Raw genomic sequence first — 230,686 nt, forward strand, 5'->3', positions numbered from 1 at the left:
TGTTCGCACCACGCAGGTCCTCGGCGCGGAACTCGCCCCGCATCGCGGCCATCCTGGCCGCCAGGAGCTGCTCGGCGACCGCGCGCAGCGAGAGTTGGTTGGCGTCGCGGAGCACGGGTACGAACAATCCGGTGCCGACGTCGATGGTCACTCCGATACTGGGCGCATCCGAGAGCATGACGTCGCCGCCGTCGGTCCAGGTGGCGAAGTGCACCGGGAACTCGCTGTGCTGTCCGGCTACCGCGCGGACGAGTAACTCCGTCAGCCCCACGACGTACCCGTCCTGCTCGGTGGCCTGTCGAGCGGCAGCCAGGGCCGCGTCGACGATGACCTTGCAGACGGCGTACCCGGCGGGGATCTCCCGGTGTGATCGGGTGACCACGTCCGCGACCGCCTGCTGGTGCCGCGACGGAGTGTGCCGGGCGATGGTCGCGCTATCTGCCGGCGGCGTGCCGCCCCCGGCCAGTAGCGGTTCGAGATCGGCACGGGAGACGATCGTCTTGCCGAGCCGGCGCACCATGTCCATCGACAGGTTGTGCCGGGCGACCAGATCGCGGGCTGGTTCGGTGAGTACGATCTCGACGTCCTGGTCGCCGGCGCGCGCCGCCGGGGGAGCCGACAGGTAGCGCAGCCGTTCGTCCTCGTCGGTGAAAAGGCGTCCGATCACCTCGCCGGGCCGGCATTCGGTCCCCTCCTTGACCAACCGGTGCAGGATCCCGCTGTGCGGGCTGGGCAGATCCTCGGCGGCCTTGGCCGTCTCCACGACCGCGACCGGCGTCCCCTCCGGCACGGTGTCCCCGTCGGGGAGCAGCCATTCCAGCAGTATGTAGCTGTCATCGTTGCTGTTGAGCTTCGGCACGGTGATGTCACGCATCGATATCCTCCGCGATGGCCCGGTAAACGTCGTCCGCCTGCACCACGACCTGCTTCTCCAGGACCCTGGCGGCCGGGATCACCCCGTGGCGGGAGCTGACCACGGTCACCGGGTGGCGCAACGTGCGCCATAGCCGCTCGTACACGGCTCGGGCGACGTCGGCGCCCCAGGTGGCGCCAGCCACGTCCTCCTCGACCACGCACACCCGTGCGGCACCCGCGAGGGTGGGTAGCAGCGCAGTCAGGTCCAGCGGATAGAGCTGGACCGGAACCAGGATCTGGCACCGGATCTCCCGGGTGAGGAAGAGCCGCCGCGCTGCGGACAGCACCCGCTCGCAGAGCCCGCCAGGCGCGATCACCACGACATCGCCGTCGGCCGGGGCGCCGATGCTGATTCGCGCGACCCGCCCGCGTGGGTCGAGGTGGTCGTACTGGAACAGGTCGTCGACGACGCCGCCGGTGTGTACCCGGCGCCCGTACAGGAGCTTGTTCTCGAACAGCATTGCCGGCTCGTCGCCCGACAGGATCTCCTCCAGCAGCGGTCCGCACGGGTGGAACGGGGAGAGTTCGAAGAGCGTCAGGTGCGGGATTCCGAGCAGTTGCTTGTGCAGGTACTGGCTGTGGGTGGGACCGTAGCCCCGGTCGCCGCCGACCGGGCAGCGGATCAGCACCGGCATCGGCACCCGCCGGCCGTACATCGAGACCGACTTGGTGAGGAAGTTGAGGATCTGGTCGTAGGCGAGGGTGACGAAGTCGGCGAACATGATCTCGACGATCGGCCGGTTGCCGCACAGGGCCAGCCCGCCGGCGATGCCGACGGTGGCCTGCTCGCTGATCGGCATGCCGATGACCCGATCCGGGAACCGGCTGGAGAGTCCCTTGGTGATCTTGAATGCTCCGCCGTACGGGTCGAGGATGTCTTGTCCGAGCAGGACGACCCGTTCGTCACGGGACATCGCGTCATGTAGCGCCCGGTTGAGGTCTTCGGCGACCCGGGGGGCGGGCGTCTGGTGCGCGGTCATCCCGACCGCCCTGCCCGGCCGACGGCTGGCTTGCCCGGTTCGCGTGCCGGTTCGTCCGGTCCGCCAGCAGGGTCGGCCGTTGGCCCGCCTGACTCACCTCCTGGATCGTCGGATGCCGATGGGGAATCGTCCAGCGCGCGGAGCCGGCGGAATACGAAACCGGAGAGTCCCACCAGTACCCCGACCACCCCGGAGAGCAGCATGATGAGCGACATGCCGGCGCCGGGACCGGTGCCGACCAGAGAACCGAAGATCCCGGCCAGTGCACCGTCCGGCATCATCGACGGCTCGAACACGTCGTCAACCAGGGGGCCTGTGATCACCATCGCGACCGGCAGCGCGAGCTGTGAGATCGCCTGACGGGCGGCGAAGACCCGACCCTGCACCTCCTGCGACACCCGTTCCTGCCAGATGGACTGGCTGTACGCCTCGATCACCGGGATGCAGAGCCAGGCGCAGAACCAGCCGATCGACCACATCACCAGCGAATCGCCCAGTCCCAGCAGGATGCGCCCGAAGACGGCGAAGCTGATGATGGCCGCGAACATCACCGGGATCTTCCGCGCCGGTGGCTTTATCGCGGTCACCACGATGCCGCCGAGGATGCCGCCGATCGCGCCGACGGAGTTGACGATGCCGACCTGCACCTCGTCGTCGCCGGAACTGATCATGATCAGGGGAGTGAGCACGATCCACCCCATCGCGGCGAGTACGCCGATCGACAGCCCGGCCCCCTGCAACGCGAGCAGCCCCGGGTGCCGGCGGATGAAGCCGAAGCCGTACCCGGCGTCGCGCCAGATGCTGCGCCGTTTCTTGCCGTCCCCGGCGGCCGCTGGCGCCGGCAACATCACCAGCATCACAGCCACCAGTGCAAACCCGTACGAGACGACGTCGATCAGCAGTACCGTCTCGATGTCGACCAGGGCCATCAGTGCGGCCGCCACCACGGGGGCGAAGACACCCGGCACCGAACGCGACAGGGCCATCATCGCGTTCGCCCTGGGGAAGCCCTGCTTCGGCACCAGCAAAGTGATCGTCGAGGTGTACGCGGGCCCCTGGAACGCCAGGAACGCGCCGGTCACCGCGTTCGCCAGGAACAGATGCCAGACCTCGACGGAGCCGCTCCAGAACAGCAGCAGGACTCCGACCGTGACCACGAGCGAGGCCGCGTCGCTGGCGGCCAGGCTCACCCGGCGCCGCCAGCGGTCGATCAGCGCACCGGCGAACGGGCTCGCCGCTACCGTCGCGCCGTACGCGAGGAACGTCATCACGGCGAGCGCGGTCGTACTGCCGGTCTGCTTCCAGACCCAGATCGACAGCGCGAACTGGGTCATCCGGGTGCCCATGCCGGAGAGCAGCTGCCCGGTCCACAACGTACTGAACGCGGCCATCCCGGTCGGTCGGATCGTCAACCTCATCACTCCTTCACCCACTCACTGGCCAACTCGGCCCGGATCTGCTCGGCCGTCAGCCCATCCAGTTCGGCAGCCAGTTCGGGAACGAGCGGCTCGACCCGGTCGGTCAGCTTCTCCACCACGATCGACAGTCGGGCCACCGTCGGCGCATCGAACACCGCGTCCGGGCCCAGGTCGACGCGGAACAAGTCGCGGATCTGGGCGACCACCCGGGTGGCCAGCAGCGAATGGCCACCGAGCGCGAAGAAGTCGTCGTGCAAGCCGATCTCCGGTATTCCCAGCGCCTCCTGCCAGACCGCCCGGATCACCTGCCGCACGTCCGCGTCCAGTGCCGGTTGCTCCGCCGTACCGGCGCCGCGGTCCGCTGCGAGGGCGGCCGGGTGCGCCGCCGGAACGGCGGCAACCAACTGCCCGGCTTGCCCGTCCCGGGTAGCAGCCGGTTGCTCCATCCCGGTGATGAAGTGGCGCTCCCGCGCGTACGGGTAGGTAGGCAGTGGAATCCGGCCCCGCCGTTCGCCTTCCCGGTAGCCCGACCAGTTCAGCGCCGCGCCGGCCAGCCAGAGCCGGCCCAGCGTGGTGTGCGTGAAGGTGGTCTCCGGTGTTCGGTCGCGGCGGTGCGGCAACGAGGTGAGCGCCAGGTGGCCGCCAGCGGCGAGATCGTGACCCGCGCAGAGGGTCCGCAGCGTGTCGCCGGGACCGACCTCGAGCAGCAACTGCCGGTCCTGTTGCAGCAGCAGCCCGATACCTTCGGTGAAATGGACCCGCTGGCGCAGTTGACGCACCCAGTAGTCCACGCTGGTCGCCTCGGCGGCGCCGAGCCAGCCGCCGGTCACGTTCGAGATCACCGGCACCTGGGGCGGTCGCAGCGTGACCCGTCGGAGCGCCTCGGCGAAACCGGCGAGGGCCGGCTCCACCATCGGTGAGTGGAACGCCCGGGCGGTGCGCAGCTGCCGGCACGTCACGCCCTCGGCGCCCAGCCGGTCCCGTAGCCGTGCCACCGCCTCCGCCGGCCCGGAGACCGTGCACCAGCGGGGCGCGTTGCTCGCCGCGATCCCCAGATCCGGCTCGAGGCGCGCCTCGACGTCGCGCGCGGCCAGATTGATCGCGAGCATCCGTCCCGGCGGCGTCGCCTCCAGCAATCGCCCACGGGCGACGACCAGGTCCAGCGCGTCCGCCAGGCTCAGCACACCGGCCAGGCAGGCGGCCACGTACTCGCCGATGCTGTGGCCGACCAACGCGTACGGCCGAACACCCCAGGACAACCAGAGTCGGGCCAGGGCGTACTCGACCACGAACAAGCCCGGCTGGGTATACACGGTGCGGTCGAGCAGCTCCGGATCGTCCTGCCCGCCGGGGTACAGCACCCGCCGGATGTCCAGATCGTGCCGGACCGCCAGCAGGTCCGCGCACTCGTCCACGGCAGACCGGAAAGCCGGCTCGGCACGGTACAGCTCGCCGCCCATCCCGGGGTACTGGGCCCCTTGTCCAGGAAACATCAGCACCACGGACCGCTCGGTCGCCTCCGCAAACCCAACCAAACCGGCGCCGCCGTCGGTGAGCAGGTCGACCGCCTCGGTGGTGTCACGGCAGACAAGCGCCAGCCGGTGCGGCAGGGCGCGGCGCCCCACCTGAAGCGTGTGCGCGGCGTCCGGTAGGGCGGTCTCGGTGTGGGCACGCAGATGCGTCGCCAACTCGGCCCGGGCGGCGGCGAGCGCCTCGGCGGTCCGCGCCGACAACACCAGCACCTGCTCGGGCCGGCTCGGCCCGCTGGGTGCCGGCTCAGGCGCCTGCTCCACCACGACGTGGGCGTTGGTGCCGCCGAGGCCGAACGAGCTCACCCCGGCCCGCCGCGGATGCCCCGCACCCGGCCAGGGCAGCGGTTCGGGGTTGACGTAGAACGGGCTGCCGGTCAGCTCCGCGGCCGGGTTGGGGCGGACGAAATACGGGCTCGGTGGTAACACGCCGTGCCGCACTGCCAGCACCGCCTTGATCAGACCGCCGACGCCGGCGGCCGCGTCCATATGCCCCACCAGTGCCTTCAGCGAGCCGAGCGCGCAGGTACCGGGCTGCGTAGCGGTGGCAAAAGCGCGGGTCAACGCGGTCAACTCGATGGGGTCGCCGGTCGCGGTGGCCGTGCCGTGCGCCTCGACGTACCCGATGGTTTCCGGCGCTACGCCCGCGACCTGCTGTGCCGCCCGGATGGCGGCGACCTGGCCGGCGACACCGGGCGCGGTGAAGCCGGCCCGGGCCGAGCCGTCGTTGGTCACCGCCGATCCCTTGAGGACCGCGTGCACGGTGTCACCGTCCGCAATCGCCTCGGTCAGCCGTTTGAGTACGACCAGGCCGACGCCGTCGGCCCGGACGGTTCCACTCGCCTCGGCGTCGAACGGCCGGCAGCGGCCGTCGACGGAGAAGATGTCGCCAGCCCGGTGCAGGTAGCCCCGCCGCTGCGGGAACGACACGCTGACTCCGCCCGCCAGCGCCAGGTCGCACTCGTGCCCGAGCAGGGCCTGGATCGCCAGATGCACCGCGACCAGCGACGTCGAACAGGACGTCTGCACGGTCACGCTCGGCCCGTCCAGGTTTAGGTGGTACGCGGTACGGCTGGCCAGGTAGTCCTTGTCGTTGCCGAGCAGCATGTCGTACAGCCCGACCTGCTCCAGCAGATCCGCGCGGGGCACCAGGTAACGCAGCAGGTACGTGCTGGCACTCGAGCCGGCGTACACGCCGACCGGGCCCCGGTGCTGACGGGCGCCGTACCCGGCGTCCTCCAATGCCGCACCGGCGCACTCCAGGAACACGCGCTGCTGCGGGTCGAGCAGGCGCGCGTCGCGTGGAGAATAGCCGAAGTACGCGGCGTCGAAGAGGTCCGCACCGGCCAGCACACCTGCCGCGGGCACGTAGTCCGGCCGCTCGTACACATGAGCCGGCACTCCGGCCTCGGCCAGCTCGGCGGGCGTGAAGCGGGAGATCGTCACCACGCCCTGACGTACATTGTCCCAGAATTTGGCGATGTTGCCGGCGCCCGGTGCGCGGATCGCCATGCCGACGACCGCCACATCCAGCCCGGTGGAATCGGCGTCACTCGACATGCGGTTCCCTCCCGGCCGGTGCAGCCAACCGGCGTACGCTCTTCGGGCGCAGGTCTGTCCAGACCTCGCGGATGTGCCCCAGACAGACCGTCTTGGGGCCGGCGACCCCGACGTCCACCCAGCCCGGCGGCAGATCCCGTCCCTGCGGCCAGATCGAGTACTGCTCCTCGTCGTTGCGGACCACCACGAACGTGCGGTCGTCGTCCTCGTCGTCGTACACGGCGGATCTCCTCCGGTCCGGGTTGTGGGGTGCGATGCTCAGCCGGTGATGCGGCGGCCGCGGAGTTCCGCGAGGTGCTGCTGGCGCCGGACGGCCCGATCCCGTTGGCTGTCCCGTTCCTGGTGGCTGTCGTGATCCGCGCCGCGTGACGTGTCGCCGGATGACAGGTACCGGGCGATGGCGTGGACGGTCGGGTGTTCGTACAGCGCGACGATCGGGACGCTGCGCTCCAGCCGGGCGCTGAGCCGGCTACGCACGCGGCCGATGAGCAGGGAGTGCCCGCCGATGTCGAAGAAGTTGTCGGTGACGCCGAAGTCGGGAAAGCCGAGCACGTCCGCCCACACCTCACTGACCAGGTGTTCCATGGACGTGGTCGGTGGTACGGCGGCCTCGGGGGTGACCGGCGGCGCCGGGTCTGGCAGCCGGGCCTTGTCGACTTTCCCGTTGGGCGTGAGCGGTAGTTCGTCGAGCACGACGTAGTCGGTGGGACGCAGGTGCTCCGGCAGCAGTTGGGCCACGTACTGGCGCAGTTCCGCCACGAGTCCGGCCCGGTCCGGCTCGGGACTGGTCACGTATGCGGTTAGTTGGGGGCCGCGGTGGGGGTGGTGGTGGGTGGTGATGTGGGTGGTGGTGATGTCGGGGTGGGTTTGGAGGGTGGTTTGGGTTTCGGCGGGTTCGATGCGGTGGCCGCGGATTTTGATTTGGTGGTCGGTGCGGCCGATGTAGTGGATGGTGCCGTCGGGTGTTTGGCGGACGAGGTCGCCGGTGTGGTAGAGGCGTTGGCCGGGTTTGGTGGGGTGGGGGATGAATTTTTCGGCGGTGAGGTGGGGTTGGTTGTGGTATCCGCGGGCGAGGGCGGGTCCGCCGATGAAGAGTTCGCCGGTGGTGCCGGGTGGGGTGGGTTGCCAGTGGTGGTCGAGGATGTGGGTTTCGGTGCCGTTGAGTGGGGTGCCGATGGGGATGGGGCCGGTGATGGGTTGGTGTGGTGGGAGGGGGTGGCAGGTGGCGAAGGTGGTGGTTTCGGTGGGTCCGTAGCCGTCGATTATTTGGGTGTTGGGTAGGTGTTGGCGGGCTTTTTCGGCGTGGGTTGGTGATACGGGTTCGCCGCCGGTGAGGAGTTGTTGGATGGGGGTGAGGATGGTGGGGTCGTCGTCGATGATGAGGTGGAACAGGCCGGCGGTGAGCCAGAGGGTGTTGATGTGGTGGGTGGTGATGAGGTGGTGGAGTTCGGGGGTGGTGAGTTGTCCGGGTGGTGCGATGGTGAGTTGGCCGCCGTTGAGTAGGGGGGCCCAGATTTCGAAGGTGGAGGCGTCGAAGGTGGTGGGTGAGTGGAGTAGGTAGTTCTGGTGGGGTCCCATGGTGATGTGGGTTTGGTGGGTGACGAGTCGGGTGATGGCGCGGTGGGGTACGGCGACGGCTTTGGGTTGGCCGGTGGAGCCGGAGGTGTAGAGGATGTAGGCGAGGTTTTGTGGGGTGGCGGGGCAGGGTTGGGGTGGTTTGGTGGGTGTGGTGGGGAGGTCTTCGGTGTGGATGGTGGTGGTGTGTGGGGGTAGTGGGGTGGTGTTGTGTCTGGTGGTGATGATGGTTTTGACGTTGGCGTGTTGGGTGAGTTGGTTTATGCGGGCGGGTGGGTGTGTGGGGTCGAGTGGGAGGTAGGCGGCGCCGGTTTTGGTGATGGCGAGCAGGGTGGTGATGAGTTCGATGCCGCGGGGGAGGCAGACGCCGATTGGTTCCTCTGGTTGGATGCCGTGTTCGTGGAGGGTTTCGGCGATGGCGTTGGCGCGGGTGTTGAGTTGGGTGTAGGTGAGGGTTTGGTTGTTGTAGGTGATGGCGGGTGCGTGTGGTCGGGTGGCGACTTGTCGTTCGAACAATTCCGGCAACACAAAATCAAAAATGGTGTCCGGCACCGGCGACCGCGACGACCAACTGGCCAGCAGCAGCCGCTGCTCGTCGTCGAGCCAGTCCAGCCGCGAAACCGGCGTGGCTGCGGCGGCGACGGCAGACTCCAGCAACCGCAGGTAGCTCCGGACGGCCTGACGCATCGTGGTCTTGTCGAAGATGTCGGCGTTGTACTCCCACAGCAGCGTGATCCGGTTGTCCACGTGGCCGGTCTCGCCCAGCTGCCGTTCAGCGCGGGGCACCACGATCACGTTCAGGTCCATCTTGGCCGACCCGTTGTGTCGCTCGAAGACCGTGCCCGGGGTACCGGCGAGGTTGATCTCGGTCAGTGGCGAGTCGTTGAAGCTGAACAACGTCCGGATGTACGGGTTGCCGGTGCCGTCACGGCTCGGATTCAGTAGCTGGACCAGCCGCACGAACGGGTACTCCTGGTTCGCCGAGGCTTCCAGCGCGACGTCGCGCACCCGCTGGAGCAGTTCCTGGAACGACGGGTCGCCAGCGACCCCGACCCGGAGCACGACCGTGTTGACGAACATGCCGACCAGGTCTTCGGTTTCCCGTAGGCGACGGTTGGCGAATCCCGAACCCAGGCAGATGTCCCGTTCCCCGGTGTGCCGGTGCAGCAGCGTCACGAAGCCGGCGAGCAGCGTCATGAACAACGTCGCGCCGTTGTCGCGGGCGAACTTGCGCACCTTCGAGGCGAGCGCGGCGGGCAACTCTGCCCGGAGCAGATCGCCACGGAAGGACTGCGTGTTCGCGCGGGGCCGATCCGGCGGCAGAGTGGCCGGTGCCGGCGGGTCGGCGAGGCGTGTGCGCCAGAAGTCCAGCTGTGCGCGCATGGCGGGCGCGTCGATCGTCTCCCGCTGCCACCGGCAGTAGTCGGCGTACTGGATGGCTGACGCGGGCAGCGGCGTGGGCTTGCCGAGTCGGAACGCCAGGTACGCCGACTCCAGGTCGCGCATCAGGATGGTGAATGACCAACCGTCGTGGACGAGGTGGTGCTCGACCAGCACCAGCTCGTACTCCTGCTCGTCGTGGCGGATCAGCGTCCAGTGCATAAGCGGTAGCCGGGACAGGACGAACGGCCGTTTCAGTTCGTGGGCGATCACCTCGTGTGCCCGCGCCGGTCGGTCCTGCGGCGGTATGTCGGTGAGGTCGTACCGGGTGGCCCGCACCGGTACCGGGTCCTGAACGATCTGATACGGCTGACCGTCGGTCTCCGCGAACACCGTGCGGACGATCTCGTGCCGGACCGCCACCGCGGTGAGCGCCCGGTCCAGCAGGTCGGCATCGAGCGTGCCGTGGATTCGCACCGACGCCTGTGCCCGGTACGCGCCATGCTCCTGCGCCAGGCTGGCGAGGAACCACACCTGCTCCTGCTGCCAGGAAAGGGGTTCGTGGGGTTGGCGTGAGCGCGTGGTCAGCACCGGCATCGCCGGGACGGACGGCTTCGCGCGTTCCTGCTCCACCTGGTCGGCCAGGGCCGACACCGACGGGTTGCCGAAGACCTGGGCCGGGGTCAGCGCCACCCCGAAGACCTTCCGCACCCGGCTGGCGACCTGCATCGCGAACAACGAATGGCCGCCCAGTTCGGAGAAGTTCTCGTTCACCCCGACCCGCTCCAGATGCAGGATCTCCGCGTAGATCCGGGCGATCCCGTCCTGGGTCTCGGTGGCCGGCGGGGCGTACGGGCGCCGTGTACGTAGCGCGTCCGGCGCGGGCAGGGCGTCGCGGTCGACTTTTCCGTTGGGCGTGAGCGGCAGCGCATCGAGTACGACGTACTGGGTCGGCACGAGGTAGTCGGGCAGCGTCTGGCGCAGGAAGTCGCGTAGTTCGTTCGCACCGGGGATGCGTTTGAGATCGCGGGGAATCACGTATGCGGTTAGTTGGGGGCCGCGGTGGGGGTGGTGGTGGGTGGTGATGTGGGTGGTGGTGATGTCGGGGTGGGTTTGGAGGGTGGTTTGGGTTTCGGCGGGTTCGATGCGGTGGCCGCGGATTTTGATTTGGTGGTCGGTGCGGCCGATGTAGTGGATGGTGCCGTCGGGTGTTTGGCGGACGAGGTCGCCGGTGTGGTAGAGGCGTTGGCCGGGTTTGGTGGGGTGGGGGATGAATTTTTCGGCGGTGAGGTGGGGTTGGTTGTGGTATCCGCGGGCGAGGGCGGGTCCGCCGATGAAGAGTTCGCCGGTGGTGCCGGGTGGGGTGGGTTGCCAGTGGTGGTCGAGGATGTGGGTTTCGGTGCCGTTGAGTGGGGTGCCGATGGGGATGGGGCCGGTGATGGGTTGGTGTGGTGGGAGGGGGTGGCAGGTGGCGAAGGTGGTGGTTTCGGTGGGTCCGTAGCCGTCGATTATTTGGGTGTTGGGTAGGTGTTGGCGGGCTTTTTCGGCGTGGGTTGGTGATACGGGTTCGCCGCCGGTGAGGAGTTGTTGGATGGGGGTGAGGATGGTGGGGTCGTCGTCGATGATGAGGTGGAACAGGCCGGCGGTGAGCCAGAGGGTGTTGATGTGGTGGGTGGTGATGAGGTGGTGGAGTTCGGGGGTGGTGAGTTGTCCGGGTGGTGCGATGGTGAGTTGGCCGCCGTTGAGTAGGGGGGCCCAGATTTCGAAGGTGGAGGCGTCGAAGGTGGTGGGTGAGTGGAGTAGGTAGTTCTGGTGGGGTCCCATGGTGATGTGGGTTTGGTGGGTGACGAGTCGGGTGATGGCGCGGTGGGGTACGGCGACGGCTTTGGGTTGGCCGGTGGAGCCGGAGGTGTAGAGGATGTAGGCGAGGTTTTGTGGGGTGGCGGGGCAGGGTTGGGGTGGTTTGGTGGGTGTGGTGGGGAGGTCTTCGGTGTGGATGGTGGTGGTGTGTGGGGGTAGTGGGGTGGTGTTGTGTCTGGTGGTGATGATGGTTTTGACGTTGGCGTGTTGGGTGAGTTGGTTTATGCGGGCGGGTGGGTGTGTGGGGTCGAGTGGGAGGTAGGCGGCGCCGGTTTTGGTGATGGCGAGCAGGGTGGTGATGAGTTCGATGCCGCGGGGGAGGCAGACGCCGATTGGTTCCTCTGGTTGGATGCCGTGTTCGTGGAGGGTTTCGGCGATGGCGTTGGCGCGGGTGTTGAGTTGGGTGTAGGTGAGGGTTTGGTTGTTGTAGGTGATGGCGGGTGCGTGTGGTCGGGTGGCGACTTGTCGTTCGAACAATTCCGGCAACACAAAATCGAAAATGGTGTCCCAATGGACGTCTTCGTGGTTGTTGCTGATGTGGACGAAGTCGTTCATCGACATTGTGCTCCCCTGTCCGGAAGGTTCCGGGTGCCATACGGACTCGCCGGCCACCGCCGCCGACTGGCCGAGGCGGGCCTGCCCGGGATGATCCAGGCGTCCGCTAGCAACTGGATAGCGGAACGCTAGCCACGCAGGTGAAAGCCGACATCTGCCGCCGTGTCGGTGGTTCGGCGCCGATTGGCGGGGCAAGAGGGGGACTATGAGGTAGCCGGCTAGCGGAGCGATGAGCAGAGCCGCCCGCCTGCCTCGGCTATAAGGAGACCGTCAGAGCTGTTATGGTCTTTTATTTGACCTAATCCCTAATGCAGTATTTATCCGATCTTGTCGCCTTGCTGATTTTTCTCCTCTCGCCGTCTGACGCCTGGCCGGGGTCAACGGCCGCAGGCGGCGTCGGTGAACTCGATCTGATAGCTACCAATCTATGTGGAGACGTGGCATAGTAATACTTGTGATATGACCACTGGGTGACCGAATCTCGGAATCGTCCCAGCTCAACGCCTATTTCTGTCATTGCTCGATTAGTCAACTGTCGGGCGCAGGTTTGACACAGATCTGCCCGATCATAGAAAGATCTCGCTGATTTCGTTGGTGGCGCTTAGTCTGGCGATGGTGGCCGCATGACGAACCACCCAGTCCATGCCACACGAGAGGGGTGATGGCCGCATATTGGACTTCGCGATTCTGGGGCCGTTGCTGGTTCGCGCAAATGGCCACGCCATACCAATTACCGCCCCGCGGCAACGGGCACTTTTGGCGGCCCTTTTGCTGCAGGCGAATCAGGTGGTGTCAGTCGAGCGGCTGATCGATCAGCTTTGGGGAAATGCCCCACCGGCTTCGGCTCGGGTCACATTGCACAATCATGTGCGCCGACTCCGCCGGGTGTTGCGCGACTGTCCTGCCGAGACACGGTCGCAGCTACCCGCCGTACAGGCGCAGCCGATCGTCACACAGACGCCGGGGTACGTGCTGCAGACCGAGCCCGAGGCGCTCGACCTCAGCCGCTTCGAGACGCTACTAGCCACTGCGCGTAGCCGCGCATCCGAGGAACCCGAACAGGCTCTCGACCTGTTCGATCAAGCGATCGCGCTGTGGCGTGGCGCGCCGCTGGCGGACGTACAGGCGCCCGGCCTGCGGGAGATCGTGCCTGCGCTGGAGGAACAGCGGCTCTCGGCTATCGAGGAGCGCATCCAGGTCCGGCTCGACATCGGCAGATACGCCGCGGCCATCAGTGAGCTGCGGCTCCTGGTGTCCGAACACCCCTGGCGTGAGCGGTTGCGGGGCCAGCTCATGCATGCCCTTCACGCGGCCGGTCGCATCGTCGAGGCGCAGGCGGCGTATCAGGACTTCCGCCAGCGGGTCGCGGCGGACCTCGGTATCGAACCCAGCGCAAATCTCCAGCAGCTGCACGGTCGGATCTTGACCGGCGAACCACCGGACGGCCCGCGACGTGGCGACCGCAACCGGGCGGTGGCCCGGTTGCGCCGCCTGCCGATACCGGCAGAGCTGCCAATGGACAGCGCGGCCTTCACCGGGCGGGCCGAGCAGGCCCGGCTGCTCGCCGCCGAATTGGGTCGGACCCACGCGCAGCACGTCGGGCTAACGGCCGTCCACGGACCAGCCGGCACGGGCAAATCGACGCTCGCCGTGCACGTGGCGCACGAACTCGCCACCCTCTTCCCCGACGGTCAGCTCTACGTCGACCTGCGCGGTACGGAGGCGAATCACGCGCCACAGCGACCGCTCGATGTGCTCAACCGGTGGATCGGCGCGCTCGATCCGCGCCCATCGAGAATGTTCGCCGACCGGTACGAGGCCGCCGCCTACTTCCGGTCGCTCGTGGCCGGACGCCGGCTGCTGGTGGTGCTGGACAACGCGAACGACGTCGACCAGGTCCGCCCACTCATCCCGGCCCGTTCGCCTACAGCCGTTGTGATCACCAGCCGCCAATCGATGTGCACCCTGGACACCGTACGGATGCGGCTCGACCGGCTCGACGAGGGCGAGGCCATTGAGCTGCTGATCCGGCTCGTCGGCAAGGAGCGTGCCGTAGGCGCGCCGAGCACCGCCGGGCGGATCGTCGCCTGCTGCGGCTACCTGCCGCTTGCCATCCGGGCGGCCGCCGCCCGCTTGGCCGCACGGCCGGACGAGTCGCTTGACGACCTGGCCGAGCAGCTTGCCGACGAACGGCACCGGCTGGACGTCCTCCATCAGGACGACCTCGACCTACGTAGCCGTCTGCGGGCGAGCTACGAACAGCTGCGGAAACAGCCGGGCGGCCAGGCAGCCGCCCGGCTGTTTCGGCTGCTGGGCGCGGTAGGACCGGCGGCGTTCGATCTGCCCGATGTCGCGGAGTTGGCCGGGGTGCCGGTTGCCCAGGCGGCGCGTCTGCTCGGGTTGCTCCGCGACGCCGAACTCGTGCAGCGCCGGCCCGACGGCCGGTGCTGCCTGCCAGTGTTGGTGCGCCTGTTCGCCCGAGATCTCTGACTAGCCCTCGGCGAACGAGAAGAAGCAGTCAGCGTGACTCTGATGCCAGCTCAGCTCACGGCAGCGACCGCATCGCGCAGCGCACGATGAAGGTGAATACCGACGTCGTCGCTCACCTCTTGGGCGACGCAAACAGCCAGCGCAGTGCGTCCGGGAGAAGGACGCCAGCGTGGTTGGGGCTGTGGCCTCCGTCGCCGAGGACAAGCCGGAAGTCGTAGCCGGCTTCGGCCAGAGCAGCGGCGACGCGCAGGTTGCTGGCGAGCCAGTTCCGTTCGGGCTCGTTCCAATGCAGGTCTCGGTGGCCAGCCTGCATGAAGATTCGCAGCGGCTTGCGGGGGATGCTGGGGATCAAGTCCGGGTAGGGGGTGCCGGCGGGCATCTGCACGAAGCTGGACAAGAAGCAGATGGCTCGCCGGAACTTGTCCGGGCGTTGCCACGCGGCGGTGAAGGCGCCGTTCCCGCCGCTGCTGCCACCACAGATCCCCCATCGGTCGGGGTCGTCAGTGATCGAATAGCGCTGCGTGACCTGCGGGATGATCTCGGTCAGCAGGAAGGTGACCAGGCGGTCGTCGAAAGCGTCGTACTCGATGTTGCGGTTCTTCGGATTCTGCGTGTCCGCGAGGACACCGGGGTCGACGAACAGGCCGACGGTGACCGGGATGTCGCCGCTGTGGATCAGATTGTCCAGCACGACCGCGCCGCGGACCTCGCCAGCCGGCGGCGGGCCAGCCGTTTCCGGTATGCGGCGCAGGTCAGATCCTGGTCCAGGATGTAGGTGGCGGCCTGCGCCAGCGCCAGCGGCAGATACCCGAGATCAGCGGCCAGCTGGTCGGTCTCGTCCAGCCGGTCCGCCGCACCGTCGAGCTTCCCGGCCAGGTAGGCCGCCGCCTCGCCGGGGGTGAACAGGTCCACGTCGATCAGGGTGCGTCCCTGTTGGAGTGCGGCGTCCCGGCGGCGGGTGGTGACCACCGTGCGGCCGGTGGTCGTGGTCGGTGGCCACAGGCCGCGCAGGTCGGCCGGGTCGGCGAGGTCGTCCAGGACGATCAGCCACCGCCGGTCGGTGCCGGCCAGCCAGGCCAACAGTCGGGCAGCGGCCTGGTCGGGGTCGCTGTCCTCGACGCCGGTGACGTCGGCGGCGGCCTGGGCGTAGCCGGTCAACACGCTGGAGCGGGAGGTGGCGGCGACCCACACCAGCAGGTCGATCCGACGATCCCGCCACAGCTGATCGGCGACGTTCGCCGCGAGCTGGGTCTTGCCGACCCCGCCGAGCCCGGCCAGGACCTCACACCCCGCCACGGTCCCACCGGCGCCTGCCGCCGCAAGCGCCTCGTCGGCCGGACGGCGCTGGCGGCGGTCCGCCAGGGCCGGCACCACGCCTATCCGGCAGGGCCAGGACATCTGGCGGCGGCTGTAGAAGTGGTTGTGCTGGGTGTTGCCCCCACCCACCTGCAGCCCTCGGACGTGCGAGGCGTCGACCCGGTCACCGGCGCGGCTGTCACCCTCGGTGTTCACCAGCCCGTCTCAGGGGTCAGATGAAGGTGTTGGTCTGGGTGTTGTGGTCACCGACCTGGACACCTCTGGCCTGACTCGCATCGACCTCGTACCTACCGGCCCTCGCCCCGTCCGGGTCCGCCAGTTCCAGCAGGCGTCGCGCCGCGGCGAGGATCCGCTCGTCGGTGTCCGCGCCGCTGTCGGCCAGATCGTCACCCAGGACCGCCCGCCAGCGGCCCGGCTCGACCTCGCGCGCCTCCAGAGCCTCCTGCGCCTGCGGACGCCCGGCGAGGCGACCCCGCAACAGGTTCTTCAACCCGCCGTACGTGTCAGCGATCACCGTCCTGGCAACGTCCGTGGAACCTGCCGTGGCACCTGCCACGAGGGCAGCGATGATCACCTCAACACCAGTCACCATGATCACCTTCCGTGGAGAGAGACGACAATTCTGTCACCAGTGGACAACCCGCTGACGCCCGCGCCGCCCAGGGGACATCCGGCCGCCGTCACGTTCCTGCCGTAGCCGAGCAACCCAGTTACGTAGGGTCTCGTGGTTGACGCCGAACTCCCGGCCGACGTCACGGATCGTGGGGCCGGAATCGAGCACCAACGCCGCGACCTGGCGGCGGAACTCCTCGGGGTACCTGCTCTGTCGAGCCACAGCGGCTTGCGCCTCCTCGGCAGGATGCCAAGTCAGGAGATGTCCGGTCCCGGGCGGTTACCTCGCCGAGGTGGTGGTGCCCGTGCCGGTCTCCACGGCGAGTTGCTCGACCCTGGCCAGCGCGGTGCGAAGTATGTCGAGGGTCTCGTCCGCCCGACCGCGTTTCTCGAGCAGGTTGGCTAGAAGCAGGGTGGTGGCGGCGAGTTCGTGTCGTGGCCCGGTCCGGTGGTAGCGGGCCACCGCGGCCCGTAGGTGACGGTGCGCGCTGTCGGCGTCGCCGGCGTCGGCGGCGAGCATTCCGAGTACCCGGGCGGCGCGGGCTACCCGTGGGCCGTCACCGCCCGCCGTGAGTGCCGCGTTGAGTAGCGGCGTCGCCTGGTCCGGCCGGCCCACCGCCCGGTACGCCTCGGCCAGCTCCACGCCGGTGTCCAGTGCCAGTTCGGTGGCGGCGGCCGAAGTCAGGATGTCGTGTGCGATGGTGAGGTCGGCGACCCCGCCCACCGGGTCGCCGGCTGTCCATCGACCCCGGCCCCGGGCTCGGTGACAGAAGGCCAGCTCGACCCGGAGCAGTGCCTGGCGGATCGCCTGTCGGGCCTGTTCGGCGGCGATGGCGGCGGCGGTGAGTTGGCCGTCGTCCAGCAGTGTGCGAGCTACGGTCAGGTGCAGTGCGGTGACATGGTCGGGATCGGGTGACCCGGCGAGCGACAGCGCCGCCTCGGCGGCGCTCGCGGCGGCGTCCTCGTCGCCGAGTTCGCCGTGACAGACCGCGAGTTCGGTGTGCAGGACGAGCAGTGCGATCGGATCCGGCAGTCCGGCCCGAACCAGGTCGTCCCGAGTGTTGGCAAGTAGGTACGCGGCATACCGGTGTTCGCCTCGTTGCCGCAGCGTGGCGGCCCGCCCGGCGGTGGCGTCGGCGCGTAGCCACGGCGGGGAACCCTCTGGTGGTTCGGCCCGTTCGAAGTGGCGTTCGGCGGTCTGTGGATCCCCTTGGAGCAGTGCGAGGCGGCCCAGCCCGAGCCAGCCACGTGCGACCTGTCCTGGATCGTCGGCGCCGGTCGCCGCTAGCCGGTAGACGTGTTCCGCGCCGGCCGGATCGTGTGCGGCCGTGCGGTCCGCCTCGGTCAGTGCCAGGTCCGCCCGTACGGCCTCGGCGGGAGAGCGTCCCGTGGCCAGTTCGGTGGCCGGTACGCCGAGCCGGTCGGCGAAATGGGTGAGTGCGTCACCGGAGGGCATCCGCCGACCGCTCTCCACGGACGAGACGTAGGCCGCGGTGTAGCGCGGTTCGGCCAGCTCCCGTTGGGTGAGGCCGCGCGTGGTGCGTAACGCGTGCAGCCGCAGGCCGAGCGTGGCCGGGTCCCGGTCCGGCACGGCGATCTCCGTACTCACCGCAGCCGCTCCGCGGCGCGTAGTCCCCGTTGGAACGCTTCGCGGGCCTCCTGGAGCCGACCCCACTCCAGCAGGAGTTCGCCGAGTTGCCGGCAGCAGGACACCACGTCTGCCATCAGATCAGCCTGCTCGTAGCGGTCTGCGGCCCGTCGCAGCAGCCGCTCGGCGTTGTCCCGCTCGCCCCGGACAGCGGCCACCCGACCGAGTAACCGGTCGGCCTCGGCCATTCCCTCCGCGTGACCGTTGGCCAGGCTGGTCGCGGCGGCGACGGTCGCGAGTTCGTACGCCTCGTCGAGGCTGCCCACCTGGCGCAGCGCCTCGGCCAGTTCCAGTGTGGCGCCGGCCTGGTCCTGCACGGCACCGACATCACCGAGGATGTCGCGGGCCTTGTGCAGTTCGGCCACCGCCTCGTCCGGCCGCCCGGCGCGGCGCAGTACGTAGCCCCGGGCCCAGTGACACAGCGCCAGCTCCCGGGTGAGGCCGAGTTCGACGTAGCGGCGGCCGGCCTCGGTCAGGTACCGCTCGACCTCATCGAGTTCGTCGCCGCTGCGGCGCAGTTGCCCGGCAACCGCGTAGAACTGGGCCACCCACTCCTGGTTGCCCACCCGGGACAGCAGCGGCAGCGCCTGCCGCTCCAACCGGCGGGCACGGTCGCGCCAGTCAAGCTCGAGGAAGGTGTACATCAGGGCATTGGTCAACCGTAGTTCGGCGTCGGGATCGGCGGCCGGGCTGTCGCGCAGCGTCCGTAGTGCCCCCTCCAGCAACGCGACGGCCCGGGTGGCGGCACCACCGATCAACAGGCAGTACGCCTGCCGGCCCACCACCGCGGCACGCAGTGCCGTGGCCCCGTCGGGCAGCTCCGTGGCGAGCTGTTCGTAATGGTGGGCGGCGGTGGCGGTCTCGCCCCGGTGCAACTGGATCTCGGCGGTGTAGTAGCCGACCCACCCGGCCAGTTCGACCAGACCGTAGCGTTCGGCCTGATCGCGGACCCGGAGCAAGGTGGCAGCCGCGCTGTCCAGTTCCCCCCGGGACAGCGCCCGTCGGCTTTCGTTCAACTCGCCGACGAGTGCGACGGCGACACCGGGCGGCCGGCCGTAGCGCAGGTCGTCGGGATCTGTGTCGAGCCGGGCGGCGATGTGGCGCAGTACCTCGTCGGTGGGGATGCGTACCCCCGCCTCCAGTGCCGCGAGGTAGGCGCGGCTGTAACGCGGTTCGGCCAGCTGCTGCTGGGTGAGCCCGAGCGCCCGGCGCAGCCGCCGGATCCGGGCGCCGAAACTCTCCGGAGGAGCCTCGAGATCGTCGCCGCTGCGGGGGCCTCCGTCCGGCGCCGTGCTCGTGGCGCCGGATCCCGGCGCGGGGGTGGCACGCGAGCGCGCGATGGCTCCTCTGTCGACTTCCGTCGCCATGCCACCTCCTTGCCCGACACCTTAGCCGGACGGCCGGTTTGGGCGCAGGTGCCGGCCGTCCGAGCCCCGCTGCCCCTTCCCGAACCCTCAGGTGATTGACGCCGGGCTATTGACGCATCGGTAAGGTTCCCTTACTGTTCCCGCCACAAGCAACATAACACTAGTTAAGTCCCGAGTAGCAGGCGCCGTGGTTCCGCTTCCGCGACGTCAGCGAACCCACATCCGAGGAGCTCACAATGGCCCGACGAAAGGTCGCCCTGGCGGCCGGCATCGGGGCCGCGATGATCGCGGTCCTGGGAATCACCGTGCACGCCAACGCAGGCACCGCACCCCAGTTGCGCCCCGTCGACGGCGCGGTACCCGCACCCGCAGGCGTCGCCCCGGAGATGTTCGCCGCACTCCAGCGCGACCTGCGACTCACGCCGGCACAGGCCCGCGACCGGCTCACCACAGACGAAAAGGCCAGCCGAGTCCAGGAGGTGCTGCGCACCAGCCTGGGCAACCGCTACGGCGGCACCTGGATCTCCCCTGACGGGAAAACGGTGACGGTCGGCGTCACCGATGAGGCCGATGCCGCTACCGTCCGCGCTCTCGGCGCCGTGCCCACCCGGGTACTCCGCAGCGAAGCGCAACTCGACGCACACGTGGCCCGGCTCGACGCGCACAGCGCCAAGGCGCCGTCCACCGTCAAGGTCTGGTACGCGGACACGACCGAAAACACCGTCGTGGTGCTCACGCACGCTGCCGGCCTGAAGGCCGCACGGGCATTCGCGCTCGCCGCCGGAGTCGACCCGGCGGCCGTACGGGTCGAGGTGACCACCGAGGACCCCAGGACCTACATCGACGTGATCGGCGGCAACGCGTACTACATGAGCGGAGGCGGCCGCTGCTCGATCGGGTTCTCGGTCAACGGCGGCTTCGTCACCGCCGGACACTGTGGCCGGACCGGGACCCGCACCACCCAGCCGTCGGGCACCTACCGAGGCTCCACCTTCCCGGGCCGTGACTACGCCTGGGTGCAGGTCGACGCGGGCAACACCCCGCGCGGCCTGGTGAACAACTACGCCGGCGGCACCGTCGCCGTGGCCGGCTCCACCGAGGCCGCGGTCGGCGCCGCCGTCTGCCGTTCGGGTTCGACCACCGGGTGGCGCTGCGGCACCATCCAGCAGAAGAACACCTCGGTGACCTACCCGGAGGGCACCGTCTCCGGCGTGACCCGCTCCAACGCATGCGCCGAGCCGGGTGACTCCGGTGGCTCCTGGCTCTCCGGCAACCAGGCCCAAGGGGTTACCTCCGGCGGATCGGGCAACTGCCGCACCGGAGGGACGATGTACTTCCAGCCGGTCAACCCGATCCTCGCCGCCTACGGGCTGACCCTGATCACCTCAGGCTCCAACCCGCCGACGACCCCGCCGCCGACCTCCAACCCGCCGGGCGGGACCACGTGGCAAGCCGGAAGCGTCTACGCCACCGGCACCACCGTCACCTACGGAGGAGTCAGCTACCGCTGCCTGCAGGGGCACACCGCCCTTGTCGGCTGGGAACCGCCGAACGTACCGGCCCTCTGGCAGCGTCTGTAGACCGAATCGCCTCCCGGGAGCACGGGTCCGACCACGACCAGGTGGCCGGACCCGTCGCCGAGTGTTGAGCTGCCCGAAGCGCCGCCCATCTGCGGCGCTCGCCGACGCGGCCCGCTGAAACGGGTGTCGCGGCCTCAGTCACGAACCGTCGACCGTCAACAGGGGCGACCTCTCGGATCCCCTCGGCGGACCGTTGCTGAAATGGAGCAGCCCGAAGGAGCGGCACCAGCCGGTAGGGTCCTGTCCATGCTGTCCGCCGAGACACCGGCCAGTCCCTGATGGGCGGGAATGGGCTGGAGACCGACGATCGCAGGGTGTCGGTCACCATCGTCAGTGCCTGCCTGCGGCACGGACGCGGCGGCAGCCCGACCGCGGTCGTGGACGAGGCGCCGCTCAGTGACGCGCAGCGTCGCCTCGTACCGGTTCTCGCGGGAACCTCACATGCCGTGTTCATGTCGGTGGGCGATGACGGGCGGGGACAGCCACTGGTCTCCCTGCGGTTCTTCACCACCGGCGGAGAACTGCCGGCCTGTGGCCACGGCACGGTCGCCGCGCTGGCCGCACTCACCGAGCGCGCGGCCAGCACAGGCGGCACGGAGTACCACGCCACCCTCCGCACGGCGGGAGGACGCACTTTCCACGGCAGCGGAATCCGCAGGGACGACGGCGTCCACGCGCGGTTCGATCCCGGACCCATCGAGCTGCACGAGCCGTTGCCGGACGAACGCGAACCCGTACTCGCGGCACTGGGGGTAACCGCACGAGCCCTGGCACCCGGCGCCTGCACCGCCACCCTCGGGCGACGGCGCCTACTCGTCCCCGTCACCTCCATCGCCGCGCTGACCGCGCTTGCCCCGGACTTCGGTCGACTCCGAGACGCCTGCGACCGCTTCGGCCTGCTCGGCTGCTACGTGCATACCGCACCCACGCCAGCCGGCCGCCTCGCCGCGCGCATGTTCGCCCCATCCATCGGCGTACCAGAGGACATCGCCAACGCCAACAGCACCGCCTGCCTCGCCGCCCACCTGGCCAGACAGGGCATCACCGACATCGCGGCGGACATGGGGGACACGGTCGGCAGCCCCGCGACCATCACCGCCACCTCCCAACCCGGCCAGTCGGGGCCACGCATCCACGTCGGCGGCGTCGCCAGGATCACCGACACCCACCGGCTCGAACCAGGTCGCGTTTCGTAACGCGCGGAGCCACTGGTTGACATGCCGTCAGATGTTCGTTTGTTCCGGTTCCAGGCCAGTTGATGCCTGATTGGTGTTCGCGAGTTCCGGGGCACCACCCTCACAGCGGGGATCCATCGGTCCACCACGACGACGTAGCGGCGTGTTGTCACAGGGCGCCGCCGGCCGGCGTCTTCATGTCACACCGGCGACAAGGAGACGACGATGACCAGTACAACCCGCGTTCCCCGTACGAAGATCACCGGCCTCTACGGCGCCCTGCTGAAGGTGGCGATGCGCAAGATGGTCGGCGGCGTGCCGGAAGGCGCCGAGGTGATGTGGCACCACCCGCGCGTCTTCAAGGACATGATGAGGTTCGGTGGCCGTACCGAGAAGTGGGACCGGATGGACCGTGGCCTGGCATCGTTGGCGACCATGGCCGCGGCAGCCGAGGTGGGCTGCAGCTTCTGCCTGGACCTCCACTACTTCATGGCCCACAACAAGGGACTGGACGAGGCGAAGGCGCGCGAGGTTCCGAGGTGGCGGGAGTCCTCGATCTTCACGCCGGTCGAGCGCCGGGTGATGGAGTACGCCGAGGCGATGTGCCAGACCCCGGTGGCGGTCACCGACGACATGACCGCCGCGCTGCTCGAGGACCTGGGCGCTGCCGGGGTGCTGGAACTGACGGCCCGGGTGGGCGTCATGAATCTCACCGCCCGCGCCAACGTCGCCCTCGGCGTCCGTTCGCAGGAGTATGCCGCGACATGCGGCCTGCGGCCCCTGGCCAACAGGGTCGCACACACGTGAGCGGCGACCCGTTCCTCCGGCACCGGAGCCTGCTGTTCACCGTGGCCTACGAGATGCTCGGGTCGGCCGCCGACGCCGAGGACGTCGTGCAGGAGGCCTGGCTCAAGTGGGACGGCGTCGACCAGGCCGAGGTGCGCGACCCGCGGGCCTACCTGGTCCGGGTCGTCACGCGCAAGGCGCTCGACCGGTTACGGACCCTGGTCCGGCGGCGCGAGGAGTACGTCGGTCCGTGGCTGCCGGAGCCCCTGCTGACCAGCCCCGACGTCGCCGACGACGTCGAGCTGGCCGACAGCCTGTCGACGGCGATGCTGCTGGTGCTCGAGACGCTCACCCCGACCGAGCGCGCGGTCTTCGTGCTGCGCGAGGTCTTCGATCTCGGATACGACGAACTGGCGGAGGCCGTGGGCAAGACGCCCGCCGCGGTGCGACAGATCGCGCACCGGGCCCGGACCCACGTCGCCGAGCGACGTCCCCGCGGCGCGGCCTCCCCGGCCGAGGCCCGGGGCGCGCTCGAGGCGTTCCAGCGGGCGATCGAGACCGGCGATCTCCAGGGTCTCGTCGACCTGCTGGCGCCCGACGTGGTCGCACTGGGTGACGGCGGCGGCGTGAAACAGGCGATGCCGCGCCCGGTCATGGGCGCCGACAAGGTGGCTCGCCTGATCACGGCCGGTCTGGCAACCGTCGTCGACCGGTTGTCGGCGGAGTTGGTCCAGGTCAACGGCTGGCCGGCGCTGCTGCTCCGGCTGGACGGGGAGATCGACAGCGTCATGTCGGTGCGGGTCGTGGAAGGACCGGTCACCGGTATGTACACCGTCCGCAACCCCGAGAAGCTCTCGCGGATCCTGCAGGAGGTGTCGCTCAGCCGTTGAACCCGGTCCGTCGAACTCGGCCAGGCCCGGGTGCGGTCCCGAGACGACGCGCTTGCCGAGAACCGTGTCCGCGCAGCACAAGCAGCGTGCCGGTACTCGTGCAGAATGCCCTCGGGGCGGCCGCGTCGTCGGATGTCGAGGTGGCGGATCCTATCCGGTTCGGCGATCGGCGCAGGCAATGGACTCGACGGTCACGCGTTCGCCGATCCAGACGGCGCCCCGTACATGATCCTTGCTGGTCAAGTGCGGTACGACCGTCGTGAAGTTCGGTTCTCCCAGTGCGTAGCAGGGGCGGATGTGGCCGGGCGGGTCGGCCGGGGCACCGTGTCTGGGACCCCGCGCCGACCCGCCGAGGTTCGGTTGTCACATGACGTGCAGGAAGCTGGACCAGCCGTGTCCGATCTTGACTGGGGTGGCGAGGCCGGCGCCGCTGTGTGGGTAGTACCAGAGGTTTCCGCTCGCGTCGACGCCGAGGATGTCGGCGGCGCCGTCACCACTCCAATCCGAGGCCATCACGTGTCTGAAGGTCGACCAGCCGTGTCCGATCTTGACTGGGGTGGCGAGGCCGGCGCCGCTGTGTGGGTAGTACCAGAGGTTTCCATTCGCGTCGACGCCGAGGATGTCGGCGGCGCCGTCACCGCTCCAGTCCGCGGCCATCACGTGCTTGAAGGTCGACCAGCCGTGTCCGATCTTGACTGGGGTGGCGAGGCCGGCGCCGCTGTGTGGGTAGTACCAGAGGTTTCCATTCGCGTCGACGCCGAGGATGTCGGCGGCGCCGTCACCGCTCCAGTCCGCGGCCATCACGTGCTTGAAGGTCGACCAGCCGTGCCCGATCTGGGTGGGGCTGGAGAGCTTGTAGTTGTTGTTCGGGTAGTACAACAGCCTCCCGGACGAGTCGACGCCCAGGACGTCGGCGGCGCCGTCACCGCTCCAATCGGCAGCCATCACGTGCTTGAAGGTCGACCAGCCGTGTCCGATCTTGACCGGGGTGGCGAGGTCGGCGCCGCTGTGCGGGTAGTACCAGAGATTTCCACTCGCATCGACACCCAGGACATCGGCGGCACCGTCACCACTGAAGTCGGACACTCGCTCACCGTCGGCCCCCGGTAGGCCGGTGGACAGGCGGTTCTGGCTCACCGGTCTGGTACCGGTTGGATAGTTGGTGCCGACCTCCACCGTATTGGGGATTTCGCGGCTGACCTGGGAGTCGCAGTAGACAACATTCCAGTGCAGATGGGGCCCGGTCACGTTTCCAGTGGCGCCGGAAGTGCCGATCTGCTGCCCCTGGGCCACCCTATTCCCTTTGCTGACAGTGGTGCCGCTGAGATGGGCATACTGAGAGCAGCGATTGTTGCCGTGGTCGATTAGCGCGATGATACCGCCGCCGGCGCTCCATCCCGCATAGTGGATGATGCCGGCCGCCGAGGCTACGATCGGGGTTCCTTGCGGCATGGCGAAGTCAACGGCATGCCGGTTGTAGGCGTCATTGTGGGAGAAGCCGCTCCCCGGGGTCTGGGTAATGGTGTACGCGTGTCCAGCCCGGTAAGGCAGCTTGAACGGTGCGCCACTGCCGGCATGCGCAGACTGCTGAGAAGTCATGACTCCGAGCCCGGCGACAAGCACAGCCAGGCTCGCTGCGATATGGCGACGCAAAGTGACCTCCATGTTCGTGGTGGAGTGGAGGGTCGAACTTGTGTATGTACGCCCTTGTGGGACGGACTGTCGGGCGCGACCTGGCCAGAGAATGTCCCAACGAGACCGAGACTGTCAAGAACGCCAATGCCCTTCCGCGTATCGATCTGCCGTCCCGACACGGGACGTCCACGATGGGCGACTGCACTTCGCCGCTTTGGAGCCGGGGGAGTGCCCCGGGTTTGGTTGACTCGCGGGGGTTGAGTGGTTCAGGGCGCCGGGCAGGTGCCTGACCTGGAGCTGGATCGGGGTGCCCTCGATGACGGGCGGGTCACCGTCGTGGTCGATCCAGCTGGTGCGGCGGCTCGGGCGGGGTGGAGTCGTCCCGGGTTGTGGTGCCGTGGCGGCTGGTGTCGGTGGTGAGGGCGCGCGAAATATACCTTCACCGCTGACGGTCAGCATGTAGACAATATTCGTCGACCTGTCTATCGTCAGCAGAAACTAGCGATGCCCTTCGATTCGAAAGAGGTCGTCAATGGTGCACATCAGACGATGGACCGGCGTCGCCGCAGCACTGCTGGCGGCGGAACTCCTGGTCGCGGGCACCGCCGCGCACGCCACCGCGTCGCACCCGCTGCGGATGAGCGTCGAGGACGCCGTGACCGCCAAGCTGCGCGGGCAGGTCGAGGCCGAGGCGGCGAAGCACGCCGGCAGCTCCGTGGCAGAGCACGCCGAAAGCTCCGAGACCCGCGTGACCGTCACCCGCGAGAACGGCCAGTGGGCCTTCGGTACGGCCGTGGCCGTCACTTCCCACGAGAAGGACATCCACCCGACCGGCGCGGTCTTCATCGCCCGTGCCGAGGCCGGGACGTGGCGGGTGAACTTCGACGGCGAAGCCGGGTTCAGTGAGCTGGCCGCCGAGTCGCCCCTGGTGAACAAGCAGGAGAAGGCGGTCTTCACGAGCACCCCGACCACCATGCAGGCAGGCGGCGACTACCGGACCGGGATGGCCCTGCCGTTCGCCGTCGGCCAGACGTGGACGCTGACCAGCGGCCCGCACGGCTGGGGCGGCTACGAGACGCCGTACAGCTCGATCGACCTGGCCGGCGGCGACCAGGTGGTCCGTGCGGCGCGGGCCGGCACGGCGTACACGATGTGTACGGGGTGGATCCGGGTGATCCACGACCGGGGCTACTCCACCGACTACTACCACCTGTGGAGCAGCATCTCGGTCAACGGTGCCGCCGTCGGTCAGGGTGCGTACCTGGGCTACACGGGCACCGATGTCACCTGCGGCGGTGCGGCGTCCGGCCGGCACGTCCACTTCGGGCTGCGGCAGAACAGCGCGTACGTGGGCATCGCCGGCCACGGCATCGGCAAGTGGGCGTTCGAGAACGGCGCCTCCGCCTACCAGGGTGGCGCCCGGCACGGCTCGACCTGGAGAGGCGTCGGCGGTGCGGTCTACAACTACGGGGCGTTGGGCTTCAACCAGGCGGTCGTCGACGCCAACGGCGGGGGCACGGTGAACAAGCGGTCCGGGCCCGGCACCGGCTATGCCGTTCGGGGAACGGTGGGCGACGGCGCCACGGTCACCGTCTCCTGCTCCGCCAACGGCACCTCGCACGCCGGCCGGTACGGCACCACCAGCCTCTGGAACCGGCTGAGTGACGGCACCTGGGTGACCGACGCCTTCCTGTGGACCGGGGTGAACGGCCCGATCAACGGCTGGTGCTGACGGGCACCCCGTGGCGCGTCGGCGTCCTCCTCCTCAATGGTCATTGTTGAGCGCGACGGAGCCAGCCCATGCTGTTTCGGACCCTGGTGGAGGTAGGCAACCCGTTTGTCTACCTCCACCTCCTCGAAGAGGTACGCGTTCTCGTATCGGGCTCCGTTCGGGCCGTGCATCACCACGTCGAATCGGCCCCCATCTCGCAGATCGAGTTCGCGTACCGTGCTCGTGAAGCCATCGGGTCCCCACCAGTTCGCGATCGCATCCGAGTCGACCCAGGCTGACCAGATCTGTTGGGGCGATGCGGCCAACACCCTCGTGACTTCAAGGTCGGGCGCAATCGGATCGTCCGTCATTCGTGGATGGTACGTATCCCCGAGTTCGAGCTCAGGCGGTGTCCAGACGGCGCCTCTGGTCTTTCCAGCCTTCGGCATGTCGGGGGTAATCAATCCGTTGCCAGCGGGGGAGCGTTGGTGCCGGCTATAAATCAGGCGGCCCGCTGCCGGGCATGCGGTCGGGGTTCGGCGTCGTCGCGTCGGCCGGTCGCGGGCGGGGCGGAGGCTGCGACGGTTGCCGCGCACCCGCACGTCTCAGGCGCTGGCGGGTTCTTGCCTGCTTGCCTCTACAAGATCCGGGGCGGTTCACACGAAACGGGCCCGCCTCTACTGTGGATGGGGTGAGCGATTGGACCGAGGTGTTTGGTTGGCTGGTGATCATCGGGGTGGTGCTGCTGGTTGCCAAGCTGGTGTTCGACGACTCCGAGGCCAAGCCGGCCGACTCGGAGGCCAAGCCGTCCGTGACCGGACCGCGGTGGGAATGGCGGGTGAAGGCGGCACGCCACGTCCTGAAGTATTGCCTCACCAGGGCCGAAGAGGGGGAGAAGCATTACCAGGAGGCTGAGACGCGCCTTGCCACCGGTCGGGGGGCCACCGCGCACATGGAGATCGAAAAGGCCTGTATCTACGGGCACTGGCGGGCGCTGCTGCACTTGTCCGTGATCCGCGCCATCGAGAGGAAGTCCGACGAGGCGATGAAGGCGCTCGACAAGGCCGTCGTGACGGCGAACCCTGCCGGGATCGAGCCCGATGACTTCCGGCCCAAGATGGTCGGGATGGCCCTGGTCTGGTTGGAGGTCCGCCCGTGGTCGGCCAAGTCGTGGGAGGAGTCCGTAGGCCGGAAACACCCTGGGCTGACCGGCTCACAGTTGCGCGCCAAAACCGTCGAAGCAATCATCGAGACGATCCCGCCCTTGAAGCCGTGACCGTCCGGGGCGGGTCGTCGACCGAAGGCGCGAGCGGAAGCCGTACCCGGAAGGTGGCTCCTCCTCCCGGCGTCTCGACCACCTCGACGCTGCCCTGATGTGCGGCGACCAGGGCGGCGACGATAGCGAGGCCCAGGCCCGCACCGGTCGCGCCGTCCGTTCGCCGGGTCCGGGCCACATCCGCGCGGTAGAACCGCTCGAAAACCCGCTCAGCCTGCTCCGGCGAGAGACCTGGACCGGTGTCCGCGACCTCCACGACGGCCAGGTCACCCGTTTCCCGTCGCAGCCGGAGGGTGACGGTTGCCACGGAGGGCGTGTGGGTGATCGCGTTGGTCATCAGGTTCCCGAGGATTTGCCGCAGCCGGGCGTCGTCGCCGTACACCACCAGCGTGCCGGCACCCTGTGCCACTTCCAGCCCGATCGTCCGTTCGGGCGCGACCGCGGCAGCGGCTTGCACCGCGTCGGCCGCCAGCAACGGCAGTTCGACCGATGCCAGTGTCAGCGGCCGTTCCTTGTCCAAGCGGGCAAGGAGTAGCAGGTCCTCGACGAGAAGACCCATCCGGGACGCTTCATCCTCGATCCGTCGGACCAGCCGGGCGGTGTCCTCCGGCGAGCCGACGGCACCCTGTCTGTACAACTCGGCGAAGCCGCGGATCGTGGTCAGCGGAGTACGTAGTTCGTGCGATGCGTCCGCCACGAACTGCCGCATTCGCTCCTCCGAGCGCCGGGCCGCGGCTTCCGAGACCGCCTGCGCGGTGAACGCGGCCTCGATCTGGGCGAGCATTGCGTTGAGTGCCTGGGACAGCCGTCCCAACTCGCTGCGTGGCTCCGGCACGCCGGGCTCCGGGTCCGGTACCCGCTTGGTGAGATCGCCGGCGGCGATCGCCGCGGCGGTCCGCTCGATCTCCACCAGCGGCCGAAGACTGGTAGCTACGATCGCTGCCCCTATCGAGGCGAGCAGCAGCAGGACCATGCAACCGACCAGTACGTCGATCAAGATCAGCTGCCGGACGGCCTGGTCGACGCCGGCCAGGCTCTGTCCCACGACGAGCAACTGCTGATCGTTGATCTGTCCGACGGTGACTCGCCAACGCAGGTGGTTGCCGGCCGCGTGGAGTGTCGAGATCTTGTTGATCCTCTGCTCGTACCAATTGAGGCTGGTCGGCCAGCTTGGGAGGTCCGTGGCGGCGAAACGCTGATCCGTGACCGTCCGCCCCACGCCTGCCTGTTTGTCGATGAGTACGGCGACGTAGTCGGTCGGCAGGCCGGCGGTTTGGTTGATGGGGACCTGACCGGTCGCCTTCACCCGGTTGACGAACCCGCCCAGTCCCGCGTCAATCTGATCAACCAGATAGCGGTGCAGGAAGAAGGAGCTGCTCGCGCCGATCACCACCAGGGCGGCGGTGACCAGGGCCAGGACCGCAGCGACCAGCTTGACCCGCAGGGGAATGCCGCGGACCCGACCCTTGAGCGGCAAGTGGACGATCATGCCGCCGGCTTACGCAGGAGCAGTTCGAGAATGTTGGGACTGTCCCTACAGGCGAGCGGAACCTCGCTCCCAACACATGGGATCATTCGGTGACTATCGCAGCAGAAGCTGAATATCTTATGGTCGTCCTCTGAGAGGATGCCGAGAGGAAAAACGCATCGGCGAGGATCCGGATGTCGCGTGCAGACATGCCGGCCACGGTTCGGGCGGCAATCGGCGATGTGGGTGGGCGGGCGGCGTCGACCTCGAGGATGAGCTGGTCTGGATGGGCATCGGTCGCGGGCATCGTCGTGCGCCGAACCTGTGGTCGGCGACCGGTGCCCGGGATCGCGGACACCGGTGCGCCCACCGCGAGGTCACCGGCGGGTGACGGTGGCCTGCGGCGCGACCGCGATCATGTGCGCCGCGAATCGGGCCGAGGCGGCCTGGCTCGCCGCCGGAGCACCGATCCGATCGGTGGCCAGCGCGGTCACGTCCACCACCCGGGAACCGCCCTGCCAGGCGCCGGCCGTGGCACCGAGACCGAAGTGCAGGGTGTGTTCCGGCTGGGCGAGGGTCAGGGTGGCCAGGTCACCGGCGAACAGACAGAGCAGGGTGCTTGGCGACAGCAGTCTGGGCGGCAGCGGGTCCAGCTTGCCGCCGCGCGCGTCCTCGGCGTTGATCCGCAGGTCCGGTCAGCCGGCGACGGCGTGCGACCGGAGCAGGAATCCGCTCGGAGTCGGGCCACCGGACGGCGACAGCACCTGGCGGGTCCACGGTGCCAGACCGTCGAGGCCGAGCAGGTCCGCGGCGAGGGTGGCGTTCCATCCGGCGGTCGGCGGGGGTGACCCGGCCGATGCTCAGCGCCCCGTCGAGCAGGGCGGCGAGCCATCCTTCGTAGAGCGAGAAGAACCGCAGCGACTCGACCGGCGTCATGCTCTCCTCGGGCACCAGGTAGTTGAACGGCACGCCGTCCAGCAGTGCGAGGTCGTCGAGGAAGCTGGTGACGTGGGTGGGCAGGGCCAGCAGCGTGGTGTCCCCGCTCTTGCGGCGCTGTGCGCGCAGCCGCTTCCACCGGTACAACGCCGCCGCGAACGGCTTGCTCTGCAGCGCGAGGAGCCGGCCGAGCTGCCAGGCAGGTGCTCGATGATGATCACGCGCGGACATCCTTGCCCTGTTCGGCGAACGCCTTGAAATCCTGCATGTGCTGCTGCGACTGTTTGTGGAAGGCGCCGGGCATGAGAAGCCCCATCAGCCGCATCGGCAGGCTGCTGAACCGGTATTCGCTCTCGCTCTCCCAGAGCGTCGTCTCCGGATCGGCTTCGGTCAGCCGATCGCGCACGACGCTCCACATGCCCGCGCCGACGGTCTCGCGGTCGAAGTGAACGACGCTCTCCTTCGGGATCCCGTGCAGGTCTGCCGGCTCCCGGCGGGTGATCGTCTCGATGCACTCCATCTTCTGCTTCCCCGACTGCAGCACGACCCGCGACCTGGTACCGAGCTGCCCGTGTATCCCGTTCACCGGCTCGTGCAGCACCATGCCCCGCAGCCACTTCGGTAGGTGTGCCGGGTCGGCGAGCAGTTGAGCCACGCGCTCCCGCGGCAGGGCGATTTCGATCGAGTTGGTGTATTTCATCGCGCAATCTTTCTAGGTGTGGGACCACATGCTGTTGTGCTGCTCGTCCTGCTCCTCGACGGAGAGGCCTGACGCCCGTCTCGCGATCGACGATTCTCGTCAGGGGGCGAGCACCATGGATGCCGGTCAGCCCACCGCAGCGGGGATGTCAGGTCGGGTCGGGTGCGTAGAACTTCGTGGTGGCCTCCACCGCGGCCGCGACGTGCTCCGGTTCGCCACCGGCGGCCAGGTGAGCCTCGCCCCAGGCCGCGGCGCTGCGCCGGATGAACTCGCGCCCTTCGGGCGACTTCTGGACCCCCTCGTGGTCGGCGGTCTCGCCACCGGCCAACAGCCGGGCAAGGGCGAGGAGAGCCAGGTCCCAACCAACGCCGCCGGCACCGGGGCCGTAAGTCGGGAAGAGGGGCTCCTCGACGACCGCCGCGTGGATCAGCTCGAACTCGGTGTCGCCGGTCGGGCCCGCGGCAAGGCGCACTTCCACCTCGCTCGTGCCGGGCCAAGCGTCCGCGTCCGGCCCGTAGAGCCAGGACACCTTGAGCAGGCGCGGCGGCTCGCACCGCAGGATCTCGCCGTGCTCACCACCGTCCAACTCGAACTTCCCGCCAGGCCGCAGATCCCCGGTGACCGGCCTCAACCACCGACGCAGCCGCTCGGGGCTGGTAACGGCGTCCCAGACGTCGTCGATCTGCGCGTTGTATCGCCGCCGCACCTCGATGGTGTACGCGTCGCCCGCGGGCACGCTGCCCTTGCCCATCGCCCGCTGCGCGGCGGCCAGTTCGTCCAATACGTCTTTCATGTCATGTTCCCTTCGCTGATGAATCTGTCTCGTCCGCATCGGTGCCGGACCCGGCCGGTCGGGTGGGCTCCCCACCAGCCGGAGTCCGAGCAGCACGCCTGCCCCGGGCCAGCTCGGTTCCCAGGGCGTCGAGGCGCTGTTCCCACAACCGGCGAAACCGGTCCAACCACGCGTCGACCTTGCGCAGCGGCGCGGGCTCGACGGCGTAGAACCGGCGAGCGCCCTCGGCCCGCACCGACGTGAACCCGCTGTCACGCAACACGCGCAGATGCTGTGAGACAGCCGGCTGCGAGAGTCCGAACTCGGCCCGGACCACGTCCGTGATCGCGCCAGAGGTCAGCTCACCGTCGGCGAGCAGTTCCAGAATGCGCCGGCGTACCGGGTCGCCGAGGATGTCGAACGCGTGCACGATCATGGATCGTACCGGCCTTCACTTATATAAGCTAGTGCTGGCATCCGGGCGTCATGTTCGGCTTGGGTAGAAGCCATCGAGGCTGGGCGGAACACCCGTGGTGTCGTCGCCCGTCGACATCTGGTACCCCTCATCGATGCTGGTTTCGAACGAGCCCGACATCCGGTGTCAGGTGAGACCGGCATACAGTCAGACGTGTACGGGGCGGCGCTGGCGTACTGCGTTCCATGGGCGAGCGGCGTGGTGGCGGGATGCCATGCCGATGCCAGTTATGGGCATGGCAGCGGATGGCGCGATCCAGGCGGCGGCGATGGTTGCTCCTCCTGCGCGGTGGTGGTGAGGTTCTCCCTCGAGCCGGCGTGGACGGCAGGGAAGATCAGTCCGACGCCGACACCTTGCAGGAGTTCGGCGGTGAGCATGGTCGGCAGGTTCAGGTACTCCGGGTCAGGTGGCGGGAGACGAACTCGCGCCACCGGCCGACAGCCGTGGGCCTGGTATCGGTGTGTCCGCCGGGATAGCCGGCCAGTTCCTTGTCCGGCGAGCCGAGCAGGTCGAACAGCGCCAGCTGGCCGTCTCTGGGGAAGATCTCGTCGTGCCACCGCACATGGAAGAGCACCGGGGCAGTGACCTGTCGGGCGTCGGCGGCGACGCGCTGCGGGGCGTCCAGGCCCTCGTGCACGCCGGGGGCTGCCGAAGCCCGAACTTGCCGAAGACCACGCACCGCAGCCGGTCACCCATGGCCGCCGCCAGGGGCAGACCGAACCGTGTCCCCATGGACATCCCGAGATATCCGACGTTGCTGATGTCGGCGAGACCCACGGCAGCAAGTGCGTTCACGGTCGCCAGCCAGTCGTCGGTCATCCGGTCGAGGACAAATCTCGATCCCCTCCCGGACGATCCTGGCCTGATACTCCGCGGGCGCCAACGGAACCGGGAAGCGATCACCGTGACAGGGGCCGTCGATCGCGACCGCCGCGAAACCGGAACGCGCCGCGAACCAGCGGGCAAGGTCGACGATCCGCTGGCTTCTCTTGTGCCCGCTACCGCCATGCCCCAGCAGGATCAGCGGACGTGGCGAACCGGCCAAGGGCGGCATCCACAAAACTCCTGGTACGGCGCCCGATGGCCGGTGTAGGACGAACTGCCGCTCGACGACATCGTCCGCGTTCACACACTGCTTGATCCACTCGATTGGCTCGGACACGACGTCATCCAACCAGCGGCGTGGCCGAACGTCGCCGGGCGACGCTGGTGGTGCCATCCTCACGTTTTCCGTTTTACGGCCTCGGGTGCAACGTCGCTTGGACGCCGTTTGGTCGTCGGGCGCGGGCAGCGGACGCACGCGGGAACCTCGGCGGCGCTGAGGTCGCCAGAAGTTAATCGATGCTCGGTGGCCCGTGTGACGGGGTGTTCTACCAGTTGCCGTTCTTCTGGTGAGATGACGAGTCGGACCGACGAGCGGCGTCGGCTCCTCGAACAGTCCATCACCGTCGACCTCTCAACGAGCACCTACACCTTCAGGCAGCCCAAGCCCTGACCGCAGCCGGCCAGGACACCGCCGCTGCCGACCTGCTCGACAGCAACCGGCACCGGCTCATGGGACTTTGGCCTGTCGCGGGACGACTTGCCGTCCCCGCACCTCGAACCTAACCGCGTGAACGGGGAAACTGTCAGTCCTGCCGGTGGCCCGGCATTCGTGTCCCGGCGGAGTCTGCTGGTGCTGCCGTCCGGTGCTGACCCACGAGCTTCCACGCTGTGGGGTCGTGGGTGAGCGCGATGAGTTGGTGTTTGAGTCGCTGGTGGGCGGCGGTGTGGATGCTGCCTCCCCAGATCGGTGTGTAGCTGGCGCCGTCGGCGGCGGCGACGACCAGGGTGACGAGATCCGCGGGGAGGCCGTCGGCGTCCAGTTCGGCCTGCCACCGTCGGGCGTCGTCATGGGCGAGGGCGGCGACCTCGGGGCTGGTGATGAGGTGGGCGGTGAGGGTGAGGCTTTCGCGGATGGTGTGCTCGTCGTCCGTCGGGTCCAGGCAGGCGTGGATGTAGGCGCGGGTGAGCCGTCCGGCGGTCTGGTCGTCGGGGGACAGGGCGGCGTGGACCGCTTTGCGGAAGGCGTCAAGCAGGTCGGTTGCCAGGGCGAGGATGAGTTCGTCCTTGCTGGCGAAGTGGTAGATGAGGCCGCCTTTGGACACGCCGGCCTCGCGGGCGATGTCGTCCAGGGTCGCGGTGATGCCGCGGTTGCGGATCACGGTGGCGGCCGCGTCGAGCAGGATGCGACGGGTCTGTTCGGGTGGGCGTCCGGCTTTGCGGGGCATCGTTGCTGCTTCCTAGTAGTGCTTTGTTAGGTTGTGTTGTGGTATGGGCGGTTGCAGGTGTGGCAGGCGCCGGCCATGACGGTGAGGAGTTGTTGTATTTGCCGGAGTACGGCGTAGAGGGTCAGGCCGGCGCATGTGCTTTTGGGTCGAGGCGGAGCAGGGTGCAGAAGGCCTGGGCCAGGACGGTGAGGGTGACGTGGCGGTGCCAGCCTGTGTGGCTGCGGCCTTCGAAGTGGTCGATGCCGAGGCCGGTCTTGAGTTCGCGGTAGTCGTGTTCGACGCGCCAGCGGAGTTTTGCGAGTTGGACGAGGGTTTTCAGCGGGGTGCGTTGGTCGAGGTTGGATAGCCAGTACTTGACGGGTTCGTTGGTTCCGGGTGGCCATTCGGCGATCAGCCAGCTGTCGGGCAGGCTGCCGTCGTCGGCGCGGGGGATGTCGCGGTTGGCGGGGCGGACGCGTATGCGTAGGAAGTGGGAGCGCATCGCCGCGTCGGGGTTGGTGGGGGTGGGGCGGCTGCCGTGGCGCCAGGTGACTGGCCGGACCCGGCGGCGGCCGGCGGCCAGAGCGAGAGCCTTGAGGGTGGCCGGTGGGTTCGGGTAGGCGGGGCGGGGTGGACGGCCCCGACCTGTGTAGATGGGGGTGGCAGGGGTCGCGTCGCCGGGGTGGGCGGTCGCGGTCGGGTCGACCTGGACCACATAGGCCATGCCGCGTTCGGCGAGTCCGAGCCGGAACAGGGTGCAGTCGCCGTAGCCGGAGTCCGCCGTGACCGGCAGTTTCGGTAGCCCCCATTCGTCGGTCATCTCGTCGAGCATGTCCAGCGCGAGGCGCCATTTCTCCCGGTGGCGTATGTCGTCGCCGATACCGGCCCGTTCCCGCTTGCGCCGCACCTCGGCGGCGTGCTGCGGGTCGGTGATCGTGGTGTCGTCCCACGAGGCGGGGCAGAACAGCCGCCAGTTCGGGGCCACCGAGGCGGTGTCGGTGGCCAGGTGGACACTGACCCCGATCTGGCAGTTGCCGGTCTTGCCCAGGGTGCCGGAGTACTGCCGGGCCACACACGGCGACGCGGTGCCGTCTTTCGGGAACCCGGAATCGTCGATCACATAGGCGGCCGGGTCGACCGCCTCGACCGCCCACCGCGCCACGTTCGCCCGCACCATCCGGTGGTCCCAGGTCGAGGAGGTGATGAACTGCTGCAACCCCTGATGATCGACACCGAGACGCTCCGCCATCGGCTGCATCGACTTACGCTGCCCATCGGTCAACAGGCCACGCACGTACAACTCGCCCTTGACCCGCTGGTCCGACCGCCGGACCGCACCGTCCAACATCCGCGCGGTGAACTCGACCAACCGCGGCCGCAACCGCGCCAACTCACCAGACTCCACACCACCAATCCACCACGATCAGCCGGAAGAGTCACGCAACGACACACCACAACCTAACAAAGCACTACTAGTGACTCGTGGACGTAGTGGGGTCGCCGTCTGCCGGTTGTTTCGGCGACGGGATGGTGCGCCAGGCGACGATTGCGGCCAGTGCCGTGATGACGCCCGCGATCACGGAGGTGGTCTGCATGGCGTGGACGAACGCCTCCTGCGCGGCGTGGGCGAGGGCTGACCCGGGGTCGAGGACGTTCATTGCCGAGGCCAGGGAGTCCTCCACTGCGCTGCGGGTGGCTGTCGGGAGATCGTCGGGAACGGTCAGGTTCGCGCGGTAGACGAGGGTCACGATCGAGCCGAGGATAGCGATACCCAGCGCGACGCCCAGTTCGTAGGCGGTCTCGGAGATCGATGCCGCCGATCCGGCCTTGCGGGGTGGGACGGCCGACACCACTGCGTCGGTGCTCAACGTCATCGCCAGGCCGACGCCCAACCCGACCGGAACCAGGGCGAGCCCGAGCCAGAGGTAGTTGTCGGCGCCCTCGGCCAGCGCCATCAGGACCAGTCCGACGGAGGCCAGGGCCTGGCCGAGGGCGATGGCCCGCCCCCGGCCGAGTCGGGACATGGCGATTCCGACGAGGCCGACGACGACGATCGAGGCGATCGTGGCGGGCATCTCGGCCAGTCCGGCGAGCAGTGGACCGAGACCGCGGGCCAGTTGGAGGTACTGGGAGAAGAAGAACAACAGCCCGGTCAACGCGAAGATCGAGATGAAGTTCGCCAGCACGGACCCGCTGAACGCCGGGTTGCGGAACAGGGCCACGTCGATCATCGGCACGGGCAGCCGTCGCTGCCGGCGTACGAAGAGCGTTCCGGCGGCCAAGCCGACCGTGAGGCATACGGCGGTGACGGTGTCGAACCCGGAGCCGATGGCGTGTTTGACCGCGTACACCAAGGGCACGATCGCCGCCATCGACAGGCCGGCGGACAGTGGGTCGAAGCGTCCGGGAGCGGGATCGCGTGATTCGGGGAGCAGGAAGGCGCCAGCGACCAGGAGCACGATCATGATCGGCACGTTGATCAGGAACACCGAGCCCCACCAGAACCGCTCCAGGAGCACACCGCCGACCAGTGGCCCGAGCGCGATGCCGCCGGCCGAGGCGGCCGACCAGACCGCGATCGCCCGGGTGCGCTCGGCCTGGTCGGTGAACATGTTGCGGATGATCGACAGGGTCGAGGGCATGATCGTTGCCCCGGCGACGCCCAGCAGCAGGCGGGCCGCGATCAGTGCCTCCGCCGTCGGGGCGAACGCGGCCAGTAGCGACGCCAGGCCGAACGCCGTGGTTCCGGCCAGCAGCAGCCTTTTGCGGCCGATCCGGTCGGCCAACGTACCCATCGTGACCAGCAGGCCGGCCAGTGCCAGGGAGTAGATGTCGCCGATCCACAGCACCTGGGCGGCCGTGGGGGTCAGGTCACGGGTGAGCGACGGCACGGCCAGGTACAGCACCGTCCCGTCGATCGCCAGCAGCAGGACAGCCCCGACCAGCACGGCGAGTGCTGCCCAGCGGCGCCTCGGCGCAGCCTCCAGCGGTGTCGTCATGAGCAAAACTTAACCGACCAGTCGGTGCAGTTTCTAGCGGAGGGTGCTGCCCGTCACTGCGAACCGGGATCCAGTTCAGCGACGGGGCGTCCTCTCAGTCCCCCGAGAACCCCCAGAAGTAGATCTCGGACGGCTTGCCGCCGTCGTCGTGCAGCACCGCGCACCGGCCGAACCAGCGCTGCTCCGCCAAGTCGCCGATCTGCCCGACGTGCGCCCTGGTCAGCCTGGTCACGCCGGCGCACCGCAGCGCCTCTGCCGCACTGACCGGCTCGACCGTGCCGAAGTCCGGTTTCTCACCCGGACGCACCATCTCGTGCATGTCGAGGATCGAGTGGGTGCCGGATTCCTGGACCGACTCGGAGCTCCACAGCTCGTCCTCGGTCCGCGGCCGGTTCGGGAAGTCCTTCGCGGACCTGTCGAACTCGTACGGCTCGGCCCACCAGTAGTCGCCTTCCTCGAAGACCCTCGCGCGCAGCTCGTCCAGAGCCTTGCCCAGATCGGGCTGGTATTCGACGAAGTAACTCCAATAGGACGCACCCACGGCACTCTCTCCGTCCCGGAAACATCGACGACGCATCGAAGCACGGGGCTACGACAAAGAATGTGCGTGGTTGACCTCAGGCGGTCACCGGTCGGGCAATCCGTAGGCTGTGCCGGTGCTACGTGGTCTTGACGACATTGCCTGGAGCGGACTGTCGCACGCGTACGGGAGCGCCGAGGATACGCCGGCGCTGTTGCGCAAGGCGGCGTCCGATCACCGGAAGGTAGCTTCCGACGCGCTGTCGGAACTGCACGGCAGCATCTTCCATCAGGGCACCGTCTACGAAGCGACGGTGGCCGCCGTGCCGTTCCTGGCAGAGCTCGCCCGGCACGCCCCGCAGATCCGGGCCGACTTCACCTGGATGCTCGGAATGCTGGCCCATTCGCGCCACGCTTACGGCGACGAGTTCCCGTCGGTACGGGCGGCCGTGGCCGCCCAGGTGGACCTGTTGCTGCCGCTGCTGAACGACGGCGATCACCGAATCCGTGAAGCGGCCGCGTACACCGTCGCCCAGGCGGGTACGGCCGCCGGGCCGCTGTGGCGACGGTGGGAAGTCGAGGACGATCCAGCGGTCCGGGCGTCGCTCGCGCTCGCCCTCGGCCACGTCGACGGCCCAGCCGCCGGCCCGGTGCTGGCCGACGCCGCCGTCAACGGCCCGCCCGCGGTCCGGGTCGCCGCCGCGGTCGCGCTGCTACGTGCCGGGCTCACCTGGCCCGACGGCACCGTCACCGCCGTGGTCGACGCGATCGACGACGGCGCCACCGTCACCCACCGCTGGGCCGAGGCGGAAGGCTGGTACGACGAACTCGTCGTAGCCCCGAACAACGAGGTGGCCGCAGACGTACTCGGCCACCTGCTGCGGGCCGCCAAGCCTGATACTCGTCGCGCCGGCATCTGGGCGATGGGTCGACGGTGCGAGACCCGGCGCTCCGCACCCGCGGTGTTCGTGCCGATGGTGGTACCAGCAATCGACGACCCGGACCCCCACGTCCGCGGCGAGGTCATCGGCGCGCTCCGCCGGGCGGGTGCGGTCGCCGGCCGGTTCGCGGACATGCTCGCCCCCGTCGCGGCCCGCTTCCCGCAGGTGGCCGGGGAACGCGGCTTCACCGACGAGTACCGGGCGGTCGAGACCCTGCTGCTGCTCGCCGACCCACGCTGGATCGAGCCGGTGTGCGCCGCGGCCGCCGCCGGGCATCAACCAGACCTGTCCACCGAGGCCCGGTTCAGTCCCACGGTGTTGGCGGAGATTCGCAGCAGACTGGCCGCCGACCCGGCCCGCGCAGACGTCCTCGCCGGCGTCGTAGCGCAGTGGGGTACCGACGCCGCGGCCGTCGTACCGGACCTGATCGCCGCGATTCCGTACGCCGGGTCGCAGGTCGCCTGGGCACTGCTCGACCTCGGCCACGACGAGCCCGCCGCCCTGCCTTACCTGCGGGCAGAGGCGGCGCAGACCGGCAACCTCCCGGCGGCGCTCGCCGTCTGGCGGATTACCGGCGATACACAGCCACTACTCGACATACTGCGATCCACCCTGTCCGGGGCACGGCAGGCACCGCCCTGGGAGGTGTCCGGTCTCGGCGATGTCGGCGACGGCCTGCTGCCGCTGCTGCCCGCCACCCGCGAACACCTCACCGGCACCGCCGCCCGAACCCACCCCGAACGCCAGGTCCAGCTCCTCGCCGCCCGCATCGTGGCCACCGCCGACGGACCGGCGGCCGTGCTGCCGACCGTATCCGCCGTCCTTGCTGGCGGAGACACATCGGCGCACCTGGCGGCGACCCTGATAGCCGAACTCGCGCAAGCCGACCCGGCGGCGGTGGCCAGCCTCGAACCACAACTGCGTCAGCAGCTGGACGACCGCTGGAGCCGGATCGCGGCGGTCCGGGCGCTGGCTCGCCTCGGCGTGCCGACGGCCGAACTGGCCCGGCCACTGGTTCACGGCATCGCCGACTACGACGGCCAGTACGCCGTCACGGCCATCGTCGAACTACGCGCAGTCGAGACCATTCCGGCACTGGAGGATCTCGTCGCAGGCGACCGACGCTTCAACACCATCAGCTTCGGCGACGACATCGTCTGGGACGACGAACGGCTCCAGGAACGCGTCCGTTCGGCGATCGCCGACCTTGACGCCATGGCCACGTCCAGATGGTGGAGCCAGCCCGCGGCGGTGTAGCGTGCCCCGACCACTTCACTGAGGGCCGAAGGAGCCCACCAGCTCGACCGACTCCACCGTGTACAGCGCCTCGGCCAGGTCGGCGTCCAGGCCCGCGTCGGCGAACACGCCGTGGTAGACCTCCCGGTGCCGCGCCGCGTCGGTATCAACGCCCGGCGCGTCCAGCCGGTCCGGATCCCCGGCCGCCGCGGCGATCCTGGCCCACACCTCCGTCACCAGGTCCTGGTCGTGGTCCCGGCCGAGGCGTTGCAACGCCACGCCCACCCATTCATGCGGCAACAGGCTGGTGACCAGAGTGCTCCGCCAATCGAACACCACTGATCGCAGCGATTCCTCGACCGCGCCAGCACCGATTCCACCCCCGACCAGCGTCACCTCAGTACGGCTCTTTCCCGGGACAGATCCCCCTGCTGAAGCAGAACGGTCGAAGGTGAACATCCGTGCACCGACGCTCAGGGGTCGCGGCCGCCCGTCGAACCGATGGACGCCGACGCCAAAGCCGTCAGCCGGATCGGAGCCCCACCGCGGCGCGAAAGCGTACTGCTCGTACCAACGGCAGATCTGCGGCACCAGGTCCGGCGGTCGGCGATGCCTGGTCCACGACATGGCCACCGGTCCGACACAACTGGGTGCCGTACCCGACCGTCCGTTCTACGTCCTCGTCGCTGATGTTGCTGAACACCCCGCACACGAGCACCAGATCAGCAGGGGCAACGCCGCCGTACTGATCAACGAGCGCGGCGTCACCGACAAGACCTCGACGCCAGGTAGCCCGGCGGCCACGGCGGCTCGCCGGGCTACCTGCGCGTTGCGTGGGTCCAACTCCACCAGCCGAGCGGTCACGTCCAGCCGGCGGGGATGCTTCTCCAGCACTCCCAACAGATCCCGGCCCTGTCCTGCGCACACGCTGAGCACGCGGAACGGACCAGGCGGATGATCATCCAGCAGTCGGAGGATCTGTTGGATCGACGGTCTGGTTTGTTGACGCCCCGGGTCCTGGGTGGAGAGCCGCCCGTTACCCACAGGCGAGGGGCAGCCAGGTCATCCCGGGCATGACCACGCCGCACAGAGGTTTGCGACTACGTACTCCTGGGGTCGGTCCTGCGGACCAGCATGTACCCGTATGGGGGCTCCGCCTCTTCGGCTGGGATGCTGCCCTGGAAGACCAGGGCGAAACCGGCGGTGGCGAAGCGGTCCTCCATTTCACGGGCGGAGAGCCAGTACCGGTCGAAGTCGATGCCAAAGCTCTCGACGCGGCTGCCTGGAGCGTTACGGTGCAAGGTGCCGTCGCCGTGCTTGAAGGCCGTCACCAGGTATCCGCCCGGCTTGACGACTCGGCCGAGCTCGGTGAACGCACGTTCCCTGGCGTCCGGCGCAAGATAGATCAACGAGAACCAGCACACCACCCCGGCCAGCGACGCGTCCTCGAATGGCAGCTCGCGCAGGTCGGCGACCTCGTATGCGAAGCCTGGGTGCTGTCGCCGGGCTACTTCGACCATATTGGGCGACAGATCCACGCCACGAGGCGACAGACCCCGGCTTGCGAGGTAAGGAAGAAGCCGTCCGGTGCCGCAGCCCACGTCGGCGACCTCCGCGCCCACGACCAAGGTCATCTCAGCGAACAGGTCGAGCATGGCCCGCTCGACCGGCATGCTCTCCAGCACCCCGACCAGGTTCTCCGCATACCACTCCGAGAGCACGTCGTGCGCGTCCCGCAGTTCCTCGGTCCTGGCGTCCATACCCCGTTGCCTTCCCGTCGAGACCGTTGTGACGGCGAATCTATCCCTCGTCGGGCTACGGGCTGCGATCAGAGTCAGGTACTCCAAATGCCCAGGGCCAGGTTGACTGGCGGCCACGGTTACCCGGCGATCAGCGGTTCAGCGCCCGCTCCCGCGCTGCTCGAACTGAGTCAACGTGGGAGTGGGGTTACGCCCGGACCGCGGCCAACAGCGGACGTACGACGGTCAACAGCGCCGGCACGTCACTGCGGAATCCGGCGGTGCGCCAACCGCTATGGTCGATACCCTGGCCGGCATGGCCATCGCTCGCTTGCCCCTCATCGCCATCGACTGTCCCGATCCTGGTGCGCTCGCCAGGTTCTACGGCGCGATGCTGGATTGGAAGGTCGACGTCTCTGTCGACCGGGCTTCGGTCTGCCCTGAGGACGGCCAGTGCATCGCATTCCATCGGGTTGCTGATTACACGCCGCCGACGTGGCCGACCCGGGAGCGACCCAAGCAGATGCACCTCGACATGTTCGTTGATGACCTCGATGCCGCCGAGGCGGCGGTGACCGATCTCGGTGCAACCAAACACCCGGACCAGCCCGGTACGTCCTACCGGGTCTTCCTGGACCCTGCAGGTCATCCCTTCTGCCTTTGTCTGGAATGATCCAGATCGGAGCCATCGGCGCGGCGTTCGCGCTCATCGGCAAGCCAGATCCCGACGCATGCGGACCCCAAACAGTGCGACGGTGATCGCCCGCCACGACCGTGAGGGCCTGGCCGGGCTACCCGACCGGCCCCGACCCGGCTCGCCCCGTCTTGGACCGCATCCGGACCCTGCTGACCAGGCGGAAGGAATGGGCCACCCTACGGCTCTGGTGCGCCCTGGCTCGGCCGCCTCAACTGCTTGCAGCCGGGCCTCTTCCCAGTAGTAGCGCAACGTCCGCCGCGAGTTCGACGGTTGCGTCGATCTCGGCCTTGCGAATTGACACGCTCTCCACATTGAACCCATAGGGCATATTGAGGTTCTGGCAGAAGTTGGCTAGATCCTGGGCGATCGAAACGGCCTGCCGGCACGATTCCGCAAGCGGGTCACTGGAATAGCGAATGGAGTTCTCCAGCCAGCGTGGCACGTCCACGCCGAGCCACCTGACGAACTCCAAGGTCTTGAGCGAGCCGCACACCGATAGCGTGAAGATCACCGGACGCGGCGCGATCGCCCGTGCCCGGCACTCGTAGAAGTAGTCGGAGATGAGGTTCTTGGTCTCGTTCACGTGATAGACCACCTGTGAGACGAAGAATGAGCAACCGCGTTCCTGCTTGGCCAGCATGCGCAGATGCTCGTCGTGGCCGCGGGTGTGCCGCTCCCCGATGACGACTCCGCCAAGCATCAGCTCCGGCCGCACCTGCTGGTGCGCGGCGTGAGCCGACCGCAGGTCGGTCCGCACCGGCTTGTCCCTGGACGACGGACCGACGAAGACGCTGAGCACCCGCTGCGGATCGGCCTGACTGAGCCAGTCCCGTAGTTCCTCGTTGCGGTATTTGCCGATACAGCGGTAGATGACGACCGGAAGATCGCCGGCGCTGAGGTGGTCGGCGTAGTACTGGGCAGGATCCAGTGTCGGCAGGAACGGGAACGGTCGTTCCTCGGGGAGACGATCGGATTCGTCATCGATGTCGTACAGAATCAGGCCGTCGATCGGCAGCCGGGCCAGCCGCTCTGCCGTGACCGCCGCGATCTCCTTGACCCGCTGCTCGGTCTCGTGGCGCTTGGGCGGCGTGAGACTGAACAGCATGACGCCTGAGTCTCCTGCGGCGAGCATGTCCCGAAGCCCCGGCGATTTTGCCACTTCTGGTCCGCCACCGGCCGGCTCGCCTTCGTTCAAGGGTCCAGACTCCGACATGAGCAGCACGCTACGGCCTGACGCACCATCGAACCCGATGGGCCGATCGTGATCCCAATCTCTGAGTTCAAGCCGGGAAACCACAAGGTAGATCCGGACTTCGGCTCGTCGACTTCCGGACCTACATTGCGAGTTGGCGGTCAGCGCCGGGGTCATCCGCAACCTTCAGCCGGACGCGACAGCCTCCAACGATTCCTTCGCCGGCTGCACCAAGACCCTCACCGACCCGTGGCTCTGCGTAGCCATCGTCGACCGGCCCACGATCGACGGCAACATCATCGAAACCGGAACCGACTCCTACCGCCTGGCGCACACGTGCTCGCGCCGAGCCGCACGGCTGACACGCCTCACCCGGCACGCCGGTCGCGCAGCAGGCGCGGCTGGTCGAACAGAGCGTTGTCGACGATCACGTCGACCAGCCGCAGTGGATCCACCTCGGTCAGATACAGCCGTTCAGCCACGAGATAGCGATCCCGGTGCACCGCCTCGGCCTGAGCGCCAGCCCAGTCCTGGTCACGGTGGGTGCCCCGACGCACGGAGGTGTCCTCGTCGACATCCAGCCAGATCCGATAGTCCCAGAAGTCGTTGATCTGCGGGCGGAACGCGAAGACACCATCAACAATCAGCACCGTGTCCGCTGTCGCGACAGCGACAACGTCACGATGTTCGATCTGCGTCAGCGGATCGATGCTGCACAGCACGCAGTCGCCAGACCCGTCGGGGCCCGCTGGTTGCAGCAACAGCGACACCACCGCGTCGTAGTCGAAGGCATTGCGGTAATAGCCCTCACCGGACTCGCGGTCATACAGTTGCCGGTCACGCCACGGCCTCTTGAAGTCGTCCAGACTTGCCCGCAGCACCGGCCGGCCTCGCGCGCTGATCTGCTGCGCCAACTCGTGACCGAAGCTGGTCTTGCCCGCGGCGGTCAACCCGTCGATGCCAACCCGCAACCGTCTGTCGCCACACGCCAACACTCGGTCAGCGACCTCCGCCAGCACCGCCGAACGCTGCTGCGATGCCCGAGGCGGCAGTGGCTGCTGCCACGTCGACACCGACATCTGCACCGCGGCCCGACCATCCATGACCCGGAACCTATCGCAGTCGACCGGCACGGATCATCAGCGCTGAGAGACGGGCCCACCAATCACGCTGCCCGAACCGACGACCATCTGGTGTCCGGTGTCGCGACCCGAGTCACTGACCGGCGGCGAGGTCTACGGCGCCGCCCGGCCTACGCGCCGACCTGGAGGACTGCAGGATCGGCTACGTCCAGGCGGTCGGCTGTGGCCGGCGCGTGCGCGTCAACGATGGCCGTACCCTGATCGGCGCCGGCGAGCTCGCCGAGCGGACCGGGACCGCCGAGTGGCAGGTACACAGTTGCGGGCGGGGAGAAAGGATCCGTGACCACCTGTGGACGTGGGTCCCACCCCCCGGGCCAGACTGGCCCTTGCACGCGGCGATGAAGGCTGGTGGTCAGCGTGGGGCAGAGGCCCAGGTCCCGGCGGCGGGCACACCGTCACTCACCAACCGGCCATATCCGGAGAGTGCTCACGGCGCCGGCGGCTGGTTGGGTAGTGGGTGTTGCTGGCGGGTGGAGCGTCGGCGGCTCGATCGGCACCACCGGTGTAGGGCCGGATACGGTGATCCCATGGGCAGACCGACCCGCTGGAGCACCGATACCGGCCCCGATCACTCCCGGTGGTACGTCGACCGGTTCCGTCAACTGGCCGCCGAGGGCGCCGACCTGGGCGGTGAAGCTCGGCTGCTCGACGCCATGGTCGCTCCCGGGTCACGGATCCTCGACGCGGGCTGTGGCACCGGGCGGGTCGGTGCCACGCTGGCCGCCCGGGGGCACACCGTGCTGGGTGTGGACGCCGACCCGGTGCTGATCGATGCGGCTCGCGCCGACCATCCCGGACCGCGCTGGCTGGTCGCCGACCTGGCCACGCTGGACCTGCCGGCGTCCGGGATCGCCGAACCGTTCGACGCGGCGGTGGTGGCCGGCAACGTGATGGCCTTTGTCGCGCCGGGCACCGAACGCGACGTGTTGACCAGGATCGCCGCCCACCTGCGGCCGGACGGAATCGTGGTGGTCGGCTTCGGCGCCGACCGGGGATACGCGTTGGCCGCTTTTGACACCGACATCGAGGCTTCGGGTCTGCGCCGGGAACACCGCTTCGCGACCTGGGACCTGCGCCCCTGGCATCCGGGCGCGGATTTCGCGGTCACCGTTCTCCGCCTGCCGGCGGAGTGAACCAGGACACTGGGCCGCTGAGCGGCAGCCGGCAACTGTCCCAAGCCGGCCACTTCGACGAACCTTGCCGGGGTCCTGGGGAGTCTAGAAGGGTGTTTCCCAGGGGGACCATTCGCATGTGGGATCGGCCGAGCATCCGGCGGAGATCAACCTGCTGTTCTACGGCATCACGGTCCTGCGCGACGTGTGCACCGACGCGGATTCCGAGGCGCCCCGGATCCTGACCGAACGGGTCTTCCCGCAGCGGGCCGACGTTCGCTCCGTCGACGAATGGGTCGCCCAGCCCTGACCCGGTCCGACACTGGCCAGGCTATACCGATCGGTACATACGACCGTTCCGCCCGTAGGGATGTCGTTGTGGTCGATCTCGGGTCCCGCCGCGTCCGACGAAGCGCCCGCGTCCCGCCGTGCCGGCCCGGACCCGCTGGGTCGCCCGGTAGCTCGATCTCGCTCTTTGTGCTGCTCGTCGTTCTCGTCCTGATGAATCCCACGGGTCGGATCCGGGCTGTCCGGGCGCTGGGGTGAGGGTGGTTTCGCTGCGTGTCCGCTGCGTTGCCCGCTGCTCTCCGGGGTCTGCCTCCCGGCGTGATCTTTCCCTCGTTCTTGACTGACTGGACGGTACAATGCACGATGTCTGGGTTCAGACATGCTGCCGTAACAAGCTTGTTACTGCGCAGGCCGGTGAGGGGGCTCGATGCGCAACGTGGTGATCAGGTTGCTCACGATGATCCCGCTCGTGCTGCTCGTGGTCAGCGGTACGTTCTTCCTGTCGCTGGCCTCGAACGTCGATCCGGCTGAGATCATTCTTGGCGGCAACGCGACACAGGAACAGATCGACGCGCTTCGGCAGCAGCTCGGGCTCGACCGGCCGGCCCTCGAGCAGTACTGGACCTGGCTCAGCGGCCTGCTGCAGGGTGATCTGGGAACCTCGCTGTACACCGGTGCCTCGGTGACGGACCTCTTCCTCGCCGCGCTCCCGGTCACGCTGTCGCTGACCGCCGGCGGACTCGTCGTCGGTGTCGTGCTCGGCGTCGGAGCCGGGCTGTTCGCCTCGGTCGTCGCGGGTACCCGACTCGACCGAGGCGTCATCCTCCTGTCCACCATGGGGCAGGCCGCGCCGAGCTTCTTCGTCGGGATGCTGATCATCTACTTCCTGGCGCTGCAGCTCGGCTGGTTCCCCGCCACCGGCTACGTCTCGCCGGCGGACAGCTTCGGCGGCTGGCTGCACTCCCTCGCCCTGCCGTCGATCGCGCTCGGCGTCGGCGTCGCGGCGGCGCTGTCGCGGCAGGCCCGGTCCAGCATGATCACCGCGTTGCAGCAGGACTACACCCGTACGGCGTTGAGTAAGGGGCACTCCCGGCGGCGGGTGGTGCTCAAACACGCCGGACGCAACGCGGCCTCGCCCGTGGTCACGTCCATATCGTTCCAGGTCGCCCAGCTACTCGGCGGTGCGATCGTCGTGGAGCGGCTCTTCGCACTGCCGGGGCTCGGCTCGCTCACGATCGACGCCGTGCTGCGGTACGACCCGAACATCATCCAGGCGGTCGTGCTGTTCGCGGTCGTCGTCGTTGTCCTGGTCAACCTTCTCGTCGACGTGTCCTATGTCTGGCTCAACCCGAAGGTGCGGACAACATGAGCGAATCAGCTTCCGACGTTCCGCGCCTGCCGGCCGCCGATGTCGCCGCCAAGGGGAGTGTCAGGTCCAGCCGGTTCCTCGGCCGGCTGCTCCGGCAGCGGTCGTTGCTGATCTGGGGCACGGTGGTCGGGATCATCGCGCTGAGCGCGGTCCTCGCACCGCTGCTGTCCCCGTTCGATCCGGACACCGGTGTTCTGGCGGACAGCTTCGCGCCACCGTCCACCGAACACTGGCTCGGTGCCGACCGGTACGGACGGGACGTGCTGACCCGTGTCCTGTACGGCGGGCAGGTCGCGCTGCTGGCTGCCGTGCAGGCCGTCGCCATCGCTCTCGGCATCGGCGTTCCGGCCGGACTGGCGATCGGATACGCGGGCGGCTGGCTCGACCGGATCCTCATGCGCCTGGTGGACGGCGTGATGTCGGTTCCGTTCCTCGTGCTCGCCATCGCCGTGATCGCGGCCCTGGGTCCGGGACTGCACAACGCGATGGCGGTCGTCGGCATCGTCTACGCGATGTCCGTACTCCGGCTCGTTCGCGGCGAGGTCCTCTCCGCGAAGGAGGAGCTCTACGTCGACGGGCTCAAGGTCTCCGGTGCCGGCGGCCCCCGGATCCTGTTCCGGCACATTCTCAACAACATCGCCCCGCCGATCATCGTGCAGGCGACGCTCATGTTCGCCACCGCCATCGTCGCCGAGGCGACCCTGTCCTACCTCGGCCTCGGCGTCACCCAGCCGACCGCGAGCTGGGGCTCGATGCTCTCCGAGGCACAGGCGACGATCCGCCAGAACTTCTTCCTGGCCGTGCCGCCCGGCATCGCGATCTTCATAACGGTCCTCGGCATCAACCAGGTCGGGGAAGGGCTGCGGGACCTGTTCAGCCGCGAGATCACCGTCGGACGGCTCGGACTCAACGTGGTTCGCAAGACGCGACCGACGGCCTCGGAACGGGAGATCTTCGCCGGCGAGCCCGACCAGCCATCCGCGCTGGAGGTGCGGGATCTCAGCGTCTCGTTTCCCCAGGCGGGCGGCCAGCGCGTCCAGGTCGTCCAGAACGTCGATCTTCGGCTGCGGCGCGGGGAACTGCTCTGCCTGGTCGGGGAGTCGGGAAGTGGGAAGAGTGTCACCGCCATGTCGATGCTCGGACTGGTCTCGCACCCCGGTGTCGTCACCGCGTCCAGCGTCCGGCTGGGTGACGAGGAGATCAGCGGCCTGGACTTCAAGGCCATGCGGTCGATCCGGGGCAACCGGATCGGCGTGGTGTTCCAGGATCCACTCGCCAGCCTGAACCCGACGTTCACCGTGGGTAACCAGATGTGCGAGGCGATCATGGAACATCGTGACGTCCCGCGACGCGAGGCGCGACGGCTCACCATCGACCTCTTCGAACGGGTCGGTATCCCGAACCCCGAGCAGCGACTCGACGACTACCCGTTCCAGTTCTCCGGCGGCATGGCGCAGCGGGTCATGATCGCCATGGCGCTCTCCTGCGATCCGGAGGTCCTCGTCGCCGACGAGCCCACCACCGCCCTCGACGTCACCGTGCAGAAGCAGATCCTCGACCTGCTCGTGGGGCTTCGTGACGAGCGGGGCCTGTCGATCCTGCTCATCACGCACGATCTCGGTGTGGTGGCCGAGGTGGGGGACACCGTCGCCACCATGTACGCCGGGCAGATAGTCGAGTCCGGCCCGGTGGCCGAGGTGTTCGCCCAACCGCGTCATCCGTACACCCAGGGCCTGCTCGACTCGATACCCAGGAACGTCGCCCCGGCGGGGGCACTGCCGTCGATCCGGGGAACGGTTCCCCAGCCGATCGACTGGCCGGTGGGCTGTCGCTTCGCCGACCGCTGCGACTTCGCCACCGATGCCTGCCGGCGGTCCCCGGTCCCGCTGGCACCCACCGTGGACCCTGGGCACAGCACCCGGTGCGTTCGCGTCGACGAGTTGCGGTTAGCCGGGATCGGCGACGAGCAGTCGCAGGTCGCGGCGGTTCTCTCGCGGGCCTCCGGGCGGGACGGTGTGGCATGACCGGCAAGCGACAGCCACCCACGGACGACGTGCTCGAGGTCGACGATCTGTGGATCGAGTTTCGTGGCGGCCGCAAGCGTGCCTGGGGCCCCAGATCGGTCGTCCGTGCCGTCTCCGGTGCGAGCCTTCGGCTGGGGCGGGGGCGCACGCTCGGGCTCGTCGGCGAGTCGGGGTCGGGGAAGACGACGATCGGCCGGGCCGTGCTCCGGCTGAACGCGCCGACCCGGGGCTCCATCACCGCGGCGGGCTTCCGGGTCGACCAGTTCCGGGGTGCTCCACCCGCCCGGTACCGCAGGGCGGTGCAGGCGGTGTTCCAGGACCCGCTGGGGTCGCTCGACCCTCTGATGGAGGTGCAGCAGATCCTCGCGGAGCCGCTGCGGATCCACTTCGACCTCGAACCGGGAAAGCGCCGGGCGCGGGTACGTGAACTGCTGGAGATGGTCGGGCTGAGCACCGCACACCTCAGCCGCTACCCGTACGAGCTGTCCGGCGGCCAGCGGCAACGTGTCGCTATCGCCAAGGCGCTCGCGGTGGATCCACAACTGATCGTGCTCGACGAACCGGTGAGCGCGCTCGACGTCTCGGTCCAGAGCCAGATCATCAACCTGCTCGACGGCATCCAGCGGGACCGCGGCATCTCCTATCTGTTCATCGCCCACGACCTGGCCGTGGTTCGCCACGCCAGTCACGACGTCGCGGTGATGTACCGCGGCCGCATCATGGAGAGCGGCCCGGCCGACCGGGTCTGCGGGACACCACGGCACCCGTACACCCGGCTCCTCTTCGACGCCGTGCCCAACCCGGTGCCCCGCTCCATGCGCGGTCCCCGCCGGGCCAACCAGTTCGATCTCCCGTTGCCCGACATCGGCGTCGAACCGACGCCGGCCGGGTGCCCGTTCATCACCCGGTGCCCGTTGCGTGGTCCCGAATGCGCAACGGGCTTCCCGGAGCCGACGCCCGTCCCGGGGGGCGGCGAGCTGGCCTGTTTCGCCGCCGAGCGAGTGCTGCGGGCTGCCGCGACCCCCGACCTTCCGAGGAAGGACGCCACATGAAGCCGACAGTTGAGTCACTGACCGGATCGCGAGGAAGCAGCCGACGACGAGGCGTTCGAACGGGCGTCAGAACAGCGGCGGCCGTCGTGGGACTGAGCCTCGTCCTGGCCGCGTGCAGCGGCAACGGCAACTCGGGCAACGACGTCGACGAGTCGATTCTCGAGCACACGAGCACCGAGGCACTCGCCGCGATGGTCAGGACCGACGGCGCGCCCGGCGAACCGACCGGCACCCTGCGGATCGGCTCCTGGATCTCCAACGGCTCGTTCGACCCCGTCGCGATCACCGTCATCCAGGGGCAGAACCTGCATCCCGCCTACGACCCGCTCTTCCAGATCAACGACAAGTACGAGCCGCTGCCGTGGCTCGTGGCGAGCTGGGAGGAACCGACCGCGACCAGCGCCCGACTCACGCTGCGCGAAGACGTGGTCTTCCACGACGGCACCCCGTTCAACGCCGAGGCGGTCAAGGTCAACCTGGAACGGGCGGCGGCGACCACCACCAGCCCGAACGCCAACATGTACGCGTCGATCGAGTCGGTGACCGTCGAGAGCGAGTTCGTGGCGCTGGTCGAGTTCGAGCGCCCGTACCCGGACTTCTACTACAACATGGCGACCCCGGCCGGCATGATGGTCAGCCCCGCCGCCATCGCCCAGGGCAGGGACCTGTCCCGGGAACCGGCCGGGTCCGGCGGCTGGCGCTGGAAGGGCGACGAGTTCGCCGAGGGCTCCAAGCAGGTCTACACCGCGAACCCCGGCTACTGGAATCCCGACGCGGTCAAGGTGTCCAGGGTCGAGATCAACATCTACACCGATCCGGCCGCCCGGCTGAACGCCTACACCAGCGGGCAGATCGACATGATGACGTACGTTCCCGACGCGAACAAGGCGCTCGTCGAAACCTCGGGATCACGGGTCTTCTCCGATCTGTCCATCGCGACGACCGTCGTCATCATGGACCGCGAGGGCACCGTGGTGCCGGCGTTCGGCGACCCGCGGGTGCGGCAGGCGATCGGGCTGCTGATCGACCGGGACGGCTTCAACGTCGCGGTACTGGGTCGCAGCGGATACCCCGCCGGCGGCTTCTCGTCCCCGACCACGCCCTGGTACGACGAGGCGCTCAACCAGCGCGCCCTGGACATCGAGCAGGCCAAACAGTTGCTCACCGAGGCCGGTTATCCCGACGGCTTCAGCTTCCAGTTCCCGAGCACGACCTCGATCGCCCCGGCGGTCGTCGCCGTCCAGCAGATGCTGGCGGCCGGCGGGATCACGATGAACATCGTCGACCTCCCCCCGTCGGAGTACACGGCCGCCCAGCGCAAGGGCGAGTATCCGGCGTCGTACCTCATCCCGACCGCCGTCGACATCGACCAGTGGTGGACCCGCACCGTCTCCAACAACGGACCGCTCAACCCCTTCAAGCTGACCGACCTGGAGGACCTGGAGAAGCGGTACGTCGACTCCCTCGCCCTGCCGACGGCGGAACGCGCCCCGATCCTCAAGGAACTGCAGGCCGAGGTGATCAACCGGGGTGTCATCTTCCCGCTGAGCCTGCGGTCGCGCATCGCCGCCGCCAAGGAGCAGGTGGTGGCGACCCAGCAACCGGTCCTCGCCCCGGAGGACTGGGCGCTGCGCCCGCACTACCTGTGGCTGACGCAGTAGCCGCACCAGCGTCACGACCCGAGGGCAAGAAAGAGAACGGACGAACCTTGACACTCACCGCGTTCCTGAATCCCCGGTCCATCGCCGTGGTCGGTGCCTCGCAGAAAGCGGACTCGGTCGGCGGGCGGATCATGGGCCAGCTCACCACCAGCTTCGACGGACCGATCTATCCGATCAACCCGAACTACGACACCGTACGCGGGCTGCCCGCCTTTCCCACGGTCGGCGCGGTCGGACAACCGGTCGACCTGGTGCTGGCCGCGGCAAGCAGCAAGCTGATCCCGTCCATCCTGCGGGAGAGCACGCAGTCGGGCGCGCAGGGCGCCGTGGTCTACTCGTCGGGCTTCGCCGAGGTCGGCGGAGCCGGCGAGGCGCTCCAGGCCGAACTCGACCGCCTCGTCGCCGAGACCGGGCTGCGCCTGCTCGGCCCGAACTGCCTCGGCTTCGCCAACTTCCGGCGCGGGTTGACCGCGACCTTCACCCGGGTGCCCTTCGACGTCCGGGACGGGAACATCGCCGTCCTGGCCCAGAGCGGGTCGATGGGCATCGGTACGGCCAGCCTGCTGCGCGCCGACGGCGCCGGCGTGGGCTTCTGGGCGGCCACCGGCAACGAACTCGACGTCTCCACCGGCGAACTGGCCATGGAACTGCTCGCCAGCGAGGAGGACGTCCCCGACGTCATCGCCATGGTCGTCGAGGGGGTGAACAACGCCGCGACGGTCATGAAGGCCGGCCGGCAGGCGGCCCGGGCGGGCAAGCAGGTCGTGCTGCTGAAGCTGGGGCGCACCGAACGGGGCAGGCAGGCGGCGATCAGCCACACCGCAGCCCTGGCCGGCTCCTACGCGACCTTCGCGGCGGCGTGCGAGCAGAACGGCATCGTCATGGTCGACACGATCCGGGAACTCGTCGACGTGACCCGCGGCTTCGCCGCCGGCCGCCGGCCACGGGGCAACCGGGTCGTCGTCATCAGCAGCAGCGGCGGCAACGGCGCTCTGATGGCCGACGCGACCGAGCAGGCCGGGCTCGCGCTGCCACCGCCGAGCGCGCAACTGCGGGCCGGGCTCGCGGAAGTGCTCCCGTCCTTCGGCTCCACGGGCAACCCGGTCGACATCACCGGCAACCTCGTCAACGACCTGCGCCCGGTGGCGGCCGTGCTCGAGGAGGTCGGCTCCAGCGACGAGTTCGACATCGTCGCGTACGGCACCGTGGCACGTACGCTGCCGGAGACCCACCGCGAGATCCTGCTGCGCGCCGCGCGGGGCACCGACAAGCCGTTCCTGGCCCTGGCCCATCAACCGGACGTGCTGACCCGGATGGCAGAACGTGGCCTGACCTGCTTCGCCGACGCCGCCAGCCTGATCGGTGTCGCCGGGAAACTGGTGCGGGCGCAGGAGGCCGGCGCGTTCCTCGACCTCACCGACGCCCCGTCGGCCGGCGCGGCCACGGTCACCGCCACGACCGGAACGCTGTCGGAGTCCGAGTCGAAGGCGCTGCTCGTACGCTACGGCGTACCGGTGCCGACCGAGACGGTCGTCGACGCGGAGGACGCGGCGGTGCGTGCCGTGGAGGAGCTTCCGGGACCCGCCGTACTCAAGATCGACGCGGCCTGGCTTCCACACAAGTCCGACGTCGGCGGCGTGATCGTCGGTGTGCGGGGGAGGGAAGCGGCGTCGGCCGCCTTCGCCCGCCTCGGCCAGGTGGCGCGAGAACATCGTCCCACCCCCGACGCGCCGTACCGGATCCTCGTGGCCGAACAGGTGCCGCCCGGGATCGAACTCATGCTCGGCCTGACGCGGGACCCCGTGCACGGAGCGGTCGTGACGCTCGCCGCCGGCGGTGTCGCCGCCGAGATCGTCGCCGAGTCCCAGGTCTCGGTCGTCCCGTTCAACCGGTCCCGGGCCCGGGCCATGGTCGACCGCCTCTGGGGCGGACGACTCGTCAGCCACCACCGGGGGCTCACCGCGGCGGCGCGGGACTCGCTCGTGGACGTCCTCATGGGCGTCCAGCGGCTCGCCCTGGCCGAGCCGGCGGTCGCGGAGGCCGACGTGAACCCACTGATCGCGACACCGGACCGGGTCGTCGCCGTCGACGGCCTCGTGGTGCTCGACGGAGGGCAAGGGTGAGCGTCGTGACGACCGGAAACGGCTACTCGGTATCCGAGCGGATCGCGCAGGTGATGCGGATCGACCCCGCCGCCGACGCCCTCGAATTCCAGGGGCGGTGGGTCACCTGGGGACGGCTGCGGGAACTCGGCGACGCGGTGCAGGGCATCCTCGCCGACTTCGGCCTGCCGCCAGGGGCACCGATCGGCATGCTCATGCGCAACCGTCCCGGTACGGTTGCGGCGATCCTGTCCCTGCTGACGCACGAACAGACCCTGGTCACCGTGTCCAGCCTGCAGCCGGACGCGAAGCTGGCCGCCGAACTGGGCCGGCTGCCGGCGACGGTCCTGCTCGCCCACCCCGACGACTGGGCCAGACCCGGGGTACGGGAAGCCGCCGCCGCCGCCGCGGGCTGCCTGGCGATCGCCATCGACGACACCCGGGTCGAGGTGCTGGAGCCGCTGCGCCGCGACGACGCGGCCGACCTCGCCATGCCGGGCACCGCCATCCTCATGCTCACCAGCGGCACGACCGGGCCACCGAAACGCGTCCCCCTCACTTATGCGGGATTCGACGCCGGCTACGCCGGTGCGTCGCACTACGAGAGCGGCTCGGCGGCGGTGCGGCTGCGCGACAGCGTCGCGATCGTGATGGCACCGCTGGTGCACGTCAGCGGGATCTTCACACTGCTGCTGAACGTTCAGGCCGGACGCAAGATAGCCCTGCTGGAGCGGTTCGCGGTCGACGAATGGCTGGAGCTGGTCACCGAACACCGACCGAAGGCCATCACGCTCCCGCCGACGGCGCTGCGGATGGTGATGGCCGCCGGTGTCGAACCGGAGCGGCTGTCCTTCGCCCGCAGCGTTCTCGTGGGCACCGCACCGATCAGCGTCGAGGACCAGCTCGCCTGGGAGGACCGGTACGGCATCCCCATCCTGGTCGTCTACGGCGCGACGGAGTTCGCGGGCGGGATCGCCGGCTGGACGCTCGACGACCACCGCCGGTTCGCCGCCACCAAACGCGGCTCGGTCGGCCGCGCCCACCCCGGCGTCGAACTGCGGGTCACCGACGAGGTCACGGCAGAGCCGCTCGGCGCCGGCGAGGTCGGCCTGCTCGAGGTGCGGGCGCCGCAACTGGGCAGGCGTGGATCGCAGTGGGTACGGACCACCGACCGGGCCCGCCTCGACGAGGACGGCTTCCTCTGGATCGTCGGTCGGGCCGACGACGTCATCATCCGCGGCGGATTCAAGGTCTCGACCGGGACCGTCGCGGAGACCCTCAAGCTCCACCCCGCCGTACGCGACGCCGGCGTCATCGGCCTCGACGACCCCCGACTCGGGCAGGTTCCCGTCGCCGCGGTGGAGGTCGCCCCGGGGGAGACCGTCGACGAGGCGGCGTTGAAGCAGTTCGCGCGCGAGCGTCTGACGCCGTACCAGGTGCCGGTGCGAATCCACGTGCTCGATTCGCTACCGCGCACCGCCGCGCTGAAGGTCAGCGGACCGCTGCTGCGCGAACTGCTCGAGCCACTGGCACGACAGGAGCGCTGAACCATGCGACTGCAGCTCAACAGCCGGGAACGGGAGTTTCAGGAGCGCGCGGCGGACTGGCTGTCGGACAACGTACCGACAGCCGACCGCCCACCGTCGGGACCGGCCATGGTCGACTTCGACCGTGCGTGGCAGCGCCGCCAGTACGACGGCGGCTGGGCCGGGGTCTCCTGGCCGAGCGAGTTCGGCGGTGCCGGACTGAGCCTCACCGAGCAGATCCTGTGGTACGAGCAGTGCGCGCGGTTCGACGCCCCGGAACCGGGGGTGTTCAACATCGCGCTGGGCCACGCCGGCCCCACCCTCATCGTCGAGGGCAGCGAGGCGCAGAAGCACGACCACCTCGGACCGATCCTGCGCGGCGAGGAGATCTGGGCACAGGGCTTCTCCGAACCCGGCGCCGGCTCCGACCTGGCGAGCCTGCGCATGCGCGCCGTACGCGACGGGGACGACCTGGTCGTCAACGGCTCGAAGATCTGGACGACGAAGGCGTCGGTCAGCGACTGGCAGGAGCTTCTCGTCAGGACCGATCCGGAGGCGGCCCGGCACCACGGACTGTCGTTCCTCATCGTGGCCCTCGACACCCCGGGGATCGAGGTGCGCCCGATCACCACGATGGACGGCGACACACCCTTCGCGGAGGTCTTCTACGACGACGTACGCATCCCGCTCGCCAACGTGGTGGGCCGGCTCGGCGACGGCTGGAAGGTCGCCATGACGACCCTCGGCCTCGAACGCGGCACGATGACGCTCGGGATGGTGATCCGGCTGCTGAAGCTGATCGACCAGGTCAGGGAACTCGCGGCGACCCGGGTCGACCGGCGGGGTCGGGCCATGCTCGCCAACGACGAGGTGGCGGCGGCGATCGCCGACATCGAGTCCGAGGGGGTCGCGCTCTACGCGCTCGCCCTCGCCTTCGTCTCCGAGGTCGTCCGCACCGGGAAGGCCGGACCGAAGGGCTCGATGGTGCGCCCGTTCTACGCCGAACTCAGCCAGCGGGTCAAACGCCTCGGCGCGGACCTGCTCGACCGGGAAGGGCTGACGGTCGACGGCTCGGCGGCCGCCGCGGAGTTCGTCCCCTCCTACCTCTACTCGTTCGCCCACACGATCGGAACGGGCACCTCCGAGGTACAACGCAACGTGATCGCCCAACGCGTGCTCGGACTGCCGCGCGCCTGAGCCGGAGCCGGAGAACAGGGGGACAGGCAATGGATCTGTATCCGTCGGACGAGCAGCGGGAGCTTTCCGCGGCCGTACGCGACGTGCTCGCCGGGGCCGCGCCGATGGACGGTGCGACGGGGAGCGACGACGCCTGGTCGGTCGCGGCCGGCCAGGGCTGGTTCGCCCTCGGCCTCGACGAGGCCGACGGTGGCCTCGGCGGGACGCTCGCCGACGAGGCGCAGGTCTTCGCGCAGATCGGCGCCGCCGCTGCCGCCGGACCGTTTCTCGCCACGAACCTCGCCGCCCGGGTCGCCACCGTCGCCGGCGAACGGGCGCTTGCCGACGGGTTGGCGGCCGGGGCACTCCGGGCGGCCCACGCGTTCGGCTCCCACGACGACCGGTTCACCGCCTTCGATGCCCGTGGCGCGGGCGTGTTGCTCCTCGTCGACGAAGAACGCTCCCGGCTGCGCCTGTACGGGCTGGCGGACCGGGACATCGTCGACGATCTCTCTCCGATGGATCCAGCGGTCACCGTGGCCAGGGTCGGCCTGGACCGCGCCGAGGTGCTCGCCGAGATCACCGGAGCCGACGCCGACGCCGTCCTCGTACGCGCGTCCGTCCTGGTCGCCGCGATGCTCTCGGGCGTGGCGACGGCCGCCACCTCGATGTCGGTCGAGTACGCCAAGATCAGAGAGCAGTTCGGCCGGCCGATCGGCGCGTTCCAGGCGATCTCCCACCGCTGTGCGGAGATGGCGATCCGCTCGAACGCCGCGTCGGCGGTCGTCGACCTCGCCGCCGTCAGCGTCGACGAGGGACACCCGGACCTGCGGCGCCGGGTGGCGGCCGCCCGGCGGTTCACCGAGTCGTCCGCGTTGGAGAACGCCCGGGTGAACATCCAGAACCACGGGGCGATCGGCTTCACGTGGGAGCACGGCGCTCACCGGCTGCTCAAGCGTGCGCGGTTTCTCGGGCTGGGTTTCCAGCCTCGCGACCTGCAGACCGAGGTGCTCGTCGGCACCGGCTGACCTGCCCGGCACCGCGTCGGTCCGGGCCCGTGCGTCGATCCAACCAGTTGGTCGTACGCCCGGGCCGTTGACCGCCGGCCGGACAAGGCCGGGCCGCCACGGGGAATCGCCGCGCGGTTCCGGCGTCGTCGTCAGCGGTCGCGTGCGTCGGATCGCCTCGCGCGCTCGCGCGCCTCGCGATAGGTGCCGCCGTGGTCGATCGCTGTGTAGACCCGCTCGTAGCCGTCGGCCCACGCCTCGTCGAAGCTGCGGGCGGCGTCGAGTCGCACCTGCTGACGGAGTTGGTCGAGCGCATGGGCGCTGTTCGCGGCGACCTGGAGTGCGTACTGCCGCACGTCATCCTGCAACGACTGCGGTTCGGTCAGGAACTGGGCGAGCCCGTAGTCATGTGCCTGGGTCCCACTGATGACCCGTGCGCTGAGTAGCAGGTCGAGCGCACGGCCGGTGCCGACCAACTGGGTGAGGGTCCAGGAGAGGTTCAGCTCGGCCGCCAGGCCGAGTTTCGCGATCGTCGTGGTCCACTTCGCGTCCGGAACCGTGAACCGGACGTCGGCCATGAGCGCGTGGGCGAGGCCCGCACCAGCGACCGCGCCGTTGACCGCGGCGATGACAGGCTTGGAGATCCGTACCGCCGCGTCCCGGGGAGCTTCCCGCGCCCGCTGACGCACACCCTCGCCGGTGAGACTCTCGAGTCTGCTGAAGTCGGCGCCGGCGCAGAAACCTCGACCGGCGCCCGTGACGACGACGACGCGGACCGCCGGGTCGGCATCGGCTCGCTGGAGCGCGGCGACGTAGCGGTTGGTCATGTCGCCGACAAGTGCGTTGAGGCGATCTGGACGGTTGAACGTGATCGTTGCGATCGGCCCGTCGACCGCGTAGAGGATCGTGTGCTCCGCCGCCTGGTCGGCTTGGTCAGACATTCTTTCAGTGTACCGATCGGTCAACGGAGGACAAGCTCGCCTACGAATGGACCCCGCTAGAGATGGACCTTGTTCTCCGTTCGACCGATCGGTACATTGGACGCTATGTCGACGGGTCCTGGGACGGGTGAGTTCGACGGCATGCTCAGCGGCTGCCGGGTGATCGACGCGACGGACGGGCGCGCGATGCTCGCGGGACGCATCCTCGCCGACCTCGGTGCCGACGTCGTCCAGCTCGAGCCGGCGCGGGGAGCCCGCACGCGCCGGCCGCATCCGCGGTCCACGCCCGGACGGTCCAACGTGTGGTCGACCTTGGCGGCCGGCAAGTCCCGCCTCCTCCTCGACCTTGACGTGGCGGACGATCGGGAACGCTTCGTCGACCTCTGTGGTCGCGCCGACGTGCTCCTGCACTCCGGCGCGGGCGGAATCCTGGGTTCCACCCTCCAGGTGGCGGAACTTCCCGCACTGGCATCCGAACTCGTCGTCGTCACGATCACGGCTTTCGGTCTGGGTGGACCCAAGAGCGGCGCCCCGGCCAGCGACCTCACCTTGTGGGCCGCGGGCGGACCGATGGAGCCGCTGCGCGACGGGTCCCGCCCCCCGCTGCGGGTCTCGGTTCCCCAGGCGTGGCTACATGCCGCGGCCGACGCTGTCGTGGGTGCGCTGCTGGGACTACTGGGTTCCGAGCAGACCGGCCGCGGCCAGGTCGTGGACGTGTCGGTGCAGGCGTCGGTGACGCTCGCGACCCTCGGCTGGTCGCTCAGCGGGAAGATCGGCGAGACGGCGCGGCCGGGCGGCCTGTTCAGTGCCCAGCGCCCCGATCAGAGCGGCAGCGGTTCGACGGCGGCCGGCTCGATGCGTCGCTGGGAGTGCGCGGACGGGTTCGTCGAGTTGAACCTCTCGATGGGCCCCGCCACCGGCGCCTTCACGAACCGCCTGTTCGCCTGGATCGCCGAGGAACGCGGCGACGCGGTTCCCTTCCGCGAACTGGACTGGCGCGAGGTCCCGGCCGCGCTGAGGTCGGGGGACGTCGATGCGACCCTGATCGAGGCAGCGCGGGCTGTCGTCAAGAACTTCCTCGCGTGCAAGGCGAAGCGCGAGATCCTCGAACAGTCACTCGCCCGACGTCTGCTCGCCGTGCCGGTCCACGACCTGGCCGACGTCGCGGCGGATGCGCAGTTGGCCAGCCGTGGCTTCTGGGTCGACGTGGCGCAGGAGAGGGGCGGCGTCGCGATCCCCGGACGGTTCGCGCACGTGTCCGGCGCCCCCGGGCCCACGGTACGTGGGGCCGCACCGGCGGCTGACGCGCCGAACGACGACCCGCTGAGGCGCTGGGCCGTCCGCGACCGCGGGTCCGCCGGCGCGACCGCCGGTGCGGCGCCCGTCGACGGACTTCGGGTGCTCGACCTGTCCTGGGTCGTGGCCGGCCCTCTCATCGGTCGTACCCTCGCGGACTTCGGGGCAACCGTCATCCGTGTCGAGTCCGCGGCTCGGATCGACACGGCGCGCGTGGCGGGCCCGTTCGTCGGCGGGCAGTGGGGGCCGGAGAACTCGGCGCTCTACGGGACCTGCAACGCGGGCAAACTCGGCGTCGCCCTGGATCTCTCGACCGAGCCGGGGCGGGAGGTCGTGCGTGACCTCGCGGCGTGGGCCGACGTGGTCATCGAGTCGTTCGCGCCGGGGCGGCTGGCCGCGTGGGGCCTCGGATACGACCGGCTCGCGGCGGGGCACGAGGACTTGATCATGCTGTCGACGAGCATGACGGGCCAGACGGGGCCCCATGCCCGACTCGCCGGGTTCGGCAACGTCGGCGCCTCGCTCAGTGGTTTCCAGGCCCTCGCCGGCTGGCCCGACCGCCCTCCCGTCGGGCCCTTCGGCGCCTACACCGACTACGTCGCGCCCCGGTTCTCGTTGGCGACGCTGCTGGCGGCCCTCCGGCACCGGGAACGCACGGGCCGCGGTTGCTGGATCGACGTGTCCCAGGTCGAGTGCGGCGTCATGTTCCTGTCACCGGAACTGCACGCCTACCGGGTCGACGGGCAGCTTGCGCGAGCCCGTGGCAACGCCGACGCGGACCATGTGCTCCACGGGGTGTACCCGTGCCGCTCCACCGACGACCGGGGGCGCTACGTCGCGATAGCGGCCGCCGACGACGAGCAGTGGGAACGGCTCGCCGCCGTGCTCGGTCTGCGCCCCGATGAGCCGATGTCGTCGCCGCGTGCCGCCGGGCCGGCCGTGCCCACCATCGACGACCTCGTCAGCGAACGCACGCGCGCCTGGGATGCCGACGAGTTGCAGGATCGGTTGCTCGACGCCGGGGTACCCGCGCACGTCGTCGCCGACGGTGCCGACCTCGCCGCGGACCCGCAGCTGGCCGCGCTGGGACACTTCGTCGAGGTTCCGCACCCGATCCATGGGCGAATGACCGTGGAGGCGCCGCGGTACCGTCTCTCCGCCACTCCGGGGCGGGTGCGAGGTGCCGCGCCGACGCTCGGGCAGCACACACGCCAGGTACTGACCCAGGTCCTCGGCTACGACGTCACGCGCGTCGACCGACTCCAGGAAGAGGGTGTGCTTCGATGACTCTCCGCATCGGCTTCACGTCGGGGATCTGGACCTCGAGTGAGCGCGTGCGTGACCTGCGCGACCTCGTACTCGCGGCCGAGCGTCTCGGCTTCGACTCGGTCTGGGCGGGCGAGGCGTACGGCAACGACGCGCTCACCCCGCTCGCGTGGGCCGCGGCGCAAACGACACGCGTACGGCTGGGCACATCGGTGCTGCAGATGCCGACGCGCAGCCCGGCCGCGGTGGCGATGGCCGCGGCATCCCTGGACCTCCTCTCCGGCGGGCGGTTCGAGTTGGGCCTGGGCACATCCGGGCCCCAGGTTGCCGAGGGTCTGCACGGTCAGCGGTTCGAGCGGCCGTTGGCGCTCACGCGCGACTACGTCGCGATCGTCCGTACGGCGCTGCGCCGCGAGGTCGTCGAGCATCGTGGCGAGGTCCTGACCGTGCCGCTGCCCGGCGGCCCGGGAAAGGCGCTACGGCTGATGATCTCGCCGACCCAGCGGCGGATTCCGATCCACCTGGCGGCGAACGGTCCGCGGAGCATGGAACTCGCCGGCGAGATCGCGGATGGCATCATCCCCACGATGCTCACACCCGACGGCGTCCGCCGGGCATGGGGGCGGGTGCGGCACGGCGCCGACCGGATCGGCCGGTCGCTCGACGACTTCGCGATCACGGTCACGATGAAACTCGTGATCGATCCTGATCCCGAGGCCGCACGGGACCGGGCGCGGCCCTATCTGGCACGCCTCGTCGGAGGCATGGGCTCGCGCGAGCAGAACTTCTACAACGACGCGGTGACGCGGGCCGGTTTCGGGGACGAGGCGCACGAGATTCGCGCCCGGTACCTGGGCGGAGATCGCGCCGGGGCCGTCGCGGCCGTCACCGACGACGTGGTCCGGGCCTTCTGTCTTGCCGGCTCGCCGACCGAGGTCGCGCATCGGATAGCCGAGTACCGCGCCGCTGGCGCCACCCGTCTGATCGTCGCGAGTCTCGCCGACGGGCTCGAGCGCGAGATGGAGCAGCTCGAGATGGTGGCAGAGTTGGCCGGCCTCGACGCCGCCACCGAGTAGCGCCAACGAGACCGGCGCACAGACTAGCGTCCCTTCCAGACCGGGCTGCGTTTCTCCGCGAACGCCGTCGCCCCTTCCTTGGCGTCCTGCGAGGCGAACACGACCTCGCTCAGACTCCGCTGCCGCTCGAACGCCTCGGACAGCGGCCAGTCGGCCGACCCGGTCGCGATGGACTTGGAGGCGGCGACCGACAGGGGAGCGTTCGCCGAGATCCGCCGGGCGAGGTCGAACGCGGCGTCCAGCGCCTGTCCGTCGGCGACGACCGCGTTCAGCAGCCCCAGACCGCTCGCCCGCTCGGCGGAGATCGGGTCGCCGGTCAGCAGCATCTCCAACGCGATCGCCTGCGGCAGGCGGCGAGGCAGCCGGAACATCCCACCGCCCCTGGCGAGCAGCCCGCGCTTGACCTCGGGTAGACCGAAGCGGGCCGAGGCGCCGGCGGTCACCAGATCGCAGGCGAGGACCATCTCGAAGCCGCCGCCGAGAGCCCAGCCCTCCACGGCGGCGATGATCGGCTTGGCCGGCGGTGCCTCGACGAGCCCGGCGAACCCGCGCTCGGCGGTCGCGGCGCGCTCGCCGGCGGCGAAGCGCTTGAGGTCCATTCCGGCGCAGAAGTTGCCGCCGCGTCCGGTGAGGATCGCCACCCGAAGGCCGGGTTCGGCGTCCAGCCGGGTGAGCGCGTCGGCGATCGCCCTGGCCGCGCTCCTGGTCATCGCGTTGCGTTGCCGCGGACGGTTGATTTCCAGGAGCAGGATGCCGTCGTGTTCGCAGGCCACGACCTCCGGTTCGAGGGTCGTGGCGGGTCCGTCGCTCACCGGGGTGCCATCCTGATCGCGCCGTCCAGCCGGACCGTCTCGCCGTTGAGATACCCGTTCTGCAACAGGGTGACCGCCAGCGCGGCGTAGTCGTCCGGGTCACCCAGCCGCTTCGGGTGCGGCACGGTCGCGGCGAGACTGTCGCGGATGTCGCCCCGAAGCCGGGCGAGCATCGGCGTGTCGAAGATGCCGGGTGCGATGGTGTTCACGCGGATCGCCCAGCTGGCCAGGTCGCGCGCCGCGACGATGGTCATCGCATGGACGGCACCCTTCGACGCGGAGTAGGAGGTCTGTCCGATCTGCCCCTCGAACGCGGCCGCGGATGCCGTCAGGACGATGGCGCCACGGTCGCCGTCCTCGATGCTGTTGCCGCTCATGCGGGCCGCGGACAGGCGCAGCACGTTGTACGTACCGATCAGATTGACCTCGAGCACGTCGCGGAAGCTCTTGAGCGGGGCCGGCCGGCGTTCCTTGTCGATGACGCGCAGGCGGTCGCCGCCCCGGCCGGCGCAGTGGACGACCGCGCGCAGGACGCCCAGTTCCTGGGCCACGTCGAGCGGGGATCGCAGGGAGTCCTCGTTGGTGATGTCGGCGGCCGCGAAGCGTGCGTTCGGACCCAGGCGCTCGGCGACGGCGGGGCCGTCGGAGCTCGCGAAGTCGGTGATCACGACCTTGGCGCCGGCTTTGACGAGTGCGGCGGCGGTGGCGGCGCCGAGCCCGGACGCCGCGCCGGTTACCAGCGCTGAAGCGCCGTTGAGATCCATGGTTCTCCTGTGGTCGGTCCGCGGCGCGGACGCGTTGTCATCGGTCGGATGCGAGCTCGCGTCCGATGATCTCTTTCATGATTTCCGTGGTCCCGCCCACGATGGTCTGCACCCGGCCGTCGGCGAAGGCACGCGCTATCGGGTACTCCTCCATGTAGCCGTAGCCGCCGTGCATCTGCAGGCAGGCGGTGACCACGCGTTGCTGCAGCTCGGTCGCCCACCACTTGGCCTTGGCCGCCGTGGTGGCGTCCAGGCGTCCCTCGTCGAGTTCGTGTACGAGCGATTCGAGGTAGGCCCTGGTCACGTCGACCTCGGTGACGAGTTCGGCGAGCCGGAACCGCGTGTGCTGGAAGTCGATGATGCGCTGGCCGAAGGCTTTTCTCGTCTTGGTGTAGTCCACGGTCCAACCGAGCGCGGCCTCGGCGCCGGCAAGTCCGCGCCAGGCGATCGAAAGGCGTTCCAGGGGGAGCTGTCGGGTCAGGTGATGGAACCCGCGCCCCTCCTCGCCGACGAGGTTCCCACCGGGTACGGCGACCTCGTCGAAGTACAGCTCCGCGGTGTCCTGCGCGTGCAGCCCGAGTTTCCGTAGCTTCGGGCCCCGGCTGAACCCGGGTGTGTCGGTGGGAACCAGGATGAGGGAGAAGGTGGGTCTGCCCTCACGCTCGCCGGTCCTGGCGGCGACCAGGACCACGTCGGAGCTGAAGCCGTTGGTGATGAACGTCTTGGCGCCGTTGATCACCCATTGGTCGTCCCGACGGACGGCGGTCGTCGCGATGCCCCGCAGGTCGCTTCCCACGCCGGGCTCCGACATGGCGATCGAGGTGACCACCTCGCCGGACGCCATGCCGGGAAGCCACCGGCGCTTCTGTTCCTCGGTGCCCAGGGCGATGAGGTACCCGGCGACGATGTCCTCGTTGATGGCCAGCCCGGAGGCGAATGCCGCAGCACCGACCCTGGCCAGTTCGTCGGTGAGGACACACCGGAAGCGGTAGTCCGTCGACCCGCCGCCGCCGTACCGCTCGGGTGTGCGGAGCCCGAGCAGGCCGAGTTCGGCGGCCGCGCGCCACACCCGCCGGTCGACGAGTCGCTCCCGCTCCCAGCGGTCGAGATGTGGTGCGACGTCGCGCGAAACAAAACGACGGGCCAACGCACGGAAATCCTCGTGGTCGGCTTCGTAGAATCCCCGGCTCACCTGCGGTTCGTCCTTCGCTGTCCGAGTCGACTGTTGCGGTGATTGTTTTCGTCCCGTTGTTTTGTACGGTCCGGTCGGTACATTGTATGGGTCGGTACAGACGTTGGGAAGGCGGGAGAGGTCACATGGCGGGGCAGCTCACCGGTATAAGGGTCGTGGAGTTCCTGGGGCTGGGGCCCGCACCGTTCGGCTGCCTGCTCCTGGCCGATCTCGGTGCCGAGGTACTCACCGTCACCAGGCCCGGACAGTCGACGGCGGCCATGGTGCGCAACCGGTCCCTGCTCGAGCTGGACCTCAAGGATCCGCAGAGCGTCGCGTTCGTACGCGAGGTGATCGACGAGGCGGATGTCGTCGTCGAGAGCTTCCGACCGGGCGTCGTCGAGCGGCTGGGGCTCGCCCCCGAGCAGCTCAGGGAACGCAATCCCGGGCTGATCGTCACCAGGATGACCGGCTGGGGACAGACCGGCCCGCTCGCGCCGAGAGCCGGACACGACATCAACTACATCGCCATCACCGGCGCGCTCGACCTGGCCAGGCGTCCGGGACTCGCGCCGATGCCGTCGGCGAACCTCGTCGGCGACTTCGGCGGCGGCGGCATGTACCTCGTGATCGCGGTGCTGTCGGCACTGGTCGAGCGCGCCCGTACCGGCACCGGCACCGTCATCGACGTGGCCATCGTCGACGGCACGACGTACCTCACCACGATGCTGCACGAGTACCGCAACCTCGGGATGTGGTCGGACACCCCCGGCACGAACCGCCTCGACACGGGCGCGCCCTACTACGACAGCTACGAGACCGCCGATGGCGGCTACGTCGCCGTCGGCGCCCTCGAGGACAAGTTCTTCGAGCAACTGGCGGACGTGATCGGACTGACCCCGCAGGAGCGGGTGGGCCGGGAGGACAAGGCGAACTGGCCGCGGCTACGCGAGCGGATCGCGGCGAAGATCCGGGGCAGGACCCGTGCCGAGTGGACGGAGATCGCCGAACGGGTCGACGCCTGTATCGCACCGGTGCTCTCCCTCGCCGAGGCCGGGACGCATCCGCAGCTCGCCGCGCGCGGGGTCCTGCGCCGCACGGCCGGCGGCCGCGGCTGGGTCCCGGTGCTACCCATCGGATACGCCGACGCCCCGGTGGACGGCGCCGAGCTGCTCGAACGGTGGGGATTCGGCCATCCCACGGCCACGTTCCGCCGGCCGGCGGACGCGATTTATCCGGAGGTGTCGCCGCCGAAGGAGGCCGGGCGGGAACCGTTCGGCGGGGCACTGGCCGCCGAAGTCGGGGGAGTGGCGGGCCAGGGCACGTGAGGTGCGCCGGCATGGAGCCGGCCCGGCACGAGAACCCGTCCGTGCCGGGCGAGCGGGGAAACGGTGTCCTAGTCGCCCTTGCGTACCCGCAGGCCGTCGAGGAACAACGACACGTAGAGCTCGGAGATCTCCTTCGGGGACAGCGATCCGGCGGGCTCGATCCAGCGGTAGCTGCTGGTGAACATGCCGACTATGGCTCGTCGCTGCATGGCGTGGACCGGCCGGAAGAGCCCGGCCTCGGCGCCCTCGTCGAACAGCGCCTGCCAGTACTGCTCGTACTCGTCCCGAAGATGGCGCACGTGCGAGCGGTGCGGTTCGTCGAGCGCCTGCCAGTCGCGCATCGAGGTGATCCAGGCACTGCGGTTGGTGGACAGGTCCGTCAACAGGTGCTCGGCCATCCGGTGCAGCCTGTCCTCGGCCGAGCCGCCGCTGGCGAGGATCCGCCGAGCCTCGCGGTTGGCGTTCTCGAGCAGGCGAAGGGCGATGCTGAGCAGCAACTGCTGCTTGTTCTTGATGTGGTAGTACAGGGCACCGCGGCCCAGCCCGGTCGACTCCGACAGTTCCTGGACGCCGGTCGCGTCGTAGCCCTTCTCGGCGAAGAGTTCGGTCGCGACGCGCAGCACCCGTTCGCTGGTCGTCTCCTTGTTCGACTTCTTAGCCATGTCGTCAATAGTCAATTCTGGGACCAGAGTTCGAAGATCGTCGCGTTAGCGGTCCCGCCACCTTCGCACATCGACTGGAGACCGTACCGGATTCCGTTGTCCCGCATGTAGTGGATCAGCCGCGTGGCCAGGATCGCGCCGGAGGCGCCGAGGGGGTGTCCGACCGCGATGGCGCCCCCGACAGGGTTGAGGCGGGCCGGGTCGGCACCGGTCTCCGCCTGCCACGCGAGCGGCACCGGCGCGAATGCCTCGTTGATCTCGAAGGCGCCGATCTCGTCTATCGAGAGCCCGGCCGAACGAAGGGCGCGTTCCGTCGCGGGGATCGGCGCGGTGAGCATCTCCACCGGATCCGCGCCGGCCACCGCTCCGGCATGGAAGCGGGCGAGTGGTCGCAGCCCCAGACGGGCGGCGTTCTCCGGCGTCGTGACCAGCAGCGCGGCCGCCCCGTCGGCGATCTGCGAGGAGTTGCCGGCGTGGATCCTGCCCTCTTCGAGAAAGGCCGGCGAGAGCGACGCCAGCGTCTCCACGGAGGTGCCGCGCCGGAGCCCCTCGTCCACCTCGAGCGGGCCGCCGTCGCGCGGCACCGCAACGAGCTGTCGGGCGAAGGCGCCGGAGTCGATGGCCGCCGCGGCGCGCTCGTGGGAAAGCGCCGCGAACTCGTCGAGCCGGGTCCGGCTGAACCCCCACTTCTCGGCGATCATCTCCGCGCCGATGCCCTGGCTGAGGTCGTCGACACCGAAGCGGTCCAGGACCGTACGGCCGTAGGGCTCGCCGAACTTGCGTGCCGAACCGATCGGAACCCGGTTCATGGTCTCCACGCCACCGGCGACGATGACCTCGGCCCGGCCCGACATCACCGCGAACGCGGCGAACTCCAGGGCCTGCTGGCTCGAGCCGCAGGCCCGGTTGATCGTGACGGCCGGGATCGTCTCGGGCCAGCCGGCCGCCAGCACCGCGAAGCGGCCCACGTTGCTCGACTGGTCGCCGAGTTGGGTCACGCAGCCCCAGTAGACGTCCTCCACGACCTCGGGGTCCAGGCCCGCGCGCTTCACCAACTCGTTGAGCACGACTGCGGACAGGTCGACCGCGTGCACGTCGGCCAGCGAGCCCTTCTTGCGCCCGATCGGAGTGCGCACCGCCTCGACGACGACTGCCTCACGCAGGCCCATGGCTACCACCCTTCCCGGCGGATCAGGGCCCATGGTCGGGCCGCATGTCCGCTCAGCGATGATACACTGAACCAACCGATCGGTACACTTCTGCGAGGATGGCGAGCACCTCGCCGGCACCGAGTGCGCCAACTCGGGCCGATGGAAAGAGCGGAGGATGTGCATTGAGGATCGGTATGCCGCTGTCCTACAGCGGCGGTTTCAAGGAGACCGTGGGTCGTATCCGTGAATACGAGGCGGTCGGCGTCGACGTGCTTTTCGTCCCGGAGGCGTATTCCTACGACGCGGTGAGCCTGCTGGGCTATCTGGCCGCGTCGACCGAGCGGATCACGATCGCCTCCTCGATCCTCAACGTCTACTCCCGCACGCCGGCGCTCATCGCGATGACCGCCGCCGGACTGGACTACGTCTCCGAAGGTCGGTTCATGCTGGGAATCGGCGCGTCGGGGCCGCAGGTCGTCGAGGGATTCCACGGTGTGCCGTACCGGGCGCCACTCGGTCGCGCGCTCGAGGTCACGCAGATCTGCCGGACGCTGTGGCGCAGGGAGGCGCTCGAGCACGACGGCGAGCACTTCCAGTTGCCGCTGGGCCCTGAGCGTGGCGGCTCCGGGCTCGGCAAGCCTTTGAAGATCATAAACAGGCCGGTACGCGAGCGGATCCCGATCATGCTCGGCGGGATCGGTGACCGGGCCGTGGCGATGGCGGCCGAGCACTTCGAGGCGTGGCAGCCGATGTTCTTCCTTCCCGAGGTCGCGGACCCGGTGTTCGGCCCGCACCTGCGTAAGGGCAGTGCCCGCCGGGACCCGGCCCTCGGGCCGCTCGATGTCATCGCGCAGAGCTACCTGGCGGTCGTCGAGACCGAGGAGGAGGAGAAGGCGGCGCTGCGCCAGGTCCGGGAGCACCTCGCCCTCTACATCGGTGGGATGGGAGCCAGGGGCAAGAACTTCTACACCACGCTCGTGTCGCGGTTCGGATTCGCCGACGAGGCGACACGTGTCCAGGAGCTGTACCTCGCCGGCAGACGCGAGGAGGCGATCGACGCCGTACCGGAGGCACTCGCCAGGGGGCTGTCGCTGATCGGGAACCCCGATCGGCTCGGCGAGCGGATCCATGCGTTCTCCCGGGCAGGTGTGACCACCTTGAATCTGCGTTCCGTGGCACCGGGCCACACCCGGCAGGTCCACGACTACGCGATCGTCAGGAAACTCGCCGACTGATCCTCAGCCGACCCGGCGCAGGCCCGACGGCTCGTCGCCGTCGAGCAGTTCCACGAGCAGATCCGCGAGCGGGCCCGGACGATCGAGCTGCACGTGATGATGGGCGGCCGGGACGAGTCCCCACCGGACGGGGCGCCCGACCCGGCCCGCCACGTACCGGGCCGAGGCTTCGGTGACCGCGGGGCTCAGCGCACCGCCGACCAGTGCCACGGGACAGTCGATCCGCCCCAGCCACTCGTGGATCACCGCATCGGTGAACCGTTGGAACACCGCGGGATCGAACCGTACCCGCCAGCCCCGCGGAACCTGTTCGTACGAGTGACCGGCGAGATCACGGACGAGCCCGGCGGATGCGGTGCTTCCCGACGGCACGAGGCGGAACCGGCTGATCGCCGTGTCGAGATCGGCATGGATGGTCCGCTCGCGGCCGGGCCGGCCCCGGGGCCGGTGCGCGGTACCGGCCCGCGGTGGTCTGATCGCGACATCGAGCATGACGAGTTCGTTCACCAGCCCCGGGTGCAGCGCCGCGGTGGCGGCGCCGACAAGGCCACCCATGCTGTGGGCGACGAGGGTGGCCGACCCGGTACGGGAGCCGTACCGGATCACCGACGCCACCTCCGAGGCCCACGTCTCGCCGTCGTACCCCTGCGACCGGTGGCCGCTTTCGCCGTGACCACTCAGATCGAAGACGGTGGCCCGCCACCGCCCTCCGACGTGGCCGAGCATCGCGTCCCACCAGTGCCCGTGCGCACCGGCGCCGTGGATGAGGACCACGTCCGGCCCGTTGCCGGCCCCCGGCAGCACGCGTCCGCGCAGCGGGGTACCGCGATGGTCGAGGACGAACCCCGTCCCTTGCGCGCCGCTCGGCGTCGTCATCACGGGGCGGTATCGGCGTCAGGGGGCGCTGCGATCCGACGTACCTTGTGGATGGTCTCGCCGGAGGCGATCAGTCTCCCGGCCCGGGTCCGTATCTCGACCGCGGCATGCACCACGGACCGGCCGACATGGCTGGGTCTGGCGGTGATGACCAACGCGGAGCGGTGATCGGCCGACGACAGGAACCGGTAGGACGCGTGGATGTGTGGCGCGCCGGCTCCGACGGGTTGCCGGGAGTGGGCGGCGGTCGCCGTCGCGCAGTCCATCAGCGCGGAGAGGTATCCGCCGTGCAGTCGCCCGGCGGAGTTGGCGAACTCGGCGCGGGGGATCGCGTCGCCGACGACGGTGCCGTCGTCGTCGACCGATCGGAGGTGGAATCCCAGGAGCGTCTGGAACGGCTGTGTCGGGATCACCCCGTCGGCGATCGCCTGTTGGTATTCGAGGCCGGACACCACCCCGAAGGCCGGCCCGAGGGGATGTTGCTCAGACATCGTCTCAGTTCCCCTCGAAGGACGGCGAACGGCGCTCCATGAACGCGGTGATTCCCTCTTTGAAGTCGAGCGTCCTGGTCGCGATGTCCTCGACGAGGCTCTCCACGCGCAGCGCGTCCTCCAGCGTCCCGACCGAGTTCCTGTCCAGCAGCCACTTGACGAGTCCGAGTGAGGTGGTCGCGCCGTCCGCCAGTTCACGGACGATCGCCTCCGTGGCTGCCGTGAGCTCTTCGTCGGGAACGAGTCGACTTATCAGACCCCATTCGAACGCCTCGCCCGCGGTCACCTGTCGGCCGAGCATCAGCATCTCCCGTGCGCGGGCGATCCCGATCAGTCGCGGCAGCAGCCAGGTGCTGCCGGAGTCCGGGGTGAAGCCTCTACGGACGAAGGGAACGGAGAACAGCGCGGTGTGGCTGGCGACACAGAAGTCCCCGACCAGGGCGAGTGAGCAGCCGAGACCTGATGCGTGGCCGCGGACGGACGTCACGACCGGTACCTCGATCCGCGCGAGCGCACCGATCAGCCGGTGCGGCCCGGTGTCGATGCTCCGGTGCGTCGCGGTGGGTCTGGGCCGTTCGCCTTCGTGCCGCCGGTCCCGCTTGAGGTTCATCCCCGAGCAGAAGTGGTCTCCTTCGGCCGTGATGGCGATGACCCGGACGACATCCTCTCGTCCGAGGTCCGGCAGCAGTGCCGCGACCTCGCGGGCGCACTCCGAACTGAGTGCGTTGCGGCGCTCGGGCCGGTTGAGGGTGATTCGCAGGATCCGGCCGTCGAGCCGGATCGACATCCCGTCCAGGTGGACGTCCGCGAAGCTTGTCATTCGGCGGTTCCTCTGTCTTGGGCGCGCCCCGGTCCTCGGCGGTCGGTCCGCGGACGGGGTCGGGTGGGGGTTTCGGTCGGCGGTGCCGTTCCCGGTCTGGCGGTCGCGACCTACGGTAGTCGACTTGCCGGTTGTATGGACCGACCAGTCTATCAGTTTGGATGATTCCGAGACCTGATCGCTGTAGTACGCGGTCGGCTCCGCCTCGACGGGTGGGGGAGGGGTAGTAGAGCGTGTGGCCTGCTGTAGCCGTGTGGTTGGCGTGATCGATCGCTGGGCTGTCTCGTTCGCCGCCGGAGCGCGACCCTTGATCGCCAACATACCGATCGGTACACTCCATGCGTGTCTCATGACGGAGAGCTGCCAGCGGAGACGATCCGCTATGGCGTCGAGGACGAGATCGCCACGATCACCTTCAACCGCCCGGAGCGACTCAACGCGTTCGCCGACGACATGGCCTCCCGTTACCTCGGGGCGCTACGCAGGGCCGACGACGACCCCGCGGTCCGCGTCATCGTGATCACCGGCGCGGGCCGCGGCTTCTGCGCCGGTGCGGACTTCACCCGCCTCGAAACCCTCGACCTCGACGAGGTGCGACGGCGCGCCCTCGCCGAACCCCGGGACGTCGCGATGCGCGTGAACAAGCCCGTGATAGCCGCCGTCAACGGGGCGGTCGCCGGGATCGGCCTCGCCCACGCGTTGATGGCCGACGTGCGCTTCACCGTGCCGGACGCCAAGTGGACCACCGCCTTCGCGAAGATCGGCCTGGTCGCGGAACTCGGCACCGCATGGCTGCTGACCCAACTCGTCGGCACCGGCCGCGCGCTCGACCTGCTGCTCAGCGCCAGGGCCATCACCGGCACCGAGGCGTACGAGTATGGTCTGGCCCAGTTCGTCTCGGAGCCCGACTCGCTCGCCACGGACGTCCGGGCCTACGCCCGCGCACTCGCCGCCAACGACGTCCACTCCCTGGCCGAACTGCGCCGCCAGGTCCGCCTCGACGCCGGGCGATCCTTCGAACAGGCCTGGCACGACGGCTACGACCGAGTCTTCGCCGCCCTCGAACGGGGCCGTTTCCGGGACGCCAGAACGCGGGTCCGCGACGTATGAGCATTCCCGCCGAGCTGCGCCGCTCGCTCAACCTACCGGTGATCTGCGCGCCGATGTTCCTCGTCACCGGTCCCGAACTCGTCACCGCCGCCTGCCGTAACGGCTTCGTCGGTGCGCTCCCGAGACAGAATGCCCGCAGCATCGAAGAGTTCGACGCCTGGCTGGGCACCATCCGGCGGAGCCTGCGGGAACACCGCGAACGCCACCCCCAGGCGGCCATCGGCCCGATCGCGGTCAACATCTCCCGGGCGATCATGGCCGAACACCTCGACGCGCATCTCGACGTCTGCCGGCGGCACGACGTCGAACTGATCATCTCCGCGCAGGGCGACCCGACCGAGCTGACGAAAAGGGTCCACGACTGGGGTGGTCGGGTGTTCCACGACGTGACGTCACTGCGTTTCGCCGAAAAGGCGATCGCCGCCGGCGTCGACGGACTGACCTGTATCGGAGCTGGCGGCGGGGGACACTCGGGACTGGTGTCCCACCTCGCGCTCGTGCCGAAGGTACGCGCGATGTTCGACGGCACCATCGTCCTCGCCGGAGCGGTCGCCACCGGCGCGGCGATCCGCGCCGCCGAGATCCTCGGCGCCGACCTCGCCTACGTGGGCACCAGGTTCATCGCCACGCGGGAGTCGTCGGCGCCGCCGGAGTACAAGCGGATGCTCGTCGACGCCGCGGCGGCCGACCTCCTCTACACCGACGCGGTCGCCTCGGTCCCCGCGAACTGGCTCGTGCCGTCACTGCGACGCGTCGGTCTCGATACCCGGAACCTGCCGGTTCCAGCGGCCCGCGGTGACCACACCCACCTGCCTCCCGACGTACGCCCATGGCGGGACATCTGGTCGGCGGGCCAGGGCGTCGAACTCATCGACGACATCCCCTCCGTGGACGAGCTCGCCGCCCGCCTGACGAACGAATACCTCAAGGCGTGCTCGAGGCCGGCCTGGCCGGCACGACCCGACCACCCGTACTGATTGAAGGCATCGAACATGAGCGAAGAGAACCGCGGCGGAGCCGAACCGGGTCAGGCGTTCGAGGAGGCGAGCGACTTCGACATCGACGAGGCCGACATCGAGCGGGACCGGGCGGCCGCCGGCGCGGTCGCCGCCGTCCGCGACCTGGCTTACCTCGGTACGGCCACACCCGAGGCGATCCGGAACTTCGCCTTCAGCTACGGCGACGACAACCCGCTCTACACCGACCCCGACCACGGTGCGGGCACCCGCTGGGGCGGGCAGGTCGCCCCCCAGATCATCGCCGCGATCCTGAACACCCCACTGCTCGGAGACCGGCTTCCGAAGGAGTTGCGCGGCGGCAGCTACCGCGGCATCCACGCCTTCGTCTCCGGCGGCACCTGGGAATGGTATCGGCCGGTGCACGCGGGGGACCGGCTCCACTCCTTCAAGGGCCTGGAATCGGTCGAGGTCAAGAAGTCGGAGTTCGCCGGCCGCAGCGTGATCCGTGTCAACCGCGAGGTCAAGTTCAACCAGCGGGGAGAAGTGGTCGGCGTATACCGGACCCTCATCATCCTTACCGGCAGGAAGAAGGCCAGGGAGGCCGGCAAGTACCGGGACGTACCGACCCCCTCGTACACGAAGCAGGACCTTGCCGAACTCGACGAGATCTACGCCGCCGAAACGGTACGTGGCGGGCAGCCCCGCTACTTCGAGGACGTGACGGTCGGCGAATCGCTCGGAACGATGGCCAAAGGCCCGCTCACCACCACCGACATGATCGTCTTTCATGCCGGCGGCTACGGCTTCGTGCCGTACGGCCTGAGGACCTCCCGCCTGAACTGGCGCAACCGCCAGCGCATTCCGGCCTTCTACGTCGACAACGAGTACGGCGTACCGGACGTCGCGCAGCGGGTGCACTGGGACTCCGCATGGGCGCAGGCGATCGGCAACCCGCGCGCCTACGACTACGGCGTACTGCGCGAGTGCTGGCTGCACCACCGGCTCACCGACTGGATGGGGGACGAGGGATTCGTGGTGCGCCAGCACGACGAGATCCGGAAGTTCAACTACCACGGAGACATCCAGTACCTCTCCGGCACGGTGACCGGCAAGCGGCGGGACAGCGGCATGAACCTCGTCGAGATCGAACTACGGGCGGTCAACCAACGCGGAGAGGAGACCGCGACAGGGGAGGCGACCGTGGCGTTGCGCAGCCGCGACCACGGCCGTTCGCTGCTTCCACAACCGCCCGCCGAGTTGCAGCAGAAGGTGTGGGAAATCATGGACCGTCATGCCGAACTCACCACCGAGGCACGGGCCGGGCAGCCCGGTTCCGCCGGCGCGTGACCGGTGCGCAGTGACGAGGAGGAGGAGGAGGTGTGATGCGCGCGCGACGTCTGCGGACCCTTCCCGTCTCGGCCATCGGCCTCGGCTGCCTGGGCTTGTCCGAATACCATCCGGGCCGTGACACGAAGTCGACCCCGGCACTCCACCGGGCACTGGATCTGGGCATCACCCTGTTCGACACCGCTGACTCGTACGGTGACCGCGTCAACGAGCACCTGGTCGGCAGGGCGCTGGCGGGCCGACGCGATCAGGTGGTGGTGGCAACGAAGTTCGGCGTCGAACGCATCCCCTACGGCACCGGGACCCGGATCAACGGCCGTCCCGACTACGTACGGGCGGCCTGCGACGCGTCCCTGAGAAGGCTCGGCCTCGACGTCATCGATCTGTATTACCAGCACCACGTCGATCCGGACGTACCGATCGAGGAGACCTGGGGTGCGATGGCCGATCTCGTTGCCGCCGGAAAGGTACGTCACCTCGGAATGGTCGACGCCGGACCGGAGATGATCCGGCGGGCCGACGCGGTGTATCCGGTTACCGCGGTGCAGACCGAATACTCGGTCGGCACCCGGGCGCCGGAGGTGAACGGCGTTCTCGACACGTGCCGTGAACTCGGGATCGGGCTGGTCGCACGCTCGCCCCTCGGCCGTGGCCTGCTCGCCGGTGCGGGCCGCGATCTGCCTGGCCTCGCGGCGCGCGACATCCGCCGCGCCGATCCGCGGTTCGCCGTCGGTGAACTCGCCACCCATCGCACCCTCGCCGACCGGCTGGCGTCGATTGCCAAGGGGCGCGGTTGCACCGTCGCTCAACTGGCCATCGCCTGGCTACTTCACCAGGGGTTCGACATCGTCCCGATTCCCGGCACCGGCCTCCTCCACCACCTGCACGACAACGCAGAGGCGACCACGGTCTTTCTCGATGCCACCGACCTCGGCACCATCGACCACGCCGCACCCGTTACACCGGCCGGCCAACGCCAGGACGCCTCGCTACTCAGCACAAGATCGTTAGCATCGGCGACGGGCCCGGCCACCTGGTTGTGGTCGGACCCGTGTTTCCGGGATTCGATTCGGTCTGCAGACGCTGCCAGAGGGCCGGTACGTTCGGCGGTTCCCAGCCGACGAGGGCGGTGTGCCCCTGCAGGCAGCGGTAGCTGACTCCTTTGTAGCGTGGGGCCATGAGTTCCGGGAACGAGGCAAGCCTGACGGTGCCCGATGGCCGAGTTGTCGAGTATCTCGATGGGGGCGATCCGTCGGGGCTTCCAGTCTTCTTTCAGCCGGGAAGCCCGAATACGCGGACCATCGGGAAATTGTGGCATCCGGCAGCGGTGGCGGCCGGTGTCAGACTCATCAGTGTGAGTCGGCCAGGCTACGGCGGATCGACTGCGATCGTTGGTAGGCCAACCCTGTCGGCAGTGGGTCGCGACATTGTGGCCCTGGCTACCTTGCTCGGGCTTGACCAGTACGCCGTGGTCGGTTCGTCGGGAGGTGGGCCTTTCGCTGTGGCAGCTGCGGCTGCCGATCCCCAGCGGGTGCGGGCCCTCGGTGTAGTCGCTGGGAGTGGACCGTGGCGGGAGCTTGCCGATCCGTCGGCGGAGCCAGAGGAACGGGCGTGCCTGGCACGTCTGGACGAAGGCGACCTGGCTGGTGCTCGTGCCGGCATGCGCGACCTTGTCGAGAACGTCTGGCAGGCGGGTTTGCGCGAACTCGACGGTGATGCCCGCCTGGATGCGTGGCTCGGCGACGATCCGCTGGCCGGCGACGGAACCTACCGGGCGATCATGGCCGACGCCATGCGCGAGGTGCTGGAAGGCACCGAAGGCGCGGTGTTCGATGGGCTCGCCCTCGGCGGCGCCTGGGACGTCGACCTGCACGCCATTCAAGCCCCGACCTTGCTCTGGTACGGAGATGCGGACGACGTCTGCCCGGTGGTGTACGGACGTTGGTATGCCGAACGGATCGCCAACGCCGAACTCGTCGTCATCCCGGACGAGGGCCACCTGGCTGTGGGCGATTCGCACCGGCCCGAGGTGTTGACGGCCCTGCTTAGGGCATGGCAATAACTGCGGGAACCGGGTGATCAATTCACGGTTGTCCGGCCGCGGCGTATCGGCCGCAACCGCCAACACTGCTGGACCTCGGCAAGTGGTTCGGGGAGCACGAGGTCGAGTTCACCGTGATCGAGCAGGGCGTCGGGCACCTCGACCAACTCGCCTTCCAGAGCCTGAACATCCACCCGGCCTGATGGTCAAGGCTGGGGATGCCTGCGCATCCACAATTGTCACAACATCCATCCAGTAGCGATCCAGTAACTGAGGGTTGACTGATTGAAATGGGTCATTGACTATGGCAGCTGTGGTTTCGTAGCCGGTGGCGGACGTGCTGAGTGGGAAACTGTTGACGTCGTTCGCTCGCATGTCGGATCCGGCGCTTGCAATGCGATGATCTCCGAAGGGAGTTCTGGCTGTAGGTCAACCAGCCGCGCAAAGTCGCCGCCGTCCTTGCCGCTGTCTCCGCGGTGTCGGTCTCCGCCCTCGCTACTCCAGAGGTCGGAGCGGCCGTCATGCCGTCGACAACCGTCTGCCTCGTAAACAAAGATCCCTCTCTTCTGGGATGACTTGTTCCAACCTGGCTGATCGAGGACGTCGTGAGCTTCGACAGGGCGTGGGTGTGACGCGTGGATTTCGAAAGCAATCGGGGACGGTTGCTCGACAATGAGGAGTTAGCCGCATGGTCGTGTCTGGTAGAACCCGTTTTGCCCGGGGCGCTCGGCGCCTGGGTGTCATCGCGCTGGCCGTGGCCGTCGCACCCGTCCTGTCCTCCGCGGGTCCGGCCTGGGCGGACACCAAGCCGACCCGGGTCGCAGGCTCCGATCTGGGCACCAGCAGCTCGCTGGCACCGGTGCAGTTGCCGGGTGACAAAGCCCCCCGCACCTACTCGCCTGCGCAGCTGCAGACGTTCGAGCGTACCGGCGGTGACCCCGCGGTGCTGGCATATTGGACACCGGAGCGGATGAAGGCGGCCAAGCCGCTGGACGCGCCCGGAGACGCCGTGTGGGTCGAGAACACCGCACGGGCTGTTGCCAGCAAGGCGCCGACGGTCGCGACCAAGCCGGTGGCCGCCACGATCGCGACGAGGGAGATAGATGCCCCACCGCCGGTGACGAACTTTTCGATCACCAACGGCAAGCTGTTCATCGGCGGCTACGAGAGCGGCTCATGGTGCTCGGCGTCGGCGATCAACACACCGTCCAAGCGGGTGCTGATCACCGCTGGCCACTGTGTCCACAGCGGACAGGGCGGCACCTGGCTGAGTAATCTGGTCTTCGTGCCGCGGTACAACGCCTTCAACGCCGACCGCGACCCGGTGGGCCGGTTCCAGGCGTACCAGTTGCGGACGTTCAACGAATGGATGAACAACAGCAACCTCAACCGGGACGTCGGCTGGGTTACCACGTTCTCCGGTGGTGACTGGGGCACGACGGTCGTCGACACCGTCGGCGGGCACGGTCTGGCCTACAACGGCGGCACCGAGTTCGATGTGTCGGTCTTCGGATACCCGAGCAATCACGACGGCGGGAACAGGATGTGGGCCTGCTGGGGTGTCGCCACCGACAACAGCATCTGGGACGACCGTTCGAAGATCACTTGCAACTTCGGCGGCGGCTCCTCGGGTGGTCCGTGGATCTGGAACTACAACAATGCCAACGGGCTCGGCTTGGTCCGTTCCGTGATGTCAACCGTCGATGGCGGCGGGGTCAACCGGGGGCCGTACTTCGACACGGCGGTTCTCGACGGCACGAACGCCGCCAACGGTGACTGGTAATCTGAGCCGATGCTGACGCGACGATCGCCTCGACTGGCAGCCCTGCTGCTGGTCGGGGCGGTGATCGCACTGAGCGCCTGCGGCTCGGCGGCCGAGCCCGGCACCGATGACGACACCACCGCCACCCAGGCGCCGAACGCTTCATCGAGCCCTGGGGCGTTGCCGGTCCGGAACGACCTGGTCGACCCACGGGTCGTTCCCTGGCGCACCTGGCGAGCCGTCGACGACCGGACGCTTGAGGTTACCGTGACCGCCGGACCCACCGACTGCTACGGCGCCGAGCCGGAGGTGGCGGAGAGCGAGGCGGCGGTGCGCGTCCGGGTCCGGGTGGGCCTGCTGCCACATGCGGCCGAAAAGGAGTGCGCGGCGATCGCCCTGGAGTCCGTTGTCCTGGTACAACTGGCCGCCCCGCTGGGAACCCGCAAGGTCGAGCACCTGACCTGACACCCGGTCTCATTCCCACGGGAGTGCCGTTCGTCGGAAACGACACGCGACGTTGTCCGGCTGGCCGCCTGGGCGCGCCCGGGAAGGTGGTCGAGGTTGTCGGCGTGCGGCGGCTGGCCGGCGCCTAGCGTCGGGGTAGGCGCGTCTGAACGGCTGCCGGCGTCGGGCGCCGGGCAGGCCCGTTAGGGTCTGTGTCGAAGTCGGTCACAGCCATTCGTTGATCGCGGCGATGTGCACGGTGGCTTCGTAGCGGACTGCGAGCTTGTCGAAGCGGGTCGCCACGGCCCGGTTGCGCTTGAGCCGGTTGATGCCGCACTCCACAGCGTGGCGCTGTTTGTACCGCTCGGGGTCGAAGGCCGGTGGCCAGCCTCCCTTCGACCCCTTCCTGCGCCGGTAGGCATCCTGATCGGCCTTCGACGGGATGGTCGCGGCGATCCCACGCCGGCGCAGGTAGCGGCGGTTGGCCCGGGACGTGTACGCCTTGTCGGCCAGGACCCGGTCAGGGCGGGTACGCGGCCGACCGCCGCCCAGACGCGGCACCCGGATGCCGTCAAGCACCGCGACGAACTGGGGACTGTCCCCACGCTGCCCGGCGGTCAGCACGATCGACAACGGCTTCTGCCCCTGCTCACAGGCCAGATGCAGCTTCGTCGTCAGCCCACCCCGCGAACGCCCGAGCCCATGATCGGCCGGCTCGACCGTCACACCGCCCGGCGGCTCGACCTGCAGATCCCCCTTTTCCGCGCCCCGGCCGCGTGCTGATGCGCCCGAGCGACCGACGAGTCCACCGACACGTCCCAGGTCACCCGCCCGGCCGCGTCAGCGACCGCCTGCAACCAGGTCAAGATCCTCGCCCAGGTCCCGTCACGCCGCCAACGGCGAAAGACCGCGTACACCGCCGCCCAGGACCCGTAACACTCCGGTATGTCCCGCCACGGCGCACCCACCCGTGTCCGCCACCTGATCCCATCAATGAGCTGCCGTTTCGTCCATGCCGACGGCCGACCGGGCCTACGTCCCACGGGCAGCAACGGCTCCAGCGCCGCCCACTGCACGTCGGTCAGGTCGTGCCGTCTCGTCACCGCTACAGTGGCCACGAGGTCTCCGTGCTGATGGTCTTCTTCGTCGATGAACCATCTACCGGAGACCTCGCTATCTATCGACCACCGACACGCCGACGCCTCCACACCCCCGCGCCCACCGACCGACTTCGACACAGGGCCTAGACGCGGACCTGAAAGCGGCGTTCGACCGCATCGACCACCACCACCTACTCATCCAACTCGGCGGGTTCCCGGCCAGGGAACAGATCCGGGCTTGGCTGACGGCCGGAGTGATCGAGCAGGGCCTGCTCACCCCAACCGAGGAGGGAACTCCCCAAGGCGGGGTGGTCAGCCCACTGCTGTTGAACATCGCGCTGCACGGGATGGAACACGCCGCCGGGGTCCGTTACCGCACTGTCGGAGCCGACGGTGTGGCCACGGTCCGCGACAGCCCGATGCTGATCAGGTATGCCGATGATTTCGTCGCGTTATGCCGCACCAGGGATGAGGCGATGCAGGTCAAAGCCCAGTTGGCCGCATGGCTGACGCCGAGAGGTCTGGCCTTCAACGAGGACAAGACCCGCGTGGTCACCCTCGACGAGGGCTACGACTTCCTCGGATTCACCGTCCGCCGCTACCACGGCCTGCTGCTGATCAAACCGAGCAAAACGGCGGTCAGACGGATCCGGAAACGGCTCCGCACCGAAGTGCGGGCACTGCGCGGCAGCAACGCCGCCGCAGTGATCGCCCGCCTCAACCCGATCATCCGAGGCTGGGCGGCCTACTACCGGTCGGTGGTGGCCAGCGAAATCTTCACCGGGCTGGACCACTACCTGTGGAAACTGGTCTACAAATGGGCCAGACACACCCACCCGAACAAGCCGACGAGTTGGGTCGTCGCCCGCTACTTCGGCATGTTCAACAAGTCCCGGCAGAACAAATGGGTCTTCGGTGACCGCGACAGCGGCGCCTACCTGCACAAGTTCGCCTGGACCAGGATCGTGCGGCACCAGATGGTCCCCGGCACCGCATCACCCGATGACGCGGCGCTGACCGACTACTGGCACAACCGACGGCAACGCCCGAGGCTGCAACCCCCGGTCGACCGCACCACCCAGCAGTTGCTCGACAGCCAGCGGGCCCGATGCGTCGCCTGCGGGCAGCTTCTGCTGCACGCCGACCGCCCGCCACGAACCCCACGCGAATGGGAACAGTGGTACCGCGGCCTGCGGAAAGCTGTGGATCACAACGCCATCAGCCTACGACAGGACGGCAGCACGCACGCTCCGCAACTCCGTCTGCTCCACATCCACTGCCACCGCCGGACCACCGGCAAACGGCAGGCCAGCGATCTGCATTCCAGCGACCCATAGGGCTTGCTTGAGCCGGATGCATGGAAATCGTGCCCGTCCGGTTCTGAGGGGGCGGCGGCGCAGCAATGCGCCGTCGCTACCCGGCCGATTGCGCGGCGCGGAGAGCGGCCACTGGCGAGCCGATGGGCGTCCGGATGCGTCCTGGGAGTGGTCGATCCAAGCGCAACCCGACCTACGACGACGCATGCCCTGGCCTGGCTACTTCACGGAGAGGACTCGCGTAACCTCCCAAAGCGATCGTAGGGAAACCCTTGCCCTTGCGTGGAAGTGGCCTTAAATTGCATCGATGATCCTCAGCGAGGAGCCTCGCCCTGACCCACCTCACAATGTCAGCCACGGCGACCTGCGGCCCGAGGATCTCGGTGGCATCGCCTATCTGCGGGGACTTTCGAGACGGGGGTTCATCACAAGCGCCGCGTTGGCGGCATCCGGGGTGTCGGCCGCCTTTGTTCTGCTGCCCGGCTCCGCTCAGGCTGCTGGCAGCTATCAGAGGCCGTGCGGAAACGTCCGGATCTCGAGTTCTTGGCAAGACCACCGGAACCGGACGCCGCCCTCGGGGGAGCCGGGCAGTGACTATGCGGTCGGAACCGGTACTCCCGTCAAGGCCGCGGCGAACGGCACGATCCGTTTCGTGAAGACCGACACCTCCACCGCGACCGGGCGCGTCGTGGGGATGGCCCATGATGATGGCAATTACACCCGGCACCTGCACTTGTCCAGGATCACCGTCTCAACCGGCCAACGTGTGTCGCGAGGCCAGACGATCGCGTACTCCGGCGCCTCGGCGAACGGCAGTGACTACGGTGTCGGACCGCATGTGCACACAAGTCTCTGGCTGAACACCGGCAGTCCGACGAACTTCCGCGCGACGGTGGATTTCGAGAACCACGTCGGAGACGTCGCCCACCCGAACCCGCCCGACCCGGAGGTAGATGAAGTGTTCATCGCGAATGTGAAGGGCAACTGGTACCTCATAGTCCCCCAGGGCACCGGTAAGCCGCGGGCAGTGGTCCTTGGTGGCGACAGCAATGCCGCCGCTTCCGGCATCCCCGTCCTGAACTTCAGCTGGGATCCGTCGATCAATGCACTCAGGGCCGCGGTCGACGGCATCGGGTGAGTGGCCTGACGCGTCACGGCGGCCCGGGATCCACGCGGTGCAGGGAAGTGGCAGCGTTGTAGTGCGTCGCCACCCAGGTCCGTTCGCGTCGGCGATATCGTCGTCGACGCGAACGGGTTGAGAAGTTCCTGTCCGCCACCAGGGAACCGCCCGATGACGCCGACCTGGACGCCAGCCTGGTTCGCGACGACGGACGACGCACGTGGGACTTCGACGATCTCGAAACCCTGACCACGGCCGACGACGCCGATCCGACCTGGCTCCGCCTGCGGGCCGCGGTCAACGCATTCCGCCAGACAGGGGAGTAGCCGCTCGAGTCGGTCGTCCTTCAGTCGTCGCGGTCCGGTCGTACCTTCAGGGCCGCCGCGATCCCCGCATGAACTGGTCGACCGCGGTTTCCACGATCCCGTCGAGCAGTTCTGGTGCCACCAGGCTGCCGTTGATGAGCGTGGCGATGCCCTGCAGCGTCGCGAAGAGCACGATTCCCACGTGTTGCGGGTCGCCGGGCTGGAGGGCGCCCTCTTTCTGTCCTTGGGCGATCAGGTCGTGCAGCAGCCCGAACGGTGCGGCGGCGGCCGCGACGATCCGGTCGGCTTCCTTGCGGTGCTTGCGGGTGAACATCAGTTCCAGCAGTGCGGCGTCCTCGGTGGCGAACCGCAGGTAGGCCGCCGCTGCGGCGTGCAGGCGCGAGCCGAACTCGGGCCCGGTGGCGGTGAGTGCCGCGCGCAACTCCTGGTCCAACCGGGCGAATCCGGCCTCGGCGAGTGCGTCCAGCAGCGACTGACGGTCCGGGAAGTGCCGGCGTGGCGCGGCGTGGCTGACGCCGGCCTCGCGGGCCAGTTCGCGCAGCGAGAGTTGGTCCGCGCCGTGCTGGCGCAGGCTGCGCTCGGCGGCGGCGAGCAACGTCGTACGGAGGTTTCCGTGGTGGTACGGGGACACGACCCCACCCTAACCGAAGGTGTTGCCGTTGACGACATTGTTGTCATCGCATACATTGTTTGCCATGACAACATTCACGAAGGCGCATATCCCCGCCCTGGCCGGCCGCACCATCGTCGTCACCGGCGCGAACAGCGGCATCGGCCGCGCCGCCGCCGGCATGCTCGCCGCGAAGGGGGCTCACGTCGTACTCGCCGTCCGCGACCTCGCCAAGGGCCGCGCCGCCGCCGCGACGATGACCGGCGACGTTGACGTGCGGCGGCTCGACCTCGCCGACCTCGCCTCGGTCCGCGAGTTCGCCGAGAGGTCCGCCGAGCCGATCGACGTGCTCATCAACAACGCGGGTTTGATGATCCCGCCACTGGGCCGTACCACCGATGGTTTCGAACTTCAGTTCGGCACCAACCACCTCGGGCACTTCGCGCTCACGAATCTCCTCCTGCCGAGGATCCGGGATCGGGTGGTCACCGTCTCCTCCACCGGGCACCGGACGGGCGCTATCGACTTCGACGACCTCAACTGGAAGCGCAGGGCCTACCGGGCGTTTCCGGCGTACGCGCAGTCGAAGCTGGCGAACCTGCTGTTCACCCTGGAACTGCAGCACCGCCTGACCGAGGCGGGGTCACCGGTGATCGCGACCGCCGCCCATCCCGGCTTGGCGGCCACGAACCTCCTCGGGCACCTCGATAGCGGGCAGTCCCCGCTGCGCAGGCTCCGCACGACTCTCATCGGTCTCCTGGCGCAGAGCGAGGAGGCCGGCGCGCTGCCTGTCGTCTACGCGGCGGTGGCAGACGTCCCGGCCGGCAGCTACGCCGGCCCCGGCGGCTTCCTTCAAGGTCGTGGTGCACCGAAGCTCGTCGGCCAGTCCAGAGCCGCCCGCGACAACGCGGTCGCCCATCGACTGTGGACGGTGTCCGAGGAGCTGACCGGCGTCACCTTCCCGCTCACCACCGCGTCCGGTGAGCGTACGAGCAGTCCTCCCGGCCACGGTCGACAGATCCCGTGAAGGACCCCGAAGGCAGACCGGGCGGAAGGACCGAGCCGTACGTCCTCGCTGTCAGGCGGCGGTGTGCTGGGCGGCGACGTCGAGGATCCAGGTGATGCCGAAGCGGTCGGTCAGCATTCCGAACGCCGGGGCCCACTGCGACGTGGCGTAGGCCTCGACCACGGTGGCTCCGTCGACGAGCTTCTCCCAGAGGGCGCCGACCTCTTCGACGGATTCGCCGCGGATGGAGATGAAGAACGGCTGCCCGGTCAGCGTCATGCCGTTCTCCCGCCACGTGGCGGAAGCCGCCGCGCCGCCCGGCGAGGCTTCAGGCCGGCTCGGGACGTCGTAGGCCATGATGCGGAAGCCGTTGTCGGCTTCCACCTGGCCCCAGACGACCTTGTCGGCGTCGGGCAGTCCATTCGGCATGCCGAAGTCGCCGTACGTGATGACCGTCAGCCGGCCGCCGAAGACGGCCTGGTAGAACTCCAGCGCCTGTCGGGCGTTGCCGCGGAAGTTGAGGTGCGCGGTAGTGCTGATGCCCATGATGAATCCTGTCGGGGTGTGTCGCGAATGAGGAAGCGGCCGTGGCGGCCTCGCCGGACTGCTTTGACCGCCGGCCCGACCTAGATTTGCAGCAGTAGGTGCCAGGTTGTGTCACCAATGTCCGGCAGACTCGTCTCATGCAGAAAACTTCTGCGCGGCTGCTGGCTCTGCTGTCGCTGCTGCAAACCCGCAGAGACTGGCCCGGCACGGCACTCGCCGACCGCCTGGACGTCAGCCTGCGCACCGTACGCCGCGACGTCGACCGGCTCCGCGAACTCGGCTATCCCATCGCCGCCGTCAAGGGGCCCGACGGCGGCTACCGGCTCGGCGCCGGCACCGAACTACCGCCCTTGCTGTTCGACGACGAACAGGCCGTCGCCCTCACCATCGCCCTGCAGATCGCCGCCACCACCGCCGGTAGCGGCCTCGCCGAACCCAGCGCCCGCGCCCTGAACACCATCCGCCAGGTCATGCCCAGCCGGCTACGCCACCGGATCGACGCCCTCCAGGTCACCGCCGTCGAACGGCCCGCGACCCAGCCGGCCCCGCCCGTCGACGGCGACGTACTGCTCGCGATCAGCGCCGCCGTCCACGCCCACGAGATCCTGCGCTTCGACTACGGCACCGACACCACGGACAAGCCCCCGCGTCGGGTCGAGCCGCACCACGTCATCCTCCGGGACACGCGGTGGTACCTCGTCGCCTGGGACCTCGACCGCCGGGACTGGCGGACCTTCCGCGCCGACCGGATACGTTTGCGCACCCCCAACGGACCTCGCTTCAGCCCGCGCGAACTGCCCGGGGGAGACGTGGTCACCTACGTCACGAGCACCTTCCGAGGCTCCATCGACGCCTCCGGCAACTGGCCCTGCCAAGGCACCGTCATCCTCGACCTGCCCGCAGCAACGGTCGCCCTCCACACACGCGACGGCGTCGTCGAGGAAATCAGCCCAGACCGCTGCAAACTCACCCTCGGCTCCTGGTCCTGGCCCAGCCTTGCCGCCGCCGTCGCGCGCTACGACGCCGACTTCGAAGTCGCCGGCCCCGCCGAACTCACGCAGGCCTTCACGCAACTGGCCGACCGGTTCACCAGAAGCACAGCCGAACCCACCCCGTCGGCGGTGTCGATGTCCGCAGATTCTCGCCGTCCGCGGTCAGGTCGGCGGAGATAGAGGACGACCACCGCGATCGAGGCCAACCCGAAGACAGTCGTCGGTAACACTCCGTACGCGGAGCCGCCGGCGCGGAGGTGAGTGACGACCGCTCCGGCCATCATGACCGAGAAACCGATGGCCGCGGCTATCCCGGTGGCGGGGCCGCCACCCGTCACCGATCCGTCAACGCCCGAGGTGGATGTAGGCGGTCCACGCCGTCGGGGCGTCCGGGTAGCGCGCCCGGGTCGCCAGCGTGGCCCGGTGCAGGGCGTCGGCCGCCGCGACCGGGGAAGCGTGGCCGCGCTGGTCGATCAACGCCGCGTAGACCTCGTCGGTCGTACGGCGGGCCACCGGGTCCTTGACCGCCCACAGGGTGGCGATGACCTGGCCGAATCCGGCGGTGAGAAAGCCTGCCGCCAGGTGCACCGCCTCGTCGGCCAGGTGCGGTCCGGACATCGCCGTCTCGCAGGCCGACAGGAAGGCGAGTTCGCCGCCGTCTGCCCGTAGACGCACCAGCCGTTCGACGGTGAGGGCGCCGTCGGTGGCCGACGAGAGCAGCAGCCGGCTGTTGGACGGGTCGGCCAGGTCGCTGCGGGCGTGGCAGGCGAAGTGAGCCCAGGCGTGACCGGGCAGGGCCGCCGCCACCGTCGCCGCGCCCGCCTCGGCTGCGATGAGGTCGGTGTGGTCGGCGCCGAACCGTTCCCGCAGGCGTTGTGCCTCACGGCGCGCCGCGGGCAGCCCGGAGCGGTCGTCAGGGGCCGGCAGCACCAGGCACAGCCGGCGCGGCAGGCCGGTCGTCCGGGTCCGCCGGCTGTGGCCGAGGGACCGGATGGTCGGCGCGAACGAGGAGACGACCAGGTCGAGTGCGCAGTGGTTGTCGTCGGTGGCGGCGTGCAGCGGCATGGCGGCGAGCATGCCGGTGGGAACCCACCACACCCGGGGCAGCCGGTCGCCGACGGCCGCCGCGGTCAGGCCGAGCCGGGCGAGCACCGGCCCGACGGTGGTCGCCCACAGCCATCGCAGGATCGCCCGTACCATCTCCTCGTCGCCGTCGGTGGTCGCGGTGAGCAGCTGCCGGGCGCGGGCGGTCACGTCGGCGTGTCGCAGGTCCGGCAGGGGTACGTGGGTGACGCCGTCGGCGCCGACCAGCAGGGCGTCGCACCGGTGCCGGCTGACGTTGACGATGACGACCGGGCCTTCGGCCGTCTCGGCCCGTAGATCTGCCGGCCGGGGTGGCAGGGCGAACCGGGCCAGGCCCGGCAGTGCCCGGATGTCGTCCAGGATCTGCGTGAGGCGGTCGATCAGGTGACGCCGGTCGGTGAGAGCCGTCATCAGATCCGTCTGCGGATCAGCGGGTTCGGCCGCTTCCCGGGCGTCCGGGACGGGGTCCGGTACGGGTGGGGCCACCCCGTCCTCGTTCAGCGCCGACAGCGTCGCCCGTAGCCGCTCGGCGAGCGTCGGGGCGGTGCGGGCCAGCTCGTCGAATTCGGTGTGGTACGAGGTGACGTGGTTGAGCATGACGCCGCGCCCCAGTTCGGCGAGGACGACCGCGTCGTCGGGATCGCCGGCGTACAGCGCCGCCGCCGTCGCGTCCCGGGCCAGCTCCGACACCATTCCGAGCACGAACTCGTGGTCCCGACGGTCTGCCCGCCAGGTGGCGAACATCGGCAGCAGCGTGACGGCGCGCCGGTACGCCTGGTGGGCCGTCGGCCATGCGCCGGTGCCGGCCGCCAGGTCACCCCACTCCTGGCCGGCGACGATCCTGCGCAGCGGAGCCTCGGAGTCCAGGTCGACGAGCCGGCGGTAGTTGTCGGTCGCCTGCTCCAGATCGGCGGGGCGGCCGTCGCGGCGCCACCTGGCGACGTGGGCCCGGGCCAGGTTGAGCAGGACGGTGCCGTACCCGTCCCAGTCGGTCGGAAGTTCGGCGGCGGCCTGGGTGGCGTATCCGATCGCGTGGTCGATGTCGCCGACCGCGCTCAGCCGCGACAGGATCGTGCGGTAGAGCCTGCTGGCGCGGCGGGCGACCCGACCGGCGACGCCGGATCCGGCGGGTGCCGTACGTGCCTGTTCCGCCTGTTCGGCCGTGTGCTCGGCCCGGGCGAGGTGCAACGCGGCCAGGTTCATCGCCGCGTGTCCGCGCAGCGCCGGTGCGGGAACGGTGCCCGCCACCCGGGTCAGGATCCTTCTGGCCCGCACCAGGTCGTGGGGGTCGTCGGTCAGCCGCCAGCGGTTCTCCAGGCAGATCGCGTGGTTGAGGGCGACCGTGGCGGCCACCTGGGGCGAGTCGGCCGTTTCTTGGGCGGCCCGTTCGCACAGGGCGACCGCCCGCGTCGCGTCGGCCCGCGACGCCGACCGCCGGGAGCGCAGGTCCAGTGCCAGCGCCATGTTGACGAGCAGCATCGGTCGCAGCCCCGCCGGCAGGCGGTCGGTCAGCGCGTCACCGAGTGCGACGGCCCGGTCCAGTTCGGACAGCCGGCCGGTCCGGTGGTAGTGGCGCAGGGCGAGGGTGACCAGGTGGCTGGCGGTGATCGCGCTGTCGGCCCGGGCCGGCGTCATGGCCCGCACCGCCCGGGCGGCGAGGTCGAGTGCCCCGGCGATCGCGGTTTCGCGCTCAGCGGGGTCGGCCGACTGCAGCCGGGCCAGGCCGACGTTGGCGAGCACGGCCGCCACCTGGTCGGGATCGGCGTCGTCGGCAAGCGTGTCCGGCATTGTGTACGGGTCGGGGACCTCGCCGGCCGGGTGGGCGGGCTCACCGGTCAGTTCGGCGCGGACCCGCAGACCCATCGCGTACGCCGACGCGGCGACGGCCCGGACCGGGTCGTCGGGGTCGCCGACGCGCAGCGCCTCCTCGAGCAGCGTGAGTCCTTCGGTCAGGGTGGTCGGGTCGCCGTTCAGGGACGCCTGGACGGCCAGGGCCTGGCCGAGGTTGGCGGATCGGGCGGCGCGGTCGTGGGCCGTTTCGGCGGCGCACGCCACGGCGCGGCGCAGGTGGACGACGCCCTCCTCGAGCAGGTTCTGCCGGCCGGTGCGGTATGCCTTGGTGGCCAGCATGGAACCGAGGTTGGACAGCACCGTGCCGTGGGCGGTCCCGCCGCTGCCGCCGGCGTCGACCAGCGCCTCGGCCCGGCGTACGGTCTCGATCGCGGCGTCGAGGTCGGCGTCGGACCCGGTCGCCTGAAACCGTTCGCGCAGGTCCATGCCCTCGTCGTTGAGGGCGAGGCCGTGCGTGAACGGGTCGGTGGAGTCCGGCGGGTTCATGCCGCCCCCCGACGCCTCCTGCGCCGCGGCAGGGGCTCCTCCCACACCCGGAATCCGCTGCGGGTCACCGCGGCCCGCGGTGTCGGCGGCCATTCTCCGGTGGCCAGGAACAGGCGGGCCTCGCCGATCGTCGGGGCGGCGACGGGAGCGCCGTCGACGAGGCGTTCCCAGAGCCGCTCCGACGCCTCCCATCCGGTGGGTGGGTCCGGGGCGAGGACGACCGACAGGCAGAGCAGGTCGTGTTCCCGGTACAGCAGGGCCTGGCGCACTCCGGGGCCCGGGCCGGCGCACGCGGCGGCGGGTCGGCTGCCGGCCGGCAGGTCCTCGAGGGCGGCCGGGGGCGCGGCGGGCAGGGCAGCCAGTGCCTGGTCCATGCCCGCCACCTCGGCGCAGCGCCGCCAGACGTGGTGCACCCACGGCAGTGCCGTGTGCCGGTCAGGACCGGTCACGGGCAGAAAGCCCTGCACGACCAGCTCCACATCGGTCGGGGTGCCGTCCGGGTCGGTGGACCAGCGGTGCCGCCGCGGCGCGGCACCGAAGCGGTGCGGGAACTCGAGGATCCGGTCACGGACGTCCTCCGGCGGTGGCGTGAGCAGGCCGTCCAGTTCCGTACGGTCCGGCAGCCCCTGGTCAGTCACGGCACCAACCGGCCGCCACGGCGGGGTCGGGTTCCGGACTGTCCACGGGGGAGTGTGGCGCGGCCCGGTATCCTCCGGACGTCGAGCGGGTCCGGGGGTGCGTGACCGGGCATTTCGATAGGGGAAACACACCAGAAAGCGAACACGGAGGTCTGCTTCCGGTGAAATGGCACTCCTGCTTCCGACGTGCTTCCGATTCGCTTCTGATGAAAACAGCGACCGGCCGGAGCCGAGGGTGAGCCGGGTCCGGATCGGGCTGCTGGGACCGACCGTCGTCGAGGTGGACGGGCAGGCCGTCAAGCTCGCCCCGACGACGATCGCCGTACTGGCGCGACTGGTGATCGCCAACGGTGACCTGGTGACCGTCGACGAGATCTTCCGGGACGTCTGGCCGACGCAGGCCCGCACGGTGCGCCGCGAGGACCGGATCAGCGTCCAGAAGCGGATCCTCGAACTGCGCCGGGTCCTGGAACCGGACCGCGACGGCGCCGAGTCGCTGCTGATCCCCACCGACCGGGGCGCGGCCACCTCGGCGTACCGGCTCACCGTCGGGCGCGACCACGTCGACGTGCACCGGTTCGGTGACCTGCTCGCGCGGGCACAGCGGACCGACGCGGCGACGGCCGTGGAACTGCTCACCGAGGCCGTGGCGTTGTGGCGGGGCCGTCCGCTGTTCCACGTCGAGGAGTACGCGTTCGCGCGGGCGACGATCGCACGGCTACGTCCCATGCACGCCGCCGCCTGCCGTGCCCTGGTCGAGGCGTACCAGCAGCTCGGACTCTTCGACGAGGCGTTACGGGTCGGTGAGGTGCTGCACTCCGAACACCCCGACGACCCGGGCCTGGCCGCCATGCTGGTGGAGTTGCGCGGCCGGTCGCGTACGCGGGCGGGCACCCTGCGGCGGGACCTGGCCGCCCTCGGTACCGCCGTGGTGGTCGCCGGCGGCGACCTGTTCGCCCAGGAGGGTGCCCACCTGGCCGTCGGCTTCAGCGACACCTTCGACACCGACATCACGCAGGACGTCGTGATCAGCCGCACCAGCCTCCAGGGACAGGTGCTCGACCGCCTCTACGGCGGCGACCGCACCCGCCTGGACCGGGACCTGCGCAACGCCCTGCGCACCGTCGACCCGGTCACCGTGGAGTCGCGCGCCGACAAGCGGCGCGGGAAACTCGCCCGCTACCCGGTCGGCACGGTGGCGGTGCTGCGGGGATCGAGCCGCCAGGTCTTCGCCGTGGCGTACAGCGTCATGGGCAACGACCTCGTGGCACGGTCCTCCCTCGACCGTCTACGGCACAGCCTGGACAACCTGTGGGACGCGGTCGACCTGCACGGGCGCCGGGAGCCGGTGGCGGTGCCCGTGATGGGCGCGGGGCTGGCCCGGGTCGACCGGATCGAGCCCGCGACACTGATCACCACGATCGTCGAGTCGTTCGTACGACGGTCCCGACACCGGCCGGTGAGCCGGGAACTGCGCGTTGTGGTCCGACCGGAGGACCTCCAACGGACCGCTATGCTGGACGTCGCATCGTTCCTCAAAGGATTGCCCTGACCAAGAGATTGGCCTGACCCTCGAAGGATCGGCCTGGAAGGACGGCCGGGTGCAGAACCAACTCCCGCCACGACCGGCCGCCGGTCCGGAAGCATCCGAACCCGACGCGGTCCGTGACGCGCGGGACATCCTGGCCGACCTGATGGAGTGGCACCTTCCCGACCAGCGCTGGTCGACGGTCGAGGAGCTGCTGACCGACACGGAAGCCGCCATCGCCGCCCGGGACCTCACCGCACTCGCGCACGCGGTCGCCGCGCTGGAGTTGGCCGGCCCGGACCGCATCCAGCGCGTCTCCGCCCCACCGGACCGCTCCGTGCCGCAGACCGTGCGGGAACGGGTGGGCCGCACCGTCGACGCCATGACCGCCGCCTACCCGCCGGCCGGACCGGCACCGGCGAAGCCGTCGAGGCGGTGACCGGGCCGCACGCGGAGCCGGCGGTGGGCGAACCCCGCCTGGTCGACCAGCAGATGGTCGTCCACGTCTTCGCACCCGCCGCCGGCCCCCACGCCACCGCGGCGTACGCCGCGCTCCGTGACCTGTGGGACGCCTGCCGCCACCTGTTCCGGTTGGACGACGAGATCCCCGGCCTCGACGCACCGGCACGCCTACCCGAAACCGCCGCCGACCTGCCTGCCCCGGCCGGCACCGGACCCGAGTGGATCCTCGCCGGCCAGGAGCGCGCCGACGCGGACTACCAGGCCGTACTGCGCCGCCACCACGACCTGCTCAACCTGTCGCTGGCACTGGCCCCCGGACCGCCGCCGACCGACGCCGCGCCCGCCCACTGGCCGCGGTGGCACGACCTGGACCGGCAGTGGAACGCCCTGGCCGTCGGCCGGACCGCCCCGCTGCTGGGCGTGGTCCGGATCTATCTCGCCGGGATGACCGACCTGCCCGACGCCGGTCCGGCCGGGATCCCGCCCGCCGGACGGGCGGCGGTGGGCCGCGCCCTGGCGGGGCAGCTGCCCGGCCCGGCGCCCCGGTGGGCCGAACCCGCCCAACTCGGGGACTCCGCGCTGCTCTGGGAACTGCCGTACTCCGACGACGCCCGGTGGGAACGGCGACTGCTGCTGGCCGCCCCGACACACGACGACGCCACGGTGAGCGCGTGGGTGTGGTCCGACGGCAGCGCGGCCATCCCACCACTGGCCCGCTACCTGCTCCACACGGCGAAGGCCCGCTTCCAACTGCGGGTGCTGCGCCGGGACAACCCGTCGGACGACCTGCGCGACCGCGTGGACGCGCTGGCCGCCGACGTCCGCGCCGGCGACACCTCCGCGGCCGTGATCGGGGCACTGACCGCCGTACAGCGGGACGCGAACCTGTCGGTCGAAGACCTGCGGGCCATGCGCCACACCGTCGGCGTGGCGAAGCACAACATGGCGGCAGCGTGGGGGAGGACCCCGCCCGCCGTCCAGGGACTTTTCGCCGACGACCAGGACATGATCGACTGGCTCCTCACCCACCTCGACGACGAACGTGAACACCTGGAGACGACGGCGGCCCGGGCCCGCCACCTGACCGGGGACAGACCCGTCGACCCGCCACCGGACCCGCCGTCACCGGGCGTCGACCGGCCACCGTCCACCGGCGCGCCGGCCGACGACGTCGCCCGCAGCGTGTTCGTCGTCCACGGCCGCGACGCTGCGGTCCGCGACGGCATCTTCACCCTGCTGCGCGCCCTGGACCTCAAACCGCTGGAGTGGGAGACCCTCGTCTCGGGCACCGGCATGGCCACCCCGTTCCTCGGCGACGTCGTGGCCCACGCGGTGACCCGCGCGCGGGCGGCCGTGGTGGTGCTGACCCCCGACGACGTGGTCGGACTGCACCCCAGCCTGCGCCTGGACACCGACGAACCCCACGAGTGGGCGACCGGCATGCAGGCCCGCCCCAACGTACTGCTGGAACTCGGCATGGCGCTGGCCGCCTATCCCGACCGGACCGTCATCGTCAAGGCGGGCTCCCACCGGCCCGTGGCCGACCTGGACGGGCGCAACTTCCTCCAGCTGCGGGACAGCGCCGACTTCCGGCGCAAGCTCGCCCACCGGCTGCGGCTCGCCGGCTGCGCCGTCGACGACCACGGGCAGGACTGGCTGGCCGCGGGCGACCTCGCCGAACTCGACGCCTACCGCCGCGCACCCTGAGCCGGTCCTGCCCGCGTGGTCGGGCGGCCGGTACCGGCCGTCACCCGGGCGGCAGCTCCCGACGGCCGTTGAAGATGCTGTCCTCGAACGCGAGCAGCGTCCCCCCGATCGCCTTGATGAAGGCGTAGTTGAGGCCACCCCCCACCGCCGCACCCACGAACGGGATCACCTTGCCCGCGACGCGTGCGGTGAGCTTCTTCAGGATCACCTGGGCGACGACCCGCACCACCTGCTGCAGGCCCATGACGCCGACCTCGACCCCGAGGGACAGGCCGACGATCTTCATGAACTCCGGGAAGGACACGGCGTACCGGCCGGTCCGGTGGTAGATCACCGCCAGCGTGACCCGGAACTGCTGCGCGACGGTGTTGGCGACGTCAGCGGGAACACCGACCACGAACGTGATCGGCCCACCGACCCCGGCCACGGCACCGCTTCCGGCCGCCAGCAGCGCGCAGTAGTTGATGTAGCCGTCGATCCCCATCGAATCGACCTTTTCTTTGATCTTGAAGCCGTCGAGGTTCTTGTGCACGAACTCGAAGGAACTGCTGAGCTGACTCCACTTCCCGTCGGACATGGCCCCTCCTCGCGCAGCGGGCGATCAGTGCATCCACTGCACCGCGACGGGTGCTTCCCGAGAAAGGCTCGACCCGCTGCCGATGTGCTTCCGATCCGCCTACGGCGGCGTGGAACGCACACGAGTACGGCCTCGGCGAGCAGTGGGACAGCGCCAAGGCGTACTGGGCCGACCCGACCGACGACAAGCGCGCCGAGTTGCCGGACTGGTTGAACTTCGGCGTGCCGGTCAGATTCGGTGGGCCAGGAGTCGGGTGAGGCTGGCCCGGTTGGTCACCCCGAGCTTGTGGTAGACGCGCCACAGGTGGCTGTCCACCGTACGGACGCTCAGCCCCAGGTCGGCGGCGATCTGGCTGTTGGTCATTCCGGTGCTGACCATCGCCGCTATTTCGGACTCGCGTGCGGTGAGCTGGTCCAGCACGGCCGTCGCCAGGGGCAGGGTGGCGTTGAGGGCTCGCCGCGCCACCGCGACGTACTCCGCCAGCCGTGGCGACCCACAGACGTCGGCCAGTCCAGCGGCACGGTCAAGGTGGCCCCGAACGCCGTCAGCCACCCGGTTGTCGAGACAGGCGTTGGCGATGACCAGGCCGGTGAGGGCCGTATCGAGCTTGGCATCACGGGCCTCGAACTGGGCGAGGGCCGCCGTGCCGGTCTCCGCCGCCCCGCTGGGATCCCCATGTACGCCGTGGGCACGTGCCTCGGCCCGACCGGCGTATCCCAGACACAGCGGGGACGGCCGTCGCCGGGCGTAGCTTCTGGCGCGTCGTACATAACCGTCGGCGGCGCCCGGCTCGCCGCCGGTCCCGTGCTCCGCGTAAGCGAGCAGGTCCCACTGTCGGGGCCGGCGCCATGTCGGCAGGCGCGGCAGGTCGTGTCCACCGGCTGCGCGCAGCGTCAGCTGGATGCCACGCTCGGGCTCGCCCACGTGCACCAACGCCTCGGCCGCCATAGCGCGGACCACCACGGCGAACGCGGTCTCGTGCCCATCGCAGACCCGCACGGCCTCGTCCGCCGCGGCCACCGCCTCGGCGGTGTCGGCACCGGCCCGTAGCCACACCAGGGCGTTCGCGCGCAGCCCGGCGACCAGCGCCTGACTCGGCCGGTCGTCGCTGATCCGGGCCAGGTGCGCGGCCTCGTCCAGGGTCTCCAAGCCGCGCGCGAGCCGCCCGAGCCGAACCTGGATGTCTCCGAGGGTCTTCAGCATCGCGGGAAGGATGTGCGACTGCCCGCTGCTACGGCACAGCGTCACCCCGCGCTCAAGGTGGCGCTCAGCGTCACCGATGCGCTCCATGATCGCCTCGACTCGTGCCAGCTCGTACAGACAGGACAGGTCGCGCAGCAGCACCATGTCGGATGTCGCGTCGGCCTGCCGTGCTGCCCGCCCGATAGCGGTCTCGGCGTGGCCCGGCTTGTCGTCGGAGTACCGCGCCAACGCCGTCAAACTGAACGCGATTATCTCGCCTGCCGGATCGGCACCGCGGCGCGCGTGCCGGGTGGCGGCGGTCGCCTGCCGCGCCGCGCGGTCGTAGTGCAGCGCCTCCAGCGCGTTCTCGGCCAGCTCACGCCGCAGCCGGCTCATGATCTGGTCTCCGTTGGGGAGCGCCGTGAGCGCCGCGGTACGGGCGATCGCGTCCGCCTCCCGGAAGTTCCCCAGCTGCCGTTCCACCTCGCTGGACAGGACCAGCGCGGTCGCCGTGACCTGACGGTCCGGAGCCGGCTCCCGGGCAAGCAGCGTGTGCAGCGCTTCCCGGCCGGCCTTTGGCTGCCCCGTCAGCAGCCGGGCACGGGCCAGCAGGAGGTGCGCCTCGTACCACCGGCCGTCGGACTCCGGAATCAGGGTCAGCGCGACCGTCAGCCAGCCGATCGCCGCGTCGGGGTGAGCGTCTGTTGCCTCGCGGGCAGCCACCAGCAACGTGTCGACGTGCGCGGGCTCGGCCGGGTCGGCTGCCCGTGCGACGTGGTACGCGCGCGCCGCCATCGACCCACCCCGCCGACCCAGTTCCGCCCCGATCCGCGCATGTATCGCGCGGCGCTGACTGACCGGTGTGCGGGCGTAGACCACGTCGGCGAGCACCCGATGTCGAAAGGCGAGCCGGGGTGCCGGCTCGGTCGGTCGGATCAGATCCCGTGCGACCAGCGTGTCGAGGGCCGTGAGCGTCTCGTCGGAAGTGGCCGTGGCGACCGCGACCAGCAGGTCGGGCGAGAACGGGTCGCGGAGCGCCGACGCCAGCTGCGCCGCTCGCAGGTCGGTCGGCGAGAGTTGCGCGAGCTCGTCGGAGAACACGCCGGCGGCGTCGGAGGTGTCCGGCGATTTGGCGGCCAGCATTCGCATGTATGCCGGATTGCCGTGCCCGTCACCGTGGATGGTGGCCAGATCGGGGCGGTCGCCGAGCATCTGTCGGGTGTCGGCGAGCGAGAGCGCGCCGATCGGGTATGTCCGCAGTGTTCGCGAGGACGTCGCCTGGAAGACCACGGCGGCCACCTCCAGCGGAAGCTGCCGGGGACGGTAGGCGGCGATCAGCAGGACCGGCGCGCAGACCGTGAGCTCGAGTAGGCGGTCGAGAACGGGTGCAAGGAAATGGGGCAGCCGGTGCAGGTCGTCAAGGACGAGGAGTACGTCGGTGCGGGCTGACAACTCCGTCAGCCCGTCCGGCAGGCGATGCCACCACTCGAACGGTGAGGGCGCGTCGGGGCTCTGATCGTCGAGCGCGCCGTTGGGAGCCGACACCACGCAGAGGTCACGAGCCTTCGCGTACGCGAGCGACGCGGTCAGCAGGGTGGTCTTGCCGATCCCCGGCTCCCCGAAGATGACGGCGGCACCGCCCGTGCCGGCCTGCAGGTTGTCCACCAGACATTCGAGATCACGACCGCATTCCGTACGACCGATCACCGCGCTCGGCCGAGGCACCGCAACCGACGACATGTTCCTGCCTCCGCGAAGCGGTTAGGTAGATCGATGTAGGTAGGTTTGCCGATGTCTTGGGGGATCGAGTGCTGTCATCATAGCGGCCATGCCGGCCGGCGCGAAGGGACAGCAATTCTGTCTATCGTGGAGGAGCATCTAAATGATCTTCAGGAGACGTCCGAAGGATCGCGGACAGGGCGGGGCGAGAACCTCGCGGCCTACCCGACTCGGCGCCTATTTCGCCGTGGTTGGCATGGCCATCGCATCGCTGGTAGTGGTCGCACCCACCGCCGCCCACGCAGGGGCCATCGTGGCCTGCCCGGCCGACCTCCAGTACTGGAACCGCTACGGCTCCGCATGGGAAGCCCACCGCTACCGGATCGTCTCCTCGACACCGGTCTTTCTTGCCAGCGACGGTCGCGCTGTGAGCAACGGCCTGAGTTATCCGGTCTCGGCGACCGTGACCGCCACCCAAACGCGGACGCACCAGGTCACCACGTCGGTCGGCGTGGCCACCCAGCTCACCGAACAGCTCACGATCAATGTCAGCACCCAGATCGTGCAGATACGTAGCACGGCGATCGGGGTGTCCACCAGCTTCGAGGTGCAGCCGAACCAGACGGTTTACGCGGACTACGGGGTGCACGCCTACCAGGTCTCCTACTACGTCGAGAAATGGCGCGCCAGAGGTTCGCTGTGCGAGGAGTGGGGCTACTATCCGTCGACGGTGACCGCGCCCACGTACGTCGAGGGGTGGCGGCTCCGGCTCGGCTGAGTCTCCCGGCGAGGGATGGTTCGACCACCGCTGAGCGCGAGTTCTGAACGTCAAAAAAAGTAGTGAACGCCGAAAGTGCCTTCGGACTTTGGTGATATGAAGCCTACGAAAGCCTCATGAGCCAGACCAGAAGGCACTTTCGCTCATCTGAAGGACGTCTCGCGACTCCGCGAAGGCGATGCCGCTGCCCGAGTCTATTGCCCACCCCTGCGAGGCCGACGTCGTATAGGTGAGTGGCCGATGATCGGTGACAGTCGTTCGGCTGGAAATCATACAGAGGTGTGAGTTCCATCGATGGCGACGTCAACAGCGGTTTGGGGATGTGCGCTACCCCAACGTGCCGTACGTGGCCGCCAGACCCTGCCGAGGGGCGGGCGTGAGAGATCCTTGGCATCCAGCGGGCAGGACCGGCCCGGATGTGCGCCTCACGCACCGACGTCACGCACGTCGTCGTTCCGGACGCCGGTCACGACGTACACCTCGAGCAACACCAGGGATGGTCGACGTACCGCCGGCCTTCGTCAACTGGCGCCCTGGGTACGAGCCGCACGCACCGGTGCGAACGGAAGCGGTAATTCGATAGCAGCGACATCGGATCCCTGCCTACGGTGCTCGCCCAGACAGTGCTGGAGAGGCGAGGTTACGGATGACACTGGCAATCAAGGGTTCTCGACGGATCACCGTCGACGGCGTCGCCTTCCGTTGGTCGGTTCGGCGCAGGCCGACCTATTCCCAGGGGAATGGCTGGTCGCCACTGACCTTCGTCGTCGAGCAGGCGGAACAGCCGGGTGCCCTGTTGGTCGCGGCGCTGCCCTGTGCCCATCCCGGCAACTGGTTCGGACTGCCGAGCCAACCGGTGTTGCCCGGGACAGTGGCCGCAGGCGTCCGTCAAGCCCTGACGGCCGGCTGGCGGCCGTCACGGCCCGGCCCCGCCTTCAAGCTGGACCTGAGCGACCCAGCGCCCAGATGATGACGACCGCGACGCCGGGCGCCGCGCCCCGTCCGCGTCGGGGGTGCGGGCCAGGACCCGGCCCGCACCCCCGCCGTCTGTCGGTAGCCTCGCGATGGACGCGGCGATGCTCTACACGGGGACCGTCGTCGAGGCGTACGCCTGACTCCGGCCGCCTGACCTGGCGAGCGTTCACGCGCCAAGCCGCCGGCTGCCATTCGTCCCGCACGGCGTACTGCTGGTGGCCTGCGCGAGGCCAGGCGCCGCACGCCGGGGCATCGCGGTGGTCGCCGTGTCAGTCCGTTGCGGGCGCCGCTCTGACACGCCGCGACCTGGAGGCCGCCCTGATGGCGTGACGTAGTGCCGCTCGATCAGCGGCAGATTCGTGCACCTCGAAATCATGGGACGGGCGTCGGCCGGTCGTCGAGCTCACGGTGCCAGACCTGTTGCCAGCGTTCCTCGGCTTGGGAGGCACGCCAGGGTGCGGCGGGGCCGTCCGGATGGACGCCACAGGTCGGGCATGCATGGCCCGGGCGGCGCCGTTCGGTGCCGCATGCCAGGCAGTGCCTGTCGGGGTTGATGCCGGCATCGTGGCGATCGAGGACCGCCTGGACGACCGTGGCGAGAGGTTCCGTCGGGTGGTGCTCAGGGTCGGGACAGTAGGCGATCCGGGACCAGCCCCACGAGTTCCAGGGCGACAGCGTCCGTGGGGTTCGCATGCCAGCCGCCTTCTCTCGACGCCGCAACGCGGCGTACTCCTGCGCACGATGCAGGACCACGTCGCGTGTCCGCTGTAGTTCGTCGGCGGCGCGCACGAGCGCGTCGAGATCGTCGGTGAGCCTGCGTGGGATACGGGCGGCGACGACCAGGTGGTGCCAGGTGGCACGGAATCCGTACGGGGCACAGTGCAGAGCGCACTCCCGTAACGCGTAGAGCCTGCGCTGCGGCGAGAGGGCGCTGTCGCGGACACGGCGCGCCCGCGCAGGAAAGCTGGTCACGGAGCCAATCATGAGTGTCCCAACGGCACGTACATCCCGCCACTGCCTCGCGCACGCGGCACCGTTCACGTCGACGGAGAGCAGCACCCGGTCGTCACCATCGACGCGGCAACGATGTTCGATGTCCGGGGTGCTCTATTCAACCCGGTCACCCGCGTCCGACGGGTCGTTCCCATGCGGGTCTGGGGTATCTGGGCCATGGTCGACCAGCTTTCGTCCGGCGCGCACACGGTCCGCTTGGACGGCACCGACGGGCATGGGTTCAGAGTGACGGCGACGTATCACCTCGTCGCGCGCTGAGACAGACAGCCACAGCCGATCTGAGCCAGCCGCGGCATCGCCGACCAAACCATGATCGGATGCACGCTTGACCGTGCACGAAGCAGGTACGTCCGCCGGTATTCAGTCGTCCTGATGGCTGAGGGCGGCTTCGATGCGGACGGTGTTCGGGGAGTTGATGCGCCGGCAGATGGTCAGGGCGTTACGCAGGTGTGCGAGGCCTTCGTCACGGCGTCCATGCCGGAGTGCGTAGGTGCCGATGCCTTCGAGGGCGCGGGCTTCATGGGCTGGTGCATGGACACGGCGGGCGATGTCGAGTGCTGCCGTGAACTGCTCGTGGGCGATGCCGAGCGTTGTGGTGGTGAGTTGTATCTGCCCGATGTGGTTGAGGGTTTCGGCTTGGCCGTCAGGGTCACCGACGTCGTGGAAGAGGTCGAGGGCCCGCTGGAGGGTGGCAACTGCCGTGGTGGGATCGCCGATCGCCTGCTGGACGAGGTGTCAAGCCCCGGGTTTGATGGAGAGTTGGTTAGCTGGTTTTCAGGGGTGCGGTGAGCGGGTGGGTCATCGCGTGTAGTGCCTCGTGTTCGGCGGGTGGGATGTGTCCGAGTTCGCCGTGCAAGCGGCGGTTGTTGTACCAGTCGATGTATTCGACGGTGGCCATCTCCAGGTCGTCGAGGCCGCGCCAGGGGCCGGTGTTGCGGACGAGTTCGGCCTTGTACAGGGAGTTGAACGCCTCGGCCATGGCATTGTCGAACGAGTCGCCCTTGGAGCCGACCGAGGCGACGGCGCCGGCCTCGGCAAGCCGCTGGGTGTAGCGGATCGCTCGATATTGGACTCCCCTGTCCGAGTGGTGGACCAGTTTACGCAGGTCAGCGTGTTGGTTTCCGCGGCGCCAGATCGCCATCTTCAGCGCGTCGAGGGCCAGATCCGTGTAGAGCGAGGTGGACACCTGCCAGCCGACGATCATGCGGGAGTACACGTCGAGGACGAACGCGGCGTACACCCAGCCCACGCTGGTTCGTACGTAGGTCAGATCCGCGACCCACAGCTGGTTCGGCCCCGCCGCGGTGAAGTCCCGTCTGACCAGGTCAGCAGGGCGGCTGGTCTCGGCTGCCGGCCGGGTGGTGCGGGGCGCCTTGTCGCGCAGCAGCCCACGCAGCCCGGACTCACGCATGAGCCGTTCGACGGTGCACCGGGCCACCGGCACCCCTTGGCGGTGCAGCTCGTGCCAGATCTTGCGGGCGCCGTAGACGCCGTAGTTGGCTGCGTGGACCTGTTCGATCATCGCGGCCAGCTCCTCATCGCGCCGTGAGCGAGCGCTGGCGGGGCGGGTCCTGGCGGCGTAGTAGGTCGACGGTGCGATCTGTGCCGGCGTGTCTTCGAGCGCCCGCAGGACCGGCTGGACACCGTGTTCGGCCTTCTGGGAGTCGACGAAGTCGACCTTCATCGCGACGGACGGTCCAGCTCCGCCGCGAAGAAACTCGCCGCGGACCTCAGGATCTGGTTCGCCCGCCGCAGCTCACGCACCTCCCGTTCGAGGGCGGCGAGGCGTTCGGCGTCGCTGCCGGTGGTGCCCGGCCGCTGCCCGGCGTCGGTCTCGGCCCGCTTCACCCACGTGCGCAACGCCTCGGGATGAACCCCGAGCTGACCGGCGATCCGCCGGATCGCACCCACCGCGGACGCCGGGTCCCGGCGCGCCTCGACGGCCAACCGAGTCGCACGCTCACGCAGCTCATCGTTGTACTTCTTCGGTGCGGGCATCGCAGGTATTCCTCCCAGGTTTCGATGTCTCCATCAAACCCGGTGCGGGACAAGGCCGAGGGTGTTCAGGACGTTGGCCTGGCCGTGCCGTCGGCCGAGTTGCTGGGAGATGTCGAGGGCCTGCTGTGCGGTGGTGGCTGCTGCGGCGTAGTTGCCGGTTGCGTGCTGTATACGGGCGAGGGTGTTCAGGGTGATGGCCTGGCCGTGTGGGTTGCCGAGTTGCTGGTGCAGGTCGAGGGCCTGCTGTGCGTTGGTGGCTGCCGCCGCGTAGTCGCCGGTTGCGTGCTGTACACGGGCGAGGGCGTTGAGAGCATCGGCCTGGCCGTGTGGGTTGCCGAGTTGCTGGTGCAGGTCGAGGGCCTGCTGTGCGTTGGTGGCCGCCGCCGCGTAGTCGCCGGTTGCACGCAGGACGTGGGCGAGGGTTTCCAGGGCGTCGGCCTGGCCGTGCCGTTGGCCGAGTCTCTGGGAAATGTCGAGGGCCTGCTGCGAGTTGGTGGCCGCCCCCGCATAGTCGCCGGTCGCCTGCTGTACACGGGCGAGGGCGTTGAGAGCATCGGCCTGGCCGTGCGGGTCGCCGAATTGCTGGGAGATGTCGAGGGCCTGCTGCGAGTTGGTGGCTGCCGCCGCGTAGTCGCCGGTCAAGCGCTGCACGATGGCGAGGTTGGTCAGGGTGTGGGCTTGTGCGGGTTGATTCTCGATGTGGCGGGCTGTGGCCAGGGCGGTGTGGTGCAGGTCCTGGGCGAGGTCCCAGGGTCCGTGGGCACGGAGGTGGCTCTGCAGGGCCTTGGGGATTCCGATCGCTGCCGGGTGGTGGTGGGCAGCGGCCCAGACGGTGGCGGCGACGAGGTTGGGTTGTTCGCGGGTGAGCCAGTCGGTGGCCTGCTCGGGGTTGGTGATGGTAGGGGCGTGTGTGGGTGCTGGCCAGGTAGTGGGGCTGGTGGGTGAGGTGTGGTGGGGGAGATGGCGGGCGGCGGCGGTGGCGGTATGCAGGTAGTAGTCGAGCAGGCGGTCGCGGGCGGCGTCCTGGTTCGTTTTCGGGTCGGTGGTGGCGAGAATGCGGGCGTGTACGGCGATGAGGTCGTGGAAGCGGTAGCGGCCGCGGTGGGGTTCGGTGATCAGGTTATGTTCGAGGAGGTCTTCCATACTTCGGCGGGCCTGGGTGAGGGTTGTGTTGTCGAGTGCAGCGGTGGCGTAGCGGTCGAGGTCAGGGCCGGGGTGCAGGCCGAGGCGTCGGAACAGCCGCTGCCGGTCGCTGGATAGGTCGTGGTAGGACAGGTCGAAGGCGGCGGTGATGGCGAGGTCGCCGCTGGCGAGTTCGGCGAGCCGGTCGCGGGCTTCGGTGAGGTCGTCGGCGATGTCGGTGACGGTCCACGTGCGGTGAGTGTGCAGGCGGGCAGCGGTCAAGGTGATCGCCAGCGGCAGATATCCACACAGGGCGGTGATCCGGTAGACGGCTTCCGGTTCATGGAGGGCGCGGTGCCCGGCACGCTCGATGAACAGCTCCACGGCCTGGTCGGGTGGGAGAATGTCCAGCGCGAGTAGGGTGACGCCGGGCAGGGTGGTCAGTTTCCGACGGCTGGTGATCAGGACGAGGCAACCGGGTGCGGCGGGTAGCAGTGGTGTGACGTGGTTGGTGTCGGCGGCGTCGTCAAGGACGAGCAGGAGTTTCTTGTCGGTCATCCGGTGACGCCACAGTCCGGCCCGGGCGTCGAGACCGGCCGGGATCTGTTCGGCGGCGACGCCATCGGCCTGGAGCAGGGTCTCCAGAGCGGCGGCGGGGTCGACACGGGGCTGGCCGGGAGCGTGCGCCCGTAGGGCGATGAATCGTTGCCCGTCGGGGAACCGAGCGGCGAGGTGGTGGGCGGCGTGCACGACGAGGGCGGTCTTGCCGATTCCGGCCATCCCGTCCACAGCATGGACGGCGACCGCCTGCACCTGACCGTCGGCCGCGTCGGTGACGGCGGCCAGCAGCCGGGCGAGTTCGTCGTGCCGTCCGACGAAGCCGGGCACGTCCGCGGGCAGCGTTCGCTCGGCCTTGGGCGGCGGCGCCGGCATCGACTGGTGAACATGCACCCCACCGTGCAGCGCACCCGCTTGCACCACCGGCCCCGCCACCACACCCGACACATCGTTATCGGTACCCGCCTCCGAGACCCGGACGACTGTGGGGTAATCGTGGTCTCCGGCCGGGGAGGTGGTGGTCATGTGACCGGGCGGTCGTTGACATGGACGGGACCGGCCGCGGCGACTTGGGCGCCGTCGCTGGCCTGGGGGACCGAACCGATGCCGGCCGTGGTCGCCGAGGGCCCGGCCGGCGGCGGTACCAGGACCGGTGGGCCGAAGGTGATCGGCCCGGAGATGGTGTGCGTCTGGATGAGCGGGCCGTGAACCTGAGCATGGCCGCTGACCGTGTTCGTCACACTGGTCCCGGTCGCTGGCTGTCCGGTCAGCGTGCCGGCGTCGCGCAGCCAGGTACGCAGCCAGGCCGCGATCTGCTCGTCCGTCGCGGCGCCGTGTTCGAGGATCCGGCCGAGAACCTCGCCATGCACGACCTCGCCGGGGTGGCTCGCCAGCGTCTGGGCAGCGGTGTCAGCGTCGGAGCCGCGACCGAACCGGTCGCGGACGAACGAGGTGAGGGATTCCCATGCCTGCCTGCCGGCTTCACCGGCGGCACCGGCGGCCAGCGGTACCAGTGTCGCGGACAGGATCCCGGCCGTGATCGGATCCATCGTTACCCCCGTAGCAGCGTGTATCGATGCCTTGCGTCCACCGTAGCGGCCGCCGCAATGCCTTTCCCTTCCCAAGTTCACGACTCGCGCCTACGGACAGTTCGACGAGACCGGCCGGCATGAGCGGGTATCGATGGCCTTCGTGGCATGTCCGATGTGTGCTTTAGCGACGGTGATCGACCGTGCCGGTTGTTGAAGGTGGCCCGTCCAGACCGGGTACGTGTGGTCGTCGTGCGATCCGCTCGTGGCGGTCCCGGCGTCGATCGCGCCTGCGGCTCCTTGCCGCAGCGCTGACAGCCGGTGCTAGCTAGTTTGGGTCATCGTGCCCCCGTAGCTCAGGGGATAGCGCATCGGTTTCCGGAACACACTGCGTATTGCGGCGGTGTCAGCGGCCCAGATGGACATAGGCCGCCCACGCCGTCGGGTGCTCACCATACGTCGGATGCCGCCGGATGACCCTCACCGCATGGTGCAGGGCGCGGGCGGCGTCGAGCGGGTCGCCGGCGTAGAAGTGCGTGGCGACGCGGTGGGCAAGCTGGTCGTTGACGCTCCAGAGCGTGGCGATCACCTGGGCGTAACCGGCGGTCAGGAAGCCGCCGGCGATGTGTACGGCCTCGTCGGCGAGGGCGCCGCTGGTGCGGACCGTGCCGCACGCGGCCAGGAACGCGAGTTCGGCGTGCCGCAGGTGCCAGCGGGTGAGGTCGGTGACCGACAGTCGCAGCTCCGGGCCGAGGACCAGGTGGCTCTCGGACGGGCTGCCGAGATCGGTGGTGGCGTGACAGGCGTAGTGCACGACGCCGTAGCCCTGCGGCCCGGATGTCGCCAGCCCGTCGAGACGGGTGGCCCGGTCGGCGAGCATCCGTGCGTCGCGGCGGGCCCCGGTCAGGGTGGGCAGGCCCGGAACCTGGTCGACGACCACCACGGCCATCCGCGCTTCGGCGACCGGCGCCGACTTCGCCCTGCTACGCAGCAGTGCGGTCACGGTCGGGGCGAGCGACGGAACCACCAGGTCGAGCGCGTCGCCGGCGGCGTGCAGCGGCAGCAGGGCCAGCGGGCCGGTCGGCACCCACCACAGGCGCGGCGGCGCCGACGCGTCGAGCAGCGGCCGCAGGGCGCGGTGCCCGAGGATCGGGCCGACGGTGGTGCGCCACAACCAGGCCAGGATCTCCCGGAGTACGTCGTCGTCGGCGTCCGGTAGCCGTTCGGCCTGGGCCGTGGCGTCGGCGAGGGTCAGCTCTGTCAGACGCAGCGTCGTCATGCCCGAGGCGGTCAGGATCAGCGCGTCGCACCGGCTGGCGGCGACGTTGACCACGACCACCGGTCCGTCCCGCGCGGCACCCTCGAGGTCGGCGAACAGCGGCGGCAGACCCCCGCGCGCGAAGCCGTCAAGACCGCGGATGGCCGCCGAAACCTCGTCGAGTTTCCGGACCAGCCGGGCCCGTCCGGTCAGGTCCTCGCCGACCGTCGCCGGCTCGTTCATGGCCGCGATCGTGTCGTCCAGACGTTCGGCGAGGCGCGGCGCGACGCGTTCGAGTTCGTCGAGCCGGGCGCGCGGCGACATGAGCTGATCGAGGAGGAGACCCCGGCCCTGCTCCAGCAGCACCAGGGCGGCCTGCGGATCCCCGACCTGGAGGGCCACCGCCGCGGCGTCGCGGGCCAGGCCCACGAACGCCGTCAGCGTGTGCTCCCGGTCGACGCGGTCCGCGCGCCAGGAGGTGATCCAGGGCAGCAGGTCGAGCGCCGCCCGGTAGCCGGCGAGGGCCTCGTGGTGGTCGCCGGCCTCGGCGGCGGTGTCACCCCACAGCCGCGCGTTGACGGCCCGCTGTACGGGCTCGGCATCCGCAAGCCCCGCCGCCTCGGCGAACGCGGAGACGGCCCGGCGGTGGTCGCCGCGCAGTCGCTGCACCTGGCCGAGCAGGTGCAGCGCCCGGGCGCGGACCATGCGTACCGGCCGGCTCAGCCGCTCCGCCTGCCTGGCCTGGAACAGCAGCATGAACCGGGGCAAGCCAGGGCCGGCCAGGTAGAACTCGCCGAGGCGCAACATCGCATAGGCGCGGATGTCGTGGTCCCGGGCCGACGTCGCCTCCCGTACGACGCGGACCGCTTCCACGAACGCCGCCAGGTCCCCGGTACGCAGGAAACGCGCGAACAGGGCGTCACCGAGACTCACCGCGCGCACCTGACGGACCGGGGCGCCGCGCCGCAGGCCCGCTGCCGCCCGGCGGCCGAGGTCGATCGCGGCGTCGAGTTCGTCGAGCGACCCGCCGCGTGCGGCCCGCATCGCCGTCGTCGCGACCGCGAACATCGCCTCGTCGGTGGACAGTCGACCGGCGACGGCGATCGACCGGTCGAGATCGGCCAGTCTGGTCGTCGCCGCCGAGCGGAGGGCTAGCGCGAGCGGCAGGCTCATCGCCAGCTCGGCATCCGGATCGAGCCGCACCGCGCGGTCGGCGAGCGCGACCGCGGCGTCGAGGTGTCCGGGGCCGAGCTTGATCAGTGCCCCGGCCGCGTACCCCAGGATCTCGGCGAGCATCCGGCGCTCGGCGACGTCATCGGGCAGTTCGGCCAGCGCCTCCGCCGCCCGTGCGATGGTGGCCTCGTCGCCGTCGCGTTCCGCGTCCCGTAGCGAGATCCAGGCCTGCCGGAGGTCCACCCGGTGACGCTAGCCGGTCGGTTGCCGGGGCCGATATCCCGCGTACGGTTCACACCGCCGACGGCTCGCCCACCCGTACCGTCATCGCGCCGGCCGCGGCCCGGCCAGCGCCGCCGGGCCGTACCGTCTCGGGCGTGACGTCCTCGATCCGCCCGTCATCAGGGGCTGGGCCGCAGCAGCAGGAAGACGAACCCGAGCACCCCGCGGTAGCCTTCGAGCCAGCTGCGACGGTGGGCGGCGGACACCTCCAGAGCCTGGTCACGGTCGGGGTGGTCGGGATGGTCCAGCGCCCACCGGGCCAGCGACCCGGTCCAGTTCCACTCGTACTCGTCCCACTCCGCCAGGGTGCTGACATGCCCGTGGACCGGCGTCCACCCGTCGGCGACCACGCGGGCCACCGTGGTCGGCAGATCGCCGTACTTCTGCGGGCCGTCCTCCAGTTCGGCGCGTAGCGCCGGGTCGGGCTCCCGCTCCCAGAAGCAGTCGCCGAGAAGGACCACGCCGTCGTCGGCGAGGTGCCCGCGGGCGGCCTCCAGCGTGGGCAACAGCTCACCGAAGGCGTACGCGGCGCCGACACTGAGCACGACGTCGGCCTTGCGGGAGGATCGGTACCGGGTCACGTCCTCCTGGCGCAGTTCGAGCCGGTCCGCGACACCCAGGCGGGCGGCCGATTCGAGGGTCCGGTCGAATCCCTGCCCGGAGATGTCGACGCCCACCGCCGTGGCCCCCGGATGTGTCCGAAGCGCCCGCAGCAGCCACGCCCCCTCACCGCAGCCCAGGTCCAGCAGGTGGGCGTCCGGTCGGCGGATCGCGCGGCCGAGCAGGCGGTCCACCGTGCTCTCGCTGGCCGGCGCGGCGATGGGATGGTCCGAGTGCGCCAAGGCGCTGAGCGTCTGTCGATCCACCGGGACTGCCTACCACAGACCCGCGGCCGAGCGTCTGTTCGGTGGGGCATTTCGGTGGTCTGGGGCGGCCCGTGGTGATTCTGCCCAGGAAGGATGTTACCGGGACATCGCCGCGACCGGCCGGCACGAAAGATGATCAACTTAGGGCGGTCCTGAACGCGGCGCTCAGTCCGCACCCAGATCAGTCGCTGTTGTCGCTGGTGACCTTGATTGCGGCAGCGAGGTTCGGCGCCGCGGCCCTGGCGAGTTCGCCGGCACGGTCCAGATCCCCGCTGTCCGCCACGACGATGCTTACCGCCGATCCGGTCGTAGGATCGCGTCGCAGAGTCGCACCGACGACTGGATACCGAGCGGCCACCGCCTCGTACGCGGCGATCGCCTCGGCAGGGAAGCCGTCGTGGAAGTCGGTCTCGACGTGAAGCGAGGGCCGCACACCGTGCTCCGTGCTGACCTCCAGGGAGGTCGCTTGCGAGAGTGGCAGGTGCCGGTCGCCATCGGTCATCATGTCCTTGAACACCGCGATTGCGTCAGTCGGATCGGCCGCGGTGACCTCAATGTCCCAGCGGTCGGTTTCTTTCCCGGGCGCATCCTTGATGTCGCCGTTCATCACTCGGTCGTCGTCCGTCAGTGACCGCCACAGCGCCAGTACCTCGTCGGTGCGCGTCTTGTCCGCTACCACGGTGAAGGTGATGCCATCCGCCGTGATCCTGCCGGTGGTCTTGTCGTTACTGGCGACGTACTCCCTCAGTTCGTTTGCCAGTTCGGTTACGCGGTCGGCCGAAGTGCCGTCCTTGAGGATCACCACACCGGTCGCCGTTCCGAGGAAGGGCAGCGTGTTGTTATCGGTGGTGCGGATATCCACGACGTCTGGCGTGCCGGCCCAGTCTTCTTCGAAGTCCGAGGCGAGTGCCGTGCCTTTGTCGATGGCGCAGCCGGTCAACAGGGGCAGGCCCAGCACGAGCGCGATGACCGGCATCGGCCACCGCAGGGCGTCTCGTCCCAATGACGTCTCCTCGAAGAGTGGGTGAGCCGGCCAGGGCCGATCGGGCCCAGCCCTGGCCCGCAGGCGTCGCGGCCAGCTGAAGCTTGCGGCGCTGTTCGTCGACGGTGACAACGTTAGCTTCCTTGATCAAGGTGAAGCCGCGCTGGGGCTGATCGCCAGGTTCTCCAGCGGTAGATGTACATGGAAGGTCCCAGCCTCTGGGATGACGCCGGTCGCAGCGAGGAACCGATGCCCGCGGTGCCATTGATCCTCCTGGGCTTGACGCTGCCCCCGGCGCCGTCGTGATCGTGCGCCCGGCCGGCCGGGGCCTGACGGTGGGGTCGTTCCCGGTCACGCTCCGGGGTTGGCGCAGACTATGGCGACGACACGACAAGGAGAGCGCTGTGACAGTCCGCGGAACAGGCCGGCCGCCGACCCGACTGGAGGTCGCCAGGGAGCACGCGGAACGCGTGCTCGGACGGCGAACCGCCAAACGGCTCGCGGCGTTCGACGACGGCACCCTGTACGTCGAGGCCAGCGGGGGCGCGCGGTTCCTGGCGTGGCTCGTCGACTTCGTGGTGTACGTGCTGGGTGTCGGGGTGGGTTTCGTCGTCTTGTCATTGGTGGCCGTCGCGGCGGGCCTCCCCGACGGGACCGTCGCCCTGCTGGCGGTCTCGTTGTTGTTCGTGGTGCCGTTGCTGTACGGCCTGTGCTACGGCAACGGGCGTGCGCTCGGCGCGGTCCTCACCGGTACGCAGCTCGTGCGGGTCAAGGACGGCGGTCGGATCGGTGGCAAGGCGTGCTGGGCCATGTTGGTCAGGACGCTGCTCATGCCGTTGCTGCTCATCGCGGTGATCGTGGGCGCGCTCAGTGGTGGGGGGTCACCGCCCGGTTCGCTGGCGAGAACCAGCATCGACCCCGACGCCATCCGACAGCTCCACGCCGCTGGCATCCGGTGACCCGCCGCTACGCCCCTGAGCCTGTGCGGCCAAAGCCCGTGGCCGCGCTTGACCCACCCGTCAGAACGCGTTCCGCGACGGCACCAACCGCCTCACCGCCGTCCTGACCGAAGCCGATCGGGCCCGAGGCGCGCCCCACGGCGTACCCAGCGGGGCGGCGGAGACCGGTACGGCGGCCCTCGCCCAGTTCGAGGCCTGCGACGCCAAGGTCAACGCGTGCACCAGACACTCGCGCGGTCCGGCAGGCCGAACCTCGTTATTGCGGTGGGAGGGCGCCGTTCCTCACACGACCGACGGCCCGCCGAACCGTACCGGCACGCCGGGGGCGTACAGCACGCTCACCGGTGCCTCCGTCGGCTTCGCCAGTCCCGCTGCCGGCAGGAGTTCGTCGGAAAGTGAGAGGAGCGTCGCCCGGTGCAGCGGCCACCGGGGATGTTCGTTCGACAGGTGGATCGTGCGGCCGAAGGCCCGGGTGTGCAGGCCCCACCGGGCGGTGACGAAGTGCTCCAACGCCGTCGGCTCGGCGATCGGCTCACCCACCCGTACCGTCATCGCGCCGGCCGCACGGCCCGGCCAGCGCCGCCGGGTGGTGTACGTCAGCAGGTCGCCCTCGCGGCGCAGCCGCATCGACGCCCACTTGTACGGCAGCCGCAGGGTCGCGATCGCGGTCAGCACCGGCAGCAGCCGCGCCGCGTCGAGGGAGCGGAACACCACGGCCCGCCGGCCGGTACCGTCCACGCTGTAGAGCCGTACGTTGGTCTCGCAGAACGTGCCCAGGTACGGGATCCCGGGGCCGCGCATCGGCCCGAGGCCGACCATCCGGAACGCGACCAGCCCGACGTAAGTGACCCCGTCCAGGGTGTCCGGTGCCGTGCCGGGCGGCAGGAGCGGAGCGACCGTGGCGGGATCCGTCGGCCAGTGCACGAAGGTCAGTTCCCGCCAGTTCTGCACCAGCCACGGTCGGCGTACGGGTCGCACCGCCTCGGGCGTGACGTCCTCGATCGGCATGGCAACAAGCTACGCGAGTCAGTGGTCGTCCGCCGGCCGGCGTGGGGTGCCGTACAGGGTGCCGCGCGGGGCGGTCCCGGCCCCGTGTGCCGGGACGCGTGCGGATCCGTAGACGGTGCCGCGGGTGGCGTGGCCCGCGGTGCCCGCCCACGGCTGGGTGTACGGCTCGACCGCGGCCTCCGGCGGGTAGGGCTCGACGAAGTCGGGCCGCGGGATGTCGCCGTCGGGCCGCGCGAGGTCGCCGGGCCGCGCGACGTCGCCGTCGGCCGGCACGTCGTCGCCGTCGGTCGCCGGCTGTCCGCGTCGTGCCTTGACGACGCGGGCGATGACGAACCCGGCCACGGCGAGCACCCCGACCACGATGACGATCTTCTGGAAGGTGCCCGCGTACGCCTCGACGGTGTGCCAGCTCTCGCCGAGCAGGTAGCCGGCCATGACGAACACGGTGTTCCAGATCAGGCTGCCCAGCGTGGTGTACAGCAGGAACGTGGGGATCGGCATCCGTTCGACGCCGGCCGGGATGGAGATGAGACTCCGGAAGATTGGAATCATCCGTCCGAAGAAGACCGCTTTGGCCCCGTGCCGGATGAACCACGCCTCCGTCCGGTCGACGTCGCTCAGCTTCACCAGCGGCAGCCGTGCCGCGATGGCGCGGACCCGGTCCCGCCCGAGTGCGACCCCGATGTAGTACAGCGCCATCGCACCGACGACCGAGCCGATCGTGGTCCAGACGATCACGGCGAACAGGTTCATCTTGCCCTGGCTGGCGGTGAACCCGGCCAGCGGCAGGATGACCTCGCTCGGGATCGGCGGGAACAGGTTCTCCAGGGCGACCGCGAGACCGGCGCCGGGGGCCCCGAGCCACTCCATGAGGTCGGTCACGAACCCGACCAGGCCCCCCTCGGACGGATCGGACTCCTGGGCCAGCGAAGCTACGTACGTGGACAGTTGCGACAGGCGGGACATGCCGACCAGGGTATGGACCCGAGGGCGGCATCGGCCATGAGGGCGACCCCCGACTTCGGCGCAATCAGCGGGTGCGGAAGACCGCACCCGGGAGAACCAGGGGGTACCCGCGCCGTCACCAGGTGACCGGCAACGTCTCCAGGCTGCGTACGGCCATGCCGAACTTGAACCGCAGCTCCTCCTGCGGCACGGTGATCCGCAACCCGGGCATCCGGCGCAGCAGCGCGGCGAGGACCTCCTGCAGCTCCATCCGGGCCAGCTGCGCGCCGAGGCAGTAGTGGACCCCGGCACCGAACCCGAGGTGCGGGTTGTCGGCGCGGGCCAGGTCGAGGCGGTCGGGGTCGGCGAAGACCGCCGGGTCGCGGTTGGCGGCGACCATCGCCGGCAGCACGGCGGCGCCGGCCGGGATCACGGTGCCGCCGAGCGTCACCTCCTCGGTGGTGAGCCGGACCTGCCCGACACCGCTGTCGCCGAGCTGGACGTAGCGCAGCAGCTCCTCGACGGCGCGGGGGAGCGCGTCCGGATCGGCGACCAGCCGCTCCCACCGGTCGCGTTCGCGTAGCAGGGTGAGCAGGAACAGGTTGATCTGGTTGGCGGTCGTCTCGTGGCCGCCGATCAGCACCCCGATGCAGAGCATCACCAGCTCGCGCTCGGTGAGCTGGTCCTCCTCGTCGCGGGCGGCGATGAGGGCGGTCAGCATGTCGTCGGCGGGGGCCGCCCGCTTGGCGGCGATCAGGCCGGCGAACCCGTCGAGCGCGGCCCGGGTCCGTTCCGGGTCCTGGTCCCACTTGCCCATCAGCGCCGCCGACCAGCGCAGGAACGGGTCCCGGTCGGCGGGCGACACCCCGAACATCTCGAAGATCACCTGTACGGGCAGCGGCATCGACAGGTTGGCGACCAGGTCCACCGGGCGGGGCATCCCCTCCATCACGTCGATCATCCCGTCGACCAGTTCGGCGACCCGGGGGCGCAACCGCTCGACGCGCTTCGGCGTGAACGCGCCGGCGACCAGCCGCCGCAGCCGGGTGTGCCGGGGCGGGTCCAGCCCGATCAGCGACTCCGAGGTCAGCGCGCCCAGCTCGCTTTCCGGTCCACCGGGCGCGGTCGCCGCGGCCCGGCTGAACCGCGGGTCGACCAGCACCTGCCGGACGTCCTCGTGCCTGGTCACCAGCCAGGCCGGCGTGCCGTCGGGCAGCGTCACGGCGGCGACCGGGCACTTCTCGCGCAGCTCGCCGAACTCCGGCGCCGGCTCGTGCATCGACGGGGCGGTGAACGGATACGACACGCTCATACGGCGGCAACCTCTCTGGTGTGGACCAGTTCCTGCAGCGCTGCGACGACGTCGGCCGGACTCGGCGCCGCCGCCACCCGGTCGGCCGCCACCCGGGCCGCGTCGCGACAGTGGTCGGCGGCGAGCAGGTCGGCGACCCGCTCGCGGATCCGCTCGCCGGTCACCGCGTCGTCGGTGAGGACGGTGCCGGCGCCGGTCGCCGCCAGCCGTACGGCGTTGAAGTGCTGGTCGCTGACCTGCGGCAGGACGAGTTGGGGCACCCCGCAGGCCAGCCCGGTCATCGTGGTGCCGGCCCCGCCCTGCTGCACCAGCGCCCGGCAGCCGGGCAGCAGCAGGTGCAGGGCCAGCGGCGAGTCGGCCACCCGTACGTCGGCGGGCAGCCCGGCGAGGTCGGCGTGCTGGGCGGCGTCGACGGCGACGACGATCTCGGCGCCGAGCCCGCACAGCGCCTCGGCGACCGTGCGCAACGCGAGCGTGCCGGGCAGGTCGACGCCGGCCATCATCGTGCCCCAGGTCAGGCAGATCCGGGGGCGCCGCGGCGGGTCGAGCAGCCAGCCCGGCAGGACCGCCGGCCCGTTGTAGGGCACGAACCGGATCGGGAGCGCCGGACCGGCGAGCGGCACCTGCATCGGCGCCGGACACGGGTCGAGGGTCAGCGCCCCGGCCAGGTCGACGCTTCCGGCACCGAACCGGGCGGCCCGGGGCGCGATGATCCCGTCCTCGTCGATCTCGATCGCGGTGCTGGAGTCCGGCCCCCACAGGTGCCGTACGCCGGGCACGTCCAGGGCGGCGGCGGCGATCGGGCCGGCCAGGTTGTACGGCTCGTACACCACCAGGTCGGGCCGCCACGACCGGCCGGCGGCGACCAGGGCGTCGAGCATCGCGTCGGCGTACCGGACGACGCCGCCGTCCGCGGTGATCATCGGGGCGACCGAGTCCGGCGCCGGCTCCTCCTCGTCCCCGTCGGCGACCCGGCCGATCCGGCCGCCGAACACCTCGGCGAAGTCCAGGTCGGCACCGACGGCGACGGCCGGCAGCCCGGCGGCGGTGATCGTCCCGACCAGCGCCGGCTGGCTGGCGACGAGCACCTCGTGCCCGGCCGCCCGCAGCGCCCAGCCGAGCGGGACCAGCGGGAAGAAGTGCGACCGCCAGCCCCATGTGCTGATCAGGACCCGCATGCCGGAATCACCCGCGCGGCCCGAGCAGCGACACCGTCCGCGTCCCCTCCACCTCGGTCACCTCCAGCCGGAAGTACGGCTCGATGGTGATCCGGATGAACTCCAGGTCGTCGACGATCTGCAACGGCAGCAGGTCGGCCGGCGTCACCGTGGCCGCCGACCTGACCAGGTCGACCCGCCGGCCGATCCGCACCGACTCGACCAGGAACGCGCCCAGCTCCTCGGGCGCGAACAGCCGCCACAGGTCGACGCTGACCACCCGCTCGAACCGCTGGTCCTCCAGGCCGGTCACCACCCCGGCCAGGTGCCAGTTCTGTTCGCCGAGCGGGGCGTCGTAGTCGAACGTGCGGCCACCGTCGCCGAGGCGTACCTTGCTGGCGCCGTAGCCGATCAGCAGGCAGTCCCGGTCCTCCAGTTCGGCCAGCACCGGCGCCGGCAGGGTGTCGACCCGGCCGAGGCCGTGCCGTTCGCAGGCGGCCAGGGCGTCCTCGAAGCGCATGATCCGCCGTATGGCGTTGGCCCAGTTGCCGGGGTAGCCGAAGAACTCCATGTCGAAGCGCGGGTGTTTCTGCGCCAGGTAGCGCATGTTCTGGGTGAGCTGCGACATCAGCATCGGCATGACCCGGAAGTGCGGCAGGTCGTAGGTGATCGCCTCGTCGCCGAGGTGGAACAGGTCGATGTCGTCGCCGTGGTGGTGGAAGATCCGGTAGAACAGCTCGTTGTCCTCGCCACCCCAGGTGACCAGGTTCTCGTCGAACCCGCCGACCGCGTCCAGGGTCGCCCGGTCGACCGACGCGTTGTTGGTGTGCCCGTAGATCCACGGGGCGCGTTTCCAGTCCCGGCGCCGGCTCGGGGCGAAGAGCAGGTAGTCGCGGATGTCCTCGTTGTAGTCGCCGATCACCCGGTGGTCCGGCGTCTCGCCGCGCTTGAGCGCGTCGATCGCCCCCCAGTCCAGGGCGAGGCTGCGGCCGAGCAGGACGGTCGGGCGCAGGCCACGGCCGACGTGGAAGTCGCGGTGCCGCTCCAGGGTGGTCGGATGCGCCGGCTGGTCGGCGTCGAGGAACAGCACGATCTCGCCCCGGCCGGCGGCGATGGCCCGGTTGCGGGTCACCGAGCGCCCCCGGTTCACCTCGTTCGCCAGGTAGGTCAGGGGGAGCCGGTCGACGTAGCGTGCCACGACCGGCTCGACGGGCACGTTCGAGCCGTCGTCGACGACGATCACCTCGAACCTGTCCCGGGGCAGGGTCTGCAGCGTCAGCGAGTGCAGGGTCATTTCGAGCAGGTGCCCGTTGTCGTACGCGGGCACCACCACGGTCAGCAGCGGGTCGTCGGTGGTCACGAGGTTCCTCTCGGGTGTGGTGGTCACGGCACCGGGCTGACCGTGGTCTCACGTACGGCCGCGAGCAGCCGCTCGTTCGCCGGCCGGTCGCCGACCGTGATCCGTACGCCGTGGCCGGGATAGGGCCGTACCAGCACGCCGGCCTCACCCAGCCGCTGCGCGAACCCGGCGGAGCCGTCGCCGACCGGCAGCCACAGGAAGTTCGCCTCGCTCGGCGCGACCGGCAGCCCGTACCCGGTCAGCGCCTGCGCGAGCCAGCGCCGCTCGGCGGCCAGGTCGGCGAGCCGGGTGGCGAGTTCGGCGGTGGCGTCGGCGGCCAGCGAGGCCACCGCGGCGGCCTGCCCGAGACCACCGGGGAAGAAGACCATGCCCGCCATCCGGCTGGCCGCCCCGACCCGGGCGCCCGCGACGGCGTAGCCGACCCGCAGGGTGGCCAGCCCGTACGCCTTCGAGAAGGTCCGCAGCACGCAGACGTTGTCGCGCCCCCGGTAGAGGTCGATCCCGTCGGGCACGTCGGGGTCGGTGACGAACTCCCGGTAGGCCTCGTCGATGATCACGACGACCTCGGGCGGGATCCGGTCCAGGAACGCCTCGACCTCGGCGCGGTGCAGCACCGCCCCGGTCGGGTTGTTGGGGTTGCACAGCAGCACGGCGCGGGTGTCGGCGGTGACCGCGTCGGCGATCGCGGCCAGGTCGTGCCGGAAGCCGTCCATCGGCACCGGCACCGGCCGCGCCCCGCCGTTCGCGATCAGCAGCGGGTACGCCTCGAACGACAGCGCCGCGTGCAGCACCTCGCCACGGGTGCGGTCGAGGCCGGCGATGACGTGCTGGCACAGCCCGGCCGAGCCCGGCCCGACCAGCACGTGTTCCGGTGGCACGTCCAGGTGCCCGGCGATCGCGCCGACCAGCGCCTTCGACGCGTGGTCGGGATATCGGTTGAGCTGCCCGGCCCCCTGCTCGACCAGCCGGCGCACGCTCGGCAGCGGCGGGTACGGCGTCTCGTTCATCGACAGGTCGACGGGGGTGGTCATAGGGTCTCGCTCTCGGTCGCGGGTTGTCGGGGACGGTCGTTCGCGCGCGGGTCGGGCAGCAGGCCGAACTGGTGGAGCCGGTCGAGGGCCGTCAGCCGGTGTACGCCGACCCCGGCGAGGTTGCCGGTGGTGATCCGCAGCAGCCGCCGGTTGGTCGAGGTGTGCCGCATCATCCGGCGCCCGAGCACCCGGGGCAGGCCGGTGGTGGTGGTCAGCATCCGCGACGCGTTGTGGCTGACGGTCGCGGTGTGGTCGAGCCGGGGCAGCCGGGCGGCGTGGTATTCGCGCAGCGCCCGGTCCAGCGCGGCCGGGTCGGTGCCGGCGGCCGCGACCCGCTGGGCCAGGGTCTCGGCGTCGACCAGCGAGCTGTTCATGCCCTGCGCGGCCATCGGGTGGACCGCGTGCGCCGCCTCGCCGACCAGGGCCAGCCCGGGGGTGGACAGCCGGGGGGCGCGCAGCCGGTGCACGGCCAGGATCTGCCGGGTCCGCAGCGCGGCGCGCAGCGCGTCGGCGAGCGGGGCGAGCGCCGGCGTGCCTTCCAGCACCGCCGCCGACCAGTCGGACAGGTCGCCGCCGCCGCGCAGTTCGTCCGGCTCGACCTGCACGTAGAGGCGGCACCGGCCGCCGGGCAGCGGGTAGACCAGGCGCAGCCCCCGGTCGCCGGCGTACGCGGTCACCTCGTCGTCGACGTGTACCCCGGCCAGGTCGAAGGCGACCAGCCGGTGGTCGTACGCCTGCCGGCGGGCGGTCAGCCCGGCGTCGGCCCGCAGCCTCGACGACAGCCCGTCGGCGGCGACGACCAGCCGGGCCGCGATGTCGTGCGGCCGGCCGTCGCGCACCGCCCGGATGCCGGCGATCCGGCCGGTGTCGTCGCGCAGCACCCCGGTGACGGTGACGCCGCGCCGTACCTCCACGCCCGGCCCGAGCACGCCGGTCAGGGCGTCGAGCACGTTCGGGTAGCCGGTGCACAGGATCTGCCGGTGGTCGCCGGCCAGGTCGGCGTAGTCCAGGTTGAGCAGTGCCCGGCCGGCCGGGTCGCGGATCGCCAGCCGGGCCACCGGGACCGCGCCGCCGGCGTGCACGGCCGGCAGCGCGCCGAACGCGTCGAGGACGCGTACCGACTCCGGTTGCAGGATCTCGCCCTTGGGCACGTCGGCGGGACCGTCTTGCCGGTCGACGACCAGCACCCGCAGCCCCAGCGCGCCGAGCGCGTGGGCGCTGGCCAGCCCGCCGACGCCGGCGCCGCAGACGACGACGTCGGTGGTCACGCCCGCGCCCCCGGGGTCGGTGTGCCGTGCGCGGCGCGGGTCGCGGCGGACCGGTGCGCGGCCAGGGCACGCAGCGCCAGCCCACGGGTGATGATCGAGTTCGGGTAGTGCATGTGGTGCCGGATGTAGACGCAGAGCCGGGTCGCCGGCCACGACCCGTCGGGCAGTTGGGCGTCCAACAGCCAGCCGACGCCGCGCGAGATCCGTTCGTCGTCGGCCGGCAGCCCGGCGGCGAGCAGCGCGTGGACCGCCCACGCGGTCTCCTCGACCGAGCCGGGCCGGTCGTCGCCGGGGCCGAACGAGCCGTCGTCGCGCTGGGCGGCCAGCAGCCGGTCCCGGGCCCGTACGGCGACCGGGTCACCGGCGAGGCCGGCGCGGGCGAGCGCGTCGAGGACCGTCGCGGTGCCGGAGGTGTGGTCGCGGTACCACAGGTTCTCGTACGACCCGTCCGGCCGCTGCGCGGTCCGCAGCCATTCGACGGCCCGGGCCACCGGCGGGCTGTCCGGGGTGTGGCCGGCGTCGAGCAGGGCGACGACCCCCTGGGCGGTGATCGCCGGGCAGGGGCCGTCGTTGGCGAGCTTGGTGTCGCGTACCCACAGGCTCCACGAGCCGCGGGTGTCCTGGCGTTCGGTCAGCCAGCCGACGCCGCGGCGCAGCACCGGGTCGTCGGCGGCGCCGGGCAGCCCGGCCAGGCCGGCGACGATCTCGGCCGACTCCAGGGTGACCGGCCAGCCGTCGGCGCCGGAGAAGCTCCAGCCGCCGGCCGGGCAGTCGAAGACCGGGAACGGGTTGCGTTGCTGGGTGCGGTGGAACAGTTCGCGGGTCGCGGCCAGTCGCGGGTCGGCGGCGTACCCGGCGGCGACCAGGCCGGTCAGCGCGAACGCCGACTTGGTCAGGTCCAGGTTGGTGACCGCGTCCCAGGCGCCGTCGGGGCGTACGGCCCGGCGCAGGAAGCCGGCGATCGCCTCGACCAGGTGCGGTGCCTCGCCGGCGCGGGCCAGGCCCAGGCAGACCAGGGCGGCCGGCCACGGGTCCTCGCTGAACGCGCCGGTGCGCCCCTCGTGCTCGTGGATCGCCTCGAGCAGGCGCAGCGCGGCCGGCCGGGCCAGCTTCAGCGTCGCCCGGCGCAGCGCGCCGGTCGGCATCGTCGCGCCCTGGAGCAGCGCGATGCCGATGAACGGTGCGGTGCGGAACGAGATCCGGTCCCGCCGTACGCCGTCGAACAGCACCAGTTCCAGCGGCAGCCGGCGCGGGGCCGGCGCCTCCGGGAAACCGGCGAGGGCCTGGAACTGCTGGCAGAGTACGGCCACCGCCCGGTCGGTCACCGCCGCCACCCCGCCGAATTCGGCCAGCCGCCGCTGGCCGGCGGCGACCGCGGCGTCCGTCTCGGCGTCACCGGTGCCGGCGACGACGCGCAGCGCCGCGGCGGCGACCGCGGTCGGCACCACCTCGCTGTCGGCGCCGAGCACCCCGCCCCAGCCGCCGTCGGGGCGTTGCGCGGCGCGCAGCCAGGCGGCGCCGCCGCGGACCAGTTCCGCCGAGCCGGCCGGGTCGGCGGCGTGCAGGGCGGTGATCGCGCCCGCGGTGCCGAGCACCGACGCCGGCGGATGGTCGGTGAACGCGCCGTCGGGGCGCTGGTGGCCGAAGAGTTCCTCGGCACCGGCCGCGACGGCGGCGGCGACGCGGTCCACGGGTACGGGGGGCATCGGCGCTCCCTTCAGGACGGATCGGACGTGGCCTGCCCGGCGGGCGGGGCACCGGTGGACGGGCCGGTGGCCCCGGCCGGGGGAGCGGGCGGGCCGAGTTCGTAGGCGGCCCGCATCCGGGCCTGGGTCCACCAGCTCACGGTCAGCGCCGGTACGACCAGCACGACGGCGGGCAGGAGCCCGAAGCCGAGCCCGATGGCCGCCCCGGCGAAGCCGATCCGTTCCAGGACGAGCAGTTCGTGGGCCCGCAACGCGGTCCGTATCGAAAGCTGGTCGCGGCGCGGCAGCAGGGTCGCGAAGGCGGCGAACCCGACGGCGGCGGTCAGGGCGAGCAGCACCAGGTAGCCGCCCCGCCCGCCGGTCAGCGGCGAGTCGACCGGCCGGACCAGTCCGCCGACCGCGGCGGCGGCCACGGCGGCGAGGTAGAACAGCAGGGCGATGCCGGCCGCGATCCGGTCGCCGTGCCGCACCGGTACGGTCCGGTAGCCGCCGGCCCGGTCGCCGGCCACGTCGCGGATCGTGCCGACCAGGTTCGACGCGGTGTCGTGCGCCCAGAACGCGACGGCGAAGGCGACCAGCGGCCACCCGCCGACCGGGGCGACGACCAGCGCGCCGTAGAGCATGGCGAGGGTGCCGAGCGCCCCACGGGCGAGGTTGCCGGACAGCCCGCGGGCCTTCAGCCCCTTGCCGTACGCGACGATCCCGATCGCGGCGAGCACGGCGACCAGGCCGGTGCCGAGGCCGCCGGCGATCGCCAGTGCCCCGACCCCGACGAAGCACGCCACGCCGCAGCCGAGCGCCGCCTGCGGGCGCAGCCGCCCGGACGGGATCGGCCGGTGCGCCTTGCTGATCGCGTCGAGCCGCCGGTCGAAGTAGTCGCCGAGGTAGTGTCCGCCGATCCAGCCGATGGTGGGGGTCGCCCAGGCGGCGAGCAGCCGCCACCAGTCCCGGTCGCCACCGCCGAGGCCGGCGCCGGCGAGGCCGAGCAGGCCGACGTACCACAGCGTGTAGGGGCGCCAGGTCTGCACGTGGGCGATCAGGGTGGTGTGCCGGCGCCCCGCGACGGCCGTCATCCGGGCACCGCGGCCCAGCCGGCGATGGCGGCCAGCGTGTCCCGGGCCGCCGACTCGTCGAGTGTGGACAGTCGCCGGTGGGCCCGGCCGGCGTGTTCGGCGGCCACGTCCCGGGCGGCGGCCAGCGCCCCGGTGGCGCGCACGATGTCGCGCACCCCGGCCAGCGCCGCCGGGTCGGCGCAGCCCCGGCTCAGTGCCTCGGCGAGCTGCCGGCGTTGGGCCGGCCCGCCGGCCCGGTGGGCGAGCAGCACCGGCAGCGTCGGCCGGCCGTTGGCCAGGTCGCTGGTGGTCGACTTGCCGATCGTCGCCGCGTCGGAGGTGTAGGCCAGCAGGTCGTCGCGGATCTGGAAGGCGATCCCGACGCTCTCGCCGTAGCCGGCGAGCAGCCGGGCCCGCTCGGCGTCCGCGCCGCCGAGCAGGGCGCCGATCTGGCACACCGCCCGGAACAGCGCGCCGGTCTTGAGCCGGACCATCTCCAGGTATTCCGTCGCGGCACCGGCCGGGTCGCCGGCCAGTCCGGCCTCGAGCACCTGGCCGCGGCACAGGTCGGAACCCGCCCCGGCGAGCGCGTCGACGGCGGCGACGATCCGGTCGGCCGGCACCCCGCCGGCCCGGCACTCCACGATCGCGGTGAAGGCGGTGAAGATCAGCGCGTCGCCGGTGACGATGGCGTCCGGGGTGCCGTACGCCGCCGACACGGTCGGCCGTCCCCGCCGGGTCGCGTCGCCATCGATGATGTCGTCGTGGACCAGCGTCGCGACGTGCAGGTATTCCAGCCCCAGCGCGGCCGGCAGCACCGGCTCCGGGCGGCCGCCGGCGGCGACGGCCGACTCCAACGCCATGATCGGCCGGATCAGCTTTCCGGCGGGCAGCAGCGCGTGACGCACCATCGTGGACAGGCGGTCGGCCGATTCCGGCCACCTTTGCCCGAGCCGGTCACGTAAAAGGCGGCCGCTGTGGCTGGCGGACAGCTTCCCCGTGAAGTCGAGCGGATCTGTGCTGGCAACAATGGTCATGACATCAGGCCCCTGCGAGCGGAATTGCCGCTGTCCGAGGAAATATCACCGCGGGATAGGGACGCTACCACCGCCTCATCTGCCGGTAAAGACACTGGTTGATGGGTAACACAGCGTTCATATCCGGCGTCCCCGATCCGGCCCGGTACCGATCCGATGATCACCCAGCGTCGCCGGAAAGTCGGAGTTGGCGGAGAAAAGCCGACAACTAGCATCGACCGTCACCAACCCGCTGTTACCGTCCAGGGTCCGGTTCGACCCCGCCGGTACGGTCCGATCGGGGGCTCGCGGTAGCCGGCAACCTGCTGATAGCGTTGCCGACCATGCCAGCCGGGATGCCGTGCCAGCGAGGTGGATGATCGTGTCGGGCCCGCGTCGGCCACTGTCGGTCGCCCAGTCCAGCGTCTGGTTCGCCCAGCAGTTGGCACCCACCAGCCCGGCCTGGAACATTGGCGGATATCTCGAGATCCACGGTCACCTCGACCGCGCCGCCTTCGAGTGGGCCGCCACCCGGGCCGCCACGGAATTCGAGGCATTGCGCCTGAAATTCGGCGAGGACGGCGGCGAACCGTGGCAGGTGATTTCCGACCGGGCCACCATTGATCTGTCCTACGTAGATGTGCGTAACACCAATGACCCGCAGGTGGCCGCGCATTCGTGGATGGCCGCCGAAATGGCACGCCCGACCGATCTCACCACCGGTCGGCTATTCGGCACCGCACTGATCAGGATCGCCGACGATTTCTTCTACTACTACCAGCGGGCCCACCACGTCATCCTCGACGGCTACGGCACCGCGCTGGTCGCCCGCCGCACCGGCCAGCTCTACACCGCCCGGACCACCGGGGCACCGGCCGGCCCGGCCCCGGCCGGCTCACTGGTCCGGCAACTCGACGACGACGCCGCCTACCGCGACTCCGACCGCCACGCCGAGGACCGCACCTTCTGGACCGGATACCTCGCCGGCCGGCGGGCGCCGGCCAGCCTCGCCGCCCGTACGGCGCCGGCCTCGCCGCTGGCCCACCGGCGGACCCTGCACCTGTCCACGACAGACGTGGAGATGCTGCGCGTCGCCGCCAACCGCGACTCGTGGCCGGCCCTGTTCGTCGCCGCCACCGCCATCCAGCTCTTCCGCACCACCGGCGAACCCGACCTGGTCCTCGGCTTCCCGATGACCGGCCGGTGGGGCCGCAACGCCCGCGAGACCGCCGGCATGATGACCACCGTCCTGCCGCTGCGGCTGCGGCTCACCGGAGCCATGACCGTCGACGAGGTGACCCGGCAGGCCGCCGACCAGATCCGGCTCGTCCTGCGCCACCAGCGCTACCGCCTCGAGGACCTGCGCGCCGACCTGCGACTCACCGCCGACGCCGGCCAACTGCTCGGCCCGTCGGTCAACGTCATGCCGTTCGACAACCGGCCGCTCTTCGGCCCCCACCCGACCCTCGACCGCACCCTCGGCGCCGGCCCCGTCGACGACCTCTCCATCGACGTCTACGGCACCCCCGGCGGCGCCGACCCCAGGATCGACTTCGTCGCCAACCCGGCCCGCTACGACGACACCGAACTCACCGCCGTCCAGGATCGGTTCCGCCGCGTCCTGCACGTCGTCTGCACCCGGCCCGGCCTGCGGCTGCGCGACGTACGGCTGATGCCGGCCGCGGAGCGGGCCGCCGTACTCGCCCGCAGCGCCGGCCCGGCCCACCATGTCCCACCCGGCACCCTGCCGGCCCTGTTCGAGGCGCGGGCGGCGGCCACCCCCGACGCCGTCGCCCTGGTCACCGCGACCGGGGCGGCCGTCCACTACCGCGAACTCGACACCCGCGCCAACCGGCTCGCCCGGGAACTGCTCGCCCGCGGCACCGGCCCGGGCGCCGTCGTCGCCCTCGCCCTGCCCCGCTCGGCCGACCTCGTCGTGGCGATGCTCGCCGTACTCAAGACCGGGGCCGCCTACCTGCCCGTCGACCCCGTCGACCCCGCCGAACGGATCACCTACCTGCTCGGCGACGCCCGGGTCACCCTGCTGCTGACCGGCACCGCCCACCGCGACACGATCCCCGGCGGCCCCGACCCGGCCGGGGTGCTGGTCGTCGACGACCCGGCGACGCTCACGAGCCTCACCGGGCGGTCCGGCACCGCCCTCACCGCCGCCGAGAGGGCCCGGCCGCCGCACGAGCGGGACCCGGCGTACGTCCTCTACACCTCCGGGTCGACCGGCCGGCCGAAGGGCGTCGTCGTCGCGCACCGGGGCCTGGTCAACCACCTCGCCTGGATGCAGGACCGCTACGCCCTGACCCCGCGCGACCGGGTGCTGGTCAAGACGCCGGCCGGCTTCGACGTGTCGGTGTGGGAGTTCTTCTGGCCGCTGCTGGTGGGCGCCACCGCCGTACTGGCCCGCCCGGACGGGCACCGCGACCCCGGCCACCTCGCCGACCTGATCCGCGCCGAGGGGATCACCACCGCCGGCTTCGTGCCGTCGATGCTCCAGCTCTTCCTGCGCGAACCGGCCGCCGCCGGCTGCCGCGACCTGCGCCGGGTGCTGTGCATCGGCGAGGCGCTGCCGGCCGACCTGGTGACCCGGTTCCACCGGGTCCTCGACGCCGAACTGCACAACCTGTACGGCCCGACCGAGGCGTCGGTCGCGGTCAGCGCGGCCCGGTGCGTCCCCGGCCCGGAACCCGTCTCCATCGGCGGGCCGGCGTGGAACACCGCCGCCTACGTCCTCGACCCGTTCCTGCGACTGGCCCCCGACGGCGTACCCGGCGAGCTGTACCTCGCCGGAGTCCAGCTCGCCGACGGCTACCTGCGCCGCCCCGGCCTGACCGCGCAGCGCTTCACCGCCGACCCGTACGGGCCGCCCGGGGCGCGGATGTACCGCACCGGCGACCTGGTGCGGCGCCGCCCCGACGGCGAACTCGTCTACATCGGACGCACCGACGACCAGGTGAAACTGCGCGGCCACCGGATCGAACTCGGCGAGATCGAGGCGGCCCTGGCCGCCGACCCCGACGTCGCCCAGGCGGCGGTCGCCCTGCGCGCCGACACCGCCGGGGACCAGGACCTCGTCGGCTACCTGGTGCCGGCCGCCGGCCGCGACACGGTCGACCCCACGGCCGTACGGGCCCGCCTCGCCGAGACCCTTCCCGCGCACCTGGTGCCGGCGGTGCTCACCGTGCTGGCCGCCCTGCCGCTGACCCCCAACGGCAAGCTCGACCGGCACGCGCTGCCTGACGTCGGGCCGGCCGTGGCCGCCGCCGGCCGGGCCCCCCGCACCCGGCACGAGGTAGTCCTGTGTGGACTCTTCGCCGAGGCGCTGGACCTGCCGATGGTCGGCGTCGACGACAGCTTCTTCGACCTCGGCGGGCACTCGCTGCGGGCCGCCCGGCTGGCCAGCCGGATCCGCACCGTCTTCGGGGTCGGGCTGGACCTGCGCGCGGTCTTCGAGTCGCCCACCGTCGCCGGCCTCGCCGCCCGCCTCGGCACCGACCCGCTCCTCGCCGGTGCCGGTGGCATCAACCCGGCCCTTGCCGGTGCCGGCGGCACCGGCCCGGTCCCCGACGCCCACCGGACACCGGCGACCGCCGGTGGCGGGCCGGCCACCGGATGGGGCGACAGCGCCCTCGACGTCGTCCTGCCGCTGCGCGCCACCGGCACCGCGCCGCCGCTGTTCTGCCTCTACCCGATCACCGGCCTGAGCTGGTGCTACTCGGTCCTGCTGCGGCACGTCGGCACCGACCGGCCGGTCTACGGCATCCAGTCGCCGGCACTCGCCCGCCCCGGCGAGCCGCCCCGCACCATCGAGCAGATGGCCGCCGACTGCGCCGACCACATCCGCTCCGTCCAGCCGACCGGGCCCTACCACCTGCTCGGCTGGTCGCTCGGCGGGCTGCTGGCGTACGCGACCGCCACCGAACTACAGCACCGGGGGGAGGAGGTCGACCTGCTGGCGGTGCTCGACGCCTACCCGCCCGACCCGCACCTGCACAGCCCGGTCGCCGCCGACATCGAGCGGCGGCGGATCCTCAACGTCGTCCTCGCCGACTTCGGCTACGACCCCGCCCTGCTCGACGGCGGCCCGCTCGACCTCGACCGGGTCCTGTCCGTCATCCGGGCCGCCGGCGGTGCCCTCGTCGACTGGTCCGACGAGGCCATCGCCGCCCTGGTCGAGGTCACCACCAACAACCTCGCGGCGGTACGCGCCTTCGACCCCGACCGGTTCCACGGCGACCTGCTCTTCTTCTCCGCGACGCTGACCCGGCCCGAACTGCTGCAGACCGTCGACACCTGGCTGCCGTACGTCGACGGCCGTATCGACAACCGGGACATCGCCTGCCGGCACGAGCGGATGATGCGGCCCGACGCCATCGCCGAGATCGGCCCGATGCTCGCCGACCATCTGGCCGCCCTCCCGTCCCGGACGCCGGCCGCGCTGCCGGCCGCCACCGGTGGCCCGGCCCGCTGACCCGTCGTCGTCCGCCGGTCGGGTTCGGCGCCCGGTCCGGCACCGTGCTTCGGCCCGGGCCGGGCGTGGCCGCGTGCCATAGACTGCCGGCGTGTCTCTCCGCCGACGTTTCGCCGCCGCACTCCTCGGCGTCGCCGTCGCAGCGTCCCTTGTGGGCTGCGCCGACGACAGCGAGGTCGTCACGTTCACCGACGAGCACGGTCGGGTGTGCACCGCCCTGGTCGTGGACGACGGCTCGGACGGCGACCGCGAGCCGACCGCGCTCGACTGCGAATACCCGCCGGCCGGCCGGACCCCCGGCGCGACGACGCAGCAGCCACTGCCCGGAAAGGACTAGCGGCCCCGGCCGCTGTTCGCGCGGCCCGTACTGGCCCCGCCGTGCGACTGTCGTCCACGGGGTCAGCGTCGCACTGTCCCGGTGTTCCGGGCCGGTGCCGACGAGCGGGTGAGGGTCGTCAGGTCGTGGACCAGGCGGGTGAGGTCGGGCAGGGCCCACAACTCGTCGCGTAGGGCGGCGACCCGGCTGCGGTAGCCGGGGTCGGCGAGGACGGCGGAGCAGGCCCGGGCGGTCGCCTCGACCGTCAGGTCCTCGATCGGCAGCGCCCGGCCGAGGCCGAGTTCGGCGACCCGGGCGGCGTTCGCGGGCTGGTCGGCGACGACCGGCAGCGCCACCATCGGCACCCCGGCGGCGACCGCCTCCCGGATCGCGCTGTAGCCGGCGTGGGTGACGAACAGGTCGCACCGGGCGAGCACTTCGGCCTGTGCCACGTACGGCACCACGGTCACGTTCTCCGGCACCGGCCCGATGGCCCCGGCGAGCTGTGCCTGGCCGCCGAGGGTGACCACGGCCCGGCCCGGCAGGGCGCCCAGTGCCCGCACGATGACCGGCAGCAGGTCGGCCATCCCCGGCAGGGTCAGCGCGAGCGAACCCAGGCTGGCCAGCACCAGCGGCCGGTCATGTGCTCCGGCCACACCGGGGTCGCCCGCCGGTGCCGGCTCCTCCCCGGGGACCGGCACCCGGTAGTGCCGGGTGGTCGGCAGCCGCAGGTCGGGCGGATACCAGCGGGGCGGTAGCAGGGCGGCGAGCAGGTGGCGGTGCGGGTGCCGGGGATCGTCGACCGGGGGCAGGCCGAGCGTCACCCGCTGGGCGTTGACGGCGTCGTGGACGACCGGGAGTTCGGTGAGCGCGTACGGGGCGATGTCGACGGTGGCGTGTGGGATGCCGAGCCGCTCGGCGGCGAGATAGCCGCCGAACTCGGCGGGCTCACGCACGATCACGTCAGGGCGCCAGTCCGGGGCCGCCGCCAGCAGGTCGGCGGCGAACCGGCCGGCGACCGGCCCGGCGTACGCCCGGGCGATCTGCCGGGCGACGACCGGCTCGACGGTGCGGCTGCCGGGCGCCATCAGCACCTTCGGCAGCCCGAACTCGTCGGCGAGAGCCGGGTCGGTGCGCAGCTCGGCCAGGCCCGGCACCCGGGGCAGCGGCAGGTGGGCGACGCCGTGCCGGCGCAGGTCGTCGGCCATCGAGCCGGCCGTGGCGACCGCGACCTGATGGCCGGCCGCCGCCGCCGCGCGGGCCAGCGGAACCAGCGCCGGTACCAGGTGGGACGTGATCGGCTGGCAGGTCAGCAGGATCCGCACGCGGTCAGCCGGCGGTGCTCAGGGCCGCCGGGTCACCGGCGTCCGCCCCGCCGCCGCTGGCCGGGGTGGTGGCGCACTCGATCAGGGCCAGACCCCCGCGCCCGTGCAGGACCCGGGTGACGGCCAGGCCGGCGGCGGCGACAAGCGCCTCGAAGTCGGCCAGGGTCCGTTCCCGGCCGCCGACGACGGCCAGCATCTGCAGGTCGAACGGGGACAGGTGGGGCACGTGCGGCTCGGTCGGCAGCACCTCCACGATCAGCACCCGACCGCCGTCGCCGGCCGCCTCCGCGCAGCGGCGCAGGATCGCCGTCGCGTCGCGGTCGTTCCAGTCGGTGATCGCGCGGGCGACCACGTAGACGTCGCCGCCGACCGGCAGCGGGGCGAAGAAGTCGCCGGGGACCACCTCGACCCGGCCGCCGAGGCCGTGACCGGCGAGCCGGCTCGCGGTCGTACCCGCCGGGTCGGGCCGGTCGACCAGCGTGCCGCGCAGGTGGCCGTGGGTCCGCAGGAGTTCGGCCAGCAGCGCGCCACTGCCGCCGCCGACGTCGACGACGTGGCCGACGCCGCTCCAGTCGTAGAGTGCGGCGACCTGCGGGGCGGTCAGGTGGTTCTGGCTCATCATCAGGTTGTCGAAGAACCGGCGGTAGTGCGGTACGGCGTCGAGTTCCTCCCAGAGGCTGCGGCCGTGCACCGCGGCGTACCCGGCCTCGCCGGTGCGTACGGCGTGCAGCAGGCCGATGTAGGCGAGGTCCATCCGGGCGCCGAGCCCCTCGAGGTCGAGGAAGCTCCGCTGCCCGCCGGCGCCGTCCTCGCCCAGCAGCCGCCCGGTCTCGGTCAGCGCGAACACGTCCGGGGCGGGTTCGGTGAACAGTCCGCGGTGCGCCAGGTAGCGCAGCAGCCGGCCGAGGGCGTCGGGGTCGGCGCCGGCCTGCCCGGCGAGCGCGTCGAGGCGGGTGACCCCGGACCCGATCAGGTCGGCCAGGCGCAGCGTCGCCGCGACCCGTACGGCGAACGGGGCGGCCAGGTCGGTGAGCCGGCCGAGCCGTTCCTGCGGCGACGCGGCGCCGTCGGCGGTCACCGGGAGGGCCCCGGCCGGCGCCGGGGAGCGGCGTCGCCGGCCGGGCCTGGTCCGGCGGGGCGGGCGAACGTCCACAGGTGACCGCCGGGGTCGGCGACGGTGAACGTGCCGGCGCCGTCGGGTCCGTCGACGACCGGGGCGCCGGCGGCGACCGCCCGCCCGTGCAGGTCGTCGACGTCGTCGGTGGTGACCAGCAGGCGTACGGCCACATGCGGCGTGCCGGGCCGGCGGGCCTCGACGGCCACCCGGATCCCGCCCGCGGTGACGACGGCCGGGCCGGCGCCGGCCGCGGTGTGCGCCAGCCCGAAGGCCCGGTCCAGCCACCGCAGCGCGGCGTCCGGATCGTCGTAGGGCAGGCACGGGGTCAGGACGGCGTGGCTGATCAACGCGGGGCTTCTCCCGTCAGGAACGCGTCCGTCCGCAACGCGGCAGGATGCGGCGCCAGGACGCGCGGCCGGCAGCAACTGCGATCGATGCTTGCAGCCGCCGCGCGGTGCCGTCAAGGTCGCCGTGGGCGGCCCTTGCGACTCTGGCGTACGGCCGTCCGGCCGTGGAATGATGCGCCCACGGACGGCACCACCACGACGGGTTCGGAGGCGGGAATGTCGAAACCGATGTTCGACGTACGGCCGATCTCCGGCGCGCTCGGTGCCGAGATCCACGGCGTACGGCTGACCGAGCTGACCGACGAGGTCTTCGCCGAGCTGAAGCGGCTGCTGCTGACGTACCAGGTGATCTTCATCGTCGGGCAGGAAGACCTCACCCCGGCGGCGCACGTCGACTTCGGCCACCGGTTCGGCGAGGTCGAGCTGCACCCCTACCTGCCCCGGCTCGACGGGCAGCCGGAGATCGTCATCATCGACTCCGAGCGGGGCGGCAAGGTCGACGTCTGGCACACCGACATGACGTTCCACGCCAACCCGCCGCTGTGCTCGATCCTGCATCTGGTCAAGTGCCCGAGCACCGGCGGCGACACGATGTGGACGAACCAGTATCTGGTCTACGAGCGGCTCTCCGCGCCGATGCGCGAGCTGCTGGACGGGCTCACCGCGGTGCACGCGATCCGCATCGGCGGCAGCGACTTCGCCAGCCGGGCCGAGCACCCGGTGGTCCGGGTGCATCCGGAGACCGGCCGCCGCTCGCTGTATGTCAACCGCCTCTTCACCTCGCACATCCCGCAGTTGACCCGCAACGAGAGCGACGCGCTGCTGCAATACCTCTTCGAGTTCTCCGAGAGCCCGCAGTTCGTCTGCCGCTACCGCTGGCGGGCCGGCGACGTCGCGGTGTGGGACAACCGGGTCACCCAGCACTACGCGGTCAACGACTACGACGAGCCCCGCCGGGGGCAACGGGTCACCGTGCTCGGCGACGCGCCGGCCGGCGGCGAGCCGCGGTGGGAGCACTACCAGGCGCCGCCCGGCCAGCGGTACTGGCCGGCCCGGGTCAACGCCGTTGAGAACTACTGACCACGGCCGGTCGGGGCGGCCCGCCGCGACGGGTGGAGGCCGCCGGTGGCGCTGATCCTGATGGTGATCCACGGCACCGACGGCGACGTGCTCCCGTTCGTCCGGGTCGGCCGGGCGCTGCGCGGCCGTGGGCACGACGTGACGGTGCTGACCCACGCCTACTACCGAAGCGCGGTGCACCGCGCCGGGCTCGGCTTCGTGCCCGTCGACACGGTCGCGGAGTACGAGCGCTACCTCGCCGACGCCGCCGGCCAGTTCGACGAGACCGACATCTCCGAGTTCCGCCGCCACTTCGACCGGACCGGGCTGTTCGACCAGTTCCTGCTGGAGTGCCGGGAGATGCTGCGCCTGCACCGTCCACACCAGACCGTGCTGGTCGGGGCGCCGATCTCCGGGCAGTCGGTGCTCACCGCCGCCGAGGCGCTCGACGCGCCCGCCGTCTGCCTGGCCGCCTCGCCGTTCCAGTTGATGGCGCTGCCCGGCGTCGCCGGCATCTACCGTGAGGTGCTCGCCGACGGTGTCGACACCGCCCGCGCCGGCATCGGGCTCGGCCCGGTCACCGACTGGCCGGCCTGGATGTCGTCGGCCCGGCACTACGTCGGGCTGTGGCCGGCCTGGTTCGACGCCGCCGGCCCGCCCGCCCCGGCCGGCACCGACCTGGCCGGATTCGTGCTCGCCGACGAGGACACCTCCGACGACATCCCGCCGGCGGCCCGCGAACTGCTCGCCGGCGACGTGGCGCCGGTGCTGGTCACCGGCGGCACCGGGCGGCTGCTGCAACGCCGCTTCTACCGCACCGCCGTCGACGCGATCCGCTCGCTCGGGCGGCCGGCCCTGCTCGCCGTCCGGCACGGGGACCTGGTGCCCGACCCGCTGCCGCCGGACGTGCACCGGTTCGTCAAGCTGCCGTTCCGCGCGGTGATGCCCCGGGTCGCCGCGGTGGTGCACCACGGCGGCATCGGCACCCTCGGCCGGGCGCTGGCCGCCGGCACCCCGCAGGTGGCGATGGCCGCCGGGCTGGACCGGCCCGACAACGCCCGCCGGCTGGCCGCGTACGGCGTCGGCCGGTGGCTGCCGGAGGGGGAGTGGACCGCCGACGCCGTGGCGGCGGCGATCCGGGCCGCGATCGACGACCGGCCGCCGGCCGTACCCGATCCGCTCGCGGCGACCTCGGTCGAGCGGGCCGCCGACGCGGTCGAGTCGGTGCTGCCCGACCTCACCAGGCGACCGGAAACTCCGCTATCCCGCAGTTGACCCGCTCCTGCCGCCACGGCAGTTCCTCGAGCGGGACCGCCGGCCGCAGGCCGGGGAACCGGCGCAGCAGGGTGCCGATCGCCACCTCGATCTGCAAACGGCCGAGCGCCGCGCCGAGACAGAAGTGCGGGCCGTGCCCGAAGGCCAGGTGCGGGTTCTGGGCGCGCCCGATGTCGAAGGCGCCGGGGTCGGGGAAGACGTCGGGGTGCCGGTTGGCCGCCCACGGCACCGCCATCACCGTGTCACCGGCCCGGATGAGGTGCCCGGCCAGTTCGACGTCGCCGACCGCGGTCTGCGGCAGGAACATCGGGCTGACCGACGTCCACCGCAGGATCTCGTCGACCGCGGACGGCAGCAGCCCGGGGTCGGCGCGCAGCCGGTCGAGCTGGTCGGGGTGCAGGAAGAGGGCGCGCAGGCCGGCGCTGGTGGAGTTGATCTCCCGTCCGCCGATGAGTACGCCGACCGCCAGCCCGACGATCTCCTCGTCGCTGAGCTCGTCGTCGGCCTGCGCCGCGAGCCACGCCGAGAACAGGTCGTCGCCGGGCCGCTCCCGCTTGGCGGCCAGCCGCCCGGCGAGATATGCGCGCAGTTCGGCGACCGCCCGGACCGCCTCGGGGGAGTCCTGCCCGGCGATGGCCAGGATCGCCGCCGTCCACTCGGCGAACCGGTCGCGGTCGGCCAGCGGCACCCCGAGCACCTCGCAGATGACCCGCACCGGCAGCGGGGCGACAAGGCCGGCGATCAGGTCGGCGGGGCTGCCGCCGGCCACCATCTCGTCGAGCAGGTCGTCGGTGATCTGCTGCACCCGGGGCCGGTACGCCTCGACCCGGCGGGCGGTGAACGCCCGGGCGGCCAGCCGGCGCAGGCTGGTGTGCGCCGGCCCGTTCATGCTCAGCTCCCGGACCGGGCAGCCGCCGTCCCCGCCGCCGGTGGGGTAGGGGTCGCCGTGCCGGGTGAAGCGCGGGTCGGCGAGCACCGTGCAGACCTCGTCGTAGCCGACCACGAGCCAGGCCGGGCGGCCGCCCGGCAGCTCCACCCGGCTCACCGGCTCGGTCCGCACCATCTTGAGCAACTCGTCGGGCAGGTCGCCGTGGAACGGCTCGAAGGGATAGCTGCGCAGCTGTTCACCGGTCGTCATGGATTCCCCTCGAGGCGGCGCCAGGAATTGAAGCATACGATTCCGGTCCGGCCGGCGGGAGCGCCCGTACGGCCGGGTTTGTGATCGGGTTGACACCGGGTATCGGTGCTGGTCGGGGCGCTGTCGGCCGTAGCGTGTCAGGGTGCGTGGGGCTGCTGAGACGAAGGCCGGGCGACGCTGGTCGACCCCGGAGGTGCTGCGTACCCGGGGTGCCCGGGTCTGGACCCACCGGCGGGTGGTGATCCAGGCCGGCTCCGCCGCCGGCCTCGCCTGGTTCCTCGCCCAGTACGTGATGGGGCACGAGATGCCGTTCTTCGCGCCGATCTCGGCGGTGGTGGTGCTCGGTGCCTCGGCCGGCCAGCGGCTGCGCCGCACCGTCGAACTCGTCGTCGGCGTCGCGGTCGGCATCTTCGTCGGCGACCTGCTGATCGTGCTGTTCGGGGCCGGCCCGCTGCAACTGGCGCTGGTGGTCGGCCTGGCCGTCGGGGCGGCGCTGTTCCTCGGCAGCGGTGCCCTGCTGATCAACCAGGCCGCGGCGTCGGCGGTGCTGATCGCCACCCTCTACCCGCCGTCGGGCGGCATCTACTACACCCGCTGGCTCGACGCGCTGATCGGCGGCGCGGTGGCGTTCGGCGTACACGCCCTGCTGCTGCCCGGCGACCCGCTGGCCACGGTCGGCCGGGCGGTCGGGCCGGTGCTCTCCACCCTCGCCGACGCGCTGACCGCGACCGGCCGGGCGCTGCGCGAGGCCGACCCGGCGGCGGCCGACGCCACGCTGGCCGGGCTGCGGGCCACCGAGCCGCTGCTGCAGGAACTGACCGACGCGCTGGCCGGCGCCCGCGAGACGGTCGCGGTGTCACCGATCCGCTGGGGCGACAAGTCGGCGCTCGGCATGTACGTCACCGCCGCCCCGCATCTGGACCACGCGGTACGCAACGCGCGGGTGCTCGCCCGCCGGCAGCGGGCCGCGCTGCGTACCGGCGAGGCGGGGCCGCCGGTGCTGGCCGAGGCACTCGACGAGCTGGCCGCCGCGGTCCGCGCGCTGCACCAGGATCTGGACCGGGGGCGGGACTCGGTGGACGGCCGCCGGCACGCGGTCCGGGCCGCCCGGCTCGCCGGCGAGGTGTACGCCGCCGGGGTGGGCCTGTCGACGGCCGCGATCGCGGCGCAGGTCCGCTCGGTGGCGGTCGACCTGATGCTGGCCTCCGGGCTGGAGGAGTCCGCCGCGCACGCCGCCCTCGAGCGGGGTGCCGGTCCCGCCGACGACGGCTGACCGCCGACCCGCCGGACGCGGCCGTGCCGGCCATCCACAGCGGATGACCGGCACGGCGCGTGGTGGGAAATCGGATCAGACGCCGGAGATCGAGGTGATCCAGGCCCGGCTGGCCGCCACCGAGGCGTAGTTCTGGTAGGTGCTGCCGTTGCCGGTCGAGCAGACGCCGACCTGCCGGCCGTTGTAGAACTGCGGGCCACCGGAGTCGCCCTGCCAGGCCACGCCGTTGCCGCGGTTGCTGCGGATGGCCGGGCCGCCGTACGCGTCGACGGCGCTGAGCGAGGTGACGCCGACCGTGGCGGTCTTGAGCTGCGGCGACGGGGCGCAGCTGGTGCAGGTGCGGCCCCAGCCGTAGATCTGGTTCGTCGAGCCGACCGGCGGGTTCGCGGTGGCCAGCGTCACCACCGACGGGCTGCTGATCGGGCTGCTCAACCGCAGCAGCGCGATGTCGTACTGGCCGTAGGTGGCCGAGACCGAACGGGTCTGGCCGCCGGAGCCGTAGTAGACGCTGCCGACGCGGACGGACATCGTGCCGCCGACGCAGTGCCGGGCGGTCAGCACCCAGCTGGCGTGGATCAGCGAGCCGGAGCAGGCGAACGAGCCGTTCTGGAACACCGCCGCGGCCCACGGGGCCGACGCGACGGTGCCGCCGCCGATGATCGGCGCGGGCGCGGCGGCCGCGGCGGACGGGGCGACGAGGGCGCCGGTGAGTGCGGTGGCGAGGATCGCCAGGGTCAGTCGGATGCGCAAGACGGGCTCCTTACCGAGGGTTCCACCCGGGGTTCCGGGGCGGTCGGGCCGACGGCGGTACGCACCGGTGTGGTGTGGGCCGCCGTGATCTCACTGCCGGCGTCGGGATGCCTGCCGGCTTGAGGCCTCACGGTAGGAGTGGCCCGTGACATTTACAAGCATCGATAGTGTTGTTTTCGGATGGTGCGGTCCCGCCGCTGCCGGCTTGCGTGCCGGTGTGGTGAGTCCGCCCACCATCGGCCCCCCGGCCACCCCGGTCGGCTAGGGTGGCAAGCGGCGCCCGATCTGGCGGGTCGCCCCGGACGAGCCGCGTGTCGTACCCGGTCGTGCGAAGACGACGCGCAACCCACCATGGCCTCCGTCGCATTTCCCCTTCTCCGCCCCCGCCCGGCCGCCGACGCGTGCCCGGGCCGCGCGGCCGCGACCGGGGCCGATCCGCGCGGAAAGGACGGAACAGACATGGCCTGGCTGCTACTGATCATCTCCGGGATGCTGGAGACGGTGTGGGCGATCGCGCTCGGGCGCAGCGCCGGCTTCACCCGACCCGTACCCTCGCTGGTCTTCGCGGTCGCGCTCGTGCTCAGCATGGCCGGGCTCGCGCTCGCCCTGCGCGACATCCCGATCGGCACCGGCTACGCCGTCTGGGTCGGCATCGGCGCGGTCGGCACCGCCACCGTCGGGATGGTCGCCCTGGGCGAGCCGGCGACCGTCGCCCGGATCACCTGCCTGCTCCTGGTGGTCGCCGGCGTCATCGGACTCAAGGTGTTCCACTGAGTGACCGGCCCGCCACCGGCGTCCACTGACGTGCCGACGGCTGTCCACCGATCGGTGGACAGCCGCTGTCAATCGTCCGGGCGTCCCGGGCGACCCCACCGGTCGCGATGATCGATACATGACTGATTCCGCCGTGCGAGTACGCGGCCTGACCAAGCGGTACCGCGACAACCTCGCGGTCAACAACGTGGACCTCAACATCGCCTCCGGCGAGATCTTCGCTTTGCTCGGCCCGAACGGTGCGGGCAAGACCACCACCGTCGAGATCCTCGAGGGCTACCGGGACCGCGACGGCGGCGAGGTGGAGGTGCTCGGCGCCGACCCGCAGCGCGCCGGCCGGCGCTGGCGCTACGGGATCGGCATCGTCCTGCAGGACGCGTCCGACCTCAGCGAACTGACCGTCCGGGAGACCGTGCGGCACTTCGCCCGCTACTACCCCAACCCCCGCGACCCCGACCAGGTCATCGAGCAGGTCGGTCTCGCCGCCAAGGCCAACTCCCGGGTCAGCACCCTCTCCGGCGGCCAGCGGCGCCGCATCGACGTCGCCGTCGGCATGATCGGCAACCCGGCGCTGCTCTTCCTCGACGAGCCCACCACCGGCTTCGACCCGCAGGCCCGCCGGCAGTTCTGGGACCTGATCCGCTCCCTGGCCCAGGAGAACGGCACCACCGTCCTGCTGACCACGCACTACCTCGAGGAGGCGGAGAACCTCGCCGACCGGGTTGCGGTCATCGTCAAGGGCCAGATCGTCGCCGAAGGCGACCCGGCCACCCTCGGCGGGCGCGCCGAGGCCAAGGCGACCGTCTCCTGGCTCGAGAACGGCGAGCACCGTACCCAGGAGGCCACCGACCCGGGCCCCGTCATCGCCGAACTGACCGCCCGCCACGGCGGCACCGTTCCCGGCCTGACCGTCAGCCGGCCCAGCCTCGAAGACGTCTACCTCGACCTGATCGGGAGCGCCCAGAAATGACCACCACCTCCACCCGCCCCGCGACCGCCGGGAAGGATCCCTCCGCGGTCAGCCTCGGCCTGCACCGGGGCGTGATCGAACTCAAGGGCTTCTTCCGCGAGTGGGACAACGTCGTCTTCACCTTCGCCCTGCCGATCGTGCTGCTCGCCCTGCTCGGCTCGCTGTTCAGCGGCATCTACGAGGGCAGCACCGTCACCTCGGCGCAGTACTTCGTACCCAGCATGATCGCCGCCGGTGTCGCCTCGGCCACCTTCGTCAACCTCGGCATCAGCATCGCGGCCGACCGTGACGACGGCACCCTGAAGCGGCTGCGCGGCGCCCCGATGCCGAAGTCGGCGTACTTCCTCGGCAAGGTCGTCATGGTGCTGGTCATCAGCGTCGCCGAGGTGATCATCCTGCTCGGCCTCGGCATGCTGCTCTTCGACGTCGAACTGCCGAGCGAGGCCTCGCGCTGGGTCACCTTCGGCTGGGTCTTCCTGCTCGGCGTCATCGGCTGCTCGTTCCTCGGCATCGCCGCCAGCAGCCTGGCCCGTACCGAGCGCAGCGCCGCCGCGGTGATGAACCTGCCGTACATCGTGCTGGCCTTCATCTCCGGCATCTTCTACACCCCGATCAGCGCGCTGCCCGAGCCGCTGCAGCAGCTCGGCGCGGTCTTCCCGCTGAAGTGGATGGCCCAGGGCTTCCGGTCGGTCTTCCTGCCCGACGACATCCTGCCGCAGGAGATCGTCACCACGTCGTGGGAGCATGGGCGGATCGCCCTGGTCCTGGGGGCGTGGTGCATTGGAGGTCTGCTGCTGTGCCTGACGACCTTCCGCTGGCGCGGACGGCGGGACCGGTAGTCCCCATGGAGGACACGCCGACCTGGCTGAACCGCTTCCCGATGTGGGACGCCTACTTCGGGCTGGTCGCCGTCGGCACGTCGGGCTTCGTCGCCACCACCGGCTCCGTGCCGGTGGTGGCGCGGGCCTGGGCGGTCGCCCTGCTGGCCGGCCTCGCCGCCTGGTACTGGCTGTACGGGCGGCCACTGATCCGCGGCGAGATCGAGGACCGTCGCGCCTACCTCTACTTCGCCGGCGTCGTCGTGCTGATGACCCCGGCCGTCGCGCTGGTCAGCGTGTCGTCGTTCGCGCTGCTCGCGCTCTGCCCGCAGGCGTACATGCTGATGGACGCGCTACGGGCGACGATCGCCGTGCTCGTGCTCAACGTCGCCGACGTGGCGGTGGCGTACGAGTCGACCCGCGACCTGGCCGACACCGTCGCCGGTCCACTGCCGGTCGCGGCGACCATCGTCGTCGGCTCCGCCGTCTTCGGCACCTGGGCCCGCCGGGTCACCACCCAGAACGACGAACGGGCCCGGCTCATCCGCCAACTCGACGGCAGCCGCGCCGAGGTCGCCCGGCTGTCACACGAGGCCGGCATGCTCGCCGAACGGCAACGCCTCGCCGGCGACATCCACGACACCGTCGCCCAGGGTCTGACCAGCGTCATCATGCTCATCCAGGCGGCCGACGCCGAACTGGAGCGCGACGTCGCCCAGGCCCGCCGGCACCTCGGCCTGGCCCTCGACACCGCCCGCGACAACCTCTCCGAGGCCCGCGCCCTGGTCGGCGCGCTGACCCCGACCGAACTCGACGGCTCGTCGCTGGCCGACGCACTGGCCCGGCTCGTCGACCGGTTCGGCCGGGAAACCGGCGTACGCGTCGACTTCAGCACCGAGGGCGAACCGGTCGGGCTGGCCACCGCGGTCGAGGTGGTCCTGCTGCGGGCCGTGCAGGAGTCACTGGCCAACATCCGCCGGCACGCCGGGGCCGGACTGGTCACGGTAAGGCTGGCCCACCTCGGCGGCACCGTTGCCGTCGAGGTCGCCGACGACGGACGCGGGTTCGACCCCGAAAAGGCGTCCGGTGGTTACGGGCTCGGTGCCATGCGGGCCCGGGTCGAGCAGGTGTCCGGCAAGCTGAGCGTCGACTCGGAACCCGGCCGCGGCACCACGATCAGGGTGGAGGTGCCCGACCTTTGATCTCCGTACTGCTGGTCGACGACCATCCGGTGGTCCGCGCCGGGGTGCGCGGCATGCTCGACGGCGAGGCCGACATCGCCGTCGTCGGCGAGGCCGGCTCCGGCGCCGAGGCGGTCACCGCCGTACGCGCCCTGCGCCCCCACGTGGTCCTGATGGACCTGCGGATGCCGGGCATCGACGGCGTCACCGCGACCGGGCAGGTGCTCACCGTCGCCCCCACGACCCGGGTCGTCGTGCTGACCACGTACGAGACCGACACCGACATCCTGCGCGCCGTCGAAGCAGGCGCCGCCGGCTACCTGCTGAAGGACACCTCCCGCGCCGACCTGGTCAACGCCGTACGTACCGCCGCCCGCGGCGAGACCGTACTGGCGCCGTCGGTCGCCACCCGGCTGCTGCACCGGGTACGCCGGCCCCAGCACGAGTCACTGTCGCCCCGGGAGACCGAGGTCCTCCGCCTGGTCGCGCGCGGCCTGTCCAACGCCGAGATCAGCCGCGAACTGCACATCAGCGAGGCGACCGTCAAGACACACCTGCTGCGTGCCTTCGCCAAACTCGGCGTCTCCGACCGGACCGCGGCGGTCACCACCGCGATGTCCCTCGACCTGCTCTGACGCGCCCGGACCCGGACGGCACAGCCCGGTCCGGGTCCCGGCAGCCTCCCGGCAGGACCACTCCTGCCGGGCGTCCTGCCTGTTCCACGGCCGCCGGCATCGATTGACTCGACGGCATGACACAGACCTGGAAGGCGACCACCCGCACGGTGGTCGCCGGCGTACTGATCGGCGCCACGGCGCTGGTCGGCCCGCTGACGGCGCCCACCCACGCGGCGCCCGGCCAGCCGTCCGGGGCGTCGGCACCGACGCCGACGCCCGACGACGGCTCCATCCACGATGTCATCCCGGCGCGGATCCTGGACCGGATGACCGCCCAGGCCCCCCTCGTCGACGCGGCCAACGTCATCCGCACCGCCGTCGAAGCCGCCCCGCCGCGCGGCTACGCCGGCATCGGGCTGGTCGACGACCACGTCACCGTCTGGTGGAAGGGCGCCCTGCCCGCCGACATCGCGGCGGCGGTGGCGACCGCCCGCCGTACCGCGCCGGTCGAGGTGGCCGCCGCCACCTACTCGCGTGCCGAACTGAAGAAGGCGGCGGCGAAGCTCCGGACCGTGGTCGACGCCGACCCGACCGGCGCCACCCACGCCCTCCGGCTGCGCACCGACGGCTCCGGCATCGACGTCGCCGTCGACGACGCCGCCGGCGCGAGACTTCCGAAGCTGCCGGCGACCGGGGTCAGCACCCGGATCGTCCGGAGCGAGCCGATGGTCGAACGGTCCCGGTTCGACGACGCCGCACCGTACGACGGCGGGATCGGGATCGGGTTCACCACCTACGGCTGCACCGCCGGCTTCGGTGTACGCGACGCCGTCACCGGCACCGGCTACCTGCTCAGCGCCGAACACTGCGGAGCCATCGGCTCGCCCTGGCACATCGCCTGGAACACCACCACCAACACCGGGACGCTGGTCGGCTACGCGGTCGCCAGCAACGACGACCACGACACCATGCTCATCTCGACCTCGTCGCCCGGCAGCCACATCTACGTCGGCGGCCTGCACGACGAGATCCGCGCCGAGGTCGTCGGCTGGACCGCGGTGTACCCCGGACAGCTGCTCTGCCAGTCCGGATACACCTCGGCCGGCGAACTCGGCGGCCCGGTCTGCAACCTGCGGGTCGAGTTCCACTACGACGACATCGAGGACCTGGTCGAGGCCACCCAGCTCGACGGCGAGGAGGCGGCCCGCGGCGGCGACAGCGGCGGCCCCGTCTACGCGGTCAACCCCGACGGCACCGTGCTGGCGGCCGGCACCACCACCCGGTCCGCCGGCCCCGGCTTCGGCTTCCAGGACTTCGCCACCGCCCGCGACGACTACGGCGACATCGTTCCGGCGACCGCTCTCGCGAGCAGCTGCCGGGTCTCCTTCGTCGTCACCAACTCGTGGAGCACCGGCTACACGGCCAGCGTCACCGTCTACAACGACGGCCCGCCCGTCAACGGCTGGACGCTCGGCTGGAACTTCCCCGGCGGCCAGATCGTCCAGGGCCACTGGAACGGCATCTTCCAGCAGACCGGTGCCGCCGTCACGGTGACCAACGAGAACTACAACGCCGCCATCCCGACCGGTGGCGCGGTCAGCTTCGGCTACAGCGCCGACGGTTCACCGGTCACCCCGGTGCCGTTCACCCTCAACGGCACCACCTGCAACTGACCCCTCCGCACCCGACCGGGGCGGCCCCACACCGACGTTCCAGGTAACCCCCACCACGCCAGGCCCCGCCGGAGTCACCGGCGGGGCCTGGCCGTCCTCGCGCTGGACCGTCCTGCCGCCGCCTTGTTACCTCATGGCTTTCCGATCGATGCATGGTCGACAGGGGAGAGGAGGACCGGATCGGTCAGGAATCAAGAGGTACGGCCCGACATCCACCGTCCCGATGGTCCGGAATCATCAAGGACAGCCGGAAACCCGACAGAATGCGGCGCCCTGCGCAAGCCCTCTTGACGATTTCGGCCATGAGGTCGATTCGCAAACTCGTGGCGGTCACGGCGACGGCTGCTCTGGCCAGCACGCTCATCGCCGCGCCAGCACAGGCTCTTGCGGGTTTGGCGTGCTCCGAGTACGCACACACCGGTTACTACGAAAGCGACACGTACTACGTAGTGCCGTATTGCAAGTGGTACACGACAACCGGTGAACCCGGGGGCGGTGGCCGAGACCCCGGTGAGCTGCCGAAGCCACCTTCCGGCCCGGGAGGAGGCGGCCACGGTGAGCCTGGCCGGGAACACCCTCCGATGACCTACGACAGGGAGCTGTGTGACCAGCTCACCCGACAACACGACATCTCCCAGGAGGCGTTGAAGGTCGCGCACGAGCAGGCGGAATCTCTGTTCGACTTCATCCAGGGCGGCAACCCGGTGACCGACGACGACGCCATCCGGTTCTCCGAGCAATTCCAGACCTGGCAGCTGACCAAGGCCCAGGTCCAAGCCATGCGCGAGAACTACATCCGGTTCAACGGCATCGACCCGAAGACCGGGGACGACGACTGGAAGGTGGACACCAACGCCCGTTACGGCCAGTCGCTGTCGCAGGCGTTGGAACTGGACTACGAAGCCAAGCGGAAGTTCGAGGAATGGGAAGACACCTACACCGATGACGCGAAGCAGCGGGCCAAGGGCGAACTCAGCCTACTGCTCCAGCAGATCGGTGTTGCGCACCGGGTTTGATGGAGACATCGAAACCTGGGAGGAATACCTGCGATGCCCGCACCGAAGAAGTACAACGATGAGCTGCGTGAGCGTGCGACCCGAATGGCGGTCGAGGCGCGCCGGGACCCGGCGTCCGCGGTGGGTGCGATCCGGCGGATCGCCGAGCAGCTCGGGGTTCATCCCGAGGCGTTGCGCACGTGGGTGAAGCGGGCCGAGACCGACGCCGGGCAGCGGCCGGGCACGACCAGCGGCGACGCGGAACGCATCGCCGCCCTCGAACGGGAAGTGCGTGAGCTGCGACGGGCCAACCAGATCCTGAAGTCCGCGGCGAGTTTCTTCGCGGCGGAGCTGGACCGTCCGTCGCGATGAAGGTCGACTTTGTCGACTCCCAGAAGGCCGAACACGGTGTCCAGCCGGTCCTGCGGGCGCTGCAAGACACGCCGGCACAGATCGCACCGTCGACCTACTACGCCGCCAGGACCCGCCCCGCCAGCGCTCGCTCACGGCGCGATGAGGAGCTGGCCGCGATGATCGAACAGGTCCACGCAGCCAACTACGGCGTCTACGGCGCCCGCAAGATCTGGCACGAGCTGCACCGCCAAGGGGTGCCGGTGGCCCGGTGCACCGTCGAACGGCTCATGCGTGAGTCCGGGCTGCGTGGGCTGCTGCGCGACAAGGCGCCCCGCACCACCCGGCCGGCAGCCGAGACCAGCCGCCCTGCTGACCTGGTCAGACGGGACTTCACCGCGGCGGGGCCGAACCAGCTGTGGGTCGCGGATCTGACCTACGTACGAACCAGCGTGGGCTGGGTGTACGCCGCGTTCGTCCTCGACGTGTACTCCCGCATGATCGTCGGCTGGCAGGTGTCCACCTCGCTCTACACGGATCTGGCCCTCGACGCGCTGAAGATGGCGATCTGGCGCCGCGGGAACCAACACGCTGACCTGCGTAAACTGGTCCACCACTCGGACAGGGAGTCCAATATCGAGCGATCCGCTACACCCAGCGGCTTGCCGAGGCCGGCGCCGTCGCCTCGGTCGGCTCCAAGGGCGACTCGTTCGACAATGCCATGGCCGAGGCGTTCAACTCCCTGTACAAGGCCGAACTCGTCCGCAACACCGGCCCCTGGCGCGGCCTCGACGACCTGGAGATGGCCACCGTCGAATACATCGACTGGTACAACAACCGCCGCTTGCACGGCGAACTCGGACACATCCCACCCGCCGAACACGAGGCACTACACGCGATGACCCACCCGCTCACCGCACCCCTGAAAACCAGCTAACCAACTCTCCATCAAACCCGGGGCTTGACACGGTGCCATGGAGCGCGAGTCTCGAATGATCCGCGACCTGAAGGCCGAGGCCTGCGCCAAGAGTCACTGACCGGTGTGCCCGGCGGGTCCTGGGGCGTAGCGCTCACCGGCGACCGCGTCGGGCGCCGGGGCACGGCCCGTTGGCGTGGCGCTGATCACAGCATCGATCGGTGCCCCAGCATCGGCGTGCGTTACCGGTCGGATACCGGTGCCGTTTCCGGTTTTGATTCTGGCTGGGCGCGTTCCGCGCCCCACGCGCTCGGCTTCCCCACCCGTCGAGATCGGTACGGCTGATCTTGATGCGCCAGACTGTGGCTAGCATCGTCGGCATGGCAACGCGGCTTGTGCAGGTCAGCATGAAGGCTCGGGACGACTCCGCGCTGGGCGGTTTCTGGGCGAAGGCGCTCGGCTGGGTGATCTCCAGCGAGGAACCCGGCGTGACCAACCTCGAACCCGAGGGCTTCGTCTACCCCGACCCCGTCGCCGTCTGCCTCGACATCATCGCCTTTTCGGAACCCAAGACGGTGAAGAACCGTGTGCACGTCGACCTCGCCACCACCTCGGCGGCCCATCAGGCGGAGGTGGTCGCGCGACTGAAGGATCTCGGCGCAACACCCGTCGACGTAGGTCAGGGCGACGTCCCATGGACGGTCATGGCCGACCCGGAGGGCAACGAGTTCTGCGTGCTGGACTCGCTCTACCGAGACACCGGACCGATCGCCACGGTGGTGGTCGACTGCGCGGATCCGCGAGCCATGGCCCGCTTCTGGGGCGAGGCCATGGACTGGACCCTGCACGAGGTGACCGACCACAAGGCGGTACTGCGCTCCGCCAAGGGCGTCGGCCCATATCTGCAGTTCCTCCACACACCCGACGTGAAGACCGTGCGGAACCGCGTCCATCTCGACGTCCGCCCGTACCCAGGTGCCGACCAAGAGGCAGAGGCGGCCAGACTGCGGACTCTCGGCGCCACCGCCATCGACGTAGGTCAGGGCGATGTGCCGTGGACGGTATTCGCCGATCCGGAAGGCAACGAGTTCTGCCTCCTCGCCCCGGGCTGACGCCGTGACGGAACCTGCCCGACCGCTATGGGCCGTGGAAAACTGCGAGGAGCGGCTGCGGCAGCGGACGGGACGTGGGATCGGATCCTGGCCCACGCGTACGAGTCGGGTGCTTGTCTGTCGCACCCACGCGGCTCTGGTAGACATGCACCCTTGCCTCTCACGCGAACGGGGTCACGGTGACAGCAACCGACTACGACAACTTTGCGGACGCCTACGCGGCGGAGAACGAGACCGGCCTCTTCAACGCCTACTACGAGCGACCCGCAATGCTTCGCCTTGCCGGCGACGTCTCCGGCCGCCGAATCCTCGACGCGGGGTGCGGTTCCGGCCCGTTGTCAGCGGCGCTGCGCGCCAGGGGAGCAGTGGTCACCGGCTTCGACGTGAGTGCGGCCATGATCAATCTGGCCCGCCAGCGGCTGGGTGAAGACGCCGACCTGCACGTGGCGGACCTGAGCAAGCCGCTGCCGTTCGCGGACGCCGAGTTCGATGACGTCGTCGCGTCCCTGGTCCTGCACTACCTGGAGGACTGGTCGGGTCCCCTCGCCGAGCTGCGTCGCGTGCTGAAGCCAGGCGGTCGCCTGCTGCTCTCGGTCATGCATCCGGCCGCCTATCCGGTCACGCATCCCGAAGACGACTACTTCGCGCTCACGAAGTACTCCGAGGACTACATCATGGACGGCCAGACCGTGTGGCTGACCTTCTGGCACCGGCCGCTGCACGCCATGTCGGATGCTTTTGCTGCCGCTGGGTTCCGCATCGTGACGATCAGCGAGCCGCCCCCTTCCCCGGACACTCCTGCGGAGCTGCTGCCACCCGACAAGGTCAAGGGCTCCGGGTCCTTCATGTGTTTCCTCTTCTTCGTCCTCGAGTCCGCCTAGTGCTCTGACCAGAGACGTTCCGGTGTTGGATGACACGCCGCTCGACCTGCCGGTCGGGTGGCGTGGCTGGGCTCAGGCTGGGCGGGTGGCAGAACCCGTGCGTGTGCGGCGGCTGTCTGACCAGGAGGGTCAGCCGCCGCTGAGCACGCGGAAGCGGAGCATTGTGACGGCGCCCGACTGGGTGTTGCTCAAAGGTTCCAGGTCGATCCTGCCGAGGCTTGGGGGCGAGAAGCGGACACCGTCGCCGAGCAGCACCGGTAGGACATACACCAGGATCTCGTCGACGAGCCCGCGCTGCAGGCACTGGGCGGCCACGTCAGCACCGAGGATCTCCAGGTTCTTGCCGCCCGCGGCGCTGCGTGCCGTGGCAACGGCTTCCTCGATGTCACAGGTGAGGAACATGACGGTAGGGTCCGGCTCGTCGGGAGGCTCGTGGGTGAGGACGAACTGTGCTCCCCCGTCGTAGGGGGCGTCCTGGTCGGCCATACGCTTGGCGACCTCGTACGTGCCCCGGCCGACGAGCATGGCACCCGAGGCCGCCATAACCTCCGGGAACGTGTCCGCAGTCAGGTACTCGAAGATCCAGTCCATCGCGTGGCCAGGACCGGCGATGAACCCGTCCAGCGACATCGCCCTGTTCACGACCACTTTGCCGGTGCTCACATCGCTCATGCGTCCTCTCCAAGGGTTTTGGGGCCCGGTGCCGAATCATAGTTCGGCCGGTGGGGAGGCGACGGCGGGAGTTGCACGCCTATCTGCGGTGGCCCAACGCGAACAACCGGCATCCGAATGTGCTGGTCGCGCAGCGTCGGGAACGTGCCCGGGTACGGAGTGAACGACACGTGGTCCCCGGTCCCGGGCTGCGTGACCAACCCGGTGATCGTTTGTGGTCACCGCACTTGGGCGTGTCCTGCCGATCCTGTAGCGGTGGTTCGTTCACGGTGTGCCGGGATCTGACACGCCATCCCGGAACGGTCCGACCAGATCTCCCGCCACGCCGCCAAGGGCGGCAACGGCGGGCGACCACCAGACTCCGACCGGGCAACCTACACGAAGCGCAACCTCGTACTCATCGCCGGATCATCTGGCTCCCATGATCGACACAACACGCCCTGGACGGCGGGAGCGAGGAAGCATGAGTACGCGTACGGATGGTTGCGGCGGCTACCCGCGACGAGACTCCTCCGTATGCGTACACGGATTGTCCTTGCCACGGTTGGACTGGCCGGTTTGCTGGTGACCGGTGGTTGTTCTTTCCAGGAGAGCATCTGCGGCGGCGGCGAGTACCCGGTCATCGCGGTCGGCGGTCAGGGCGGCAGTGCCTGCATCCCGGACGGACAGGAGCCGACCGCTCCATATGTTCGCTATCCCGAGGGCAAGGTGCCGCAGCATGTGGACGACGAGTGGGACGTCTATTGGCGGAGCCACGGCATCGACGAGAATGGCACCATCATCGAGAGGTGATGGCCGTCGGCGGAGATCCGACGTGTTCGGCGTTGCATTCCCCGCCGGTCGTCGCATACCTGTCGCCGCTGCTGGCGGGCTGTGCGCCGGCTGCGGTGGCGGTGCCCGACGGGTGCGATTGATGGGTGAGAGCTCCGACGAATTGCCGAAAACCGTGGGCCGCCGACGCGTACGTCGACGGCCCACAGTCGCGACCCGCTCAGCCGATGGCGCGTTCGAGCAGGGTGCGGTGGCGGATCATCCAGTCTGCGGCGCGGGACCGCCAAGCCAATGCCCATAGCGGCGCCGGGTCGGTCGAGCCCGGAGTGATCCGGGCTCGGGCCGCCTCCGCGGCACAATCCCGGATCGCGAACTCGATCATCCGGCCGACCAGACCTTCTCGGTCAGCCCTCGACAGTTCATATCCATCGAGGAACAACCGGAGGTGCCGGGCCCGCGTAATGGCGTCCGGCAGGCCGTTGCGATCGGCCACGTCATCATCGTGCAACTGCGCGTTCCAGCAGCCGGTGGCGACCACCTCGTCGATACGGTCGACCGGGCCCGCGAGAGTCCAGTCGATGAACGCCGCTGGGCGACCGTCGCGCGCGACGGTATGCCACGGCCCGGCGTCGCAGTGGCCGATCACCGATTCAGGGCCGTCGTGGTGCATCCACCATGGCTTCCACACCGCGTCTGGCGAGGGTTCGAAACTGGCGGTGGCGAGGTGCAGGTCACGCAACAGGCTGCCGACCTGCCAGGTCCCCTCCTCCGACCAGGCATGCGGATGGACGATGCCGTCCTCGATCGACATCGAGGTCGTCCATCTGTTCTCAGCCGCGTGAGCTGAGGTAGGCCTTGCGCTCGTCTCCGAACTGGCCGTTCTCCGCGTGGTGCCGGCGAGACCCACTTGACTCGACAAAACAGCTCAGCAATAGTTGAGTCAATGAGAACTGAGTCTTCTTCCCTTGATGGGCGAGCCCGGATCCACGCCGCCCTTGGCGATCCGGCACGCCTGGCGATCGTGGACGCGCTCACCCTGGGCGATGCCTCCCCTGGGGAGATCGCGCACACCCTCGACATGCCGACCAACCTGGTCGCCCACCACGTCAAGGTCCTCACCGACGCTGGCATTGTCATCAGGGGCCGCTCCGAGGGCGACCGGCGACGCACCTACCTGCGGCTACGCCCCGAGGCGCTGGCCGCTCTCGCCACCCCGCGTCTGGCGGGCGTCGGTCGGGTGGTGTTCGTATGCACCCACAACTCGGCCCGCTCGCAGTTGGCCGCCGCGCTCTGGAGGCAGCGCGCCCACGGCGATGTCGCCTCCGCCGGCACGAAGCCCGCCACCCGGGTGCATCCCCGCGCAGTGGCCGTGGCCCACCGCCACCACCTCGACCTCGACCCGACCGGCACCGCCCACGTCACCGAGGTCGTCCGCCGCGACGACCTGGTGATCGCCGTATGCGACAACGCCCACGAGGAACTGACCGGCCCGATCCACCGACTGCACTGGTCGGTCCCGGACCCGGTGCGCGCGGATACCGACGAGGCGTTCGAAGCCGCGTACGCCGACCTCGCCGACCGCGTCGACCGGCTCGCCCCCGCCATCCTGCCCGGAGGTCCCCGATGACCGCCACCGCCTATCCCCACCAGGAGATCACTCTCGACCAGCAGGTTGCCCCGCACACCGCCGCGACGCGACTCGCCGGGCACGACCCGGTCGACGTGCGGCCGATCCGCGACGAGACCGAGCGCCGAGTCCGTCGTCTGCCCGACGAGTTGAACGTCCCTGCCACCCGACAACCGATCTGCCCGACGATCCGGGACCGCAACACCAGGGGAGAGGCAGACCGATGACCATTGCCCTTCGGCGGCGCCTGCTGGCTGAGTTCACCGGCACCGCCCTGCTGGTCACCGCTGTCGTCGGCTCCGGCATCATGGCCACGGCCCTTTCCCCCGGTGACGTGGGCCTGCAACTGCTGGAGAACTCCACCGCCACCGCGTTCGCCCTCGGCGCGCTGATCCTGATCTTCGGGCCGGTCTCCGGCGCGCACTTCAACCCCGTCGTCTCCGCCGCTGACTGGTTCCTCGGTCGCCGCGCCGGCACCGGCCTCACCGCCCGCGACCTGGGCGGCTATGTGGTGGCGCAGGTCCTGGGCGCGATCGCCGGATCAGTGCTGGCGAACCTGATGTTCGACCTGGCCGCCGTCGACCTTTCCGGCAAGGACCGCGCCGGCGGTCACCTGTGGTTCGGCGAGGTCGTTGCCACCGCCGGCCTGATCCTGCTGATCTTCGCCCTCGCACGCTCCGGCCGCGCCCCGGCGGCACCCGCCGCGGTCGGGGCCTACATCGGCGCCGCCTACTGGTTCACCTCGTCCACCTCGTTCGCCAACCCGGCGGTCACCATCGGTCGTGCGTTCACCGACACCTTTGCCGGTATCGCCCCCGGCTCGGTGCCCGCGTTCGTCGTGGCCCAGTTCGTCGGCCTCGCCGTCGGTGTCGGTCTGCTCGCGGCCCTCTACCCCGACGCGGGCGCCGCTGCCGACCAGGTCGTCGTGCCCATGGACGAGGACGCCGCTGTCGGCCGCCGATCGTGACAACACCGTATCCACAAGAACAGCGTGCTCGGCCTGGTCCGGGCTTCGTCAACCGCCGCCGTGACCCCCGGGAAGGCACCTGATGAGCGACAAGCCCAGCGTCCTGTTCGTCTGCGTCCACAACGCCGGCCGTTCCCAGATGGCCGCCGGCTGGCTGCGCCACTTCGCCGCCGACACCGTCGAGGTCCGCTCCGCCGGCTCCGCGCCCGCCGAGACCGTCAATCCGGCCGCCGTCGAGGCGATGCGGGAGGTCGGGATCGACATCACCGACCAGACCCCCAAGCTCCTGGAGTACGCCACCGCCGAGTCGTCGGACGTCATTGTCACCATGGGCTGCGGCGACACCTGCCCTGTCTTCCCGGGCAAGCGCTACGAGGACTGGAAGCTCGATGACCCCGCCGGTAAGGGCGTCGACGCCGTCCGGCCGATCCGCGACGAGATCCGTGCCCGCGTGGAGAAGCTCCTCACCGAACTTCGTCCCACCGTCTGACCCCCCCCGGCCAGCGCCGCCCGCCGACCTGCCGGATCCAGACGGCTCCCGCCCGAACAAACTCACGGTGATCCAGGCCTCGTTTCACCGGCTTACCGATGGTGTTGCTGCGACCATGCAATACGTGGGATCCGCGAAGATTACAACGCCTGCCATCTCGCCCCTTGCCGGCGAGCCGATCAAACGTGCCGACGCCGAGCGCCTCGCCGGAGTGCTGAAGGCCTTCGCCGACCCGGCCCGGCTGCGACTGATCAGCCTGATCCAGTCGTCTCCGTCGGGGGAAGCGTCCGTGACCGACCTCACCGCGCCGCTCGGGCTTTCCCAGCCGACCGTGAGTCATCACCTTCGGATCCTCACCGAGGCCGGCCTGCTCGAGCGCGACAAGCGCGGCGTCTGGGTGTACTACCGCCTGGTGCCGTCCGCGATTGCGGGAATCGCCGATCTGTTGACGCCGCCTCGCAAGCGGGCGATGAAGAAGGTCCGCTGACCGACACCCGTCAGGCAGTGGCGGCGAGCCCCAGCGGCAGGATCCGGCCGCAGCTGACGTGAGGTCGGATCTGCTCGCAGTCTCGCTGGCGTCGAGGACGCGCGGTGGTTTCGGTGCTTGGGCTGGTCGAGGTGTTGGCGCATATCGTGCCGAGCCCGGACGGGTAGGACCACTACTGGCGGCGGCGCTCGATCTCGGCTGGGCGCTCGTCGTAGTTGATCACGCTGCCCGACGGAACCGGGCAGCGTGCCTTGCGGTGAGCCAGACGGTCGCGACGACGAGCCGTGCGAGCGCGACGAGGGACGCCGGCTGGACGCGGTCGGGAGTGTCAGCGGGGCTGTGGTCGCCGCCCATGCCCGCGCCGATCCCCACCGTCGCGAGCCCGGCGGCGGCGTACCGGCGGTCGTCCGAGATCAACGGGCGCGGGGAGAGGGGGAGGCAGACGTGTCGGCCGGCCTGGTCGACGGTCGCGAGCAGGCGGTGTGCGTCGCCACCGGCCCCGACGTGTGCGGCCCTACGGACCAGTCCGGCGCCGTCGATGCTGATCACCAGCGGCCTGGCGCCATCAGATGCGAGCGTGGCGGCGTGATGGGCGGCTCCACGGCCACCGAGCGCTTCGGCGTCCAGCAGCGCTACCCGCAGCGCGGTCCGTGGTGGCGGCGCGGCAGCCAGCAGGCGGGCCGCCTCGAGTACGACGGCGACGCCGCCGGCATGGCTCGCGGCCGGCTGGCGCAGTCCCGGCACGTCGCCGACGCCGTCGAAGTGCGCGGTCAACAGGATCTCCAGGTCGGCGTCCCGGGCGGTCGCGAAGCTCGCGTGGATGTTGGCGGCCGTCAGGTCGAGCCGGCGGATCGGTGCGTTCGCCGACCACCAGCCGCGCCGCTGCGCCGCTGCCCCATGGACCGCCGCGTGAAGGTTCGGTTCCAGGACGAGCATCGGTAGGGGACCGGCGTCGGTACCGGCCAGCGTCGTCGTGAGCCACCCGTCGATGCCAGTGGACCCGGGAAGGAGCAGACCGCAGGAGCGGCCGGCGTGTCCGTACGCGTCGAAGACGCTCATCGCCGCCGGGACGACCAGCCAGCGGCCGGTCGGATCGCCCTGTCCGGCGACCGCCAGTTCACCGCGGCGGATCAGTGGTGCGTCGGACGAGGTCAGGTGCAGGCCGACGTCGCGGCCGAACACCGGCTCTCGCAGTGCTCGGCCGTCGTTCCAGCGCACCTGTGGCGCCGCGTACACCTCCGGTACGCGAGGTGCGTCGAACGGGGCGACAGCGACCGTTGCATTGAGTTCTGCAAGCTGGTCCGCGAGCCACGCCCGTGCCGCGACGCCACCGGGAGTGCCGGCCTGGCGGCCGGCGAACCGTTTGTCGGCGAGGCAGTTGACTGTGGTGGTCATGCGCCTGGCGGACATCTGCGCCAGCACGAGGTCGAGGGCCCGGACGGTGTTCGCCGTCGAGACAGGCACGTTCGTCGGCGGCAGGGGACCGTGATCCGTTGGCTGCTCGCCGGTGCGCCCTGACGCGTCGGGGAACAGGGCGACCCCATCCGTGTGCGGTGGAACGGTGCGCCTCGGCGCAGGCGTGGTGGCGGCGAGTGCCTCGTCCGGATCCTCGGCGAACCCGCCGGTCGCCTCGGCTCGCCTCATGGTCGGAACCCGGTCTCGCTGCGGACGCTGCACGCGGCTGGGCGAAGGGTGCCGGGACGGCGGTCGTGCGACGCGGCGGTGGTGGGTTCGGTGCGGTTGCGGTGGAACCGCGCTCTGGTCGGCCGGCAGCTGAACGGGTCCATGGCGGCCCTCCTTCGCAGCTCTCGGCTGTCTAGACAATTCTCTAAGCAACCGTGCACGCTGATTCGAGAGCTGTCAACCTAGACCTACGTCGAAACAAGTCATGCGGCTGCCTCGATGCCTCGTCGGCGACGCCCACCGCCGACGAGCCGGGCCGGTCTGGTGCGGGCGGCCGTACTCCAACCTCTACCTGGCTCTGTGCCCGCATCCCGCCAGGGCGGTGGCTGTCTGCCGCCGCGCCGTCGGTGGCCACCGGGAACGGCACCCGAGAGGTCGCTTCGCTTACGACCGGTGGTGCGGCCCGTTCGGGTGGGGCCGCACCACCGGTTCAGGTTTCCCGACTCGCGTCGGATGGCTGGAGACGGCCGTTGCGATACGCGGTGTTCCGCAGCCCACGACGGTGGTCCTGCCCTGGAAACGCTGGGATCGCGGTGGAGTACCGGGGCTCCAGCCGGCCGTCGTGACGCCGACGGTGCCTGCCGAGAAGTCGGATTTTCAGGCGGGGGTGCAGCAGATGCCGGCGGCGGTCGGGCTGCTGGCGGGCTGCTCCTCGGCGGCCGGGGTGCAGCAGGCGCTCTCGGTGGCCTTCGTCAGGTGGGGGGAGTCGGCCTTGACGGTGTAGACCTCCCAGGGTTCGTCGCCGGGACCGCGTACCCAGACCTTGTCCTGTAGGGCGTAGCAGCACTCGGTGCTGTTCTCCTCCAGGGTCACCAGGCCGGCCTCGGTGAGGCGCCGGGTGGCCGCGTCGACCTCGTCGGTGCCGGGGACCTCGACACCGAGGTGGTCCATGACCGTGGGTCGGTCGGGCTCGCCTTCGAGCAGGACGAGCTTCAGCGGCGGGTTCTCGACGGCGAAGTTGGCGTATCCGGGGCGACGCTTGGCCGGCTCGGTGTCGAACAGCTTGCTGTAGAAGGCGATGGAGCCTTCCAGGTCGGATACACGCAGGGCGAGCTGGACGCGGGACATGGGTGTCCTCTCAATGGTCGTGCATCGACGCGCGGCAGGCCGTAGCGGCTGCTGCTTGTCTAGATGCCTTTCGAATCAGGCTCACTGTTGCACGCTGTTTCGAGAACCGTCAAACTAGAGGTATGTCGAAGCAACCGGTGGTGGACCCCGACCTGGTGGCCTGCTGCCCGCCGATCGCGACCCGCCGTCTGGAGGCGAACCAGGCGGAGGTCATTGCACCGATGTTCCGGGCCCTGGGCGATCCGGTCCGGCTGCGGCTGATGTCGATGATCGCCTCGGTGCCCGAGATCTGCGTCTGCGACCTGACCCCGGAGTTCGCCCTGTCCGGGCCGACCATCTCCCATCACCTCAAGGTGCTGCGCGACGCCGGCCTGGTCGAGTCCGACCGGCGTGGCACCTGGGTCTGGTACCGGGTCAGAGCCGACGCGTTCCGCCAGCTCGGTGCCCTGCTGCGTGTCCCCGCGCCCACCGCGGAAGCGTCGGCGTGAAGCACGCATCGGAGAACGTCGTCATAGCCCTGCCACCGCGACCCGTCGGCCTCCGATAACCCATCCGCCCGGCACCGGCGAGATCACGATCGTTGCCATGACCGACCGGCACGCTGACCCGGTCCTGGACATCTACCGCCTCGGGATCGCCACCGGCAACGCCACCTCCGGCGGCTGACCGGCACGACAAACGCGCGTCGGCTGCCCCGACCTTCGAGGGCCGGGACAGCCGACGCGCCTTGACCGTCGACGGTCATCGTGCCGGCAGAGCGCGGTGCTGCCTTCACAGCCAGCACCGTTTGTGACCACTGACGAGCCCGGAACCTGAACCCGTCCTACCGCCCGGCGGCGCCGGACCGGAGGCACCGCCGTCGACGGCTGCTGCTCGTCATCGGGACGCCACGGCGTCGGTCGACATGTCTGGCGCGCCCGTCTTGCTGTCGTCGGTCGCGCCGCGTTGGCGGACGATTCGGGCGGCCCGGGCCGGTGCGTCGGGGTAGAGCAACCGGACCAGGGCGTAGGCGAGGCCGCCGCCGATGAGCTGCATGAGGATGAACGGCAGCACCGACGACGGCGTGATTCCCGCGAATGTGTCGGAGAACATGCGGGCGACCGTGACGGCCGGGTTGGCGAAACTGGTGGAGCTGGTGAACCAGTAGGCGGCGGTGATGTACCCGGCGACGCCGACGGCGATGGTGTTGGTCCGGCCGGACCGGGCCATGCCGAAGATGACCATCACCAGGCCGAGGGTGGCGACTACCTCACCGAGCCACAGGTTCGGTGTGTCGCGTTGGGTGCTGGAGATGCTGACCGCCGAAAGGTCGAACATCAGGTTGGCCACGACCGCGCCGACGAATCCGCCCACCAGTTGCGCGGCGATGAGGACGGCGGCGGTGGTGGCCTTGACGGCGCCGAGCGCGAGTTCGACGAGCGTGACGACAGGGTTGAACGCGGCCGACACCGGTTGCAGGGCGAGGATGAGCGCGACCAGGATGCCGCCGGTGATCAGGGAGTTCTGCAGCAGTTGCAGGCCCACGTCATCGGGTGAGAGGCGGGTGGCGGCGATGCCGGAGCCGATGACGGTCGCGACGAGGAAGGCGGTACCGACGAGTTCGGCGACCGCGGCACGGATGACCGGCATCGTGCTGTGCGGCTGCGGCCGGTCCGGGCCGTGGTCAGACATCGGCGGCGGCGAGTCGGTGGATCGGGCGGGGGTAGCCGGGCTTGAACGAGTTCGCCTCGGCCGCCCGGGACCGGGTTCCGGCGATGTTGTCGGCGTGCGCGACGGCGTCGAGCACCGCCTGGTCGAGGACGGCGGGCTCGCAGGCGACCCGTGCGTTGACCGTGGCTGTCGCGGTCGTGGGGGAGCCGGCGGCGGTCAGGTCGACCGACGGGGTGGTGCCCGAACCGGTGATGCTCATCTTGGTCAGTTCGCCGTCGCTGTCGACGGTGAGCTTGGCGTGCCCGATCTCCGCGCCAGCGGCCTGCATGTTCTCCGCCAGGTGCGTCAGCAGGCTGCTCGCCCATACGTCCGGGGAGAATCCGGCGCCGTCGGCGTCGATGACGAATTCCTGGTTGAGCCAGGCCAGCTGTGCCTCCGCCGCCGCGTACCGGTCGTAGTCGATGTCGAGGTCCGCGGCCCAGCTCGCCGGCTGCTCCCATGCGTGCAGCAGGTCGGTCAGGCCGGTTCCGGTCTTCGCCGAGTAGCCGATGACGGTCGCCTCCGGGTAGGCGCGGCGCAGGTCGTCGATGACGCGGTCCTGGTCGTCCTGGCCGATGAGGTCGATCTTGTTGACGGCCAGGACGTCGGACTCGCGCAGCTGCTGGCTGAACAGGTAGGACAGGTCGGACTCCGGCTCGCCGCGTTCGGCGGCCCGGGTGAAGGCCCGCAGGCGCATCGGGTCCACCACGGTCGCCAGCGGCGCGACGACGAACTGGTCGCCGTAGAACTTGCGCAGGGGCCGGACCACGGTGGCCTGCAGATCGGTGCAGCTCCCAACCGCCTCGGCGATGACGACGTCGACGTCCCCGCCGGCGATGAGTTCCTCGACGACCTCGATCAGGTCCTCGAACCGGCAGCAGAAGCAGCCGCCGGTCACCTCGGCCACCGAGTCGAGGCTGCTGCGGACGAGCTTCGTGTCGACCAGTTCCGTCCCTTGGTCGTTGGTGACGACAGCGACGCGCTTCCCTTGCTGCTGCAGGTGCCGGGCGGCCGCGACCAGCGTCGTGGTCTTGCCCGCACCGAGGAAACCGCTGAGTGCGATAAATGTGATCACGGGGCCTCTTCCTCCGGTCGATACGTCGGGATGGCATGCGCAATACGACGCCACTGACCTCAGGCCCTGAATAGTGGGTGAGAACTGCGGTCGGTCAGTGAATCGCTTGATCGAAATGATCCCGGTGCGTGTAACACTTGTCAACGGTCGGCTCTTGGGCTGATACGCGTTTCATGACTTGTTTTCGGGCGCGTTGTATCTACCGGCCGGGGCAGTTCTGATGTCGGTCCGATTGGCGGGTTATTCTCAGATGGGTTTGTATTCCAACTCGATCATGTCGTGGGCGCGTTCGAGTTCGGCGTTCGTCTGTTCGACCGAGTCCGTCACGGCGATCACGTATCCGTACCGGGAGAGGAACCCCCGCGGTGGCAGTGCCAGATCCTGGCCGGGCTGCCCGGTCGCCACCGCGGCATGCACTCCCGCCCTGAGCAGGTCGGTACGTACTCGCAGGTTCAGGATCCGGCAGTCGACCGGCGGGTACAGGAACCGGATACCAGCCACCCGTCGACGGGTCGGACGGCTGGTGGAATAACACCCGGTGGCGATCTGCCCGGCGGCGACGGCGAAGTCGACACCGGTGGCCAGATAACCGAGGTGCGGGATGAAATCGCCACCGAGTCGGGCGTTGATCTCAATGAGACGTGGACCGTCACGAGTCAGCCGGAATTCGGTGTGAGTCATGCCGTCGGTGAGACCGAGCCCGGAATGAATTAGACGAAGCTGGCCGTTCAACGCCTCATCGGCCAATAGTGGATCGGCGCCGTCGATGAGGTGAACGGTTTCCTCGAAGTACGGAGCCAGCCCCGTCTGTTTGCGGGCCAGGGCGAGCGGAATGACATTTCCGTCGACGACAGCGCTGTCGACACTGATCTCAGGCCCGTCGAGGTATTCCTCGACGAGCACATCCGCGCCGTCGCGTACGACGCCCGGAAGAGTTGCGGCGTCGGCGGTGCGGTACGCCCGCACCAGCGCCTGCTCGTCCTCGACCCGTTGCACGCCGATGCTGCCGGCCAGCCGTCGCGCCTTCACGACGACCGGGTAGCCGATCGCGGCGGCGGATTCCACCGCCTCGACCTGGCCGGTCACGGTGACCGACCGGGGTTGGCCGACGCCGCGACCGGCCAGGATCCGGCGGGTGGCCGCCTTGTCGCGGCAGGCGGCGACCGCCTGCGGCGGGCTGCCGGGCAGGCCGAGTTGTTCGGCGGCGACGGCGGTGGCATCGATGACCCACTCGTCGTAGCTGAACAGGCCGGCGACCGGTGCGACCTCGGACCCGATGCGGCGGACGGCCCCGACCAGGGCCGCCGGATCGTGGGTGTCGACAAGGGTGAATCCGGTCAGGTAGGGCCGGTGCCAGCTGGGTTCGGTGGCGTCCAGCAGCCACAGCCGGAAATGGGGTGCCAGCGCGGCGAGGATGTACTCCCGGTAGCGGCGGTCCCCGCTGCCGACCAGCGCGAGCAGCAGGCCATCCTGTCCGGGGCTGCTACTCCTGTCGCCCATGTCGTCGGTCTCCGTTGTCGAGGTGCGGCCACGCCGGCAGCGTCGGGGTGGGTGCGGGGGAGCGACCCATGACGACGTCGGCGGCGGTCGGGAACTTCGTGATGCAGCTGTGGTTGACCGAGTAGAGCCGGGAGGTTCCCTCGCGGGTGTAGGTGACGAAGCCGACCGCGAGCAACGCCTTGAGGTGGTGCGAGACGAGGGACTGCCCCAACCCGAGTTCGTCGACGATGTTGCCGACCGAGACGGGTTCGGTGCGGCGGCTCAGATAGCTGAGGATGATGATCCGGGTCGGATCCGACAGCGCCTGGAACCAGCGGGCGTACGTCTCGGCGGTCTCCCGGTCCAGGGGCTGGTCGTCACCGGACACCGGGCCCGGCTCGGACGTGGCGCCGTTCTGGCTGGTGCCGCTGCGCGACCAGGCACCGCCGGACCGCTCGGCGGCCGGCCGACGGTCCGCGGTGAGGTAGATACCCGGGCGGTGTCCGGACGGCCATCCACGCGCCGCGATGATCATGGCTGCCAGCGCTGTGGCGGCGACCTGGTAGGCGACCAGAGTGGTGTCGAACACTGCTTCTCCCTCGTCCGGCGGACCGATCCGGCGCTGCCGCTCGTTCAAGGCCAGCTGATCGGTGGGCGCTATTGGGAGCATGCCTGTTAAGCGGAGGCGCTGTCATCTGAGGTGATCGGTGTCGCCGGTTTCCGGGCCCGGATGATTGCGGCATGCATCCCGTCGGCGGCCTCGTGGGTGAAGACAACCTCCGGGTCCACCAGGCCGGCCCGCGTGAGTACGTCGTGGTACTCGCTGACCGACAGCGCACCCGCGACACACTCGGCACGGCTGCCCCGGGCGGCGCGGTCGTCGGCGGACAGCCGATCCTCGGCGACGACGTCACTGATCCCGATCCGGCCACCGGGCACCAGCACCCGGCTCATCTCCTGACACACCGCCAGCTTGTCGACCGACAGGTTGATCACGCAGTTGGAGATGACCACGTCCACGGTCTCCGCCGGCAGCGGGATCGCCTCGATGACGCCCTTGAGCAGCACGATGTTGTCCAGTTCGGCGTCGGCGATGTTGCGCCTGGCCACCGCGAGCATCTCTTCGAGGAAGTCCAGGCCGAAGACCTGCCCGTCCGCCCCGACCCGGCGGGCGCTGAGGATCAGGTCGAGGCCCGCCCCGGAACCCAGGTCCAGCACCGTCTCACCCTCGCGCAGTTCGGCGACCGCGGTCGGGTTGCCGCAGCCGAGACTTGCCAGCAGCGCCGGATCCGGCGCCTCGCCCGGGCCGATGCCCGCGTAGTTGACAGCACCGAAGGCGGTATCGGTGTCGTCGGCGCAGCAGGCCGAGCCGGCCGCGGCCGTACGCGCCTTGTCCCGGTAGTAGTCCTGGACATCCTGTTGCGGTGCAAGCGTCTCACTCACGGGAACCTCTTCCAGATCCTGGCGTTCAGCCGTCGGAGCAGCAGGCGCTGCCCGAGGCCGCGGTTTCGAGCAGGGGCAGGCGGCTCGGCGCGGCCACGTCGCCGAAGGCGACACGCCGGGCCGCACCGAAGGCATCGAGCAGGGGATAGGCCCGTTCGCGGTGGGCGGCATCGGCCAGCACCAGACTCGTGGTGATCCGACGCGAGCTGCACCCACGCAGCACTTTCGCCTGATGGGCGCCGGCACCGAACTCCACCTGACGCAGCCCCTCGCGGTACGCGTCGCGGACCGGAGCGTTGAGCACCAGCGCGAAGTACAGGCCACTGCGATCACCGAGCCGGGCATAGTCGAACCCCGCCCACTTCGTCAGCAGGCGGTGCCCCTTGCGCAGCACCACGCACGAGGCGACCAGGTCGCCGTCGAGACTGCCGGTGTAGGCACGCAGGTCTGCACCGGCGTCCAACAGTTCGGCGAGCATCGTCTCGATGTGGGCCGGATTCTCCCCGGCACCGTTCTTCTCCCGGTTGAGGCAGGTCAACTCCGCGATCCGGGCGACGTGCGGCCGGATCGCCGCACCGTCGAGCCGCTGCACGGTCACACCGGCCGCGGCGACCCGGCGTTCGTCGGTGACGACCCGCTGCCGCTTCTTCTTCGGCAGCCCCACCAGATGCCCGTCCCAGTCCGCGGCGGCAAGCGGGATGTGGTCCTCGAAACCCCAGAAGGTGGTGTGACCACCCGCCGCGTCCAACGCGGCGGTCAGCGCGTCGTTACCCGGCCGGTCCGGTACCCACGGAGCGACCACACTGCGGATCCCGGCGCCGAACGCCGCCGGGACGAGCTGCTCGACCATCGTGGCGAACAGCGTCGGGGTCCAGAAGTTGTAGCCGATCTCGGTCCGGTAACCCAGCGGGGATCCCAACAACAGCGTGGGGAAGAAGGCATCCTCGCCCAGCGCGTCGACCTGGGCCGTGACACTCGGGGCCACATCCACCCCGCAGCACACGCTGTCACCCGACGGCGGCTGCCAGCCCAGATACGTACGGGGATCGTGGTCCACGGCCGGTGGCGCGGTCAGCACGTACCCGGGCAGCAGCGCCAGCTCGCCCCGACCCCGCGTGGCAACGGTGTGCCACGGCTTCGCCTCCGGCAGCGCCCGCTCCGTGGCGGCGAGGAACGTCGGCCCCACGTACGGCCACGCGTCCGTGAAGTCCGCGGACTCCCGGGCCCAGTCCATCTCGGGAAGCTGCTCGCCCGTACGGACGACGACGCGATGGGATCCACTCATACCTGTTGCCTCCTCCTACCGGCCGCCCGGCCCGTCAACACTTGACGCAGCAGCGGACGGCGCCCGCGTCCTCGGCTTCATTGCGGCGCTGCTGCCACAACGCCTCCACCCGCCGGTCGGGATGGGTCCAGTCGAGGTGGAAACCCTGATCCACGAGATCGACATCGGCCAGCCACGGCGACTGCAGCAGCGGTGAGCCCTTGAACAGCAGCAGCCTCGTCTGCAGCGCCGTCGGCTCCACCACCCGGGCCAGGCCCGTCTCGACCAGGAAGTCCTCGAAGGTCAGCAGTTCCTCGTAGCGTACCCAGGGAGTGAACGGGATGAAGGTCGGATTCAGCTCGAAACCGATCCGTTCCGCCTCCGCGATCGCCGCACGCATATGGGCGACATCGATACCCTTGTCGAAGATCCGCAGGATGCGGTCCGACGGGAACTCCAACGCCGACGTGACCCGCCGCAGCCCCAACGACACCAGCTCTTCCAGCAACTTTGGATAGTCGAGGATGTGATCGACCCGGGTGGTGAACTCGAACGTCGAGCCGGGAAACTCCGCCGCGATCTGGCGGACCACCTCGACCCCGAGAGTCCGCGAGTTGAAGAACTCCGCGTCGATGAAGAAGAAGTGCCGCACACCGTCGTCGGCAAGCTGCCGCGCGTCGGCGAGGACCGTCTCCAGCTGGTACGGCGCCACACCGCCGTCGTACGCCCCGTACACCGAGCAGTAGGTGCACTTGTGGTGACAGCCGCGGGAGACCTCGATGTTGCCCATCAGCCCCAGGCCGGTGTGGTGCGCGGGGTAGTGCACCAGCGACGGGAACAGGTGACGCGCCGGCGCCGTGGCCGTGATCCGCCGCCGTGGTGGCCGCGCGGTCATCCGGCTCGCCGTACGCAGCGCGGGAACCTGCGGCAGCGGAAGCTGCCCGACCGCCGCCTGGCACAGCTCCTGCGCGATCCGTTCCGGCTCGTCGAACGCGACCGCGTCGACCCTGGCCAGGAACTCGGTGCTGTTCATCTGGGCGTACTGGCCGAAGGCGACGATCGGCGCGCCCGGGTGGGCGGTCCGCAGCCTGGGGGCCAGGTCCACGGCCCGGTGCAGACCCTCGAACTGTTGCACCGACAACAGGACCAGGTCCACCTCGGCGTCGGGGAGGCGGTCGGGGAACGCGTGCGCGTCCCAGGCCGTCACCGCCGCCCCCTGGTCCTGCAGGGCAGCGGCGACACAGGCCGACGCCAACGGTTGCAGTTCCGCTTCGAAGGAAGACACCACAAGCACCCGGGGATCAGGCAACGTAGCCCCCTATGTTCGCGCCACATGACCGGCGGCAGCCGACGATTGCCGGAGGCGACGAAGCATCCGGGTTCATCAGCTGGGTACCGCCGACGATGGCACCTTCACCAATCCGTGTCAATAGATTGATGGAGTCGGAATGTCCGAATCGGAAGTCTTTCCGTGATCTTGTAGCGGTTGCTGTCGCAGCCCCTGGCCTGCGCGTTTCGCGTCAACACACCAAACTCGATCTTTCGGGATGAGTCCGGGACGATTGTGGTTTGAAGCGATCGGGCAGATCGTCGGACGTTTGTCCGAATTGGGATTGTCCGGCCCGGGGCGGACCTCCTGAACACCTGATCCTCCGCATGGCGGTCCTCGGTCCGAGTGGGCCCCGCCATGCGGCCCGACCGACAAGCCGGCTGACCGTCGTCAAAGCACGAGCTGGGCACCGAAGCCGATGATGATGCTGCCGAACACGCTGATCCCCAGATACGTCAGGAAGACCCGGTTGGTCACGACGCTACGGACGGCGACCATCGCCGGAACCGTGGTCACGGCACCGCCGAGCAGGAACGTCACGACCGCCCCCGGTGCCATCCCCTTGGCCAACAGGCCGTCGATGATCGGAATCGCGCCGACACCGTTGAGGTACAACGGCACACTGATCGCCGCCGCGAGCGGAATCGCCACCAGCGGATCCTTCCCGAGCAGGGTCGTGATCAGGTCACCCGGCACGTACATGATGATCAGCGCCTCGGCGACGCAGGCCAGAACCAGCCACTTGCCCAGGGTCAGCGTGTCCCGGCCCATGTTCCGGAAGCTGATCTGCCAGTTCCGCCGGGTGCGTAGACTCGCCTTCGCCGCCGGCCACCACGGCCTGTCGTCGTCCTCGCCGCCGTCGACGCCGGTCGAGCCACCGGACCCCTGCGCCGCCGTCGCCGAGCAGCTGGCGGTCGCCTGCGCGGTGCCGCCACCGGCGGCCACCAGCGCCGGCTCCTCGGTGCGCTGCTGATCCTGCCCACACTGGGGGACCTCGAGTCGCTCCTGCTTCTCGTATCCGCGCCGAAGGACATTCTTGAACATCCCCCGCCGCTCCATGAGCAGGACGACGAAACCGGCCCCAACGCTGAGTATCACCGCGCCGACCAGGCGCGCCGTCGCCAACGGCATGCCGATCTGCGCCGCCGTCATCGCGAAGATCTCCGGATCCATCGCCGGCGAGGCCACCCAGAACGCCATCACCGCCGACAGGGGGATGCCGCCGGCGAGCAGCTTGCGGATGAGTGGGATGACGGTCAACGAGCAGAACGGGCTGAACGCCCCGATCGCCGCGGCCAGCACCACGCCGACCCAGCCCCGGCGTCGGAACGTGCGTCGCGCGATGATGTCGAGATAGAGCAGATCCACCATGGCCGAGATGAAGATCGCCAGGGCGAACCACGGCGCCAGTTGAACCAGATAGACCAGGGTGAGTCGCACGACCTCCACGACATCTTCCACGGCCCCTCCTCGCGGACGCGCTTCGGCCGGCACGGGCGGCCGCCGAGCGCACTCTATCAACCAACAACGATGATAGATAGAGCCTGTCGTGGGTGGCCGTGAGGCGACCCGCGCCGATACCGCGGACGCAATACGAACAGTTGATCGCCACGCTCCCCGCACGCGGGGACGATCCCCGCGCGGAGCCCGTCGTCTGGCCGCCCGACCCAGGCGGAGCGCTGGCCGGATCGGGTTACAGGGAGCCCGCGACCTTGCCGCGCTGACGTCCTGTCGGGCTGTCAGCCACCCGGCACGCGCTGGATTTTGGTGGGCCAAGGCCCAGGACGGCGGTGGTCGTTGACCTGCTCGATGGTGACCGGCCGCAGCGCCTGCCAGCCAACGCTTGTCACAGGTCGCGCCCGCCCAGCGAGACGTCGCAGAGCCTCGACGGCGCTGTCGTCCAGCGGATTGCCGCCGCCGTAGCCGACGAAGGCTATCGCCCCAGGGGTCGGCTCCCAGACGATCATTCCGGCGCCGTCACGTATGCCGGACAGCACCGCAGGCCGGCCGTGGACGGTCCCGGCGCTGACCGAACGCACCGCGAAGAGCTGGTCTTCGAAGCCGCCACTACTGGCAACCCCAGCATGAATCCAGCCCGAGCCGAGGGCTTGCCCCTCGCCGGCTGCCGCGCTGCTGTAGCCGACTTGACGCACGATCGGCGGTCGGTACGGCCCAGTCGAAATCACCGTATAGCCATCAGGCGGATCCACGCCCGGCCGGCCAGCGACGACAGTTGTTCGAGCAGCAAGCGCGATCAGCATGGCCTGGCCAACATCTCCACGGACGCGGGCGTGTCCACCAGCGACCGGCCATGTGACCGCCGCATCCGTCGCTATACCTGTAACCCCGTTGACGCTGACGTGACGTCCCGCAGTCGGAACCTCGACCGGGAATGCCACGACAGCACCGTGCCTGGCGAGCGAGCCGTCCGACCGGCGTACGACCACGGCCCACGGCCCGTCCAGGGCGGTGGGGTCACACCGTTGCTGGCTCAGATCTCGGTGCAGTCCGTCCCCCGGCTGCTCGAGAAGCAGGCCAGTGACCCCGTCTGCCACCGCAGCGCCCTGGTCCGAACTGGCCGACGAACATGACTTCTCGGGATCAGTCGGCGCCGTCGGGCTCACCATAGGAGGCGTCGTGCTGCGTGACCCGTCACTGTCGTGTAGGACGAACAGTGCTGCCACGATGAGGGCGACGAAACTCGCTCCGATCAGCCGCTACCGGACCTGGGTGTCAGATCGTGCTGTGCTTCGGCGATGAAGTTCTATGGCAGAGCGACGCCATCGATGATCGACCCGCTGTCGGTCGGATGGGCCGGTGTTGGCGACAAGCCCTGCTTGTCGGTGAACACCAGCCTGCGGGAACGGGGAGATTCCCAGAGTCACGTGGCGAGGCGGACGATCGCGGCGATGGACCGGTCCACGTCTTCCTCCGTCGTGGTGGCGTTCGATACCGAGATCCGCATCAAACGCCGTCCCCGCCAGGTCGTACCGCCTGCCCAGCATGTGCCGTCCGCCTGGACCGCCGCCACCACCCGGTCGGTGCGCGCGTCGTCGCCGAAGCCGACGAGCACCTGGTTGAGGACCACCTCGTTCGCGACCTCGAACCCGGCTGCGGTCAGGCCGGCGGCGAACCGGCGAGCCAGCGCACAGCAGCGGTCGACCAGCGCCGTGACCCCGTCGCGGCCCAGTTCCCGCAGTCCAGCCCAGACGGCGAACCCACGGGCCCGGCGCGAGGACTCGGCGGTGAAATCCCCTCCGGCTGGTACACCCCCGGAACCGACCAGGTACGAGGCGGCAAAGGACATCGCCGCGGCATGCACATCCGGCCGGGCGCAGAACGCGAACCCTGAGTCGTAAGGAATATTCAGCCACTTGTGGCCGTCGCAGGCCCACGAGTCCGCCAGTTCCAGCCCGTCCACCAGATGCCGGGTGGCGGGGCTCGCCGCGGCCCACAGCCCGAACGCCCCGTCCACATGTACCCACCCGCCGTGCCGTCGGACCAGTTCGCACGCTTCCCGGAGGGGGTCGCAGGCGCCGGTGTTCACGTTCCCGGCCTGCAGGCACACGATGGTGGGGCCCGAGGGACCGCCTCGCAGCACCTCCCGCAGTGCCCCGAGACCAATCGCGCCGTTCGGCCCGGCCGGCACCGGCTCCACCAGATCCGTCCCGAGGCCGAGTAGACGCAGTGACCGGTCGATGGTCGCGTGCCGCTCCGCACCGGCGATCACCCGTATCGGCGGCGCCCCGAGCAGCCCGCGCCGTTCCACGTCCCAACCCGCGTCCGCCAAAACGTGGTGGCGGGCGGCAGCGAGACCAGCGGTGTTGGCCGCCTGGGCGCCGGTGACGAAACCGACCGACGCGGACGCCGGAATCCCCAGCAGCTCCTTCAACCAGACGCCGGCGGCGGCCTCGGCCGCGATCGCGGCCGGCGACGTGACGGCATTGGTCGCGAGCTGATCCCAACCGGCCGCGAGGATGTCGGCGGCGGTCGCGGCCGGCAGGGCACCGCCGACCACGAAGCCGAAGTACCGCGGGCCGGCACTGGCTACCAGGCCCGGTTCGGCCACGGCGAGCAGGTCCGCCAGCACCTGCTCCGGCGGGCAGGGCGCGGAGGGCAACGGGCCGGTGAACGCCTCAGCCAGTGCCCCCTGGTCGATCGACACTCCGACCGGCCGATCCGGCAACGATTCCCGGTAGCCGGCGGCATGATCAGCGGCCAACCGGAACAGGCGCCTCAGATCCTCCACCGACCCACCCCAATCCCCGGCGCACACCGAACTCGGCACCGCCATTCGGGGACCGGAACGCTGCACGTACACCGTCTTGCCCAACGACCGCGGGCCACCGGAGCCTACCGGTCTGCCGCGGAGGTGCGACGCGCTGCCGTACCCGCCGCGTCGGGCGTGCGGCTAAACGACAAACCCGAGACGCAGGCGTACGTGCAGGGCTGTTCGCAACGTCGGCGGGCGCGGGCTACCGCGAGCCGACCCAGGACATCTCCGGCCACGGCCCGAAGTCGAACTCCTCGGCGATGCGGACGAGTTCGGCCAACGGCACCGTCTCGGGGGCCCCGCCCGACGGCTCGGCGGCGATCGGCGCGTCCAGCCCGACGAACACCGCGACCCCGTCCGGCAGGGTGAAGAAAAGGTGGCCGTTCTCGGGCACGTGCCAGCCGTCCGACCCGAGCACCCGCACCGGCCGGGCCGCCTGCTGGTTCAGCAACCCGGCGTGTGCACCGGGGCCGGAGAGCACCATCAGTTGCCGCCCGTCGCCGCCGGTGACCGAGACCAACTGCCGCCAGTCGGCTCCTTCGTGGTTCACGAAGAGTTGCCAGGGCCGGCCGGTCAGGCCGATCGGCAGCCAGCCCGGACGCGGTCCCACCCGGACGTGGCGCGGATCCGGTCGCGTCGACCGGGCGATGCGCAGGGCGACGTTGGCCCGCTGCTCGACGGTGTCGTCGCCGAGTACGGTCAGGATCAGTTGCGGCTCGCCGGGCGGCTGCCAGATGACGTGGACGTCCGGGGCGGCGTCCGGAATCTCGGGGCCGCGGACGAGTTGGCCGGCGACGCCGGCGACGTCGACGTCCTGCGTACGGCCGGTGGGCCGGTCGGCGTCCAGGGACTCGTGCCAGCCGACGGTGAGTGCGACGATCGGGGTCCGGGCGTCGGCTGTGCCGGGTCGCTCCCACTGTCGCGCGACGACCGGTGCCTCCTTGCCGGACACCAGGACCCGTAATTGGCTCTGTCCGTGACCGGGAGGCAGCCAGGTCGGATGTTGATGTAGCGCGACCTCCAGCCAGCCGCCCCCGGGGCCGTCCGAGATCTCGGGAAAGCCGGTTCGAGGTCGGTCGAGGAGGCGCACCGTGCCCAGCCCGCCGAGGCCGACCGCCGCCGCGGCCACGCCGGTGCCGGCGAGCCGCAACACGAGGCGACGCTGCCGGTGCCGCCGGGTGCGGCCGGTGAGGTTCGCGCGGATGCGTTCCGGGCCGGGCGCCTCGTCGGCGATGGCGGTCAACGCCTCACGGATCGCTGCTGAATCGATCATCGCTGTTCCTTCGACGGCTGGAGCGTGGCGGTGCCCCGCAGGCTGGCGAGGGCGCGTGATGCCTGACTGCGTACCGTGGCGACGCTGCAGTCCATCAGCGCCGCGATGTCGGCGTCGGCCATGTCCTCGAGATAACGCAACGCGATCACGATCCGTTGCCTGGTCGGCAGGGCCCGGATCAGCCGGACGAGTGCGTCGCGCTGCACGACGGTCTCGGTGCGGTCGTCGACCGGGTCCGGCAGGTGGACCCGTTCTCGGCGTAGCCTGGCCGTCACCCGTCGGCGGGTCGACACCAGTTCGTTGACGATCATCTTGCGTACGTACGACTCGGGCAGGTCGAGCGCGTCGATCCGCGCCCACCGGGAATGTGCCTTGACGAGTACGTCCTGCACGACGTCCTCGGCCTGGTGCGGGTCGCCGGCCAGCACGGTGGCGTAGCGCAGCAGCGCCGGCAACCGCGCCGCGACGAATTCCTCGAACGTCACTCGACCTCCCTGTTCGTCATGAACACGAAGCAGGGTGCCGTTTCTGTTGCAGCGTTTCCGGACCTCGTCGCCCGGACCGGGTGCCCCGGCGGCCGCCAGAATGCGCTTTCCTGCACCTGCGATGCACCTATTGACCGATCCTGATGGGTGGGGATAGCCTGCCGGGAAAGCGTTTTCTTCTACGTGGGGCAACACGGAGAACGGCGCGCCAACCTGCCGCCATGCCGTCCGCCCCCGTCCCCGGCTCCTCCGTCCGGCGGCCGTCCATGGCGCGAGTCCCAGATGGGAGCAGCGACATGATCCTGGAAACCCGTCCCCCCGACCCGGGACGACGGCTGCGCAGGGCCGTTGTCGGCCTTGTCACCATGGCCCTCGCCGCACTCGGTGTCGCCGTCGTACCGGGTCCGGCGCACGCGGCCACCGTCGACACCAACGCCTGGTACGTCCTGGTCAACCGGCACTCCGGCAAGGCGCTCGACGTCTACAACCTGTCCACCAGCGACGGCGGGCAGATCGTCCAGTGGCCGCGCAACGACGGCAACTGGCAGCAGTGGCAGTTCGTCGACTCCGGGTCCGGCTACTACCGCCTGAAGTCCCGGCACAGCGGCAAGGTGCTCGACATCTTCGAATGGTCCACGGCCGGCGGCGCCGAGGTCGTGCAGTGGACCGACTTCAACGCCACCAATCAGCAGTTCCGGCTCGCCGACTCCGACGGCGGGCACGTCCGGCTGATCAACCGGCACAGCGGAATGGCGCTGGAGAGTTGGGAGTGGTCGACCGCCGACGGTGCCCGCATCTCGCAGTGGAACGACCTCAACGGCGCCAACCAGCAGTGGCAGTTGGTCAGGGTCACCGGCGGTGGCAGCGGTGGGGGCGACGGCAGCGGCCCGTGGCCGACCGAGACCGGCAGCGAGCGGGTCAGTTCGACGCGCAACCTCGGCAGCTTCTTCGACGGTGGCATGAAGCGCTACTACGGCATCGGTGACGGCGGGCAGAGCGAGGACCAGGATCCGATGTTCGTCGTACCCAACGGTGGCACCATCCAGAACGTCATCCTCGGCTCCCCGGCCGGCGACGGCATCCACTGCGAGGGCTCCTGCACCATCCGCAACGTGTGGTGGAACGACGTGGGCGAGGACGCGGCCACCTTCCGCAGTTCGAGCGCGTCGGCGACGTACCTGGTCGACGGTGGCGGCGCCCGGTCCGCGTCGGACAAGGTCTTCCAGCACAACGGTGCCGGCACCGTCACCATCCGCAACTTCCAGGTGCACGGCTCCGGCAAGCTCTACCGCGCCTGCGGCAACTGCTCCACCTCCTACCAGCGGCACGTCGTCATGGACGGGGTCACCGCCCGGACGACGGGCGTCCTGGCCGGCATCAACACCAACTGGGGCGACACCGCGCGCTTCTCCCGGATCACCGTGTACGGCAGCACCACGATCTGCGAGAAGTACCGGGGTGTCCCGAAGGGCGGCGAGCCGACGAAGATCGGCTCCGGTGCCGACGGCACCCACTGCCTCTACAGTTCGTCCGACATCACCCAGCGCTAGCCGGGTTCCGGTGGCTTCCGGTCGACGATCCGGCCGGGAGCCACCGGTGGCGGTGCCGGTTCAGCCGCAGCAAGCGCCGGCCACGCACCAGCACTGACAACGGACGGCTCTATCGGAAGTCCCGCACTGGATTGGCCGGCCAATGTCACGACCGGCGATGGACAGTACGGACAGGTGTCCCGCCTGGTACGCGGCCAGGCGCTCGGCGGTGAACCGGTACGGGCTCCGTGGCGGCATCAGTTACCGCCGGAGATAGGTCAAGACGGCTTGGACACGTTTGTGCGTGGTGTCGTCGGCGCCGAGGTCGAGCTTGGCGAAGATGCGGTTGATGTGCTTGGCGACCGCCGCCTCGGTGACGACCAGCGTTTCGGCGATCGCGGTGTTGGTCTTGCCTTCGGCCATGAGTGCGAGCACGTCGGTTTCACGCGGGGTGAGCTTGTCGAGGTGGGATCGGTGCCGGAGGAGCTTGCGGACCACCTGGGGGTCGATGACCTCGCCGCCCGAGGCGATGGTGTCGAGCGCGCGAAGGAACTCGTCCACGTCGCCGACGCGGTCCTTGAGGAGGTATCCGATCCCGCCTTCGCCCGTGGTGAGCAGGTCGGCGGCAGCCCGGCCGGAGACGATCTGCGAGAGCACGAGGATGCGTTCGGTCGGGTTGGTCGCTCGCAGTGTGCGTGCGGCCTCGATGCCTTCGTCCGTGTGTGTCGGTGGCATGCGCACGTCGACGATCGTGAGGTCGGGACGGTGGGTGCGTACCGCGTCCAGGAGCGCGCTGCCGTCCCCGACGGCAGCGACCACCTCGTGGCCGGCCGTGGCGAGGAGCCGGGCCAGTCCTTCTCTGAGCAGGGCGGCGTCTTCGGCTATGACGATGCGCACGGGACCTCCAGTGTGACGCGGGTGGGGCCACCGACGGGGCTGGTGATCTTGACGCGGCCGCCAAGCGTCTCGATCCGGTCGATGACGCCGAGTAGCCCCGTGCCGTCGGGGCGTGCGCCGCCACGGCCGTCGTCCTCGACCGTGACGTACAGCGTGCCGTCCGGTGTGTGACGTGCGGCGAGCAGGACCGCACCGGCCTGGGCGTGTTTCGCGACGTTGGTGAACAGTTCGCTCGCGGCGAAGTAGATGCCGACCTCCACATCGCCCGGCAGGCCGGCCGGCAGGTCGATGTGCGCGGAGGTGCTCAGGCCGGCGGCTTCGGCGCGGACGGTGAGTTCATCGAGCGCTTCGGCGAGGTCATGGTCGCGTAGCGCGGCGGGATAGATGCCATGCACGATGTCACGGAGTTCGTTGACGGCCTGTTGCGCGTCGGCACGGGCCTGGTCGATGAGCGGCGTGATGTCGTCCCCGCGGTCGTGCTGATACCGCAGAGAACCGAGCGTCATGATCACGGCGGTGAGTCGCTGTTGGGCGCCGTCGTGCAGATCACGCTCGATCCGCCGCCTTTCGGCATCGAAAGCGGTGGTGATCCGCGCACGGGACCGCGTGATGTCGTCCAGTTGCCCGGCGAGCTTGGTGTCCGGCTCGCTGATGAGCAGGCGAGTGAGGTGTCGCTGGCCTTCGGCGGCAAGGGTCACCAGATAGAGGCCGAGCATCAGGACGAGTGCGCCGAGGGCGGCGAAGCCGAGTTGAGCGAGCGGGTTCTCATTGACCGTCGAGGTCGGCAGGTCCGACACGGTGGTGACGGCGGTGGGATCGACACCGAGGACGAGGAGGACGAACAACGCGATGCTGGAAGCGATGGTCGCGGCGGGAACGAGTAGCACGACGGTGAGCAGGGCGAAGCTCAGCACGGACAGCGGTACCAGGACCACGCCGTGGAGCAGTTCGGTCCACGTGACCCGTTCACGAGCCCGCAGTCGCATCCAGGTGGCGAACCCCGGCGAGGCGGCCGCGGCGTGCGGATTCGGGACGGGTCTGCGATCCACCCACCGCAGGCGCCAGCGTTCGACGCGACCGAGAGGCAGGCCCGCGAGTGCCAGCAGGGGCCAGCAGGTCATCGCCCACACCATCGAGACAGCGGGGGTCGTCGCGAGATAGGCGAGCGACCGCCACGGCCAGGAGGTCACCAGGAGACGCATCGGATGACGACGCAACGCCGCGCCGGGGGTCGCGATCGTCGCGCGCCCCGAAGACTCGACCGGAGGTACCGGAATCCGCACGCGGTCCATCTTCGCCTGCTCGTCGGAGGCGGCGCGGGGCATCACCATGCCCGGACCCCTTCGAGTGGATCGGCCGTCATCGCGGTGCGCGCGGGAGCGAGAGTCCCGAGAAACGCGGCCAGGTAGGCGCACCCGACGATCGCGAGGAAGGCCGGGCCGACGAAAGGCAGCCAGATCGTGTCGGTGAGCAGGTATCCGTAGCCGATCATCGTGATGGCCGCGATGGCGGTGCCGGCGATGGCCGCGGTGGTGGCGACCACGAGGGCCTCGACCAGGAGCGACCCGGCGACCTGCGGGCGGCGTGCCCCGGCGAGTCGGAGCAGCGCGAACTCGCGCTTGCGGGACATGGTGGACGAGATCAGCACATTGATCGCGGAGACTCCCGCGTAGCCGCCCAGGATGACGACGACCATGAGGACGATCCAGTTGTCGCCGCTGGCCTGCGCCGCCACCTGCGCCAGATGCTCGTCACGGTCGGTGGCCTGTGCCCCGGGGACGGCGGCCGACAGCGCACCGTTGATGGCGGTCAAGGCATCGCCGCGGCCGGTGCCGGGATCGAGGGCGACATAGATGGCGGAGGCGAAGGGTTCCAGGACGTGCGGGGTGAGCGTGTCCAGCGGCAGGACCGTGTCGCTGACGCCCATCGGGTCACGGTAGATCGTGCTGAGTAGGGCGCTACCGGGTGTTCCATCCGGATAGCGGAAGGCCACCTGGTCGCCGATCCGCCAGCCCTTCTCGTCGGCGACGATCTGTGACATGGCGATGCTGCCTTCGTCGAAGTCCGCCCACGTCCCGGCCACGACCTCGTAGTCGAGCACCTGATCGAATCCGGCCGGGTCCACGCCGGTCACCGTGCCGTTCGAGCGCATCGTCGGTGGATCGTCGAGGATCAGGCGCGACGAGATGCTGCCGGATGCCGCCGCGACACCCGGCACGTCCGCCAGCGCGTCGACCGCGCTGAACGGCACGCCGAGCTGGACACCTCCGGTCACCACGACATCGGCGGTCACCTGATCGGCATAGACCTGGGAGCGCGCCTGGTAGTTCGCGCTGTCCTGGAACAGCAGCACCGCGCTGACCGCCACCAGCAGGGTCAGCGGCACCGAAACCCCGGCCGCGCGACGCAGGTCGGAGCGGATCGACCGCTCCGCGACGAAGCCGCCGAACCACCGACGCAGCAGTCCGCCCAGCGGCGCCAGGACGCCCCGCAACAGCGTCGACCCGAGCACGACCAAGGCGCCGATGAGCAGGGGGAACGCCATCACGATGAGCATGAGCGCGATCGTGCCGCCCAGGGTCGTGACCGGACCTCCCAGGGCGAACGCTCCCGCCAGGCAGACGACAGCCGTCCCCAGCAGCACCCATCCGAAGACGACCCTGCCTCGCCCCGTCGCGCCGCTGGGGTTGTCGGACTCGCGCAACGCCTCCAGCGGTGCGATGCGCGTCGCTCGTCGTGCGGGAAGCCAGGCCGCCACCAGCGCCGCCAGCACCGCGGCAGCCGCCCCGCCCGACAGCGCTGTCGGCTCCGGTGACACCACGGCTCCCCGGGCCATCAGTCCCTGTGCGATGAAGAACTGACGTGCCAGTTCGGCAAGCGCGATACCGACGCCTGCTCCGACAACACCGCCGAGCGCGCCGATGATGGCGGCCTCCCAGGTGACGAGGCGGCGAATCAGCCGCGGTCTGGTGCCGACGATCCGCAACATCGCCAACTCACGTCGTCGCTGCCCGATCGAGACCGTGAGGGTGCTGGAGATGACGAACACCGCGATCGCCAACGCCAGGAATGCGATCACCATGAGGAACTGGCTGGACCCGCCCGCGAGCTCGGCCTGGCGCAGATCGAGCTGAAGGCTACCCGCGCGGGCCTCGCCGGTGAGCACCTGGAAGCCGGGGACGGCCTTTCGCAGCGCATCGATGTCCGTGGTCGACACCAATGCCGCGACCGGGGCGCCGCCGAACCGTACGGCCGTCTCGCCGTCGAAGAACAGGGCGTGCTCGAACTGCTCACCCGGCCGACTCACGATGCCGGTCACCGTGAACTCCTCGGTGCCGGTGGCCAGCACGACCCGTACCGGGTCACCCACGTCGATGCCGGCGGCTGTCGCCACGGACTCATCGACCGCCACGTCACCTGGCCGGCTCGGCTCCCGCCCGGTACTGAGCGAGGCGGCGTCGGCGAGCGCGGTCGACCATGGATGCCCCCAGGAACGGGTGAAGGCGTCGCCGGTCACCGCGCCATCCGAGGCGATCATGTAGGCGGGGAACGGCGACTCCAAAGCAGCCGCCGTGACACCGGGCGCGTTGCGGATGGCGTCGATCTGCTCGCCGGTCAGCCGTGGCATGGACGGCAGATCGAGCACGAGCCCGCTGTTCAAGGTGACGTTCGCCGGCGGCTTGACCACGGCGTCGACGGCCTCGAACCGCCAGCTCGTCACGCTCGCGGCGCCTTGCTGCTCCTGCGAGCTGGCGATCAGCAGAGTCGCCGTCACCAGCGATGATCCCACCACGACCGAGAACAGGGCCGCCAAGATGGCGAGCTTCCGCCGCACCAGACTCCGCCACGCCAGGACGATCACGCCGCTGCCCCTCTCGGCGTCAGCCGGGCCAGGATCGCCTCGGCCGAGGGGTTCCGCAGCTCGCCCTCCACGCGACCGTCTCTGAGGAACACGACCCGGTGCGAGTGCGCTGCGGCGGCGGGATCGTGCGTCACCATCACGATCGTCTGCCCGAACCGCTCGACAGCCAGCCGCAGGAAGTGCAGCACCTCACCGCCGGTGTGGGAGTCCAGGTTCCCGGTCGGCTCGTCGGCGAACACGACCGCCGGACGATGCGCCAATGCCCGCGCGATTGCCACCCGCTGCTGCTGTCCGCCCGAAAGCTCGCTGGGCCGATGCCGCAGACGATCAGTGAGACCAAGTACCCGCACCACGTGAGACATCCATTCCGGATCGATCCGAGGCCCACCGATACGTTCACCCAGGGTGATGTTCTCCTCGGCGGTCAGCGTCGGGATCAGGTTGAACGCCTGGAACACGAATCCCAGCCGGTCGCGCCGCAGCATCGTCAACTGCGTATCCGACAGACGCGCGAGGTCCGCGCCGGCCACGACCACCGAACCCGAACTCGGACGCTCCAGACCCGCCAGACAATGCAGCAACGTCGACTTGCCCGACCCCGACGGCCCCATGATCGACGTGAACCGGCCAGCCTCGAACGCGACCGAAACCCGATCCAGAGCCGTCACGGCGGCACTCTGACGCCCGAAGGACTTGACCAACTCGGCGGCGTATACGACGGGCGCGTTCGCCGGGGCTTCCGGCCGCGGGGGAGACGAGGAAAGACTCATACGTCCATCCCACGCGAACGCCCCGGGCAGATCGATGGCGCCAGCCACACACTTCGCGGTAACCCAGGCATTACCGTCGGGCGTACGCGGGACCTCGTGTGAAGGGTGGGCCGTCGACGTGGACCTGGTCCGGCCCGTCACCGTTTTCGGCGGTCGTCAGCTCGAGGAGCGTTTCGGCCGACGCTCCACCGGTCGCCCTGCGAGCGGCGCGAACCATGTCACCCGTACCAATGGAAGGAATATCCGACATCTCGGGTCGGCGCTCTACTGAAGTCGTACCGCGGGCTGCCCGTACCTGACCAAGGGGAGGGGCCGTCCGGCCAGGCGGTGTGGCCGGGCATGTCGTACGGGGGCAACACCTCGTTCGGCGAGGCGTGGGGTGCCAAGGGCGGGCCCAACTGGCCGGACTACCGGGCGATCAACGATCATCTCGCCCGGCTGCAACTGGTGCTCCGGCAGGGCCGGCCGACCTTCGACGTGGCCCTGTACCCAGCCCGGCACCTACGGATGCCGTCGGCGAAGGTGTCGGACGGGCGGCTGGTCTCGAAGGCCGGCGCATACCGACCGCCATCCTCGCCGACCAGGCGACGATGGTGGTCGACACCGCCCGCCGGCTGCTCGAACTGGCACGCGACGGACCACCGGTCGTCTTCGTCGGTGAGAGCTGCCCTCGTCGACCCCGGGCTTCCACGACACGGCGGCACAGGATCGCGAGCTGCGTCGCCTGATCGCCCAGCTGGCCGCGCGGCGCGGCGTGCACCGGGTCGCAGACCTCGCCGCCGTGCCGGAACTGCTCGCCCGGCTCGGGATAGCGCCGGCCGCCACGCCCACGACGCCGACAAGATGATCGACTCCGACCGCGGCTACCCAGCGGTCGCCAACTGCTGCGCCAGCCGGTCCAGGCCGCCCTTGATCAGCCGCCCGTAGTCGTCATCGCCGAGCGCGCCGATCCCCGCCTGCGCACGCTGGAGGCACTCCCGGGCACGGCCGAGATCGCCGACCTTGCGGTAGCACTCACCCAGGTTGACATGCAACGACGGATACAAACCAGCCACCGACATCGGCACCCCGGCCCGCGCGACCCGAGCATCGGTGAGCAGGTCGGCCGCCGCCAGCGCTCGCTCGTCCCAGACCAGCTCCTGGTGGACGTCGTCCTGCACATCGGCCATCGAGTGCGCGAGGACGCAGACATGCAAGGGATCGCCTCGCTCGCCACCGATCTCGTCCCAGATCTGGGCGAACAAGTCGCGGGCAGCCTCACGCTGGCCGTGATGATGATGCAACTGCACGCCTTGATTGATACGGGTGAGCGTTTCATCGTTGATCATCAGCGGCTCCTTTCGCGACGATGGCATGGATCGTACGTCCGTCCCGGCGGAGATCGGCGATCTCGGGTAGCGAACCGTCACGTCGACCAGCCATCGTGGACGGCATGATGGTGACTGCCGACCAATGGGACCGGGTACGTGGCTCCGTACCGGTCGTGCTCCGACGACTGCTCGCTCTCGTCGACGGCGTGCCGCCCGACCGGGTGGTGACCGCGCACTGGACTGTCGCGGACACGCTGGCCCACCTGGTCAGCGTTGCCGCGGTCGACGTCGCGCTGGTCCGGGACGCGGCACCGGATCTGCCGGGGCGCCCGCTCGGCGACCTCCTGGCGGCCACCACCGTCGACACGGTGGCCGACATGAACCGCCGGATCCTGGCCGACTTCACCGAACGCGACGTGCCGACGCTGACCGCCCGGTTGCGGTCCGATGTCGACGAACTGCTCGCGGCCACGTCCGAGGTCGGTCCACTGCCCCAGGTGAGCTGGCTGGGTGGTGCCCGCCTGCCGATGGCCGGGCTGCTCGCGCACCTGCTCAACGAGCTGAACATCCATGCCTGGGACATCGCGCGGGCCACCGGGGCGCGGTGGGAGATCGATCCGCGCGACGCCGCACTGTTCTTCGACCTGTTCCTGGTCGGGGTGGTCCGCTGCGGCTACGGGCGGCTGGTCGACCACGACGGCCCGGTACGCCGCGGCCGCCTCTCGGTCACCTTCCGTTCCACGGTCAGCCCCGCGGTGACCTTCGCCCTCACCGACGGGCTGGTGACCGTGGAGGAGCCGGACCCCCGACCGGACGTACGGGTCTCCTACGATCCCGCCACGTTCGGCCTGATGCTCTTCGGGCGGGTCTCCCGGGTCCGGGCGGTGCTCGCCGGGAAGCTGTCCGTCGGTGGACGGCGGCCGTGGTTGCTGCCGACCTTCATGGCGACGATGCGCATGCCGTCCTGACGGCGGGCCGCGCCGGCCGGGGCACGCGACGGCGGCTGCGGTGCCAGTGGCGGCCTTCGATGTTGTGCGTGGAAAGCGGTTGCCCTACAATGCGGGAGAGCCGGAACCGTCCTTTCAACGGCGTTTCCAACCGATCTGCGGCCCCACCGTCGCCGCACCGCATCCACCGCCGCGCCCGGCAGGCCGGCGGACGCCGGCCCGGGCAGGTCGGCGCCTCGGCGGCTGTGGCGACCCGGGCGCAGAGTTCCGGTGGTACGCATCCGGATCCCCGGAGGCGATCGTCCATGCACCTGTCCAGACATCGAATCACCCTGCTCGCCACCACCACGCTCGGCGCGCTGGCACTCAGCACCTTCGGCGCTGTGCTCGCGTCGGCGGCCGCCGCCGGCTGCCGCGTCGACTACCAGACAACCAACCAGTGGCAGGGCGGCTTCGGCGCCAACGTCACCGTCACCAACCTCGGCGACCCGATCGACGGTTGGACCCTGACCTGGTCGTACGCCGCCGGCCAGCAGGTCACCCAGGCATGGAACGCCACGGTCGATCAGAGCGGTGCCCAGGTGACCGCCCGCAACGTCGGCTACAACGCCACCATCGCCACGAACGGCAACGTCGCATTCGGCTTCAACGGCTCCTGGACCGGCAGCAACCCGGTGCCGTCCGGCTTCGTCCTCAACGGCACCACGTGCACCGGCGGGGTCACGCCGACCGCCACCACCTCCGGCCCGACCACCCCGCCACCGACCACCCCGCCACCGACGACACCGCCACCCACGACCCCGCCACCGGCGCCCGGAACCCGGCAGGCCGAGAACCTGGACCGGGGCCTGGTCAGTGTCCGGTCCGGCAACGGCAACCTGGTCTCGTGGCGCCTGCTGGGCACCGAGACCACCGGTGTGTCCTTCAACCTCTACCGGGGCGGCACCAGGCTGAACGCGACGCCGATCACCGGCGCCACCAACTACCTCGACGCCGGCGCCGCAGCCAACGCCGGCTACACCGTCCGGGCCGTGATCAACGGGGTCGAGCAGGCGGCGTCCCCGGCCGCGTTGCAGTTCCCGAGCGGCTACCTGGACGTGCCGTTGCAGGTTCCGGCGGCTGGCAGCACCCCGTCGGGGGAGTCGTACACGTACTCCGCGAACGACGCCTCGGTCGGTGACCTCGACGGCGACGGCCGCTACGAGTTCGTGGTCAAGTGGGACCCGTCGAACGCCAAGGACAACTCGCAGTCCGGCTACACCGGCAACGTCTACGTCGACGCGTACACCCTGACCGGGACCCGGTTGTGGCGCATCGACCTGGGTCGCAACATCCGGGCCGGCGCGCACTACACCCAGTTCCAGGTCTACGACTACGACGGCGACGGCCGCGCCGAGGTGGCGATGAAGACCGCCGACGGCACCCGCTCCGGCACCGGGCAGGTGATCGGTTCGGCGTCGGCCGACCACCGCAACTCCTCCGGCTACGTGCTCGCCGGCCCGGAGTACCTGACCGTCTTCGACGGCCGGACCGGCGCGATCGCGGCCACCACGGACTACGTACCGGCCCGGGGCACCGTCTCGTCGTGGGGCGACTCGTACGGCAACCGGGTGGACCGGTTCCTGGCCGGCACCGCCTACCTCGACGGCACCCGCCCCTCGCTGATCATGGCCCGGGGCTACTACACCCGCTCGGTCATCGTCGCCTGGGACTACCGCAACGGCGCGCTGACCCGGCGCTGGACGTTCGACTCCAACTCCTCGACCAACGGATCGGCGTGGGCTGGGCAGGGCAACCACTCGCTGTCGATCGCCGACGTCGACGGCGACGGCCGGCAGGAGGTCGTCTACGGCGCGATGGTGGTCGACGACGACGGGCGCGGCCTGTGGACCAACCGCCTCGGGCACGGCGACGCCGGCCACGTCGGCGATCTCGACCCGAACCGGCCGGGACTGGAGTACTTCAAGGTCAGCGAGAACGCGTCCAGCCCGTCGTCGTGGCTCGCCGACGCCCGTACCGGGCAGTTGATCTGGCAGACGGCACCCGGCGGCGACAACGGGCGTGGCGTGGCCGGCGACATCTACGCCGGCAGCCCGGGCGCCGAATCCTGGTCCTCGGCGGTGGACGGCCTGCGCAGCGTCACCGGGGCGAACGTCGGCCGCAAGCCGTCGTCGACGAACTTCCTGATCTGGTGGGACGGCGACCCGGTCCGGGAACTGCTCGACGCCACCCGGATCGACAAGTACGGCACCGGCGGCGACACCCGGCTGCTCAACGGCAGCGGGGTGGCGTCGAACAACGGCACCAAGGCCACTCCGGCGCTGTCCGGCGACATCCTCGGCGACTGGCGCGAAGAGGTCGTCTGGCGCACCACGGACAGCCGGGCGTTGCGGATCTACAGCACCCCGACGCCCACCGACCGCCGGATCCACACCCTGATGCACGACCTGCAGTACCGGGTGGCGATCGCCTGGCAGAACACCGCCTACAACCAGCCGCCGCACCCGAGCTTCTTCATCGGTGCCGGCATGTCCAACCCGCCGGCCCCCGACGTCTACCTCCGCTGACGACCTGGCCCCGGGCCCGCCCGGCCCGGGGCCGCACCCGGATCCGGCTCGATGCTTCGCGGCGGTCGGGGCGGGGCGGGCGGGTCGTGTGCCGGGCACGCAGGCTACTCCTTCGTCGCCACGACGAGGCCGTGCTCGTACGGCAGGCCGGTGTACGACCTGACGTCGCCGAAACCCGCCTGCCGTGCCCATTGCTCGTAGTCGCCGACCGGGTACGTCATGCCGGTGCCGGTGGCGAGCACGTTGAGGTAGAGCGAGAGCCGGGCCGAGTAGACGCCGCCGTCCTCGTCGTCGGAGGCGTGGAAGCCGTAGATGAACAGCCGCCCGGAGGCCGGTAGCGCCTCGTACGCCTTCCGCAGCAGGGTGAGGATCTGCTCGCCGGAGAAGACCTCCAGGACGTGGCTGAACAGCACGGCGTCCGCTCCGGCCGGCAGCGGATCCGCGAACAGGTCTCCCGGGTGCAGCCGGATCCGGTCGCCGTCGGGGGTGTCGCCGGCGAGTCGGGTGACGCTCGGCATGTCGAAGATGGTCACCTCGGCCGACGGGAAACGCTCGGCGAACGCCCGTGCGGTCGTGCCATCGCCGCCGCCGACGTCCAGCAGGTGCCGGACGGTGGCGATCTCCGGGTTGTCGAGCAACGCCGGCATCGTCTGTAGCGTGAACGCGGACATCGAGCGGTGCAGCACCGCCTCGAGCTCCGGCTGGTGCGCCAGGCGCTGGTAGAGCGTCGGCTCGGTCCCGGGGTGCGCGGCCAGCGCGGTGTTGGTGCCGGCCGACATCGCCTCGGTCAGGTGCGGGTACGCCGGGTAGTAGATCTGCTGCCAGCCGGCAAGGATGTGCCGCCAGCTGGCCGGACCGTCGGAGGTCAGCAGTTCCTCGGCGGCGCGGGTGTTGTGGTACCCGCCGTCGCGACGCCGTACCAGGCCGGTCGCGCACAGCGCGTGCATCAGGACCCGCGTCTGGTGTGCCGGGAGCCGGGCGGCCTGCTGGATCTCGGCGGGGCCGGCGCCGGGGTGCCGCGACAGGAGGGCGAAGACACCCAGGTCGAGCCCGGTGACGACGGCGTTGAACAGGGCCGGACCGTTCACGATGAGGTGGAACCGTTCGTAGATCGGGTCGTCCGGTGAGGTCGCTGCTGTGGTCATGCTGGTCCTTTCGACATCGGGGTGCGGGACCACCGGTCACCAGGTGACCGGCAGATGGTGGACGCCGTAGAAGCCCATGTCGACGGAGAGATGGACGTCCTGCGTCGGCACAGCCAGGCGCAGCGAGGGGAACCGGCGCAGCAGAGCCGGATAGGCGATGCGCATCTGGACCCGGGCCAGGTTCTGACCGATGCACTGGTGCACGCCGAAGCCGAACGCCAGGTGGCCCCGCGCCGGCCGGGCGAGGTCGAGGGTGTCCGGGCCGGTGAAACGGGCCGGGTCGCGGTTGGCTGCCGGCAGCGAGACCGTCACGCTCTCGCCGGCACGGATGGGCACCCCACCGATCTCGACATCCTCCAGGGGCGTCCTGGGTACGCCGAAGTGGAAGATGGACAGGTACCGCAGCAACTCGTCCACCGCGTTGGTGACGTCGACGTTCCCGTCGTGCAGCAGCCGCAACTGCTCCGGGTGGCACAGCAGGGCGAACGTGCCGAGGCCGAGCATGCTCGCCACGGTCTCGTGCCCGGCGGTGAGCAGCAGCACGCCAACGCCGGTGAGTTCCTCCTCGCTCAGTCGGCCGCTCGCGCTGAGCGCACCGAGCAGGTCACCGGGAGGCTCCTGACGGGGCCGGCGCACCAGGTCGCGCAGCAGCGTATCGAGGGCCGCCATGGCCGCGTCCGCCTCGTCGGCGGTGACCTCGAGACTGAACAGGGTCACGCTGTTTCGCTGGAACTCGGCGCGTTCGGCGTACGGCACACCGAGTAGCTCGCAGATCACCATCGACGGGATCGGTAGCGCGAAGGCGTCCACCAGGTCGCACGGGCCGCCAGCGGCCGCCATGGCGTCGAGACGCTCGGCGACGATCCGCTCGATGCGCGGGGTCAGCGCCTCGGCCCGGTGGACGGTGAAGTGCCCGGCGAGCAGTCGCCGCAATCGTGTGTGGTCCGGCGGGTCCATGTCCAGGAACCAGCCGGGTAGGGCGGGCCGGCCGTAGAACGGGGCGACGCTCGGGCGGGCGACCGGGACCCGTTTGAGTTCCGAGCGGGCGCTGAAACGCTGGTCGGCGAGGATGGCGCGGGCGACCGCATGACCGGTGACGAGCCAGCCGAGGTGTCCGTCCGGGTAGCGCAGGCGGGTCACGGGGCCTGTCCGCCGCAGCTCGGCGAGACGGTCGGGAGGGTCGAAGGGGTTGCTGCGTAGGGTCGGCATGCCAGCCGGTTCGGAGCCGGTGCTGCTGGGCTGCTGGGTCACGTCGGTTGTCACGCCGGTCCGCTCCTGATCGCCGATCGTGCTTGTCGCGGGGTGTCGACCGGTCCGCCGTCGGACCGTCCGTCACGCAAGGGCGCGCCCGCGAACGCCTCGGGGACGTTCTCGGGCTGCCGGAAGCCGTCGCCGGCCGGATGGGCGCAGCGACGAGTGAACCGCGATCGTCAGCGGTCCCGTGAATCCCCCGTTGGGTGGCAGAGCATATGAGCGCACGAGCACGTCCGTCAATGTCTTGACGGGTGCAGTGATTCAGTTTAGGGTCCTAATAGTTGCATCTGACGTTCCACGGGGGAGTGTTCACATGTATCTGATCGAACGCTTTCCGAGGCGACCATACGGCCTTTCGGTGCGATTCTGACGCACCCTCTGCCTCTTGGGGTCCAACCTCGACCGCCGGCCGATTCGGCTGCTGAAGCTTGTTTCAACGCGCTGCTGACCTGTCTCTGACACTTCGCTTCATGGACACGTGCCATCCCGGGCTCGTGCCATGAACCGTGTCCGCATTCCTTGGGGAAGGTGCATGGAACTCAATAGCTACGACGAATGGTCGCCGCTCAAAGAAGTCATTGTCGGGTCCGCCGAGAATTACACTTCCCATGAGCGGGAACTGTCGTTCGACCTGTTCTTCCACGACAACATCGTGCGAACCGAATGGTATTACCCCAGGTTGTCGTCGGGCCCGGCGGCGGGCCCGACCCGCTCGACGATCAAGCAGCGCTACGTCGACGAGCTCAACGAGGACGTCGAGGGCATCGCGAAGACCCTCGAGTCGCTCGACGTGCGGGTACACCGGCCGCTGCGCCTGGACGAGACCACCACGCAGGTCCGCACCCTCGCCTGGTCCGCCGCGGTGGTGCCGCCGCTCAACGTGCGGGACAACACCGTCATCCTGGGCGACGAGATCATCGAGACGCCGCCGATGATCCGATCGCGGTACTTCGAAACCCAGTTCCTGACGCCCGTGTTCGCCGACTACTTCCGCCGCGGCGCTCGCTGGACCGTCATGCCCCGGCCGATCATGACCGACGCGTCGTTCGACCTCTCCTACGTCAACAGCACCGCCGGCGGTCCGACCGAGGTGATCGAGGACCCGCGGGAGTCGGTCTACGACGTCGGCCCCGAGATGATGTTCGACGGTGCGCAGTGCCTGCGCCTCGGCCGCGACATCGTCGTGAACGTCTCGACGGCGAACCACGCGCTGGCCTGCGACTGGCTGGAGCGCCACCTCGAGGGCCGCTTCCGTATCCACCGGGTCTTCCGCCTCAGCGACAGCCACATCGACAGCATGGTCCTGGCGCTGCGTCCCGGTGTGCTGCTGGTGCGCTCGGAGGCCGTCGCGCAGGCCCTGCCCGAGCCGCTGCGGAAGTGGAAGATGATCATTCCGCCGCTCCCGACGGAGAACACCTTCCCGCGGTACGACGACGATGACCTCGTCCTGACCAGCCCCTTCATCGACATGAACGTGTTGAGCGTCAGCCCGGACACCGTCTTGGTCAACGACGCGTGCCCGGACCTCATGCGGACGCTGGAGCGCCACGGGTTCACCACCGTGCCGGTCCGGCACCGCCACCGGCGCCTGTTCGGCGGCGGCTTCCACTGCTTCACGCTCGACACGGTCCGCGAGGGCGGGCCGGAGGACTACCTGTAGAGCCGCTTCGCAGCGATCCCACCCCTCGACAGGAGTACCCGTGCCGTTGCTAGGTGCCAGACCACTCCGGCGGGCGTTTCTGCACGAACGCCAGCGGCCCCTCCCGGGCGTCGCGGCTGCGCACGCGTCGTTCCTCCCAGACGAAGCGGCTCGCGAATGCCTGCTCCAGCGGCATGGTCGCCGCCTTGGCCGTGGCCTCCTTCACCGCGCGCACCGCCAGCGGGGCGCAGCGCAACAGGTCGTCGACCCACCCGGCGACGCACTCGTCGAGTTCGCCGGCCGGCACCACGTCGTTGACGAGGCCGAGTTCGTAGGCCCGGCGGGCCGTCAGCGGCCGGCCGGTCATGAGGTGCCCGAGCGCGGTACGCAACGGCAGTTGCCGGGCAAGCCGGAACACCCCGCCGGCACCCGCCACCAGACCGAGGCGGGCCTCCGGCAACGCGAACCGGGCATCCTCGGCGGCGACGATGATGTCGCAGGCGAGGGCCAGTTCGAACCCACCGCCGTAGGCGTAGCCACGGACCTTCGCGACGAGCGGCTTGGCGAGCTGCAACCGCTCGGTGAGCCGCGGCCAGCCGGGCAGGTCACGACTGCCGAAAGTGGACTGACCGGCGGTGCCGGCCTCGATCCGCGCGGCCAGCTCCTTGAGGTCCTGACCCACGCTGAACGCACGGTCGCCGGCCCCCGACAGCACGCCGACCCACACGTCGTCGTCGGCCTCGAAATCGTCCCACACCTCGCGGAGCTCCTCGTGCATCCGCAGGTCCATCGCGTTGAGCACGGCGGGCCGGTTGAGAGTGACGTGGGCGACGCGGCCCGACTTCTCGTAGGTGACCCGGGAGTGCCGCACACCGTCAATGTACTGCGGCGGCGAGCATGAGCGTCACACCGGCGCCGGCCCTGCCACGTATCACGGCGGTGGGCACGGCGGTGCCTCCGGACTCCTACACCCAGGCAGAGCTGCTGGAGGCATTCCGGATCACCGACCCGCGGGTGCGGTCGGTGTTTCTCAACGGCGGCATCGAGCGACGCAACCTCGTCCTGCCACCCGTCGGTCCCGACGGCGCGCACCGCCCGGAGACGCAGGGCGAACTGTTGCGCAAGCACCTGACGAACGGCCTACGCACCGGCGCCGAGGCCGTCCGGGTGTGCCTCCGTCGGGCCGGGGTGAGCCTTCGCGACGTGCGCTACCTGTGCTGCGTATCCTCGACCGGATTCCTCACCCCGGGCTTCAGCGCGCTGCTCATCAAGGAGCTCGGCCTCGACGTCGACTGCTCGCGTCTCGACGTCGTCGGCATGGGCTGCAACGCGGGGCTCAACGCGCTCAACGCGGCCGCCGGCTGGGCCAGCACCCACCCGGGCGACCTCGCCGTCATGGTCTGTATCGAGGCGTGCTCGGCGGCGTACGTCTTTGACGGCACGATGCGTACGTCCGTGGTCAACAGCCTCTTCGGCGACGGCGCCGCGGCCGTCACCCTCGTCGCCGGCGGCGAACCGGACGGCGGCGAACCGGACGGCAGCCGCGAACCGGTTGGCGTCCGCCCCGGGCCGCGGCTGCTGCGGTTCGCCAGCCACATCATCCCGGACGCGGTCGGCGCGATGCGCTACGACTGGGACGACGACGCCGGCCGGTTCAGCTTCTACCTGGACCCACAGGTGCCCTACGTCGTCGGCGCCAACGCCGAGGAGTCCATCGACCGGCTGCTCGGTGCGGCGGGCCTGCGGCGCTCGCAGGTCGCCCACTGGATCGTGCACTCCGGGGGCCGGAAGGTCGTCGACTCGGTACGCGTCAACCTCGGGCTGAGCCGGCACGACGTGCGGCACACGATCGGCGTCCTGCGTGACCACGGAAACCTGTCCAGCGGGTCCTTCCTGTTCTCGTACGAGCGGCTGCTCGCCGAGGACACGGTCGTGCCCGGCGACTACGGCGTGCTGATGACCATGGGACCGGGTTCGACCATCGAGCTCGCGCTCGTGCGCTGGTGAGGAGATGGCGATGGCACGACACATGCTCGACCTGGTCGGCGACCAGGGCATCTACCTGGAGGTCGATGACCGGCAGTCGCTGCGCGAGCTCACCGGGCTGCTCCAGTCGGCGTGCGTCCAGGCGGAGGAGCGGCGTTCCCCCTCGGTCATCGTGCTGCGGCTCGGCACGATCCCGCCCGTCGAGCGCAGCTGGCCCGGCGACGTCGGCGTCCAGGACGTCAACCGGTGGGAACGCGCCGTACGGCGGCTGGAAAGGCTCGGGGTCGTGACGATCGCCGTGGCCGGCGGTACCTGTGGCGGGCCGGCTCTGGACGTGCTGCTCGCCGCCGACTACCGCATCGCCACCATCAACCTGCAACTGCTGCTGCCGGTCAACGACGGCCACTTCTGGCCCGGCATGGCAACGCACCGGCTGGTGCACCAGATCGGCGTGGCCCGGGCCCGCCAGATCGTGCTGTGGGGTGACGAGCTGTCCGCCCGGCGCGCCCTGGACATCGGCCTCGTCGACGAGATCACCGACGACGCGGCCGACGCCATCCAGGCCGCCGTGGTGCTGCTCGGGCGAGCCGCCGGCGCTGACCTGCGGGTCCGACGGCAGCTGCTGCTGGAGGCCGCCTCCACGCCGTTCGAGGACGCGCTCGGGTCGCACCTGGCCGCCTGCGATCGGGAACTGCGCCGCGCACACCCGCGCGGCGACGCCACCGGGCGAATCCGTGGCACCGCCGACCGCGCCGACCCCGACCGTCCGGCGGACCCCGACCGGGAAGCCGCAGAGCACGGGACCGGCCACGAGACAGACGGCGGATCGGGCCGATGAGGACGGATCCGCGGGCCCGTGTGGAGCGCTGGCAGACCGACGTGCCTACCGTCGGGGGCCCGCTGGAAGCCGACGCGGCCACGCTGTCCGCCTACACCGGGCGCGGCGAGGAACTGCTCGCCGCGCTGCCCGCCAGGTACGACCGCGACGGCGCGGCGCAGCACCTCGCCGACCGCATCCACGCCGCCTGCCGTACGGCCCGCGACCGGTTCGTCGGCCGGCACGCCGAGGCCGTGCACGCCGCGCTGACCGACGGACTGCGCGTCCACCGGGGCGTGGCCGAGCTCGCCGCGGCCGCCGCCGAGGCCTTCCCGGGCCTGGTACCGACCGGCACGCAGCTGGCTGCCGAACGCGCACTCCCGCAGCGGGACAAGGAGGGCCGCGAGATCGATCAGGGACTGTTCTTCCGGGGACTGCTGCGCTCGCCCTCGGCCGGCGCGCACCTGCTGGAGTCGATGCGCCGCCCGACGGCCCGGGCCGTCGAGCTGCTGCCCCGGCTGCGCTCCGAGGGCGGCCTGAACCTCGGCCCGGTCGCTCTGCACTGCGACGCGGGCGTGGCCCGGCTGACCATGCAGAACCTGCACTGCCTCAACGCGGAGGACGACGCGCAGGTCGCCGCGATGGAGACCGCGGTGGACCTGGCCCTGCTCCACGACGACGTACGGGTGCTGCTGCTGCGCGGTGGCATCATGACCCACCCCCGCTACGCGGGTCGCCGGGTGTTCAGCGCCGGGATCAACCTGCGTGACCTCGTCGCGGGGCGGATCTCCTTCACCGGCTTCCTGCTGGGCCGGGAGCTCGGCTACGTCAGCAAGCTCGTGCACGGACTGCGACTCGACGACGGCACCGACGCGCAGAAGCCGTGGGTCGCGGCGGTCGACACGTTCGCGATCGGCGGCGGCATGCAGTTGCTGCTCGTCGCCGACCGGGTCGTCGCCGGCGCGGACGCCTGGTTCAGCCTGCCGGCGGCGAAGGAGGGCATCGTCCCGGGCGCGGCGAACCTGCGCCTCGCCAGGCTGACCGGGGCCCGGCTGGCCCGCCGGATCATCCTCGGCGGCCGGCGGGTCCACGCCCGCGACGCCGACGCCGGGCTCCTCTGCGACGACGTCGTGCCGCCGGACGAGGTGGGTGACGCGGCGCGACGCGCGGCCGCCGAACTGGACTCCGCGGCGGTCCTCGCCAACCGTCGGATGCTCAACCTCGCCGAGGAACCGACCGACGCGTTACGCGCCTACCTGGCCGAGTTCGCCTACGTGCAGGCCTGCCGACTGCACAGCCCCGACGTCGTCGCCAGGGCCGGAGCGTCGGCATGACCGGCGCCGCGGTGCGGGTCCACCTCGACGAGGAGCTGCTGCACCCGTCGCTGCGCGATCCCGCGCTGAGCTCGATCGGCTTCCTCAACGAGGTGATGGCCCGCTATCCCGAGGCGATCTCGTTCGCGCCGGGCGCCCCCGACCTGACGCACCTGGCCGGCGCCGACCTGGCCGGGTACGTCGACAGCTACCTGGCGCACGTGCAACGGACCCGTGGCATCGGCCCGGAGCGGGCGCGCCGGCTGCTGTTCGAGTACGGGCCGAGCGCCGGACTGATCAACGACCTCGTCGCGGCGGCCCTGCGCGCCGACGGCGGACCCGACGTGCCGTCCGAGGCGATCGTCGTGACGGTCGGCGCCCAGGAGGCGCTGCTGCTGGTCCTGCGGGCGCTGTTTCGCGACGGCGCCGACGTGCTCGCCGTGAGCAGCCCGTGCTTCCCCGGGATCACCGGGGCCGCCCGGCTGCTCGACATCGCCGTCGCTCCGTTCGCCGAGTCCCCCGGCGGCCCGGACCTCGACCGGCTGGCCGCGCTCTGCGCCGAGGCGCGTGGCCGGAACCGCCGCGTCCGGGCGGTCTACGTCGCGCCCGACTACGCCAACCCGGGCGGGACCCGAATGGGCCTGCCCGACCGACGGCGCCTGCTCGCGCTGGCCGAGCGGGAGAACCTGCTGATCATCGAGGACAACGTCTACGGGTTCACCGCGCCGCTCGGCGACACACTGCCCGGCCTCAAGGAACTCGACGAGACCGGCCGGGTCGTCATGGTCGGCTCGTTCGCCAAGGTCTGCCTGCCCGGCGCGCGCGTCGGCTTCGTCGTGGCCGACCAGACGGTGCGCGGTGCCGGCGGGGACCGGCTGCTCGCCGTCGAGCTGGCCGCGCTCAAGGGCATGACCACGATCAACACGGCGCCGGTCTGCCAGGCCGTCGTCGGTGGCATGCTGCTGCGCCACGGCGGGTCGCTGGCGGCGCTCGGCCGGGCGCGGGCCGCCACGTACCGGCGCGGCCTGCGCGGGCTGCTCGACGCGCTGGACCGCCACGTCGCGCCGGTCGCACCGCCGACCGTGCGGTGGAACCGGCCCGACGGGGGGTTCTTCGTCCTGATGGACCTTCCGGTCCCGGCGGACCTCACGCTGCTGTCGCACTGCGCGCAGCACTACGGCGTGCTGTGGACCCCGATGGCGGGCTTCCACCCCGACGGCGGCGGTCGCAACCGGCTGCGGCTGTCCTGCAGCTACCTGACCGCGGACCGCATCGAGGAGGGCGTCGCCCGCCTGGCCCGGTTCCTGAGCCGGCTGCCCGCGCACCACGACGGCGCCGGCGCGTCCGCGATCTTCCGCACCAACCGGACAAGTGAGGATGTGACGCGGTGAGACTGCTCATCGGCAACAGCACCGACATCGACCTGGTCGGTGAGTTCGAGAAGGCCGGCGCGGCCTGGTGGGCGCAGCGGCTGGTCTGGTTCGCCCGCGAGGGCGACGTACTGGTGCTGCCGGCGCTGCCGGAAGACGACTACGTCGACTACGTCACCGGTGTGCTCGGCGTCGACCGGAGTTCGCTGCGGCTGCTGGTGCCACCGCCCGGCGCCGACGGGGCGGCCCGGTTGACCGCGGACCGCCTCGCCGACCCGTCGTTCCTGGCCGACCTCGACGCGGCCCTCGCCGGCCGTACGGTCGAGCAGGTCCTCGCCACCTGGCCCGCCGCGCCCGTCGTCGCCCTCGCCCGCCGGATCGGCGCGGCGGACCTGCTGCCCGGCCAGGCGTTCGTGAGCCAGGGCGGCGGCGCGCTGGTCAACAGCAAGGCGGTCTTCCGGGCCGTCGCCGCGGGCGCCGGGGTACCCATCCCGCAGGGCGCCGTCTGCGCCAACCCGGCGGCCGCGGAACAGGAGATCTGGGATCTGCTCGCCGAGGACCGCGCGGTGATCATCAAGCACGAGTTCTACTCCGGCGGCGTCGGCAACCACATCCTCAGCCGCGGCGAGGGCGTCCAGCCCCTGGGCGCTCCCCGCGTGTCGATCATGCCGGACCGCCCGGCGGTCGCGAAGTTCATCGCCGCCGAGTGGGACAGGTACACCAGCGGGGGCCGGCACCGCCTCGTCGTCGAGGAGTACTTCCCGGGAAGCCGGGCGGTCTTCTCCGAGCTGCTCATCACCGATGGCGGGATCCAGTTCGGCACCGACGGCGAGATGTTCTACGTGCCGATCGCCAACGCGCAGGCCATTCCGGCACCGGACCAGCCGGCCGACCGCATGGCCGCGGTCACCGAGCACGCCCGGCGGCTCTGCGAGCCGCTACGCGCCATGGGCTACCGGGGCTGGCTCTCCGCCGACGCGATCGTGACACCCGGCGGCGCGGTCTACTTCACCGAGTACAACGGCCGGATCACCGGCTCCACGCACCTGCACGAGGTCCTCGGTCGCCGGGTCGTGGGGCCGGACTTCGCCCGCGACCGGGTCCTGTTCGAGCGGGTCGGCTGGCGGGCCCCGTCGTTTCGGGAGGCGGTGGACGCGGTCGAGGCCGCCGGTCTGGCCTACGACCCGGCGACCCGCACCGGCGCACTGTTCTGCAGCGCCTACGACCCGGACGCGGGATCGGTCTGGTACTGCGCCGTGGCGCCCGACATGGACGCGATCCGGGTGCTGGAGGAGCGGCTCGCGTCGCTGTTCCCGCAGCAGCCGAGCTGAGAGGGGCACCCGATGTCGGTAAAAGAGCCGGTCCTGCTCGGCGGCCGGCCGCTGCTCACCGAGACGCCGCCGTTGGCGCGGCCGCCACTGCTGCGCGAGCACGGTGACCTCCTGGCTGTCTTCGGCGACATCGTCGCCGGCGGCACCCTGACCAAAGGCGGTCACCTCGCCGCACTGGAAGTCGAGTTGGCGCGGTTCCTCGGTGTCGCGCACGCCGTGGCGGTGTCCAGCTGCACGAGCGGGCTGATGCTCCTCATGCGCGGCCTGAGCCCGGGCGGCGCGGTCGTCATGCCCAGCTTCACGTTCATGGCCAGCGCACACGCCGCGCGCTGGAACGGCCTGCGGCCGGTCTTCGCCGACATCGAATCCGGCGGGTTCGGTCTGTCGGCGTCGGCCGCGTCCGCCGCGGTCGACGACCGCACCGTGGCGATCCTGGGGGTGCACGTCTTCGGCACCCCGTGCGACGCCGACGCCCTGGCCGAGGTCGCCGCGGCGCGCGGGGTGCCGCTGCTGCTCGACGCGGCCCCGGCGTTCGGCGCGGTCTACCCCGACGGTACGCGGGTCGGCGGCAAGGGACTCGCCGAGGTGTTCAGTCTCAGCCCGACCAAGCCGTTCACCGCCGGCGAGGGCGGCATCATCACCACCGCGAACGAGGACCTCGCCCGGGAGTTGCGCACCGCCAGGGAGTACGGCAACCCGGGCACCTTCGACAGCCTCTTCGTCGGCCTCAACGCCCGGATGCCGGAGCTGTCCGCGGCGCTCGCCCTGCACCAGCTGCCGGGCTTCCCGGACCTGCTGGCTCGCCGGTTGGCGCTCGTCGACCGGTACCGCGCGGCGCTCGCCGACGTACCCGGGATCGAGTTTCCGCGGGTGCCGCCCGGCGCGACGAGCACCCACAAGGATCTTTCCCTCACGATCGACCCGGCGCGGTTCGGCCTCGACCGGGACACCCTCGTCGTCGCGCTGCGCGCGGAGAACGTCCCGACCCGCAACTACTTCGACCCGCCCGTGCACCGCCAGACCGCCTACCGCCAGGTGGCGTCCGGGCCGCTGCCCAACACCGAGGCCCGCGCCGCGGCGGTCGTCGCGGTGCCGCTGTACAGCGGGATGACCGACGACGTCGTGGACCGGATCTGCGCGGTCGTCCGCCGCATCCAGGCCCACGCCGACGGCGTCGCGCAGGCCGTGCGGTCCACCCCGCGGATCAGGAGTGTCGAACATGTCTGACCAGGTGTTTCTCGGAATATCCACCGCCGAGTTCGACCCAGCGGTGGCCGCGGTCGTCGACGGTCGTGTCGTCGCCTACGCCGAGGAGGAACGTTTCCTGCGGGTGAAGCACGCGCCGGGGCGCTACCCGGACCGGGCGCTGCGTTACTGCCTGGAGACGGCCGGGGTGCGACTCGACGAGGTCGCATCGGTCACCATCGGCTACGACCTGGCCGCCTACACCGATGGCCGGATGCGGCGGTTCTTCGACGCGATGGCGCGGGAATGGCCGCTGGACCAGGCCACCCTGGACTGGCAGCGCGGCTGTCTGCGTGAGTTCGACATCGCCGGGCAGACCGCGAAGCACCACTACCACTGGCGGCGTCAGTTCGGCGACATCACGTTCCCGCCGATCCGCTTCGCGCCGCACCACTACACCCACGCGTTCCAGTCGGCGATGGAGTCGCCGTTCGAGTCGGCCGTCGTGCTGACCCTGGACGGCTCCGGCGACCAGCACACCACCGTCCTGTGGCTGAAGCGGGGCGAGGTGCTCACGCCCCTGCGCGAGGTGTGCATGCCGCACTCCCTCGGTTGGTTCTACGCCGCGTTCACCGAGTATCTCGGGTTCGACGCCTACGACGGCGAGTACAAGGTGATGGGCCTCGCCGCGCACGGCGGGCCGGACCCGATCCTGGCGGACCTCGTCGGCCAGGTGCTGCTGCCGGCCTCCGACGGGGTCGAGTACCGGCTCGACCCGTCCTACATCCACTACGGGGAGCACCGCTACTCGCGGCGGTTCACCGACAAGCTCGTCAAGCTGCTCGGCGCGGCGCCGCGCCTGCCCCGCGACCCGGTGACCCGCTGGCACATGGATCTCGCCTTCGCGGTGCAGCAGGCGCTGGAGGAGGCGGCGTGCCGGTTGATTCGCTGGGGAATCGCGCGGACCGGCGTCTCCGATGTCTGTGTCGGCGGTGGGGTCGGCCTGAACGTGAAGATGAACTCGCGGATCTTCGCGCTGCCCGAGGTCACCGACGTCTTCGCCCACCCGCTCTGCGCCGACAACGGCCAGGCGGTGGGTGCCGCGCTGGTCACCTGCCACCGGGAGACCGGGGCGCTGCCACCGCCGCTCGCATCCCTCGCGTGGGGCCCGGAGCAGGGCAACGAGGAGATCGAGCGGGTCCTGCGCAACGCCGGCGTCGCGTACACCCGCAGCGAGGACGTCTGCGAGACGGTCGCCGCCGACCTGGCCGCGGGCCGGCTCGTGGCCTGGTGCCAGGGGCGGTTGGAAGCGGGACCGCGGGCCCTCGGGCAGCGCAGCATCCTCGCCGACCCGCGCAGCGTCGAGGTCCGCGACCGGGTCAACGCCGCGGTCAAGCAGCGGGAGTTGTGGCGCCCGTTCGGTCCGTCGATGATCGCTTCGGCGGCCGGGCGCTACTTCGAGCACCACACCGACTCGCGGTACATGACGATGGCGTTCCCGGCGAGCGGAGCGCTGCGCCGCGACGCTCCGGCGATCGTGCACGTCGACGGCAGCTCCCGGGTGCAGATCGTGCACGAGTCGGCGAACCCCCGCTACCACCGGCTCATCGAGCGGTTCGGTGAGCGCACCGGTGTGCCGGTGGTGCTCAACACCTCGTTCAACGTCCGCGGTGAGCCGATCGTGTCCACGACGGAGGACGCGCTGCGGACGTTCTTCGCCACCGGCCTGGACGTGCTGGCCGTCGGCGACTTCATCGTGCGCAAACACCCGACCGACATGGCAGGAGGCAGGTAATGGCACAGCGGCGCATCCTCGTGGTCGCGGCCCATCCCGACGACGAGATCCTCGGCATGGGCGGGACCATCGCGAAACACGCGCTGCACGAGAGCGCGGAGGTCGCGGTGCTGTGGGTCTCCGAGGGCAGTTCGACGCAGTATCCGGGTGACGAGCAGATCGCCCAGCAGAAGTTCCGCGAGGCCGAGGCGGCGGCGAAGACCCTCGGGGTGACGCACTGCATGCAGCGCACGCTGCCCGACATGCGCCTGGACACCGTCGGGCACGTCGAGGTGAACCGGGTCGTGGAGGAGGCGGTCGACGAGTTCGGCCCCGACACGGTCTACACCGTCCATCCGGACGTCAACCTGGACCACCGCACGGTCTTCCGCTCGGTCATGGTGGCGACGCGTCCCTATGCCGGAAGTTCGGTACGGCGGGTGCTCAGCTACGCCACCACGTCCGGCATCGAGTGGACGCCACCGTTCGAGGCGTCGTTCGCGCCGAACGTCTTCGTCGATGTCACCGCCACCATCGAGGACAAGGTGTCCGCCTTCTCCTGCTACCAGACCGAGACCCGGCCGTGGCCGCACCCGCGGTCGTCACGTGCGATCAGGGCGAACGCGGAGAGCTGGGGCAGCGGCGTCGGCTGGGCCTACGCCGAGCCCTTCGTCCTGATCCGTGAACTGCGCACCTGACGGGTCGGCCCGAAAAGGAATGATGTCGATGAGCATCCTTCGTAACTCCACCATCCTCGTCACCGGCGCCACCGGGTCGTTCGGCAAGGCGTTCATCCGGCACGCGTTGGCGTACCTGGACCCCGAGTTGGTCCTCGTCTACTCCCGTGACGAGCTCAAGCAGTACGAGATGCGCCAGCTCTTTCCCGCCGAGACGCGGCTGCGCCTGGTGATAGGCGACGTCCGCGACCGCGATCGGCTCACCGGATGCATGCGCGGCGTGGACTTCGTGGTGCACGCGGCCGCGCTGAAGCAGGTCGACACGGCCGAGGGGCACGCCGGCGAGTTCGTGAAGACCAACGTCGTCGGTTCGCAGAACGTCATCGACGCCGCCACGGCCACCGGTGTGCGGCAGGTCGTGGCGCTCTCCACCGACAAGGCATCCAGCCCGATCAACCTGTACGGCGCCACGAAGATGGTCGCGGACAAGCTCTTCACCTCCAGCGACGGCGGTCCGACGGGGTTCTCCGTGGTGCGCTACGGCAACGTCATGGGCAGCCGCGGTTCGGTCATCCCGCTGTTCCGGCGGCTGGCGCGTACCGGCGCGAGCCTGCCCATCACCGACAAGCGGATGACCCGCTTCCTCATCACCCTGGACCAGGCGGTCCGGTTCGTCGTGGAGACCTTCGACGTGATGCGGGGCGGTGAGCTGTACGTGCCGAAGATCCCGAGCATCCGGATCTCGGATCTGGCCGAGGCGATCGCGTCGGGCTGCCCCACGTACGAGGTCGGCATCCGCCCGGGGGAGAAGGTGCACGAGGAGCTGATCGCCGCGGAGGACAGCCAGCGCACGTTCCAGACCGCCGACCGGTATGTCGTCATGCCGACCATCCGGCGCGCCGGCTACCCCGTCCCGGAGGGATGCCGGCAGGTCGAGGAGGGCTTCCGCTACCGCTCGGACCTGAACACCGCCTGGCTCGGCGTCGAGGAGCTGCGCGAGCTGATCGAGGTCATCGACCGGCCGGGGGAGTCGGGCACCCTGGTGGCGTCGCGGTGAGCGGGCCGGTTCGGCTCACCGGCGCGGTGATGGCACATCCGCGCCGGCTCGGGCCCGGCCGGGAGCTGCTGGCCGCCGCCCCGCCGGGGCTGCTGGAGCTCGTGCTGGACCCGTGGCCGGACGGGCCGCGGACCGGGCTGCGTACGGCGATGAGGGCATGGTCGTCGATCCCCTCCGACTCGACGCACCATGTCGTACTGGAGGACGACGCGATCCTGGTGCCGGGCTTCGCCGAGCACGCGGCCCGGGCCGCGGCGGGGGCACCGGACGCGGCCGTGGTGTTCCACGCCAACTGGTGCTCGCGCACCGGCGCGGCGGTTCGGCTCGGTGCGCTGGCCGGTGCCCGGTGGGTGCGCGCGGCACAGGAGTACACCCCGACGGTCGCGCTGATGCTGCCGGCGGCCGTCGGGGCCGGGTTCCCGGCGTTCGCCCGGCAACACGCCGGCACCTGGGCCGGTGACGTGGTGATGGCCCGCTACCTCGCCGCGCGGGGGGTCCGCACGTACGTGACCGTGCCGAACCTCGTCGAGCACGGCGACTTCCCCAGCGTGGCGGAGAACGACGCCCACGGGCTGCGGCTCTCCGCGTGCTACGGGGAGCCGCCGCCCGGCACGGACTGGTCGCTCGCCGGCGCGGCGGAGCCGGAGGCGTTGCCCTTCTACAAGTTCGGCCTCGCGCTCTGCGCCGTGCGTGAGCCGGCGGGCCGCTGGTCGACGATCGGTCCGCAGCGCTGGAGTAGCCGGCTGCGCGTCGATGTGGACGACTGTGTCAAGGCCTTCGAGGCCACTTTGGACCGGTCCGCCGCGCTGCGCGAGCGGTTCGACGACGACGTGCTCTTCGAGGTGTGGCGCACCGCGTACGCGACGGGTGCGGTGAGCCGCCGCCCCGGCCAGGACGTGGCGGCGCTGACATCGGACCCGCTGGCGGTGCGGGCCGCGCGGTCGATCGGCCCGGGCGGCCTGTGCACGAGCGTCGACGCCCACGAGCTGCTGACGCTGCGGGAACCGCTCGGTGAGCTCGCGCTGGCCGGAATCGTCGCCGGGCTGCACGGCCCGGTGGCCGCCCGCCCGCCCGGGAACCGCCGTCCCGGCGGCCACCGTCGGGTGGTCGACGTGCCGTGCCCGCCGCCGGCGGCGCCGTCGCTTCGACGGACCCTGGAGGGCGAGCTGGTCGACCGGGGCCACGACGTGACGGTGGAGGTGACCGACGGCGCGGTCCGGGTGGTGGGCGCGGGCCCGCGGCGCGGCACCGTGACCGTGCGGACCGGTGTCCCGTACGGTCCGGGTGTACGCTGCCGGCCGCTCGACGACTATGTGGCCCGGTCGCTCGTCGCCCAGCCGATCGTCGTGGATCGCACCTGTCGGGCGACGTCGTACTCGCACGTGTGGGACATCGCCTCCGCGGTCGCCAGGGCGCTCGACTGCGCTCCGGCCGACCCGCCCGACGCGGGCCCGCCGGTGGACCCGGCGGAGCTGGCCGTGCTGGTCTCGCGGACGATCAAGCCGGTGCCGGTCCTGGATGGCGACGGTCCCCACACCGCGGGCCGGGGACCGGTCAGGCGGGACGGACCCGGCATCGGCCTTGCCGACGGCATCCGCACCGTCGGCCAGTGGCTGGCCTACGAGGCGGATGAGACGTGGAGGTGACGGCACTCAGCCGGGCCGCGCCCGGCGGTGACAACGAGGACGCCGTCGTGACCGGCGACACGTTCGCCGTGGCGCTCGACGGCGCGACCGCCGAGCCCGGCTTCGGTTCCGGCTGCCGCCACGGGGTCCGTTGGTTCGCCCGCTCGATCGCGGGCGAACTGGGCCGGCTCCTCGGCACGGACCCGGACGGGGTGCCGCTGCCGGTGCTCCTGCGCGACGCTGTCGGGACGGTCCGCGCAGCCCATGCCGACACCTGCGACCTCGATGACCCGCGCAGCCCGTCGGCGACCGTGGCGATGCTGCGGCTGCGGGGCGACCGGATCGAGCACCTTGTCCTCGGCGACGCCGTGCTGCTGCTGCGCGACCGGCGAGGAAGGGTCACGGTGGTCTCCGACGATCGGATCCGCCGCTTCTACCACCTGCCCTGGTCGCGGCTGCACGACAGACGCAATGTGCCGGGCGGCTTCTGGGTCGTCGGGGCGCGGCCGGACGCCGCCGCCGAGGCGCTGACCGGCTCGGTGCCTGTCGCGGAGCTGGACTGCGCCGCCGTGCTCACCGACGGGGCGGCCCGGCTGGTGGAGCGCTTCGGCTGGACGTGGGACGACCTGCTCGCCGTGCTGAGGCGCGACGGGCCCGCCGCGCTGGTGGCCGCGACCCGGGCGGCGGAACGCGCCGCACCACCCGCCGACCCCGACGACAAGGCGTACGACGATGCGACGGTGGCCCTCTGCCACTTCCATGATTGAATAGTTAAGTTCATTTCCTGTTGGCGTCCGCCGTCTCCCGGATGCGAGAGTGCGTGCGAAACTTCCCGGAATCCTCAGCTGTCACACCGGACTGTCGATCGTCACTGCGCTATCTGTTCTGGCTCGCGGGCCAGTTCCGCGTACCGATCCTGCTCGGCGCTCTCGCCGGCATCGCCTGCATCGTCGCCCAGGCGTTGATTCCGGCGGCGATCGGCGTGGCCATCGACGACGGCATCATCGCCCGGGACCAGCCGGCACTGCTGTGGTGGGGTGCCGCGATCCTCGGTCTCGGTGTCGTGCAGGCGTTGACAGGTCTCATGCAGGACCGGTACGGGCTGACCGCTTCGCTCGGTGCGGCGTACCGCACACTGCAACTCGTCACCGCGCGGGCCGCCCGGCTCGGCGGCACCCTGCGCAAGCAGGCCTCCACCGGCGAGGTCGTGAGCGTCGGCGTCGCGGACATCACCCAGCTCGGTGCCGCGCTGGAGACGACCGGCCGGTTCGCCGGCGCCGTCGTGGTCATCATCGTGGTGGCCGGCATCATGCTGGCCACGTCCTGGCAGCTCGGCGTCGTCGTACTGGTCGGGGTGCCCGTCATGGTCTGGGCGGTCGGGCTGCTCCTGCGACCGCTGCACGGCCGCCAGCAGCACCTGCGCGACCAGCAGGCCGAGCTGACCACCCACGCCGTGGACATCAGCAGCGGCCTGCGGGTGCTGCGCGGCATCGGCGGCGAGGCCCAGTTCTCCCACCGCTACCGACAGATGTCGCAGCGGGTGCGCGGAGCCGGCGTACGGGTCGCCGGCGTCGAGGCCGCCCTGGACGCCGCCAAGACCTTCCTGCCAGGGCTGCTGCTCGTCACCGTCGTGTGGCTGGGCGCGGGGTCGGTCCTCGACGGCCGGCTCAGCGTCGGGCAGCTGGTCGCCTTCTACGGCTACGCGGTCTTCCTGGCGACCCCGCTGCGCCGCGTCGCCGACGGCGCCGACCAGTTCACCAGGGGCAACGTCGCCGCCGCGAGGGTGATCCGGCTGCTGAACATCGAACCCGAACACGCCTCGGGCACGACACCGCTGCCGGACGGCCCGGCGGAACTCGTCGATCCCGACGCCGGGCTCAGGGTGCAGCCCGGCCGGTTCGTGGCGGTGGCATGCGCGACCCCGTCGGACGCCGCGCTGCTCGCCGACCGCCTCGGCCGGCACACCGGCACGACCGCCACGTTCGGCGGGGTGCCGCTGCGCGACGCGCCGCTGGAGCAGGTCCGCGCCCGCATCCTGGTCGCCACCAACGAGGACCGGCTCTTCGACGGCCCGCTGCGTAACGAACTCGACCCCGCCGACCGATCCGACGGGCTGCGCGCCGTGATCGAGGCCTCGTCGTCGAGCGACATCATCGAGATGCTGCCCGACGGTCTGGACCAGACGGTCGTGGGCGGCGGGCAGGAGTTCTCCGGCGGGCAGCGGCAGCGACTGCGCCTGGCCCGCGCGCTGCAGGCCGACCCGGACGTGCTCGTACTCGTCGAGCCGACCAGCGCCGTCGACGCGCACACCGAGGCACGCGTCGCCCAGCGCCTGCGCCAGGCCCGGGCCGGGCGTACGACCGTGGTCTTCACGACCAGCCCGATCATGCTCAACGCCGCCGACCGGGTCGCCGTCGTCGTCGAGGGCCGGGTCGTCGGCGAAGGTACGTACCCGGGGCTGCGTGGCGATGCCCGGTACCGGCCCATCGTCGCCCGGGAGGACGAGGCGTGAACACCGACGACACCCCGCACACGCTGCCCGTCGCATCGGCCCGGGAGGTTCGGTCCCAGGCTCGCCGCATCGCCGTGCGGCACCGCGGCCCCCTGCTCGGCGCCCTCGCACTGCACACCCTCGCCGCCGCGTCCGGCCTGGTCGCGCCGCGGCTGCTCGGCAACCTCATCGAACAGGTGTCACGGGGCACCGCCGAGGTCACCCACGCCGTCGTGCTCATCCTCGTGTTCGTGGTGGCGCAGGTGATCCTGCTCGCCGCTGCCGTCTACGCCTCCGCCCGCCTCGGCGAGACGGTCCTGGCCGAACTGCGCGAGGAGTTCGTCGACAACGTCCTGGCGCTGCCGCTGGCCGTCGTCGAGCGGGCCGGCACCGGCGATCTGGTCAACCGCACCACCCGCGACGTCGACATGCTCTCCCGCGCGGTGCGCCAGGCCGTGCCCGACACGCTGTTCGCCGGCACGACGATCGTGCTGACCGTCGGCGCGCTGATCCTCGTGGACCCGCTGCTGGCCCTGCCCTGCCTGGTCGCGGTGCCGGTGCTGTGGGCAGCCACCCGCTGGTACCTGCGCCGGGCCCGCGACGGCTACCTGCGGCAGAGCGCCTCGTACGCGCGCATCACGGACGGGCTGACCGAGACCGCGGACGGCGCCCGTACGGTCGAGGCCCTGCGCGTCGCGCACCGCCGCACGGCCCGCGCCGACGCCGACATCGCCGAGTCCTACCGGGCGGAGCGCTACACGCTGTACCTGCGCTCGGTGTTCCTGCCGATCAGCGACGTCGGGTACGTGCTGCCCGTCGCCGCGACCCTGGTGCTCGGCGGCGTGTTCTACCTCAACGGGCACGTCACCCTGGCCGCGGTCACCACGGCCACGCTCTACGTGCAGCAGGTCATCGTCCCGGTCGACGTGCTGCTGTACTGGCTGAACGAGCTGCAGATCGGCGGCGCGTCGCTGGCGAGAACCCTTGGCGTGCACGGTGCCGCCCCCGCCCGCGCGTCGCTTCCGGTGCCCGCGGCCGGCGGCGGTGGCCGGGTCGGGCTGGACGGTGTCAACTTCGCCTACCGCGAGGGCCACGACGTCCTGTGCGATGTCACCCTACGGGTCGAACCGGGGGAGCGGCTCGCGGTCGTCGGCCCGTCCGGCGCGGGCAAGTCGACCCTCGGCCGGCTCGTCGCCGGCATCCAGCCGCCGACGTCCGGCACGGTCACCATCGACGACGCGGCCCTGACCGACCTGCCGCTGGACGACCTGCGCCGCCGGGTCGCGCTCGTCACCCAGGAGCACTACGTCTTCGCCGGGACACTGCGCGAGAACCTCGTCATGGCGAAACCCTCGGCCACCGACGACGAGTTGGAGAAGATCCTCAAGGCACTGGACGCCTGGGACTGGGCCGCCGAGCGGGGTCTGGACGCCGCCGTCGGCGCGGGCGGAGCGGCACTGTCACCCGCGGAGGCCCAGCAGTTGGCGCTGGCCCGGTTGGCGCTGGCCGACCCGCAGGTGGTGGTCCTGGACGAGGCGACATCACTGCTCGCCCCGAAGGCCGCGCGGCACGTCGAGCGGTCCCTGGCGGCGGTTCTGGAGGGGCGCACCGTGATCGCCATCGCCCACCGGCTACACACCGCGCACGACGCCGACCGCATCGTGGTGCTGGAGGACGGCCGGGTGGTGGAGTCGGGCAGCCACGACGAACTCGTACGAGCCGGAGGCGCCTACGCGGCCCTCTGGCGCTCCTGGCACGGCTAGGGCCGCGGAGTCTACCCGGCGGGCTGGTCGGACAGTTCCCGCCGCAGCGCCGCCCGCAGCGTACGCACCTGCGGGGCGTCCAGTTCGCCACAGCGGTCCAGTGCCCGCTGGCGTAGCGCCCGGGCCTCCGCCGGCCGGTCGTCGTCGGCCAGGGCGGCGAGGACGTGCAGGGTCTGCGCCTCCCACCACGGGCTGGAGAGCGCGGCGAACAGCGCCAGCGCCTGCCGCAGCGCGTAGGTCGCGGCGTCGACCTCGCCCAGCTCCCGCGCCGCCAGCCCGTACCGGTAGGTGGCATGGGCCTCGCTGAACGTCGCGCCGCACCGCTGGAAGTTGCGCCGGGCCTGGTCGAACTCGTCGGCGGCCTCCCGCCAGCGGCCGAGGCCGGCCAGGGCCCCGCCGAGGGAGATCATCGCCGCGCCCTGCGTGACCTGCGCACCGGTACGGGTGAGGCCGTTGTCCCGCCGGTAGAACGCGAGCACCTCCCGGTGCAGGTCGGCTGCCTCGGCGTACCGGCCGAGCGCGGCCAGCGCCGCGCCGTGGGCGCTCGCCGCGCAGTGCTCGCCGAGGGCGTACCCGGCCTGACGGAACAGGCCCACGGCCCGGCGGCACGGGTCGAGGGCCGCCGCCGCGCGGCCGGTGCGGACCAGGATCGCCGCCGAGTACGTCAGGGCCCACGCCTCCTCCCGGCGGTCCCCGATCCGCCGGGCCAGTTCCAGCGCGCGGTCCAGGACGGTCTGGGCCTCGGCGTTGCGGTCCCGGCAGAAGTAGTGTGCCCAGCCGAGGAAGTTCAGCAGCGCGGCCTCGTCGCGGGGGTGGCCGGCGGCCCGGGCGGCGGCCGCCCCGAGCGAGAAGATCTCGTCCCAGGGGTGCCGGTGGCTGTTCGCGTCGGAGTACCAGTGCAAGGAGCGGGCCACCCGGACCACGTCGGTGTGCCGGCCGGCGTGGGCCGCGTCGCGCAGCGCCGCCAGCCAGTTGCCGGATTCGCGGTCCAACCAGGACGCCGCCGTCCGGTCGTCGGCGAAGGGGGCGTCCGCCCGGTCGGCGTCCGGCTCGAACACGACGCCGGCCCGCTCGGTGCGGCGCAGCAACCAGCCGACCATCCGGTCGTGCGCGGCGGCCCGGTCGGCCGGGTCCTCCTCGTGGTCGAGGCGTTCGGCGGCGTAGAGCCGGACCAGGTCGTGGAAGTGGTACCGGTCGCCCGCGGGCAGCAGCACCCCGGCCTCGACCAGTTCCTCCACGGCGAGCGCCGCGGCCTCCTCGTCGGTGCCCGCGACGGCGGCGACGAGGCTTTCGTCGAAGTCGGTGCCGGGAACCAGCGAGGCGCGCCGGAACACCGCGGCCGCCGCCGGGTCCAGTTGCCGGTAGGAGACCTCGAACGCGGCCCGGACGTCCAGGTCCCCGGCGGTCAGCACGGTCAGCCGCCGGCGCTGGTCGTGGAGCAGGTCGACGAGCCGCCGTACCGACCACTGCGGCCGGCTGGCGAGCCGGTTGCCGGCGATCCGGACGGCCAGCGGAAGCCGCCCGCAGAGCGTGACGAGCTGGTCGGCGGCGGCCAACTCGGCCGCGACCCGGTCGGCGCCGACGATCGCGGCCAGCAGTTGCCGGCCGGCGGCCGGGTCCAGCAGGTCGAGCGGCTGCCGGATCGCGCCGGCCAGCCCGGTCAGCGGGCGGCGGCTGGTGACCAGGGCCAGGCAGTGCCGCCCGGCCGGCAGCAGCGGGCGTACCCGGGCCTCGTCCACGGCGTTGTCGAGGACGACCAGCAGCCGGCGGTCGCGGGTCAGGGTGCGGAACAGCCCGCCCCGCTCGGCCGGGGAGGCCGGGACGAGGCTGTCCGGCACCCCGAGGGAGCGCAGGAACCCGGCGAGCGTGTCGGCCGGGTCGGCGTCCTGGAGGTCGGCGAAGAGCTGCCCGTCGCCGAACGCGGGGCTGAGCCGGTGCCCCGCCGCGACGGCGAGGCTGGTCTTGCCGATCCCCGGCGGACCGTGCAGGACGACGACGCGGGTGGCCCCGGTGTCCGTGGCGGCCAGCGCCGAGAGCAGGTCGAGGGCGTCCGACCGGCCGGCCAGGTCGGGGACGGCGGCGGGCAGCTCACCGGGTACGACCGCCGGCTGGGCGGGAGCGGCCGCGTCGACCGGTGCCGGGTGCGGCGGCGGCTGCCGTTCGGCGCGGGCCAGGTCGAGGAACCGGCCGCGTTCCGGCCCGGCGAGTCGTAGCGCGTCGGCGAGCAGGACGGCGGTGCGCCGCTGCGGGCTGCGTACCCGCCCCCGCTCCATCTCCCGGATGCCGCGGACGCTGGAGCCGGACGCCTCGGCCAGCCCTTCCTGGGTCAGGCCCAGGCTCCGCCGGAGGCTCCGGAGCCGGTCGCCGAACCGCTCACGCTGCTCCTGATCAATGGGTATGGCTTCCCCCAACCACCCGCCTACGCGCGCTCGCGCAACGCCGATCGATGCTTGCACACCCGGCACCGGTCGGGGGAGCGGTGTGTGGTGCTCGCCATGCTCAGCCCGTGACGAACCGTACCGATCCCACCCGGTACGGTCCAATCACGACAGTGGACATCGGACGGCTGGTCAGGGCAGGTCGCTGACCCGGCGGGCCGGGCCGAGCGCGGCCACCACGTCGGCGACCACCGTCTCGTGGACGTCGTCCAGGTAGAAGTGCGCCCCGGGATACGTACGCAGTGCGAAGGCGGCCCGGGTGTGGTGCGCCCAGTCCCGCACCTCGGCCGGTGACGCGGTGGGGTCGGCCACCCCGACCAGCCCGGTCACCGGGCAGCCCAGCGGCGGCACCAGCGCCGGCCGGTGCGTCTCGAAGGCCCGGTAGTCGGCGCGTACCGACGGCAGCACGACCGCGCGCAGTTCGGGGTCGTCCAGCGCCCGGTCGTCGGTGCCGCCGAGCCGGCGCAGTTCGGCGACCAGCGCCTCGTCGTCGCCGAGGTGCACGGTGCCCGGCCGGTGGTGGCACGGCGCGGGCAGGCCGGAGACGAACAGGTGCGCCGGGGTGAAGCCGCGCCGGGCCAGCCGTGCGGCGACCTCGTAGCCCAGCGCCGCGCCCATGCTGTGCCCGAAAAGCGCCAGGGGTCGGTCGAGCAACGGGGTGAGCGCGTCGGTGACCAGGTCGGCGAGCCGGGCGAAGTCGGTGACGCAACTGTCGGTGAGCCGGTCCTCGCGGCCGGGGTACTGCACCGCGTGCAGTTCCAGGTGCGCCGGCAGCCGGGCCGGCCAGCGCCGGAACGAGCTTGCGCCGCCGCCGGCGTGCGGCAGGCAGACCAGGCGCGTCTCGGCGTGCGGGACCGGCCGGTACCGCCGCAGCCAGGTCGTGTCGCCGGCCGTGGCCGCCCTCACCGGGCCACCGCCGGCTCCGTGCCCCGCTGCCTCGGGACCGCCGCGCCGGCCCCGGCGCCCGCGCCGGCCGGACCGGTCGCCGCGCCGACCGGGGCCGGTGCGCAGATCGGGACCGGTCCGTCGCCCGGGGCCGGCCCGTCGGCCGGGTCGAGGCCGGTCAGGTCGGCGACGCCGACCGGTGGCGGCGGGCTGCCCACGATCAGCTCCGGCTGCCCCAGCCGGCCGGTCAGTTCCTGCCACACCCGGCACACCGTCAGGTGCGACTGCCCGAGCCGCATCGGGTCCTCGCCGGCGGTGACCGCGGCCGCGAACTCCGCCATCGTGCGGGCCATCGCCGCCGGCCACAGGTCACGCAGCACGTCGGCGTAGTCGACCGGCTCGGTGCCCGGCAGCACCGCCGTGCTCGGCCGGGCCAGGTACGGGTCACCGGCCGGGCCGGCGCCGTCGGCCGGACCGTCGCCGTTCGCGCCCGCGCCGGTCACGTGCAGCCGGGGGCTCCACAGCACCGGCCCGTGCGTGTCGGCCAGGGTCAGCGTCCCGGCGTCGGTGGTGACCGAGATCCGGTGCATCAGGTGGGCGTGGTTGTCCGGGTCGTGTGGGTCGAGCTGGTTGTGCACCCGGATGCCGACCGGCACCCCGCCGAGCACCGCGTCGACCCCGCGCAGCGGCGGGGCCGCGTCGAGCAGACCGGTCATCTGCTCCGGCCACGCCGCCGGCTCGGCCACCGCCCACGGCCGCATCGCCGGCAGGGCCCGGGACAGGATGTCGACCAGGGCGAACGCGACCTGGATGCTGGTGGCCGCCTCGACGTACCGGGGCGGGCCGTGCCGGCGCAGCACCGCCGCGGCCCGCAGGAACGCCCGGACCGGGGCGAGCTGCGGATAGTGGTCGTTCAGCCGGTACAGCACCTTGTTGCGGCGGGCCCGCCGCAGGCAGTCGGCGAGTTCGTCGTGGTGCACCGGGTGCTCCTGGAGCACGTGGACGCCCCGGTCGAGCAGGGCGGCGGCGAGTTCACTGCCGGTACCGCCGGCCACCCCGGCCCGGACCGCCACGCAGGCCGCGTCGACGGCGTCCGGCAACTCGTCGACCGACGTGTACAGCGGCACGCCGTACTCCCGCGCGCAGGCCGCCGAGCGGGCGCTGCCCCGGGCCAGCACCCCGACCAGTTCGCCCCACGCGGGGCCGTCGCGCAGGGCGGCCAGGTGGACCCGTCCGAAGGTGGTGCCGCACACCACGAACCGCAGCCGCCGGGTCACAGCACTCCCTCCTCGACCGCCGCGGCGCGCGGCCCGTCGGTCACCTCGAACACGGTGCACGCCGCGTCGCGGCGCAGCCGCTCCACCACCACCGCCGGGTCCAGCAGGTCGGCGGCGAGCCACGCACCCGGCGGTACGGTGCCGGCCAGCACCGCCGCGGCGGCCTCGACCGCGACCGTCGCGGTGAGCCGGTAGCCGTCGTCGGCGCGCAGGGTCAGCGTCCGCGCCCCCCGGTCGTCGGTGATCTCGACGACCATCAGCTGGTAGGGGCGCTGCCCGGCCAGGTCGACCTCGGCGGCCCGGACCAGCCGGCCGGCCGCGTCGGACCCGGCGGGGTCGCCGACCGTCCCGGCCCGCAGCCGGTTGAGCACCGCCAGGGTCTGCCGGCCGGCGAAGACGTTGAACCACGCGCCGTCGCGTACGCCGAGTTCGACGGCGAGCCGGCGGGCCTCGCCGGTCAGGAACGGGTACGCCGTCACCCGGCCGGGGAACGGCGGCAGGCTCACGTCGAGCAGCGGCTCGACCGTACGCGGCGCCGCCGCCCCGTCCCGCCAGCCGGCCATCGCCTCGCCGTAGCCGTCGTGCAGGCTGGCCACCATGTCGGCGGCGGCCGCCGGGCTGAACCGGTCGAGGCCGCCGAACCAGGCCCGCAGCGATCCGACCGGCCCGCCGTCGGTGCCCCGCAGCCAGCGCGGCAGCAGCCCGGACAGGCCGGGGCTCTGCCCGGCGCCGAGCACCACCGGCACCGGGGCGAACGACAGTCGGTCGCGCAGCAGGTCGTCGCCACCGGCGTCGACGTACGCCGCACCGGCGGCGACCGCGGCGGCGGCGACCCGCGGGCTGAGCCGGTACGACGGCCCGGCACAGTTGACCACCAGGTGGCAGCCGGCGCAGAAGGCGCGCAGCGCCGCCGGGGCGGTGACGTCGACGGCCACCACCTCGGCCCCGGCCGGCGCGTCGGGCACCCCGGCGCGGGCGCCCAGCCGGACCGTGACCCCGGCCCCGGCCAGGGCGTGCGCGACCTGCCGGCCGACCGCCCCGCTCGCGCCGAGCACCCCGACGGTCAGCACGGCGCCACCGTCCCGCCGAGCTGGGTGGCGGCCCGCGCCGCGTACGGCGGTTGCAGGCAGGTGAAGTGGTCGCCGGGGATGTCGACGACCCGCAGCTCGCCGAGGCAGATGTCGTGCCAGTACGCGGTCATGTCGGCACCCAGCCCGGGCAGGAAGTGGATCTCGCTGTTCTGGCGCAGGAACGTGATGTCCCCGGCGTACGGGTCGGCGCGGTGCCGGCTGGCCGCGTCGAGGCTCTGCCGGAACACCCGGGCGGCGGTGCCGACGGTGCCGAGCGGTTCGTCGCCGTCGGGTCCGTTCGGCGCCGCCGCGGCCAGCGCGGCGAGCCGGTCGGCGGGGGAGCGGCCGGCGAGCTGGCGGAACCGGGAACCGACCGACCGCAGCGCCGGATCGCCGTCCAGCGCCGCGAACGCGCCCGTCGGAATCCGGCCCGGCGTCGCGGCGAGCACCGTCGACAGCGCCCGGGCCAGCACGGTCTCGTCGTCGGGATAGCCGAGCACCGCCGGGTCGACGCCGATGAGCTGCGCGAAGGCCCATTCGGCGACCAGGTCGTCCTCGACGGTGTACGGAACCCGGTAGCTGCTGACCACCCGCAACCCGGTCACCTCCGCCCCGCTCTCGGTGAGCTGCCGGGCCAGTTCGGTGGCGAGCAGGCCACCGAGGCAGTAGCCGATCACCTCGAACCGGGTCCGGCCGGTCGCCGCCAGCGCCTGCCGGTACTCCCCGGCGAGCCGGCCGATCAGGGATGCCGGGTCGTGCCGCAGGTAGCTCTCGATGTCGGCGATCGCCAGCCCGTACACCGCGCCCGGGCCGGGCAGCAGCGGCACCACGGCCCGGTACGGCGCCAGCGTGCCGCTGCCGTCGTGGACCAGGACCCGGACCGGCGCGTCGGCGTCGGTGCCGGCGGCCAGCGGCACCAGCGGCGACTGCCGGTCGGTGGCGGTCACCGGCCCGGAGCCGTCGGCCGCGCCGAGCCAGTCCGCGAGACCGCCGACCGTCGGGGTCCGCAGCATCTGCCGCAGGAGCTGGTCCCAGGTGTGACCGGCGGCCTCCGGCACCCGGTCGCGGACCATCCCGACCAGCTTGGACAGCAGCAGCGAGTCGCCGCCCAGGGTGTAGAAGTCGACGTCCCGCCCGATCCGCGCGGTGCCGAGCAGCTCGGCCCACAGGTCGGCGAGCCGCCGCTCCAGGTCGGTGCGCGGCTCGTCGAGCGGGCCGTCGTCGCCGCCGGACCGGGCCGGGGCCGCCAGCCGGCCGGCCAGCGCCGCCCGGTCGACCTTGCCGTTGCCGGTCAGCGGCAGCGCGTCGACGGTGCAGACCCGGGCCGGCAGCATGTAGCCGGGCAGCCGGGCCCGCAGGTGGGCGTCCAGGCCGTCCGGGTCGACCGGGTCGCGGTGCGGCTTGACCCGTACGCCGAACGCGTGCTGGCCGACCGCGGACAGCGGCTCGTCGTCGGCGGGCAGGCAGAACGCCAGCTCGGCGTCGATCCCGGCGACCAGGTCCCGCCACGACTGTCCGGTGTGGAATGTCCGGTCGGCGGCGGCCCGCTCGTCGGTGAAGTCGGTCAGCCCCTCCTTGAACTCCATCGACGCCATCAGCGGGTAGTTGTCCCGGGTCGCCTCGATGAACAGCAGCCAGCCGCCGGGCCGGACCAGTTCGGTGATCCGCTCCAGCACCTCACCGGCGTGGGTGGAGTTGTGCAGCACGTTCGCGCAGACCAGCACGTCGAACGAGTGCGGCTCGTAGCCCTGGTCGCGCGGGTCGGCGTTGAGGTCGAACAGGCCGTACCGCAGCCACGGGTGGTCGGCGAACCGGGTCCGCGCCTCGGCGAGGAAGAACGGCGACACGTCGGTGAACAGGTAGTCGACCAGGTGCCCGTCGACGGCGTCGATCAGGTCGCTGGTGGTGCCGCCGACCCCGGCGCCGATCTCCAGCACCGACAGCGGCCGCCCGGCCGGCTGCGCGGCGGCGACCGCCCGCAGCGCGGCGGCCAGCCCGGTGTTGACGTACCGGCTGATCAGGTTGTCCCGGTAGGCGGCCTGGGCCACGTCCAGGTTGCCCTCGGGGAACAGCAGGGCCAGCGGGTCGAGTTCGTCGCGCAGCAGCTCGGGCAGGTGCCGGGCACTGGTGCGCAGGTAGCGGATCAGCTCGGCGCCGTGGCCGTGCGCGGTCGCCAGCGCCTCGATCCGGTCCCAGTCCGGCGCCTCGCCGCCGGCGGGCGCCGCCCCGGCCGTACCGAGCCGCCAGCCGCCCGGCACGGCGTCCAGCAGCCCGTGCGCGGTCAGCGCCGCCAGCCACCGGCGGACCAGCCGGTGGTGCCGGGGCGCGACCCGGGCCGCCGCCAGCACGTCGGCCAGCCCGTGCACCGCCGCCGGGTCGGTGAACAGGTCGCCGGCCCGGCGCAGCGCGTCCCGCATCGCGTGCAGCGCCGCCCGGTCCAGCGCCTCGACGACCTGCCGGACCGCCGTACCGTCGACCTCGCGGGCCAGCGCGCCGGCCGCCCGGCCGGCCGCGTCGGCGACCCGGGCGGTCGCCTCCGCCACCTCCGGCGGCGCGGGCCGGTGCCGGGGCTCGGCGAAGGCGACCAGCCGCCGGTCGAGCGGCCCGGTGCCGTCGACGACGGTCGCCGCCGCCCCGATCGCCGGGTACGTCGACAGGGCCGCGTCGACCTCGGCGAGTTCGATCCGGTGCCCCTTGATCTTGACCTGGGAGTCCTCCCGGCCGAGGAACTCGATCGTCCCGTCCGGGTGGTAGCGGCCGATGTCGCCGGTGCGGTAGAGCCGCTGCCCGGTCACCGGATCGGTGACGAACCGCTCGGCGGTGCGCGCCGGGTCGCCGAGATAGCCCAGCGCCAGCCCGGCACCACCGATGTACAGCTCGCCGGGGACCCAGTCCGGCCGGGGCCGCATCGCCCCGTCGAGCACGTGGAAGCTCTGGTTGGCCAGCGGCCGGCCGTACGGGATGCTCGGCCACGCCGGGTCGACGGCCTCGACCGGGTGGTGGATCGACCAGATCGCCGCCTCCGTCGCCCCGCCGAGGCTGACCACCCGCAGTCCGGGCACCTGCCGGCGGACCGCGTCCGGCAGCGCGACCGGGATCCAGTCACCGGACAGCAGCGCCAGCCGCAGCCCGGTCACCGCCGGACGCCCCTCGCCGTCCGGCGCCCCGGCCAGGTAGTCGTGCAGCATCTGCAACTGCGCCGGCACCGAGTTCCAGACCGTGACCCCACGGGTGGCGACCAGCTCCGCCCAGTGCGACGGGTCGCCGCGCCGGTCCGCGGCCGGCAGCACCACCGCCCCGCCGGCGGCCAGCGGGCCGAAGATGTCGTACACCGACAGGTCGAAGCCGAGACTGGCCAGACCGAGGACCCGGTCGTCGGCGCCGACCCCGAACCGGGCGTTGACGTCGGCGACCGTGTTCGCCGCCGCGGCGTGGCTGACCACCACCCCCTTCGGCGTGCCGGTCGAGCCGGAGGTGAAGATGACGTACGCCGCGTCGTCGCGGCCGACCCCGGCCGGGACCACGTCGGCGGCCTCCGGTGCCGGCCCGCCGGAAAGCGTGTCGACGTCGAGCGTCTTGGCGTCCGGACGGTCCAGCCACGACTGCGTCAGCACCAGCCGGATCCCGGCGGTCGACAGCATCAGGTCCCGCCGCGCCGGCGGCTGGTTGGTGTCCACCGGCACGTAGACGCCGCCGGCCAGCAGCACGCCGAGCACCCCGACGACCTGCTCCCAGCCCTTGTCCATGACGACCGCCACCGGATCCGCCGGCCGGCACCCGGCGGACCGCAGCCACCCGGCCACCTCCGCGGCCCGGCCGGCCAGCTCGGCGTACGTCAGCGCCCGGCCGTCCGCGACCACCGCCACCCGCTGCGGCGTACGGGCCGCCTGGGCGAACACCGGCTCGTGCAGCAGCCCCACCGGCAGGTCGGCGGCGGTGTCGTTGACCGCGGCCCGGCGCAGCGCCTGCGCGGCCGGCAGCGGCACCGGCCCGACCTGGTCCCAGGCCGCCGACCCGTCCGCGAGCCGCCCGACCAGGTCGGCGTACGCCTCGAACATCGCGTCGACGAGCCCGTCGGGGAACACCCCCTCGCGTACGTCCCAACTGATCCGCAGCTCGCCGTGGTGTTCCATCACCTGGCAGTCGATCCACACCTGCGGGGTCTGGCTGACCCCGAACACCAGCTCGCCGGTGCCGGTGAACCCGGTGCCGGTGCCGCCCTCGGTCAGCCCGACCGTGCTGGTGAACACCACCGGCATCAGGGCCGCGTCCGGGCCGCGGCGCCGGCCGAGCGCACGCAGCACCTCGACCCCGGAGAACCGCCGGTGGTCGATGTTCTCCCACAGCCGCCGTTGCAGACCGGTGGCCCGGTCGGCGAAGCGGGTGGCCGCCGGCTCGTCCGGGTCGGGGCCGGCGGTCAGCAGGGTCACCGAGGTGAAGTCGCCGACCAGTCGGGCGATCTGCGGGTGCGACGGCGGGCGGTTGAGCAGGGTCAGGTTCAGCGTGAACCGGGACCGTCGGCTCCACGCCCCGATCACCTCCGCGTACGCGGCCAGCAGCGCCCCGGTCGGGGTCAGCTTGCGGCCGGCGGCGAGGTCGCGCAGCGCCGCCCAGCGCGCCGGGTCCAGGGCGGTCTGCCAGCGCCGGAACCGGGGCGCCCCGGCGGCCGGCGCGGCGACCGTGGGCAGCTCCGGGCCGGCCGGCAGGTCATCCAGCCGGGCGTCCCACCAGGCCCGGTCCGCCTCGTAGCCCGCCGAGTCGCGGGTCGTCCGCTCGGTCAGCAGGTAGTCCCGGAAGCTGATGTCCAGCGGCGGCAGCGCCGCGTTCGGGTCCAGGTAGAGCTGGTCGAGTTCGGCGATCAGCAACTGGATGCTGGCGTAGTCGGCGATCAGCAGGTCGATCGAGAAGTGCAGCAGGTCGCGGTCGTCGGCGCGGGTGACCCGCAGCCCGAACATCGGCCAGGTGCGCGGGTCGTACACCTTGTGGGACAGCTCGGCGCGGACCGCCGCCCGGGCCGCCGCGACCGTGTCCGGGTCCGCGCCGCCCAGGTCGGTGACGTCGACCCGGTACGTCTGCGGCCCGGGCAGGATCTGCTGGTGCCCGTCGGCGTCGACGACCGCGCGCAGCATCTCGTGCCGGTCGACGAGCCGCTGCCAGGCACGTTCCAGCCGGTCCGGGTCGAGCCCGGTGAACGCCACCTCGAAGTAGCCGTGGCAGGCGACCCCGCCGTACGCGAACGCGTCGTGCCGGCCGAGCAGGTACGCCGACTGCACGTCGGTGAGCGGGAACGGCTCGTGCCGGTTCGCGGGGTCGGTGACCAGCCCGCCGGCGGTGCCGTCGAAGTGCCGCATCAGCGCTTCCCGGTGCTCCCGGAGCTGTGTCATCCGCTCGGCGCTCAGCGCGCCCTTCGGCGCCCGGAAGCGCAGCCTGCCGTCCTCGGCCCAGAGCTGCACGCCGGCCCGTTCCAGTTCGATGACCAGGGCACGGATGTCGGGGTCGTTGTTCACAGCGTTCCTTCTTCGAGTTCCGCGACGACCTCTTCGTCGATGAGGTCGGCCAGGCCGGCGATGGTCGGTGACGCGTACAGCTCGCGCAGCGACAGCCGTACGGCGAAGCGGCGCCGGATCTCCTCGACCAGGCCGGTCGCCGTCAGCGAGCTGCCGCCCAGGGCGAAGAAGCTCTGCTGCCGGCCGACCGAGGGCAGGTCGAGCAGTTCCGACCACATTCGGGCCAGTTCGGTCTCCACCGGCCCGCGGGGCGGGTCCTGGTCGGCACCGGTGGCGTCGACCCGGGCGAGCCGGGCCACGGCGGCCCGGTCGACCTTGCCGTTCGGGGTCAGCGGCAGGGCGTCGAGCACGACGATCCGGTCCGGCACCAGGTAGGCCGGCAGTCGCCGCGCCAGGTAGGCCCGGATCTCGTCGGGGTCGAGATCGGGTTCCTTCGGTACGACCGCTGCGGTGAGTTGTTGGTTGGTGGTGGTGGCGATGGCGTGGTGGATGTGGGGGTGGGTGTGGAGGTGGGTTTCGATGTCGCCGAGTTCGATGCGGTGGCCGTTGAGTTTGATTTGGTGGTCGGTGCGGCCGAGGAATTCGATGGTGCCGTCGGGCCAGTAGCGGCCTTGGTCTCCGGTGCGGTACCAGCGTTGGTTGTGGTGGGTGGGGAATTGGGTGTTGGTGCGTTCGGGGTCGTTTGTGTAGCCGGTGGCGAGTCCTTGTCCGCCGATCCAGAGTTCGCCGGGGACCCAGTTGGGTCGGTCGTTTCCGTGTGGGTCGGTGATTCGGTAGGTCTGGTTGCGTAGTGGGGTGCCGTAGGGGATGGAGGTCCAGTGGGTGGGGATGTGGGTGATGTGGTGGTGGTTGGACCAGATGGCGGCTTCGGTGGCGCCGCCGAGGGCGATGTGTTGGGTGTTGGGGTTTTTGGTGGTGAGGCGGTGGTGTTGGTCGAGGGGATCCAGTCGCCGCTGGTGAGGGCGAGGCGGAGGGTGGTGAGTTGGTGGGGTTGGGCGGTGGTGAGGAGGATGTCGAGGAGGGTGGGGACGGTGTTCCAGATGGTGACTTTGTGGTGGTGGATGAGGTGGGCCCAGGTGTGGGGGTCGGGGTGTTGGTTTTCGGGGGTGGTGGTGATGGTGGCGCCGGCGGTGAGGGTGCCGAGGATGTCGTAGACGGATAGGTCGAAGTCGAGTTGGCTGATTTGGATGGTGTTGTCGTTGGGGGTGGTTTGGTAGCGGTGGTTGATGTCTTCGATGGTGTTTTGGGTGGCGCGGTGGGTGAGTTGGACGCCTTTTGGTTGTCCGGTGGATCCGCTGGTGAAGATGATGTAGGCGGGTGTGGTGTCGGGGATGGGTGTGGGTTTTGTTAGTGGGTTGGGGTGGTGGAGGGCTTGGGTGATGGTGGTGGTGTCGAGGGTGGTGGTGATGCCGGCGGTGGTGTGGATTTGTTGTTTGCGGTGGTGGGGGTGGTGGGGGTTGATGGGGACGTAGGTGGCGCCGGCGGTGAGGGTGCCGAGGACGGCGGCGATTTGGTGGGGGCCTTTGGGGAGGGTGATGGCGACGGGTTGGCCGGGTTGGATGTTGTGGTGGTGGACGAGCCAGCCGGCGATGTGGAGGGCTTGTTGGGCGAGTTGTTGGTAGGTGAGGGTGCCGTCGGGTCCGGTGACGGCGAGGTGGTCGGGGCGGGTGGCGGCGTGGTGGAAGAGGCCGTCGTGCAGGAGTTTTCCGGAGATGGGGTGGTCGGTGGCGTTCACCACCGCCCGCACCGCCAGGTGACTGGCCGGGGCCAGGCCCGGCGTCGGCTCCGTCCAGTCGGCGAAGACCAGCCGGGCCAGCACCCCGCGATAGGCGCGGAACATGTCGTCGAGCACGTCGTCGTGGAAGAGTTCCTCCACCGCGTCCCAGCTGAACCGGATCCCGCCGTGGTCCTCGTAGACCTGGTGGTCCAGCCACACCTGCGGCGTCTGCGAGATGCCCCAGACCCGTTCGGGGAACCGGCGCGGCGTGTGGTCGGCGACCTCGTCGGCGACGCCGAGCGCGCTGGTGAACACCACCGGCATGCTCGCCCGGCCGGTGCCGTCCAGCCGGCCGAGCTCGCGCAGCACCCAGACCGCGGAGACGTCCCGGTGCTCCAGGTCGCGCCACATCTGCTCCTGCAACCGGCGGGCCCGGTCCAGGAAGCCCTGCCCCGGCCGCGGCCGGCTGGCCAACAGCAGCAGCGAGGTGAAGTCACCCAGCACGTGGTTGATGTCGGGGTGCACGTCCCGCCGGTCGAACAGGGTCAGGTTGATGGTCAGCTCGGTGCTCGCGCTCCACGCGGCGAGCACCTCGGCGTAGCAGGTCAGCAGGACCGCCGACGGGGTCAGCCCGTACTCGCGGGCCCGGTCGGTGACCGTACGCCAGTCCGCCGCCGACAGTGCCGCCTCCCGGCGTACGAAACGCGGGGTGACCGTCTCCGGGTCGGTCCGCAGCGGCAGTTGCGGCGGGGGCGGCAGGTCGACGACCCGGTTGCGCCAGTAGTCCTGGGACCGGGCGACCTGCTCGGCGCTCGGCCCGGCGCCCAGCAGGTAGTCGCGGAACGACACCCCGACCGACGGCAGCACCGCGTCCGGGTCGTCGTACAGGGTGGCCAGCTCGGTGTAGAAGATCCGCATGCTCAGCCCGTCGAGGACCAGGTTGTCCAGGCTCAGCCCGAGCCGGGTACGCCGGTCGCCGTACCGGACGGCCCGCAGGTCGAACAGCGGCCACCGGGCCGGGTCGAGGACCTGGTGCGACATGTCGGCGCGTAGCCCGGCCAGCGCCTCGCCGCCGTCGCCGGCACCGTCGGTCACCGGGATCGTGAGCCGGGGTACGTCGCGCAGCACCCGCTGCCGCCCGTCGGCGTCGAAGACGACCCGGAGCATGTCGTGCCGGTCGACCAGCCGGGCCAGCGCCTCCTCGAGCCGTACCAGGTCGACGTCCACGCCGTCGAACTCGGTGTAGTAGTGGGTGCCGACCCCGCCGAGCGCGAACTGGTCGCCGCGGCCGAAGAGGTAGGCCCGCTGCACGTCGGTCGGCTCGAACGGCTCGTGGCGGCCGTCGTCGTCGGCGGCCAGCGCCGCCGCCGGTTCCGGGGCGCCCGCCGGCCGTTCCGCCGGGGCGGCCACTTCGAGGGTGGCGGCGAAGTCGGCCAGCCGGGAGGCGGCGAACAGGGCCGGCAGCCGGGCGCCGGTCACGCCGGCCGCCTGCAGCCGGGCCATCATCCGGGTGGCGAGCAGGCTGTCGCCGCCGAGCCGGAAGAAGTCGCTGTCCCGGCCGACCGGGGCGTCCAGCAACTCGCTCCAGATGCCGGCGAGCAGCCGCTCGGCCGGGGTGCCCGGGGCGTCGCTCGGGCCGGCCGTGTCCGGCGCGGCGTCGGCGAGCAGGTCGCGTACCGCGGCCCGGTCCACCTTGCCGTTCGCCGACAGCGGCAGCCGGTGCAGTGCCGCGAGCCGCGCCGGCACCAGGTACGCCGGCAGCCGTTCGGCGAGCCAGCGGCGTACCTCGGCCAGGTCGACGGCGGGCGCGTCGGCGGGACGGGCGGCGGTCAGCCACAGGTTCCCCTGGTCGGTGCCGGCCTCCGCCGGCAGGGCGAACCCGGCGTCGGCGAGCAGGTCGCGCCACCGGTCGGCGGACAGCAGCGGATCACGCTGCCCGCGCCGGATGCCGTCGAGGTCGGCGAACCCCCGCTCGGGTACGGCGACGGTGACCAGCGCCAGCGGTGACAGGGTGGCCGCCTCCAGGGCGACCAGTACGCCGCCGGGGGCCAGCAGCAGCCGCACGGTGGCCAGCGCCGCGGCCGGGTCGGCCTCGCGGTGCAGCGAGTTGTTGGCGACGACCACGTCGAACCGGTGCAGGGCCGACTCGTCGACGGTGCCGGTGAGCCGGTGCAGCCGTACCGGGTGCGGCAGGCCGGCGAGGTGTTCGCGGGCGGTGGCGAGCAGTCCGGCGGAGGAGTCGAACAGGGTGTACTCGACGCGGGCCGGGTCGAGGCCGGCGAGCAGCCGGGCGGCGGTCCGCCCGCCGCGCCCGCCGAACTCGGCGACGCGCAGCGGCCGGTCGAGCCGGTCCGCGGCGGCGGCCAGCCGGTCGGCGAGAGCGGCCAGCGCGGCGGCCGTCGCCGGTTGGGCGTCGACCAGCGCCTCCGGGGCGAGCACCGGGTCGTCGAGCAGTACGGCCGCCTCCTGTTCGCCCCGCACGATCGCCAGCAGGCGTCCGGTGGTGGCGCGCAGCCGGTCGGCGACGCCGGCCAGTGCGCGGCCGCCGGTCGCGGCGGCGCCCTCGGAGGCGTTTTCCGGCCCGGCGGTGTCGGCGGCGGCGCGTACGGCGGCCAGCCGCGGACCGGCGGCGTACCCGTCCCCGGCGCCGGCCAGCACCTCCCGGTCGGCCAGCCAGTCCAGCCAGCGCCGCACCAGCGGGCGCATCGGCGTGGCGATCCGCCACCGCTCCAGCGCCGGCCCGACCGGCGTGCGCGCGCCGAAGGCGTCGGGGTCGAGCAGGTCGAGCAGCCGGACCAGGCCCTGTTCGGTCAGCGCCGTCTCGACCGCGCCGGTGTCACCGGCCACGGTGGACGGCCGCGGTACGGCGAGCAGCACCTCGCCCACGGCGGTGACGGCGGCCCCGGCGGACGCGGGCACCGGGTCGTCGACCGTGACCGCTGCGGTGAGTTGTTGGTTGGTGGTGGTGGCGATGGCGTGGTGGATGTGGGGGTGGGTGTGGAGGTGGGTTTCGATGTCGCCGAGTTCGATGCGGTGGCCGTTGAGTTTGATTTGGTGGTCGGTGCGGCCGAGGAATTCGATGGTGCCGTCGGGCCAGTAGCGGCCTTGGTCTCCGGTGCGGTACCAGCGTTGGTTGTGGTGGGTGGGGAATTGGGTGTTGGTGCGTTCGGGGTCGTTTGTGTAGCCGGTGGCGAGTCCTTGTCCGCCGATCCAGAGTTCGCCGGGGACCCAGTTGGGTCGGTCGTTTCCGTGTGGGTCGGTGATTCGGTAGGTCTGGTTGCGTAGTGGGGTGCCGTAGGGGATGGAGGTCCAGTGGGTGGGGATGTGGGTGATGTGGTGGTGGTTGGACCAGATGGCGGCTTCGGTGGCGCCGCCGAGGGCGATGTGTTGGGTGTTGGGGTTTTTGGTGGTGAGGCGGTGGTGTTGGTCGAGGGGGATCCAGTCGCCGCTGGTGAGGGCGAGGCGGAGGGTGGTGAGTTGGTGGGGTTGGGCGGTGGTGAGGAGGATGTCGAGGAGGGTGGGGACGGTGTTCCAGATGGTGACTTTGTGGTGGTGGATGAGGTGGGCCCAGGTGTGGGGGTCGGGGTGTTGGTTTTCGGGGGTGGTGGTGATGGTGGCGCCGGCGGTGAGGGTGCCGAGGATGTCGTAGACGGATAGGTCGAAGTCGAGTTGGCTGATTTGGATGGTGTTGTCGTTGGGGGTGGTTTGGTAGCGGTGGTTGATGTCTTCGATGGTGTTTTGGGTGGCGCGGTGGGTGAGTTGGACGCCTTTTGGTTGTCCGGTGGATCCGCTGGTGAAGATGATGTAGGCGGGTGTGGTGTCGGGGATGGGTGTGGGTTTTGTTAGTGGGTTGGGGTGGTGGAGGGCTTGGGTGATGGTGGTGGTGTCGAGGGTGGTGGTGATGCCGGCGGTGGTGTGGATTTGTTGTTTGCGGTGGTGGGGGTGGTGGGGGTTGATGGGGACGTAGGTGGCGCCGGCGGTGAGGGTGCCGAGGACGGCGGCGATTTGGTGGGGGCCTTTGGGGAGGGTGATGGCGACGGGTTGGCCGGGTTGGATGTTGTGGTGGTGGACGAGCCAGCCGGCGATGTGGAGGGCTTGTTGGGCGAGTTGTTGGTAGGTGAGGGTGCCGTCGGGTCCGGTGACGGCGAGGTGGTCGGGGCGGGTGGCGGCGTGGTGGAAGAGGCCGTCGTGCAGGAGTTTTCCGGAGATGGGGTGGTCGGTGGCGTTCACCACCGCCCGCACCGCCAACTGGTCGTCGGGGACCAGCGTCGGCGGCACCGCCGACCAGTCCGCGCCGGCCAGCCAGTCCACCAGGCGGCCGTACGCGCCGAACATCGCGTCCAGCACCCCGTCGTGGAAGAGGTCGTCGACCGCGTCCCAGGTGAGCAGCACCCCACCGGCGTGCTCCATCACCTGGTGGTCCAGCCACACCTGCGGGGTCTGCGACACCGTCCAGCCCAGCTCGCCGAAGGCGTCGCGCACGTCGCCGTCGACCAGGTCGCGGCCGAGGTTGCTGGTGAACACCACCGGCGCGCTGGCCGCCTGCGGGCCCCGCTCGCGGGCCAGGTCGCGCAGCACCTCGACGCCGGAGTAGCCGGCGTGCGCCAGGTCGGCCCGGAAGCGCTCCTGGACCGTCCGGGCCCGCCCGGCGAAGTCGGCCGTCGGGTCGACCTCGACGTCGAGCAGGATCAGGCTGGTGAAGTCGGCGACCAGCCGTTCCACGTCCGGGTGCCGGCCGTCGCGGTCGAACAGGGTCAGGTTGAGCAGGAACCGTGGCTGGGTGCTCCACGCCCCGAGCACGGCGGCGAACGCGGTCGCCAGCGCGATCGACGGGGTAACGCCGTGCCGCCGGGCCTGCCCGACGACCGACCGCCAGGCCGCCGGCGACACCTGCCGGGTCCGCCGGACGAAGCGCGGCGCACCGTCGGTCGTCGTCGCCGACAGCGGTAGCTGCGGCGGCGCCGGCAGCTCCGGCAGCCGCTCCCGCCAGTACCCGCGGTCCTCGTCCCGCCGCCGGTCCCGGGCACCGGACGTGGCCAGGTACGCGGCGAAGCTGGTGCCGATCGCCGGCAGCGCCTCCTGCGGCCGGCGGTAGAGCGCGGCCAGGTCGGCGAGCACGATCTGGATGCTGGCCGCGTCGGCGACCAGCAGGTCGAGGTTGACGTGCAGCCGGGTGCCGCCACCGGGCAGCAGCGACACCCGCAGGTCGAAGACCTCGCCGGCGGCGACGTCGAGCAGCCGGTGCGACAGCCGGTCGCGGACCGCCAGCAGGGCCGCCCCGGCGTCACCGGCCGGCAGGTCGCGCAGGTCGTGCACGGTCACCCCGGGCCAGGCGGCCTCGGCGGCGATCCGCTGCCGCCCGTCGGCATCGAACCGGGCCCGCAGCATGCCGTGCCGGCCGGCCAGCGCGTACCCGGCCCGTTCGAGCCGGTCCGGGTCGAGGCCGTGGCCGTCGAGTTCGGCGTACACGTGGCAGCCGACCCCGCCGAGCGGCTGGGCCGGGTCGCGGCCGACCCAGTACGCGTGCTGGACCGGGGTGAGGTCGAACGGCGCGTACTCGTCGACGATGGCCGGAAGGTCGGCGGCGGGTTCGTCGCGCGCCTCCAGCAGCCGCCGTGACCAGGCGGCCAGGGTGGGGCGGGCGAGCAGGTCGGCGTACGCCACGTCGGCGCCGGCCCGCCGCCAGCGGGCGGCCAGATCCATGACGCGTACCGAGTCGAGGCCGGCGGCGACCAGGTCCTCGTCGGCGCCGAGGCTGTCCGGCGTACGGTCGATCAGTTCGGCGACGTCGTGCCGGATCCGGTCCGGGGTCAGCGGTGCCGCCGGGTCGGCGGCGGGCGCGGCGGCGGCCGGCTCCACCGGATACCAGTGCCGGTGCGCGGTGAACGGGTACGCCGGCAGGCGCGGGTCGGCGCCGGCCGGTGGGTCGAAGACGGTCCAGTCCAGCGGGGCGCCGCGCCGGTACGCCTCGGCGACACCGGCCCGCCCGCCGTCGCCGACCGCCAGCGTCACGACGCCGTCTACATCGGACGAAGCGGCGCCGACGGCCAGCACGAGCCCCGGCTGTGCCTCGGTGGTCAGCGGCGGCACGCCGTCGGGGTGGGCACCGATCTCGGCGTACCAGCGTGGGTCGGCGTGCACCAGGTCCGGGCCGAGTCCCAGCGCGTGCAGCACGTCGAGCAGTTGCCGCCAGTCGGGCCCGGCACCGGTCGGGGCGACCCAACCCGGCAGCCAGCGGCGCAGCCCGGCGAGCAGCGCGCCGACCGGGTCGCCGTCGCGCAGCCGCAGCACCAGCGGGCCCGGCGCCGGGGCCGGTACGGGCACCGGCGGGTTGGCGAGCCGCCCCGGCAGGGTCGCCGGATCGGTGGCGTCGAGCACGGCACGCCAGGGCAGCAGGTGGTCGCGGCGCTGCCGCCAGCCGGCGAGCAGCCGGGCCCGGTCGGCGGCGGCCAGCCCCTCCAGCGCGGCGGCGAGCCGGCCGGCCCGAAGGCGTACGGCGTCGGGGTCGGCACCGGCGAGCGGAACCCAGCCGGCCGGGTCCGGCCCGGCGTCGGTGGCCGGTGCGGCGGTGCCCGGTGCCGGTGCGGCCTCCACCACCAGGTGGGCGATGGTCCCGGTGAACCCGAACGAGCTGACCCCGACCCGGCGCAGCGGCCGGTCCGGGTCGACCGTCTCGGTGCCGGCCGGGAACCGGTAGTCCAGGCCGGTGCCGGCGAGCCGCGGGTTGGCGGCGGTGAACGTCGGGCTGCCCGGCCAGACCTGGTCGCGCAGGGCGACGATGGCCCGCAGCACCCCGGCGACACCGGCCGCGGCCTCCAGGTGGCCGAGGTTGGTCTTGACCGAGCCGACGAGCAGCGGCCGGTCCCGGCCGGCGAAGACCTCGGCGAGCCCGCTGATCTCCACCGGGTCGCCCAGCGGCGTACCGGTGCCGTGCAGTTCGACCGCGTCGACGTCGCCGGCACCGAGGCCGGCGGCGGCGAGCGCGGCGCGGATCACGTCCGCCTGGGCGCCCGGGTCGGGCACGGTCAGCCCGGACGAGGCGCCGTCCTGGGCGACGGCGCTGCCACGCAGCACGGCGAGGATCCGGTCGCCGTCACGCCGGGCGGCGGCCAGCGGCTTGAGGACCAGGACGGCGGCGCCCTCGCCGCGGCCGTACCCGTCGGCGTCGGCGGACAGGGTCGCGCAGCGGCCGGCCGGCGACAGCATGCCGGCGTCGGCGAGGGCACGCTCGGTCTCCGGCGACAGGGCGAGGTTCACCCCGCCGGCCAGGGCGAGGTCGCAGGTGCCGTCGGCGAGGTGCCGCAGGGCGGTGTCGATGGCCACCAGCGAGGCGGAGCAGGCGGTGTCGACGGTGAGGGCCGGGCCGCGCAGCCCGAGGTGGTGGGCGATCCGACCGGCGGTGGCGCTCATGCTGCTGCCGGTGGCGTGCATCGCCCGGATCAGGTCGGGCCGGCCGATCCGCAGCGGGAGGCTGGCGTAGTCGTGGTGCCCCTGGCCGACGAAGACGCCGGTCCGGGTGCCGCGCAGCCGGTGGGCGGCCAGGCCGGCGTCCTCGACCGCGTGCCAGGCGACCTCGAGCAGCAGCCGCTGCTGCGGGTCCATCGCCCGGGCCTGCGCGCCGCCGATGCCGAAGAACTCCGCGTCGAAGGTGTCGACCCGGTCGAGGTAGCCGCCGGGCAGGGTGAGCGGGACACCGTCGTCGGCCCGGGCCGGCGGCGGCGGGCGCAGCGTGCTGCCGGCGGCGTGCAGGAGCGCCCCGAGCGCGTCGAGACTGTCGATGCCGCCGGCGAGGCGTACGCCGACCCCGACGACCGCGACCGCGTCGGTGCCGGGCGGCGCGGTGGCCGGCACCGGTGCCGCGGGGGCGGCCGGGACGCCGGCCAGCGCGGCGGCGAGCCGGCGCAGGGTCGGATGCCGGAAGAGCATCGACACCGGGACCGGTCGGCCGGTCCGGTCGGCGAGGGTGGCGGCCCAGCGGGTGGCGCGTACGGAGTCGAGCCCGAGTTCGGCGAAGCCGGTGTCCATCGGCACCCGGTCGCGGCCCAGCACCGCGCCCAGCGTCTCGTGCGCGACGGTGAGCGTGCCGGCGGGGTCGGCGGCCGGTGTGGCGTTGGCGGTGACCGGCGGGTGGTCCTGGGTGGCCGGGGAGCCTGCCGGGCCGACGGACGAGGTGGCCGCGCCGTCGGTGGCGCGGGCGCCCGGGTTGGCGGGGTCGGTGGCGGTGGTGAGGGCGTCGCGGTGGAGGACCGGCAGCCGGCCGGCGCGGTCGGCGGCCGCCGTCGCGGTCCGGCGGATCTTGCCGGAGGTCGTCTTCGGCAGCGCCATCCGGCGCACCAGGGCCACCTCGGCGACCACGATCTCGTGCCGGTCGTGGATCTGGGCCCGGATCTCGGCGGCGATCTCTACGAGCGCCGCGTCGGGCAGGTGCCGGTCGACCTCGGCGAAGACCAGCACCGCGTCGCCGTCGTCGGGCTGCACCGCGCACGCCCCGCCGACGGCGACCGCGTCGACCCGCTGCTCGACGGTGCGTTCCAGGTCGTTCGGGTGGTGGTTGGCGCCGTGCACGATGATCAGGTCGCGCAGCCGGCCGCAGACGAACAGTTCGCCGTCTTCGTCGAGGAAGCCCAGGTCGCCGGTGCGCAGCCAGGGGCCGCGTCCGTCGGCGCGGACCGCCTGGAAGGTCCGGGCCGACTCCTGCGGCCGGCCCCAGTACGCGGTCGGCAGGCCGGGGCCGCCGACCCAGATCTCGCCGACGCCGCGCGCCGGCAGTTCCGCGCCGGTGTGGGGGTCCACGATGGACACCTCGCGGTCGTGGAACCAGTTGCCGGACGACACCAGCGTCCGCCGGGCCGGGCCGTCCGGCTCGCGGGCGACGCCCTCGGCCAGCGCGCGCGGGTCGAAGTCGGCCGACCGGAAGCCGCGCGGGCGCCGGCTGCTGGACACACAGAGCACCGCCTCGGCCAGCCCGTACGCGGGCGTCACCGCCTCGGCGGGCAGGCCGGCGGCGGCGAAGTGCGCGGCGAACCGGCGTACGGTCTGCTCCCGGATCGGCTCGGCGCCGTTGGCGACGTACCGGATCGCGGACAGGTCGAGGGTGGCGGCCTCGTCGGCGGGAATGGCCTCGACGCACCGGGCGAAGCCGAAGTCCGGCCCGGCGATCCAGTTGGCCCGGTAGGTGCTGGCCGCGCGCAGCCAGCGTCCCGGGTCGGCGGCGAAGGTGGCCGGGCTCATCATCGTGGTGGTGCCGCCGGTGAGCAGCGGCAGCAGCGCCTGCTGGAGCATGCCCATGTCGTGGTAGAGCGGCAGCCAGCCGGCGACGTGGACCGGTTCCGGAGCTCCCCACATCGCGGTCAGCAGGCCGACCTGGTGCAGGACCGTGCCGTGGGTGTTGCAGACGGCCTTCGGTGTCCCGGTCGAGCCCGACGAGTACTGCAGGAACGCGATGTCGTCGGGGGAGCGGTCGGGCAGGTCGGTCGCGGTGGCCGGCGGCAGCTCGTCCAGCGCGAGGGCACGTACCCCGTCGGGCAGCGTGCCGGCCGGGATGCCGGTGGCGTCGGCGACCAGCGCGACGGCCGGGTCGCAGTCGGCGACGATGGCGGCGAGCCGGTCGCCGGCACGGTTCAGCCGGCCGGACGCCGGCAGCGGCACCGGCACCGCGACGAGGCCGGCGTGCACGGTGCCGAGGAAGGCGGCGACGAACTGCGGCCCGGTCGGCGGCAGCAGGAGCAGGGCCCGGTCGCCGGGGGAGAAGCGGGCGGCCAGGGCGGCCGCGACGGGTTCGCATTCGGCCAGCAGTTGCGCGTACGTTCGCTCGGTGACGGTATCGTCACCGGAAAGGAAACGCAGGGCCACCCGGTCCGGGAACTCCCTGGCGACACGGATGAACTGGGCGGATACGCCGGATGAGCGATTGCCGTCGGTCAACACAGCGACAACGTAATCAATCCCCGAGGTGCCTCGATCATGTCGCACCCGGCAAGAAATAGTCATGGCGACTAGTTGCCAACGGCTGGCCCGACCGGTCCACGACGGACCGGCGGGCCAGCCGCCGGATCGGGTCCGCGAGAGGCGGACGCGCCGGCCCCGATGCCGGCGGTCCGCTCAGACGCCCGGGTTCGAGTGCAGCGAGATGATCTCGTTCTTGCCGTTGACGTGGACCACCTTCGGCTCCAGGCTGCGGGCCTCCTCGTCGGTGACCAGCCCGTAGCCGATGATGATGATCAGGTCGCCGGTGTGCACCAGCCGGGCGGCGGCGCCGTTGATGCCGATGACCCCGGAGCCGGCGGGCCCCTCGATCGCGTACGTCTCCAGCCGGGCCCCGTTGTCGATGTCGACGACGTGGATCAGTTCGCCGGGCAGGATGTCGGCGGCCCGCATCAGGTCGACGTCGATGGTCAGCGACCCGATGTAGTGCAGGTCGGCCTGGGTGACGGTGGCTCGGTGGATCTTGGACTTGAGCATGGTGCGGAACATGGGGTCGCTCCCTGGGCGCGTCGGACGGCCGGCCGGCGGTCGTTGCCGGCCGGCCACTGTTGGGTGGACGGCGACGGTCCGTGGTGCCGGTCAGCGGGGGATGCGCAGGCCGAGGCCGCGCTCGCGCGCGGTCTCGGCCACCACCGCGCCGAGCGCGACGTCGAGGATGGACATTCCGAACGGGTTGCTGAGCACGATGTCGGTGGGCGCGGATCGTCCCGGGTGCCGTCCGGCGATGACATCGCCGAGGCTGCCGTGCACCCGCGCGGCGTCCGGGTCGGGGGTCGCCCCCGGCCGGTACGCCCCGTCGGCGTCGCGCAGGGTGCCGGCCCGCCACATCCGGCCGAGCAGGCGGCGGTCGTCGTGGCTCACCAGCCCCCAGTCGTCGACGAACACGAGGTCGGCCCGGGTGACCACCTCGGGCAGTACGTCGTCGAGCGAGACGTGCGCGATCAGGGCGCCCGGCTTGAGCCAGTCGTACGCGATGTAGCCCTCGGTGGTGACCGTGACGGCGAGCACCAGGTCGGCGCCCTCGACACACTCGCGGGCCGTGCCGGCGCTCGTCACCGTGAGGTGTCCGGTGTCCGGGTCGGCCCGCAGCGCGTCGGCCAGGCCGGCGGACCGGGCCGGGTCGAGGTCGAAGACGCTGATCTCGGCGAGCTTCTCCAGCACCGACGGCAGCAGCCGCAGGTGCACCTGGGCCAGGGTGCCGCAGCCGAGCACCGCCAGCCGGCCGATCGGGTCGGGGCCGAGTCGCTGCGCGGCCACCGCGGTGACCGCCGCGGTGCGCAGGGCACTGATGTACGCCGACTCCATCACCGCCCACGGGTAGGCGGTCTCGGCGTCGAGCATCATCAGCAGGCCCTGGGAGCGGGCCAGGCCGTTCGCCGGGTTGCCCAGGCTGGCGTTGATCACCTTCATGCCCAGGACCAGGCCGTCGTCGGTGCGGATCGCGCCGGGCATGCCCAGTGAGCGGGCCGAGTGACCGGCCTTCGTCTGCCACGGCAGGTACGCCTCGTCGGGCAGGATCGTGTCACCGAGGGTGTGCAGCCTCAGCGCCTCCGCGGTGACCGCCACCGGGTCGACACCGTCCAGGCACTCGATGACGTGTGCGCGTGACAGGTAGAGCAGTTCGGCGTCGGGATAGCCGGGTAGGTCGAGCACTGTTTATCCATTCTTGAACTGGAGGCCGTCGGCGCGCAGCCTCTTCATGGCGAGTTCCACCTCTTCGCGGGCGCCGACCTCGTCGAGCCAGGCGTCGTCGTAGAGCGTCGCGCGGTAGCGGTCGCCGCCGTCCGGACACAGGCACAGGGGATTCGTCGGCGGTTGCTCGCCGGCCAGGTCGACCAGGCAGGCGTGCAGGACGCAGCCGGAGGAGCCGCCGAGCGCGACGCCGGTGTCGGCCAGGAAGACGCGGCAGACGGCGATGGCGTCGGCGTCGGCGACCCAGGTGGCGGCGTCGTAGCTGTGCTCGGACAGGAACGAGGAGCGGCGGCTGGCCCCGATCCCGGCGATGAGGCGGCGGCCGGGCGGGGCGCCGGTGACCAGGGACCCGTGGGCGTCGACGGCGACGATCCGGATCTGCCGGTCGAGGGTGCGCAGGTGGGCCGAGATGCCGGCGAGGGTGCCGCCGGTGGAGACCGCGACGTAGACCGCGTCGAGGTCGGGGCCGCCCTGTTCGGCGATCTCCGGCCCGGTGGTCAGTTGGTGGATCCACGGGTTGGCGAAGCTGCCGTACTGGTCGGGCCAGCGGTAGCCGGGGTTGGTCGCGCACAGGGTGTGTACGGTGCGCAGCCGGGTGAGCAGGTATCCGCCGTACCCGTCGGGTTCGTCGACGAAGCACACCTGGACGCCGGCTCTGGTGAGCGCGTCGCGGGTGGCCGGCGGTGTCTTGGGGTCGATGACCGCGATCAGCCGGCAGTCGAGGCCGGCGAGCAGGCGGGCCATGCCGAGCCCGAGGTTGCCGGAGGTCGACTCGACGACCACCGTGCCGGGCAGTAGTGGGCTGCGCCGGTCCATGGCCATCAGCAGCCCGGCGGCGGTGCGGTCCTTGATGGACCCGGACGGGTTGAACGACTCGTGCTTGAGGCGCAGATGGTGCGTCCGTCCCTGCCATTGCGTCACGATCGAGGTGGTGGGTGTGGGGACGAGAGTCGATTCCAGGTGCTCGACCCGTGACAGCACGGTGACTCCTCACTGCGGGATCCCCACGCTGGTGGGATGCTGATGCCCGGTCAGAGCCGGTTCCGATCGCCAACGCAGGATCGACGTTCGGCCGTGCGCCGCGACAGCCTTTGGCGACTACTCGCCAGGGAGTTCATTAAGCGCGTGGGTGGGAGCGCTATCGGCTTAGTCGATTCAGGTTGGTGATTCTGACGATTCGTCGCCACCATCTGGACAGTGGAGTCGGAGAAGTTGTTAATTAGGTGGAAACCTAGAAATATGTCGACCGGGAGTCACTGTCGCGTCACCTAAGGTGATGAGCTATTGCGTATTGTCCGCTAGCGGATGATTAGTGACCGGCGAACGGACTACCCCGACGGGGGTGGTCCTGGCCGTGAACCGCGCCCGATTGTGGGTCGGGTGGTATAGATCTCTCTATGCGGCATGTCGGGTTCCGGTGCTTCGGCCCGTTGGAAATCGAGGTGGGCCAGCGGGTCCTGCCTGCCGGCGGGCCACTTCAGCGTGGCCTGCTCGCGATGCTGCTGCTCAACTCCAACAACTTTGTCAGTGCCGACCGAATCATTTCCGCGCTGTGGGAGAAACCGCCGGAGACGGCACTCGGGCAGGTGCAGACCCGGATCTGGCGGCTACGCCAACTGCTGCACGGGACCGGGGAGACCTCCCCGGCGCCCACCGCCCGGCCACAGCTGATCACCCGCGCCGGCGGGTACGGCCTGATCGTCGACCCGGAGGCCGTCGACCTGCTGGTCTTCGAGCGTCGGGTCAAGCACGGCGGCGTCCTGCTGGCCGCCGGCCGGGCCCGTGAGGCGGTCAAGGAGTTGCGCGAGGCGCTCGCCCTCTTCCGCGGGCCGGTCTTCGCCAACGTCAACGCCCCCGGGGTCGGCATCGAGGCCGAGGCGGTCGAGGAGCGGCGGCTCGCCGCGATCGAACAGCGCATCGAGATCGAACTCAACCTCGGCCTGCACGTACAGGTCGTCGCAGAACTGCGGGAACTCGTCGCCGCCCACCCGTACCGGGAACGGCTGCGGCTGCACTTGATGCAGGCGCTGCACCGCTCCGGCCGGCGTGCCGAGGCGGTCGCCGCCTACCGCGACGGCCACCGCACCATGGTCGACGGCGCGGGCCTGGAGCCGAGCCGCGAACTCAAGGAACTGCACCGCGCCATCCTGCTCTCCGACGCGGCCACCGACCCCGCGCCGGCTGCCGGGCGGCCCCGCGCGACCGTTGGGTTACACGTGCCCAGGGACCTGCCGCGCGACTCGGTCCACCTGGTCGGGCGCTGCCCGGAGACCAACGAACTCCTCAACTACCTGCGCGGGCCGAACGACTCCCAACTGCCCCGGGTGGTCGCCATCGCCGGCGGGCCCGGCGTCGGCAAGACCGCGCTCGCCGTGCGGATCGCGCACCTGCTCGTCGACGACGTACCGGACGGGCAACTCTTCACCTGGGTCGGCGGCAAGGCCGACCCGAACGCCATCCTGCACCGGTTCCTGCGCGGCCTGGGCGTGCCGGAACGGGAGGTGCCGGAGACGCTGGAGGAGCGGTCCGCGCTCTACCGCGCCCGGATGGCCGACCGCCGGGCCATCCTCGTCATCGACGACGCCGAGTCGGAGGCGCAGGTCCGCCCGCTGCTGCCGGCGGCACCGGGCGGGGCCACCCTGGTCACCAGCCGCCGCCGGCTGACCGCGCTGGACGGCGTACGGCACCTGGACCTGCCGGCGCTGGGCGAGACCGACATGATCCGGCTGCTGGTCGAGACCGTCGGCCGGGACCGGATCGACGCCGAGCCGGGGCTGCCGGCCCGCATCGTCGACCGGTGCGAGGGTCTGCCGCTGGCCGTACGCGCGGTCGGTGCCCGGCTGGCCGCCCGCCCGCACTGGTCGCTGGCCCGGTTCCTGGCGGCCGTGGAGGACGAGACCCGGCGCCTGGACGCGATGTCCTTCGGCGACCTCGACGTACGGGCCGCGATCGCGTCGAGCTACATCCGCCTCGAACCCCGGGCCCGCCAACTGTTCCGCGCGCTCGGGTCGCTGGACCGGGCCGAGTTCACGGTCCGCGAGGCCAGCGAGCTGATCGGCGGCTGCGCCGACGAGCTGACCGAGGATCTGGTCGACGTACGGCTGGTCCACCCGGTACCCGGTTCGTGGTCCGACGGATTGCGTTACCGAATCGACGGACTCTGCCGGCTCTTCGCCCGGGAACGGGCCGCCCTGGAAGGGGCCGGAACGGAATCCTGATCCGTTTCGCCGGTTGTCGTCGCCATTTAGTCGTCGATACTTCTTTCCTTCACGAAGTGGGTGGTCGCTGCCTTCATCCGTACCCGGACGATGCCCGAGATCCTGTCTCTGCCGCCTATGTCGCTTTACGGCAGGACGTCTGCCTTGTGATAGTCGTCCACTTGCTCTCTCCGTCAAGACGCGGTGTAGAGCGGATCGAGAGAGAACGACAAGGACAGCGGCTTTCGCTGATGTTTAGATCAGGTCGATCAATCATGATCAAGCCTTTGTTCGCGTCCCATAACTGGTTTGTACCCATGACCGGCTACAGCTTGCCTATGTGGAGGCTTTCCTTGCCTGACGCCATCCGGCCCAGACAACTCGTCCGGCAGCCCGCGCTCGCCGGCCGCCCGCAAATGACCACCATGGACCCCGCGGCCGGCGCCCGGGGCGGCACGACTTCGGACACCCGTAAGCCCTGGAACGACCGGCCCGCCGCGCCGCCGCGTCCCGTCGTACCCGCCGACCGGTCCCGCGTGGCCGGCGGCCAGGTCCGGGTCCCCCCGGTCTGGCCGCCGGCCACGGCCCCGGCCGGGGTACGGGCACCGCAGCCCCCCGCCCAGCGCAACGTCCTCACCGCCCCGCCGGGCAGCGTCGAGCCGCCCCCGGACCACCTGCTCCCGATCCTGGCCCAGCTCATGACCGGCGCCACCGACGTGACCGCGAGCCAGCGCCTCGGGATGTCGCCGCGCACCTTCAGCCGGCGGGTCTCCGAACTGCTGGAGCACCTGGGGGTCATGAGCCGCTTCCAGGCCGGCGTGGCCTCGGCCAACCAGGGTTGGGTGCTGCCCCGGCAGCAGCCACCGGCCCGCA

At 70.9% G+C, this 230,686-nt stretch carries 177 protein-coding genes, 11 pseudogenes and 1 riboswitch (2 of these 189 only partly in view); of the genes and pseudogenes, 84 read left to right on the forward strand and 104 right to left on the reverse strand.

What is annotated here, in order from left to right; all coding sequences use genetic code 11:
- The 6 genes in view from QCD66_RS16530 to QCD66_RS16555 are tightly spaced (at most 38 nt apart) and all read right to left on the reverse strand, a layout consistent with a single transcriptional unit that may run on beyond the window.
- Positions 1-874, reverse strand: partial view of a 2-oxo acid dehydrogenase subunit E2 gene (locus QCD66_RS16530; RefSeq protein WP_375734694.1) — the 5' portion only. The gene continues 260 nt to the left of window position 1, outside the view; only the first 874 of its 1,134 coding nucleotides appear in the window; it begins with the start codon at positions 872-874; the stop codon falls past the left edge of the window.
- Positions 867-1,895: a transketolase C-terminal domain-containing protein gene (locus QCD66_RS16535; RefSeq protein ID WP_364220346.1), complete on the reverse strand. Its 1,029-nt coding sequence runs from the start codon at positions 1,893-1,895 to the stop codon at positions 867-869. Before QCD66_RS16535 ends, QCD66_RS16530 begins: the two co-directional genes overlap by 8 nt.
- The gene (locus QCD66_RS16540; RefSeq protein WP_407567190.1) at positions 1,892-3,313 is read right to left on the reverse strand and encodes an MFS transporter; all 1,422 of its coding nucleotides are present in this window, start codon (positions 3,311-3,313) and stop codon (positions 1,892-1,894) included. The genes QCD66_RS16535 and QCD66_RS16540 overlap by 4 nt, the downstream gene beginning before the upstream one ends.
- Positions 3,313-6,402: a type I polyketide synthase gene (locus tag QCD66_RS16545; RefSeq protein WP_375734692.1), complete on the reverse strand. Its 3,090-nt coding sequence runs from the start codon at positions 6,400-6,402 to the stop codon at positions 3,313-3,315. Before QCD66_RS16545 ends, QCD66_RS16540 begins: the two co-directional genes overlap by 1 nt.
- A complete protein-coding gene (locus tag QCD66_RS16550; RefSeq protein WP_364220340.1) occupies positions 6,392-6,622 on the reverse strand; it encodes an MbtH family protein in 231 nt (76 codons plus the stop codon). Before QCD66_RS16550 ends, QCD66_RS16545 begins: the two co-directional genes overlap by 11 nt.
- Positions 6,623-6,660: 38 nt before the next feature.
- Positions 6,661-11,772: an amino acid adenylation domain-containing protein gene (locus QCD66_RS16555; RefSeq protein ID WP_407567191.1), complete on the reverse strand. Its 5,112-nt coding sequence runs from the start codon at positions 11,770-11,772 to the stop codon at positions 6,661-6,663.
- Positions 11,773-12,444: 672 nt separating this feature from the next.
- Between QCD66_RS16555 and QCD66_RS16560 the strand changes: the two genes are divergently transcribed.
- Entirely contained in the window at positions 12,445-14,262 is a 1,818-nt protein-coding gene (locus QCD66_RS16560) for a BTAD domain-containing putative transcriptional regulator (protein WP_375736104.1), read from the forward strand.
- A 112-nt stretch (positions 14,263-14,374) separates the two neighbouring features.
- On the opposite strand, the pseudogene QCD66_RS16565 reads toward QCD66_RS16560, so the two are convergent.
- From QCD66_RS16565 to QCD66_RS16590, 6 genes and pseudogenes are all read right to left on the reverse strand, one after another.
- Positions 14,375-14,980 (reverse strand): annotated as a pseudogene (locus QCD66_RS16565) (alpha/beta hydrolase); the annotation flags it as partial.
- Positions 14,938-15,660, reverse strand: a complete 723-nt coding sequence (locus QCD66_RS16570; RefSeq protein WP_375736118.1) for an NB-ARC domain-containing protein — start codon at positions 15,658-15,660, stop codon at positions 14,938-14,940. The pseudogene QCD66_RS16565 and the gene QCD66_RS16570, both read right to left, overlap by 43 nt.
- A gap of 130 nt (positions 15,661-15,790) precedes the next feature.
- Positions 15,791-16,177: a hypothetical protein gene (locus QCD66_RS16575; RefSeq protein ID WP_375736105.1), complete on the reverse strand. Its 387-nt coding sequence runs from the start codon at positions 16,175-16,177 to the stop codon at positions 15,791-15,793.
- Between the two features lie 27 nt (positions 16,178-16,204).
- Complete coding sequence (locus tag QCD66_RS16580; RefSeq protein WP_375736106.1) at positions 16,205-16,414, reverse strand: transposase; 210 nt, start codon at positions 16,412-16,414, stop codon at positions 16,205-16,207.
- A gap of 57 nt (positions 16,415-16,471) precedes the next feature.
- A complete protein-coding gene (locus QCD66_RS16585) occupies positions 16,472-17,800 on the reverse strand; it encodes a helix-turn-helix domain-containing protein (RefSeq protein ID WP_375736107.1) in 1,329 nt (442 codons plus the stop codon).
- Entirely contained in the window at positions 17,797-19,206 is a 1,410-nt protein-coding gene (locus tag QCD66_RS16590) for a helix-turn-helix domain-containing protein (RefSeq protein WP_375736108.1), read from the reverse strand. The genes QCD66_RS16585 and QCD66_RS16590 overlap by 4 nt, the downstream gene beginning before the upstream one ends.
- 236 nt (positions 19,207-19,442) lie before the next feature.
- Between QCD66_RS16590 and QCD66_RS16595 the strand changes: the two genes are divergently transcribed.
- From QCD66_RS16595 to QCD66_RS16610, 4 genes are all read left to right on the forward strand, one after another.
- Complete coding sequence (locus QCD66_RS16595) at positions 19,443-20,786, forward strand: carbohydrate-binding protein (protein ID WP_364219397.1); 1,344 nt, start codon at positions 19,443-19,445, stop codon at positions 20,784-20,786.
- A gap of 314 nt (positions 20,787-21,100) precedes the next feature.
- Positions 21,101-21,982 carry a PhzF family phenazine biosynthesis protein gene (locus QCD66_RS16600; protein WP_375736109.1) on the forward strand — a complete coding sequence of 294 codons (882 nt, stop codon included), beginning with the start codon at positions 21,101-21,103 and terminating at the stop codon, positions 21,980-21,982.
- Positions 21,983-22,186: 204 nt separating this feature from the next.
- A complete protein-coding gene (locus QCD66_RS16605; protein ID WP_364219403.1) occupies positions 22,187-22,768 on the forward strand; it encodes a carboxymuconolactone decarboxylase family protein in 582 nt (193 codons plus the stop codon).
- The gene (locus QCD66_RS16610) at positions 22,726-23,637 is read left to right on the forward strand and encodes an RNA polymerase sigma-70 factor (protein WP_375736110.1); all 912 of its coding nucleotides are present in this window, start codon (positions 22,726-22,728) and stop codon (positions 23,635-23,637) included. Before QCD66_RS16605 ends, QCD66_RS16610 begins: the two co-directional genes overlap by 43 nt.
- Before the next feature lie 363 nt (positions 23,638-24,000).
- Here QCD66_RS16610 and QCD66_RS16615 read toward each other — a convergent pair whose 3' ends face one another.
- Positions 24,001-25,302 (reverse strand): peptidoglycan DD-metalloendopeptidase family protein, encoded by a 1,302-nt coding sequence (locus QCD66_RS16615; RefSeq protein WP_407567192.1) that lies wholly within the window; start codon positions 25,300-25,302, stop codon positions 24,001-24,003.
- Between the two features lie 505 nt (positions 25,303-25,807).
- Between QCD66_RS16615 and QCD66_RS16620 the strand changes: the two genes are divergently transcribed.
- Complete coding sequence (locus tag QCD66_RS16620; RefSeq protein WP_375736113.1) at positions 25,808-27,004, forward strand: peptidoglycan DD-metalloendopeptidase family protein; 1,197 nt, start codon at positions 25,808-25,810, stop codon at positions 27,002-27,004.
- A gap of 32 nt (positions 27,005-27,036) precedes the next feature.
- Here the strand turns inward: QCD66_RS16620 and QCD66_RS16625 are convergent.
- Positions 27,037-27,432: pseudogene (locus QCD66_RS16625) on the reverse strand (SRPBCC domain-containing protein); the annotation flags it as partial.
- Between the two features lie 242 nt (positions 27,433-27,674).
- On the opposite strand from QCD66_RS16625, the gene QCD66_RS16630 reads away from it, so the two are divergent.
- Positions 27,675-28,259 (forward strand): hypothetical protein, encoded by a 585-nt coding sequence (locus QCD66_RS16630; RefSeq protein WP_364219418.1) that lies wholly within the window; start codon positions 27,675-27,677, stop codon positions 28,257-28,259.
- Here the strand turns inward: QCD66_RS16630 and QCD66_RS16635 are convergent.
- The 11 genes from QCD66_RS16635 to QCD66_RS16685 all read right to left on the reverse strand — a co-directional run bounded on the left by QCD66_RS16635 (position 28,228) and on the right by QCD66_RS16685 (position 38,399).
- Positions 28,228-29,748: a sensor histidine kinase gene (locus QCD66_RS16635; protein WP_375736114.1), complete on the reverse strand. Its 1,521-nt coding sequence runs from the start codon at positions 29,746-29,748 to the stop codon at positions 28,228-28,230. The two genes, QCD66_RS16630 and QCD66_RS16635, sit on opposite strands and share 32 nt — an antisense overlap.
- A 356-nt stretch (positions 29,749-30,104) precedes the next feature.
- Complete coding sequence (locus QCD66_RS16640; protein WP_364219424.1) at positions 30,105-30,230, reverse strand: hypothetical protein; 126 nt, start codon at positions 30,228-30,230, stop codon at positions 30,105-30,107.
- 88 nt (positions 30,231-30,318) lie between these two features.
- Positions 30,319-30,894, reverse strand: coding sequence for a hypothetical protein (locus QCD66_RS16645; protein WP_375736115.1), 576 nt, complete (start codon positions 30,892-30,894; stop codon positions 30,319-30,321).
- Entirely contained in the window at positions 30,881-31,363 is a 483-nt protein-coding gene (locus tag QCD66_RS16650; RefSeq protein WP_375736116.1) for an SRPBCC family protein, read from the reverse strand. Before QCD66_RS16650 ends, QCD66_RS16645 begins: the two co-directional genes overlap by 14 nt.
- A 148-nt stretch (positions 31,364-31,511) precedes the next feature.
- Positions 31,512-32,156: an SRPBCC domain-containing protein gene (locus QCD66_RS16655; RefSeq protein ID WP_364219432.1), complete on the reverse strand. Its 645-nt coding sequence runs from the start codon at positions 32,154-32,156 to the stop codon at positions 31,512-31,514.
- 1 nt (position 32,157) lies between these two features.
- On the reverse strand, positions 32,158-32,565 hold the full coding sequence (locus tag QCD66_RS16660) for an ArsR/SmtB family transcription factor (protein WP_375736117.1): 408 nt from the start codon (positions 32,563-32,565) through the stop codon (positions 32,158-32,160).
- Positions 32,566-32,998: 433 nt separating this feature from the next.
- Positions 32,999-33,247 (reverse strand): hypothetical protein, encoded by a 249-nt coding sequence (locus QCD66_RS16665; protein WP_364219438.1) that lies wholly within the window; start codon positions 33,245-33,247, stop codon positions 32,999-33,001.
- A gap of 991 nt (positions 33,248-34,238) precedes the next feature.
- A complete protein-coding gene (locus QCD66_RS16670; protein WP_364219441.1) occupies positions 34,239-34,880 on the reverse strand; it encodes a TetR family transcriptional regulator in 642 nt (213 codons plus the stop codon).
- 121 nt (positions 34,881-35,001) lie between these two features.
- A complete protein-coding gene (locus QCD66_RS16675) occupies positions 35,002-36,264 on the reverse strand; it encodes an IS701 family transposase (RefSeq protein WP_407567031.1) in 1,263 nt (420 codons plus the stop codon).
- Positions 36,265-36,331: 67 nt separating this feature from the next.
- A complete protein-coding gene (locus tag QCD66_RS16680) occupies positions 36,332-37,858 on the reverse strand; it encodes an MFS transporter (protein WP_375736974.1) in 1,527 nt (508 codons plus the stop codon).
- A 94-nt stretch (positions 37,859-37,952) separates the two neighbouring features.
- A complete protein-coding gene (locus tag QCD66_RS16685) occupies positions 37,953-38,399 on the reverse strand; it encodes a hypothetical protein (protein ID WP_375736973.1) in 447 nt (148 codons plus the stop codon).
- 115 nt (positions 38,400-38,514) lie between these two features.
- On the opposite strand from QCD66_RS16685, the gene QCD66_RS16690 reads away from it, so the two are divergent.
- On the forward strand, positions 38,515-40,575 hold the full coding sequence (locus tag QCD66_RS16690) for a HEAT repeat domain-containing protein (RefSeq protein ID WP_375736972.1): 2,061 nt from the start codon (positions 38,515-38,517) through the stop codon (positions 40,573-40,575).
- A gap of 15 nt (positions 40,576-40,590) precedes the next feature.
- On the opposite strand, the gene QCD66_RS16695 is transcribed toward QCD66_RS16690, so the two are convergent.
- Together QCD66_RS16695 and QCD66_RS16700 are read right to left on the reverse strand one after the other, a co-directional pair.
- Positions 40,591-41,013: a hypothetical protein gene (locus tag QCD66_RS16695; RefSeq protein ID WP_375736971.1), complete on the reverse strand. Its 423-nt coding sequence runs from the start codon at positions 41,011-41,013 to the stop codon at positions 40,591-40,593.
- 641 nt (positions 41,014-41,654) lie between these two features.
- Entirely contained in the window at positions 41,655-42,314 is a 660-nt protein-coding gene (locus QCD66_RS16700) for a class I SAM-dependent methyltransferase (RefSeq protein WP_364219447.1), read from the reverse strand.
- Positions 42,315-42,588: 274 nt separating this feature from the next.
- On the opposite strand from QCD66_RS16700, the gene QCD66_RS16705 reads away from it, so the two are divergent.
- Positions 42,589-42,966, forward strand: a complete 378-nt coding sequence (locus QCD66_RS16705; protein ID WP_375736970.1) for a VOC family protein — start codon at positions 42,589-42,591, stop codon at positions 42,964-42,966.
- A 65-nt stretch (positions 42,967-43,031) separates the two neighbouring features.
- Positions 43,032-43,196 (forward strand): annotated as a pseudogene (locus tag QCD66_RS16710) (IS630 family transposase); the annotation flags it as partial.
- Positions 43,197-43,198: 2 nt separating this feature from the next.
- Here the strand turns inward: QCD66_RS16710 and QCD66_RS16715 are convergent.
- Together QCD66_RS16715 and QCD66_RS16720 are read right to left on the reverse strand one after the other, a co-directional pair.
- The gene (locus QCD66_RS16715; protein ID WP_375736969.1) at positions 43,199-44,359 is read right to left on the reverse strand and encodes a methylenetetrahydrofolate reductase; all 1,161 of its coding nucleotides are present in this window, start codon (positions 44,357-44,359) and stop codon (positions 43,199-43,201) included.
- Between the two features lie 191 nt (positions 44,360-44,550).
- Positions 44,551-45,285 carry a uridine kinase gene (locus tag QCD66_RS16720; protein ID WP_364219453.1) on the reverse strand — a complete coding sequence of 245 codons (735 nt, stop codon included), beginning with the start codon at positions 45,283-45,285 and terminating at the stop codon, positions 44,551-44,553.
- A 566-nt stretch (positions 45,286-45,851) separates the two neighbouring features.
- Here QCD66_RS16720 and QCD66_RS16725 point away from each other — a divergent pair.
- The 10 genes from QCD66_RS16725 (at position 45,852) to QCD66_RS16770 (ending at position 58,662) form a co-directional block, all read left to right on the forward strand.
- Complete coding sequence (locus QCD66_RS16725) at positions 45,852-46,457, forward strand: class I SAM-dependent methyltransferase (protein WP_407567193.1); 606 nt, start codon at positions 45,852-45,854, stop codon at positions 46,455-46,457.
- A 118-nt stretch (positions 46,458-46,575) separates the two neighbouring features.
- Positions 46,576-46,746 carry a hypothetical protein gene (locus QCD66_RS16730; RefSeq protein WP_375734813.1) on the forward strand — a complete coding sequence of 57 codons (171 nt, stop codon included), beginning with the start codon at positions 46,576-46,578 and terminating at the stop codon, positions 46,744-46,746.
- A gap of 405 nt (positions 46,747-47,151) precedes the next feature.
- Positions 47,152-48,093, forward strand: a complete 942-nt coding sequence (locus QCD66_RS16735) for an ABC transporter permease (protein ID WP_375734814.1) — start codon at positions 47,152-47,154, stop codon at positions 48,091-48,093.
- Positions 48,090-50,117, forward strand: a complete 2,028-nt coding sequence (locus QCD66_RS16740; protein WP_375734815.1) for a dipeptide/oligopeptide/nickel ABC transporter permease/ATP-binding protein — start codon at positions 48,090-48,092, stop codon at positions 50,115-50,117. The genes QCD66_RS16735 and QCD66_RS16740 overlap by 4 nt, the downstream gene beginning before the upstream one ends.
- Positions 50,114-51,169, forward strand: a complete 1,056-nt coding sequence (locus QCD66_RS16745; protein ID WP_375734816.1) for an oligopeptide/dipeptide ABC transporter ATP-binding protein — start codon at positions 50,114-50,116, stop codon at positions 51,167-51,169. The genes QCD66_RS16740 and QCD66_RS16745 overlap by 4 nt, the downstream gene beginning before the upstream one ends.
- A gap of 86 nt (positions 51,170-51,255) precedes the next feature.
- The gene (locus tag QCD66_RS16750; protein WP_375734817.1) at positions 51,256-52,830 is read left to right on the forward strand and encodes an ABC transporter substrate-binding protein; all 1,575 of its coding nucleotides are present in this window, start codon (positions 51,256-51,258) and stop codon (positions 52,828-52,830) included.
- Between the two features lie 47 nt (positions 52,831-52,877).
- Positions 52,878-54,953, forward strand: coding sequence for an acetate--CoA ligase family protein (locus tag QCD66_RS16755; RefSeq protein WP_375734818.1), 2,076 nt, complete (start codon positions 52,878-52,880; stop codon positions 54,951-54,953).
- Between the two features lie 5 nt (positions 54,954-54,958).
- Complete coding sequence (locus QCD66_RS16760; protein WP_407567194.1) at positions 54,959-56,479, forward strand: class I adenylate-forming enzyme family protein; 1,521 nt, start codon at positions 54,959-54,961, stop codon at positions 56,477-56,479.
- Positions 56,480-56,482: 3 nt separating this feature from the next.
- Positions 56,483-57,655: an acyl-CoA dehydrogenase family protein gene (locus tag QCD66_RS16765; protein ID WP_375734820.1), complete on the forward strand. Its 1,173-nt coding sequence runs from the start codon at positions 56,483-56,485 to the stop codon at positions 57,653-57,655.
- A 29-nt stretch (positions 57,656-57,684) separates the two neighbouring features.
- Positions 57,685-58,662: an acyl-CoA dehydrogenase family protein gene (locus QCD66_RS16770; protein WP_375734821.1), complete on the forward strand. Its 978-nt coding sequence runs from the start codon at positions 57,685-57,687 to the stop codon at positions 58,660-58,662.
- Between the two features lie 131 nt (positions 58,663-58,793).
- On the opposite strand, the gene QCD66_RS16775 is transcribed toward QCD66_RS16770, so the two are convergent.
- Complete coding sequence (locus QCD66_RS16775; protein ID WP_407567195.1) at positions 58,794-59,582, reverse strand: enoyl-CoA hydratase-related protein; 789 nt, start codon at positions 59,580-59,582, stop codon at positions 58,794-58,796.
- 105 nt (positions 59,583-59,687) lie between these two features.
- Between QCD66_RS16775 and QCD66_RS16780 the strand changes: the two genes are divergently transcribed.
- Together QCD66_RS16780 and QCD66_RS16785 are read left to right on the forward strand one after the other, a co-directional pair.
- On the forward strand, positions 59,688-62,165 hold the full coding sequence (locus QCD66_RS16780; protein ID WP_375734822.1) for a CoA transferase: 2,478 nt from the start codon (positions 59,688-59,690) through the stop codon (positions 62,163-62,165).
- Positions 62,162-63,220, forward strand: coding sequence for an LLM class F420-dependent oxidoreductase (locus QCD66_RS16785; RefSeq protein ID WP_364219489.1), 1,059 nt, complete (start codon positions 62,162-62,164; stop codon positions 63,218-63,220). The genes QCD66_RS16780 and QCD66_RS16785 overlap by 4 nt, the downstream gene beginning before the upstream one ends.
- Positions 63,221-63,243: 23 nt before the next feature.
- On the opposite strand, the gene QCD66_RS16790 is transcribed toward QCD66_RS16785, so the two are convergent.
- From QCD66_RS16790 to QCD66_RS16800, 3 genes are read right to left on the reverse strand one after another with little or no spacing between them, the layout of a single operon-like run.
- Positions 63,244-64,032, reverse strand: a complete 789-nt coding sequence (locus QCD66_RS16790) for a crotonase/enoyl-CoA hydratase family protein (RefSeq protein WP_364219492.1) — start codon at positions 64,030-64,032, stop codon at positions 63,244-63,246.
- Complete coding sequence (locus tag QCD66_RS16795; RefSeq protein ID WP_364219495.1) at positions 64,029-64,796, reverse strand: SDR family NAD(P)-dependent oxidoreductase; 768 nt, start codon at positions 64,794-64,796, stop codon at positions 64,029-64,031. The genes QCD66_RS16790 and QCD66_RS16795 overlap by 4 nt, the downstream gene beginning before the upstream one ends.
- Positions 64,797-64,833: 37 nt before the next feature.
- Entirely contained in the window at positions 64,834-65,988 is a 1,155-nt protein-coding gene (locus QCD66_RS16800) for an acyl-CoA dehydrogenase family protein (protein WP_364219498.1), read from the reverse strand.
- A gap of 125 nt (positions 65,989-66,113) precedes the next feature.
- Between QCD66_RS16800 and QCD66_RS16805 the strand changes: the two genes are divergently transcribed.
- On the forward strand, positions 66,114-67,295 hold the full coding sequence (locus QCD66_RS16805) for a CaiB/BaiF CoA transferase family protein (protein WP_375734823.1): 1,182 nt from the start codon (positions 66,114-66,116) through the stop codon (positions 67,293-67,295).
- Between the two features lie 68 nt (positions 67,296-67,363).
- Here the strand turns inward: QCD66_RS16805 and QCD66_RS16810 are convergent, their stop codons facing one another.
- Positions 67,364-67,957 (reverse strand): TetR/AcrR family transcriptional regulator, encoded by a 594-nt coding sequence (locus QCD66_RS16810; protein ID WP_375734824.1) that lies wholly within the window; start codon positions 67,955-67,957, stop codon positions 67,364-67,366.
- A gap of 11 nt (positions 67,958-67,968) precedes the next feature.
- Complete coding sequence (locus tag QCD66_RS16815) at positions 67,969-69,120, reverse strand: thiolase family protein (RefSeq protein WP_364219749.1); 1,152 nt, start codon at positions 69,118-69,120, stop codon at positions 67,969-67,971.
- A 170-nt stretch (positions 69,121-69,290) separates the two neighbouring features.
- Between QCD66_RS16815 and QCD66_RS16820 the strand changes: the two genes are divergently transcribed.
- On the forward strand, positions 69,291-70,343 hold the full coding sequence (locus tag QCD66_RS16820) for an LLM class F420-dependent oxidoreductase (RefSeq protein WP_375734825.1): 1,053 nt from the start codon (positions 69,291-69,293) through the stop codon (positions 70,341-70,343).
- A 3-nt stretch (positions 70,344-70,346) separates the two neighbouring features.
- Here the strand turns inward: QCD66_RS16820 and QCD66_RS16825 are convergent, their stop codons facing one another.
- From QCD66_RS16825 to QCD66_RS16835, 3 genes are read right to left on the reverse strand one after another with little or no spacing between them, the layout of a single operon-like run.
- Positions 70,347-71,219 (reverse strand): alpha/beta fold hydrolase, encoded by an 873-nt coding sequence (locus tag QCD66_RS16825; protein WP_375734826.1) that lies wholly within the window; start codon positions 71,217-71,219, stop codon positions 70,347-70,349.
- Complete coding sequence (locus QCD66_RS16830; RefSeq protein WP_375734827.1) at positions 71,219-71,710, reverse strand: PaaI family thioesterase; 492 nt, start codon at positions 71,708-71,710, stop codon at positions 71,219-71,221. The genes QCD66_RS16825 and QCD66_RS16830 overlap by 1 nt, the downstream gene beginning before the upstream one ends.
- A gap of 4 nt (positions 71,711-71,714) precedes the next feature.
- Positions 71,715-72,530, reverse strand: a complete 816-nt coding sequence (locus QCD66_RS16835; protein WP_364219516.1) for an enoyl-CoA hydratase-related protein — start codon at positions 72,528-72,530, stop codon at positions 71,715-71,717.
- Between the two features lie 342 nt (positions 72,531-72,872).
- Between QCD66_RS16835 and QCD66_RS16840 the strand changes: the two genes are divergently transcribed.
- The 4 genes and pseudogenes from QCD66_RS16840 to QCD66_RS16855 form a co-directional block, all read left to right on the forward strand.
- Positions 72,873-73,640 (forward strand): enoyl-CoA hydratase-related protein, encoded by a 768-nt coding sequence (locus tag QCD66_RS16840; RefSeq protein ID WP_375734828.1) that lies wholly within the window; start codon positions 72,873-72,875, stop codon positions 73,638-73,640.
- Entirely contained in the window at positions 73,637-74,617 is a 981-nt protein-coding gene (locus tag QCD66_RS16845; protein ID WP_364219522.1) for a nitronate monooxygenase, read from the forward strand. The genes QCD66_RS16840 and QCD66_RS16845 overlap by 4 nt, the downstream gene beginning before the upstream one ends.
- A gap of 15 nt (positions 74,618-74,632) precedes the next feature.
- Positions 74,633-75,946, forward strand: a complete 1,314-nt coding sequence (locus QCD66_RS16850) for a MaoC family dehydratase N-terminal domain-containing protein (protein WP_375734829.1) — start codon at positions 74,633-74,635, stop codon at positions 75,944-75,946.
- 35 nt (positions 75,947-75,981) lie between these two features.
- Positions 75,982-76,884 (forward strand): annotated as a pseudogene (locus QCD66_RS16855) (aldo/keto reductase); the annotation flags it as partial.
- 55 nt (positions 76,885-76,939) lie between these two features.
- On the opposite strand, the gene QCD66_RS16860 reads toward QCD66_RS16855, so the two are convergent.
- Positions 76,940-77,125, reverse strand: coding sequence for a carbohydrate-binding protein (locus tag QCD66_RS16860; protein ID WP_364219528.1), 186 nt, complete (start codon positions 77,123-77,125; stop codon positions 76,940-76,942).
- On the opposite strand from QCD66_RS16860, the gene QCD66_RS16865 reads away from it, so the two are divergent.
- The 3 genes from QCD66_RS16865 to QCD66_RS16875 all read left to right on the forward strand — a co-directional run bounded on the left by QCD66_RS16865 (position 77,124) and on the right by QCD66_RS16875 (position 80,214).
- Positions 77,124-78,008 carry an alpha/beta fold hydrolase gene (locus tag QCD66_RS16865; RefSeq protein ID WP_375734830.1) on the forward strand — a complete coding sequence of 295 codons (885 nt, stop codon included), beginning with the start codon at positions 77,124-77,126 and terminating at the stop codon, positions 78,006-78,008. The two genes, QCD66_RS16860 and QCD66_RS16865, sit on opposite strands and share 2 nt — an antisense overlap.
- A gap of 733 nt (positions 78,009-78,741) precedes the next feature.
- Positions 78,742-79,770 carry a hypothetical protein gene (locus QCD66_RS16870; protein WP_364219537.1) on the forward strand — a complete coding sequence of 343 codons (1,029 nt, stop codon included), beginning with the start codon at positions 78,742-78,744 and terminating at the stop codon, positions 79,768-79,770.
- A 9-nt stretch (positions 79,771-79,779) separates the two neighbouring features.
- Entirely contained in the window at positions 79,780-80,214 is a 435-nt protein-coding gene (locus QCD66_RS16875; RefSeq protein ID WP_364219540.1) for a hypothetical protein, read from the forward strand.
- A 204-nt stretch (positions 80,215-80,418) separates the two neighbouring features.
- On the opposite strand, the gene QCD66_RS16880 is transcribed toward QCD66_RS16875, so the two are convergent.
- Positions 80,419-81,296, reverse strand: a protein-coding gene (locus tag QCD66_RS16880; protein WP_375734845.1) for an IS5 family transposase whose coding sequence is annotated in 2 segments (ribosomal slippage) — positions 80,419-80,928 and positions 80,931-81,296 — 876 coding nt in all. Because the reading frame shifts where the segments join, the coding sequence is not laid out codon by codon here.
- A gap of 53 nt (positions 81,297-81,349) precedes the next feature.
- Here QCD66_RS16880 and QCD66_RS16885 point away from each other — a divergent pair.
- Positions 81,350-82,630 carry a reverse transcriptase domain-containing protein gene (locus QCD66_RS16885; RefSeq protein WP_375734846.1) on the forward strand — a complete coding sequence of 427 codons (1,281 nt, stop codon included), beginning with the start codon at positions 81,350-81,352 and terminating at the stop codon, positions 82,628-82,630.
- Between the two features lie 286 nt (positions 82,631-82,916).
- Positions 82,917-83,747, forward strand: a complete 831-nt coding sequence (locus QCD66_RS16890) for a M23 family metallopeptidase (protein WP_375734831.1) — start codon at positions 82,917-82,919, stop codon at positions 83,745-83,747.
- A 354-nt stretch (positions 83,748-84,101) separates the two neighbouring features.
- Here the strand turns inward: QCD66_RS16890 and QCD66_RS16895 are convergent, their stop codons facing one another.
- Complete coding sequence (locus tag QCD66_RS16895; protein WP_364219549.1) at positions 84,102-84,686, reverse strand: TetR/AcrR family transcriptional regulator; 585 nt, start codon at positions 84,684-84,686, stop codon at positions 84,102-84,104.
- A 64-nt stretch (positions 84,687-84,750) separates the two neighbouring features.
- Between QCD66_RS16895 and QCD66_RS16900 the strand changes: the two genes are divergently transcribed.
- Positions 84,751-85,692 carry an oxidoreductase gene (locus QCD66_RS16900; protein ID WP_375734832.1) on the forward strand — a complete coding sequence of 314 codons (942 nt, stop codon included), beginning with the start codon at positions 84,751-84,753 and terminating at the stop codon, positions 85,690-85,692.
- A gap of 51 nt (positions 85,693-85,743) precedes the next feature.
- Here QCD66_RS16900 and QCD66_RS16905 read toward each other — a convergent pair whose 3' ends face one another.
- Positions 85,744-86,217 carry a VOC family protein gene (locus QCD66_RS16905; protein WP_375734833.1) on the reverse strand — a complete coding sequence of 158 codons (474 nt, stop codon included), beginning with the start codon at positions 86,215-86,217 and terminating at the stop codon, positions 85,744-85,746.
- Between the two features lie 137 nt (positions 86,218-86,354).
- Between QCD66_RS16905 and QCD66_RS16910 the strand changes: the two genes are divergently transcribed.
- Positions 86,355-87,389 carry a helix-turn-helix transcriptional regulator gene (locus QCD66_RS16910; RefSeq protein ID WP_375734834.1) on the forward strand — a complete coding sequence of 345 codons (1,035 nt, stop codon included), beginning with the start codon at positions 86,355-86,357 and terminating at the stop codon, positions 87,387-87,389.
- Positions 87,390-87,412: 23 nt separating this feature from the next.
- On the opposite strand, the pseudogene QCD66_RS16915 reads toward QCD66_RS16910, so the two are convergent.
- The 3 genes and pseudogenes from QCD66_RS16915 to QCD66_RS16925 all read right to left on the reverse strand — a co-directional run.
- A pseudogene (locus tag QCD66_RS16915) lies at positions 87,413-87,547 on the reverse strand (DoxX family protein); the annotation flags it as partial.
- A gap of 7 nt (positions 87,548-87,554) precedes the next feature.
- Positions 87,555-90,629, reverse strand: a complete 3,075-nt coding sequence (locus QCD66_RS16920) for a CHAT domain-containing protein (protein WP_407567196.1) — start codon at positions 90,627-90,629, stop codon at positions 87,555-87,557.
- Complete coding sequence (locus QCD66_RS16925) at positions 90,626-91,267, reverse strand: CATRA conflict system CASPASE/TPR repeat-associated protein (protein ID WP_375734837.1); 642 nt, start codon at positions 91,265-91,267, stop codon at positions 90,626-90,628. The genes QCD66_RS16920 and QCD66_RS16925 overlap by 4 nt, the downstream gene beginning before the upstream one ends.
- Positions 91,268-91,502: 235 nt before the next feature.
- Here QCD66_RS16925 and QCD66_RS16930 point away from each other — a divergent pair, with 235 nt between their 5' ends.
- Genes QCD66_RS16930 through QCD66_RS16940 form a run of 3 tightly spaced genes read left to right on the forward strand, consistent with a single transcriptional unit; the run spans position 91,503 to position 94,964 of the window.
- A complete protein-coding gene (locus QCD66_RS16930; protein ID WP_375734838.1) occupies positions 91,503-92,819 on the forward strand; it encodes a macro domain-containing protein in 1,317 nt (438 codons plus the stop codon).
- Positions 92,820-92,868: 49 nt separating this feature from the next.
- Positions 92,869-93,234: a CATRA system-associated protein gene (locus QCD66_RS16935; protein ID WP_375734839.1), complete on the forward strand. Its 366-nt coding sequence runs from the start codon at positions 92,869-92,871 to the stop codon at positions 93,232-93,234.
- A gap of 23 nt (positions 93,235-93,257) precedes the next feature.
- The gene (locus QCD66_RS16940; protein WP_375734840.1) at positions 93,258-94,964 is read left to right on the forward strand and encodes a CATRA conflict system CASPASE/TPR repeat-associated protein; all 1,707 of its coding nucleotides are present in this window, start codon (positions 93,258-93,260) and stop codon (positions 94,962-94,964) included.
- A 40-nt stretch (positions 94,965-95,004) separates the two neighbouring features.
- Here QCD66_RS16940 and QCD66_RS16945 read toward each other — a convergent pair whose 3' ends face one another.
- Together QCD66_RS16945 and QCD66_RS16950 are read right to left on the reverse strand one after the other, a co-directional pair.
- Positions 95,005-95,541, reverse strand: a complete 537-nt coding sequence (locus tag QCD66_RS16945; RefSeq protein WP_364219573.1) for a hypothetical protein — start codon at positions 95,539-95,541, stop codon at positions 95,005-95,007.
- Positions 95,542-95,769: 228 nt separating this feature from the next.
- Positions 95,770-98,388 (reverse strand): LuxR C-terminal-related transcriptional regulator, encoded by a 2,619-nt coding sequence (locus tag QCD66_RS16950; protein ID WP_375734841.1) that lies wholly within the window; start codon positions 98,386-98,388, stop codon positions 95,770-95,772.
- Between the two features lie 310 nt (positions 98,389-98,698).
- Between QCD66_RS16950 and QCD66_RS16955 the strand changes: the two genes are divergently transcribed.
- Both QCD66_RS16955 and QCD66_RS16960 read left to right on the forward strand, forming a co-directional pair.
- Positions 98,699-99,220, forward strand: coding sequence for a hypothetical protein (locus QCD66_RS16955; RefSeq protein ID WP_375734842.1), 522 nt, complete (start codon positions 98,699-98,701; stop codon positions 99,218-99,220).
- Between the two features lie 646 nt (positions 99,221-99,866).
- The gene (locus QCD66_RS16960; protein ID WP_364219585.1) at positions 99,867-100,190 is read left to right on the forward strand and encodes a hypothetical protein; all 324 of its coding nucleotides are present in this window, start codon (positions 99,867-99,869) and stop codon (positions 100,188-100,190) included.
- Positions 100,191-100,567: 377 nt separating this feature from the next.
- Here the strand turns inward: QCD66_RS16960 and QCD66_RS16965 are convergent, their stop codons facing one another.
- Positions 100,568-101,167 carry a hypothetical protein gene (locus QCD66_RS16965; protein WP_375734843.1) on the reverse strand — a complete coding sequence of 200 codons (600 nt, stop codon included), beginning with the start codon at positions 101,165-101,167 and terminating at the stop codon, positions 100,568-100,570.
- Positions 101,168-101,581: 414 nt separating this feature from the next.
- Here QCD66_RS16965 and QCD66_RS16970 point away from each other — a divergent pair, with 414 nt between their 5' ends.
- Positions 101,582-101,998: a hypothetical protein gene (locus QCD66_RS16970; protein WP_375734844.1), complete on the forward strand. Its 417-nt coding sequence runs from the start codon at positions 101,582-101,584 to the stop codon at positions 101,996-101,998.
- Here the strand turns inward: QCD66_RS16970 and QCD66_RS16975 are convergent.
- From QCD66_RS16975 to QCD66_RS17000, 6 genes and pseudogenes are all read right to left on the reverse strand, one after another.
- A pseudogene (locus QCD66_RS16975) lies at positions 101,973-103,207 on the reverse strand (IS3 family transposase). The gene QCD66_RS16970 and the pseudogene QCD66_RS16975 sit on opposite strands and share 26 nt — an antisense overlap.
- Before the next feature lie 33 nt (positions 103,208-103,240).
- Positions 103,241-105,310, reverse strand: a complete 2,070-nt coding sequence (locus QCD66_RS16980) for an ATP-binding protein (protein WP_407567197.1) — start codon at positions 105,308-105,310, stop codon at positions 103,241-103,243.
- A gap of 98 nt (positions 105,311-105,408) precedes the next feature.
- Positions 105,409-105,936 (reverse strand): hypothetical protein, encoded by a 528-nt coding sequence (locus QCD66_RS16985; RefSeq protein ID WP_375736493.1) that lies wholly within the window; start codon positions 105,934-105,936, stop codon positions 105,409-105,411.
- 385 nt (positions 105,937-106,321) lie between these two features.
- On the reverse strand, positions 106,322-108,589 hold the full coding sequence (locus tag QCD66_RS16990; RefSeq protein WP_375736492.1) for a CHAT domain-containing protein: 2,268 nt from the start codon (positions 108,587-108,589) through the stop codon (positions 106,322-106,324).
- Between the two features lie 158 nt (positions 108,590-108,747).
- Positions 108,748-109,494, reverse strand: coding sequence for an SAM-dependent methyltransferase (locus QCD66_RS16995; protein ID WP_375736491.1), 747 nt, complete (start codon positions 109,492-109,494; stop codon positions 108,748-108,750).
- Positions 109,495-109,675: 181 nt separating this feature from the next.
- The gene (locus QCD66_RS17000) at positions 109,676-110,470 is read right to left on the reverse strand and encodes a hypothetical protein (RefSeq protein ID WP_375736490.1); all 795 of its coding nucleotides are present in this window, start codon (positions 110,468-110,470) and stop codon (positions 109,676-109,678) included.
- A 410-nt stretch (positions 110,471-110,880) separates the two neighbouring features.
- Here QCD66_RS17000 and QCD66_RS17005 point away from each other — a divergent pair, with 410 nt between their 5' ends.
- Positions 110,881-111,435, forward strand: coding sequence for an RDD family protein (locus tag QCD66_RS17005; protein WP_375736489.1), 555 nt, complete (start codon positions 110,881-110,883; stop codon positions 111,433-111,435).
- A gap of 282 nt (positions 111,436-111,717) precedes the next feature.
- Here QCD66_RS17005 and QCD66_RS17010 read toward each other — a convergent pair whose 3' ends face one another.
- The 10 genes from QCD66_RS17010 to QCD66_RS17055 all read right to left on the reverse strand — a co-directional run bounded on the left by QCD66_RS17010 (position 111,718) and on the right by QCD66_RS17055 (position 123,185).
- Entirely contained in the window at positions 111,718-112,443 is a 726-nt protein-coding gene (locus tag QCD66_RS17010; protein ID WP_375736488.1) for a YqjF family protein, read from the reverse strand.
- A gap of 18 nt (positions 112,444-112,461) precedes the next feature.
- Complete coding sequence (locus QCD66_RS17015; protein WP_375736487.1) at positions 112,462-113,409, reverse strand: DedA family protein; 948 nt, start codon at positions 113,407-113,409, stop codon at positions 112,462-112,464.
- Positions 113,410-113,524: 115 nt separating this feature from the next.
- Entirely contained in the window at positions 113,525-114,700 is a 1,176-nt protein-coding gene (locus QCD66_RS17020) for a cytochrome P450 (RefSeq protein ID WP_364219615.1), read from the reverse strand.
- Positions 114,697-115,878, reverse strand: a complete 1,182-nt coding sequence (locus QCD66_RS17025; RefSeq protein WP_375736486.1) for a nucleotide disphospho-sugar-binding domain-containing protein — start codon at positions 115,876-115,878, stop codon at positions 114,697-114,699. Before QCD66_RS17025 ends, QCD66_RS17020 begins: the two co-directional genes overlap by 4 nt.
- A 7-nt stretch (positions 115,879-115,885) precedes the next feature.
- Entirely contained in the window at positions 115,886-117,244 is a 1,359-nt protein-coding gene (locus tag QCD66_RS17030; protein WP_375736485.1) for a glycosyltransferase, read from the reverse strand.
- The gene (locus QCD66_RS17035; RefSeq protein WP_357534336.1) at positions 117,241-118,248 is read right to left on the reverse strand and encodes a histidinol-phosphate transaminase; all 1,008 of its coding nucleotides are present in this window, start codon (positions 118,246-118,248) and stop codon (positions 117,241-117,243) included. The genes QCD66_RS17030 and QCD66_RS17035 overlap by 4 nt, the downstream gene beginning before the upstream one ends.
- Positions 118,245-119,516: an FAD-dependent oxidoreductase gene (locus QCD66_RS17040; protein WP_375736484.1), complete on the reverse strand. Its 1,272-nt coding sequence runs from the start codon at positions 119,514-119,516 to the stop codon at positions 118,245-118,247. Before QCD66_RS17040 ends, QCD66_RS17035 begins: the two co-directional genes overlap by 4 nt.
- On the reverse strand, positions 119,513-121,222 hold the full coding sequence (locus QCD66_RS17045; protein WP_407567198.1) for a prenyltransferase/squalene oxidase repeat-containing protein: 1,710 nt from the start codon (positions 121,220-121,222) through the stop codon (positions 119,513-119,515). Before QCD66_RS17045 ends, QCD66_RS17040 begins: the two co-directional genes overlap by 4 nt.
- 11 nt (positions 121,223-121,233) lie before the next feature.
- Entirely contained in the window at positions 121,234-122,295 is a 1,062-nt protein-coding gene (locus tag QCD66_RS17050) for a UbiA family prenyltransferase (RefSeq protein ID WP_375736150.1), read from the reverse strand.
- On the reverse strand, positions 122,292-123,185 hold the full coding sequence (locus tag QCD66_RS17055) for a polyprenyl synthetase family protein (protein WP_407567199.1): 894 nt from the start codon (positions 123,183-123,185) through the stop codon (positions 122,292-122,294). Before QCD66_RS17055 ends, QCD66_RS17050 begins: the two co-directional genes overlap by 4 nt.
- Before the next feature lie 487 nt (positions 123,186-123,672).
- On the opposite strand from QCD66_RS17055, the gene QCD66_RS17060 reads away from it, so the two are divergent.
- On the forward strand, positions 123,673-127,773 hold the full coding sequence (locus tag QCD66_RS17060) for an amino acid adenylation domain-containing protein (protein ID WP_407567200.1): 4,101 nt from the start codon (positions 123,673-123,675) through the stop codon (positions 127,771-127,773).
- 91 nt (positions 127,774-127,864) lie between these two features.
- Positions 127,865-128,110, forward strand: a complete 246-nt coding sequence (locus tag QCD66_RS17065) for a hypothetical protein (RefSeq protein WP_357534326.1) — start codon at positions 127,865-127,867, stop codon at positions 128,108-128,110.
- 62 nt (positions 128,111-128,172) lie between these two features.
- On the opposite strand, the gene QCD66_RS17070 is transcribed toward QCD66_RS17065, so the two are convergent.
- Genes QCD66_RS17070 through QCD66_RS17080 form a run of 3 tightly spaced genes read right to left on the reverse strand, consistent with a single transcriptional unit; the run spans position 128,173 to position 130,878 of the window.
- Complete coding sequence (locus QCD66_RS17070; protein WP_375736147.1) at positions 128,173-129,414, reverse strand: glycosyltransferase; 1,242 nt, start codon at positions 129,412-129,414, stop codon at positions 128,173-128,175.
- 4 nt (positions 129,415-129,418) lie between these two features.
- Positions 129,419-130,492, reverse strand: a complete 1,074-nt coding sequence (locus tag QCD66_RS17075) for a methyltransferase (RefSeq protein WP_407567201.1) — start codon at positions 130,490-130,492, stop codon at positions 129,419-129,421.
- Positions 130,489-130,878, reverse strand: a complete 390-nt coding sequence (locus QCD66_RS17080; protein WP_407567202.1) for a VOC family protein — start codon at positions 130,876-130,878, stop codon at positions 130,489-130,491. The genes QCD66_RS17075 and QCD66_RS17080 overlap by 4 nt, the downstream gene beginning before the upstream one ends.
- Positions 130,879-131,094: 216 nt before the next feature.
- Between QCD66_RS17080 and QCD66_RS17085 the strand changes: the two genes are divergently transcribed.
- Entirely contained in the window at positions 131,095-131,958 is an 864-nt protein-coding gene (locus QCD66_RS17085; protein ID WP_364219649.1) for a TauD/TfdA family dioxygenase, read from the forward strand.
- A 45-nt stretch (positions 131,959-132,003) separates the two neighbouring features.
- Entirely contained in the window at positions 132,004-133,212 is a 1,209-nt protein-coding gene (locus tag QCD66_RS17090; RefSeq protein WP_364219652.1) for a glycosyltransferase, read from the forward strand.
- On the opposite strand, the gene QCD66_RS17095 is transcribed toward QCD66_RS17090, so the two are convergent.
- Complete coding sequence (locus QCD66_RS17095) at positions 133,175-134,350, reverse strand: cytochrome P450 (RefSeq protein WP_364219655.1); 1,176 nt, start codon at positions 134,348-134,350, stop codon at positions 133,175-133,177. The two genes, QCD66_RS17090 and QCD66_RS17095, sit on opposite strands and share 38 nt — an antisense overlap.
- Before the next feature lie 142 nt (positions 134,351-134,492).
- On the opposite strand from QCD66_RS17095, the gene QCD66_RS17100 reads away from it, so the two are divergent.
- Positions 134,493-135,623 (forward strand): aromatic acid exporter family protein, encoded by a 1,131-nt coding sequence (locus QCD66_RS17100; protein WP_375736145.1) that lies wholly within the window; start codon positions 134,493-134,495, stop codon positions 135,621-135,623.
- Between the two features lie 75 nt (positions 135,624-135,698).
- Here QCD66_RS17100 and QCD66_RS17105 read toward each other — a convergent pair whose 3' ends face one another.
- The gene (locus QCD66_RS17105; protein ID WP_375736144.1) at positions 135,699-136,373 is read right to left on the reverse strand and encodes a DUF1986 domain-containing protein; all 675 of its coding nucleotides are present in this window, start codon (positions 136,371-136,373) and stop codon (positions 135,699-135,701) included.
- A gap of 273 nt (positions 136,374-136,646) precedes the next feature.
- A riboswitch (guanidine-III (ykkC-III) riboswitch) is annotated at positions 136,647-136,717 on the forward strand.
- A gap of 115 nt (positions 136,718-136,832) precedes the next feature.
- Between QCD66_RS17105 and QCD66_RS17110 the strand changes: the two genes are divergently transcribed.
- The 10 genes and pseudogenes from QCD66_RS17110 (at position 136,833) to QCD66_RS17155 (ending at position 146,661) form a co-directional block, all read left to right on the forward strand.
- Complete coding sequence (locus tag QCD66_RS17110) at positions 136,833-137,147, forward strand: SMR family transporter (protein ID WP_364219664.1); 315 nt, start codon at positions 136,833-136,835, stop codon at positions 137,145-137,147.
- Positions 137,148-137,265: 118 nt separating this feature from the next.
- Positions 137,266-138,117 (forward strand): ABC transporter ATP-binding protein, encoded by an 852-nt coding sequence (locus QCD66_RS17115; RefSeq protein WP_364219667.1) that lies wholly within the window; start codon positions 137,266-137,268, stop codon positions 138,115-138,117.
- Positions 138,114-138,956 (forward strand): ABC transporter permease, encoded by an 843-nt coding sequence (locus QCD66_RS17120; protein WP_364219670.1) that lies wholly within the window; start codon positions 138,114-138,116, stop codon positions 138,954-138,956. The genes QCD66_RS17115 and QCD66_RS17120 overlap by 4 nt, the downstream gene beginning before the upstream one ends.
- Positions 138,957-138,961: 5 nt before the next feature.
- Entirely contained in the window at positions 138,962-140,137 is a 1,176-nt protein-coding gene (locus tag QCD66_RS17125) for a sensor histidine kinase (protein ID WP_364219673.1), read from the forward strand.
- Complete coding sequence (locus QCD66_RS17130) at positions 140,134-140,751, forward strand: response regulator transcription factor (protein ID WP_357534303.1); 618 nt, start codon at positions 140,134-140,136, stop codon at positions 140,749-140,751. Before QCD66_RS17125 ends, QCD66_RS17130 begins: the two co-directional genes overlap by 4 nt.
- Before the next feature lie 116 nt (positions 140,752-140,867).
- Positions 140,868-142,406 (forward strand): cellulose binding domain-containing protein, encoded by a 1,539-nt coding sequence (locus QCD66_RS17135; RefSeq protein ID WP_375736143.1) that lies wholly within the window; start codon positions 140,868-140,870, stop codon positions 142,404-142,406.
- A gap of 581 nt (positions 142,407-142,987) precedes the next feature.
- Positions 142,988-143,422, forward strand: coding sequence for a hypothetical protein (locus tag QCD66_RS17140; protein WP_375736142.1), 435 nt, complete (start codon positions 142,988-142,990; stop codon positions 143,420-143,422).
- Between the two features lie 33 nt (positions 143,423-143,455).
- Positions 143,456-144,689, forward strand: a pseudogene (locus QCD66_RS17145) (IS3 family transposase).
- 359 nt (positions 144,690-145,048) lie between these two features.
- Positions 145,049-145,780 carry a VOC family protein gene (locus QCD66_RS17150; RefSeq protein ID WP_375734505.1) on the forward strand — a complete coding sequence of 244 codons (732 nt, stop codon included), beginning with the start codon at positions 145,049-145,051 and terminating at the stop codon, positions 145,778-145,780.
- Between the two features lie 179 nt (positions 145,781-145,959).
- Complete coding sequence (locus tag QCD66_RS17155) at positions 145,960-146,661, forward strand: class I SAM-dependent methyltransferase (RefSeq protein ID WP_375734506.1); 702 nt, start codon at positions 145,960-145,962, stop codon at positions 146,659-146,661.
- A gap of 129 nt (positions 146,662-146,790) precedes the next feature.
- Here QCD66_RS17155 and QCD66_RS17160 read toward each other — a convergent pair whose 3' ends face one another.
- Positions 146,791-147,333 (reverse strand): dihydrofolate reductase family protein, encoded by a 543-nt coding sequence (locus tag QCD66_RS17160; protein WP_375734507.1) that lies wholly within the window; start codon positions 147,331-147,333, stop codon positions 146,791-146,793.
- A gap of 285 nt (positions 147,334-147,618) precedes the next feature.
- Between QCD66_RS17160 and QCD66_RS17165 the strand changes: the two are divergent.
- A pseudogene (locus QCD66_RS17165) lies at positions 147,619-147,729 on the forward strand (IS5/IS1182 family transposase); the annotation flags it as partial.
- A 120-nt stretch (positions 147,730-147,849) separates the two neighbouring features.
- On the forward strand, positions 147,850-148,125 hold the full coding sequence (locus tag QCD66_RS17170) for an SCO0607 family lipoprotein (protein WP_357534292.1): 276 nt from the start codon (positions 147,850-147,852) through the stop codon (positions 148,123-148,125).
- 199 nt (positions 148,126-148,324) lie between these two features.
- Here the strand turns inward: QCD66_RS17170 and QCD66_RS17175 are convergent, their stop codons facing one another.
- Positions 148,325-148,915, reverse strand: a complete 591-nt coding sequence (locus tag QCD66_RS17175; RefSeq protein ID WP_375734508.1) for a hypothetical protein — start codon at positions 148,913-148,915, stop codon at positions 148,325-148,327.
- Between the two features lie 132 nt (positions 148,916-149,047).
- On the opposite strand from QCD66_RS17175, the gene QCD66_RS17180 reads away from it, so the two are divergent.
- The 5 genes and pseudogenes from QCD66_RS17180 (at position 149,048) to QCD66_RS17200 (ending at position 151,675) form a co-directional block, all read left to right on the forward strand.
- Positions 149,048-149,731 (forward strand): helix-turn-helix domain-containing protein, encoded by a 684-nt coding sequence (locus tag QCD66_RS17180; protein WP_375734509.1) that lies wholly within the window; start codon positions 149,048-149,050, stop codon positions 149,729-149,731.
- Positions 149,728-149,958 (forward strand): hypothetical protein, encoded by a 231-nt coding sequence (locus tag QCD66_RS17185; RefSeq protein ID WP_375734510.1) that lies wholly within the window; start codon positions 149,728-149,730, stop codon positions 149,956-149,958. The genes QCD66_RS17180 and QCD66_RS17185 overlap by 4 nt, the downstream gene beginning before the upstream one ends.
- A pseudogene (locus tag QCD66_RS17190) lies at positions 149,955-150,687 on the forward strand (aquaporin); the annotation flags it as partial. The gene QCD66_RS17185 and the pseudogene QCD66_RS17190, both read left to right, overlap by 4 nt.
- A gap of 93 nt (positions 150,688-150,780) precedes the next feature.
- Positions 150,781-151,188: an arsenate reductase ArsC gene (locus QCD66_RS17195; protein WP_375734511.1), complete on the forward strand. Its 408-nt coding sequence runs from the start codon at positions 150,781-150,783 to the stop codon at positions 151,186-151,188.
- Positions 151,189-151,303: 115 nt separating this feature from the next.
- Positions 151,304-151,675 carry a metalloregulator ArsR/SmtB family transcription factor gene (locus QCD66_RS17200; protein WP_364219758.1) on the forward strand — a complete coding sequence of 124 codons (372 nt, stop codon included), beginning with the start codon at positions 151,304-151,306 and terminating at the stop codon, positions 151,673-151,675.
- 219 nt (positions 151,676-151,894) lie between these two features.
- On the opposite strand, the gene QCD66_RS17205 is transcribed toward QCD66_RS17200, so the two are convergent.
- Complete coding sequence (locus tag QCD66_RS17205) at positions 151,895-153,319, reverse strand: M28 family peptidase (protein ID WP_375734512.1); 1,425 nt, start codon at positions 153,317-153,319, stop codon at positions 151,895-151,897.
- 636 nt (positions 153,320-153,955) lie between these two features.
- Positions 153,956-154,426, reverse strand: coding sequence for an ArsI/CadI family heavy metal resistance metalloenzyme (locus QCD66_RS17210; protein ID WP_364219707.1), 471 nt, complete (start codon positions 154,424-154,426; stop codon positions 153,956-153,958).
- A 122-nt stretch (positions 154,427-154,548) separates the two neighbouring features.
- Between QCD66_RS17210 and QCD66_RS17215 the strand changes: the two genes are divergently transcribed.
- Positions 154,549-154,914 carry a metalloregulator ArsR/SmtB family transcription factor gene (locus QCD66_RS17215; protein WP_364219710.1) on the forward strand — a complete coding sequence of 122 codons (366 nt, stop codon included), beginning with the start codon at positions 154,549-154,551 and terminating at the stop codon, positions 154,912-154,914.
- Positions 154,915-155,302: 388 nt separating this feature from the next.
- On the opposite strand, the gene QCD66_RS17220 is transcribed toward QCD66_RS17215, so the two are convergent.
- From QCD66_RS17220 to QCD66_RS17275, 12 genes are all read right to left on the reverse strand, one after another.
- On the reverse strand, positions 155,303-156,097 hold the full coding sequence (locus QCD66_RS17220; protein WP_364219713.1) for an aquaporin: 795 nt from the start codon (positions 156,095-156,097) through the stop codon (positions 155,303-155,305).
- Positions 156,090-157,190: a GTP-binding protein gene (locus tag QCD66_RS17225; protein ID WP_364219716.1), complete on the reverse strand. Its 1,101-nt coding sequence runs from the start codon at positions 157,188-157,190 to the stop codon at positions 156,090-156,092. The genes QCD66_RS17220 and QCD66_RS17225 overlap by 8 nt, the downstream gene beginning before the upstream one ends.
- 246 nt (positions 157,191-157,436) lie before the next feature.
- Positions 157,437-158,690, reverse strand: coding sequence for an ATP-grasp domain-containing protein (locus QCD66_RS17230; RefSeq protein ID WP_375734513.1), 1,254 nt, complete (start codon positions 158,688-158,690; stop codon positions 157,437-157,439).
- Positions 158,674-159,258 (reverse strand): metalloregulator ArsR/SmtB family transcription factor, encoded by a 585-nt coding sequence (locus QCD66_RS17235; protein WP_364219722.1) that lies wholly within the window; start codon positions 159,256-159,258, stop codon positions 158,674-158,676. The genes QCD66_RS17230 and QCD66_RS17235 overlap by 17 nt, the downstream gene beginning before the upstream one ends.
- An 86-nt stretch (positions 159,259-159,344) precedes the next feature.
- Entirely contained in the window at positions 159,345-160,112 is a 768-nt protein-coding gene (locus QCD66_RS17240; RefSeq protein ID WP_364219725.1) for a methyltransferase domain-containing protein, read from the reverse strand.
- A 25-nt stretch (positions 160,113-160,137) separates the two neighbouring features.
- Complete coding sequence (locus QCD66_RS17245; protein ID WP_364219728.1) at positions 160,138-161,397, reverse strand: GNAT family N-acetyltransferase; 1,260 nt, start codon at positions 161,395-161,397, stop codon at positions 160,138-160,140.
- Positions 161,398-161,431: 34 nt separating this feature from the next.
- Positions 161,432-162,661, reverse strand: a complete 1,230-nt coding sequence (locus tag QCD66_RS17250) for an RCCLKC-tail radical SAM protein (RefSeq protein WP_375734514.1) — start codon at positions 162,659-162,661, stop codon at positions 161,432-161,434.
- A gap of 435 nt (positions 162,662-163,096) precedes the next feature.
- Positions 163,097-164,329 (reverse strand): permease, encoded by a 1,233-nt coding sequence (locus tag QCD66_RS17255; protein ID WP_375734515.1) that lies wholly within the window; start codon positions 164,327-164,329, stop codon positions 163,097-163,099.
- Positions 164,330-164,445: 116 nt separating this feature from the next.
- The gene (locus QCD66_RS17260; RefSeq protein WP_375734516.1) at positions 164,446-164,967 is read right to left on the reverse strand and encodes a hypothetical protein; all 522 of its coding nucleotides are present in this window, start codon (positions 164,965-164,967) and stop codon (positions 164,446-164,448) included.
- A 620-nt stretch (positions 164,968-165,587) separates the two neighbouring features.
- Complete coding sequence (locus QCD66_RS17265) at positions 165,588-166,955, reverse strand: pyridoxal phosphate-dependent decarboxylase family protein (protein ID WP_375734517.1); 1,368 nt, start codon at positions 166,953-166,955, stop codon at positions 165,588-165,590.
- A 226-nt stretch (positions 166,956-167,181) separates the two neighbouring features.
- Positions 167,182-168,252 (reverse strand): hypothetical protein, encoded by a 1,071-nt coding sequence (locus tag QCD66_RS17270; protein ID WP_375734518.1) that lies wholly within the window; start codon positions 168,250-168,252, stop codon positions 167,182-167,184.
- Positions 168,249-168,737, reverse strand: coding sequence for a SigE family RNA polymerase sigma factor (locus QCD66_RS17275; protein ID WP_357534262.1), 489 nt, complete (start codon positions 168,735-168,737; stop codon positions 168,249-168,251). The genes QCD66_RS17270 and QCD66_RS17275 overlap by 4 nt, the downstream gene beginning before the upstream one ends.
- A 296-nt stretch (positions 168,738-169,033) precedes the next feature.
- On the opposite strand from QCD66_RS17275, the gene QCD66_RS17280 reads away from it, so the two are divergent.
- On the forward strand, positions 169,034-170,287 hold the full coding sequence (locus tag QCD66_RS17280; protein WP_375734519.1) for a pectate lyase: 1,254 nt from the start codon (positions 169,034-169,036) through the stop codon (positions 170,285-170,287).
- Between the two features lie 240 nt (positions 170,288-170,527).
- On the opposite strand, the gene QCD66_RS17285 is transcribed toward QCD66_RS17280, so the two are convergent.
- The 5 genes from QCD66_RS17285 to QCD66_RS17305 all read right to left on the reverse strand — a co-directional run bounded on the left by QCD66_RS17285 (position 170,528) and on the right by QCD66_RS17305 (position 177,123).
- Positions 170,528-171,163: a response regulator transcription factor gene (locus QCD66_RS17285; protein ID WP_357534258.1), complete on the reverse strand. Its 636-nt coding sequence runs from the start codon at positions 171,161-171,163 to the stop codon at positions 170,528-170,530.
- On the reverse strand, positions 171,148-172,494 hold the full coding sequence (locus tag QCD66_RS17290; RefSeq protein ID WP_375734520.1) for a sensor histidine kinase: 1,347 nt from the start codon (positions 172,492-172,494) through the stop codon (positions 171,148-171,150). Before QCD66_RS17290 ends, QCD66_RS17285 begins: the two co-directional genes overlap by 16 nt.
- Positions 172,488-175,025 (reverse strand): FtsX-like permease family protein, encoded by a 2,538-nt coding sequence (locus QCD66_RS17295; RefSeq protein ID WP_375734521.1) that lies wholly within the window; start codon positions 175,023-175,025, stop codon positions 172,488-172,490. Before QCD66_RS17295 ends, QCD66_RS17290 begins: the two co-directional genes overlap by 7 nt.
- Complete coding sequence (locus QCD66_RS17300; RefSeq protein ID WP_375734534.1) at positions 175,022-175,795, reverse strand: ABC transporter ATP-binding protein; 774 nt, start codon at positions 175,793-175,795, stop codon at positions 175,022-175,024. Before QCD66_RS17300 ends, QCD66_RS17295 begins: the two co-directional genes overlap by 4 nt.
- An 863-nt stretch (positions 175,796-176,658) precedes the next feature.
- A complete protein-coding gene (locus QCD66_RS17305) occupies positions 176,659-177,123 on the reverse strand; it encodes a hypothetical protein (RefSeq protein ID WP_375734522.1) in 465 nt (154 codons plus the stop codon).
- Between the two features lie 104 nt (positions 177,124-177,227).
- Here QCD66_RS17305 and QCD66_RS17310 point away from each other — a divergent pair, with 104 nt between their 5' ends.
- Entirely contained in the window at positions 177,228-178,073 is an 846-nt protein-coding gene (locus QCD66_RS17310) for a maleylpyruvate isomerase N-terminal domain-containing protein (protein ID WP_364217250.1), read from the forward strand.
- A 284-nt stretch (positions 178,074-178,357) separates the two neighbouring features.
- Positions 178,358-180,619 carry a cellulose binding domain-containing protein gene (locus tag QCD66_RS17315; RefSeq protein WP_375734523.1) on the forward strand — a complete coding sequence of 754 codons (2,262 nt, stop codon included), beginning with the start codon at positions 178,358-178,360 and terminating at the stop codon, positions 180,617-180,619.
- A 104-nt stretch (positions 180,620-180,723) separates the two neighbouring features.
- Here QCD66_RS17315 and QCD66_RS17320 read toward each other — a convergent pair whose 3' ends face one another.
- Positions 180,724-181,764 carry a methyltransferase gene (locus QCD66_RS17320; RefSeq protein ID WP_375734524.1) on the reverse strand — a complete coding sequence of 347 codons (1,041 nt, stop codon included), beginning with the start codon at positions 181,762-181,764 and terminating at the stop codon, positions 180,724-180,726.
- A 36-nt stretch (positions 181,765-181,800) separates the two neighbouring features.
- Positions 181,801-183,027: a cytochrome P450 gene (locus QCD66_RS17325; protein WP_375734525.1), complete on the reverse strand. Its 1,227-nt coding sequence runs from the start codon at positions 183,025-183,027 to the stop codon at positions 181,801-181,803.
- A 523-nt stretch (positions 183,028-183,550) separates the two neighbouring features.
- Here QCD66_RS17325 and QCD66_RS17330 point away from each other — a divergent pair.
- Positions 183,551-184,678, forward strand: a complete 1,128-nt coding sequence (locus tag QCD66_RS17330; protein WP_375734535.1) for a glycine amidinotransferase — start codon at positions 183,551-183,553, stop codon at positions 184,676-184,678.
- 49 nt (positions 184,679-184,727) lie between these two features.
- Here QCD66_RS17330 and dpgD read toward each other — a convergent pair whose 3' ends face one another.
- The gene (gene dpgD / locus QCD66_RS17335) at positions 184,728-185,528 is read right to left on the reverse strand and encodes an enoyl-CoA-hydratase DpgD (protein WP_364217260.1); all 801 of its coding nucleotides are present in this window, start codon (positions 185,526-185,528) and stop codon (positions 184,728-184,730) included.
- A 26-nt stretch (positions 185,529-185,554) separates the two neighbouring features.
- Here dpgD and dpgA point away from each other — a divergent pair, with 26 nt between their 5' ends.
- The 13 genes from dpgA to QCD66_RS17400 are packed head-to-tail and all read left to right on the forward strand — an operon-like array spanning position 185,555 to position 202,046.
- A complete protein-coding gene (gene dpgA / locus QCD66_RS17340; protein ID WP_364217262.1) occupies positions 185,555-186,664 on the forward strand; it encodes a 3,5-dihydroxyphenylacetyl-CoA synthase DpgA in 1,110 nt (369 codons plus the stop codon).
- Between the two features lie 10 nt (positions 186,665-186,674).
- Complete coding sequence (gene dpgB / locus QCD66_RS17345) at positions 186,675-187,481, forward strand: enoyl-CoA-hydratase DpgB (RefSeq protein ID WP_364217264.1); 807 nt, start codon at positions 186,675-186,677, stop codon at positions 187,479-187,481.
- A complete protein-coding gene (gene dpgC, locus QCD66_RS17350; RefSeq protein WP_375734526.1) occupies positions 187,478-188,794 on the forward strand; it encodes a (3,5-dihydroxyphenyl)acetyl-CoA 1,2-dioxygenase DpgC in 1,317 nt (438 codons plus the stop codon). The genes dpgB and dpgC overlap by 4 nt, the downstream gene beginning before the upstream one ends.
- Positions 188,791-190,164, forward strand: a complete 1,374-nt coding sequence (locus QCD66_RS17355) for a PLP-dependent aminotransferase family protein (RefSeq protein ID WP_364217268.1) — start codon at positions 188,791-188,793, stop codon at positions 190,162-190,164. The genes dpgC and QCD66_RS17355 overlap by 4 nt, the downstream gene beginning before the upstream one ends.
- Positions 190,161-191,474, forward strand: a complete 1,314-nt coding sequence (locus QCD66_RS17360; protein ID WP_375734527.1) for a peptide ligase PGM1-related protein — start codon at positions 190,161-190,163, stop codon at positions 191,472-191,474. Before QCD66_RS17355 ends, QCD66_RS17360 begins: the two co-directional genes overlap by 4 nt.
- A gap of 12 nt (positions 191,475-191,486) precedes the next feature.
- On the forward strand, positions 191,487-192,701 hold the full coding sequence (locus QCD66_RS17365) for a DegT/DnrJ/EryC1/StrS family aminotransferase (RefSeq protein WP_364217272.1): 1,215 nt from the start codon (positions 191,487-191,489) through the stop codon (positions 192,699-192,701).
- Positions 192,694-194,454 (forward strand): carbamoyltransferase, encoded by a 1,761-nt coding sequence (locus QCD66_RS17370; protein WP_375734528.1) that lies wholly within the window; start codon positions 192,694-192,696, stop codon positions 194,452-194,454. The genes QCD66_RS17365 and QCD66_RS17370 overlap by 8 nt, the downstream gene beginning before the upstream one ends.
- Positions 194,454-195,131: a PIG-L deacetylase family protein gene (locus QCD66_RS17375; protein WP_375734529.1), complete on the forward strand. Its 678-nt coding sequence runs from the start codon at positions 194,454-194,456 to the stop codon at positions 195,129-195,131. The genes QCD66_RS17370 and QCD66_RS17375 overlap by 1 nt, the downstream gene beginning before the upstream one ends.
- A 34-nt stretch (positions 195,132-195,165) precedes the next feature.
- On the forward strand, positions 195,166-196,167 hold the full coding sequence (gene pseB / locus QCD66_RS17380) for a UDP-N-acetylglucosamine 4,6-dehydratase (inverting) (RefSeq protein WP_375734536.1): 1,002 nt from the start codon (positions 195,166-195,168) through the stop codon (positions 196,165-196,167).
- Positions 196,164-197,813, forward strand: a complete 1,650-nt coding sequence (locus QCD66_RS17385; RefSeq protein ID WP_375734530.1) for a hypothetical protein — start codon at positions 196,164-196,166, stop codon at positions 197,811-197,813. The genes pseB and QCD66_RS17385 overlap by 4 nt, the downstream gene beginning before the upstream one ends.
- Positions 197,804-198,559, forward strand: a complete 756-nt coding sequence (locus QCD66_RS17390; protein ID WP_407567203.1) for a protein phosphatase 2C domain-containing protein — start codon at positions 197,804-197,806, stop codon at positions 198,557-198,559. Before QCD66_RS17385 ends, QCD66_RS17390 begins: the two co-directional genes overlap by 10 nt.
- A gap of 53 nt (positions 198,560-198,612) precedes the next feature.
- Positions 198,613-200,304 carry an ABC transporter transmembrane domain-containing protein gene (locus tag QCD66_RS17395; protein WP_375734532.1) on the forward strand — a complete coding sequence of 564 codons (1,692 nt, stop codon included), beginning with the start codon at positions 198,613-198,615 and terminating at the stop codon, positions 200,302-200,304.
- Positions 200,301-202,046, forward strand: a complete 1,746-nt coding sequence (locus QCD66_RS17400) for an ABC transporter ATP-binding protein (RefSeq protein WP_364217284.1) — start codon at positions 200,301-200,303, stop codon at positions 202,044-202,046. Before QCD66_RS17395 ends, QCD66_RS17400 begins: the two co-directional genes overlap by 4 nt.
- A gap of 11 nt (positions 202,047-202,057) precedes the next feature.
- Here the strand turns inward: QCD66_RS17400 and QCD66_RS17405 are convergent, their stop codons facing one another.
- The 11 genes and pseudogenes from QCD66_RS17405 to QCD66_RS17455 all read right to left on the reverse strand — a co-directional run bounded on the left by QCD66_RS17405 (position 202,058) and on the right by QCD66_RS17455 (position 227,597).
- Positions 202,058-204,457, reverse strand: a complete 2,400-nt coding sequence (locus QCD66_RS17405) for an ATP-binding protein (protein WP_407567204.1) — start codon at positions 204,455-204,457, stop codon at positions 202,058-202,060.
- Between the two features lie 159 nt (positions 204,458-204,616).
- Entirely contained in the window at positions 204,617-205,390 is a 774-nt protein-coding gene (locus tag QCD66_RS17410; protein ID WP_407567205.1) for a thioesterase II family protein, read from the reverse strand.
- Positions 205,387-206,646: a Gfo/Idh/MocA family oxidoreductase gene (locus tag QCD66_RS17415; protein WP_407567206.1), complete on the reverse strand. Its 1,260-nt coding sequence runs from the start codon at positions 206,644-206,646 to the stop codon at positions 205,387-205,389. The genes QCD66_RS17410 and QCD66_RS17415 overlap by 4 nt, the downstream gene beginning before the upstream one ends.
- Positions 206,643-207,716 (reverse strand): saccharopine dehydrogenase NADP-binding domain-containing protein, encoded by a 1,074-nt coding sequence (locus tag QCD66_RS17420; RefSeq protein WP_375737262.1) that lies wholly within the window; start codon positions 207,714-207,716, stop codon positions 206,643-206,645. The genes QCD66_RS17415 and QCD66_RS17420 overlap by 4 nt, the downstream gene beginning before the upstream one ends.
- A complete protein-coding gene (locus QCD66_RS17425) occupies positions 207,710-213,223 on the reverse strand; it encodes an amino acid adenylation domain-containing protein (RefSeq protein ID WP_407567207.1) in 5,514 nt (1,837 codons plus the stop codon). The genes QCD66_RS17420 and QCD66_RS17425 overlap by 7 nt, the downstream gene beginning before the upstream one ends.
- Positions 213,220-213,591, reverse strand: coding sequence for a phosphopantetheine-binding protein (locus QCD66_RS17430; RefSeq protein WP_407567251.1), 372 nt, complete (start codon positions 213,589-213,591; stop codon positions 213,220-213,222). Before QCD66_RS17430 ends, QCD66_RS17425 begins: the two co-directional genes overlap by 4 nt.
- A gap of 6 nt (positions 213,592-213,597) precedes the next feature.
- A pseudogene (locus tag QCD66_RS17435) lies at positions 213,598-214,263 on the reverse strand (AMP-binding protein); the annotation flags it as partial.
- Positions 214,167-224,930: pseudogene (locus QCD66_RS17440) on the reverse strand (amino acid adenylation domain-containing protein); the annotation flags it as partial. The pseudogenes QCD66_RS17435 and QCD66_RS17440, both read right to left, overlap by 97 nt.
- A gap of 111 nt (positions 224,931-225,041) precedes the next feature.
- Positions 225,042-225,413, reverse strand: a complete 372-nt coding sequence (gene panD, locus QCD66_RS17445; RefSeq protein ID WP_357534205.1) for an aspartate 1-decarboxylase — start codon at positions 225,411-225,413, stop codon at positions 225,042-225,044.
- A 90-nt stretch (positions 225,414-225,503) separates the two neighbouring features.
- Complete coding sequence (locus QCD66_RS17450; protein WP_364217298.1) at positions 225,504-226,577, reverse strand: ornithine cyclodeaminase; 1,074 nt, start codon at positions 226,575-226,577, stop codon at positions 225,504-225,506.
- Between the two features lie 3 nt (positions 226,578-226,580).
- Entirely contained in the window at positions 226,581-227,597 is a 1,017-nt protein-coding gene (locus QCD66_RS17455) for a pyridoxal-phosphate dependent enzyme (RefSeq protein ID WP_364217300.1), read from the reverse strand.
- Positions 227,598-228,013: 416 nt separating this feature from the next.
- Between QCD66_RS17455 and QCD66_RS17460 the strand changes: the two genes are divergently transcribed.
- Complete coding sequence (locus QCD66_RS17460) at positions 228,014-229,834, forward strand: BTAD domain-containing putative transcriptional regulator (protein ID WP_407567208.1); 1,821 nt, start codon at positions 228,014-228,016, stop codon at positions 229,832-229,834.
- Between the two features lie 332 nt (positions 229,835-230,166).
- Positions 230,167-230,686 carry the 5' portion of a hypothetical protein gene (locus tag QCD66_RS17465; RefSeq protein WP_364217304.1) on the forward strand. The gene runs 8 nt beyond the window's last position, so 520 of the gene's 528 nt are visible here — the first part of the coding sequence; its start codon is at positions 230,167-230,169; its stop codon lies off the right edge, out of view.

It is taken from the genome of Polymorphospora sp. A560 (genome assembly GCF_045781765.1).
GTDB classification, from domain to species: domain Bacteria; phylum Actinomycetota; class Actinomycetes; order Mycobacteriales; family Micromonosporaceae; genus Polymorphospora; species Polymorphospora lycopeni.

Coding starts and splice junctions, on each gene's coding strand:
- QCD66_RS16830 (WP_375734827.1), bottom strand. CDS start 71,710: ATGTCTGAGCAACATCCCCTCGGGCCGGCCTTCGGGGTGGTGTCCGGC.
- QCD66_RS16765 (WP_375734820.1), top strand. CDS start 56,483: ATGCGACTGCAGCTCAACAGCCGGGAACGGGAGTTTCAGGAGCGCGCG.
- QCD66_RS16535 (WP_364220346.1), bottom strand. CDS start 1,895: ATGACCGCGCACCAGACGCCCGCCCCCCGGGTCGCCGAAGACCTCAAC.
- QCD66_RS16545 (WP_375734692.1), bottom strand. CDS start 6,402: ATGTCGAGTGACGCCGATTCCACCGGGCTGGATGTGGCGGTCGTCGGC.
- QCD66_RS17270 (WP_375734518.1), bottom strand. CDS start 168,252: ATGATCGATTCAGCAGCGATCCGTGAGGCGTTGACCGCCATCGCCGAC.
- QCD66_RS17330 (WP_375734535.1), top strand. CDS start 183,551: ATGGAACTCAATAGCTACGACGAATGGTCGCCGCTCAAAGAAGTCATT.
- QCD66_RS17220 (WP_364219713.1), bottom strand. CDS start 156,097: ATGTCTGACCACGGCCCGGACCGGCCGCAGCCGCACAGCACGATGCCG.
- panD (WP_357534205.1), bottom strand. CDS start 225,413: ATGTTCCGCACCATGCTCAAGTCCAAGATCCACCGAGCCACCGTCACC.
- QCD66_RS16890 (WP_375734831.1), top strand. CDS start 82,917: ATGATCCTCAGCGAGGAGCCTCGCCCTGACCCACCTCACAATGTCAGC.
- QCD66_RS16590 (WP_375736108.1), bottom strand. CDS start 19,206: ATGGCGACGGAAGTCGACAGAGGAGCCATCGCGCGCTCGCGTGCCACC.
- QCD66_RS17120 (WP_364219670.1), top strand. CDS start 138,114: ATGACCACCACCTCCACCCGCCCCGCGACCGCCGGGAAGGATCCCTCC.
- QCD66_RS17300 (WP_375734534.1), bottom strand. CDS start 175,795: ATGAGTCTTTCCTCGTCTCCCCCGCGGCCGGAAGCCCCGGCGAACGCG.
- QCD66_RS17460 (WP_407567208.1), top strand. CDS start 228,014: ATGCGGCATGTCGGGTTCCGGTGCTTCGGCCCGTTGGAAATCGAGGTG.
- QCD66_RS17210 (WP_364219707.1), bottom strand. CDS start 154,426: ATGTCCCGCGTCCAGCTCGCCCTGCGTGTATCCGACCTGGAAGGCTCC.
- QCD66_RS16570 (WP_375736118.1), bottom strand. CDS start 15,660: ATGTCCTGGCCCTGCCGGATAGGCGTGGTGCCGGCCCTGGCGGACCGC.
- QCD66_RS16845 (WP_364219522.1), top strand. CDS start 73,637: ATGAGCATTCCCGCCGAGCTGCGCCGCTCGCTCAACCTACCGGTGATC.
- QCD66_RS17305 (WP_375734522.1), bottom strand. CDS start 177,123: ATGATCAACGATGAAACGCTCACCCGTATCAATCAAGGCGTGCAGTTG.
- QCD66_RS16695 (WP_375736971.1), bottom strand. CDS start 41,013: ATGTTCACCTTCGACCGTTCTGCTTCAGCAGGGGGATCTGTCCCGGGA.
- QCD66_RS16720 (WP_364219453.1), bottom strand. CDS start 45,285: ATGGATGGTCGGGCCGCGGTGCAGATGTCGGTGTCGACGTGGCAGCAG.
- QCD66_RS17055 (WP_407567199.1), bottom strand. CDS start 123,185: ATGGTGCGTCACGCGCTGCTGCCCGCCGGAAAGCTGATCCGGCCGATC.
- QCD66_RS16805 (WP_375734823.1), top strand. CDS start 66,114: ATGGCGGGGCAGCTCACCGGTATAAGGGTCGTGGAGTTCCTGGGGCTG.
- QCD66_RS17310 (WP_364217250.1), top strand. CDS start 177,228: ATGATGGTGACTGCCGACCAATGGGACCGGGTACGTGGCTCCGTACCG.
- QCD66_RS17000 (WP_375736490.1), bottom strand. CDS start 110,470: ATGCCGGTCATCGCGCTCGTGCTGGGCCTGCCCCTGTTGACCGGCTGC.
- QCD66_RS17205 (WP_375734512.1), bottom strand. CDS start 153,319: ATGAGGCGAGCCGAGGCGACCGGCGGGTTCGCCGAGGATCCGGACGAG.
- QCD66_RS16770 (WP_375734821.1), top strand. CDS start 57,685: ATGGATCTGTATCCGTCGGACGAGCAGCGGGAGCTTTCCGCGGCCGTA.
- QCD66_RS16920 (WP_407567196.1), bottom strand. CDS start 90,629: ATGAACCCGCCGGACTCCACCGACCCGTTCACGCACGGCCTCGCCCTC.
- QCD66_RS16875 (WP_364219540.1), top strand. CDS start 79,780: ATGCTGACGCGACGATCGCCTCGACTGGCAGCCCTGCTGCTGGTCGGG.
- QCD66_RS16610 (WP_375736110.1), top strand. CDS start 22,726: ATGCGGCCTGCGGCCCCTGGCCAACAGGGTCGCACACACGTGAGCGGC.
- QCD66_RS17355 (WP_364217268.1), top strand. CDS start 188,791: ATGACCGGCGCCGCGGTGCGGGTCCACCTCGACGAGGAGCTGCTGCAC.
- QCD66_RS16705 (WP_375736970.1), top strand. CDS start 42,589: ATGGTCGATACCCTGGCCGGCATGGCCATCGCTCGCTTGCCCCTCATC.
- QCD66_RS17025 (WP_375736486.1), bottom strand. CDS start 115,878: ATGCGGGTCCTGATCAGCACATGGGGCTGGCGGTCGCACTTCTTCCCG.
- QCD66_RS17050 (WP_375736150.1), bottom strand. CDS start 122,295: ATGACGGCCGTCGCGGGGCGCCGGCACACCACCCTGATCGCCCACGTG.
- QCD66_RS16635 (WP_375736114.1), bottom strand. CDS start 29,748: ATGATCGTCCACTTGCCGCTCAAGGGTCGGGTCCGCGGCATTCCCCTG.
- QCD66_RS16700 (WP_364219447.1), bottom strand. CDS start 42,314: ATGGACGCCAGGACCGAGGAACTGCGGGACGCGCACGACGTGCTCTCG.
- QCD66_RS17315 (WP_375734523.1), top strand. CDS start 178,358: ATGCACCTGTCCAGACATCGAATCACCCTGCTCGCCACCACCACGCTC.
- QCD66_RS16810 (WP_375734824.1), bottom strand. CDS start 67,957: ATGGCTAAGAAGTCGAACAAGGAGACGACCAGCGAACGGGTGCTGCGC.
- QCD66_RS17015 (WP_375736487.1), bottom strand. CDS start 113,409: ATGTCCCGCCTGTCGCAACTGTCCACGTACGTAGCTTCGCTGGCCCAG.
- QCD66_RS17245 (WP_364219728.1), bottom strand. CDS start 161,397: ATGAGTGGATCCCATCGCGTCGTCGTCCGTACGGGCGAGCAGCTTCCC.
- QCD66_RS16615 (WP_407567192.1), bottom strand. CDS start 25,302: ATGGAGGTCACTTTGCGTCGCCATATCGCAGCGAGCCTGGCTGTGCTT.
- QCD66_RS16945 (WP_364219573.1), bottom strand. CDS start 95,541: ATGTCCGACGGGAAGTGGAGTCAGCTCAGCAGTTCCTTCGAGTTCGTG.
- QCD66_RS17260 (WP_375734516.1), bottom strand. CDS start 164,967: ATGCTGATCGCGCTTGCTGCTCGAACAACTGTCGTCGCTGGCCGGCCG.
- QCD66_RS16595 (WP_364219397.1), top strand. CDS start 19,443: ATGGCCCGACGAAAGGTCGCCCTGGCGGCCGGCATCGGGGCCGCGATG.
- QCD66_RS16735 (WP_375734814.1), top strand. CDS start 47,152: ATGCGCAACGTGGTGATCAGGTTGCTCACGATGATCCCGCTCGTGCTG.
- QCD66_RS16740 (WP_375734815.1), top strand. CDS start 48,090: ATGAGCGAATCAGCTTCCGACGTTCCGCGCCTGCCGGCCGCCGATGTC.
- QCD66_RS16960 (WP_364219585.1), top strand. CDS start 99,867: ATGACACTGGCAATCAAGGGTTCTCGACGGATCACCGTCGACGGCGTC.
- QCD66_RS16970 (WP_375734844.1), top strand. CDS start 101,582: ATGGCTGAGGGCGGCTTCGATGCGGACGGTGTTCGGGGAGTTGATGCG.
- QCD66_RS16850 (WP_375734829.1), top strand. CDS start 74,633: ATGAGCGAAGAGAACCGCGGCGGAGCCGAACCGGGTCAGGCGTTCGAG.
- QCD66_RS17010 (WP_375736488.1), bottom strand. CDS start 112,443: ATGCCGATCGAGGACGTCACGCCCGAGGCGGTGCGACCCGTACGCCGA.
- QCD66_RS17200 (WP_364219758.1), top strand. CDS start 151,304: ATGCAATACGTGGGATCCGCGAAGATTACAACGCCTGCCATCTCGCCC.
- QCD66_RS17290 (WP_375734520.1), bottom strand. CDS start 172,494: ATGGTGATGCCCCGCGCCGCCTCCGACGAGCAGGCGAAGATGGACCGC.
- QCD66_RS17185 (WP_375734510.1), top strand. CDS start 149,728: ATGACCGCCACCGCCTATCCCCACCAGGAGATCACTCTCGACCAGCAG.
- QCD66_RS16905 (WP_375734833.1), bottom strand. CDS start 86,217: ATGGGCATCAGCACTACCGCGCACCTCAACTTCCGCGGCAACGCCCGA.
- QCD66_RS16780 (WP_375734822.1), top strand. CDS start 59,688: ATGTCGACGGGTCCTGGGACGGGTGAGTTCGACGGCATGCTCAGCGGC.
- QCD66_RS16645 (WP_375736115.1), bottom strand. CDS start 30,894: ATGTCCGCGCGTGATCATCATCGAGCACCTGCCTGGCAGCTCGGCCGG.
- QCD66_RS16680 (WP_375736974.1), bottom strand. CDS start 37,858: ATGACGACACCGCTGGAGGCTGCGCCGAGGCGCCGCTGGGCAGCACTC.
- QCD66_RS17125 (WP_364219673.1), top strand. CDS start 138,962: ATGGAGGACACGCCGACCTGGCTGAACCGCTTCCCGATGTGGGACGCC.
- QCD66_RS16745 (WP_375734816.1), top strand. CDS start 50,114: ATGACCGGCAAGCGACAGCCACCCACGGACGACGTGCTCGAGGTCGAC.
- QCD66_RS17170 (WP_357534292.1), top strand. CDS start 147,850: ATGCGTACACGGATTGTCCTTGCCACGGTTGGACTGGCCGGTTTGCTG.
- dpgA (WP_364217262.1), top strand. CDS start 185,555: ATGAGCGTCACACCGGCGCCGGCCCTGCCACGTATCACGGCGGTGGGC.
- dpgC (WP_375734526.1), top strand. CDS start 187,478: ATGAGGACGGATCCGCGGGCCCGTGTGGAGCGCTGGCAGACCGACGTG.
- QCD66_RS16715 (WP_375736969.1), bottom strand. CDS start 44,359: ATGACCCCGGCGCTGACCGCCAACTCGCAATGTAGGTCCGGAAGTCGA.
- QCD66_RS17230 (WP_375734513.1), bottom strand. CDS start 158,690: ATGGGCGACAGGAGTAGCAGCCCCGGACAGGATGGCCTGCTGCTCGCG.
- QCD66_RS17020 (WP_364219615.1), bottom strand. CDS start 114,700: ATGAGCGTGTCGTATCCGTTCACCGCCCCGTCGATGCACGAGCCGGCG.
- QCD66_RS16955 (WP_375734842.1), top strand. CDS start 98,699: ATGGCCATCGCATCGCTGGTAGTGGTCGCACCCACCGCCGCCCACGCA.
- QCD66_RS16865 (WP_375734830.1), top strand. CDS start 77,124: ATGAGTTCCGGGAACGAGGCAAGCCTGACGGTGCCCGATGGCCGAGTT.
- QCD66_RS17175 (WP_375734508.1), bottom strand. CDS start 148,915: ATGTCGATCGAGGACGGCATCGTCCATCCGCATGCCTGGTCGGAGGAG.
- QCD66_RS16985 (WP_375736493.1), bottom strand. CDS start 105,936: ATGGATCCGATCACGGCCGGGATCCTGTCCGCGACACTGGTACCGCTG.
- QCD66_RS17135 (WP_375736143.1), top strand. CDS start 140,868: ATGACACAGACCTGGAAGGCGACCACCCGCACGGTGGTCGCCGGCGTA.
- QCD66_RS17180 (WP_375734509.1), top strand. CDS start 149,048: ATGAGAACTGAGTCTTCTTCCCTTGATGGGCGAGCCCGGATCCACGCC.
- QCD66_RS16725 (WP_407567193.1), top strand. CDS start 45,852: ATGGGCAGACCGACCCGCTGGAGCACCGATACCGGCCCCGATCACTCC.
- QCD66_RS17215 (WP_364219710.1), top strand. CDS start 154,549: ATGTCGAAGCAACCGGTGGTGGACCCCGACCTGGTGGCCTGCTGCCCG.
- QCD66_RS17085 (WP_364219649.1), top strand. CDS start 131,095: ATGTCGAAACCGATGTTCGACGTACGGCCGATCTCCGGCGCGCTCGGT.
- QCD66_RS17280 (WP_375734519.1), top strand. CDS start 169,034: ATGATCCTGGAAACCCGTCCCCCCGACCCGGGACGACGGCTGCGCAGG.
- QCD66_RS16860 (WP_364219528.1), bottom strand. CDS start 77,125: ATGGCCCCACGCTACAAAGGAGTCAGCTACCGCTGCCTGCAGGGGCAC.
- QCD66_RS17095 (WP_364219655.1), bottom strand. CDS start 134,350: ATGACGACCGGTGAACAGCTGCGCAGCTATCCCTTCGAGCCGTTCCAC.
- QCD66_RS17110 (WP_364219664.1), top strand. CDS start 136,833: ATGGCCTGGCTGCTACTGATCATCTCCGGGATGCTGGAGACGGTGTGG.
- QCD66_RS17035 (WP_357534336.1), bottom strand. CDS start 118,248: ATGACCACCCCCGTCGACCTGTCGATGAACGAGACGCCGTACCCGCCG.
- QCD66_RS16555 (WP_407567191.1), bottom strand. CDS start 11,772: ATGAACGACTTCGTCCACATCAGCAACAACCACGAAGACGTCCATTGG.
- QCD66_RS16670 (WP_364219441.1), bottom strand. CDS start 34,880: ATGCCCCGCAAAGCCGGACGCCCACCCGAACAGACCCGTCGCATCCTG.
- QCD66_RS17375 (WP_375734529.1), top strand. CDS start 194,454: ATGGCACAGCGGCGCATCCTCGTGGTCGCGGCCCATCCCGACGACGAG.
- QCD66_RS17140 (WP_375736142.1), top strand. CDS start 142,988: ATGACCTACGACAGGGAGCTGTGTGACCAGCTCACCCGACAACACGAC.
- QCD66_RS16650 (WP_375736116.1), bottom strand. CDS start 31,363: ATGAAATACACCAACTCGATCGAAATCGCCCTGCCGCGGGAGCGCGTG.
- QCD66_RS16825 (WP_375734826.1), bottom strand. CDS start 71,219: ATGACGACGCCGAGCGGCGCGCAAGGGACGGGGTTCGTCCTCGACCAT.
- QCD66_RS17160 (WP_375734507.1), bottom strand. CDS start 147,333: ATGAGCGATGTGAGCACCGGCAAAGTGGTCGTGAACAGGGCGATGTCG.
- QCD66_RS17150 (WP_375734505.1), top strand. CDS start 145,049: ATGGCAACGCGGCTTGTGCAGGTCAGCATGAAGGCTCGGGACGACTCC.
- QCD66_RS16605 (WP_364219403.1), top strand. CDS start 22,187: ATGACCAGTACAACCCGCGTTCCCCGTACGAAGATCACCGGCCTCTAC.
- QCD66_RS16775 (WP_407567195.1), bottom strand. CDS start 59,582: ATGTCTGACCAAGCCGACCAGGCGGCGGAGCACACGATCCTCTACGCG.
- QCD66_RS16655 (WP_364219432.1), bottom strand. CDS start 32,156: ATGAAAGACGTATTGGACGAACTGGCCGCCGCGCAGCGGGCGATGGGC.
- QCD66_RS17115 (WP_364219667.1), top strand. CDS start 137,266: ATGACTGATTCCGCCGTGCGAGTACGCGGCCTGACCAAGCGGTACCGC.
- QCD66_RS16910 (WP_375734834.1), top strand. CDS start 86,355: ATGCAGAAAACTTCTGCGCGGCTGCTGGCTCTGCTGTCGCTGCTGCAA.
- QCD66_RS17320 (WP_375734524.1), bottom strand. CDS start 181,764: ATGACCACAGCAGCGACCTCACCGGACGACCCGATCTACGAACGGTTC.
- QCD66_RS16835 (WP_364219516.1), bottom strand. CDS start 72,530: ATGACAAGCTTCGCGGACGTCCACCTGGACGGGATGTCGATCCGGCTC.
- QCD66_RS17195 (WP_375734511.1), top strand. CDS start 150,781: ATGAGCGACAAGCCCAGCGTCCTGTTCGTCTGCGTCCACAACGCCGGC.
- QCD66_RS17370 (WP_375734528.1), top strand. CDS start 192,694: ATGTCTGACCAGGTGTTTCTCGGAATATCCACCGCCGAGTTCGACCCA.
- QCD66_RS16785 (WP_364219489.1), top strand. CDS start 62,162: ATGACTCTCCGCATCGGCTTCACGTCGGGGATCTGGACCTCGAGTGAG.
- dpgB (WP_364217264.1), top strand. CDS start 186,675: ATGGCACGACACATGCTCGACCTGGTCGGCGACCAGGGCATCTACCTG.
- QCD66_RS16795 (WP_364219495.1), bottom strand. CDS start 64,796: ATGGATCTCAACGGCGCTTCAGCGCTGGTAACCGGCGCGGCGTCCGGG.
- QCD66_RS17365 (WP_364217272.1), top strand. CDS start 191,487: ATGTCGGTAAAAGAGCCGGTCCTGCTCGGCGGCCGGCCGCTGCTCACC.
- QCD66_RS17045 (WP_407567198.1), bottom strand. CDS start 121,222: ATGCCCCCCGTACCCGTGGACCGCGTCGCCGCCGCCGTCGCGGCCGGT.
- QCD66_RS16900 (WP_375734832.1), top strand. CDS start 84,751: ATGACAACATTCACGAAGGCGCATATCCCCGCCCTGGCCGGCCGCACC.
- QCD66_RS16540 (WP_407567190.1), bottom strand. CDS start 3,313: ATGAGGTTGACGATCCGACCGACCGGGATGGCCGCGTTCAGTACGTTG.